We start from the raw sequence: 230686 nt of genomic DNA, 5'->3' as shown, positions 1-230686 counted from the left end.
ACAAGAAGCCCGTCCAACAGATCCCGGTGCCGGAACTGCAGAAGCGGCTGTCCGATGTGGGCATCGCGCTGAAGGCGCCCTTCCGTCCGAAGGTGGATCTGGTCATCAAGACCCAGCCTCCCTACCAGCCCGGCCAGGTGATCGAGTTCGAGGCGAAAGTCGCCCGCTCCCGTGGTGCGGTGAAGGATTTCCAGTGGAACTTCGACGGCAGCGGCGAGGTACAGGGCCGGGAAGCCACGGCGACGTTCCGTTTCCCCGTATCGAAGAAGTATCACCTCACGCTCACCGCCACGGATGCGGATGGACTGAAATCCCTCCCTGTCACCACCGTGATCCAGGTCGGCGAAAACCAGGAGACGGATCCGGAAGTCTATTTCACCGAGGCGAAGGTGATCGGTCGCTGGAACCGCGCCGCGACGGGATTGGTCGGCTACCGCTTCCGCACTCCCTACCATGACATGAATGCGGGCAAGGGGGAGAAATCCGTCGTCTTCGAAACTTCGGTGCCGGAGGATGGCGTGTATCGGGTGGCCATCGCCTATCCGCATGACGCGAACCGCTCGCCGAACGTGCCGGTCACCATCGACTCCGCGGACGGGACGAAGGAGATCATCCTCAACCAGAAGAAAAAGGCATCCGACCTCGCGTTCGCGCCTGTCGGGGAATTCCGGTTCACGAAGGGCAAGCCCGCCCGCGTGACCATCAGCAACAAGGGCACCACCGGTTTTGTCGCCGCGGACGCGGTCCGCTGGGTGCGCGTCGGCCCATAACCCCATCAACAACCCATCATGAAACATTCCATGGATCGAATGAAACGGACGGTGCTGGCTGTCGCCGGCATCGCGGCCGGACTGCTGGCCTCCGCGCGTGCGGACGAGCCGGTCAAAGCGGACGTCGTCGTCTATGCCGGGACACCGGCGGGCATCACCGCCGCCATCGCCGCCGCCCGGGAGGGCCGGACGGTTTCCCTGGTGGAGCTGAACAACCGCGTGGGCGGCATGATCAGCGGCGGCCTCACCAACACCGACATCGGCAAGCGCTGGACCGTCGGCGGCTTGTCGGAGGAGTTCCTCACCCGCGTGGTCGGCTACTACGCGGAGAAATACGGCCCGGATTCCGAGCAATACAAGGCCTGCAAGAACGGTCGGAAATATGAACCCCACGTCGCGGAACTGATCTTCGAGCGGATGCTCGCGGAGCAACCGAAGATCAAGGTCTGGAAAGGGCACCGCTACCACTCGGTGACCCTGGACGGAGCGAGAATCGTTTCCCTGACAGCGGAGGATCCGGTGGCGAAGAAGCAGCTCACCTTCAAGGGGGATGTCTTCATCGACGCGAGCTACACCGGCGATGTGATGGCGGGCGCGCTGGTACCCTACCGTGTCGGCCGCGAGGGCCGCGCGGAGTTCGGTGAGCCGCTTGCCGGTGTGACGAAGGGACCTGAGTCCGTCATCGGCACCGGCGACCACCGCACGCAGGCCTACAACTACCGGGTCTCCATCACCGGCACCACGGCGAACCGTGTCCTGTTCCCGAAGCCGGGCAACTATGACCCGGAGCCATGGCGGGCGAAGTTCCAGGACAAGATCCTCAGCGGTAAGATCACGAAATTCCTCGATCTCTACATCAGCAAGGCGGGTGCGAACGACAAGCGCGACTCCAATTGGAACGACCTCGTCGGTGGCAATGAAGGCTATGCGGAGGGGGATTGGGAAACGCGCGCGAAGATCGAGGCGAAGCACCGGGACTACTACCTGAGCATGCTCTACTACCTCCAGAATGATCCCGCTCTGCCGGAGAGCTTCCGCAAGGACGCGATGAACTGGGGTCTGCCGAAGGATGAGTTCCAGGACACCGGGCATTTCCCGTTCCAGCTCTACATCCGCGAATCACGCCGCATGCTCGGCAAATACATCCTCCGCGAGCAGGACCTCACGGAGAACCGCCAGAAGGCGGATGGCATCTGCGCCGGGAACTACGGCATCGACTGCCACGGGGTGCAGTTCACCATGGTGAATGGAAAGCGCATCATCGAGCGCACTCGGCACCGCTCTGTCGAGCCGTATGACATCCCGTATTCCAGCATCGTCCCCATCGAGCCGGGCAACCTCATCGTTCCGGTGTGCCTTTCCTCGACCCACGTCGCCTACTGCTCGCTGCGGATGGAGCCCGTGTTCATGATGATCGGTCATGCGGCGGGGAAAGTCGCGCACCTTGCGCTTGCTGGCAAAACTTCCGTCCAGGATGTGGATGTCGCGAAGCTCCGTGAGCTGCTTCTGAAGGAAGGCGCCGTGCTCGACGCCGCCGCTCCCGGAAAGTCCGAGGAGATGAAAAAAAAGGCGAAGCCCGGTGACGACGAGGAGTCGGAGGAAACGGAGATGGAAGATGAAGCTCCTGCCAAGACACCGGCCAAACAATCCAAGGAAACGAAGGAGGAAAAGAAGCCTGCCAAGGCGAAGAAGGAAGCCCCGGCCGCGGACACGGTGGTGGAAGATCCGGCTCTGCCGCGTGTGCTCATCATCGGTGACTCCATTTCCATCGGCTACACGCCCGGCGTCCGGGAGTTGCTGAAGGGAAAGGCGAATGTCCTCCGCATCCCCGGCAACGGCAGCTCCACCAGCCATGGCCTGGCGAACCTCGGCAAGTGGCTTGGCGATGCGAAGTGGGATGTCATCCACTTCAACTTCGGTCTGCATGATGCGAAGCTGCCGCCGGAGGGCATCCGCCATTCCGAGCCGGAGCAGTATGAAAAGAACCTCCGCGAACTGGTGAAGCAACTACAGGCGACGGGAGCGAAGCTCATCTTCGCCACCACCACTCCGGTCCCGGATGGCGGGAATCTCGCGCCGGACCGCCGCTTCGCGGAGGTGAAGGCCTACAACGAGGCCGCCTTGCGGGTGATGAAGGAGAACAACGTCACCATCAACGACCTGAACACCGCCATGCAGCCGCACGCTGCGGAGTATCTCAGGCCCAAGGACGTCCACTACACCAAGGAAGGCTCCGCGTTCCTCGCGGATCGTGTGGCCGCCGCCATCGGAGGAAAACTCAAGCAACCCTGACCCGTCCCATGAATCGCATTGTTCTATTGTCACTGGTGGTGTCGCTGCGCTCCCTCGCGGGGGAGAGTGCGGATGTGGTCGTCTATGGAGGCACCCCGGCGGGTATCAGCGCGGCCATCGCCGCGGCGCGGCAGGGCCATGATGTGGCCTTGATCGACATCAACGCCCACGTCGGCGGCATGGTCAGCGGAGGTCTGGTGGACACGGACATCGGTGACCGCGCGACCGTCGGCGGCCTGGCGGATGATTTCCTGAAACGCGTCACGAAGCACTATCTGGACACCTACGGCGCGGACTCGAAGCAGGTGGCAACCTGTCATGACGGGTTGAAGTTCGAGCCGCATATTGCGCAGGCGACCTTTGAGGCGATGCTGAAGGAACAGCCGAAGATCCGCATCTGGAGGCAGCACCGCTACCGGTCGGTCACCCAGGACGGCGGAAAGGTGACCTCCCTGACGGTGGATGACCTGCAGGGAAAGACGACGCGGACCTTCAGCGGGAAGGTCTTCATCGACGCCAGCTATGAGGGCGACCTCATGGCGGGCGCGCTGGTGCCCTACCGGGTGGGGCGGGAAAGCCGCGCTGAGTTCGGTGAGACGCTGGCCGGTATCAACATGGGGCCGGACCAGATCCGCGGTATGGGTGACCACCGCACCCAGGCCTACAACTACCGGGTATCCATCACCCCCAACACGGGGAACCGCGTACTGTTCCCGAAGCCAGAGAACTATGATCCCGCTCCGTGGAGTGAAACATACGGGAAGCGCATCCTTACCCAGGGCATCACCACCTTTGCCGCCCTGTATGTGAATGCGGACCGCAAGGCCGGGCCGAACGAGAAGCTCGACACCAATTGGTGTGACCTCCGCGGAGGTGCGGAGGGCTATGCGGAGGGCGATTGGGAAACGCGCGACAGGATGGCCGCGAAGCACCGCGACTATTTCCTGAGCCTGCTCTACTATCTCCAGAACGATCCGGAACTGCCCGCCGCCTTCCGCGAAGATGCGATGAAGTGGGGCCTGCCGAAGGATGAGTTCGCGGACAACGGACACTTCCCGTTCCAGCTCTACGTCCGGGAGGGCCGCCGGATGGTCTCGAACTACGTGCTGCGCGAGAATGATCTGACCCAGGAACGCTTCAAGGCACGGGGGATCTGCGCCGGCTCCTACGGCATCGACTGCCACATCGTGCAGTTGATCACGCACAAGAAGGTGCCGGTGGTGGAGCGGACACGCCACGTCTCCGTGGACAACTATGACATTCCCTACGACTGCATCACCCCGCCGGATCCGGGCAACCTGCTGGTGCCCGTCTGCATCTCCGCCACCCACGTGGCCTATGCCTCCCTGCGGATGGAGCCGGTCTATATGATGCTGGGCCAGGCGGCGGGAAATGCGGCGCACCTCGCCATCACCGGGAACTCGACCGTGCAGGATGTGGATGTGGAAAAACTCCGCTCCATTCTGACGAAGGAGGGCGCGGTGCTGGACGCCGGTTACATGCCACAGGTGGAGATCGTGGCGACTCCTGCCAAGGTCCGCCCAGGTGACAGCGTCACTTTTTCGATCAAGTCCGGAGATCTGAAGGAACCGATCACCAAGGTATGGTGGGACTTTGAGGGTGACGGAACCGTGGACGCCACCACGGAGAGTGCGAAGCACACGTTCCAGTCGGGGAAGAACCATCTCGTCAGCCTCTTGGTTGAGGACAAGGCGGGCCTCAGACGCCTCGTGACCGTGGAGGTGCCCGTCGGTGCCGCGCAGCACTCCGATGTGATCATTGATGAGTTCGACGCCGAGCTGACCGGGAAATGGAAGGGTGCCTACCCGGAGATCGTTCTCCCGGGAGGAAAACGCACGCCGGATGTCTTTTACGGTCCCGGATCGCAGCAGGATATCTCGTTGCGTGGTGTGAAAGCACCGGTTTCCGGGAAATTCACGGCGACCCTGCCACAGTCCGGCCGCTACCGGGTGTGTGTGGGTTTCCGCCCTTTGAAGACCCAGGCCACCAACACGCCGGTCAAGGTGAGCCATGCGGGGGGAAACTCGGACGTCACCCTGAACCAACGGGAGAAGACGACGCCTTTCCCATGGACCGGTATCGGTGAGTTCGTTTTCAAGGCCGGAGTGCCTGCGGAGGTGGAAATCTCCAACGTAGGAACGGACGGTCTGATCGCCATCGATGGTGTGCGCTGGATCTGGCTGGGCGAGTGAAGGCTGCTGGGGCGCACTTTCGTGTGATGGGAAACCCCTTGTGGGGTGGGGCGGCGTGGGAATAGACATGGGGCTGGAGGTCTTCCGGGATGCCGGAGGACCGCGCCAGAACCCATCCTCACCATGCCGATGCGCCGATTGCTTCCCTTCCTCTGTTGTCTGCCGCTGCTCCATGCGGAGGATGCCCTGCCCGGGCACTCCGATCATGGAGAGGCGTTCAATGAGGGACCACGGCAGGCGGCGGTGCTGCTGGATGGGTGCGGAAAGGTGAACTTCCCGGTGACCACCGGCAACGGGGAGGCGCGGAAGTTTTTCAACCAGGGCGTGGCCCAGTTCCACGGCTTCTGGTTCTACGAGGCGGAGCGTTCGTTCCGGCAGGCGCTGAAGCTGGATCCGGGGATGGCCATGGGCTACTGGGGATGTTCGCTGGCGAACGTGAACAATGAGAAGCGGGCGGCGGAGTTCATCGCGGAGGCGACGAAGCGCAGGGACTCCGCCAGTGCGCGGGAAAAGCTCTGGATCGCCGCGTGGCAGAAATTCTACGGCGACCTGAAGAAGGAAAAGAAGCTGCGCTACATGGACCTCATCAAGGATCTGGAGGGCATCGTCCATGAACATCCGGAGGATGTGGAGGCAAAAGCGCTGCTGGCCTGGACGATCTGGAAGTCGAAGGACGGCGGAGTCGCCATGGTGAGCCGGGAGTCCGTGGACGCGCTGCTGCGGGAGGTTCTGGCGAAGGAGCCGATGCACCCGGCGCACCACTACCGAATCCATCTGTGGGATGAGGGGAAGGCCGCGCGGGGAGTGGACTCGGCGGCGGCCTGTGGTCCATCCGCCCCCACCATCGCCCACATGTGGCACATGCCGGGGCATATCTACGGAAAACTGGGCCGCCATGAAGACGCGGCGTGGCACCAGGAAGCATCGTCACGGGTGGACCATGGTCATATCGCGCGGACAGGGATCCGGCCGGACCAGATCCACAACTACGCGCACAATCAGGAATGGCTGGTGAGGACGTTCAGGGAGCAAGGCAGGGCGGGGGAGGCGATGGCCCTCGCCAGAAACATGGTGGAAGTGCCGCGCCATCCGAAGTCGAACACCCTGGAGAACCCGAAGCATGTGGCATCCCACGGCAGGACGCGGCTGATCGAGACACTGCTCAAATTCGAAAAATGGGATGAGGTGATCTCGCTGGAAGGCTCACGCTGGCTGGACCCGGCGGACATTGATCTGCATGAGATCGTGCGTCTGCGCTCCACGGGCGTGGCAGCGTATTTCCTGGCGGACTGGACCCGGCTGGAGAGCTGCCTGGCGGAGCTGGGAAAGCTGCGGAACAAGATCGGAGACAAGGAACCGGGAGTGGATGAACAGGGGAAGAAATTACCCGACGCCCGGCAACTCGTGAAGCAAGCGAAGGCGGAGCTGGCCGCGCTTGTCGCGATGAACAAGGACGCCGACGGCAAGGAGATCGCGAAACTGCTGGATGAAGCGAAGGACACACCCGCCGAGCGGCTGGTGAGATACCACCTGAAACGCGGGGACAAGGAGAAGGCGGTGGAAGTGGCTGGCAAGCTGCCGCAGGACGCGATGGGACTGGCCGTCCGGGTGGATGTGCTGGCAGCCGCCGGAAAGACGGGCAGCGCGAAAAAGCATTTCGAGACGCTTGGGAAGCGGGGCGCGGCGATGGACCGTGATCTGGCCATATCGGCGAGAATGGATGCACTGGCCGTTGAACTTGGCTTTCCCAAGGAATGGCGGCTTGCCCCCGAGGTCAGGAAGGATGTGGGGAAAAGGCCGGAGATGGCCACGATGGGACCGCTGCTGTGGGAGCCCACGGAGAGCCGGAATTTCCATCTGGCGGATGTGGAGGGAACGATGCACGGATTGTCCGGGCTGCGCGGGAAGCCTGTGGTCGTGGTCTTCTATCTGGGCAGTGATTGCGTTCATTGCATGGAACAGTTGACGGATTTCGCGAAGCGGGCCGAAGAGTTCGCAAAGCGGGGGATCGAGCTGGTGGCCATCGGCAGTGAGGAACCCATGGGCCTGCGGAAGACGGCGGACAAATCGAAAAGCGGCGGCTTGCTGCTCCTCGCCGACCCGGATCTGAAGGTGTTCAAGGATTGGGGATGTTATGATGACTTCGAGGAAAAGCCACTCCACGGCACGTTCCTCATCGATGGATCGGGACGGATGCGTTGGATGGAAATCAGCTACGACCCGTTCCAGGATGCCGGTTTCCTTCTGAATGAAGCGGACCGGCTGTTGAAGTTCTGATGTGGGCGACGGCGTGCGCCCCTCCAATTTTCCATCCGCTTCACACGGGTAGCGGAATTCATATGACTTCCCGCTGCCGGGAGACGAACGGAGCGCGGACTTCAGTCCGCTTGGCTTTGCAGAGAACCGATGCTCCGGGGCGGACTGAAGTCCGCGCTCCATTCACCTTCCTCCACTACCCACCCGGCATCCACCCTGGCAGGTCCGCGATGGATTGGCGGGCCGCTTCACTGGTAGGCACTCCCCATGCCTCGAAGAACGGGCCGAGATTCTTACCCGCTGCCTTTGAAAAGCGGACCATCCACTGGTCGCGCTTCTCATCATCATTCTTCGGACGTTCGTCCTTTGCCAGCGTGCGGTATTCCGCGAAGACCTTCTTGTAGGTATCCCACCCGAATGCCGCGCGGAGCTGGTCATACATGATGAGAGCGAGGAAAGTATCCTTCTTCCAACGGTTGAACTTGTCCGGCTGGGAAAGGTGTTGCCGCAGCTTCGCCGCCACCACCAGCGGTTGCATCTGCTCATGTCCCCGACCCGGGGGATTTCCGCAGAGCGTTTCGATCACATAGAGCGTGTAGAGATTGCACGTCACCTCCACCGTGCCATCGAAGGTCCAGTCCGGTTGCTGGTGGTTGTGGCCCAGTTCATGGAAATGCCCCCAGCTCCCCGTGGACAGCCGCTCCAGGTCCGCCGCCGTCTCCGCACTGCCATCGAGATGCGTCATGATCGGATAGCCGCTGTGCATGTAGCCGCCGGAAATCTGGAGGTCCGAGACGATCCGTTCCGGCCGCCTGCGTTCATGCGGGATGGCGCTCAGGTCAGCCTGCGCATCCAGCACGCGATCCCAGAACTCCAGCAGCGCCTGTGGGTCTCCGACCTTTTCCAGAATGGCTTTCGGCAGGCTCAGCACCACTTTCGTCGTTTCCAGTTCACCCCATGGAGCCTTGAGGTTTTTCATCCTTTCCCAATCCGTGGTACTGGATTTCCCCAGCACGAACCGGGGTGACTCCACCGCTCCGGAGACCGTGACCTCCATCTTCATCTCCGGACCTCCCTGAGGAATCTCGATGTAGATCAGACCGCCGAAGGGACTGGCGATGGCAGTCACCGGTTCCTTCAGGATCCTCCGCATGGAGATCTCCGGAGCACGCTTCCAGACATCGAGATGCCAGATCGTGTCCGTGTGGCAGCCGATGCGGACGGCGAGACCCTTGCCGGCGAATTCGGGCGGGATGGAAATACGGACCACCTCCCCGGCGGGGGCGTAAAGGCCCAGTCCCTGCCACTGGGGGACAGACAGATCGAGTGTGGCGGTGTGGTTCTCGATCCGCGGAGCCTCCGGTGGTGTCACACCGGGGAAGACACGGGAGGCTTCATGCGCCTTGATCTCCTCCGGTTTCGCCCGCCGCGCGGCTTCCAGATCCCGTGCGAGGATCAGCCGCTGGAGGACGGCATCCGAACGAAGAGGGATGAAAGGCCCGGCCTCTCCGGCCAGCGCGTCGAGCCGGGGGCGCAGCAGCGTATTGTCCGGTGGCAACGAACGGATCGCATCGCCCAGCGTCACCCCGCAACGGGTGAGGTGCACCTGGGCGAGGGGGATCCTCCCGCCCGCGTGGTGGAGCAGGGCATCCAGTGCATCCCCTGCATGGATGGCGTGCAGGTCGCTGCCCGTGACATAGCCCTCCGGTGCCGTCCGGCCCGGTGTCGATGAACTGAAGACGATGCCCGCCTTCTTCAGCAGGTGGTTCGCGGCGCAGTCCGTGGCCAGCCTCCCACGGTCGTTCCCGCCACGGATCTGGACCCAGCCCCAGCCGGTCACCCCCGCGACCAGCCCGCCTCCCGCACGCGCCCAGGTTTCGATGGAATCCACCTGTCCTTCCTCCAGTCCGATACCGTTCAGGCAAATCACATCAACCCCGCGGAGATCCAGCGGACCCGGCTGGGCAGGCAGGTTCACCGCCTCCATTCCCGCCGCTTTGAAAAACGCCAGCATGCGCGGCGTGTTGTGGATCGCGAACAGCCCGATCCGCGGCTTCTCCTTGGCTCCCGCCGCCCAGCGGATCGAGTTGACCAGCAACCGACCCGTGTCCTTCTGATCCACCGAGGAAAGGAAGCCATCATGTCCGAACGCGACCACCCGTCCCGCATCCATCCGGGAGGCCGCCACCACCGGCAGCATCCCTTCCTTTCCTTCCTTCCCCGCGACCACGACGAAGGCCTCCGGACCAAACACGCAGAGGCCCCCGGGAACCCCGCCGGTGTTGATCTCCTTCACCTTGTCCAACAGGATGGCACGGTCAGCTTCGTTGGCGGGACAGCTCACCACCGCGAACACGGACATCAGCAAGATACGGAAAGCGGGAGGGAGTTTCATGGGGATGCGGTGAAGCCGGAGCATCACTTCTCCGATCATCCCTCACTTTCAATCAGCCCGCCGCAGGATGACAAACCATTTCCGGCCTGGGCCGGGGGCGATCACAGTCCGAGGATTGCCGCGGCCACGGTGAAGTAGATCAACATCCCGGAGACGTCCACGGTGGACGCCAGCGAGGGGGCGGATACCACCGCCGGGTCCAGCTTGATGGCGCGGGCACAGATGGGTAGCAGCGCCCCCAACACCGTGGCGGACAGCACCTGCACCGTGAGCGCGACGGAGACGGCGGCGGCGAGGTGCGGGAAGTCGAAATCCGCACCCGTCCCGCGCTGGAGATGGGGGAGGATGAAGGTGATGAACGCGGCGATGGCCACCGCGAGCGACAGGCCGAGGAAAAATCCGGTGCGGGTTTCCTTCCACGCCACACGGAGGGCGTTGCCGGTGCTGATCTCTCCCAGCGCCATCGAGCGGATGACCATGGTCGCGGCCTGCCCGCCGGAGTTTCCGCCTGCGGCGACCACCATCGGCAGGAACAGCGACAGCAGCTTTGCCTGGCCGAGGACGTTGTTGAAACGGAACATCACATAGCCGGAAGCGATGGAGACGAACGCCAGTCCGACCAGCCACGCGACGCGGCGCTTGTACTGGGTGGTGACGGTCGTGTTGAGGTAGGAAACCTCAGACTGCTCACCGGAGATACCCGCGATCTTCTCAAGGTCTTCCGTGGACTCTTCCTGGACGATTTCGAGCGCGTCGTCATAGGTGATGACACCCAGCAGGTGGTGGAACTCATCGACCACGGGCAGCACCACGAGGTCGTATTTGGAAAGCATGCGCGCGGCTTCCTCCTGGTCCGCGGTGGCGAGGATATACTCGTCCGCGTCCTGCATGATGTCGTGGATGGGGGTGTCCCACGTGTTGAAGGCCAGATCGCGCAGGCGGATCTTGCCGACCAGGCGGCCCTGGGCGTCCACCACGAAGATGCGGGAAAGTGTCTCCGCGCTCTCGCGGTCGCGCCGCAGCACGGTGATCGCCTGCTTCACCGACATATCCGCGGTGATCCGGCCGCAGTGGGTGGTCATCCGGCCGCCCGCGGTGTCCTCCTCGTATTTCAGGAGGTTCTTCGTCAGTTCCTTGTCCCGGGGGCCCAACAGGCTGAAGAAGCGGACCTGCGCTTCCTCGCTGACCACTTGGAAGACGTCCACCCGGTCGTCGTCGGAGAGGTTTCCGAGCAGCACCCGGAGCTGGGCCGGTTTGAAATGATCGAGCGCTTCCTCGATCAGGGGGTAGGGCAGTTCGGCGACGAGGTCCGTGGCAAGCTCCGGCCCGATGGTCTTCATCAGGAAGTCCCGGTCCTCGTCGTCCAGATCCTCGTAGATCTGGGCAAGGTCGGCGTAGTGGACATCTCCGGCGGCGGCCAGAAGGGCGGAACCATCCCTTGCTTCGATCGCACGGATGATTTCGTCGTTGGGATCCTGATCGTCCTCCTCGGCCACGGGCGAAGCGTGGTGGGATGCCTGCCGCCCGGCAAGGAAAACGAAGTGACGACAGGCAGAAGTTACGGCGGATTCAATTCGGTGACCCGCACCCTGAGGAAACCCGGATCCCCGGTGATGGGGATGGCCGCCTGGCGGTGCTGGAAACCGCTGTCCGCGGAGGTTTCCCGGTCGGTGATGCCCTCCGTACCCCAGTCCCGGAGATTGGTGGATCGCTCCACACCCATCTGGAGCCGTGGCCTGGAGAGATCCCGGCGGTAGCGGAGGATGAAATCGCCACCTTCCTGGATGGGGATGCCGCCGTTGGCGTGGGTGGCCGCATCATGGACCAGCGGATCCGTGCCGCGGGCATATTCCACCAGATTCGGCACTCCATCGCCGTCCGTATCGCCCGCAGGCCCTGCAGGCAGTCCGGCGGCCTTGGCCCACAGGGCGAATGACGGGGCCACCTCCAAGGACAGCCCGGAGGTGGTGGTGTTCCCGCTCGGATCGCTGACCGTCACCAGCAACTCATAGGTTCCCGGCGTGGTGAATGTGGCGGTCGTATGCTTCGCGGCGTTGTTGCCATTGTCTGAGAACGATACCGGCCCAGGTGGAGTGCCGGTGACGCTCCAGGTGTAGGTGAGGTTCGCCTCCCCGCCGTCATCGTCCGCGAGGACGGTGAGCGGTGCCGCGGCGTTGGTCAGGGGGAGTGTCGCGGAAGTGGCGGCGGATTGGGTGATTACCGGAGCCGTGGCGAGATCCAACACCGTGATCGACAGCGCGGGCAGGGTGAGGGAGACCTTGTTCGCCGCGACCGGGCAATCCGCCGCCGCTTCCCATGTGGGCATGTAGTCGCCGGGGTGGGTGCCTTTCATCACGCGCCGCTTCGCGGACACCGGGGCTGCGTAATTTTTCAGATCCAGCACCGCGTCGCGGCTGGCCGTCTGCTTGTTGATGAGAAAGACGGTCATCCGGTTGGTGGCGGGGTTCAGGCTCCCGTGCACCAGCACGTCGGTGGTGTTCGCTGTGCTCAGCACCTTGTCCTGGAGATACTCACCCCAGATCGCCAGCACCCGCGCGCTGGCGAACAGGTCGTTGGTCGAACTGAGGGCCGTCAGAGGGCCGGGGCGCCCCCCGGTAACGAGCTGGAAATCATCCACGCACAGGACGCTGGTTCCGCCGCCCTTGGCAACCCACAGCTCCACCCTGTCATAGTCCGGTCCGCTGCGGAATCGTCGGGTGTATTCCTTGTAGGTGCTGCCGGAGAAGTCCCACTGCAGGTTGCGGATGCGCGTGCCGTTCTTGTAAAAGCTGATGCCGCCGTTGCTCCAGACTTCATCGTTGCTGAGTTTCGCCCATGCGGTGAGGGTGAAGGTGCTGTCAGGCGGCACCAGCGCGGTGATGTCACGCCGCCGCCCGCCGGAGGTGCTGCCAGCCACACGCAGCGCTCCGGTGCCGCTGCGGGCATCTCCCTCCGTGGTGCTGGCGGTGGTGTTCCCCACTGTGGCATCCGCGCTGATGGGCCAGTCATCCAGCCCGTTCTCGAACCCCCCGTTGGTCAGGAGATTGGTCGTTCCCACCGGCAGTTGGTAGACGTCGTTGTCCACCCAGCGGGTGTTCCAATACTGGACGAAGTCCACCTTCGGCATCTTCATGTGCCTGCCGATCTGGTCGAAGAAAACGATGGCATGCCCGATGTCATTGCCGGTGTCCCACGCACCGGTGAAACTGTGCGCCCCCATCTCCGAAACGATGACCTTCAGCCTGTCCCGGTCCGCGACAGGCGCATGGGCGTTGATCGCGGAGACGGCCATGGTCGCGCTGGTCGTGAGGTCCTTGGCGTAGTTGCGGAAGCTGTCGTAACCCAGCCCCCAGTCGCTGCCTGCGTAGTCGTGCACATCCAGGAAATCGATCTTCGCCGCCGCCCGTGACAGCACCGTCTGGAACCACCCGCTGGTCTTGCCCTGTGCGCCGATCTTGATCGTGGGATCCACCGCCTTCATGGCGTTGGAAAAGTCGATCAGGTCCGTGGCATACTGGCTCGCACCGGGGTTCCCGTCGCTATTGTAGTCCGTCTCATTGCCTATCGACCAATACTTCACCCCGTAGCCCTTCGTGATGTTGGAGTAACGCACCCACTCCGCCGCGCTGGTGATGAGCTGCGCACGGGTGGGACGGGTCCCGTTGGTCGTCTGCGCCTTGTACATCGCATCATAGCAGACGACGATGACCGCCTCACCGCCCACGTTGCGGGTCATCGTCATGAACTCATCGAAATCGAGCGGCTCCTTTCCCGGGATCCACGCTCCGTCATTGCTGGCGGTCAGCCCCCGGTCGTTCGCAGGCCACTCGCCGGGTCCGGTCCGCGCCAGCGTCGGCTTCGGTCCGTTCCACGGCGCGACCGACCACAGGTAGGAGTCGGACTTCTCCCCGCCCGGGTAGCGGAGAAAGCGCACGCCCATCTCACGGATGGCGGCCTCCGTGCTGCGAGGCGCGTCCGGACGCCGCCGGTCCGAGTCCATCAGGTAGTCCATGTTGATGCCGATGGGCTTCCGCGATGAGTCCGCAAGCACGTTCGTCGCATTGATGGCGACGTATTCGACTGCAACGGATGGCAATGGAAGGACCAGCGGCAGGAGGGCCGCGAGACTGAGGGCTTTCATGGAAAATGAGAGGTCGCCCCGTGGGTTTCAGGATCAGGGCGGTAATTCTCCATTTCCCGGAACGCCCGGGTGTGACGGGAAAATCAGCCGAGCATGCCTTCCAGATCCGCTTCCGAAATGATGGCCACCCCCAGCTTTTCCGCCTTGTCCCGCTTCGATCCGCCGCCTTCGCCCGCCAGCACGTAGTGGGTCTTCGCGGAGACGGAGCCGGTGACCTTCCCGCCCTTGGACTCGATCAGCGCCTTCATGTCGTCGCGGTCCATGGTGAGCGTCCCGGTGATGACGAACGTCTTTCCGGCCAGCGGGAGGGAGGAAAGATCCGCCGCATCCAGGACAGGGAGGTAGTTGTCGGAAACCGGATCGATCCCCAGATCCTTCAACCGTTCGATGACATGGCGACCCGCCTCCGACTGGAAAAAGGAAATGATCGATGCGGAAACACTCGGCCCCACATCCCCGGTGATGTTGTATTGGGAAAGGAAGGCGTTCTGCTTCTTTGCTGTCGCGCGGGTGTCCTTCAGGAGTTCCGAGAGGATAGGGGACTCCGGGATGGCGCTGAGCCTTTCATGAAGGCGTGCCAACTCCTTCGCGGCGGATTCACCGAGATGGCGGATGCCCATGGCGAACAGCCAGCGGTTGAGCGGCTTGGTGCGCGCTGCTTGGAGGGCTGCCAGCACCTTCGCGGCGTTCTTTTCACCGAATCGTCGGGGCGCTTCCTCCGTTCCCAGGTTGAGGTTGGCCAGCGTTTCTTCCGTCAGGCTGAACAGGTCCAGCGGCGTGCTGGCATGGCCGTGGCGGACCAGCGCCTCCGCAACGATGCCGCCGAGTCCATCGATATCGAGGGCCTTGCGTGAGGCGAAATGGGAGATGCGGTTGACCGCCTGTGCCGGGCACTGGAAGTTGACGCAGCGCCAGGCGACGAAGCCTTCCTCCTGCTCGATGGGACCGCCGCAGGACGGGCATTTCCCGGAAACGGCGGCGAAGAGATTGTAGGGAACGGCATCCGGTTTGTGCGACAGCACACGGACCACCGCCGGGATGATCTCACCGGCTTTCTCGATCAGCACCGTCGCCCCGATTCGGATGTCCTTGCGGTCGATCTCGTCCTGGTTGTGGAGGGTGGCACGGGAAACCGTGGAGCCGGAAATGAGAACCGGCGTGAGATCCGCCACCGGGGTCAGGACGCCGGTGCGCCCCACCTGGATGAGGATGTCGTTGATGTCCGTCTCCTTCTGCTCCGGCAGGAACTTGTAGGCCGCCGCCCAGCGCGGGGCGCGGGAAGTAGTGCCGAGTTTTTCACGCTCGGAGCGGTCCAGCACCTTGATGACCGCGCCATCCGTCCCGTAGTCGAAATCATGGCGCGCCTTCTCGATGGTGGCGACCTGTGTGAGCAACTCTTCGAGATTGTCCGCACGCAGGTGCGGATCGTTGGTCGGCAGGCCGAGCGATCGGAGCAACTCGATGAAGTCATCCTCGCTCGCCAATGCCGGGCCTTCATAGGCACCCAACCCGTGGGCGATGAACCGCAGCGGACGCTTCGCCGCGATCTTCGGGTCCAGTTGCTTCAGCGTGCCTGCGGTGGAGTTGCGCGGGTTCGCAAACACCGGAAGCCCTGCCTCGTCCCGTTCCGCGTTCATCGCGGCGAATGCGGCGTTCGGCATGAAGATCTCACCGCGGACCTCAAATAGAGAAGGGACAACAGGAGCGGGGACGATGGGCGATTGATAGCGAAGAACCTGTAGGTCGATGGGAACCAAGCTGCCGTCCGCGGTTTTGATCAGATTGCCGACATGGGCATCGGCGATTTCCACTTCCCCGGAGTCGTGCAGCCATCGGTTGTGGCCGGTAGGATGATAACCTTTCTCGACGAACCATTGTTCCACGTCTTCCGTCGAAGGCTCACATCCCTCAACGTACGGTTGGGAAATGACAAAGGCGGGTCCTTTCTGGGTTCGGATGATTCCGTGAAACCAGATATCATCACCGAAAAGTTCATTCGAAGCACCGATATTCCTTAGGTAGGCGATGCTACCTTGCGCGCCAAAATATGGCGGCAGAGTGAATTTCACCACGCGGCTCAGCGCCGGTATATGAAAAACAGTGTGCTCGGACTGACCACCTAGTTCCCGCCAGTTTTCGGTGAGTTCAACCAGGTGGTCTGGCGCGAGGAGCCTTCCAGAATCAATTCCCCAGTTAAGAATGGATTCGGCTTCCTGTCGGAGCCGTTGCGGAACATCCGCTCCATCACTTGATCGGAGGTCATCTTCAAGCCGCTTTGCCAAGCCTTCAGCCGAGCTTCGCGCATTTCTTTCCGAGCTTCCGCGTCCATGGCTTGGAAGGTAAGGCAGCAGTTGTTCGAGGTCAAGACCGTGGCTGTAAGGCGTGGTCCGTTGGAAAGAAAGCTGCAGGGGGATGCTGCGGATCGTCCGCACGTTGTGCGTGATGTCATCGCCGGTGGTGCCGTCGCCCCGGGTGGCCGCGTATTTCAGTTTTCCGTTCTCGTAGAGAAGCGAGACCGCAACCCCATCGATCTTCGGCTCCACGGTGACGGAGATGTCCTCCCGCCCGAGGTTTTTGCGCAGCCGGTTGTAAAAGGAAATGAGTTCGGCCTCCGCGATGGTGGTTTCGTCCTCTTTCTTCAGTTCGAAGACGTCATCGATGCTCAGCATCGGCACACGGTGCTGGATCTGGACGAAGCCGGAGATCGGCTCGCCACCGACGCGCTGGGTGGGGGAGTCCGGATTGGCGAATTCCGGGTGCGCCTTCTCCAGATCCTCCAGTTCCCGGAACAGCTTGTCGTATTCCGCATCGGAGATCTCCGGGGCGGCCTGGGTGTAGTAAAGGAGGTTGTGGCGGGTGAGTTCGGCACCCAGCTGCGCCATGCGCTTCTCCGGAGAGAATGGGGAAAAAAGATCGTCCTGATCAGACATGCCGCGAGTCTGAACAACCCGCCCGCAGGTTCAAGAGTAAGGAGGGAGGACAGGAGTGTCCTCCCTCCTTACTCCTTCACCTGGTATTGCTGGATTTCCTCCACAGTCTTTTTGCTGAAGCGAACCACCACGATATATTTTTCGCCCGATTTTGCGGTTCCCAGCATGGCGGTGCCGCCCTTTTCCAGCTTCCAGATGTGGGAGCCGATGACGGAATCCTGTGGAACCTGGCTGCGGCCGGGGAAGTTGGACTTCTGGACGGGGTCTCCGTGCAGGGAGGTGAGCAGCTCGATGAATTCGCTCCAGCAATCCTTCAGTGAATCATCATAGGAGATCGCGGAGAGGGGTTCCGTCTGGAGGTAGATCTCGGTGAGCTTCCCATCGTTCTCGTCCCAAGCGAAGTGGAGCGAGGCATTGAGTTCGCCGATCTTTTCCTTGGTGCGGTATTCCGGACCTGCGGTGGAGATGCCGAAGAAGCTGTTCTTCGCGGTGGTGACGGTGGAAGACTCGACGATCTCGCTTTTCTTGAGCTTCTCCTCCACCTGCTGGAGGGAATCACCGAAGTTCAGATCATCAAAGACGCCGGTCGCTTCCGGTCCGCTCTTCTTCGAGGCGTCAACCGGATGGTAGAGGTTGATCCATTTCTGGTCATCCGCATGGAGCATCGCGATGTTGAACGTGATCTCCTTGCCTCCCACCGCCTGGGCGATGGTGATTGCCGGGCCTTCGCGTTTGACGAATTCGCCGTCGAAGGACTTGGTGCCGTCCAGGCTGCGCCAGGTACGCGGTGCCGCGCTGGCGAAGGTGAGTGTGGCGGCGAATAAGGTGATGAGCCTCGGGACCATGGTTCGGCGTGTTGTAGAGAACGGATGATGCCATGCAAATCTTATAATAAAGATCACATGCTTCCGGGTGCCCCGGAGTCCGTCCGCCGCTCCGCCTTATTTGGCGGTCCCGACGCCCTTTTTGAAGGCCTCCACGGTCCGCGGCCAATCCTTGTCCCGTGAGTGGAGTTCTCCGGGGTAGGCCGCGTCGGAATCCCAGTAGGTGTGGGCGCGGACGCCGTTCTTCTTCAGGAAGGAAACCATGCCTTCCACAAAGGGGGCGGCATCAGGACCCCACACGCCCCATTCGTCGATCTGGAAGGGCTTTCCCTTCGACTTGGCGAAGGCGAGCATGCCGCCGATTCCCCAGCCGTTGTAGCCATTTGTCTCACGCAGCCGCCAGGCTTCCGCCGGATCATTGGTTTCCCAGCCCTCCCCGCCCATGGCCTTCGGCTTCCAATAGACGTCATACCCGACCAGATCCACATACTCGTCACCCGGCCACATCGGGCGGGGATCGCTCGCACCTTCCGATGATGAGAAACTGATGAGAAACCGGTCGCCGCCTTTCACCCCACGGAACACGCCATGGAACCGCCGCCATGACCCGATGAAATCCGGGACGGTCTCCAGCCGTGAACCGCCGACGCACCAGGGGAACCAGTCACCGTTCATCTCATGGCTGGGCCGGATCACGATTTTGTAGGTGCCGGCGTTGTTCGCGATGATGGTTTCCGCCAGACACTTCCAATGGTCGTCATAGGCTCCCGTCTTCGCCTCGGCATAGTTGGCGCCGTTGATGATGATGGGCACGTCATACACAAGCCGCCGGTCACCGCGTTCCCCGTAGACCGTGTTCGTGAGCCAGTCGGAGTAGCGGTAGTTCTCCCATTTCTGGAAATCGACCGTGCAAAGGATAATATCCACCTTCCGGCCCAGCCATTTCTCGAAGGACAGCACCCTCTCCATGGAGTTTCCTCCATAGACGCCCAGCAGGGGCTCTTCGGCGCGGGCGGTGGACATCCACATCACCGCCGCGAGCATCGCGGCGGCGGAGGAGAACCGCCGCATCAGGCGGACGGACAGCGGGCATTTTTCCGGACGGCTCATGGAACACTGCGGCGGGCCATGGTTTCAGGCACCGCAGGGTCAGCGTATGGCCCGGGGAAGGGCGAAGAAAGGGGAAAACTCAACTCCATCACGACCACCTCATTCTGGAACTGTCAGGAAGTTGTCGGCTGGTTTCAGAAGATTGGAACCGCGAATGAACACCAATGGACGCGAATTCACCCATCTTCCATTCGTGTTCATTCGCGGTTGAACTGCCAGAATGAGGGGTGCCCCCTGATTTTCAGTGGCCCTTCGGCTTCTCGCGTGGTTCCCACTCACGGCGGGTGCGGGACCGCACGGAAAGCACCACCGGCACGCCCGGTGCCGGGTGGGAGAGGCGGAACTGGTTGCTGAGGTAAGCCTCATAGCTCTGCGACATCAGGTGCTTGTCATTGACGAACAGCACGATGGTCGGCACCGGGATGACGCTGTATTTCTCGTTCAACGCCGTGGTGGCGTAGTAGAGCTTCATCCGGCGGCGGGACTTGCTGTTGATCGGCGGCGGATTCGTCTCGAACGCGGCCTGCAGGATGCGGTTGAGCTTGCCGGTCGTCGGCACGTTCTGGGCGGCGGCGCGAATTTTGAGGGCTTCCTTCAGCACCTGGTCCACGGCGGTTCCCGTCTTGGCGGAGCAGACGACGAACGGCGCGTAGGAGAGGAAGAACAACTCCCGCTTCACATGCTCGGTCGCTGCCTTCTGCCGGTCGGCCTGCTTTGACTCCGGTTTGAAAAGGTCGAACTTGTTGAGGACGATGAGGCACGGCTTTTTCTCCTCCAGCACCAGTTGGGCGATCTTCCGGTCCTGCGCGGTGATGCCCGCCTCCAGGTCGATCACCAGCACACACAGGTCGGATCGGCGGATGGCCTTCTCCGTCCGCATGGCGGAAAAGACTTCCACGGAGTCCTCGCGCTTTCCGCGGGGACGCAGGCCCGCCGTGTCGATGAGCGTGAACTGCTCCCCGCCGAAGGTGTAGGGGAGATCCACCGCATCCCGCGTGGTCCCGGCGATGTTCGAGACGATGGTGCGGTCATCCTTGAGGATGGCGTTCACCAGTGAGGATTTGCCGGCGTTCGGCTTGCCGACGATGGCCAGCTTGATGCCTTCCTTCTCCGCCTCTTCCGCCACGGCTTCGATCTCGGACACCAGCGGGGCGATCACCTCGTCGATGGCGTCGGTCAGCGCGCCGAAATTCCTGCCGTGTTCGGCGGAGACGAAGACGTGTTTCTTGAAACCCAGCCGCGCGAACTCGTCGTAGGCGGCCTCATGTTTCGGGTCGTCCACCTTGTTGAGGACCAGCAGCACCTGGGGCTTCGCCTTGCGCAGCTTCTGGGCGAGCGACTGGTCGATGGGGGTGAGGCCATCATGGGCGTCCACGATGAAAAGGATGAGATCCGCCGTCTGCATGGCGATGTCCGCCTCGATGGTGACCTGCTCGCCGAAGCCGTCGTCCAGCGTCGCACCGATACCACCGGTGTCGATGAGCGTGCAGGGAACGGCCGTGGCTTTCGAAGGCGCGGAGATCCGGTCGCGGGTGACTCCGGGCTGGTCGTGGACGATGGCGATCTTCCGACCGGCGAGGCGATTGAAGAGCGCGGACTTTCCGACGTTCGGACGTCCTACGATGGCGACAGTTGGCATGGATTCAGATGAGATCAGAGATGGATGCGGACGGGAAGCCCGCGCTCCTTCATGGGGAAAGAAAAACCCCGCCGTTTGACGGGCGGGGTTGATTATCCGAGAGGGAATGGCGGAGCGGACGGGGCTCGAACCCGCGACCTCCAACGTGACAGGCTGGCGCTCTAACCAACTGAGCTACCGCTCCATGTCCCGCTCGGGTGCGCGGAAGCTAAGGAGCCTCCCGGTCGTGTGCAATACCTTTTTTGATACTTTGTGACTTTTTTTCACAGACGACCGGAGAGGTCATATCCTCCAAGGCTTCCAGCGTTTTCAGGAAAGCGTTTCGGTCGCCGCTTCGAGCGATGGAAGGTCTTCCACGGAGTGGACCGTCACGTCCTTGTCGATCTTCGCGACAAGCCCTGCGATGACCTTGCCCGGTCCCAGCTCGATGAAGTTGCGATGGCCCATGCCGATGAGCGTGCGGATGGATTCCGTCCAGCGCACGGAGCCGGTCACCTGCTGCTCCAGGGTCTTCCTGATTTCATCCGCGGTGGGCACGACGCCGGCGGTGAAGTTGGCCACCACCGGGATGGCGGGGGCGTTCACTTGGAGGGATGCGAGTTCCAGCGCCAGCTTGTCTTGCGCGCTCTTCATGAGGCGGGAGTGGTAGGCGCCCGCGACGTTCAGCTTGATGGCGCGGCGGATACCGAAGTCCTTGGCCTTGGCGATGGCGGCGTCGATGCCCTCCAACGTTCCGGAAAGCACGATCTGCCCCGGAGCGTTGAGGTTCGCCACATCCACATCCGCCTCGGCGGCCAGGGCGCGGACCTGTTCCTCCTCACCGCCGATGAGTGCGGCCATGGACCCTTGGGTCGCCAGGCAGGCTTCCTCCATGAAGGCGCCGCGATTTGCCACGATCTTCAGACCGTCCTCGAAGGAGAAGGTGCCCGCCGCGGCATGAGCGGTGAACTCACCCAGGGAGAGACCGGCGGCGGCCACCGGGTTGAGCGCGGGGACGCGCTCCTTGAGCAGCGCGAGAGTGATCAGACCGTGCAGATAGAGCGCGGGCTGGCAGCGTGAGGTCTTGGTCAGTTCCTCGTCCGGGCCATCGAACATGATGTCCGTCAGGGAGTATCCCAGCGCTTCATCCGCCTTCTGGGCGAGCGCCCGTGCGGTGGGGCTGGTTTCAAAGAAATCTTTGGCCATGCCAACTTTTTGGGCTCCTTGGCCGGAGAACAGGATGACGATATCGCTCATGATGGAACTGGTGTGGATACAGGTTGGAAGAAAGGGGAGTTGAAGGTGGATCGGCTGGCCCGGCAAGACGGAATGGCCATCCCGTGATGCCGCCTCACAGCGGCTTGATCTTGATCACCCGGAATGAAACTTCGTCGCTGTGATCCGTGATCATGATGGGACCGGTCACCTTTTCCCCGAAGCCGGCGGCGGCCTTGAACTTGCTCTTGCCGATGGCCTCTTTCAATTCCGGGCTGCCCAGTTCGTAGGACAGCACTTTCCCTCCGTTGAGCCAGTGCTCCACGTGGTTGCCTTTCACGATGATCTTCGACTCGTTCCACTCGCCGGGGGCCTTGAGCACCTTGTTCTCCGCAGGGGGTATGATGTCATAGAGGGACGCCGTCTGGCGCTTCCCGCCCACCTTCGCGTCCGGGTGCCCCTTGTCATCCAGCATCTGGTATTCCGGACCGGGGGCGCCGCCACGCTTTTCATCGATGAGGTACTTCACCCCGTTGTTGCCCTTTTCGGCGATCTTCCACTCCCATACCAGTTCGTAGTCGGTGAAGGATTCCGTGGTGACGATGTTTCCGCCCAGGGCCTTCGCGGCTTTCGTCAGGGTGCCGTCCACCACCTTCCAGCCCGCGCCGGGAGGGTTCTGTTTGCCGAAGGTGCGCCAGCCGGTGAGATCCTTGCCGTTGAAGAGCAGCTTCCAGCCCGCCGCCTTTTCGGCATCAGTCAGTTCCGCATGGAGGGGTGAGAACGCGGCGAGCGCGAGCAGGATGAGGGCGGAGAGTTTCATGGATTTGATGGGGTTGGGTCGAGTTTTTCGGTGTTTGCGGGTTTGTCACGCCTGATTCTTCGGGTGATGATGACGGCGTGGTGATCCTGCGAGTGTTGAAATGGCCATGCTTTCTGGCGTTGTTGGGGCTGTCTTCGTGCAGCACCGTCACCTTCTACCGGCAGGCGATGGGCGGCCAGATCGAGGTCATGCGGAAAAGCCGCCCGAACGGGGTGGTGCTGCAGGACCAGACTTCCCCGGAATCCCTCAAAAAGAAGCTCCGCGAGGTGGAGGAGATCCGCGCCTTCGCGGAGAGCCACCTTTCCCTGCCAGGCAGGGAGTCCTATGGCCGCTACGCGGATCTGGGGCGGGAGCATGTGACCTGGGTGCTGTATGCCGCTCCGGAGTTCTCCCTGAAACCGAAGACCTGGTGGTACCCCACGCTCGGGCGGCTGGACTACCGCGGCTATTTCCGGGAAAGCGATACCGATGAACTGGCGGCGGAACTGCGAGGGCAGGGATATGACGTTTATACCGGCGGCGTGGACGCCTACTCCACCCTTGGCTGGCTGCATGACCCGGTATTGAATACCTTCGTCGATTCCGCGGACGTGGATCTGGCGGAGCTGATCTTCCATGAACTGACCCACCGTAAGTATTTCCGCAACGGGGCGACCGCCTTCAATGAATCCCTCGCGAACATGGTGGCGGAGGAGGGCGTCCAGCGGTGGCTGGCCCATCACCGACGGCACGCGGATCTCAGGAAGTTCCGGGAGCGTCTCGTCCGCCGGGCGCAGTTCTACGACAGGATCGACAGCACCCGATCCTCGCTGGAAAGGCTGTATGCCTCCGACCTTCCCGATCCGGAGAAGCGGGCACGGAAAAAGGCGCTGTTCCGGAGGCTTCAGGACGACTTCCGCGATCTCCGCCGCCGCTGGGGGGGGCGCGGCCTGGAAGGCTGGCTGACAGCGGACATCACCAATGCCCACCTCGTCTCCGTCGCCACCTACCACCAGCACCTGCCCACCTTCAGGAAGTTGCTCAAGGACTGCGACGGGGACCTCGACCTGTTCTTCCAGCGGGCGGAGGATTTCAAATTGGAGGATTGAAACGAAAACGGGGAGAAATGCCAAGTGATCCGTGATCGATGATCAGTGGAAGACCCGCACGATGGATACTACCTCGATGGGTGAAGCCACTTTCTGGTCTGGAGCCTTCGTTTCATCATTCCCGCACTGATCACTGATCACGGATCACTCGGCACTTCTTCTCCGCGGCCTTCGCGTCTCCGCGTTTCGTTTGCCTTCCGGCCGGAATCGGGCTATTCCTTCCGCAGAAATGAGCGCACAAGCACCGAAGATCACCGCCTACCTGAAAACCTATTGTGGCTGGAGCGAGGGCGTCCGGGCCATCATGCGGAAATACGACCTTCCCTACGAGGAGAAGGACATCATCAAGAATCCTGCGTTCCGCTGGGAAATGGAGCAGCGCAGCGGTCAGCAGCTCTCCCCGTGCGTGGAGATCGACGGCCACATGCTGCCGGACATCAGTGGTGAGGAAGTCGAGAAGTGGCTGACGGAGAACGGCTACCTCGAGAAGAGCGACGCTCCGGCCGATGCTCCCATCAACTCCGCTTGCACGGACGAGCAGCACGCCGCCATGGCGGCCGGGACCTTCAAGGTGCCGGGCAAGATCAAGTTCCTGGACTGATCCCACTGCTCCGGACCGGTGGGAAGATTTTACAGACAAATCCCCGCCGGTGGGGCATTTTAGCTTCTGATGACGGGTAGTCCCAGAAGCGTGTGGAAAGAGTGGCTGGCAGCCCACGGGCCGCGGCTGCTGTTGTTCGCGCGCGGCTGGTCGAACTGCCAGCAGGATGCGGAGGATCTGGTGCAGGAAGCGGTGCTCCGTCTCTGGAACCACCAGGCGGATAAGGGTGGCCTTCCGCCGGACCTGCCGTTCGCCTTTTCCACCATCCGCTTCTGCGGCCTGAACCACTACCGGACCGAGTCCCGGCGGCGGAAGAGGGAGGAATCCATCATCTACCTCAACGATTTCGAGGACGTCTGGCTCGACCCGGTCCTGGAGGACGATGAGGACGCGACCGCGCTGCGCGACGCCGTCCAACGCCTCAGCCCGAAGCTCCGCGAGGTGGTGGTCATGAAAAGCTGGGGTGGCCTGACCTTCGCCGAGATTTCCGAAACACTGGCCATCTCGCCGAATACGGCGGCATCCCGCTACCGCTACGCGCTCGAACAACTCGCGCAGGAGCTGCGCCAACTGAAGGAGGCCCGCAGTGAAACAGCCTGAATCCATCGAGGATATGCTTTCACGGTTGATGCCGGTCGCCATCAGCGAGGCGGGTCAGCGTTCGCTCGACGCCATGCTGGATGAACTCGCCGGTGAGGAAGCGGCTCCGGAAGCACCGGCCGCGGCACCAGGAGGCAAGAGCTTTTGGATTTACGCGCTTCCTCCGGTGGGGATCGCGGCTGCGGCGGCTTTGGCGTTTCTCATGCCCTTGGGGTCATCGCCCCGGGAAGCGGTCACCTCCGTGCTGCCGGAAGTTGAGGCTCCTGGCATCTTCCTCCTCGGGGAAACCGACCGGATCGAAACACTGACCGACGAAGGCTGGCTGGCGGATCCGCAAGGCGCCGCCATGCAGGCCGTCCGCGTCCGGGTGGTGGAGGAAAACACCCTCCGCGACGAAAAGACCGGCATCGTCTTCCAGATTTCCGAGCCCCGCGAGGAACTCATTCTGACCCCTGTCACCGCGTTCTGAAATGAAGCTGGGAACCATTTTCATCGCTCTGCTCGCCGGGATTTCCCCGGTCGTCGGCCAGGATGAGGTGCTGGCACCTCTGCCGCCACCGTTGCAGGCTCCAACCGGCCGTCCATGGCTGGGGTTGAAACTCGCCAAGGTGGAGCCATCCATCAGCGCGCAGATCCAGTCCCTCCCGATGGGGGTGGGTTTCATGGTGAAAGTCATCGATCCCAGCGGTCCGGCGGTCGAGGCCGGATTCCAGCCGTTCGATGTGGTCTGGAAGATGGGGGACCAGCTCCTCATCAACGAGGCCCAGCTTGCCACCCTCCTGCGCCTCCAGAAGCCGGGGAATGAGGTATCACTGGCGGTTTTCCGTGGCGGCAAGCCTCTCGATATCAAGATGAAGCTGGGAGACCTGCCCGTCGGGCGGGACGGCTTCAGCTCGGAACTCGCGGACGCCGCAATCCTCCCCGGCGAATCCGGACCGATGCGGGTGGTGAACGTCTCCGACCGCACCGCCACCTACTCCACGGACGAGGGAAAAGTCGTCCTCCGCAAGGATGGGGAGATCTACCGCGTGACGATCAGCAATCCGAAGGAGGAGATCATTTTCCAAGGGGACATTGCCGGTGAGGAAACCGGAGAAGCCATTCCCGAACTCTGGAAACGCAAGGTGTTCGCCCTGAAGCGTGGCCTGGACCATCAGATCCACGGCGTCATGGAACCGGTCCGTGCTCCCCGGCCGCGCGTCGTCCCGGCTGCTCCTCCTGAGCCTTGATTTTCCGGAATGTGGCTGGGCCATCTTGGTCCAAGTCGTTGCCGGAGCGTCAGGTGTGGCGAATCTCGTGAGAGATTCGGTGGAGTGGATGGCATTTTTTCAAGAGAGTCCGCCCGATCCGAATGGCCGATTCGGAAAGAGTTGAAATGAATTTCGGCAATCTGCTTTCGCAAATGGCCTCGCCCCTGACGAAGGATCATGCCCCCCTTGACGACTTTGCTCTGATGGTGGGGAAACATCCATTATGAGCACTCCCAACGAATCTCCCACTCACTTCGACGAAGATCGCGCCGCCAGCTACGACGAGCGTTTCACCAGGATCTCAGCCGTCATGCAGGCGCTGCATCTGCTGGCGAAGCTGTGGTTCACGGGGCTTCCCAAAGATGCCCGGGTGCTGTGCGTGGGCGCGGGCACCGGCGCGGAGCTGTTCCCGCTGGCGGAGGCGTTTCCCGGCTGGTCCTTCACCCTGGTGGATCCCGCTGGACCCATGCTGGCGCAGTGCCGGAGGAAGGCGGAGGCCGCTGGCATCGCGGACCGCTGCACTTTCCATGAGGGCTATCTGGACAGCCTCCCCGGCACCGAACCTTTCGATGCGGCGACCTCCATCCTGGTGTCCCACTTCGTGCTGGAGCGGGAAAAGCGGATCGCGTTCTTCCGTGAAATCTCGGACCGCCTGAAGCCCGGCGCGCCGCTGGTCAGCGCGGACCTCTGCTCGGACATGGAATCACCGGAGTTCGCGACGTTGATCCCCGCATGGATCAACATGCTGAAGTTCTCCGGGCAGGAGGATAAAACCGTGGACAGCTTCGTCGAGGCGCTCCGCGGAGGAGTGGATGTCGTGCCGCCGCAGGAACTGACCTCGCTGATCCGGTCCGGTGGATTCGCGGAATCCACTCTCTTCTACCAGAGCCTGCTGATCCATGGATTCATCTCAAGGCGGGGCTGAGATTGCCGGATCAGATCCCGATCTTGCCCATGCCCTCCATCACCTTCCAGCTCGGTGCATCCTTCTGGAAAGGCGGGGCGTTGTCGCCGGTGGTGACGGCGGGCGGCTGGTGATCGATCCGGAAAACCGGCAGGATCGGTGAGCCGGTGGAGGCTTTCTCATACTTCTCACCGACTTTCTCGATCATCAGCGAGGCGCAGAACAGACCACCGGGGATCTCGCTCAGCAGGATCTCGATGGGGTAGGCGGTCCCGGCCTTCGCCTCGAAGGTGGGGCCGACCGCCAATCCGCCGATCGCACCATTCCAATTGTTGGTGGTGTCATACTTGTAGAACTCGATGGGGAGTTTCATCGGGGAGTCACGCAGCATCCGCTGGCGCTCGCGGTCGTCGTTGTCGCCGGTCAGCACGTCCTTCATCTGTGAGAGGTGGGTGCCGGTGGTGCCGCCGTAGAACCCGTGGTCGAACACATGCTTGTTGTTGAAGCGGACGACCAGCACGTCATCCCCCGCACCGACGAAACGGTAGCGTCCGCTGGTCGGCGGCGTGACCACCCCGCGATAGACAATGATCCAGCGGCTCGGCTGCACGTCCTTCTCACAGTTGAATGCGGCGGGTGCTCCCTCCGCCTGCATGAGGGGGATGTAGATCTTCGTCTGGTAGAGTTTCTGCGGGGCTTGGAAGTAGTCGCGGGAAAGGAAGGACTCCTTCCAGCCACGGTTCACGAACTCGCGGATGACCTCCTGCGTCTGCTCGTTGGAGATGTTGGTGGGCTTTTTCCGGTCCGTCTGTTTCAGGTCGTAGAACGTGCCGATCAGCGCGTTTGGCGTGCTGCTCAGCGCTCCGAACGGATTCAGCTTTCCGGCTGGTCCCATGCCGATGCCATCGCCCATCCCGTCGCCGACGCCGCGGCCGATACCCTCACCACGGCCACCGCCACTGCCGCCACCACCCAGACCGCCGCTTGCCGCGCCCAGGGAGCCGAGCGCGGTCATCGCGGTGCTCGCATCCGGCTCGGGAAGGGCAAAGGAAGATGACGCCCCGATCGCCGCCACCCGCTGCGTGGCATTTTTCATCACCCGGTTCTGGCTTTTATTCGCCTGCATCTTCGGGGAACCACCGCCGCCACCGCCGGAGGGTTTGAAATCGACCGTCTTTTCCTTCTCCGGCGGGATGATCTGGAAGATCCAGAAAACCGCCAGCACCAGCAGCACCGCATGGACAATGATGGAGATGGTCAGTGATCCTCCGCCGAGCCTGCGCCAGAACGAGACCTTGGGCGGCTGCAGGATCGTGGCAACGGGGACAGCGGAACTTTCCATCGGAAGAAATTGGGTTTCAGTGGATTTGGCACAAGCTACCGGAATTTTTTTGGAGGGGAAGCAATGATTCTCCCACCATGGTCATTTGCCCGGCGGAGCGTAGATTTCCGCCGGTTCGAAATCGGAACGCTGCGGGGCGATTTTGGTGACGGCGGCCATTTCTTCCGCGGTGAACTGGTAACGGTCACGCATGGCGGTATCCAGGGCGGCGATTTTGTCCGGTGTGAGCGTCGGGGCAAAGGGGGAGGACCTTTCGTTCGTCCTGATCTGCTGGAGCGTGGCGATGAGATCCGCACGCGGGAGGGTGTCCAGCACGGCATGGCTGCGCGGACTGTCACCGGAGGCGCGGACGACGGACGCGGCGTAGGCGACTTTCTCGGAGCCAGGGAGCTTCGTCGTGAGGGCGGCGGCCCCTTCGGTGGAAAGGGTGCCCAGAGGATCAATGCCGTGGAGGTGGATGGTGCGCTGTCCTTCCGGCAGCTTGGAGAGGCGCTCCATGATGGTCTGGATGCCGGAGATTTCCCCGTCCGTGGCGATGACTCCCAGCAGATAGGCGGTGAACGGGGTGGAGACTTGGAACGCTCCGGTCATGGCGTCGGAGTCGCGCTTGGTGATGGCGGCCCAGGCGGCCTCCGGATCCCGTGAAGCCCAGGCGGAGATGGCGTCGGAGAGATCCGTCTTCTTGGAAAGGGCGGCGTGGAGTTTGGCGAAGTCGAAATCCTCCGGATACCCGGCATTATGGAGCGGGTTCGCGTAGTTGGCTCCCTGGAATTCGCCGAAGATGCGGATCACGTCATCCGCGCTGCGGGCGGCGGAGGCTCTCATGGCGGTGCCGAAGAACCTCGACTCCGTGTCGCCTTTCCCGAATTCCCCTTGGTATTTTTTCATCCACGGAAGGGCGGAGACGGGATCGTCCGCGAGCGCGGCATCCAGCAGTCCCATGGTGATGGTTCCGCGCTGGTCTTTCTCCGGAAGTCCTGCTGCCCATTCCATGGCGGCGGTACCACTGCGCGACCAGAGCTCCGCGAGGGCGGCGTTCAGCAACTCCCGATGGGCGGCGATGTCTCCCTCCTCCTCGGCGGCGAGGGCGGTCTGCTGCTCCAGGATGAGGGACTGGAGCGCGGGGACATCCATGCGGCCCAGTCCATCGTGCAGATCCCCTGCGCGTCCCCCAGCGGCTTGGAAGGAAAGCAGGGCGGCCAAAGTGTGGCGGCTGCCGGACGAATCGGTGATGGGTGCTGACGGGCGCGCCGGATGGCGGGTGGAGCGCGTTTCGGGTTTCCCGGACCTTTCCTCTGTGGAGGTCTTTCCGGTGGCGGACTGAATGGCCCAGCCGCCCCATGCCCCGGCGGCGAGGAGGGTGACGGCGATGATGGCGTGGGGGAACGGCTTCATGGGTCGCCAGTAGGTTTGGTCTTCTCCTTCAGGCGGGCGATGATGGCATCGGTGCGTGCGGCGTCCGCGCCCCATTCGGCGAGCTGCCGGCGGAGGATCTGTGCGGCACCGGCCTGGAGGGGCGTGCGATCCCCCTTGGGTTCCAATGTTTCCAGAGCGCGCAGGCGGGATTCCCCATCCGGAAGGGTGGACAGGGCCTGGAGTCCGCGGTCCACATAGGAATCCAGGCCGATGAAAATGCCCTGTGCGGCGGCGGAGCGCAGGGCGTCCTTCATTTCCGGCTGCTTGGCGGAGTTGATCCAAGCGACAGAGTTCCAGCCGGGCTGGAGAAAGCTCGAGGAGTTCGCCTCGAAGAACGCCGCGCGTTGTCCGGGAGTGAGGGTCTCCAGCTTGCCGACGAGCCACCGCGGATGCTCACCGTTGCCACGGAACTGCGATGGGCCTAGCTTGATGAGCGCGGCAGGGCCGGAATTCCGCAGCACCCAATCAAAGGCACCTTCCCGGTCCTGATTCAGCCATGCCCGGAGGAAGGCACTTTCGATCCTGGGAAGATCCAGAGACTTGAGATCCGATGATCCGAGCAGCGCTGCGAAGTCGAACCCCGCGGGAAAGTCGAACGAGTAGGAACTATAGCGTGGAATCCCGTCTTCCTTCAGCTCGGCCATCCGTGAAATGAGAGCTGCCGGACCATGTTCTGCGGCCTGGGCGAAGGACGCATAGATCAGGTTGACCGGGAGTTTGTTGCCGAACAGATCCGGATTCTTCCTTACGAATGCGATGGCGTCATCCACCCGGTCGGGAGGCCAAGTGGCGATGACCGTTTGGGCAAATCTCCGGCTGAGGATGGGCGGTTGCGCCATGGCCCACGCCAGCGCGCGGTCCGGGTCCCTCCGTGTGTATTCCGCCAGCAGCAGGGAGGCGATTGAGTCATAGCGGCGGAGCGTGTCCGGCATCCGTGCCGCCTCCTCCAGCGCGGTGAGGATTTCTTCGTCCGTCCAGTTGGCGATGTGTACGCTGATGCCGGTGGACGGTGCCTCGCCGAAGGAGCCCTCCCGTGGCCGCGTGGCCTGGAGCAGATCCGCCGTGGCGGGTGCAGGCCCAGAGGTCCGCGGCTCTCTGACAGATGGCCGGGGAGGAGCAGGTGACGGTGCGGACTCCGGTGCGGGACCGGACATCCAGCCGATCAAAAGGCCGACGACGGGATAGACGAGGAATGAGATGGGCTTCTTCAGGAAGGTTCCGGTGGGTTTGAAGCAGATTGATGAAAATGTGCAGTCAGGGGAAGTAATGTTTCGGATCCACCACGGACGCGCGGAAAGCCGATGCAGCCTTTGCAAAAAAAAGAGCCGCTCTCCATGGGAGAGCGGCTGTCGGATCGCAGGTGGATCTTCGGATCAGTAGTTGGTCGTGGTGGTTGTGGTCCGCTTCTGCGTGGCGGTGCCGGTGTAGGGATCCGCGGTGGTGGTCGTGGTGGTTGCCTGGGTGGTCACGGGAGGCGTGGGATCCACATAGGCGGTGCAGGATGGAAGCAGAACAGCGGCGGCAAGGCCGAGGATGGTAGCGGTGGTTTTCATGGTGATGGATGTTGTTGTCCTCCTATCCACTAGCATTTCAGGTGACAGATCATCCGTTTTGATCTTATGAGATTCATTTTGAGATTGTTATGGATGGTAGTCCGTTCTGTCTGTTCCACGGGCCCGTGCAAATCCTACACTCGGGGCTGTTCCAAATTTGCATTTTGCGACGGTTCTGAGCAGGCGGAACCCGGGCGGATTCGTCTTGCGACGGAAATCGCCACAGCCAACCATCCGTGCGTGACTCCCGAGCTTGAAGACCTCTTTTCCTTTCTCCGTTTTCCGAGCGTTTCCACGGACTCCCGGAACGCCGGCGACGTGCGTGACTGCGCTGGCTGGCTGATCGGGAAACTCCAGCGGATGGGGCTGACGGCGGAGCTGCATGAGACGCCAAAGCATCCCGTGGTGATCGCGAAAAACGCACATCGTCCGGACAGGAAGACCGTCCTCATCTACGGCCACTACGACGTGCAACCGGTCGATCCGCTCAACCTGTGGACCACCCCTCCATTCGAGCCGGAGATCCGCCATGGCAGGATCTGGGCGCGCGGAGCCACGGACAACAAGGGGCAGATGCTCGCCCACGTGCTGGGGGTCGAAAAGACGCTCAAGGAGCATGGCGAGCTGCCCGTGAATCTCATCTTCCTCTTCGAGGGGGAGGAAGAAATCGGCAGCCCGAACCTGGCCGCATTCCTCGCGGAGCATAAGGACGATCTGATATGCGATGTCATCGCCATCTCGGACACCGGCATGGTGGCACCGGGCATGGGTACGCTGGGCTACGGCCTGCGGGGCATCGCTTGCTGCGAGGTGAAGCTCACCGGCCCGGAACGTGATCTGCACTCCGGCCTGTTCGGCGGTGCGGTGGCGAATCCCGCGACCGCCGTTGCCCGTTTGGTTGCCAGCCTGCATGATGCCGATGGCCGCGTGCTGGTGGATGGATTCTACGACGATGTGCGCCCACTGGAGGACTGGGAGCGCGAGATGTGGGCGAAGGTCCCCGGCGTTTCCGACGCGGATTTCCTGAAAGTCACCGGCTCGCCCGGCCTCTTCGGCGAGGAAGGCTACACCTCCGCCGAGCGCACCTGGGCACGCCCGACCGCAGAGGTCAACGGCATCGGCGGCGGCTACCAGGGCGAAGGCTCGAAGACGGTCCTCCCTGCGGAGGCCTTCGTGAAGTTTTCCTTCCGTCTGGTGCCTGACCAGGATCCGGCGGACATCCTCGCCAAGGTCGAAAAGCACCTCCGTGCTCACTGCCCGCCCGGTGTGAAGATCGAGGTGGAGATCGGCCACGACGGGAAGCCGTATGTGGTGGACCCGCACTCGAAGTTCGGCCTCGCCGCGCAGTCCGCGTTGAAAATGGCTTTCGGCACCGAGCCGGTGCTCATCCGCGAAGGCGGCAGCATCCCCATCGTGCAGACCTTCCGCGACATCCTCGGCGTGGACACGCTGTTGCTCGGGCTCGCACTGGCGGATGCCCAGATCCACTCGCCGGACGAGAACTTCCCCGTGGAGAACTTCGAGGCCGGCATCCGCCTGAACCAGGCGCTGCTCACGGAGCTGGCCGCGGTTTGAGGCGTGGAATCGGGAATTGCGCCCCTCGTTCCACATCGTATGCTTCTCCCATGACTCTGAAGGCCATCATCCATGAAGCTGAAGAAGGCGGATTTTGGGCGGAAGTTCCTGCCCTGCCCGGATGTTTCACCCAAGGTGAAACCCTGCAGGAGCTGGAAGAGAACATTCAGGAGGCCATAGCTGGATGGCTGATGGCTGCGGAACCTGAAGGCCGACCTGCCGAAGGCCGTATTCTCGAGATTGCCGTATGAAGTCCGTTTCCGGGAAGCACCTGGCGAAGCTGGCCGAAGAACGGGGGTGGAGACTTGCCCGAATCAACGGCAGCCATCACGTGTATGTCATGGATGGCAGGATGGAAAGATTGGTCATTCCCATTCACGGCAATCAGGATCTCAAGATCGGTCTGCTCCGCAGTCTGATGAAACTGGTTTCTCTCACTGAAGAGGAACTCTGAAACAAATATCCAATTTCTCATTTCCCATGTCAGAACCTTCCAAATCCGATTTCATCCGGGACATCATCGCAGATGACCTGGCCACCGGAAAACATTCCACCGTCATCACCCGCTTCCCGCCGGAGCCGAATGGCTACCTGCACATCGGCCACGCGAAGTCCATCTGCCTGAACTTCGGCATCGCGCTGGAGAACGAGGGCGTGAAGGCGCAGTGCAACCTCCGCTTTGACGACACGAACCCGGAGAAGGAGGAGACCGAGTATGTGGAGAGCATCAAGGAGGATGTGAAGTGGCTCGGCTTCGACTGGGGTGAGGGCCTTTATTTCGCCAGCAACTACTTCGGCTTCTTCCATGACTGCGCCGTTCACCTTATCCGGGAGGGCAAGGCGTATGTCGATGACCAGACGGCGGAGGAGATGAAGCACAGCCGTGGCAACGTGAACGTGCCCGGCACGCCTTCGCCATTCCGTGACCGCACGGTGGAGGAAAACCTCGACCTGTTCGCGCGGATGAAGGCGGGAGAGTTCAAGGAAGGGGAAAAAGTCCTGCGCGCGAAGATCGACCTGGCGTCGCCCAACATGAACCTGCGGGATCCGGTGCTTTACCGCATCCTCCATTCCCACCATCACAACACGGGGGACGCCTGGTGCATCTACCCGATGTATGACTTCGCGCATCCGCTGGAGGACGCGCTGGAGCACATCACCCATTCGCTCTGCACCCTGGAATTCGAGAACCACCGCCCGCTCTACGACTGGTTCATCGACAACTGCCCGGTGCCGTCGAAGCCGCGCCAGATCGAGTTCGCGCGCCTCAACCTGACCTACACCGTGATGAGCAAGCGCAAGCTGCTGCAACTGGTGCAGGAGAACCGCGTCTCCGGCTGGGATGATCCGCGCCTGCCCACCATTTCCGGCATCCGCCGCCGCGGCTACCCGCCGGAAGCGGTGCGCCATTTCTGCAAGCGTGTGGGCATCACCAAGTTCAACGGCACCACCGACGTCGCTTTGCTGGAGTTCGACGTGCGGGACCATCTCAACGCCTCCGCGCAACGCCGCATGGCCGTGTTGGATCCGGTGAAGGTCGTGCTGGAGAACTGGTCCGCGGAGCCGCTGGCAATCGTGGAGATCCCGAACCATCCGCAGAACCCGGAACTGGGCGCGCGTGATGTGCCGATTTCCGGCGAGGTGTGGATCGAGCGTGAGGACTTCATGGAGGACCCGCCGAAGAAGTTCTTCCGCCTCGGGCCGGGCCGCCATGTCCGTCTGCGCGGCGGCCACATCATCCGCTGCACTTCCTTTGAAAAGGATGCCGCCGGCAACGTCTCCCTCATCCGTGCGGAGATCCTGCCCGGCACGGTTGGTGCGGACGCGCCGGAAGGCGTGGAATGCCGCGCCGCCATCCATTGGGTGGACGCCGCCACCGGTGCGGATGCGGAAGTGCGCATCTACGACCGCCTCTTCAGTGTGGAGTCCCCGGACGATGCCGACGGTGGTTTCCTCACCGTCATCAACCCGGATTCCCTCAAGACGGTCACCGCGAAGATCGAGCCTTCACTTGCCGAGGCACCCGCCGGTTTCAACTGCCAGTTCGAGCGCGTGGGTTACTTCGTCACGGACCTGAAGGAACACCGTCCGGGCGTAAAAGCGGTCTTCAACCGCACCGTCGCCCTCAAGGACTCCTGGGCGAAGCAGGCGGGGAAGTGATGTTGATTCCACTTTGTGTTAGTAAGTTGACTTGCGTCCCACCAGGGTTTCTTTCCATAAACGCCGGATGAAACGCTGGTGGTGGTTGTTCCCTGTCCTCGCTGTTGCGGGACTGTTCGTAGGTGTGATGGTTGCAAGCGTGGTCACCTACGTGCAGCCGAAGACCTTCGATTCGCAGGCAGTGGTCGAAATCAAACCTCCGGGAATCATCCTGTCGCCATTTGATCCTGGTTCACCATCCCCGGAAAGGGATCCCAAGTTCTTGGAACGCGAGATGGCCCTGATGAAAAGCCAGGGCGTGCTGTTGGCGGCGGTGAAGCAACTGGACCTGGACAAGAGGTGGGCCATGCCTGCGCCGGACGCCGCCGTGATCGTGGAGCGCTCCCTCACGGTGGAGCAACTACGCGGGACGGACCTGGTGTCCATCCGTGCCCGCCACGTCAACCGTGAGGATGCTAGGGACATTGTCGTTGCGGTCATCGACCAGTACCGGAAACAGCGAAGCTCTCGTGACACCGGAAAGTCGGAAAGCGCGTCGAAGGCTCTTTCGGAAGCAGTCCGGGAACAGGAAGGCAAGGTCGAGGAGCGGAGAAAGGCACTGGCAGCGGTCGTGAGGACCAAAACACTGCTTCACCATCACGAAGGCGTGACTCCCAAGCCGCAGGTCGGAGGAGGCGGCGTCGATACCGAGGAATACGTCGCCAGAAAGCGGGAGTTCGAATCAGAGCTGGAGCTGCTGCAATCCCTGAAGTTGAAGTACGTGACCGAAAAGGTTTCCCGTGAGTTGGACGATGACAGCGTGGTAGTCCACGAGGAAGCCCAGTTGGCATTGGCTCCTTCCGGCCCGAACGTAACCGGCAACATGGGAATGGGCATCATGGTCGGCCTGGCGGCGTCGCAGGTGCTGGCGCTGGCGCTTGTCCTGCTCCTGCCGTCGAGGCGTCCCGGGGAAATCCCCCCACCACTGCCCGGCGCGTGATGTAGCGCCTTCTCAGCGGTCCTTCACCCGCTCGACATTCGCTCCCAGCATGAGGAGCTTTTCGTCGATATGCTCGTAGCCACGGTCGATGTGGTAGAGGCGGCTGATTTCCGTGCTGCCCTTCGCCTTCAGGGCGGCGAGGACCAGCGCGGCGGAGGCGCGGAGGTCGGACGCCATGACGGGTGCCGCGGAGAGCTGGGCGACGCCGCGGACGATGGCGGTGCCGCCGTCCACCTTGATGTCCGCTCCCATCCGCTTCAGCTCGGAGCAGTGCATGAAGCGCTGCGGGAAGATGGTGTCCTTGATGACGCTGATGCCGGGGGTGGTGGCCAGCAGCGCGGTCATCTGCGCCTGCATGTCAGTCGGGTAGCCGGGGTAGGGGGCGGTGACGATGTCACAGCCGGTTGTCTCCGGATTCCGGTGGATGACGCATTCGTCCCCGGCCTCGTTGAAGTCGATGCGGTGGCCGGATTTCACGATCGCTTCCGTGATGGCTTTCATGTGCTCCCGGCAGATCCGGCGCAGGCGGACCTCCTCACCGGCCAGCGCGGCGGCGGCCATGAAGGTCCCTGCCTCGATCCGGTCCGGGATGACGGTGTGCTCCACACCTTTCAGCTCCTTCACGCCTTCGATCACGATGCGTCGGGTGCCGGCGCCCTGGATCTTCGCACCCATGGCATTGAGGAAATTCGCAAGGTCCAGCACTTCCGGCTCGGCGGCGGCGGACTCGATGACGGTGATGCCTTCCGCGAGGGTCGCCGCCATCATCACGTTGTCCGTGCCCAGAACGGTCGGACCATGGGTGCCGCGCAGGTCGATCTCCGCGCCGCGCAGGCCGTCCGGTGCGGTGAGGATGATGTTGCCGCCCTCGAACTCGACTTTCGCGCCGAGAGCCTCCAGCCCCCGCAGGTGGAGGTCCACCGGTCGGTCACCGATGACGCAGCCGCCGGGCAGGGAGACCACGGCACGCCGCTTCCGCGCGAGCAGCGGCCCCATCACGCAGATGGATGCGCGCATCCGGCGGACCAGTTCGTAAGGAGCCTCATCGGAAATGTCCGCGCAACTGATGCGGACGGTGCCGGAAGAACGCTCCACGTCGGAACCCAGCGCGCTGAGGATCTGCACCATGTAGTTGGTGTCGGAGACATCCGGCACGCGGCGGATGATGCACTCACCCTCCGTCAGCAGGGTGGCGGCCAGGATCGGCAGGGAAGCATTCTTCGAGCCGGAGATGTTGATGGCGCCGCGGAGCGTGGCACCGCCGTGGACGACGAGTTTATCCATGGGTTGGGTAAAGTGGGAAAGTGGTGGGAAAGGAAATCAGTCCCTCCATGCGAGGGGAAAACGCGGGATACCGGAAAGGTCGCTTTTCACTTCGATGCGGGAGAAGCCGGACTTTTCGAGAAAACCGGCGACCTGTGAAGCCTGATCGTGGCCGATTTCCAAAACCAGCCAGCCACCGGGCTTCAGGCGTCGGTAGGCGTCCGGGATGAAGCGGCGGATCACATCCAGCCCGTCCGGCCCGCCGAAAAGGGCGAGCGCCGGGTCGTGCATCACTTCGGTGGTCAAAGTGGGGCGCTCCGTCTCCGGGACGTAGGGCAGATTGGCCGCGATGCCGCCGAAGGTGCCGGGAATGTTGGAAAAAAGGTCGCTGTGGATGGTGGAGACGTTGGCCAGCTCCAGCGCGGCGGCGTTCTCACGGGTGAGGGAGAGGGCGTCTTCGGAGATGTCCGCCAAGGTGACCTGCCATCCGGGCCGGGCGGCCGCCAGTGACAGTCCCAGAACACCGGAGCCGCAGCCCACGTCCAGGACATCCAGTTTTTCCGGCAGGTCCCAGCGCAGGATCCACTCCACCAGTTCCTCCGTCTCCGGTCGGGGTATGAGGCCGCGGGAGTCGCAGATGAATTCGTTGCGGTGGAAGAACACCTGGCCGAGCAGGTGCTGGAGGGGGATGCCCTCGCCTCGCTTCTTCAGATTCTCGCGCAGTGGGGCCAGATCGCTCTCCATCAGCGGTCGGTCGAACTGGAGGTAGAGGTCCATGCGGGTGCAGCCCAGTTGTCTGGCCACGAGCATCTGCATGTTCCTGCGCGCGTCGTCGATTCCCCGTTTTTCCAGATAGCGGGTGCCGCCATCGATTGTTTCCAGAACCGTGCTCATGAAGGAATCCGCCGCGGGAAGCATCCCGGCTGCCGCCCCGAGTCTGGACGGACCACATTTCCGGGCAAGGTCTTTATGCGTTGGCGGTTGAAAAGCGGTGGCACTCTGCTACTGCGGGCGCATCAACACACGTTTTTCCATCACCGGGCTGGGTGCCCTTTCAGCCTTGGGGGAGGATGTCCCCGCGCTTCATCAGGGGATCCTCGCCCGTCGGAATCCTTTCAGGAGGCTGGGGGAGTTGCTGGGAGAGGATAGTCCGCACGCCGCCCTGCCCGCTGCATGGATCCGCGGAAGGGAGCTGCTCATCCACCGGAAATGGAGCCCCGCCACCATGGCCGCCCTGCACGTGGCCCGTGAGGCCGTGAGGGACGCCGGATGGACTGCGGAGGATCTGCGGGATGCCGCCCTGGTCGTCGGTACCAGCAGGGGAAATGCCGCCGGGTGGCTGGGTCCGTGGCCCGGACGCAGGCCGTTCAAACTGATGGCCGCGAGCAACACCATCCACAGCGAGCCCGCCAGCGCCATCTCCATCGAGCTGGGCATCACCGGGCCGAACCATGTGACCGCCAGCGGCTGTGCCGCCGGGCTGGATGCCGTCGGCGTTGCGATGATGATGTTGAAATGCGGCCTCGCCCGGCGGGCGCTCGCCGTGGCGGTGGATCTGCCCTTGGTGCCGCTGCTGCTGGACAACTATGCCGCGTCCGGCCTTCTCTCATCTGCGTTCCAGCCGGATCCTTATCATCCGGAAAGCCATGGATTCGTTCCCGGTGAGGGTGCCGCTGCCATGGCGTTTGAAGCAGGGTATGACTCCGGACCCTCATTGGTCTATCACGCTTCAAACTCGGATGCTGCCGATCCCGTGGGCATTCCAAAGGACGGAGGTAATACGATCCCGCTGTTGTTGAAGGCGCTGGATGATGTGGGTGGCTGCCATGCCATATCTCCCCATGCCACCGGCACCGCCGTCCAAGGAAGGGCGGATCCGGTGATCCTCAACCGGGTCTTTCCGGAAGGGCGGCGGCCGTCGCTCCATCCGCTGAAGCCCTTCATCGGCCACACCATCGGTGCGAGCGGCTTGCTGGAGAGTGTGATCCTCACCCGCTTCCTGAGGGACGGCCAGTTGCCGCCGAATGCGGACCACCTCACTGTTCCTCCCGGTTTTTCCATGCCGCGCATGCCGGTTGACGCGGGCGGTCCGGTGTTCAAGCTGTCCCACGGCATGGGCGGGCACAACTCCCTGCTGGTAATTTCTCCATGAGCAAATCCATTCATCTAGAGGTCTCGATCGACGGGCAGAAGCTCGATGTATTCGACAAAAGCGGGCTGCTCCGCAGCTTCGCCGTCTCCACGGCGGCAAAGGGTGTCGGCTTCCGGGAGGGCAGCTACCGCACTCCGGTCGGCCGGTTCCGCATTTCCGAGATGATCGGAGGGGACCGGAAGCGCCATACCATCTTCAAACAGAGGGTCCCTGTCGGAATCTGGAAGAAGGGCACCCAAAAGAACGAGGATCTGGTGCTCACACGTATCATCCGCCTGGAAGGCCTGGACCCGGAGAACGCCAACACCATGGAGCGTTTCATCTATATCCATGGGACCAACCATGAGAATCTGATCGGCCGGCCGGCCAGTTGGGGCTGTGTCAGGTTGAGGAACGCGGAGATGGAGGAGTTGTTTGAAATGGTGTCGGTCGGTGACCGGGTTTTCATTCATCCTCCGGAACGGAATGGGCCGAATATCATGTTCTTCGACTGCGATTCCACGCTGTCATCGATCGAAGGCATCGATGAACTGGCGCGCGCCAGAGGGGCGAAAGTGTATGCGCAGGTCGTCGCGCTGACGGATGCCGCGATGAACGGAGCCATCCCGCTGGATGAGGTTTTCCCGCGCCGGATGGAGATCATCCGGCCGGACAGGAAGACCTGCGATGCGGTGGCGGCCCAGTATATCAGCACCATGATGCCGGGAGCGGTGGGTCTCATCAAGTGGTTGAAAAAGAACAACTGGCTGCCTGTCATCGTTTCCGGAGGGTTTGCCCCTCTCATCAAGCCTCTCGCCGACCACCTGGGGATCGAGCATGTCGAGGCGGTTCCCCTCCATCTCGACGGAAAAGGGAAATACGCCGGATATGGAACGGACTACCCCACCACGCGGAATCTCGGGAAGAATGAGATCATCCGCGAGTGGAAAGCCGCTCTGTTGCCCGCGAAAACAGCGATGATGGGAGATGGCATTTCCGATCTGGAGACAAAGCAGGATGTGGATCTGTTCTTCGGATTCGGTGGGGTGGTGGCCCGCCCATTGGTGAAGGCCGGCTCCGAACATTGGATCGAAAAACTATCTGATAGACGGGTCATCCGTCTCCTGGAGGGGGTGGTGTCGCAGCGCAATGGTGAAATAATATCAAAACAAATGTCACAATTTAACTTGCGCGCCCGAAAGTCCAAGTTAGGTTCCGCCCCGATGAGCACATCCACCAAGAAAGCCCCGAAAGGGAAGCGATATACCGACGAGGAGAAGAACGATATCCTCGGCTTCGTCCAAAAGTATAATGACGACAATGGCCGTGGCGGTCAGAGCGCTGCCTCGAAGAAGTATGGCATCTCCCAGCTTACCATCGCCAGTTGGCTGAAATCCGGCGCTTCTTCCGGCGCGAAGCGCGGCCGTAAGGGCGCATCCGTCAAAGGTGGCAAGGGCGGAAGCTTCTCCTCGAAGCTCAACGCGTTGTCCGCTCTCGCCAACCAGATCGACAAGGCTGAGGCTGATCTCGCCAAACTGAAGGCCAAGTTCCAGGCCCTCAAATCCGACCTCTGATTCCTGTTATGATGCCGGGCGATCCACCCGCCATCTGAATCCTAATGCAGCCGCTCCGCAAGGGGCGGCTTTTTTGCTTTCCATATGTGAGGAAAACGACCGGTGTTCATGCGGATTTCGGGATGAGACATACTGTGCAGTAAGAAAATCATGACTTCTGTTTTATTCATCGGATATGAATCGGGAATAGCCGTGATGAGCCAGAAAAAGTGTCCAATGAACAAGAAGGCGTGATGCCACGGAATGCGGGGATGACCCACCGCAGATGAACGGCACTGTCCTCTCGGGGCTGCCTTATCTTCCGGGATCTTCCGGTCGGAAGGCTTCAGAGCTCGCCGATGGAGGCCATGATCCTCTTGGCCAGATCATCATAGCCCTGCTTGCCGGATGCCGCTTTCAGCTCTTCCGGAGTCAGGTGGATCGGTTTGCCGATGGTCACTGTGATCCGGGCGAAGCGGATGCGGCCTGAACCACGCGGCAGGGCCTCACGGGCACCGCTGATCCTGACCGGCTGGATGGGTGCTCCCGACTTCGCGGCAATGAGGCCGATGCCCGGGGCTGCCTCACCGAGGCTTCCGTCCATCGTCCGCGCGCCTTCCGGGAACACCAGCACGCGGTGGCCTTCCTTCAGCTTGCGGATGATGGTCTTCAGACTGGCCATGTCCGGCCGGTCCTGGTCCACGGGAATGGCGTTCCATTGGGGATAGACCCAGGTTGCGGGTCCTTTGAAGAGGGATTTGCGCGCCAGGAAGACCATCTCCGTCTTGTAGAGGTTCCCGATCAACGGCGGATCGAGGAAGCTCTGGTGGTTGGAGGCCACGAGAACCGGACCTTCCGTGATCAGATTTTCCCCGCCGATGACCCTCATCCCGAAGATGGTCCGGAATGCGGCGCCGAACGACATCCAGCCCAGCCAGTAGATCCACCTCATCATGGTCGGGAAAGGGGAAGGCCTTGTTGGCGGAGGATGTCGATGGCGGCGTCCACGCCGCTTTCGATGGTGTGGTCGGACGTGTCCAGGACCGTGGCCCCTTCCGCGATGACGAGAGGGGAGGTGTTGCGCTTGCTGTCCGCGGCGTCCCGGGCGGCGACGGAGTCGATCTCACCCACCTGGCTGCGGCGGGCGGCGCGCACATGCTCAGCCGCGTCCACATAGATCTTGTAGGGCGTGTCCGGGAACACCACGGAGCCGATGTCCCGGCCTTCCATCACGATGCTGTGGCCCTGCAGGTAGTCGCGCTGGAGGTTGACCAGCAGCACGCGCACTTCCGGGATGGCGGAAATGGCGGAGACGTTCGCGTTCACTTCCTCACTCCTGAGCGCGTCGCCGGGGTCCTCACCGTCGATCTCGATGGTGGAAAGGTTCTCCTTCACCCCGGTGGTGATGGTGATCCGGCCGAGCATCTCCACGACGGCGCCGTTGTCCGAGGGGGAGATGTTTTCCTTCAGCGCCTTCCAGGTCACGGCACGGTACATCGCGCCTGAGTTCACCATCACCAGGCCCAGCCTTGCGGCGAGATTCTTGGCAAGGGTGCTTTTGCCGGAGGCGGCGGGGCCGTCCAGTGCGATGGCGAAGTGGGTGTGGGGCGCGCTCACTTGGAAACGGTGGGCAGGTTGAAGTCTTCCGGGGCGGATTTCTCCCGGCGGATGGCGTCAAGGTGGTGGGCGAAGCCCGGGTAGGATGTGTTCACACACTCGACGTTGCGGATGACCGTCTCGCCGGAGGCGAACAGGCCGGCGATGGCGAATGCCATGGCGATCCGGTGGTCGCCGAAGCTGTCGATGGTCGCACCGTGGAGCGGCGCGCCGCCCTCGATCTCCATGCCGTCCTCGAACTCGGTGACATTCGCGCCCATGGCCCGGAGGTTGTCCACCACCGTGGTGATGCGGTCGGTTTCCTTCACGCGGAGTTCCTTCGCGTTGCGGATGATCGTCCGGCCTTCCGCGAGCGCGGCGGCGACGGCGATGACCGGGATCTCGTCGATGAGGTTCGGCACTTCCTCCGGGAAAATGGTCGTGCCATGCAGTTCCGCACCGTGGATCTCGACATTGCCGATGGGTTCGCCGTGGGTCTCATGCAGCACGTCGATCATGTGCGCGCCCATGCGGGAGAGCACCTTGAGGATGGCGGTGCGGGTGGGGTTGAGTCCCACGTTCTTGATGACCAGGCGGGAGCCGGGGATGGCGGCCGCCGCGACGAGCCAGAAGGCGGCGCTGGAAATGTCACCTGGAACGATGAAGTCCGTGGCCTCCGGCACCTGGCCGCCGTAGATGGAGATGGTGTTGCCCTCGTGCTTCGTGCTGACGCGGAAGGAAGTCAGCATGCGCTCCGTGTGGTCCCGCGTTTCCGCAGGCTGGGTGACGGAGGTCGTTCCATCCGCGAACAGACCGGCCAGCAGGACGGCGCTCTTCACCTGGGCGCTGGCCACCGGCATGTCATAGTCGATGGGGGTGAGCTTCGCTCCATGGATCAGCAGAGGGGCGCAGCCGGGCTTTTCACCCTTGGTCTCGATGTTCGCGCCCATCTGGCCGAGAGGCACGGTGATGCGGCCCATCGGGCGGCCGGAAAGGGAGGCATCCCCGAAAAGCTCAGTGGTGAATGGCTGGCCGGCCAGCAGTCCGGCGAGCAGGCGCATGCCGGTGCCGGAATTCCCGCAGTCGATGGGGGCGGCGGGCGCGCTGAGTTTGCCGGACTGGCCGTGGATCACCAGATCCACCGGACCGTAGCCTTCCAGCGCTTCCAGCACCTCGTAGTTGGCGCCCAGCGACTTCATCGCGTTGAGCGTGTTCACGCAGTCCTCACTGGGGAGGAAATTCCGGATCGTGCAGGAGCCGTTGGAAAGCCCGCCGAGGATGGCGGCCCGGTGGGACATGCTCTTGTCGCCGGGCACGCTGAATTCTGCATGGAGGCGGGTGATGGCTTTGACTCGGAATTCCGACGACATGTGGGCGCTGGTCAGGTGATGGGTGATTGGTAGAGATCCCGCCGTTCCTTGGCGGTGGTGAGCCATTGGCGGACGCTTTCTTGTTCGCCGTTTTCGAGGCTGGCAAGGATTTCACGGAGATCCTCGATGGTTTCGCGGAGCGGTGCGGCGATGGCCCTGCGGTTCTCGATGAGAATTTCCGCCCACATGTCCGGATTTCCTCCCGCCACACGCGTGGTGTCGCGCAGCCCGCCACCACCGAAACGTCCCTCCGCAGGATCCTGGAGGGAGATGCGGGCGCCGCTGGCGGAAATGATGTGAGGCAGATGGCTGATCCGGGCGACCAGCGCGTCATGGACCTCCGCGCTCATCCACGCGGTGCGGCAGCCGAGCGACTGCCAGAAGCGGTCCAGCGCCGCGGCTTCCGAGCCTGCGACATGATCGTCATTGGTCAGGATACAGGCGGCGTTCCTGAAAAGATCGGCGTCGGCGGCGGTGATGCCGGTTTTCTCCGATCCGGCCATGGGATGGCTGCCGATGAAATGGACACCCGTCCCGGCCAGCAGAGGGGTGATCGCCTGGTGGGGGAATTGTTTCACGCTGCCCACATCCGTGATGAGGCAGCCCTCCCGGAGGCCGGATTCCACAGCGGCGGATACCAGCCCGGGCATGACACCGACCGGCACGGCCAGGATGATGAGATCCGCCTCCGCCACGGCCTCCGCCAGATCACAGGTCACCTCCGTGATGCCAGCGGCTTCCGCTTCCGCCGCGGTTTCCGCCCGGCGGACCCACAGCTTCACCCGCGGCACGCCGCCGGGTTTGGGAAGAGCAAGGGCGAGGGAGCCGCCGAGCAGCCCTCCGCCTAGGATCGTGACATTCGTGAAATCGTCTCTCATCGGAACGAAAAACCGGGTCCAGTGCCGGACCCGGTTGGCTTTCCTGGAATAGGTTGACCGGGAAAAGACGCGGTTCAGGGAACCCGGAAATGCTTTTTCTCCGAGGCTGGATAGGTCGGGTCGGCGACGAGGGTGCCGCTGGGCATGTCGCGGACGTCGATGACCTTGTTGTTGAACGGGCTGAAGACGAAGCCTTCCTTGCCTGGGACCGGCTGGGCGGTCGGGACATTCGTCGGCTTTCTCTCCGGTGGCTTCGGCGTGGTGCCAGGATCGGTTGGGGTGCCATCGGTCATGGCCTCCCTGTCACGCTCCTGCGCGTCCTTCATGCGGTCGCGCTGGTCTTTGATCTTCTGTTGCTCCGCATCGGTGATGGTGGCATCCCGCTGCGGACGCTGGTGGTGCGGAGGCGGCTCCGGGTAAGGATAGCAGGAGAAAAGGGTGAGGGTGGCGAGCGCCGGCAGAGCGTGGAGAATGCGGGATGTCATGGCGGAGAAGCGGACGGGAGTTCGGGGTGGCCCGTCGGATCGGCAAACGGACTTGGTGCAATCATGGGCTTTGTTTCGCCGTCGTCAAGCAGGCTCATTGGCAAGGAAGCCAGGTGTTTCCCACAAGTTCCCGCGTCCGGTCTTGTCTGACGGTGGCGGATGGAGTGACTATCCCCGGGAACACGCCTGCCATGCCAGATCCGACCATCCACGCCGCCGGTAAAATTTTGAGCCAGCTCAACGAAATCCTCTACCGTGCGGAACTTCCGAATGGGAAAATCATCATGGCCCACCTTTCGAAACCACTCACCGACAGCAAGGCCGTGTTCCAGCCCGGCACCACCGTCCGGTTGGAGCTGACGGCCTTTGATTTCGAGTCCGCCAGGATCCTCGGGGAGATCGGGGATTGATGATCCGGAAGGCTATTTCCCGAGTACCTCGGCCACCCACAGCGGCACCACCTCGCTGGCCGGGCCCATGCGGCGGTCGCGGAACTCTCGGCTGGTTGCCTCCAGATTCAGCTCCAGGGTGCTGGCCTGGTTCCTGGCGGCCATGGCGACGAAGCCCGCGGCGGGATAAACCGAGCCGGAGGTGCCGATGGACACGAAAAGATCCGCCCGCTGGAGCGCGGCGGAGATTTCATCCAGATGGTAGGGCATTTCCCCGAACCAGACGATGTCCGGTCGCAGGGTGCCCGTGGAGTCGCATTCCGGGCAGATGGACCGGGCGGTGAGATCCGTGCGGACTTCCCCGGTATGGGCGCAGACCACGCAGCGGCATTTCAGGAGCTCACCGTGAAGGTGGAGGAGATTTTTCGAACCGGCGCGGTCGTGCAGGTCGTCGATGTTCTGGGTGATGAGCAGGACCTGGCCGGGATATTCACGCTCCAGCCGGGCCAGCGCGAGGTGGGCCGGATTCGGGTGGACGGTGCCGTCCAGCAACCGGGCGCGGCGCTCATTGTAGAACCGCTGGACCAGTTCCGGATTCCGCCCGAAAGCATCCGGGGTGGCCACGTCCTCCACGCGGTGTCCCTCCCACAGCCCGTCCGCTCCGCGGAAGGTCTGCAGTCCTGACTCCGCGGAAACCCCCGCTCCGGTGAGGATGACGATGTTCATTTGCCGATGCAGAAGGTGCTGAAGATCACGCCCAGAAGGTCCTCGGTATCGACCTTGCCGGGGATCTCTCCGAGCGCGTCCAGGGCTTCGCGCAGGTCGATCGCGGCCAATTCGACGTCATTCGAGGTGTCATCCAGCAGGGTGAGGGCGGCTTCCAGCGCGACCCGGGCGGTGTGGAGGCTGGACTGATGACGGGCGTTGATGGCGATGGCGTGGTCCCCCCAGTCCGCGTCGGCGAAGTGGAGGGCGCTGCGGATGGATTCTGAAAGTTCGTCGAAGCCTCCCCCCGTGGAGCAGGAAAGACGGACGGCGGAGGTGCCCTGCCATGAGGGATGCTCTCCGAGATCCGTCTTGTTCAGGATCAGCAGGTGTTTTGCTTCCGTATGCGGGAGGATGCCGCGGCCAGGCTTCGGCTGGCTCCCATCGGCCACTTCCAACAGGAGATCCGCCGCTTCGATCTGGCGGACGGTGCGCTGGATGCCCTCCGCTTCGATCCGGTCGTCGGATTCACGGACCCCCGCCGTGTCGATGAGGCGGATGGGGAGTCCATGGAGGTTGATGGTTTCCTCGATGGTGTCGCGCGTTGTTCCTGCGATGTCGCTGACGATGGCCCGTTCGAAGCCGAGCAGGCGGTTGAGCAGACTGGATTTGCCGACGTTCGGCTCCCCGAAGATCACCGTGCGGACTCCTTCGCGGAGCACGCGTCCCTGGTCCGCGGTGGCCAGCAGGGACCGCACGGTGTCCAGAACGGCGGTGATGCGGTCGCGGAGGACGCGGCCCGTCTGCGGATCGATGTCCTCTTCCGGAAAGTCGATCCATGCCTCGAGGTGGGCCAGCGTCTCCAGCAGGGAGTCACGTGCCTCCGTGGTGCGCCTGCCGAGCGTCCCTTCGAGCTGGCTGCGCGCGGCGCGCAGGGAGAGCCGCGTCTGGGCGGAAATGAGATCCATCACCCCTTCCGCCTGGGTGAGGTCCAGCTTGCCGTTGAGGAACGCCCGCTGGGTGAACTCCCCTGGTCCGGCATGGATCGCCCCGGCATTCAGGAAGCACGCGAGCACCTCGCGGGTGACCAGCATGCCGCCGTGGCCGGTGAACTCCACGCTGTCCTCCCCGGTGAACCCGTGGGAACCGCGGAACACCGTCAGCAGGCCGTCGTCGATGGATTCCTTCCCGTCATACACGCGGCAGTAGCATGCGGTCCGGGGTGTGGCGGTGGATGCCTTTCCCCGGGTGGCGCGGTCCGCCACGGCGATGGCTTCCGGACCGGAAATCCGGATCAGGGAAACAGCGCCGGTACCCGGCGGGGTAGCGATCGCCGCGATGGTGGTGCGGCTGCCGTGGGAAGATGGGGACATGCCTGGGATCAGCGGGGAGCCGCGGCCGTTTCGGTTCCACCGAGGTGGAGGAACTCCCAGCAGATGAAGCGGGTGATCTCCAGTTTCGGTTGGTCCGCGCCGACCCATTTCAGCTCGATGGTGGCGGTGCTGTTGGTGGGGCGGTTTTCTTTGCCGCGCCAGTCGATCTTCGAGAGCGAGCGCCCGATTTCCGAGTCGATGTTGACGTTCACCCGGGCGCTGGTCTCCGGTGAGGAAGGATCCCAGATGCGGTAGGTCTTGATACCCGCCGGCAGGGTGCGTCCAGCCTCCGGGACATCCTCTGAAATGATCACGCGGAAGACGCCTCCCTGGTCGGCTTCAGGAAGCTCGATGAGGTTGGCGAACGTGCGGTACTTCGTCTGGGCGAAGGTTTCCCAGTCCAGCTTGAGTCCGTCAGGGGTCCTCTTGAAAAGGGCGGTCGCCCGCACCGGCTCGGTGGCGAAGTTCTCCACCCGCGCCATGGTCGAAAAAAGCAGGTCAGCTTCATCCATGCCATACTGGATCTCCAGCGTGGCCAGCGGACGGAAGAACTCCTTCATTTCGAACTGCGGCGGCTGCTCGAACTCGAGCATGAAGATGCCGCGCTTCCGGTCTTCCTCGCTCAACTCCCGCACGGAAAAGGCGTCGATCGGTGTGTCCTGATCGTTGATGACACTGCCGCCGTAGAATGCCTCCACCTGGGGGCGCAGTTGCTCGCCGTTGATGATGTGGGGGAGTTTTCCTTCAGCGGTGGTCGCAGCGAGGAATTTTCCCAGAACGGCATAGGCGTCCTTTTTCCATCCCACCCGCAGGTATTGGCTTTCGGAAAGTGAGGTACCCTGGACTTTGGTGGGGGTTGGAGGAGCGACCGGCTTTCCGGTCATCTCATTGAACACAAGGTAGCCCGCGCCGCCAGCGATGGCCAGCAGGAGGCAACCGAGGAAAATGGCGGGAACTGCCGACGACGAGGAACGCTTCGGCTCTTCCTTCGTTTCCTTTTTCCGGGAAGAGGCCGTCCGGGTGGGCAAAGGCGCGGGCGCAGCGGGAGCTTGCTCCGGAGGGGCGGGTGGTGCCGGCTTGGCCGCTTGCGGCTGGGGAGGCTGCGGTGGGGAGACAGGGGGCTGTTCCTGTGGTGGAGGCTGGTAGGCCGGTGCCGCGGGAGGCTGGTACGCCGGTGTAGCAGGAGGTTGATAAACCGGTGCGGAGGGATGGTTCTGGACCGGGGCCGCAGGGGACTGTTGGACAGGTGCGGCCGGGGACGGTTGGGCCTGCGCTGGCAGCGGTGCAACCTCGCGGGCAGCCTGTTGCGGGACGGCTGGATGGCTGACAGGAGCAGGTGGCAGGAAGGTGGCCGGCGCGGTGGCCTCCGGGGCCGGAGAGGTGATGGTTCTCTGGCAGTGCGGACACGGACCCGTGGTGGGCGGCAGGTCCTTGGGGATGCGGATCTTCCCCCTGCAGTGGTAGCAGTGGAATTCTCTGACGTTGGCAGGGAGGGTAGGATCGGTCATGGGGGCGGTTTCCCGAAAAATTACTTAGGGAAAATGAATCAATCTGTCAAACCGCGACGGGGGTGAGGACGGAATCCAGCACCTCCAGGCAGCGGGCGTTCTGTTCCGCCGTGCCGATGGAGATCCGCACCCAGTCCGGCAGCTTGTAGCCGCGCATGGCCCGGACGATGACGCCCTGCTTCAGCATTTCTTTGAAAACACGGTCACCGTCCCCGACATTCACGAGGATGAAGTTCGCCACACTGGGGACAAATTCCAGCCCGCGGGTGCGGAATGCCGCTTCGTAGAAATCCAGCCCCTGCTTGTTCACGGCGCGGGTCTGTTCGACGTGCTCGTCGTCCTTCAGGGCGGCGACGGCTCCCGCCTGGGCGATCGCGTTCACGTTGAAAGGTTGGCGTGCCTTCTGGAGGATGGCGGCCACATCCTTGCCGCAGAGTCCGTAGCCGACGCGCAGCGCGGCGAGGCCGTGGATCTTCGAGCAGGTGCGAAGCACCGCCACATTGCGGTTCTGGCGGACGAACTTGAGGGTGTCGAACGGCTCGTCGAGGAACTCGAAATACGCTTCGTCAAAGCAGACGACCACATGCTCCGGCACGCGCTCCATGAAGCGGTCGATCGCCTCCTGGCCGACGACGGTGCCGGTCGGATTGTTCGGGTTGGCGATGAAAACCAGCCGGGTGTTCGGTGTGATGGCGTCCGCCATGCCTTCCAGGTCGTGGATGAAACCCGGGTCCGGCACCTCGACATACTTCGCGCCGAAGAGGGTCGCCATCAGCTTGTAGACGACGAAGGCGTGCTCCGCGGCGATGAGTTCCGCGTCGCGGTTCAGGAAAGAGTGGCAGAGCAGTTCGATGATCTCGTTGGAGCCGTTGCCGATGACGACATTCTCCAGACCGAGGTCATATTTCTCCGCGATGGCGGTGCGGAGGCGGAAGCCGGCGCCGTCCGGATAGAGGTTCGCTTCCTCCAGTGCCTCACGCATGGCGGCCTTCGCCTTCGGAGAGGGGCCCAGCGGGTTTTCGTTCGAGGCGACCTTGACGATGGAGGCCGGATCAAGCCCCAGCTCGCGGGCGGTTTCGTCGATGGGCTTGCCCGTTTCGTAGGCTACCAGGTCGCAGACGAAGGAATTGGCGTATTGGTTGATCGGCATCTCGGAAGCGACTCTAGGTGGCCGTCCCGGGATGGTCAACGCGGATGCAGAGGGCTTCCATCAGGCCAAGGCGTCCTTCCAGGCCGCCTCGCTGAAGCCATTGAGTGCCACCCCTTCACCGATGAGGAAAGGGCGTTTCACCAGATTCCCGTTCTGGGAAAGGAGATCCAGCGCCTCCTCCTCCGTCATGCCGGGAAGGCGGTCCTTGATGCCCATTTCCCGGTAGTCGCCGCCGGAGGTGTTGAAGAGCTTCCGCAGGTCCCCGCCGTTGGCCTTGAGGGCTGCCTTCAGTTCGGCGACAGATGGCGGGGTCTCGCGGATGGCCTTCGTTTCGTGGGAGATCTGATTTTCCTTCAGCCATTTGCTGGCTTTCCGGCAGGTGTCGCAGTTTTTGTAGGCGTAGAGCGTCGGCATGATCCGATCTTGCGCGCGGACCGCCCAGACGCAAGGCTGTCCGTCCGTTGATGAAGACAGAGATTCTTGGAAAGATCCGTGTGGAGCTTAGGGACAGGCTGGACCGGCTGGCAAAGGCGGCGATGGAGGCTCACGCCGCCGCGACCGACCCAGGCAGCAAGGCGGAGAGCAAGTATGACACGCGGAATCTGGAGGCATCCTACCTCGCGTCCGGCCAGGCGAAGCAAGTGGAGGATCTGGCGGAAGCGGTGCGCATTTTTGACGGCCTTTCCCTCCCTGACTACAGCATGGAGGACAGCATCGACGCCGGGGCGTTGGTGGAGGTGGAGCAGGGGGAGGAAACGCGGTATTTCCTGCTGGCCCCCGTCGCGGGAGGGCTGGAGATCATGCACGAGGGGGCGGAAATCATCCTGCTCACTCCGGAAAGCCCGCTCTACCGGAAACTGGTCGGCCTGCGTGCGGGGGACTCTCTGGATGCTCCGCCGCTGATGGTGCTGGAGGTGTTTTGAGTCCTAAGCCTTCGTCCCCTCATAGACGGACACCACGCCGAACGTCAGCGGCGTCGCGTCCGTGGCGGTGTAGCCGCAGGTTTCCAGCAAGTCCGTCATCGCCTTGCCGGCGGGGAACTGCTCGATGGACCCGCCCAGATACTCGTAGGCGTCCTTTTCCCCGGTCAGGGCACCGGCCAGCTTCGGCAGGATCTTGTGGAGGTAGAAGCGGTAGGGGGCGCGGAGGATACCCTCCGGCAGGGAGAAGTCGAGGATCACCAGCCGTCCGCCCGGCTTCAGCACGCGGTTCATTTCCCGCAGCGCGGCCGGGTAGTCCGCCATGTTGCGCAGGCCGAAAGCGACGGTCACCACGTCAAAAGCACGGTCCGGAAACGGCAGGTTGAGCGCATCCGCGACGACGGTCTTCACCAGCCCGCGGGACTCCGCGTGGGCCAGCATTTCCGCACAGAAGTCGGACGCGGTGACATCGCAATCCGGGCAGGCTTCCTGGATCTCCAGAGCCAGGTCCCCGGTGCCGCTCGCCACGTCCAGCAGGGACTGCGGCTTCCACTTGCGGATGCGTGAGGTGACCACCTTCCTCCACCAGATGTCCATGCCCATGCTGAGCACGTGGTTGGTCAGGACATAGCGGTCCGCGATGCGGGCGAAGGCGTCGCGGACATAGGTGGCGTCAGGCATGCGGCATCCTTGCCCCGGACCCGGCGGGAGGCAAGAGCGGCGTGCGTCAGCGTGGCCCCAATGGCGAATGCGGGAGCTTCCACCGCTCCACCAGATAGGATTCGATCAGGTGGCTGTCCGGGATGTCGCGCAGAGAATGTTCCTTTCCATCCCTGGTGATGATGACCGGGAAGCTGCTGGAAACCCGGCGTCCCCGCAGAGGCTCCTCTCGGACTTCCGTCGCGTCCGCGCGGGAAAGATGGATGGATTTCCACAGCCCTCCGCGCACTTCCAGGTGGGTGGGACTCACAAAGACATGATGGCGTGCGCAGCGGATCATGGAGTGAGCGGAAAGCACCAGCACCACCCCGCAGAGCAGCACGTGCAGCGGATTCCGGAAATTCCGCCCCTTGCTTGACGCAGCGAGGCTCACCAGCGCCGCGACGCTGAGCAACACCGGCCAGACATACGAAACCGCCAGCAGTCGGATCGAAAGATTCTCCCCCTCTTCCACCGAGTAATGCTCCCCGACCGGTCCGGCGGTGAGGTAGGCGATGAGAAAGGCGGCCACCCAGGGAAACGCCCGCCAACCGGACCAGAAACGCAGCCAGTCCATCACCGCGTCCCAAACGCGCTGCCATGACAGGGGATGTTCCCACCATCCTTTGCGCGCGCCGTGCAGCACCCCGTAGGCGATCGCCAGCAGGATGAACGGGCTCTCGTCGTCATCGATCTTTCCTGTTAGCAGTCGGATCCCCGCCAGCAGCGGCACGAGCGTGAAGGCGATGCCGAGCAACGACCATCCCGTGAGCACGCCCCACTTGTCCGGCAGGATCTTCAGCAACCGCAGCGTGCCCCATCCCACGACGGCCCCGGAAACGAGGCCGATCAACGAACCCACGACGATCCCTTCCATATCCTCCAGCAGGTGGCCCAACAGTCCGCCGCCGAGGAGGCCCGCCACAGTGATGGAGATGATCCACCGTTTGCCATCGTGGCGGGACAGGAACCAAGCGGTCGGAAAAGCACAGACCAGCACCGCCGTGGAGGGCAACACGGACACGGCGAGCGAAGTGACGAACGGAGCCACCGCAATGAGGGCGAACAGGAACGCGAACATCCTGCGGCCGGAGTTCCCGGTTTGCATTACTCTTCAGTAAGGAGGGTGGACACTCTTGTCCACCGCGTTGCAACGGCTCAACAGCACAAGGTGTTTTCCATTGAACCATCCATGTCTTCCGGACGATGGTTCATGCCATGGAGGAGGGCGACGACCATCTCTGGCAAGCCGCCACCGCGGAGCGCAACCTGGCACTCACCGCGGCGGAAAAGCTGCGCATCCTGACGGACATGGTGCGGGCGCGGGTGTTCGAGCAGCATGCGATGAAGTATTACAATGCCGGAAAGATGGCAGGCTTCCTCGATCTGATGATCGGCCAGGAGGGTGGGGCGGCGGCGGTGTGCTCGATGCTGCAACCGCAGGATCACACCATCGGCGGCGTGCGGGGGCTTGGCTTCGCCGTGATGCGTGGCCTGACCATGAGGGAGTGCCTCGCGGAACTGATGGGGAAGAAGACCGGCTCCTGCAAGGGGAAGGGCGGCATGTTTTCCTTCTGCTCCCCGACGCATCATCATTGGGGGATCCATGGTGTCGCAGCCGCCCAGACACCGCTCGCTGCCGGTTTCGCGTTCGCCATGAAATACCGGAACCAAGCGGGTGTCGCTGTTTGCTTTATGGGGGACGGCGCGATGAACCAAGGGGTGTTTCATGAGACGCTCAACCTCGCCGCGCTGTTCTCGCTGCCTGTCATCTACGTGGTGGAGAACAATGGATTCTCGATGTTCACCTCCGTGAAGCGTTCCTCCGCCTTCAAGGACTACCTCGGCCGCAGGGCGGAGATGTATGACATGGCGTGGGATCACTGCCATGGGCATGACATCTATGCCGTCCGAGCCTCTCTGGATTCCGCGATGAGGCGGGCTAGGGAACAGCAGCGACCCACCCTTCTGGAAATCTCCACCTATCGTTACTTCGGCTTCACGATCGCGGATGCGATGAGCCACCGCTACCGGACAAAAGAGGAAATCGATTGGCACAAAGAGCACCGGGATCTGGTGAATCTCTGGCTCCGGCGGCTCATCGCTGAGGGCATCGCCACGGAAGCGATGTACGAGGTGATCCGCACTGCGGCGAAGAAAGAGGCGGCGGACGCCGTGAAGTGGGCCGACGCCCAACCTCCGCCGGAGATCTCCGACATCAGCGGGGATGTCTATTGGGAGACGGACCACCGGACACCTGCCTCAGGAATCGGCCGGCACTTCTTTGACGATTGAGGCAACGGTCACCTCACGGACGTCTGCGGTCCGAATGCGTGGGCCTTCCGAAGCCCATGTATTGCTGGATCACTACCCGCCGGTAGCCGCGGTCAAAGAAGTAGCGGTTGGTGGACTCGATCCGTTCCTTCAGGACTTCGTCCGGCCATACCTGCTTGTGGAAACAGACGACCACCAGATTCTTGTGCCGTTGCTGATAGAAGTGAAGGATCAGTTGATCGGGCTGGAAATCCAGACGCCCTCCGTTGTGGTCTGTGATTCCGATGCCGAATCTTCCGTCGGAGGTCATCTCCACGAAGGTATCCGCTTCCTTTTCCAGCCGGAACGCCTTTTCGATTTCGGGATGGAGTTTTCTCTTCGGGCGGCGCGGTGATTCCGACCAGCCGCTCTCGATCACGGCTTGGATGTTGTTGCGCGTGACAAGTTCGTCTTTCTGCGCGGCACAGCCTCCGGACAGCAGGAGAGCGACCAAGGAAAGCGGTGCGCCGAATTTCCACAGGGCATGGAAGGATGGCGGAACGCGTTGGGGGCCAGGCATGGTTCCGACTACTCGGTTATCGACCGGTTGCGAAGCTCTCTATGGGCACGGTTCGAAGAATCTCACGGGTTGGTTTCTTCAGAAAACCCTTTGCATTTCAATCCGTGTAATCCGTTTAATCCTTAAATCTGTGGTTAAAAAATGCCGGACCTTTCCGGTAGGCGGTCCATAATCCTCAAGCGCATTGGGATTCACTCCACTTTCATCGCCTGGTAGCAGGCGAAGACGCTGTTCCGGTGCAGAATGTCCCATGACTGGAAACCACAGCGCTCCACCAATGAAATCTGGTAGGGCAGGGAACGCGGGGAGTCCTCCTTGTCGATGTAGTCGAACACTTTGTCCCGGTAGTCCGCGCCGCCCAGTGCCTCCAGGTATTCGCCATAGCGCCGCCACATTACCTCCTGCACCGCAGCTTCATCAAAGGTGACCAGATCGGAGACATACAGCCTGCCACCGGGCTTCAGCCAACGGTGGATCGCGCGGAAAACGGCCCTCCAGTCCTCATCCTCCCTCAGGTGATGGAGCACCGCCGCAGCGGTGATGCAGTCGAACGCTCCCTCCGGAAAATCGAGATCCCGCAGATCGGAGTGATGGATTTCCACGGAGGTGCAACCGGCGGCGGTCACCCGCTCCCGGGCACGCTCCAGCATCGGCAGGCTGAGGTCGGCCAGGTCGCAGCGGAGCGGCCCCACCTCATGAATGAGCTTCAGCGTCAGGTTACCCGCCCCGCATCCCAGGTCCAGAACCCGGTCCCCGCGCCGCAGGTGGGATTTCGCCACCGCGCCGATGAGGTCCAGCACCAGCGGCGCGTCGATGGTCGCCTGCTGGCCGGTTTCGAGCTGGCTGAACCGTTCGACGTCGTGGTCGAAGCGGTCGCGGATTTCTCCGATGGTGGATTTTTCTGACAGAGGCGTTGGCATGCGTGGGTGGAGTAGGGCTGGATTATCATCCCGGCAGGCCTGAATCCAGATCATGATAGAGGCAGTGGAACGAATTCTTGGTTTCTCCAATCCGAAAAAGAATGGCGCGGATGGTTGTTTGCTCCACGCTGTCAGATAGGAAGCCCATGACGAAACTCCGATTCTATCTCGAAAAGACCCGCTCGAAGCTGTGGGTGCGGCCGGTCATCCTGAGTGCCGCGGCGGTGCTATGGGTCTGCCTGTCGTTCATGGCAGATGCGGCGATTCCGCCGGACATGAGGGTGAAGATCGAAAAGGACACCCTCATCAACCTGTTCTCCATCCTGGCGTCATCCATGCTCACGGTGGCGACTTTCTCGGTATCGGCGGTGGCGACGGCGTTCGGCTCGGTGGCCAGCTCCGCCAGTCCGCGCGCGACCAGCATCGTGATGGGGGACACGGCGGTGCAGTCCACGCTGGCGGCTTTCCTGGCGTCGTTCATCTATGCGGTGGTGTCCATCACCGCCCTCAGCGCGATGAACTTTGGCGTGGGTGGGCGGTTCATGCTTTTCGTCGGATTTGTCCTGTTGGTCAGTTGGGTGCTGGTTTCTTTCCTGCACTGGGTGGACCGTGTTTCGCGGTTGGGGAAACTGGATGACACGCTGGAACGCGTGAAACGGTCTGCGAAGGTGGCGCTCACCAATCCCGACCTGGCGGACCTGTTGGGAGGCGCGGTCCAGACCGGCACGGAACGTCCGGAAGGTGGCCCGGGACGGGACTTCCGCGCGATGGGCTTCGGCTACATCCAGTATGTGGACATGGAGGAGCTTCAGGAACATGCCCGGAAGCTGGATGTGCGCATCTGGCTGGATGTGCGTCCCGGGGCCTATGTTCCGGAGGGGGAGATCATTGGCGTGGTGGATGGTCAGACAGCCATTCCGGAGGAAACGCTGGAGGAGATCGCCCGGTGTCTGAAGATGGATAACGTGCGCTCCACCTCCGCGGATCCGCGTTTTTCCATGTTGCTGCTTTCGGAGGTGGCGGATCGCGCGCTTTCCCCGGCGGTGAATGATCCTGGCACCGCCATCGCCATCCTGGCCATCCAAGTCGAGCTTTTCCACGGCTGGGTGAAGACCCGGAGGAAAGCCAGGGGGATGGAGGTGAAGTACCGCAGCGTCCATGTTCCGGAGATTCAGGCGATGGACTTGGTCTATGACGCGTTCGGCTCCATCGCGCGTGACGGAGCATCCATGGTGGAGGTGGGGGTGCGCTTGCAGAAGACGCTTTCCATGATCCACAGGCTGGGCGACAGGGATCTCCAGCAGGCGGCCGAAGAGATGCGGCGGATCTCGCTGGGATTCTCCGATGCGGCGCTGGTGCTGGAAGAGCAGAAGAGAGTGGTCCGTGGTACTGGGATGGAAAGGCCGGTGGCGGAACGGGCGGGATAGATTTTTGCCCGGGTTGGGGCTTGGAATTTCCGCGGAGGCGGTCTAGACGGAGCGATGGAAGAGCCGACACGGGACCACGGAACCCAACCACTGGACGCGCTGATGGAGCGCTGGAAGATCACCAACCATGAGATGGTGGAGGCCTCTCCGGAGCAACTGAACCACAAGCAGGTCCAGAAGGCGCGCAAGGGACGGCAGCTCACCCTGGCCATGAAGATGAAGGTCGCGCGCTCCCTCAACATCGCCATCTGGACCCGCCTGAAGAAGGACGAGAAAGAGGTCTATTTCGAGTATCTGCACAAGCACCTGTTTAACTACACCAAGGGCTATGATGCGGATTGGGTGGACCCGAACGAAGCGCTGATGCCGAAGTGAGCGGCGGTCCCGTCATCGTCGGACAAGGACTGGCGGGCACCTGCGTGGCCTGGCACCTGTGGTGGCGGGGCGAAGGGTTTTCCCTGATCGACCGGGAGGAAGGTGGGGCGTCACGCGTCGCGGCGGGATTGGTGAATCCGGTGACGGGAAAGAATTTCGAGCCGAGCTGGCGGATCGCGGAATTTCTACCTGACGCGCTGGCATTTTACGCGCGGGTGGAACGGGAGCTGGGCTTCACGCTCTGGCATCCGCTGCCGGTGCTGAGGCTGGCGGCGTCGGAGAAGGAATGGACGAAAATTTCCGCGAAGCTCACGGAGGAAAAAGTCAGACCGTGGGTGGAGGGAGTGGTGGATGCGCCGGACGGCTGGATGGGTGCGGTGGAGGTGACCGGCGGAGGCCGGGTGGACACGCGGCTTTTCACGGAGGCCTCACGGGAGTTTTTCCATCGGCGGGGCATCTACCGGAAGGGGGATGGTTCTGCGGAGGGGACGAAGATTTTCTGTGAAGGCGCGGTCGGGCTGATCTCCGGGAAATACGGCCCCTCCCGTTGTGCGAAAGGGGAGATCCTCACCGTGCGGGCGGCTGGCTGGGATGAGTCCCGCATCCGCGTCGGTGGAGGCGGCTGGCTGGTGCCCATCGGGGACGGGAAGTTTCGGGCCGGTGCAACGTATGAGTGGGATGAGCTGGACGGGCAGCCGACGGAGAAAGGCAGGGAGTTTGTGGAAAAGATCGTCCGCCGCCTGGGCGGGGAGCATTTCGAGGTGGTGGACCACGTGGCGGGTATCCGTCCGATCCTCCGCCGCAGCGAGCCGCTGATCGGACCGCTGGAGGACGGGAACTGGATGTTCAACGGGCTCGGCTCGAAAGGCTCCCTCTACGCCCCAGCCGTGGCGGAACGTCTGGTGGGCTGGATGTTCGACGGGGTGCCGTGTGAAGCGGAGCTGAGCTATCCGGCTTTCAGGACGGTCGGTTGAGGATTTTCAGGGGCGGTTGCGACGCGGTCCTACGGGTGCAGCGGGATTGTGAATATCCTGTGGATAGCTGGTAATAACGCTGCAACATGCGGACCACCAATGGTTATTGTGAGGTATGTGAATAACCTGTGAATAGCCGTGAATAACTTCAGATGGCAGAACGATCTCCCTCACGGATAAAAAAAGAGCATGAGGGCCGGAACGGATTCCGCACCTCATGCTCCTGTCGAAGTCTCTGGAAATCAGCCTTCCAGCTCCGCGCGCAGGACGTCCATCATCCGTTTCATGCGATCGTCTGCCACAGCCTTCGCTTGCAGAGCCTTCGCCTTCGCGGTGGCTTGGTCCTTGGCGATGGCCAGCACGGCGGGGGTGAGGCCCTTTTCGGCCTCATCGTAGTCGTGGTCGAACAGCCATTCGGAGCGGCCGATATCCTTCCACATGAAGCCCTTCGAGGTTTGCTCCTTGTAGCGGCAGACGATGGCCGGAATGCCGTGGCCGATGCACATGATGGGGCTGTGCTGCTCGTTGCCGAAAAGTCCCGCGCTGCGGTTGTACACGCTCTGCGCGAAGTCGGTCAGCCAGTAGTCCTGCCTCCAGACGACCTTCTTCTTCACGCTCTCCGGGAGCTTGTCGTAGATCATCTCCTTGTTGAGCTTCATCTGGCTGGCGTCCTCCGGGCAGAGCAGCATTTTCATGTCCGTCTGCTCCACCACGGCGATGACGGCGTTGCGGAGGGGGGAGATGTCGTGCTCCTTCATCTCCTCGTTGCGGGCGTGTTTCTTTTCGTCGAACTTCGTGCCCTTCTTGATCTCCCAGTAGGGGGTGTTCCGGAGCTTGGGGATGCAGCACATGAACTTGCCTTCCTCCAGGCCCACTTCCTTGAGCCATGCGGATGCGGCCGCGTCATTCACCAGATCACAGGCAAAGGTGGCATCCGGGCCGAACTCCATGATCGGGCAGGTGGCACCCTTGCTCTTCGCCAGGGCGAGGGAAACGGAATCACGGAAGAAGGCGAACTTCGCGCCGTTGATGACCTGCAGGCCTTCCTCGGAATAGCCCCAGGTGACGCCGCCGATGCCGTAGGGCTTTCCGGTCTTTTCCTTCCACTCGATGAGGTGTTTCTGGCCGACGATGCCCGGGCCGGAGCCATGGAGGAGGAAGTCGTGCGTTTTGAATGCCTCTTCCTTTTCCGCCGCGGTCTTTCCCATGATCTTCAGCTTCGGGAAGCGTTTCATGAGCATCTCCGCCACGCCGTTGTCCACGCTGCTGGGCCACAGGGTGACGTCGTACTCCGGAAGGTGTTTCTCCAGCAGGTGGAGCATGCCCGGGGTGTGGGCGATATCGCCGATGTTCACCGTCTGCCATGAGGAACGGAGCAGGATCTTTTTCTTGGGCTTCGCTTCCTGGGCACTGAGGACGGCGGGAAAAGCCGCTGCGGTGGCGAGGGTGGTTTTGAGGAAATGACGGCGTTGCATGAAGGATGGGTTACGTTGGATTTTGTGGGAGTTTTTCCGTTCCTGTGGCTTTTGGAAGGCAAATTTCCAGTAAGGAGGGAGGACACTCCTGTCCTCCGGCGGCATTGGCGCATGAAGGATGAGGTCCTCTTTTCAAGATTCGCCCGTTCCGGAACATTCGCGGTCAGCCTTCTTCGATTTCCCGACAACCAATACCCGATGATTTCTCTACCTTAGTCTGCCAATGCCGCCGGTGGACAGGAATGAGTGCGTAGCGGACATAGCCGCTCTGCCGCAATGTCCACCTCCTCACCCAGGTGCCGCAGCGCGCCTGTGCCCGATCCAGCCGCTGGAAAATGCGGTGGATCATCCCATAAAACATCCTTGGGATCACGCCGCATCCTCATCCGCGTCCGCATCAGCACGGCGCTTGCGGATGAGCGGTGAGCGTTCTCCCATCACCACCGGGCGGTTGATGGTGACGGCCTCGATGTCTCCGCGGGACGGGACGTCGAACATCACATCGAGCATCATTTTCTCGAAAATGGAGCGCAGTGCGCGGGCGCCCGTGCCACGGCGGACGGCTTCCTCCGCGAGGGCACGGAGGGCGTCGCGGGTCACGCGGAGCTTCACGCCGTTCATGGCGAGCTGCTTGGCATACTGCTTCACCAGCGCGTTCTTCGGCTCGGTGAGGATGTTCACCAGCTCGTCCTCCGTCAGCTTGCGCAGCGAGGAAATGACGGGAAGGCGGCCGATGAACTCCGGAATGAGGCCGAAGTGCAGGAGATCCTCCGGTTGGACTTTCTCCAGGATGTTGAGGGCATTGTCGTCCAGATCCGCCTGGGAAAGGTCGGAGTGGAAGCCGAGCGTGTTCTTGCCGAGGCGGCGGCGGACCATGTCCTCCAGGCCGACAAAGGCACCGCCGCAGATGAAGAGGATCTTCTCCGTGTTCACCTGGATGTACTCCTGCTGCGGGTGCTTGCGGCCACCTTGCGGGGGCACGTTGCAGGTCGTTCCTTCGAGGATCTTCAGCAGCGCCTGCTGGACGCCTTCGCCGGAGACGTCCCGGGTGATGGAGACATTTTCGGTCTTGCGGCCGATCTTGTCGATTTCATCGACATAAATGATGCCGCGCTCCGCTCTCGCCACATCGAAATCCGCCGCCTGCAGCAGGCGGAGAATGATGTTCTCTACGTCCTCGCCGACGTAGCCGGCTTCAGTGAGGGTGGTGGCGTCCACAATGCAGAATGGAACGTCCAGCACGCGGGCAAGCGTACGGGCGAGCAGCGTCTTGCCGGAACCCGTCGGGCCAAGGAGCAGGATGTTCGATTTCTCGATTTCCACCCCCTGGAACTCATCGTCGAGCTTCGCCTGGTCCTGGCGGAGGCGCTGGTAGTGGTTATAGACGGCCACCGCGAGGACCTTTTTCGCGCTCTCCTGGCCGATCACGAACTCGTTGAGATGGTCGCGGAGGACGGCGGGAGAGGGGATCTTGAAGCCGGATTTGTCCGCTGGCGCCGTGCCTCCCTTCGGAGTGAGGCCGCCCAGTTCCTTTTCAAGGATGTTTGAGCAGACATCGATGCACTCGTTGCAGATATAAACGCCCGGCCCGGCGATCAGCTTTTTCACCTCTGAGTGGCTCTTTCCGCAGAAAGAACACATCGTGAGATTGGATGCGCGGGCCATATGGGGGAATCTACAGGGATTGTGGGAGAAGGCAAGACAGGGTGCTGAACGGTCCTGCGGATCGAAAAAAGCGGCGGTGACGTGGAGTCACCGCCGCTGTTGGAATTCAACTTTCCTTGGGCGGCTCGGCCAGGGCGGCCACGGCGTCGGGAAGCTGCTTGCGGCTTTCCAGGACCTTGTCCACCAGGCCGTAGGCCACGGATTCCTCGGCGGTCATGTAGTTGTCGCGCTCCGAATCCTTCTTCAACTGCTCCAGCGTCTTGCCGGTATGCTTGGCGAGGATGCCGTGCAGGCGGTTGTTGAGGTTGATCATGAAGCCGAACGTCCGCTCGACGTCGAGGGCGGTGCCCTGGGCGCCACCGGAAACCTGGTGGATCATGACGTGCGAATTCGGCAGGCAGAACCGCTTGCCCTTGGTGCCGGCGGTGAGCAGGACGGAACCCATCGAGGCGGCGATGCCGATGCAATAGGTGTTCACGTCGCAGGTCAGGAACTGCATCGTGTCATACATCGCCAGACCCGCGGTGACGGAGCCACCGGGGGAGTTGATGTAGATGTGGATGTCCTTCTTCGGGTCCTGCATCTGCAGGAAAAGGAGCTGCGCGATCACCGAGTTCGCCACACCATCATCGATCGGCGTGCCGATGAAGATGATGCGGTCCTTGAGCAGGCGGGAGTAGATGTCGAACGAGCGCTCCCCGCGGCCATCGGACTCGATGACGATCGGGACGTAATAGTTGGAGGGAGCGTGACCGGACGACATATCAGGCGATTTGAAATTAGGCATCGAGTTTGGCTTCTGTTGACTCCTCAACGGTGGCGTGCTCGACGAGGAAGTCAATGGCCTTGCCGATGACCATGGAGGAACGGACGTTCGGGATGCGGCCGGAGCGCTGGAGGTCCTTGATGAACTTCTTCGGGGCGACCTTCCGCTGGTTGGCGATGACCACCAGGTGGTTCACCAGCTCCTGGTCGTTGACCTGGATGCCTTCGGCGCGGGCGATTTCCTGGAGGATGAAGTTCGTGCGGAGATTGGAGACGGCCTGGTTGCCGGCGGAGGCGAAGATTTCCTCCTGCTGGGACTGGATCTCCTCCTGGGTCATGCCGGACTGGATGCCCTGGCTGACCATGGCGTTCGCCTGGCTCTGGGTTTCCTGGGCGATGAGTTCGTCCGGGAGCTCGAAGTTCACCTGCTCGTTGAAGTAGGCGACGATCTGGTTGACCTTGAGGTCGCTGATCTTGCGGGCGCGCTCACCTTCCATGTTCTCACGGATGATGCCCTTGATGTCTTCCATCGTCTTGCCGGGGGCCAGCTTGGCGGCCAGCTCGTCGTCCAGCTCCGGGAGGACGGCTTCCTTCAGTTCCTTGACGGTCACCTGGAAGACCAGTTCCTTGTTCTGGACGGCGGCGACGGGGAAATCTTCCGGCAGCGTGACCTTGATCTCCTTGGAGTCGCCGACGTTGAGGCCCACCAGTTGCAGCGGGAAGCCGGGGAGGAACGCCTTTTCGTCCACTTTCACCCAGAAGCCCTCGCGGCCGCTGAGGTAGCCTGCCTGCTTGCCGATGAACTCATCGGTCGGCTGGCCGTCCACGGTGGAGGTGTAGTCGATGACGGCGAAGTCGCCCTCCTGGGTGGCGCGGCCCTCGATGTCCTTGAAATCGGCGAAACGCTCGCGGAGCGCCTGGAGCTGGGTGTCCACCTCCTCGTCCGGCACTGCGGTCGGGGGAACGGTCACCTTGATGCCCTTGTATTCCGGGAGGGTCACATCCGGGGCGAGAGTCAGCTTGGACTCGAAGGAAACGGAACCGTCGGCATTGGTGGTGAGGTTCTCCGGGATGCCGAAGTCGAGCACCTTCAGTTGCTCCTGCTTGAGAGCTTCGTCATACGCTTCGTTGACGAGCGCGCCATTGAGTTCCTCGGTGATTTCACGGGCGAAGCGCTTTTCCACGACGGCGCGCGGGGCTTTGCCGGGGCGGAAGCCGGGAAGGCGGGCCTGGCTGGCATAGCCGCGGACGATCTGTTCGCGTTTGCCGCTGACTTTCTCCGATGGGATTTCGACACGGAGGGTGGCGGTGCACTTGGGCTGCTTCTCGACAACGATGTTCATGGTAAAATGAGCCGGACTTGGGCCGGGACGGGGAAACTAGTGGGGCCGGGGGGGAAATGTCAAACGGGGTGTTTGGCCAGTTTTCGCCCCGGTTCCCGGCCGGAAGGAGTCAGTGGAAATCACGCGGCCGGTCCGTCCGGGCGGTGTCCCGGACAGTATTTCCGGTCAGTTTCAGGATCTCCTCCGCCATATTCCGCCGTGCAGGCAGGTCCAAGGGTTCCGAGAATGCGGGATTCATGAAGAGCCGCGGAAGTTCGAGGAATTTCGACAGAATGGCCGCCCTGCCGGCTGCATAGGCGTCGTCAGGGACGTGATGGTACTCCTGCCGGATGGCGCTGGCATAGCGTCCATAAGTGCCGGTGTCCGACCCGAGGATGGACAGGTCGATGTCCCTGATGAGGGATTCATCCGCCGTGGGGTGGGATGGATCCGGGTGCTGCGTGGCGAGGATCAGCCGCACCACTTCATCCCTGAGTGGGGAACCCCCGAGGAAATCCCGGGCGCACCGGGCGCTGGCCTCCTCATTGTCATTGGCCTGTGGATCGTAGATCAAATCATGGAACCAGAGCGCCATTTCGATGGCATCGGCATCCACTGCGAGTTTCCTGTGTTTGTCCAGAAGCCTCAGGCAGTCCCCGATGTGGGAGAGATTATGATAGGTGCGGACCGGTTCCGAGTAGGCGGCCAGCAGGAAGCTCCAACTCTTGTCCCCGTCCGGGATTCCCACCCGGGAGCAGAGATCCATCCATCTTGCCTGAAGTGTTTCCGGGGTTGTCATGGACTCATGATTGTAAGGCGGTGGGCATTCAATTCCCGGCATATCCCGGGCGCCGGGCAACTTAATGTTGGCATTTTCGGCGAAACTGCGTCACATAAATCCACCCGCCTTCGTAAAGCCCCCTGTTTGGAATGAGATTTTTTACCCTTTTCGCGTCCGTGGCCCTTGCGGCCCCTGCTTCCGCCGCATTGCTCGCCTATGAAGGATTCGGTTCCGGATACAACCTCGGCACGGGTGCGACCACCAGGGATTATCCGACGGATCATCTCTCCGGTCAGGGCAGTGGCACCGGCAGCGGGTTCACCAGCGGCTGGGTGAAGGATCCCACCTACTTCTCTGCCAGCGGCGTTTATTGGGTGGACGACGGTGGCACGGCATCCGCCTCCGGCTATGTCCGGGCGGATGGCGGGCAGGCTTCCTATTCCACCCTGGCCACCACGGCGGGGCAGGCGACCTACCAGACGGATGCGGGCTCGCCCAACCGGCTTTCCTACCAGCGGAACTTCACCACCGGCACGTTTGCGCCCACCAGCGTTTTTGTCAGCACGCTGGTCACCATCGATGGCTCTGGGGGTGTTTCGTTTGGATTCATGACCACCAACGGTTCGGACAACCGTCCGTTCCAATTCGGGATCAACCAATCGGGAAACCTCTTTGCCCGTGGCAATGGCGGTACCAATACGGTGATCGGTTCGACGGTCTACGGGGCGGGGACTTATTTCCTGGTCGCCCAGATCCAGAACGACAGCACCAACAACGATACCATCCGGCTGTGGATCAATCCATCTCTTGATGGGGTGGGCACGGCTGACTTCGTGTTCAATGCTGCCTCTGCGGGGAATGCTCCCAATTTCTATGTCAGTGAGAACAACTCCTACCAAAGCAGGGGACTCGTGCTCGACTTCAACAGCAACGGTCTGGTCGCCGGTTCCACCAGCGTGGATGAGATCCGGATCGGCACCACCCTGCAGGATGTGGGGGTGATTCCTGAACCGTCCGCCGCGCTGCTGCTGCTCGCCGGGGGATGCTTGTCCGGCCTGCGCCGCAGGCGTTGATCCATGGGGTAGCGAATCTCGTGAGGGATTCGGCGGGGCGTTTTTCCCCCGGCAAATCAGCTCCAGTCTTCCAGCGCACTTCCCCCTACGAGGGTCTCTCGACCTTCGTTCCATGCGGGAATACTACTCCCCGGAGATCGGCTTCTTGGCTCCGGTTTCGTCCACACTGACGAAGGTCACATTGGTGGAAAAGATCGGCCCGGCGTCCGATTTCGTGTCACGGACCTCCACGGCGTAGGTCACGCTGGTGGTGCCCTGCCTGAGTCGCCCGCATTTGATGGCGAGGATGGTACCCTGGCGGACGCTGTGGCGGAACTCCACCCGGTCCATGCCCACCGTGACGAACAGGCTGTGCGGGTAGTCCAGGCTGGCGGCGATCCAGGACGCCTCATCCACCCACGCCAGCAGGCTGCCACCGAAAAGGAACCCGTATTGGTTCAGATCCGCAGGCAGTACGAGACGGTGGGTTTCCATGGCGGGGTTCCTTACCAGCGGCGGCGCTTCTCCTTGCAGAGGGAGGCGTCGAGCGAGAGGCTGCCTGCTCCGGTGAGCAGGATAACCACGCCGCAGAGCAGGTACATCAGCGCCAGTTCCTTGATTTTGAAAGGATCGGCGGCATGGACGTCGAATGCGGCGATGACCATGGTGAAGGAAAGGATGAACGCGGCTGGCCGGGTGGCCAGACCCAGGATCAGCAGGCCGGCGGCTCCCACCTCCGCGCCGATGGTCAGGATGAGCGCGATGGGGCCGTTGAGGAATCCGTCGAGGGAGCTCGGGGCCTTGAATTTCGCCCGCAGGGCTTCGTAGTTCTGGAGCTTGGGAATACCGTGGGCCAGCATCATCAACAGGCCGGTGGCCACTCGGAGAACCAGGATGCCGATGGAGGCGGTCAGATCGCGGGTGCCGCAATCAAAGAAGAATTTTTTCATTCAGCGGGAGCAGAGGTTGGTTTCGGAGAGACGGTGATGCGTTTCAGCCGGTCGTCTCCGCCCGGGGAGGATGAGACGACTCCCGGGTCCCCTACGAGAACATTGTGCACCAATCGGCGGTAGTAGGCGTTCAATGGCCTCATCTGGAGGGATTTGCCGGTGCTTTTGACTCGTTCCGCCAGGGAACGGACCTCTTCCTGCAGCCGGTCTTCCTGGATGGAGCGGTAGTGCCCGCAGTCCACCTTGATCCGCTCCGCGTCCGGGATGTGGCGGCGCAGGATGCGGTTCACCAAATACTGGAGGTCGTCCAGGCGGTCGCCATCGTGGCCGATGATGGATTCGCTGTCCCCGGAGTGGATCTGGAGACACGGCCCGTCGTGGGTGTCCTGCACCTCGATGGTCACCGTGAAACCCAGGTGCCCCAGCATCGTGTCCAGGATCCGCGTTGCCGTTTCCACATTGGTCATGCTGCCAATCTATCAGGAACCTTGTCCGGGTCAACCTGCCGGGACCTTTTCCGTTTGAAATTCAGAGTTCGCTGGCGAAGAGGGTGGCAAGCTGCTCCGCATGGATGGCCAGGTGGCGCTTCTCCGTTTCCGTGAAGTCGTGCGGCACGTGCTTGCCGATGCCCAGCGTACCCAGCACCTTGCCGCTGCCATACATCATCACCGGCACCGCCAGGGAACCCGCGACATTGGTCTTGCGCGCATCTTCCTTCGCCACGCCGCCCAGGTCCGCCTGCAGGTTGCACAGCTCCACCGGTTCTTTCCTCTCCGCCGCCACCCCGGCGATGCCTTTGCCGAAGGGGATGCGGGTGATCTTCTCCAGCACGAATTCCGGCACCCCGATCTGGGCTTCCAGTTCCAGCAGTTCCCCGCTGGCGTCCGTCCGGTGGATGGTGCCGGTCTGGCAGTCGAACTCCTGGAGGATGGCGGCGAGCAGGGCTTCGAAATCGTGGGTCGGTTTCATGATCCGTTACCTAGGCTGTATCGGCATTCATTTCAACCAGATCGTGGAGGAGTCCGGGTGCAGCGCCGCCCCTGGATGGTTCCCAAATTGCCGGAGCATACGACGGTGCGCGTGGGGTTGGGCCCGGATGGGATGAACCGCATGTTGCGGATCATTTCGCGCCGATCTGCCCTGATAACATCCGGATGTGGATGCGATCTGGCAGTCACATGCCGGCAAGCATTTCCTGCATCTTCCACTTAACGATATCCCACGTCGCAGTCAATGCGGTGTAGATACCCCAGGCCATCAACGCGAGTCCGATCACCGACATGAGCGCTCCAAAGCCTTTCATGACGAACGCACCTGCGGCGACCGCCGTGAGACCACCGATCATCTTTCCAAAAAGTCCCAATTTTTCCATCTCCGTGATGAATTCATCCATCGCCTTCTTCGAGTTGGAGAGCTTGGACGCAAGCAGCTTTGCGACGGATGAATTTTCCACCGATTTCAGAATGGTTTTCACTGATGCGGTATTCCCGCTCTCAAGCGCGCTGGATGCTTTCATGACCAGCGATTGATGGGTGCGTAGAAAATCGTTGAGTGCGGTCTGGATGTTCATGATACGGGAATTTGGGGGAGAGGGATGAAAAAAGCGGAAGCCGGTGATTTAAACGCTAGGGAAAGCCGCCCGTTGCGTCAATCAATCTGTCGTTGGGCCACGACTGAGCCGTGCAGCAAAGTTGCAGGCGATCTATGCGGCTTTGGTTGAGGAGCCGCTGTTTCGGGCGGCGAAAGGAAATCCCATCATCCTGGTCATCCGGAAAATGCCTCTTGGCGGACCGGTCCGGGTGAAATAGACGGAGGGACGTATGAAAAACCCTTTCAAGTCGGTGGCTGTTTTCCTATCGGTTGCCACGACAGTGGCTGCGGCATCCATCAAGGAAGAGAAGTTCGGGGAAATGCCGGACGGGCGGGAAGTGAAGATCTTCACCCTGGAGAACGGGAAGGGCATGCGGGTGAAGGTCACCGAGTATGGCGCGATCCTGGCATCCGTGGAGGCTCCGGACCGTGACGGGAAATCCGCCGAGCTGACGCACGGCCATGACACGCTGGAGGGCTGGCTGAAGGACACTTCCTACTTTGGCGCGACGGTCGGTCGCTTCGGCAACCGGATCGCGGACGGGAAGTTCACGCTGGATGGAAAGGAATACACGCTGGCGAAGAACAACAACCCCGGCGGCATGCCATGCAGCCTCCATGGCGGGAAGGTCGGCTTCAACAAGGTGCTGTGGAAGGGCACGAAAACCGCTGACGGCGTGGAGTTCACCTACCTGTCGAAGGATGGCGAGGAAGGCTTCCCGGGAAATCTCTCCGTGAAGGTGACCTACACCCTCAACGATGACAACGAGCTGGGCTGGCACGCCACCGCCACCACGGACGCGCCCACGGTGGTGAACCTGGTGCAGCACGCCTACTGGAACATTTCCGGAGATCCCGCCGCCCCCGTCACCGACCAGATGCTGACGCTGGAGGCGGATCACTACCTGCCGACCAACAAGGGTCTCATCCCTACCGGGGAGCGGGCACCGGTGGCGGGCACGCCGATGGATTTCACCAAGCCCACCGAGATCGGGAAAGGCGTCGGTGAGAACTTCCCGGCGCTCAAGCTGGCGGGTGGCTACGACCACGCCTGGGTGCTCCGCCCGGGCGATGGCGTGCGCAAGGCGGCCACCGTGGAGGACTCGAAAAGCGGGCGCATCCTCACTGTTTCCACGGACGCCCCGGCCATCCACTTCTACCTCGGGAACTTCCTCGACGGCGGGGTGAAGGGCAGGGGAGGCGTCGCCTACCACAAGCGCACCGCCCTCTGCCTGGAGACGGAGGCCTTTCCGGACGCGCCGAACCAGCCGTCCTTCCCCACCACCGTGCTCAGGCCGGGGGAGACCTACCAGCACCGCATCATCTTCAAGCTGTCCGCCCGATAAGACCACGCTTGCCATCCCCCCGGTATCCCGGCTGAAACTTTCCCGCAGTCCCCGAATCCCACGCTTCATCCATGTCGTCCGACCTTCTTCCCGCCCTGCTCGCCGCCAGTTCCTCCGTGGACATCGGGGCATCCGGCTTCGCCACCAGCATCAAGCTGAACTTCGTCGATTACTCGATCCTGGCGGCCTACATCCTCACGGTGATGTTCATCGGCTTCGCCCTGAAGCGCTACATGAAGAACTCGGAGGACTTCTTCCTCTCCGGCCGCGCGATCCCCGGGTGGATCACCGGCCTCGCCTTCATCTCGGCGAACCTCGGCGCGCAGGAGATCATCGGTATGGCGGCCTCCGGCGCGGAGTATGGCATCATGACGGCCCACTTCTACTGGGTGGGGGCTATTCCCGCGATGGTGTTCCTCGGCGTGTTCATGATGCCGATGTACTACGGCTCGAAAGCGCGTTCCGTTCCGGAATACCTGAAGATGCGCTACGATGAGAAGACGCGGACCTTCAACTCCGTCTCCTTCGCCGTGCTCACCCTGTTCTCCTCCGGTATCTCCATGCACGCGCTGGCGGAACTTCTCAACCTCCTGCTGGGGTGGAACTACCACGTGTCCCTGCTGGTCATCTCCGTGGTGGTGCTGGCCTACATCCTGAAGGGCGGCCTCAGTTCCGCGATCTACAACGAGGTGCTGCAGTTCTTCATGATCCTGCTGGGCATCGCCCCGCTGGCATGGCTGGGCCTGGAGGCCGTGGGTGGCTGGAACGGGCTGGTGGAGAAGATTTCAACCACCCGCCCGGATGCCATGCACCTGTGGAAGGACACCGCCGGCATCAGCAATCCGCTGGGAGTGCCGTGGTATGGCATCCTCTTCGGTCTCGGTTTCGTCCTTTCGTTCGGCTACTGGTGCACGAACTTCGCGGAGGTCCAGCGCGCGCTGGCGGCCCGGTCCATGGGGGCGGCCCGCCGCACGCCGCTCATCGGCGCGGTGCCGAAGATGCTGTTCCCCGCCGTCGTCATCCTGCCCGGCATCATCGCCTACGCGCTCACCCACATGAGCACCACCAGCGGCTACACCATCCCGATGAAGGACGGTGTCTCCAACTACAACCAGGTGCTGCCGTCGATGATCTTCCACTATTTCCCCAACGGCATGCTCGGACTGGCGCTCACCGCCCTGATGGCTTCCTTCATGTCCGGCATGGCGGCGAACGTGACCGCCTTCAACACCGTCTGGACCTACGATATCTACGAAACCAAGTTCCCGGGGGTGAAGACGGACCGCCAGCTCATGAGGATGGGCCGCTACGCCACCATCTTCGGCGTCCTGCTTTCCATCGGTTGCGCCTACTTCGCCAGCAACTTCAAGAACATCATGTCCCTGCTGCAGATGGTCTTCGGGTTCGTGAACTCGCCCATCTTCGCCACCTTCCTGCTGGGCATGTTCACCGTCCGCTCGAACAGCCGCGGTGCCTTCTGGGGACTGGTGGCGGGCACCACTTCCGCTTTCGCCTTCCACGGGCTGAGCATCGCCACCGGGAATCCCGTCGGCTTCATCAAGGGCGGGTGGATCTCGCCGCTCATCGAGCTGCCGAAGGAAATGTCGCAGAGCTTCTACGTGGCGGGCGTCGCCTTCACCGTCACCTTTGTCACCAATGTCGTGCTCTCCCTCACCCAGGCGCGGGAAAAGACCGACGCCCAGCTTGCCGGTTTGGTCTATTCGCTGACGCCGAAGCACGTTGAGGAGGGCGGCAAATGGTACACCCGCCCCGCCGTCCTCGGTGCCCTCATCATCATCGCGGTCACCGCGCTCAACTTCTACTTCTGGTAACCTCCACATCCATCGTCATGGCTTTCGACCTGCGCCTACCCATTGGCATCCTCTTCACCCTCTTCGGCGTCATCCTCACCGGATACGGCGTGGCCACGCGGGGGAGCGCGATGTATGAGAAATCGCTCGGCAAGAACATCAACCTGGAGTGGGGGATCGTCCTGCTGGTGTTCGGGTTGTTCATGCTCCTGCTCACGAGGCTGGGCAAGAAATCCGGATGAGGTGACCTACGCCTGGTGATGTCGCACGGGTGCACTTCCCGCGATGGCGTCCTACGCCTGCTTTTTCCCAATGAAACTCTCGATTTACACCGGCGGGTTCGTGCAGACGAACGCCTACCTCGTTGAAACCCCGGACGGCAATTTCCTCATCGACGCTCCGGAGGGCGTGACGCGCTGGATCACTTCCAAGGGTGTCCGGGTGGATGACGTGCTGCTCACCCACCAGCACTACGACCACGTCACTGACGCCGCCGCACTGAAAGCCACCGGCGCGCGGCTCCATGCACTGGAGGACTATTCGAAGGATCTCACGCTGGAGTCGGCGGCCCGTGGCTGGGGGCTGCCCATCTCGGTGATCCCGTATGAGGTGGACCGGAAATTCGACATCGGTGAGCCGCTGGTCATCGCCGGGAAAACCATCGTCCTCGCCCACGTGCCGGGGCACTCGACGGACAGTGTGACCTTTTACCTGGCGGACTCGGGTGTGTTGTTTTCCGGAGACACCCTGTTTGCGGAATCCATTGGCCGCACGGACCTGCCGGGAGGCAGCACCCAGCAGCTTCTGGACGGCATTTTGACCAAGTTGCTGACGCTGCCACCGGAGACGAAGGTATTTCCCGGACACGGGCCTGCAACTTCCATCGGTCACGAAACGCAGCAGAATCCCTACCTGTCCTGAAATCTCATTTGGCGGCTGTCGCAGCGCAACAGGGAAGATGACCACTGATTTCACTGATTTACTGATTCAGAACAGGGATATTCTGCCCGGATGCCCGGGATAACGGTCATTTCAGTGCCTCTGAAATCAGTAAATCAGTGAAATCAGTGGTTTCAGAATCTTTCTGAACAAGAGCTTTCTTCCCTACCACATCACTCCCGGAATGGGGTGGTATCGAAAAAGACGGAAATGGGATACCGCATCGCTTCAGATGGTGAGAAAACGGCTGGAAAACCCGCGTTTCCTCTGGGAGACTCCGGGTGTTGGTAGAGTCCCTTCCGTTGCCTGAAATCCGTCATGCCTGATCCTTCCCAATCACCCGATTCCACGGTCGTGATCCCGGAGGGGCTTCGTCGGCAGCTTGATGATTTCCGCCGCCATTTGTGGCGGATCAAGGTGCTGGAGGCGTGCATCGCCGGGGTGGTGGGCTTGGTTTTCTCATTCCTGCTGGTGTATGGACTGGACCGCGTGTGGCAGACGCCGGGGATGGTCCGGCTGGGGATCCTGCTTGGCGGGGTGTCGCTGTTCGTGCTGTTCGCGCCGTATTGGCTGCACCGTTGGGTGTGGCGTCACCGCCGGGAGTCGGAACTGGCGCGCCTGATCGCCCGGCGCTACCCGGGGCTGGGGGACCGGTTGCTCGGCGTCATCGAGCTCCAGAACCAGTCCGGGAACTCGGACACGCTGTCACCGCGCCTGCGGGCGGCTGCGATGGAGGCCGTGGCGGCGGAGACCGGGAAGCGGAAACTGGATGACGCGCTGCCGCCGCCGAAGCACCGCCGCTGGGGCATGGTGGCGCTGCTGCTGCTCGTGGTCGCGGCAGCTTCCTTCACGTTCACTCCGCGAGCGGGGATCAACGCGCTCCAGCGGTGGCTGATACCGCTTTCGGACACGGAGCGATACACCTTCACCTTGCTGGACTCTCCTCCGTCGAAGCTGGCGGTCCCGTTCGGGGAGACGTTCGACATCGTGCTGAAACTGCACAGGAACTCGGAGAGCCGTCCTTCGGATGGCGTGGGCCGCTATGGCCTGCAGCCGGAGATTTCCACGAAACTCACCGGCGGGCATTACCGCTTTTCCTTTCCCGGTCAGCAGGAGAAAGGGATCATCGTTTTCAATGTCGGGGACGCGCGGCACGAGGTGGCGGTGGAGCCGGTGCTGCGGCCCGCCGCGGAGAAGATCTCCGTCCACGTGAAGCCCCCTGCCTATCTCCAGATCCCGGACCGCGTTCTGGAACTGAACGGCGCTTTCTTCAATGCCGTGGAGGGCAGCGAGGTGGTCGTCTCCCTCACCTCCAACCGTCCCCTCGCATCCGCGGAATACGGTCCGACGAAGGAAATCGCGTCCGATCTCCCGCAAGAGGGCGCCTTCACCCCGGTGTCCGGCTTCCTTTCGCTGAAGGGGCCGCTGGCGGTGACTCCACCCATCACGGTGGGATCCCGGCCGTTCGAGATTCCATTCGGCTGGAAGGACAAGCTGGGCCTGGATGGAGGGATGGAGTTCAAGGTGAGGGTGGATGCTTTCAAGGATGCGGCCCCAGGGGCGTATCTCCAGGGGATCGACCGCCAGAAGGTCATGCTGCCGGAAGAAACCGTGGATTTCGAGGCTCTGGCGGAGGATGACTTTGGTGTGAAGGTCAGCGGGATCGAATGGAAGGGGGAATCCACCCGCCCGACCAGTGAGTCTCCCGCAGCCGGTGAGATGAAGCTCGCGGAAGGAAATCCAGAGGACAAGCGCCTCAGCCGGCCGGTGGCTTTTTCTCCGGCGGCGGTGGGCATCTCCCCGCAGAAGGTCGTGCTGCGGGCGTTCGTGGAGGATTATTTCCCAGGCAGGGGCCGGATCTATTCGGAGCCGGTGACGATCTATGTCCTGACCCGGGATGAGCACGCGCAGATGCTGAAAAGCCAGTTCGACCGTGCGATCACCGAGTTGGAGGACGTGGCCCGCCGGGAGCAGAACCAATTGGATGAAAACCAACGGCTGGAAAAGCTGGAAGGTGGGGAACTCCAGTCCGAGGAGAGCCGCAAGCGGCTGGACATGCAGGAGCAGGCGGAGGCGGAGAATCTCAACCGCATGGAGGAACTGACCGAGAGGATGGAGAAGCTCATGCAGGACTCCGCCCGGAACGGGGAGATCGACAAGGAGACGCTGCGCAAGATGGCGGAATCCCTGAAGTCCCTCCAGGAGCTTTCCGGAAAGGACATGCCGAAGGTCCGCAAGAAACTCGGTGATGCCCAGGATCCGTCCAACACGGCGGAAAAAACGGAGAAGGACCTCGCGGAAGCGGTGGAGGAACAGAAGCGGGTGGTGGAGAAGATGCAGGAGGCGGTGGAGAATGCCAACGATGCGAACCGCCGCTTCGAGGCAGGCACCTTCGTGAACCGCCTGAAGAAAGCTTCCTCGGAACTCCACGGGGTGAAAGACACGCTGAGGCAGGCGGCGGAGAGGCTTTTCGGTCTGCGGACGAGCGAACTGGACCCGGCCGACGCGCGGATCCTCACGGAGGTGGGACGCCAGCAGTCGGACACCGGCTCTGACATCCGGTGGATCCAGGAGGACCTCACCCACTACTTCGCCCGGACGAAGCAGGAGATGTTCAACATGATCCTGGTTGAGATGAAGGACTCCCAGATCGATGTCGCCCTGGAGGACATCCGCTCCAGCTTCGGCACGAACCAGTCGTCCATCGGCTCCGACAAGAACGAGGAATGGGCGAAGCGGCTGTCCGACTGGGCGGCGAAGCTGGAGGAGGAGAACAAGAAGAACAACATGGCGGGCGGCGGCGGTGGTGGCGGCGAACGCAGTCCGGAGGACGAGGATTTCGAGTTCATGCTCCGTGTGATGAAGATGATCCAGCAGGAGCAGGACCTGCGTTCCCGGACCCGGGCGCTCGAACAACTCAGAAGATCCGCCGACATCCGGAAGGGGGGCGCCGAACCATGAAGCCACTCCACCACATCATTTGCGCCATCCTCGCCTGCGGGGTTTCCCTTGCCGCCGGACCGGTGGACAAGGAGGCCGTCATGCAGCAGCACCGGGAAGGCTCCGAAAAGGTGGCGGAGGATCAGGACGAGCTATCCGCGGACGTCCAGCAGCTCACCATCGAGGAAACCGTTCCCCAGGTCATCAAACTCCTGGAGGAGGTGGAGGGCATCATGGATGAGGCCACGGACTGGCTCCTGGAGCCGGACACCGGTGGCCGCACCATCGCCGCGCAGACGGAGATCATCGAGAAGATCCACGCCGCCGCGAAAGAGCGCCAGAAGCAGAATGGCAGCGGCCAGGCAGGGGGCGCGATGATGGACATGATGGAGCGCATGATGGGCAAGGAACCCGGACAAGGTGAAGGCCAGCAGCCGGGCCAGCCCGGCGGCGACAAGGGAGGGCCGGGCAACAAGTTCGGGGAATCCGACACGCCGAACGAGAACATCACCGGCGACGCCAATGAGAAATCCATGACGAGGAAAGTCCCCAAGGCGGCGGGCACCGCAGGCAAGGCGCTGCCGGAGGAATTCCGCCGGGCGCTGGACGCCTACAACCGGGGGGCTGAACAGAAGGGGAAATGATCATCCGCCGGTCCATCCTCTGTGCATCGTTCGCCCTTTCCATGGGCGGTCCGTTGTTTTCCCAGGACCTTCCGGGGAGGAAGGAAGACGTCATCCCACAGCAGGTGGAGCTCATCTATGAGCGCGGCCTCCAGTACCTGGCGAAGAGCCAGAACGCGCGCGGGCACTGGGATGATGGCGTCGGTTCGGAACCCGGGGTGGTGGGCCTCTGTGTGGCCGCATTCCTGGCCCATGGGGAGGATCCCAACAACGGCCCCCACGCCGCTGTGATCCGGAAAGCGATTGACTACATCATTTCCGAGCAGAACGACACGAACGGCTACATCGGAAACAACATGTACAGCCACTGCTTCGCCACCAAGGCACTGGCGGAATCGTATGGGGTCATCGACCATCCGGATGTGGCGGGCGCGTTGAAAAAGGCCATCGCCCTGATCCTGTCCGCACAGGAACGGAACAAGTTCAAGGCATGGCGCTACCAGCCTGACAGCAAGGACGCGGACACCACCGTCACCGGCGGCCAGTTGGTGACCCTGTTCGCCGCGCGCAACGCCGGGATGGAGGTTCCGCAGAAGGCCATCAACGACGGACTTGCCTACATCGCCCAGTGCCGCGGCGCGGACGGATCCGTGGGCTACACCTCGCCCAGCGGAGGGAAACCAACGCTCACCGCCATCGGTTCGCTCTGCCTCTCACTGGCGAAGGAAACGGACTCGAAGCCCTACAAGGCCAGCCTGGAGTTCCTGAAAAAGAACCTCGACTACCGGGACCGCTACTATCCGTTCTACTACGAATATTACATGTCCCAGGCCCTCTTCCATGCGGATGAGGACACGTGGCGCGAGTGGAACCAGCGGAACATCCGCTACATGGCGACCCTCCAGGGGAGGGACGGTTCCTTTCCCGGCAACCAGGGTGCCTCCTTCAACACCGCCGGCGCCCTGCTGTCCCTGGCGCTGAACTACCGCTACCTGCCGATCTACGAAAAATGATCCACCACCTTTCCATCGTGCTGGCACTCGGCGTCCTGGCCGCATCCGCGGAAAAGGAGCCGCCGCGGCAGGACCTGCTGCGCTTTTCAAATGGCGACCAGCTCCACGGCAGCTTCGCCGGGATCGGAGCCGGCGCGAAGATCGCATGGAACCGGGACGATGTGACGGGAGCCATCGAGCTTTCCTCCACGGAGATCCGGCAGGTGGTGCTCAACGGCGGAAGACCGCGGAAGGCCCTTGGGTCGCTCTCCTGTGTGACCCTGGTCGATGGAGACAGGATCCCCGGCGTGCTGAAATCCCTGGATGACAAGACCGTCGTGCTGGAGACATCGTTCGCCGGACCCGTCACGCTGCCGCGGGACCGCGTCGCGATGGTCGCACCCAGTCCGCTCGGCGGCAGGCTGATCTACCATGGACCGTATGAGGGGGAGGAATGGAGCGCGGTCAACATGGCCACGCCGGAAGGTGTCCCGGCGGCGCCTGCCGGAAAGGATGCCAAGGATGATCCGACCAAGCCCGGCCATTGGAAATTCTCCGGCTCCGCCTGGTATTGGCAGGGCACCCGCCCCGGCACCGCGCTGGTCCGGAAGGAAGGAATGCCGGACCGCTCCGTCGTGCGCTTCAACCTCGCGTGGAAGAACCGCATGTCGATGGCCTTCGCCTTCCACGCCGACTTCCAGCGGCCGAAGGAGCCGGAGGATGGCGTGGTCGGGAATGCCGCGGCCAACCAGTTCCCGGCGGACGCCTCGGCCTTTCCGAAGCTCTTTGGCAGCAGCTATGTCCTCCAGATGAGCGGCAACAGCGTGCTGCTCTACCGCGCCGGCTTTGATGAAGGTGGCAAGCCATCGATCGAGGCCATCCGTTCGAACAGCTACAGCGCCCGCCTCGGTGAGTCGGACAACGTGACGGTGGAGCTGCGCTGCAACCGGCAGTCCGGGGAAATTTCACTGTTCATCAATGATGAGTTCTTCGGTCAATGGAGTGAAGGGGCCGCCGGGGCGGGAACCACGGCATATGCGGGAAAGGGGACGGGTTTCGGTTTCATGGTCCAGAGCATGAACTCACCGGTCAGGATCTCGGACATCGTGATGGCGGAGTGGAACGGCATGCCGGACTCCGCCCGCAGCCTCCAGGTGGAGGACCAGGACATCGTGCTGCTGGCGAACGGCACGGACCGTTTTTCCGGAAAGGTCACCGGCTTCCAGGACGGCATGGTCCTCCTTGATGGCAGATACGGGGGCTTCCGCTTCCCGCTGGATGACCTTGCGGAAATCCGTTTCGCCCGCGGGAGCCTGGCGAAGCCGCTGGAGTCCACCGTGGGGGAGATGACCATCCACTTGTCCCCGCTGGGCAGGGTGACCGGGAAGCCGGTGGAAGGCACCGCCACCCACGTGCGCCTGCTCACCCCGTCCGCAGGCGAGTGGAATGTTGATCTGGCTCCGGCGACCATCCTTGATTTCAACCCCTCCAACAGCTTTCTCGATGATTGGGATGTCCAGTTCTGAACGTCTGATGGCCATTGCAGCCATGGCGGTGATGACTGCGGGAGGCGTGCTGCGGGCCGACCTCATCACCCTCTCCGGCGAGGGACGTCTGAGCGGCACCGTGCGCTCGATCAACGGCGACGGAGTCGTGGAACTGGAGTCTTCCCTTGCCGATGAACCCATCTTCCTCCGTGCGGAGGCGGTGCGGAAGGTCGCCTTTGGCACCGAAAACGAGAATGAGGATCCGCCCTCCTGCAGGGTGGAACTCAACAACGGCGACATCCTGCCGGTGGAGATCGAGTCGCTTGACGACAGACAACTGGCGGTGATGTCACCCGTGGCGGGCAGGCTGCTCATCCCGCGTTCCTCGCTGAAGTCGCTGATGATGGGCATCCACCCGAACAAGGTGATCTACCCGCGTGGCGGATCTTTCGAAGACATGAAACCGGAAGGCCCCCAGGGGGACAACTGGAGCTTCGATGAAGGGGCATGGAGCGTGCAGGGACAGGGGCGGCTTGTGCGCAAGCTGGAGCCGACAGAGCAGTTTTCGGCAAAGTTCAATTTGTCCTGGAATGGCAATCCTTCCTTCCAGTTCCATTTCGCGGATCCGTTGCTGCCGTCCGCCCAGGTGGCGGACCGCTATCTTTTCCAGTTCGGCAACGGCGGGATCGAGGTGCGGCGGGAATCATCCAAGGGGGGGCGCAGGTCCACCACGCTGCTGTCCCTCAACCGCCGGCCCGACCAATATCCGGACAACCACCTGCGGGTGGAGATCCGTGTCGATCGCAGGAACTCCATGCTCTATCTTTTCCTCAATGATGAACCGGAGGGACGTTTCGGGGATCCGGTGCCGCATCCCCCGGAGGCGGGCGGCATCGCCTTTTCCAGCACCGCGGGAAATGAGACGCACATGACCATCAGCGGGGTGGAGATCGCGGAGTGGGACCACAACGGCGACCGCCACCGGACGGAGGACCGGGGGGATGCGGCCGTGGACTCGCTGATCGAGAGGCGGGGGGATCGCTTCGGCGGCAGTCTCGTATCCATCAAGCCCGCCCCGGAGGGTCCGTTGTTTGTTTTCAAAAGCGACTTCCAGGAAGCGCCCATCGAGCTGCCGGAGTCGGAGATTTCCACGGTGTTTTTCAAGAACTCCGGGGACGACCCCGCGAAGGCGTTCCATCCCTTCGCGCTGCGCCTGCGAGGCCAGGGCATCATACGGGTCGCGTCCTGTTCATTTCCCGGTGACAGGATCGAGGCTACCCATCCCTTGCTCGGTGCGTTGGTTCTGGATCGCCGGGAAGTCACCGCGCTGGAGCGGCTCGAGGAAAAGGAGGGTGAACCATGATGCGTTGCCTGCCGGCTCTGCTCTTCCTCACCGCCGCGGCTCCCGCACAGGAGAAGCATGACGCGGTGATCCGCTTTGCCAATGAGGACCAGTTGCCGGGAACCCTTGAATCCCTGTCCCGGGATACGGTTGTCTGGAACTCGGCGATCCAGACGAAGCCGGCGGCATTCCGGGCGAAGGAAGTGCTGGACGTGGCGCTGGGGGGGCGGATGCCATCCCTGCCGTCCAGCCATGAAGCGACGCTCACCCTGGCGAGGGGGGATACTGTCAAAGGTGAGATCGCCTCGGTCACGGATGACGCCATCGAGCTGGATACCTGGTACGCCGGGCGGTTGAAGTTCCCACGGGTGATGGTGCGCGAGCTGAAGATTTCCGACCGACCGAAGCTGCTTTATGGCGGGCCGACCTCACTCGAAGGCTGGACGCTTTCGACCGAGCCCGCGCCGTGGAAGTACCGCAGCGGGGCATTCATCGCCGCGGAACCCGGAGGCATCGCCCGGGACATGGAACTGCCGGACGGCTTCCGCCTGTCGTTCGACGCCACCTGGCGGAACCAACTCCACCTGACCGTCATCGTCTATTCGGATGACGCTTCCACGGACCAGCCGGAAAACGGCTATGAGTTCAACTTCCGGGGACGGAGCGTCCAGGTGCAGCGGTGCGGTGGAAATCCGAATTTCCTCCAACCACAGGCATCCGTGCAGGAGTTGCTGCAAAGTGAGAAGGCGGAGATCGAGATCCGGGCCAGCTCACGCACCAAGACCCTGGCGCTGTATGTGAACGGGAGGATCATCGAGTCCTGGGTGGACCAGGGGATGAACCCGGAAACATTGGGCAGGACCGTGCATTTCGTCTGCCACGACAACGGACGGCTTAAGGTTTCGGACATGGAGCTTTCGGCTTGGGATGGCGTCCTGGATGAGACACCCCCGCCGGGAAATGGTATGGGCAACCGTCTGCGGAACATCGAGATGTTCGGGGATGAACAGAACGAAGTCCGTCCGGTGAAGGACAAGAGCCTGGAAGGCCGCATGATGCTGAGGAATGGTGACAGCATCGCCGGAGAAGTGCTGTCGATCTCCGAAGGGATGATCACCCTGAAGACCAGCTTCGACGAGATCAAGCTGCCGGTCGCCCGTTTCCGGGACATCGCGCTCAAACCCGCCAGCCTGGAGGAACCGAAGCGGATGATCGGGGATGTCAGGGCCTCATTGGTGGACGGCAGCTCGCTGGTCTTCCGGCTGGAAGCGTTCGAGGGGGACAAGCTGCGCGGCTTCAGCCAGAACTTCGGGACGGCGGACTTCGACCTGAAGGCGTTCAACCGCCTGGAGTTCAATATTTACAACCCGGCTCTGGACGCACTCCGGGGGAAAGAGGAATGGTGAAGCCCGGTGGCTGCCGTAGTCACGCCCGCCTTCTGCGGATGCAGGAAAGTCCGGCTCCGGACAGGACGAGGACGGCTGCGGAAGGTTCCGGGACCTCCGTGACGGACATCGCGTTGAGAATCCAGTTGTTGGCAACCAGGCTCGACATGGAAATCGTGATATCGCCTGCGGTGGGTGTTATGTTGTTGAACGTGGCGACCGCCCCGGAGGTCCCGGCTCCGATGCGGGATGGCTCGACGTCGATGTTCGTCCCGTTGATGGAGAAGCGGGATTGGCGGGAGGTGTCCCGATTGACGTAGGAGAAGAGGGAGATCGTGTAGTTGAGGCTGGAGTTCAGTCCGGAAAGGGTGAGCGTGGTCGTTCCGGTGGAAAACATTCCGTCCGTCGTCACGGTCGCCAGTGTGAATGGAGCCGGCGGGCTGGTTGGCTGGGTCCCTGTGGGTTCATTGAGAGGACTGACCGTGTTGTTGAGCGTGAGCGTGTAGCCGGAGGGAGTGCCGGTGCTCGTGGACAGCGCCATGCTGGATGCCGCCGCCGTGCCGTTGAAATTGTTCCACGTATCAGCAGCCCCGGTGGTGTTTCCGGAAGAAGGTCCGAAATCCACGAGAATGATGGCGGCTTGCACGGGAAGGGAGGCGGCACATGCCAGCAACGTGGCGGCGAGGGTCTTTTTCATAACTGGGGTTTTTTATGAATGATGGATCAATGTTCTATCTGAGGAAAAGCGACGGGGGAAGGAGGAAACAACCGGATTTCACGAGAAAAGCGCGGAGATAGGCTTTCCTCCATCCGTGATCGGGATCGGCCGGCCGGCCTCGTTCAGTTCCTTCGACGGGTCGATGCCCAGCGCGGCGAGGATGGTGGCGTGGTAGTCCGGAATGCTGACCGGGCTTTCCACGATCTTTTTGCTGAGTTCATCCGTCACGCCGTAGGCGCCGCTGTGTTTGAGGCCGCCTCCCGCGAGGACGAGGCTGAAGGCGGTCCCCTGGTGGCCGCGTCCGCCGCCACCATCGAACTCCGGCGGGCGGCCGAACTCGGTGCCCAGTGCGATGAGGGTTTTGTCGAGCAGGCCTTTTTCCTTCAGGTCGATGATGAGGGCGGAGAGCGCCTGGTCGAGGTCCTGGATCAGGACGTGTTGCTTCTCCTGGCCGTCATTGTGGGTGTCCCAGCCAGTGCCGTTCACGAAGTTCAGGTTGTGGGACACCTCGATGAAGCGGACCCCGGCCTGGACCAGGCGGCGGGAAAGAAGGCAGCGCTGGCCGAACTCCGAGCCGTAGGCCTGGCGGAGCGCGGCGGGTTCTTCATCCAGTTTGAAGTTGCGCATGAACCCTGGACCGGCGAGGCGGAGAGCCTCCTCCTGTGCGGTTTCATACTCCGCGATGGTGGATTCACCTGGGATGGCGGAGTTCATTTTCTCGAGGAGCTTCTGGCGGCGGTCCACCCGGGTGGAAACGAGTCCCTCCGGACGGGAGAAACCCGCCGGGCCGCTTTCCGTGTCCGTCAGATAGACAAAGCCCGCCTTCGGTCCCAGGTAACCCGGGCCGCGGCTCACGTTCGGGTAGCCGATGAGCATGTAGGCCGGAACCTTTTCATCCGCCGCGCCGCGCTGGTGGGCGACCAGCGAGCCGATGGACGGGTAGGTGACCGTGCCGCTGATCATGCGGCCGGTGTGGACCATGTTCGTTGCGAAGGCATGTTCATCGACCACGCGGTGGTTGATGGTGCGGACGACGGTCAGATGCTCCGCGAGCTTCGCGGTGCGGGCCAGGTGCTCGGTGAACTGGACCCCGGGGACCGTGGTGTCGATGGAGTTGTAGTCGGATCCGGGCACCTTCGGCGCGGATTTCGGGTTTCCGCGGCGCTTCGGATCGAAGGTGTCGATCTGCGCCATGCCACCGCCGAGCCAGATGAAGATGCAGTGCTCCGCCTTGCCCTTCGGCATGTGGGCGATGGAGGAGTTCGCCAGAGCCGGGGTGGCGAGGGAGGCGAGGGCGGAGGTGCGGAGGAATTGTCGGCGGTTCATGACGGGTCGGATGAATTTGAAGTTCGGAAACTGGGTGTGGAAAGGAGGATCACGGGACGAAGAGCCATTCCGGCGTGTTGAGCAGCGTCCACGTCAGGTCTTCCAGGCGTTCGCGCCAGTCCTGCTGGAGGCGGTCGGTGACGGGCTTGCCGCGCCGGACTTTCTCCTCCTCGATGACGGCCAGTTCGTTCGCCTTGCCGTCGAGGTGGTTGGACCAGGTGAAGTAATACGGACGGTGGCGCTCGCCGCCGGTTGCCTTCGGTTTCGCGGCAAGGATCCGCTTGCCATATCCCGGGGAAAGGAGGTCCACGGTGGTCTTTTTCTCCTCTGCCGTCGGCTTGCGGGTGAGCAGCCGGAGATAGATGCGGTCCACCAGTTGGTCGAGCGGTTGGTCCTCCAGCGCGAGCGCAGTCAGGCCGTGGTCATCGCTGAGGGTGGTGAGCCAGTGGCCCATCGTGCCGTTGGAGATGATGGCGGGCTGGAGCGTGTTCGGCGCGTTGTCCCGGATGCTGACCGGATCCTGGCGGGCGCCGCGCCAGCCGAAGGCCTCCAGCACGGTGGACACGGCCTGGATCTTCGGCAGGGAGAGGCTGGGGCGGTCACGCTCGTTGGAGGTGGACGCCAGCATCCATGAGCGGGTCGGCACACCCATCGTGATGGAGTTCGTCACGCTGCGGTTGCTGTCCAGGTCGAGGCTCACTTCCTCCAGGTCGAACGGCTTGCCGGTGGCGGCGAAGAGGGAGTCTACGATCTGCTCCGCCGTCATCCGGCGGGGCGCCGGGGCGACATAGAGCGGGCCGGGTGCGGTGAGCGTGGGATCCGTCGCACGCTGGTAGGCCTGGGAGTTGAGGATCAGGCGGGCGACCGCCTTGAAGTCATAGTTGGAACGGACGAACTCCCTGCCCATCCAGTCAAGCAGCTCCGGGTGGGTGGGGCCGCCTTTCTCCCAGTCCGCGACGGACTCGATGATGCCGCGGCCCATCAGACGCTGCCACAACCGGTTGACGATGACTTTCGCGAAGCGCTCGTTCTGGGGCGCGGTGATGAGCGCGGCGAAACGGTCGCGGGTGTTCGCCGGGTCCGCGGCGAGGGTGTCCGCCAGCGCCGGATCGACGAAGTTCTTGAACGGCCATTCCGGCTGCACTTCCGTGCCGGGCTTGAGCGTCACCTTGATGAGGGGCTTGCGGCCGCCTTCGTGCAGCTTGTCCATCGGCACGCTGGAGGTGACGGGGACCTTCACCGGCTCCTGGTTGAGCAGCGCGGCGAGGTTGAAGAGATCTTTCTGCAGCCATTCGTGCGCGGGGGCGTCGTGGCAGCGGGCGCATTTCATCTCCACGCCCAGGAAGGCGGCGGCGACCACCGCACCCTTCTCCGCCATCGGGGAGTCGTTCTGGGTCGCGGTTCCGAAACCACGGGGGCCACCGTAACGGTCGGAGCCTTCCAGCCGGACCAGCTCGGTGACGAACAGGTCCATCGGCTTGTTGTCCGTGAGCGACTCATGGATCCACCAGCGGAACGGACCGGTGTTGTTGAGGGTGGGGTTGATGATGTTCGGGTTCTCCGCCAGCACATCCTGCCAGTAGCTGGTCCAGTGGTCCGCCCAGCGGGGGTCGGCGAGCAGCTTGTCGATGACCTTGGCGCGCTTGTCCGGAGCCTTGTCGCCGACAAATGATTCGATCTCGCTTTCGGTCGGCACGACACCGGTCGTGTCCAGCGTCACCCGGCGGAGGAAATCCAGATCATCGGTGAGAGGAGTGGGTTCGAAGGACTTCACCTGGAACTCCGGCCAGTTGGCTCCCTGGGCGATCCATTTTTCGATGAGGGCGATCTCCTCTTTCGTGAGCGGGTCGCCCTTCGGTGGCATGATGAGGTCCTCGTCATCCGTGATGATGCGGTGGTAAATCGAGCTTTCCTTGGGCTTGCCCGGAGTGATGCCGGCACCGTCGTCGGAGCCACCCGTGAGCGTGTCCGCCAGGTTGTCGAGGCGGAGGTCGCCCTTCACCTTGCTGCCGCGGTGGCAGTCATAGCACTTCGTTTCCAGGATCGGGCGGATGTCGCGGAAGTAATCGACCCCTCCCTCCGGGACCGGCTTGGTCCCGGCGGCCACTTCGCTGATCCGGGCGGCGACAAAGTTGTCGATGGGGTTGTTGGCGGCGTGCCCGGCGGGCAGTTCCGGCACGGTCACCTCCTTGGTGGACGCCAGCCAGTCGGTGGCGGCCTTCCTGCGCCGCTCCCAGTAGTCCTTCTGGGTGGCGCGTTGTTTCGCCCGTTCCTTCGTGTTCATTTCCGCGATGCGGGGGCGGCGCTCCGCTTCATATCCGGCCCAGCCCGCGTCGGTGTAGGGAAAGACGGTGGAGCCGGGGCTGACGAGCTGCCAGTGCTCGCTGCCCTGTGGGGAGATGGCGACCACCGTCTCGCCCAGTTCCGGACGTTGTGATCCCACGCCGATGATGGTTTCCAGGAGGATGAGCTGCTTGCCGCCCTTCGAGTCGAACTCGGTCCAGTTCTCACGGTTGCCGGGAGGCGCGAAGCGGAAGTCAGGGCCGAGGTTGAGGTATTTGTCCTGGTCGGACGTCTTGCCGTGGCCGCCGGTGTCACCCCGTGGGAAGGAGGTGGTGAGGATCTGCCGGCCCTCGATGAACAGGCGGGAACCACCGCGGGAGCGGAGCAGCAGGCGGTGTTTCCCCGCCGGGATGTCCACGATGGCGGCGGCCCGGACCAGCGCGGGATAGCGGTCCGCACGGACTCCGGAGGCGATGTATTTCTGTGGGATCTCGAAAAGCCCGAACGCGTCCTCCGTGTAGGTCAGTTCCGGGATCGGCGTGGACTCCGGCCAGGAACGGTCGTTCGGCACTCCTTTTTCGCAGACCTGGATGAGGACCTTTCCTGCGGGCACCTCCTCACGGGTGACGGCCGGTGGTGGCGGGGTGAAGGCGTAGCGCTTGCGGATGATCTCCGAGGAAAGGGCTGTGCGGTGGATGGCCACGTTGTCGAGCGCGCCGTTGAGCGTCTGGCCGGGGCCGCGGGTCATGCCGCTGCCGATGACCAGGTCATCCGCATCTGTGACCGGCGCGCGGTCGGTCACGCCGGCGAATGTCCAGACGCCCTCGACGGGACGGCCATCGATGTAGCCTTTCAGGCTGTCGCCCTGTCCGAAAGTGTAGGTGACCGCCACGTGATGCCAGGCGGACGTCTGCTGCTGCTCCTGGCTGTCATCGCTCCACCAGACGTGGAACTTGCGGTCGCCGCCGGTGCCGTCATGGCTGGAGAAAATGAAGCCGACCTGGAGGCCGTTCGCGCCGCGTTTCACCCGCAGTGCGTAGTTCTGGTTGGTGGTGCCGAAGGCGGGTTTGTGGGAACGTCCCTTGCCGATGAGGTAGGTTTCCTGGCCGGCGGCGTTGCCCGGCTTCACCCATGCTTCGAGGGTCAGGGACTCGCCTTGGTGGATGCGCAGGCTGTTCTGGCCGTCCGGTCCGTTGTCCTTCACCACCAGGGCGGTTTCCATGCCCTTGCCACTGAACTGCATCGCCTTGTTGGCGACGGAGAAATGAGGATAGACCGGGTTGGTCGGGCCGGGGACGGACACACCGGGCTTTTTCTCCCATTCCCCCTTGATGTCCTTCGGGTCCTCGAAGGTCCAGGACGCGATCGCGGTGGTAGGGTCGATGTGCTCGGCACGGGCGACGGACGGCGCGAGCAGACCGGCGGCAAGGAACAGGTGGAAAGGGAGTGACATCAGGAACAGGATAAGCGGTCGCGGCGGAAAATGTTACTTCCGTGGTATCTCACTTTCGTGGGGATGGTGGGTGCCACGGACGGGGGCACGGTCACTTCGGAAGCAGGAGCTGGGTCGTCTTCAGGACCGGTGAAGAGATGCGGATTTCGCCGATCTCTCCGATGAAACGGGACGTTGGATTTCCTGTTGAGCCGACGCTCAGCGGTGCGCTGGAGGTGCTGAGGGTCTGGAATTCCACCGCGGCCTTCACCCGTACAGGACGGGTGCGGGCGGTGAGATCCTTCACGTAGAAGGTGATGCGGTCCTCCGGGTTTTTCTCCGAGAGGTCGAAGGATACCCCCAGGTAATATTCATGATCCAGCAGCAGGCCCGGAACATCCGCGGGAATCTCGGTGGTTTTTCCATCCGCACTCTGGAGGATCAGCGTCGGGATGGTATTTTTCAGGACGAAAATCCACTGGCGGGATGGATCGCCGATGTCTCCTTTGAAATGTCCGGTGATGCAGGCGAAGCCATCGTCGTTCCCTTTTTTGACGAACGCTTCCACGGTCATCGAAGTCTTGTTCCAGTCCGCATGGTCCGCCGCGGAAAGCAGACCGTCCTTGTCACTCCCGTTGAAAACATAGGCGGTGGGAGTGGCGGCCGGACCCTCCTCCGAGGTTGCGGTGAGAGGATGGTTCCGGGTTTCGTCGTCGAGCTTTTTTCCCGCCCGGCCATCGAATTTCCAATGGGCGATGGTGTCGGCGGCAAGGAATCCCGGCGTGAACAGGGTGAGCAGAAGCAATGCTTTCATGAGTCGGAATACTGGAATCCGGATGCCTCAACGGCGGCGGCGGAGCAGGGGGATGAGGCCCAGTGCGGAAAGGACGGCGGTGGCTGGTTCAGGCACGGCGTAGGTGATCTCCATGCCGCTGAGGATCCAACTGCCGTTCAGGTTGGTGACGGTGATCGGAATGGTTCCGCCGACTCCCGGCACGATGGGTTGGGTGGTGGCGATATCTCCGCCGGAAGAAAAGGCAGCCGTCGGGTCCCCGGAGGCGCGGAGGGTCATGGACGTCTGGCCGGGAATGCTGACAACGGTATCCCGGGGCGAATCACGGCTCACATAGGAGAAGAAAGTGATCGTGTAGGCGACGTTGGGAAGGAGCCCGGAGAGGGTGAACGTCCGCGGTGCGGTCTGGTACACCGCGTCCGACAGGACGGTGGTGGGGGTGAACGGATTGTAGGTGGTGGCGACCGTCGTCGGATTGTCGGGCACGTTGAGGATCGCTCCACCGGAAAGGCTGAGGAAGTAGGTGGTGTTTCCCGGTCCTGGGCCGGAGGTGTCGAAAAGGGGGAAACTGGCTTCGTCGGTCAGAATGTTGAAATTGTTCCAGTAAGAAGGCGTGCCTGTGGTGTTGGTGGTGCCGAAGTCGATGAGGATGGTCGAGGCTCCGGCATTGGCCACGGCGGCGAGCAACAGGATGAGGGCTTTTTTCATACAGCCTTGCAGTCAAAATGAATGTCGCCATCCCGCGCAAGTGGGGGGAGGACCCACTTTCGGGGGATGGCTGGGGATCAGCGGAATGCGCCGGGAAATCAACAGTGCCGGCGGCGGCAGGATGGGAGGCCGACTGGCGACGGCAGGGCGGCCGATGGCCGGGAACGACCTCAAAGCCGGATGATGCCGCGGCGGATGGCCTCCGTGGCGGCCTGAGCCCGGTCCTTCACGCCGAGCTTCTGGAGGATGCGCGAAACATGCTGCTTCACGGTGTCCTCCGCGATGCCGAGCTGGGAACCGATCTCTTTGTTGGCGGATCCGGCGGCGATGAGGGAGATGATCTCCCGTTCCCGCGGGGTGATGGACGGGCCGAGCCGGAGTTCGGTCAGCTCCGCGGCGATCTCCGGCGGCAGGTAGTGCTCATCCGCGGCGGTGAGCCGCACCGCATGGATGAGTTCCTCCCTGGACGCTGACTTCTGCAGGTAGCCGGTGGCCCCGGCCTGCAGGGCGCTCTGGATCTCGTCCATGCGGGCGAAGGTGGAGAAGACAAGGATCCTCGCCGCGGGATCTACCAGACGGATTGCGGTGGTCGCTTCCACTCCATTGATGCCAGGGAGCTGCAGATCCATCAGCACCACGGTGGGTCGGTGGATGGCATAGGTGGCAGCGGCATCCTCGCCACGCTCCACCGTCGCCGTCACCCGGATGTCCGGCTCGATCTCGAGCGAGGTGGCGAGGCCGTTGCGGACCACGAAGTGGTCGTCAACGATGAGGATCGTAATGGGGTTGCTTTCGCTCATGGGACGTTGAAAGGGTGAGGCGGACGGTGGTGCCGTGGCCGGGCTGGCTCCGCCAGATGACATCCGCGCCGAGTTTCCTGGCGCGTTCGCGGATACCCATACAGCCGAAGTGGCCGGGTTTTTCACGTGTTTCCACTTCCGCTTCAAATCCCCTGCCATTGTCCGTGATCGCGAGGATGAGGTTTCCGGCGGTATGGCGGAGATCGATGGTGATGAGGGTGGCCTGCGCGTGCTTGATTGCGTTGGTGACGGACTCCGCAGCGATCATCCGCAGGTGGTGGAGGGTGCGCGGCGGGAGGGACGGGATGTCATTGGTGGAGTGCAACTCCACCCGGGGGCCGGTGGAGCCATCATGACGGGCGGCCAGTTGGGCGAGCGCGGTGGGCAGGTCCGGGATCTGCTCGGACGGTGTGCGCAGGTCGTGCAGGAGATTGCGGGTTTCCGTCTGGATGCGGGACACCATGTGGCATGCGGTCGACAGGGGGGCTGCCGAGGAGGTTGCGGAGGCGGCGCCGAGCTGGAGGGAGAGACCGGTAAGCTCCTGCTCCAGCGTGTCATGGAACTCCCGGGCGATGCGTTGCCGCTCGAGCATCATCGCTTCCGTTTCGATGCGCTCGCGCAGGGCGGCGGTCTGCTTGTCCACCTGGCGGCGGAGCAGGAAGATCCATAGCGTTGCGATGGCGACGACGGCGGCGAGGAGGCAGAGGGCGATGGTCAGCCGGGTGGTCGTCCACCAGGAGGGACTTCCTGTCACGATGATGTCCGCCGGTGTGCGCGCGTGGATGGCGATGGAGTCCGGACGGATGTTGTAGGCGGCCGCGCGGCTCGTCTCCACCTGGCAGATGCCGGTGATGGTCAGTTGCGTGCCGGGTGCGGGGATATCGGCGGTTGCGGGAAGGATCAACCGGACCGCCATATCCGGATTCTGGAGCTGGACGGATGCGCCGGTCTGGGTGCGGAAGCTGTCCGCGACCGTTGCCTGGAAGGTCACCAGTTCATGGTTCAAACTGCCGTCATCCATGGATGAAAGGGAGGTGGGAACCGGCAGCGGGGCGGGACCCGGCTCATGGTTGATGATCTCCGCGTCACCTAGGGTGGCGCTGAAGACCTCCATCTCGGGAAATCCCAGGACGGTGATGGTGTCACCCGGCTCCAGGATGCCCCGGGTGCTCGGTTTGACGGCCAGCGCGTGCTTGCCATCCCGGATGAAAATCCGCCCGTCCGGAAAGGCGGCGAGGGTCGTCCCGCTGACCTTCAGCCGGTGGCCGGTGCGCGCCGTGGGGCGGAAGGTGAGGAGCGTGCTTGCCGGGACCGTCTCCAGGTCGGCGGCGGGCGTCGGCTTGTCCAAGATCCGGATGCCGAAGGCGTTGCGCGGCCAGATGTAGGGTTGGTTGAGCTGGTGGCGGTCGTTGATGCCGCCGGCAGCGAGGCCAGTCACACGGATGCGGTGGTCGATGAGGCTGTGGGCTTCCGGGTAATCTGACAACTGGATCTCCACGATGCGGGCTCCCATCGCCAGACGGATGTGGGTGCGGCCGGTGTTGCTGGTGGAGGTGGAGCGGACGATGCCCTCTCCGGTGACCCACTGATAGTGGAAGCGTCCGGAAATCAGGTCGTCATAGGTGACCTCGATCGGTTCCGGCAGTGGTCCGTGGCCGGTCACGCGGAAGGTGACCTCATCCAGTCCCGGGACGTAGAGACCTGTCTTCGTAACACCGCTGACCTCCACGATGTCTCCCGGTATCAGCGGGGGATCCGGGGTATCCTTGTACCAGAAAAGTGCTCCGGCGGTTTCATCCTGGAGGAAGACCGCATTCATGTCGTCCTGGTAGATGAAGGTGCCCCGCAGGCGATAGGGCCGGGCTTCATCCGCTTCCTCGGGGGTCAGGGAGCGGAGGTCGATGGCATTGATCCACGGCGCATCCACAGCCTGGCAGATCCCCGGAAGGAAAAGCCATGTGAGAAGCCAGCGGGCGGCGGTCGTCATCGGAAAGTCGGATACCTACAGCCGCAGGTGACATGATGCCATGCCAAACCGCAATCCGGATGATGGCCCACTTTGGTGTGAGGCGCAGGTATCAGGCCCGGCGGCGGCGCAGCCCCAGCGATGCCAGACCGATGGCGGACAATGCGGCCAGCGAAGGCTCGGGAACGGCGACGAGCAGTTCATTCAGCGCGAGGTTCGTGTCCGAAAAGCGGATCTCATCAATGGAACCGTTGAGCCGTGATGACGAGTGGCCGGTGGAGCCGATGGCCAGCACCGCGGAGGAGGCGGCGAATCCGGTGAAGTTGGTGGATCCAGGGGATATCTGGAACGGGGAGTCGGGCACGGAAAGGTCCCGCAGATAGAAGGTGACGCGGTCGGCGGCGGAAGCCGCGCCGAGGTTGAGTGAGAGGCCCAGATAGTAGTTCGTTCCCGCCGTGAGCCCGGTGAAAGTGGAAGTGATGCGTGCTTCCGTTCCGGAGGAAGGGTTGATGATGACGATGGGGACGCCGGTTTCACTGGTGCCGAAGAACCACTGCCGTCCGTCCGTGCCGTTCGTCATGTGGGTGACGATGCTGGTGAGGCTGGTGGTGGAGGATACGCTCACGATCGCCTCCAGTGTGAAGGACGTGTCATCCCACGCGGCGCTGTCCGGCGTGCTGACCAGACCGGTGGCGGTGGTGCTGCTGAAATTCAGCCTGCCTCCTCCGAGTGATGCGACCGTGTTGTTGTTGGTGAGATGGTGGCCGTTCCCGCTGGAATCATTCAGGTCATTGAACTGCCAATGGGCGACTGTTCCCGCGTGGGAGAGTGCTGCCAGTGCAATTGCGGGGATGATTGAAAACAGGGGGCTTTTCATGGAAAACAGGAAGTAACCTTGATGAAGGGGAGCCCTTCTTCCATCAAGAGCGCCGCCACCCCACTTTAGTGGGGGGTTATGCCCCGGGCAGGCTCTTCCTCAGCACGGCGATGGTTTTCTTCTGTTTGCCCTCGACGTAGGCGCGGGCCTTGGCCGCCTTCGCTTTCGCTGCGACGGGATCTTTCGCCATGGCCAGCACGGCGGGGGCAAGGCGTGGAAGGTCCGCCTCGTCGTCGAAGTCGAAGAACCATTCGGACAGGCCGATGTCCTTCCACATGATGCCCTTGGTCGTCTTCTCCAGCAGGCGGCAGTAGATGGCGGGGACGCCGTTGCCGATGCACATGATGGGGCTGTGCATGTCGTTTCCAAAGAGGCCGGCGGATCGCACATACGTGCTCACGGCTTCGTCGGTCAGCCAGAAATCCTTCCGCCACACCACCTTCGCCTTCACGTCGTCCGGGAGTGGATCGACGAGCATTTCCTTGCCCACCTCCATGTGGGTGGAGTCCTCCGGGCAGACCAGAACCTTCATGTCCGTCTCCCGCACCACGGAGATGATGGCGTCGCGCAGCGGGGCGTGGTCGTGTTCCTTCATCTCCTCGTTGCGCTTGTGCTTCGCCGGGTCGAACGCGCGGCCCTTCTTCACCTTCCAGTAGGGCGCGCTGCGGAGGTTGGGGATGCAGCAGAGGAACTTACCCTCTTCCAGCCCGTTGGCGGTGAGGAAGGCGGTTGCGGCCTCGTCATTACGGAGGTCCACGGCGAAGGCTCCATCCGGTCCGAACTCCAGGACGGGCGACTTCACTCCCGCGTCCCTGGCCACCTTGAGCGAGGCGGAGTCACGGGCGAAGACGAAGGCGGCGGTGTCCAGCAGTTCCTTCAGCTCGGCGGTCAGGCCCTTGTGGCTCATCAGACCCATGGCGTAGTCGCCCTCCGCGGCGATGGAGACGCCGTAGTAGCCGTAGGGCTTGCCCGTTTTCTTCCAGACGGTGACGTCGCCCTGCGCGCCTGGAAAGGCGGCGGAGCCATGGAGGAAGAAGTCGCAGGTGGAGGTGATCTTCCGGCGCTCCTCCGGATTCGGCGGCAGGATGTTGAGCTTCGGGAACCGCTTGAGGATCATCTCCCGCACGCCGCCGGAGATGTCACCGGGCCACAGGAACACCTCCGCCTCCGGCAGGTGTTTTTCAAGGATGGCGAGGATGCCCGGCGTGTGGCCGATGTCGCCGATGTTCACGATCTGCCATGAGTTCCGCAGGATGATGCGCGGCGCGCGCTTTCCCTGCTGCGCGGCGGCGGGGAGTGAGGAAAGGATGAGGGTGGCGAGGAAATGGCGGCGTTGCATGGCGGCTGATTATTGCGGGGTGAAGCGGATGGTGAGCCGGGCGGACGGCGCGGCGGGGAGGTGGACGGAAAGCTTGTGGAGGTCTTTGTCCGGGCGCTGCGGAGCAGGGATCTCCACCGGCGTGAGGGTGAAGGACGCGCCGGATGGGGAAAGGATCTCCGCCTTCAGCGTGGCCTTTCCCCGGGTGAGGGTGGCGGTGTTGCCGGAGACAGTGCCCTTGGCCCTGGTATGCATGGACCAGACGATGGTCTCCGGGGTCTTGAGGAGGATGTTGTCATCGATGGTTGCGGTGCCGTCCGGTGCCACCGTGGCGGTGCGGTGGATCTTTTTCGCTGCGGGATAGCCCGGGGTGAGGTCCATGGTGACGGACGCGTCCTTTGTGGAGATGACCTCCGCCGCCGCCTTCCGGTCCTGGTTCGTCCCTCCGATGACAAGGGTGTTCTGCCCTTCCGTACGGGTCCGGTAGTAGTCCCAGCGCTGCGCGGCGAAGTAGCCCGGCAGCGTGTAGAGATCCGCGCCCAGTTCCTCCGCGAACCTCTCGCCGCCCGCATCCAGGACGAAGGTGCCGAGGTCGAGGTTGGAGTGGTTCGCCTTGTTGTCGCCGGCCTTGATCCCCAGCCAGGTGGCGGATTTCCCCCCGCCGGACCGCAGGATGACCACGCCGGTGCCGGTGAAGTGCCGCAGTGACGGAGGCTCCGGCGGTGGGGCGGGGGTGCTGAATCTTCCGTTGAAGAAGACCAGGTGGAAGATGGAGGGCTTTTCCGCCGCGATGATCCGTTCACTGGCATCGTAGTCGGGCCGGTTGAAGCGTTTGGCCAGCCACAGCATGCAGGACTCCGCACCGGGACGGATGCCGCCGTCCGCGAAGTTGAAATACATGCCGCTGGGTCCGATGAGGTCGATGCGGAAGTCCCCGGTGACGGAGAAGCCGGGGCTGGCGGGCAGGTTCCAGTCCGTTCCCAGCGCGGACTCCAGGCTGGCCAGGCCATAGACCGCATACTGCGTCCCGTATCCCCAGTAGCCGGGACCCTCCGGCCAGCCGCCATCCGGCGCGTAGTCTTCGTAGCCCTTCGGCAGGGAGGCTTTCGCGGCGGTGAGGATGGCATTGGCAATCTCCGGGTCCGTGTCCGCGATGGCCAGCGCCCCGGCGATGAGGCCGTTGTTGCAGACGGAGTTCCAGTTGTGGCTGACGTAGGGCCAGCTCCGCTTCCCCTTGTAGATCTCCAGTCCGGGTTTCAGCCCTTTCTCAATGATGGCGGCGCGGATCGTCTCCTTTTCCTCCGGGGAGAGGGAATCGTGGAGCCAGTCATAGCCGATGGCGAACGCCAGCGACATCTCCGCGGTGGAGAGGAAACTGGCCGGGTTCCAGTCGGGAAAGGCGGCGGCGTTGAGGAGTTCCTTCTTCGCCCGCTCCGCCATGCGTGGATCCGGCTTGATGACGTGCAGCCCGGCGAGGGTGGATACCCGCTTCAGGACGGCCCGGCTTTCGTTCAGCAGCTTCTTGTTCTCCAGCGTGTAGGTCACCGGTTTGGAGGAAACCATGCCCTTGGCGCTGGCGGAAAGCAGCCCGTGCCAGCGCTTCGCCTGCGGGTCCGTGGTGACCAGGTTCTTGATCTCACCGACGCGCTCCGGGGTGAGCATGATCCGCGGATGCCCCTTCCGTAGCGAGGAAAGGTGGTTCTCCGCCGCATGGAGCGGCAGGATCAGGAACAGGCAGAGAAAGAGGCAGAACATGGGACGGATTGACTATTGGAAAGAAATGGGAGCGGGGTAGGGCAAGAATCCTTTCCGGGGGCATCCGGACATCGGTGGGGCCGGATGATTCGTGGTTCTCCTCCTATGTCTTCATCCGCGTTCATCTTACGGGGAATTTTGAAAAATTGATGCTGGTCCGGATGCCGGCGGCCCCGGGATTCCGGCATTGCGGGGAAGGGTTGGCTGGGGCATGCTCGGGCCGCGGGGGCAAGCCCGTGCCTTTCACCGATGTTTTCCGAAGACGAGATCCGCCACCATTTCCCCATCCTGGACCGCAAGATCAACGGGCAGCCGCTGGTCTATCTCGACAACGCGGCCACGACCCAGAAGCCGATGGAGGTCCTGTTCGCCTCGAAGCACTACTACGAGGCGATGAACTCGAACATCCACCGGGGTACCCACTATCTGGCCCGGCTGGCGACGGAGGGATTCGAGAAAGCCCGGAAAACCGTGGCCGACCACCTGAACGCCGCTTCCACGGACGAGATCATCTTCACCTCCGGCACCACGGACGGCATCAACCTGGTGGCGGACGTGCTCGCGCTTTCCGGAACCATCGGCGCGGGGGATGAGATCCTCATTTCCACGCTGGAGCACCACTCGAACATCGTGCCATGGCAGATGCTCTGCCAGCGGACGGGTGCGGAGCTGAAGGTCATCCCCTGCGATGACGATGGGGTGCTGGACCAGGAAGGGTTCCGCGCGCTGCTGAACGGCAGGACGAAGGTGCTGGCTATCGGCTGGATCTCGAACGCCTTCGGTACCGTGCACCCGGTGGCGGAAATGACGGCGGCCGCGAAGGCGGCGGGCGTGCCGTATGTCCTGCTGGATGCCGCGCAGGCCACACCTCATGTGAAAATGGATGTGCAGGCCGTGGGCGCGGATTTCGTCGCCCTGTCCGGACACAAGGTTTATGCGAACACCGGAATCGGCGTCCTGTGGGGCCGGGCTGACGTGTTGAATGCCCTGCCGCCATGGCGCGGGGGCGGTGAGATGATCAAGGAGGTCACCTTCGCCGGCACCACCTACAACGACCTTCCCTTCAAATACGAAGCCGGCACTCCGAACATCGAGGGTGCCATCGCCCTTGAAGCCGCACTGGATTTCGTGAACCAGATCGGCGTCGGGGAGATCGCGGCTCACGAGCACGATCTGATCCAGGCGGCGGCGGCCGGACTTGCGGAGATTCCGGACGTCCGTCTCTACGGTCCTGCCGACAGAGCGGGCGCGCTGTCCTTCAACATCGCGGGCATCCACCACTATGACCTCGGGACGCTGCTCGACCAGATGGGCGTGGCGGTGAGGACCGGCCACCATTGCTGCCAGCCGCTGATGGCCAGATTCGGCATCTCCGGCACCACCCGGGCGTCCTTCGCGGTCTACAACACCCTGGCGGACGTCGAAATTTTCGTCGCATCGGTCCGGAAGGCCGTCGGCATGCTCCGCTGAAAGCCCCAAGCCCCATGAAAGTCGTCCTCGGCATCACAGGTTCCATCGCGGCCTACAAGGCGGCGGATCTCGCCTCGCAACTGGTGAAGGCGGGGCATCAGGTCGATGTGGTCATGACCCGAGCGGCCACGGAGTTCATCACCCCGCTGACACTGGAGGTGCTCACGCGCAGGCCGGTGCTGGTGTCGCTGGAGGATGAGAAACAATCCTGGAAGCCGGGCCATATCGAACTGGCGGATGGCGCGGACCTCCTGGTCATCGCCCCTGCCAGCGCGGACGTGATCGGGAACTTCGCCAACGGCCTGGCCCCGGACCCGCTTTCCGCCATCTATCTTGCCCTGCCGAGAACGACCCCCGTGCTCATCGCACCCGCCATGAACGGAAAGATGTGGCTGCACCCCGCCACCGCGCGGAACGTGGCGCAACTCAGGGAGGACGGCTGCCATTTCGTCGATCCAGCGGAAGGTTTGCTCGCCTGCGGCTATGAAGGTGTGGGCCGTCTCGCTCCGGTGGAGCAGATCCTGGAAGAGATCGCACGGTTCGTTCCCGGCGGCCAGTGATTGGCCTCACCCTGAGATCACCCGGCTCATCACCACGTCGTGCGCCTCGCCGAAGGTGTGTGGGACGAGCTGCTCCTTGTGACAGACACCGACCTTGAGCGCATCCCCGCGGGCATGCTCCAGCAGCCGGTCATAGAAGCCGCGGCCACGGCCCAGGCGGCCGCCGTATTCATCGAAGGCGAGACCCGGGCAAAGGAAAGCATCGACATGGAAAAGATCCACGACGGGCAGGCCGGTCTTCGGCTCTCGGATATCGAAAGCTCCGGGTTCCAGGTCGATGGCGGGCTCGCTCACTTCATGGAGGACCAATTCGCCGCCCTCCACGCGGGGGAAGACCCAGCGGAGATGGGGGAACTCCGTGACCAGTGGCATGATGTCCACCTCACCTGGTAGAGGTGAGTAGGTGGAAATGACCTTCACCTGCGGCTGTCCGGCCAGCCAGTCGCGCAGCAGTTGCAGGACCATGGGGTTTTCCTGCGGGAGCGTTTTCACCAGACGGCGCATTTCGCGGCGGAGTTCCTTTTTCGGCGGATTGGTGTCTTGGGGAATTGCCACTTGCGCGTTTCGGGGTGCTTCCGCATCCTTATCCGCGATGATGCGGCTTTGGCAAGTGGCGGTGGCATTTCCGGCGATCTCGCTGGTGGTGGCGCATGCCCAGCCGGAGCAGACGGTGAAATTCACCTGGCAGGCCATTCGCGTGGACGGACGTTCGTTTTCCCCGGAGCTGGCGATGATGAACGCGGAGCGGGATGAATATGCGACGAGCCTGGCCAACCTCGCCGTGAACCGGGTGGTGGAGGCGGAGGCGTCCCCGGCATCCCTGGAGCAGGCGCGGAAATTCCTCGCGCTGGCCCTGCATCTCTCCCCGCGGAACAAGCGGGCGGTGGTGGTGAATTTCCAACTTTCCCAAGGGACGCTGCCCGAAAGGGTGAGGCTGGATTTCGGCCCGGAGGCGATGGCGAAGCTGATTTATGCCCGCGCGGGCCTTTTACTGAATCAGGAAGGGGAGGAGAATGAACTGGCGGCCCGCCTGTTCACGGCGCTCGCAGCCCAGCTCGATCCGAGGAACGAGGACGCGGTCTATGCCAGCGAGGTGCAGCGGCTGGACCATGGGGAACTGGACTGGTCCATCCTCACCCGGCCGCAGGTGGCCGGCGGGAAAGCACCGTGACATCGAATGGGAGGAATCATGGCGGTCGAGATCGAGCGGAAATATCTGGTGGCGGATGATGGGTGGCGTGCGGGGAGTCCGCAGGGCACGCGCATGGCGCAGGGCTATCTTTCACGTGAGACGGGGCGCACCGTCCGGGTGCGGGTGGCCGGGGACGAGGCATGGCTCACCATCAAGGGAGCGGCTGAGGGTATCTCCCGCGCCGAATTCGAGTATCAGATCCCAGCGGAGGAGGGTAGCCAGTTGCTGGCCCTTTGCGAGCCGTCGGTCATCGACAAGACACGCTTTCTGGTGCCCCACGGCTCCCATGTGTGGGAGGTGGATGTTTTCCATGGCGAGAACGAGGGCCTGGTCGTCGCGGAGGTGGAACTAACCGATGAGTCGGAGCAACCGGAGATGCCGCCATGGGTCGGCGCGGAGGTCTCCGACGACCGGCGGTATGCGAACTCCTCGCTCTCGCGCGTGCCCTTCTGCCGGTGGTGAAATGCCGGGTCATGTGAAAAAGGTGCAAGCTTGCCCTTGGCTCCCGCGTCTTTTCCGGATCATCCTCACCACCGCATGACCCACCTGATGCCCGCAGGACTTCGCCGCACCTCCCTCCATGCCCGGATCCTTTCGGGAGTTCTCCTCTCCTCCATCCTGCCTGCCGCCGCGGAGCCGGATTCGGACTGGCCGGTCTATCTGGGGGGGAAGGAAAGGAACCTCTATTCCGGGCTGAAGCAGATCAACAAAGGGAACGTGAAGGAGCTGAAGGTCGCCTGGACCTATGAAACCGGCGACAAGGGCGAATATCAGGCGAATAACCTCATCGTGGGTGGGGTGCTCTACACGCCGACTCCGACGCGGAAGGTGGTCGCGCTGGATGCCGCCACCGGCAAGGAGCGCTGGACCTGGGATCCCGCCACCAGCGTCGCCGGAGCGGGCAAGGGCCGCCAGCGGGGGCTGGTTTATTGGGCGGCTGCGGATGGCAGCGAGGCGCGGTTGTTCACCGCCGTGGGCAACCATCTGCTCGCCCTGGACCCCGCGACGGGAAAGGTCGTCGAATCGTTCGGTGAAAAGGGGGCGATCCACCTCGGGAAGGGGCTGGACCGCGAAGGCACGCCGAACGTGGGTCTCAATACCCCGGGTGTGATCTACAAGGATCTGCTGATCATCGGCGGCTTCGGCGGACCGGGCGCGGTGCGCGCGCTGGACGTCCGCACCGGTGAGCGGAAGTGGATTTTCCACCTCATCCCGCGTCCGGGTGAAGTCGGCCACGACACCTGGCCGCCGGAGGCTTACAGGACCGCCACGGGCGTCATGCCGTGGCCGGGACAGGCGCTCGATGAGAAGCGCGGGATCGTCTATGTGGCGACGAAGACGGCGGAGCCGGACTTCTACGGCGGCACCCGCCACGGGATGAACCTTTTCGCCAACTGCATCGTCGCACTGGACGCCACCACCGGCAAGCGGCTGTGGCACTTCCAGACCGTCCACCACGACCTGCTGGACAAGGACCTGCCCTGCCCACCGGTGCTGCTGACGGTCACGCACAAGGGGAAAAAGATCGACGCCGTGGCGCAGGGGACGAAGCACGGCATCCTGTTCGTCTTCGACCGCGTGACGGGTGAGCCGCTGTGGCCCATCGAGGAACGCCCGGTGCCAGCCTCCACCCTGCGCGGTGAGCAGGCATGGCCCACCCAGCCGTTTCCGGCGAAGCCTGCCCCGCTGATGCGCCAGGGCTACACGGAGGACGACATTTCCATCACCTCTCCGGAAGCGAAGGCGGCCACCCTCGACCGCATCCGTGTTTCGCCGAACTTCGGACCGTTCCCGGCCCCCAGCCTCCAGGAAACCATCATGTTTCCGGGCTTCGACGGTGGCATGGAATGGGGCGGTGGAGCCGCCGACCCGGAGGGCATCTACTACGTCAACGTGAACGAGATGCCGTGGATCGTCCAGATGGTGGAGACCCGACGGGCCGACGGCACGGCGCTGCCACGCGGTGAAAAGGAATACATGACCTACTGCGCGGCATGCCACGGACTCGACCGCAAGGGGAATCCGGCAGGAGGCTTTCCTTCGCTGATCGATGTGCAGAAGCGCAAGACCCGCATCGAGATCGAAACCCTCACCCAGAAGGGCGCGGGGCGCATGCCCCCGTTCGACCAGATCCCCTCCGCGCAGCGGGACGCCATCCACGACTACATCATGTCCGTCCCCACGCCTGCGGGTGGTGGTGGCCGCCCGGATGAGCAGGGGGCCGCCGCGCCGGCCGCCCCGGACAAGACGCCGCCCTATGCCTTCGCCGGGTTCAAGCGTTACCTCGACAAGGAGGGCTATCCGGCGATCAAGCCGCCGTGGGGCACCCTCAACGCGGTGGACCTCAACACAGGCGAGATCAAATGGAAGGTCCCCCTGGGCGAATACAAGGCGTTGACGGCGCGGGGTATGGCCCCGACAGGCACCGAAAACTACGGCGGACCGGTGGTCACAGCCGGAGGGGTGATCTTCATTGCCGCCACCGCGGACGAAATGATCCGCGCCTTTGACAAGGACACCGGCGAGGTGCTTTGGCAGGCCCCGCTACCGTTCGGCGGCAACGCCACGCCCAGCACCTACACGGTGGGCGGCCGCCAGTTCGTGGTCATTTCCGCCGGAGGCGGGAAGTCCGGACGTCCTGCGGGTGGCAGTCTCGTCGCCTTCGCGCTGCCGGAGAAGTGAGTTCCGGGAACCCGGCGCCCGGACCTTTTTTCCTTACCGCTTGCCAGCGGCGGGCATCCACCTACCTTTCCGCGAACTGCACATGAAAATCTGGCTCGATGGCAAATTGGTGGATGAATCGGAAGCGAAGATCTCGGTCTTCGATCACGGCCTGCTTTATGGCGACGGCGTCTTCGAGGGGCTGCGCTTCTACAACGGCCGTGTCTTCCGTCTGGAGGAGCACATCCGCCGCCTGTTCGACTCCGCCCACGCCATCTGCCTGGAGCTGCCATGGACGCAGGAAGAGGTGATCAAGTTCACCTGTGAGACCGTCGCCGCCAACGGCCTGACCGACGGCTACATCCGTCTGGTGGTTACCCGTGGCGCAGGTGAGCTGGGGCTGAATCCCTATCTCTGCAAGACGCCGTCGATGTTCATCATCGCCTCCACCATCAAGCTCTACCCGGAGGAATACTATCAGAACGGTCTGGCCATCATCACGTGCGCCACCCGTCGTCCGGCACCCGCCGCCCTCATGCCACAGGTGAAGTCTCTGAACTACCTGAACAATATCATGGCGAAAGTGGAGGCCATCCAGTCCAACGCGCTGGAAGCCGTCATGCTCAACGAGCAGGGCTACGTGGCCGAGTGCACCGGCGACAACCTTTTCCTCATCAAGAACGGCGTGCTGCTCACCCCGCTCATCAGTGACGGGGCGCTGGACGGCATCACCCGTGCCGTCATCCTGGAACTGGCGGACCAACTGGGCGTTCCGTTCAAGGAAAAATCCCTCACCCGCTATGACATCTACACCGCGGATGAGTGCTTCCTGACCGGCACCGCGGCGGAGGTCATCCCCGTGGTTTCGCTGGACCGCCGCAAGATCGGCGACGGCAAGCCGGGTGAGTTCACGAAACGCTTCCTGAAGGCGTTCCACGAACTGGCTGGCTCGACTGGCACTCCGGTTGCTTGAGTAGATCCGGATTCTTCCTCCCCGGAGAATTTTTGTCGCACCCCGCGGGATGCGGCTCTAGCTTCGTATGGCCATGAAATGTGATTTCTGTGATAAAAAGGCGACCGTGTTCCTGACTCAACTCGTTGAAGGTCAGATGAAGAAGGTCTGCCTGTGCGATGCATGCGCCAATGAGCGGGGGGTGACTGATCCCACCGGCTTCTCGTTGGCGGACATGCTGCTCGGCGGAGTGCCGGGCGGTCCTGGCACGGCTCCGGTGGGACAACATTACACGGCGGTCACCGGTGGAAAACAGTGCCCTGTCTGCAGTTTCACCCTGGATGACCTGCGCCGGGTGCGTCGTTTTGGCTGTGCTGAGTGCTATAATGTCTTCCGCGACGAGTTGAACCCGATGCTGCGTGGCATGCACAAGGGCGTTTCCCACGTCGGAAAGGTTCCGGAAGGGCTCATGGCAGTGCAGTACCGGACCCAACGGCTGGAAGAGCTCCGTTCGAAGCTGGACCAGGCCATTTCCTCCGAAAGCTATGAGGAAGCCGCAGGCATCCGCGACGAGATCCGCAACCTGGAGGTCGTGCAGGGATAAACTCAAAACATCAAACCGCGAATGAACACCAATGGACACGAATGGGAAATGGAGGAGGTCTTTGGAAACCTCATCTTCATTCGCGTGGATTCGCGTCCATTCGCGGTTCAAACCATTCTGAAGCCATGATGCGATTTTCCACACTCATCAAACACCCCGCAGACTGGATGACCGGCGGGGCGGGGGATCATTGCGCGGTGCTGACCTCGCGCATCCGCCTCGCGAGGAATCTCCGCAACCAGCCTTTCCCGGGTTGGGCGAAGCGCGACCAGCGTGCCGCCGCCCTGGACATCCTGCGCCCGGCGGTGGAAGCGCTGCCGGCGATGAAGGATGCGTTTTCCCAGGAACTGGGTGACCTTACCTCCGTCCAGAAGCAGGTGCTGGTGGAACGCCACCTCATTTCCCGCGAGCACGCCGCACGCGGGAATGGATCCGGTGCGGTCATCGAACGCCGCCAGACCTTTTCCCTCATGCTGAATGAGGAGGACCACCTGCGCATGCAGGCGATCCGCCCCGGCCTGCAGCTCAGCGCCGCGTTCGAGGGACTGTCCGCGCTGGACACCGAACTGGAGAGCTCCCTGGAGTTCGCGTTCGACCCGAGCCTCGGCTACCTCACCACCTGCCCGACGAACCTGGGCACCGGCCTGCGCGCCTCCGCCATGCTCCATCTGCCGGGGCTGGTGTTGAGCGACCAGATCGGCCAGGTGCTCCAGGCGGTGAACAAGATCGGCCTGGCGGTGCGCGGTCTCTATGGCGAGGGAACAGAGTCCCTCGGTAACCTCTATCAGATCTCCAACCAGTCCACTCTCGGCGAGAGCGAGGAAACGATCATCCGCAGGCTGGAGCGCGTCATTTCACAGGTGGCGCAGCACGAGCAGAACGCCCGTGAGAAGCTGCTGGAAGATGATCCGGAAATGGTCGCTGACAAGATCGGACGGGCATACGGCGTGCTGAGGCATGCCTATATCATCGACTCGAAGGAAGCGCTCAACCATCTCTCGCTGCTCCGCCTCGGCGGAAATCTCGGATTTTTCCCCGCGGAGACGGGGCTGCTCTGTGACGCCCTGCTGATGGACATCCAGCCGGCCCACCTGCAGCTCCACACCGGGCGGAAACTCTCTCCCGAAGAACGTGATTCGATTCGTGCACAAATCGTCCGCTCCCGGTTGCAATCTCTAGATTCCCCTGATAATCGTATTCTATCAAAGGAAGGGGAAAAACCTTCCGAACCTCCCACACCTGAATCGTATGAATAACTTCACTCCACGTGCCCAACAGGTTCTCGCCCTGGCCCGCAAGGAAGCGGATCGTTTCAACCATTCCTACGTCGGGACGGAGCACCTCCTCCTGGGACTCATCAAGCTTGGCCAGGGCGTGGCCGTCAACGTGCTGGAGCGCATGGGCCTCGAGTTGGAAGCCGTGCGCATGGAGGTGGAGAAGGAAGTCGGTTCCGGGCCGCCGCAGAAGGCGACCGGCAACATCCCCTACACCCCCCGCGTGAAGAAAGTCCTCGCCCTTGCGAACAAGGAAGCGAAGGCCCTCAACCATTCCTACGTCGGCACGGAGCACCTCCTGCTCGGCCTGCTCCGCGAAGGTGAAGGCGTCGCCGCCCGCGTGCTGAAGCGCCTGGATGTCGACATCCAGCGCACCCGCAACGAGATCCTCGCGGAGATCGACCCCAACTTCTCACCGGAAGACCACGACGACGATGAGGATGACGAGGAGGACGATGCCGACGGCACCTTCGAGGACGAAAGCTCCTCCGCGCCGGAATCCGGCCCGGGCGAGGGTGAAGGCAAGACCAAGACCCCCGCGCTGAAGGCATTCGGCCGCGACCTCACCAAGATCGCCCGCGAGAGCGGACTGGATCCGGTGATCGGCCGGGAGGCGGAGATCGAGCGTGTGATCCAGATCCTGTGCCGCCGCACGAAGAACAACCCGGTCCTCATCGGTGAAGCCGGTGTCGGCAAGACGGCGATCGTAGAGGGCCTCGCCCAGGAGATCGCTTCCGGCAACGTGCCTGAGATCCTCCGCGACAAGCGCGTGGTGACGCTCGACCTCGCCCTCATGGTGGCGGGGACGAAGTACCGCGGCCAGTTTGAGGAGCGCATCAAGGCCGTCATGGATGAGATCCGCAAGGTGAAGAACGTCATCCTTTTCATCGACGAGCTGCACACCATCGTGGGTGCCGGTTCCGCCGAAGGCGCGATGGATGCCTCCAACATCATCAAGCCCGCCCTCAGCCGTTCCGAGCTGCAGTGCGTGGGTGCGACGACCCTCAATGAGTACCGCAAGTACATCGAGAAGGACGCCGCGCTCGAGCGCCGCTTCCAGCAGGTGAAGGTGGACGAGCCGTCCGTGGACGACGCCATCAAGATCCTCGAAGGGCTGCAGGAGAAATACGAAAGCCACCACAAGGCGAAGTTCACTCCGGAAGCCATCGAAGCGTCCGTGAAGCTCACCTCCCGCTACCTGACCGGCCGCTACCTGCCGGACAAAGCCATCGACGTCCTCGACGAGGCCGGCGCACGCGCCCGCATCGGCACCATGACCCGCCCGCCGTCCATCAAGGAACTGGAAGGAAAGATCGACCAGATCAACCGGGACAAGGTGGCCGCCATCGCCGAGCAGGATTTCGAGAAAGCCGCCGCGCTGCGTGACGACGAGAAGAACGCGAAGAAGGAACTGGAGGAAACCCTCCGGAACTGGCGCGCCTCCTCGGAGGAAACCATCGTCACCGTGACGGACGACGACATCATGGCGGTGGTCTCGAAGTGGACCGGTGTCCCGCTGCGCCGCATGGAGCAGAAGGAAACCGAGAAGCTCCTCAAGATGGAGGACGAGCTGAAGGGCCGCGTGATCGGCCAGGACGAAGCCGTTGTCGCCATCTCCAAGGCGCTGCGCCGCTCCCGTGCCGACCTCAAGGATCCGCGCCGCCCGATCGGTTCGTTCCTCTTCCTCGGACCGACCGGTGTCGGCAAGACCTACCTCGCCCGCAACCTCGCCGAGTTCATGTTCGGTGACGCGGAGGCGCTCATCCAGATCGACATGTCGGAGTACATGGAGAAGTTCACCGCCAGCCGTCTGATCGGTTCGCCTCCGGGCTACGTCGGGTATGAGGAAGGCGGCCAGCTTTCCGAGGCGGTGCGCCGCCGTCCGTATTCGGTCGTCCTCTTCGACGAGGTCGAGAAAGCCCACCCGGACGTGATGAACCTGCTGCTCCAGATCCTGGAGGAAGGCACCGTCACGGATTCGCTGGGCCGCAAGATCGACTTCCGCAACACGATCATCATCCTGACCTCCAACGTCGGAGCCTCCACCATCAAGCGCCAGACCTCCCTCGGTTTCGGTGCGATGAACGAGGACAACGCCGACTTCGAAGGCATGAAGGAGAAGATCCTGGAAGAGTCCAAGCGGTACTTCAAACCGGAGTTCCTCAACCGTCTGGATGACCTGGTGGTCTTCCACATGCTGGAGAAGAAGGATCTCAACCAGATCGTGGACCTGGAGGTTTCCAAGCTCACCAAGCGCCTGCGCGAGAAGAACATCTCGCTCACTCTGGCCCAGGAAGCCCGCGACCTGCTGGCGGAGAAGGGCTTCGACCCTGCCTACGGCGCGCGCCCGATGCGCCGCGCGGTCGAGCGCTATCTCGAGGATCCGCTCGCGGAATCCCTGCTGCGCGGAGACGTGAAGCCCGGCGATATGGTCAACGTCATCCGCAAGGAAGGCAGCGAGGAACTCGTGTTCCAATCGAGCCGCCCGGAGGAACCGGAGATCGAGCCGGACAGCGCGGGCGTCTGATCCGCTGAAACATCAACGGCCGGCGCGGGAAACCGCGCCGGCTTTTTTCGTGGATGGGACTGGCGGGGATACCCCGGCGTTCAGGCGAAGGCCGAACGCAGGTTCCGGATGCTCTCCCCGGCGAGAAGGTCCGGCTCCACCGTGGTGTCGAACACTTCGACGGACACCCAGCCGCCGTAGTTCTCTTCCTTGAGCACGGCCGCGATGGCGTTGAAATCCACCTCTCCCATGCCCGGGCCGCGAAGGTTGGGGTCGTTCGCGTGGAAGTGGGCGGTCCATGGCAGGGATGCCCTGACGATTTCCGGGATGGCACGGGTGTCGGAGGACATGGCCTTCACGTCCAGGTGGAGGCGCACATTCGGCGAATTGATCTTCTCCAACAGCGAGATGGTCTCCGCGGCGGTGTTGATGAAGTTCGTCTCGGCAGGTCCCAGGAACTCGAAGGCGATGGTGACCCCCGCCGCGGCCAGATGGGGGGAGAGACGCTGGAAGAAACCGACGAACCGCTCTTCCGCCTCGCCGCGGTCCCATGATGGATCCAGCGACCGCTGGAGCGGGCTGCCCCAGACCATGATGTTGCCGCCCATGCCCTGGCAGATATCCGTGAGGTGGCGGGCGTAGTCGAACGTGCGGCGGTGGATCTCCGCAGATGGGTCCGTCAGGTGGTAGCCCTCCGTCTTGGCCAGCAGCCAGTGCAGCCCCACCATCTCCAGGTCATGGTCACGGACGATCTTTCCCAGTGCCGCTGCTTTCTCCGGGGTGATGGCGGAGACGTCACCCAAGGTGAATGGAGCTACCTCCAGACCCGTATATCCATGGCGGCGCGCTTCCGCGCAGGTGCCTTCGAAATCATGATGGCGGAAAGTCTCGTTGCAGATGGCGAACTTCATGTTGGAGACACTGGATGGCCGATGCTTTCCTGCCAAGAAGGGGATGCGTGTAATTTTTTGTTAGGAGAGCGCACGCAACGCCGCCAATTATGAAGATTTCATGAAAAAGAGGATTTCTTATAAGAATGAGTTCCCTGATTGCGTCTAAATAAAGTACACTCCCGCCGTTCACCAAATCATCATGGTCAAAGTCTTAGCATACCTTTCTTTGGGTGCCCTGGTGGTGGGGGCATTCTATTATTTCGACCGGGACATGCCCTCGGACGAAGCGTGGATCGACAACGAGCGGCACCGGATGGACCTCCAGAACCAGATCGAGGTTGCTGGTATGAGATTGGAGCGCCGGGAGCGGGAAGGTACGAACGGAAAGTTCGGGGAGGCCACCGCGAACCTGGAGGCATTGACCGCCCATTTCGACAAGCGGATGGCCGATTTCGAAGCTCTGTCCGGACAGGTGGCGGAAATGGAGGAGAAGTTCATCGCTTTCCGCGAGAAGCAGTTGGGTGAACTCCGTTCGCGGGCGGTGGGCCGGGAGTGGCCGGAGTTTGTTTCCGCCGCCGGCAGGGTGCTGAAAGATGCCACCGTCATCACTGTGGATGACACAGGCGTGATGATGCGCCACCGGGATGGCTCCGCCCGCATGCGGTATGAGGATTTGACCGAGGAACAACGCTGCTTCTTCGGACTGGAGGAGGAATCCGCCATCTCCGCCCTGAAAGAGGAACACCAGCGGGCCCACGACTACGAGCAATGGGTCCGGAACGCGGAAGAGGATGCGAAGATCAGGGAGATCGTTGCCCGGGAGGAAGCGGCGATGTCGAAGTATTCCTCAGGTCTGAGGAAGCCTCTTCCACGCGCCAAGCGCTTCAGGGCTGTGCTGCCTCCCCCTGTGGTGACTTCCAATGATTCCCCGCTGAGGATCAAATCCCTTTCCGATCCGCCCCAGAAGGTGAACCAGAACCCACGGTTCCGGGTGCGCGGCACCCCCCGCTACACCTACTACTACAACTCCACGCCTGCCAGCTACGGTGCTGGTAGCTATGGGGTGGCGCGCGGGGATGCTCCTCCTCCCATCAAACCCTGACTCCGGCAGTTCATCCCAGATTTTCCATCCAACATCATGAAATCCACCACACTTTATGCCGCCGTGGCCGCCTCCGCCGCCCTGCTCTGTTCCTGTGATTCTCCGGAGATGGTCCGGAAGCGGGATCAACAAGCCTTGGAGATCACCAAGCTGAGAGGGGAACTGGCCGTTCTCGAGGAGCGCCTCAAGGACCTCCCTCCTGACCGGGCGGCTGACCTCGCCACCATCGAAGAGGAGACCAAGAAGCAGCAGGCGGAAATCATCAAGCTGGAGAGCGAGATCAAGGATCTCGAAGCGAAAAAGGAGTCCGTGCAGAAAGATTTCGAGGAGTACAAACGCAAGTATGTGATCCGGTGATCGCCTTTGTTCCAACTTTCAACCAAAGATTCACATGTCATTCGGAGATTTGATGTCGAGCGGCCGCGGGCCGGGTGTGGTGGGATTGCTGATGGCGTTGCTCGTCATCGGTGGATTCGGTGGGATCTATGTCTTCGTCTTTGACAAGGAAATGCAGGGAGGAGGGAGTTCGATCGAGTATGTGGTCCGCGAGCAAGCGGACGAAATCGAGTCGCTGCAGGTGCAGATCGCCCACGACAACACGACGCTGGAGAACTCGAAGAAGGGCGCTCAAGCAGGAAAGAAAGCGGACGTCCTGAGCGCGGAAGCCGCCGCCACCAAGGAGAAGATCGGCGTTTTGGAGGCGCAGATGTCAAAGATCATCGCCGACACCGTGACTCTGGAAAAGGAGTTCCTGGACTACCGCACCGGCTTCCGCACGCAGGTGCGCGAGGATGCGGTGGGCGAGAAGTTCCCCACACTGAAGACGGTTTCCGGCTCCGAGTATGTGGATGTGGAGATCCGCGAGGTCACCGAGGTGGGGATCAGCATCCGCCACAGGGATGGCAGCAAGCGCATCACCTATGAAGAGCTGACCGAAGAATGGCAGCAACGTTTCCAGTTCGACCCGAAGGAAAAGGCGGAAGCCCTGGCCCGGGAGCAGGCGGAGCGCGAGATGTATGAAAGGTCTTTGGCCGGAAACACCGGTGCGGATGCCGTGGCGGCGGATGAGCCGGAGGCTCCTGCGGAAGTCCTGAAGGATCCCGCGACCGCGGAAGGGAGTGAGCAGATCCGCCGTCTCGTCACCGCCAAGGAAATCCAGCTTGCAAGGCTGAAGACCCAGTGGGGTCAGTTGCAGGCCGCTGCGGTCAAGGTCCAGGAGCAGGAGAGCGCGGAACGCGCCCGGGGAGTCAACGGCATGGCCAAGGTGAAGGAGATGCGCATGCGCATCTCCACCAAGGAGCGGGAGATCGCCAAGGCCACCATGGAACTTCACCAACTCAAGAGGCAACAACGCTGACCCACCAATATTATGTTCGAAGACCGTGGAGGAATCCTCACTTTCGTAGGCGGTTTGGTGGCCCTCACCGTGGTGGCCACCGGATTGGCGCTGGTCATGGAAAAGCGCTCGGAAGCATCCAACCGCAAGACGGATGCCGAGAAGACGTTTGCGGATGACAGCCAGATCATCGAAGTCCTGAGGGACGAACTGGACCGGACCAACGAAAAATGGAGGGAAAACTCCGGCCGCACCGCTACCGACGAAAAATACAAGGCCGCCAAAGCGGGGGGGGATGAACTGGCGGCCAAGCTGGCCGGCCTGCGCGACCAGCACGGAGCCCTGAAAGCCTCCGTGGAGGAGCAGGAACGTGCGTTCTCCGGTTACCGGGAGCAGTACGTGGGTTCCGTGCGTGGTGCGGCGGAGGATGAGAAAATCGATGTGCTTCGCCTGAAAAGCGGCAGGGAGTATTCACAGGTGGTCATCAAGAAGGTGACTTCGGAAGGCCTTGAAATCCGTCACGAATTCGGTTCCGCACGTGTGTTGGCGGAGGATCTTGATGAGAAGTGGAACGAACGGTTCCTCTGGCACTGAAGCAGGAAGCCGGTGAGGTCCGTCCGTTTCGGACCCACCGGTTTTGTTTGTTGCGGACGGAGGAAGGTCCATCCGATGATCCGCTTGTGAGAGTGGAACCCATCGATCCGGAGTTGTTCGTCGCCAACCGCAACCGTCTGCGCGGACTGCTGAAGCCTGGCAGCATCGTCATCATCCATTCGAACGACATCTATCCCACGAACGCGGATGGGACGATGGCGTTCCGCCAGCAGAACGACCTTTTCCATCTCACCGGCCTGGACCAGGAGGAAACCATCCTGATCCTGATGCCGGACGCCCAGGAGAGCCGGGACCGGGAGATCCTTTTCGTCAGGGAAACCAGCGAGGAAATCGCCATTTGGGAAGGGGAGAAGCTCACCAAGGAGGAGGCTGCGAAGCGGACGGGAATCTCCCGCATCGAGTGGACGGGAAATTTCCAGGGAATACTCCACCGCCTGGTGCCGCAGGCGGACCACATCTATCTGGCGACCAACGAGCATCTGCGCGCGGTGGTGGAGGTGGAGACGCGGAATGCCCGCTTCATCAAGGAATGCCAGCTCCGTTACCCGCTGCACCGCTATGAGCGGCTGGCACCCCTGATGCACCGCGTGCGGATGGTGAAGCAGCCGCAGGAAATTTCCATCATTTCAAAGGCGTGCGCCATCACGGAGGCGGGATTCCGCCGCTCGCTGGACTTCATCCGTCCGGGAGTGGGCGAATGGGAGATCGAGGCCGAATTCATGCACGAATTCCTCCGCCGGGGTTCGAAAGGATTCGCCTACACCCCTATCATCGCTTCGGGGAAAAGCGCATGTGTCCTCCACTACATCAAGAATGACCGGATCTGCCGGGAGGGGGACCTCATCCTGATGGATGTGGCCGCGGAATACGCGGGTTGGAACTCCGACATGACGCGCACCGTGCCTGTCAACGGACGCTTCGCTCCGCGGCAGCGCGCCGTCTATGACGCCGTCCTCCGCGTCCTGCGCGCTGCCAACCAACTGTTGCGTCCCGGAGTGCATCCGGCGGACTATCAGAAGCAGATCCTGTCCATCATGGAGGCGGAGCTCATCCACCTGGGCCTCATCGATGTGGCGGAGGCCAAGGAACAGGGACCGGACAAGCCATTGGTGAAACGCTACTTCATGCACGGCACCTCCCACCACCTGGGGCTGGACGTTCATGACGTGGCCCCTCCGGGTGAGGCTGTCGCGGAAGGAATGGTCTTCACCATCGAGCCGGGCATCTATATCCGCGAAGAAGGACTGGGCGTGAGATTGGAGAACAACGTCCTCATTGGAAAGCACTCCAACATCGATCTGATGGCCTCGATCCCCATCGAAGCGGATGAGATCGAGGAACTGATGGCGCGCGGGGCCTGACGGAAAAGTCCCCCGGCCGCATCGCGGCTCGGAGGACTTCGGTGGAATCCTGATCGCGGGAAAATCCCGCAAGTCATCACGGGGCTGAGAATTCCGCCCGCAGGAATGCCTTTCCGGCTCCAACCGGGATGGAGGCCCTGAACTGAGATGCGGAATCTTCCAGGACGGTCACTCCGGTGCTCGTCCAGGTGGAGGAACCCAGTGTGGTCGAAGTGGTGCCTGTGATCGTCACTCCGGTGACGGTGGGGTCACGTGGGATGGTGAGGATCATCGTGGCTCCCTGTTTGACGGCGGTGATGTTTGCCCGGCTGGTGGCGTCCTTGGGGAGGGTGCCCATGGCGTATTCCGCCAGGTTCTTCACTCCGTCACCATCGAAGTCGTCGTTTGGTCCGGACAGCGGAGGAGCGTCGGGGAAGTGGGTCTGTGTCCATGCCGCGAAGCCGGTGAGGGCGGGGGCGACGATGCCGGACTGGCGGATAGTGCCGCCATTGCCCACGGTGATGAACGTGTTGTTGAAGAAGATGAGGTCATTCCGATCGTTCTGTGCCTCCGTGCTGAGTGATATCCAGCTCTCCCCATCGGCCGACACCATGTTCACATCAGGCCTAACAACACCCTCTCCCGGATCAAGATCCACTTCCAGATCAATACCCACGGCCAGATAGGTTCCGTTACCATGGGCGAGGCCCGCGATATCCTTGAGACTGCCTTCCACGGCGGAGAAAGTCACCCCGAGGTCGGTTGATTTGCGGATGCCCACATTCCATCCACCGGCGATGAAGCGGCCGTTGATGTACTCAACTTCAGTTATCTCCGTGAGGTAGGGGAGACCGGCGGTATCATTGTTAACCCAGGTCTGGCCATTGGTGGAGGAGAGCACCGCACGCACGTAAGGACCGGGGTAGTAGATGTTGCCGGCTCCGGCGACAAAGCGGCCACCGCCCCAGGCGACGTCCTTGAAGTTCATGGTCGTTCCACTGGTCACCGGAGTCCAGGTGACGGAATCCGCCGAGTACAATGCCGTGCCGTTGTTCCCGACCGCCACGTAGGCACCGCCACCTGCTGCGACCGCCGTAAGTTCAGGCCCGCCGAAGTGACGGCGGGTCCAACTGGTGCCGTCGGTAGAGGTGAAGATCGCTCCGCGCCATACCTGAGCTGGGGGATCCCACTCCTCGGCAGCCACGATGAATCGGGTGCCATCGTGGATGATCGCCACAGGGTTGGTGTTGTATTTGATCTCGCCACGGGTCCATGTGACCCCATCGTTGGATTTGGAGTAAACCCCCTTGTAGATTGGCGCACCCTCATAGCCGATGGTGATCACGGAGCCTCCGCCTGCGGCGACGTCCCGGAGATTTGCCGTAGTGCCGGAAGTACGCGTCGTCCACGTATCCAGCGGGTCGGTTACGGTCACGGACTGGGTTCGGGTGACGGTGCCACCTTTCATGTCAGAGACGGTGACGGTCACGTTGTAGGTGCCGCTCGTGATCCATTGGTGAGTGACCGATGGGGAATTCTGGCTGACGGCGCCGTCACCGAAGTCCCAGGAATAGGCCAGGGTGTCCAAATTCGCATCCAGAGCGGCGACCGAGAAGCTGCTGGAAACCCGGGTCACCGCAGTGGGGGGGGCCGTGAGGGTTGCGGTAGGGGCCGTGTTTGTCGGGAACGGACCGATCTGCACGTTCACGTCCATCCACTGGTCCGCACCAGAGCCTCCCTTGGCGGTGGGGGTGATGTGGACGTTTGCGGTGGTGTCGGAGTAGGTCCGGCCGATCGCCACCGCGGAGTCGTTCTTGCCCGCAGCCGAGTTCGGGGTGGTGTCGATGAGCCAGGAACGGGTTTCGGCAGGCTTTTGCCAGATGACATAGGCCCCGTTCTGGAAAGCCGGAAGTGTCGGGATACCCGGACGGTAGCCGACCCAGTAGTATTCCGCGGAAGGGCTGGTTCCTTTCGTCACACGGACACCACGGAGCGCACCGGTGGTGCTGGCGGAGTCGAAACGGTAGATTCGGCGGGTGCCTGAACCGGTGGCGGTTGCGTCCAGCCAGTTGTCATTGGTGGTGGGGAACCAGTTCAGGAATTGTTTGGCCTGCATGTGGAAATGGCCTTCCGGAACCGGACCTTCGCCCATGATGTCGGTGTGGTCACCGTATTCCACGGAGGTGCCGGTGCCGGTCACGCTGCCATTGCTGGTCTGCCAGAAGCTGGCATGGCCGATGCCATAGTTGTGGCCGAACTCGTGGATGGCCACGCTGGAATGGAGCGTGCCCTGGAGCCACTGCCTGCTGGCATTGATATCAGCCAGACCACCATAGGTGATGCCTCCGCCCTGCATGCCGATGGAGGCGAAGTGGACGACCACAATGTCATAGCCGTCCAGGGAGGTGGCGCCGTTGGCTGCCTTGTAGGCGGTCAATGCATCCGCATGCAGTTCGTTGTTTTTTCCAGGCAGGTAGAAAGTGGTTGGTTGGGGCAGGCGGATCGTCGCGGAACTGACGGTGGCGTTGATGGTGGTTTTGCCGTAGGACATCTCCAGGATGCTGCTTGCCACGGAGCCGTTCATCAGGTTCGCCAGCTCCGACTGGGAGGAAGGCGCGCCAACCAGATTCGGGAAGTCCACGCGGATGCAGAAAACGTCCTTGGCGGTTTCCGTCCAGGTGCTCGCCTGGATCCTGACCTCCTCCTTGGCGGCCGCCCAGTCGATGCCGCCACCAGCCGCAGGGGCCGGTGCGGCGAACACCACACTTGCGCCCGCCTTGGGAGCCGGGAGCATTTCGAGGGCGATGAGCTGCCGGTTGGTCTCTTCCAGGGAGGCGGCGTTGGAGAAGCGGTACTGTTTCCCGTCCATGACGGTCAGGATTGGGTTTCCTCCGAGTGCTTCACCGGTGGAGAAATCCCGGTCGGGATGGAAATTCCCCATTGGCAGGGCGGAAGCAAATGCCTCTTCATCCCGTGGGACGATCTGAAAGAACCCATCCGAGATCGCGGCCAGACCATCCAGGGTGATGCCTGCCAGCGGGGAACCCTGCTTGGACATTTGGCCCTTCCTCCACCCATACACGGAGGCGTTCCATGTCCGCCCGTCCATCTCCAGCGTCCTCTCCGGCTCCATGTTCACTCCCGGAGCGCAGACGGGCAGCACCCGCAGGGTGGCGGTCTGCGAGAACGGGCGCTCGTAGAACGGTTTCAGTTCCTCAGGCAGTGCGGCATGGGCAGCCGGTGTGATGGCTGCCTCCAGAGCCTGCCGGGGCTCGGCGGAGATCAGCCGTTTCATCGTGGCGGAACGCTCCTTGGCGAGCTCCAGCAAGCGTGGAAGCTCAGCTGCGGAAGGGGACTTCTTCGCCCGCTGTGGATTGGTCCATTCCGCGAGCTCCTTATTGGAGAGGATCTCCGTGGAGATCACTTCCCGTGGTGCCGGGCGTGCCGGTGTATTGGTGGAGGGGTGTTCCCGGTCGGGAATGAGGATGACGACCAGTGCGACAACGAACAGCAGCAATATGGGCAGGAGGAAGGCGCGGAACCTTTGCATGCAGGCAACTCTATGCCGGTAATACCGTGTTTGTCGAAATCAGAATCCGGTATTCTTTCCGACTTATCTCCGTCCACATGGATGGGCGCGACAGTGCCTGATCCCGCAGACATCTCCGGGTTCTGTTAGATTATCAGATCCCATCTTTGCCTCGACTCCGTCACATGTCCGGGGATAACTGGACGGCGTCGCGGGAGGCATCCGGGGTGGAGTGCGCTCCGCTGCCTTCCTCCGGGAGGTATGGCAACCTGCCGCAAACTCATACGTAAAAGCCCAGTTCATGCGATATCTTTTTCTCCTCATCTCTGTTTTTTACACCATGTTGTCATGCCATGCCCAGGATGAGGCGCGGAAGGCGCTGGATGAGGCGAGGGAGTTCACCCGCGAAGGTAAATACAAGGAGGCACTGGAGCGGCATATTTGGTTCCATAACCATGCATTGGAGAAGGAACCGTCCTATTACGGGGTGAGGCTTTCCTTCGCCCTCTCCGATTGGGTTGCCCTCGGCCGCAAGTATCCCGAGGCCCTCGATGCGCTGAAAAAGATCCGTGATGAGAAGACGGCGCGCCTGGTCGCCGGGGAGGACAACCGCCCGCTGTTCCATGATGTTGAATCGATCAACAGCACCCTGGGCGACTGGGAAGCCACCGTGGAGCTGTTCAGGAAACTGGACGCTGCCAGGCCTGCCTTCGCCGCGTCCGTGGTTGAGATGGCCGGGGAGACGTTGGTGGAGGCGGGGGAGTTCGGGTTGGTGAAAAAGCACATGGGGGATCCGGACCAGCGTTTCGACGAAGCGAAATCGGGCTATGAACGCGGGTTGGAGCATGCGAAGACCAGCACGGTGCCGGATGCGGCACGCGGCGCACACGAACGCATCTTCAGCGGAGAGGTTGTCCGCATCATCACCGTGCTGGATAAGACCGGCGACAAGGGGAAGGCCGCGGAGATCCAGAAAAAGGCGCTCGCCGTGCTGGATTCTCCCGCCATCCGGGACGCGCTCAACCCATGATCGGGGCGGCCGCCCACGGCCACAGGGTCACAGAGCGAAATTCGGACACTGGCCCAGGAACTCCTTGGGGTTCCCGTAGAGGATCTTTTCGATCTGCTCCGCGCTGTGTTTCCGCCGCTTCATCTCCAGCGCGCATTTCGGCACGGAAAGGGGGTCGGAATGGCCCCAGTCACAGGCGGAGTTCAGCCACAGGCGCTCGTCGCCGTAGATTTCCAGCATGTCGATCGCGCGGTTCGGGCTGCATTTGCTCTCCGGGTAAAGGGTCATCCCGGCCCAGTAGCCCTCGTCAAGCACATGGGAAATGGTGTGTTCCTCCACATGGTCGATGATGACCTTCGAGCGGTCGATCTTCGTGAAGTTCGCCAGCGAGTCGAGGATCAGCTTCGTGCCCTTCAGCTTGTCCTCCAGGTGCGGCGTGTGGATCAGGACCGGCAGGTCGTGGTCCAGCGCGATCTGGACGTGCTCCTCGAAGATGGTCAGCTCACTGCGGGTGTTCTTGTTCAGGCCGATCTCGCCGATGCCGAGCACGTTCGGCTTGTCGATGAACTGCGGGATGAGGGACATCACCTCCCGGGCGAACACCGGATCGTCCGCTTCCTTCGGGTTGATGCACAGCCAGCAGAAATGCTTGATGCCATACTTGGCCGCGCGCTTCGGTTCATACTCGGTGAGCTGGCGGAAATAGTCGTGGAAACCGTCCGCGGAGGAACGGTCGAAGCCGGCCCAGAATGCGGGTTCGCAGAGCGCCTCACATCCGGAGAGCGCGAGTTTCTCGTAGTCATCCGTCGTCCGGCTGACCATGTGGCCGTGGGGCTCGATGTATTTCATCGGAAAATGGGTGGGGTCTCAGGGAAGGGGGGCGCCGAAGGCTCCCTGGAACAGGGCGGTATGGGAAAGTTCCGTGCTGTGGTCGGACAGGGCCTCCAGTACGCCGCGGGCGCGGTCCGGGCGATCCTCCAGCAGGATGGGCAGGGTTTTTTTCAGAGCGGCGATGCGGTAGTCGTCCTCCCCGGTGTGGCGGTCGATGCGGTCCAGAAATGCGGCCACCTCGATGAGCTTGTGTCGCGCATCGATGAACTGGAGATCCAGCAGGTCCTTTTTGCTCGTCGGCATGGGGGAAACGTCCGTTGGGAAGCCCGGCAGGTCAATCGGGAAGGTGGCCGGAGTTCCGCTTGCGGACGGGCGGGGGATGGTGTGAGGTGCGGGCGTGTCAGGTGTTTATGTGCATGATCTGGACCCGGTGGCGTTGCCGCTCTTCGGGAATCTGGCCCTCCGCTGGTATGGGTTGGCGTATTTGATGGGGTTTGTGATGGGGTTCCTGTTGCTGCGCCATCTGGCGCGCAAGGGGCTGTGGGTGTTGAAACCGGAAAAAACGGGCGACTTCATCGCCGCCGCGGCACTTTTCGGTGTCTTTCTCGGCGGCAGGTTGGGCTACATCCTGTTCTACCACATCCCCAAGCTGGGCTGGGGGAGCCTGGCGGCGGATCCTCTGCTGGTTTTCAAGGTCTGGGAAGGCGGGATGGCCAGCCATGGCGGCATCCTCGGACTGGTGATTTTCACGTGGTTCTATGCCCGGAAGCACAAGGTTTCCTGGACGGGACTGGGCGACGGCCTGTGCGTGGTGGCCCCGCTCGGGCTGTTTTTCGGGCGGGCCGCGAATTTCATCAATGGAGAGCTGTATGGCCGGATCTCCTCCGGGCTTTCCTGGGCGGTGAAATTCCCCACTGCGTTGATGGATGCAAAGGCTCCGGAGTCCGGCAGTTTTGAAGTGGCGGCTGCAGCGGCCGTGAATGCGGATCCAGCCCTTGCCCCCGCCTACCATGCAATGAACGAATCGGCGTCCGGAGCTGCCCAGCATGCGTTTTTCGAGCAACTGCTGGCGGCGACCCGCAAGTCGGACCAGGTCAAGGAAGCGATCGCCTCCTATCTGGAGCCGCGTCATCCGTCGCAGGTTTATGAGGGTGCTCTGGAAGGCCTGTTGCTGTTCGCCATCCTGTGGATCGTTCGTGTGCGTTTCCCGAAGGCCCCGCACGGCCTGTTGACCGGGCTTTTCTTCGGCCTCTACGCCATTTTCCGGATCTTTGCGGAGCGGTTCCGTGAACCGGATGCGGCCTGGGTCATCGAAGGCGTGCTGACGCAGGGTCAATTCCTGTCCCTGTTCATGTTCGCATTTTCCGCGGCTTTCCTGATTCTGGCTTGGAAGAGACGGTCGGTGGCAGCGGAGTAAATGCGCGGATTGGGGCCTTGTTGTACCAAACGGTTCATGTAGGTTCGCCAACGGTGCCGAAGCCACTCCGGAATGCCCCAGAGAGCGCGTAAAGTCAGGACGAGATACCTTGCTTCCGCCTTGGTGGTGCTGGTGATGATCGGGTGCGGGGTGATCACCTCCGCGCTCAACACCCGGCGCAACCTGGAGGACGCCCGCCGCGTCTCCCATAGCCGGAGCGTTCTCACCGCGCTGCAATCGTCCCTCTCCGCCATGCAGGACCTGGAACTGGGCCAGCGGGGATACATCATCGTGGGGGAGGAACAGTATTTGGAGCCCTACCACCACTCGCTGGGGGTTCTCGACAGCCTGCTGGCCGAGGTGGAGGATCTTTCCCGCGGCAACCCGGAGCAACTTGAAAGGAGCCGGCAGCTCCGGTTGGCGGCGGACCGCAAGAAGGCGTATCTGGCCCGGACCATCGAGATCCGAAGGACACAGGGAGAAGCGGAGGTCAGCCGCATTTCCGCCACCGGAGAAGGCAAACTGCTGATGGACTCATTCCGCCAGCGGATCTCGGAAATGGAAAGGGTCGAGGAACAGCTCCTGATCGGCCTGCAACGCAGCCAGGTGCACAACCTCACGAGGACCAACCTGATTGTGGCGGTCACCGGCGGGGCTGCGGTTCTTTCCACCGCCATCGGCGTGTTGATCCTGTTCTTCTATCTCCGGAACCAGGAACGGATCGTGGCGGTGACCCAGGACAAGGACCGCGCGGTCCAGTCGGACAAGGCCAAGAGCGAGTTTCTAGCGATGATGAGCCATGAGATCCGGACGCCGATGAATGCCATCCTCGGCTTCGGTGAGCTGCTGGAGGACTCCCTCCCGGCCGGCCAGCAGAAGCAGCATGCGCAAGCCATCCTTTCCAGCGGGAACGCGCTTCTGGAGCTGATCAACGACATCCTCGATCTGTCGAAGATCGAGGCCTCCAAGCTGGATATCCGGCCGGTGCCTGCGGATGTCCGCCGTTTCATCGGAAACCTCGGCACGTTGTTTTCCTACCGGGCCTCCGAAAAGGGGATTGATTACCGGGTCACCGTGCAGCCGGAGATTCCCTCCGTCCTCGTTTTCGATGCGCTGCGGCTCCGGCAGATCATGGTGAACCTGATCGGCAACGCGCTCAAGTTCACCCGCGAAGGCCATGTCCACGTCGGGGCGGTCCTCCGGAAACGGGGGGACGATCCCCGGGACTGGCTTGTTCTCACCGTCAGTGACACGGGTATCGGCATAGCGGAGGACCAACTGGAGGTGATCTTCGAGCCGTTCTATCAAGTGGACTCCAGGAACTCCCGTGACTTCCAGGGGACGGGTTTGGGGCTGAACATCAGCGAGCGGCTGGCGGAGGCACTGGGAGGGGACGTCACGGTGGAGAGCGTTCTGGGGCATGGCTCCACCTTCACACTGTCGATTCCGGTCACTCTGTCGGACTCGGCTCCTGAGACTGTCGGAAATGAGGAGGGAGAGACGGATTCCAGCCGGTTGGCCCCGGGAAAGATCCTCATCGCGGATGATGTTCCACTGAAGGGGGAATCGATCCGGAGTCACCCTGCGGCCGGGCATCAGCCGCCATTTGGGACGGAAGTCAGCCTTCAGGATCCCGCCGGATTGGCTGGGGCATTGGCCGCGCTGCTGGCATCCCCCTGGCCGGAACTGGTGAAGCTGGTCCCGGCTCAGGCTACCATTTCCTTCGCGGACAGGATTTCAGTCCTTGCATCCCGCCATGGATCGGTATCGTTGCGTGACTATGCGGTCCGCCTGAGGGAGGCCGCCACGACCTTTGATCTGGAGACGGCGGGCAGGCACCTGGACGAGTTCCCGGAGATTGTGAAATCCCATTTGGCCAACGATGCTTGATCCACTGCCGAGACCGAATCCCGCCGCCCTGGTCCTCGTCGTTGATGATGAGGTGAAGAACATCCAGGTCGTCGGTTCGCTGCTTCTCCGTCATGGCCATGAGGTCATCGCCGCCGGGAGCGGGCGTGAGGCTCTGGCGAAACTGGAGAGCGTGCATCCGGATCTCATCCTGCTGGACGTGATGATGCCCGGCATGACGGGTTTCGAGTTCTGCCTGAAGCTCCGTGAGAATCCGGAACTGCGGGACGTCCCCGTCATTTTCCTTTCCGCCGCCGCGGACAAGAACTTCGTCGTGGATGCCCTGGAGGCGGGGGCCGTGGACTATGTCACGAAGCCCTTCCATGGTCCGGAACTGATCTCCCGGGTGGAACTCCACGCCAGCAGGCGCAAGACGCACAACCAACTGTCGAAGGTCATCCGGGAAAAGAACCGGCTGCTGGAAGTCGTCGCCCATGACCTGAAGAACCCCCTGAGCGGCATCCAGTTCGCCGCCACCATGCTCGCGGAAAACCCGGCCCTGCCGGAGGACGCACGCTCACAGCTCGTCTCGAGCATCGGGGAATCCGCCCTGCGGGCATTCGAAATCGTTTCCGGGCTGCTGGAGACGAAGTCGATCGAGGAGGCGAAGTCGGCGGTGATCCGGAAGCCCCTTTCCCTGGAGGCCCATGCCGAGCGGGCGATCGCGAATTTCGAGCAGCACTGCCGCCGGAAAAACATCCGCATCGATGTTCTCCGCAGTGGGGATGATCTTTCCGTTTTCGGCGACAGCCGCCTGCTGATGTGCTGTATCGAGAACCTCCTCTCCAACGCCATCAAGTTCTCCCCGTCCGGGTCCACGGTGACCATCCATCTCCAGCGGAACGGGGAGGGCGGCATCTTCCGGATCGAGGACGAGGGGCCGGGCATCCTGGAGGAGGAGGTTCCGCTGTTGTTCGGGAAGTTCACCCGGCTGAGCGCCCGCCCCACGAATGGCGAGGCTTCGACCGGGCTGGGCCTCCACATCGTGCATGAGCTGGTCACCGCGATGGAGGGCCGCGTTTCCTACCAGCCCCGCGACGGGAAAGGTTCCGTTTTCCGCATCGCCCTGCCGCTGGTGGGGGAGTCAGCGTGAGCCCCGGTTCGCCCGGCGGTATTCGGTGGGGGATTCCCCCATGTGCTTGCGGAACTGGCGGGAGAAGTCGCTGTGGTCGTAAAAGCCCACTTCGAGGGCGATCTCGGTGAGGGAAAGCCGCGGGTCCGGCAGCAGGCGGCATGCGTTGACCACCCGCATCTTCACCAGGAAGTTCCGTGGCGTGGTCTGGAAGGTGGCATGGAATTTCCGCTCGAGCTGGCGCTCGGAAAGGCCGGCCATGCGGGCCAGCGCGGGCAGGTCCAGCGGCTCACGGTGGTGTTTTTTCAGGTGTTCCGCGACGGGGGCCAGCTCCAGGTAGGGCTGGATGGCCACCCGCTGCTCCTCATAGCTGCGGACCGTGCCGCAGAGACCGAACACCTTTCCCTGCCGGTCGAACAGCGGCAGCTTGTCCGTGATGAACCACTCCGGCTGTCCGTCCGGACCGGGGAACAGCTCGATGAGTCCCAGCATGGGCCTGCCGCTGGAAATGACGGCCATGTCGTCCCGGTGATATTTCTCCGCCAGCCGTGGAGGGAAGATGTCCCGGTCCGCGATGCCGATGATCTCCGCCTCGGAGCGGAAGCCGCAGCGGCGGACGAATGCCGGGTTTCCGCCCATCAGGCGTGCCTCCCGGTCCTTGGCGAAGAACAGGGTTCCCGGCAGGTGGTCGAAGAGGTGGCGGAACTGCCCGGCGGGCAGTTCCTCCATCCATCCACGCTGGAGATTGGTGGTGGTCATGTCGGAATCATACAAGGATTTCCCGGAATCTTACAAGCGTATGGAGAGGCGTTATGGTGACATGCTGCCCAGCACCCCATGAGCGAACGCAAGATCAACATCGCCGTCGTCGGCCTCGGATTCGGAGCGGAATTCATCCCCATCTGGCAGAAACATCCCCACACCACCTGCGCCGCCATCTGCCAGCGGAACGAGGAAAACCTCAACAAGGTGGGCGACGAATGGGGAGTGGCGAAACGCTACACCCGCTATGAGGAACTGCTGGCGGACCCGGAGATCGACGCGGTGCACATCAACTCGCCGATCCCCAACCACGGGCAGCAGTCCATCGCCGCGCTGAAGGCGGGCAAGCATGTGGCCTGCACCGTGCCGATGGCCACCACCGTGGAGGAGTGCCTGGAGATCATCCGCCTGACGGAGGAAACGGGCCTGACTTACATGATGATGGAGACGGTGGTCTATGCGCGGGAGTACCTTTACATGAAGCACCTCCGTGATGCCGGGGAACTGGGGAAGATCCAGTACATCCAGGCCAGCCACCAGCAGGACATGGACGGCTGGCCGGACTACTGGCCCGGCCTCCCGCCCATGCACTACGCCACCCACTGCGTGGGACCGGTGCTGGGGCTGGCGGGCGGGGATGCGGAGTATGTCAGTTGCTTCGGCTCCGGCACCATCCGGGAGGAACTCATCGGCCACTACGGTTCACCTTTCGCGGTGGAGACCGCGCACGTGAAGGTGAAGGACAGCGACCTCAGCGTGCGGGTCATCCGCAGCCTGTTCGACACCGCCCGGCAGTACCGGGAGAGCATCGACGTCTATGGCTCCGCCAAGTCGGTGGAGTGGCCGCTGGTGGAGCACCAGCCGCTCATCCTCCATACCGCGAAGAAGCCCGAGCCGGAGATCCCATCGGAAGTCACCGCGCCGGACTTCGCGGAGCGCCTGCCGGAAAGCATCCGCCGCTACACGACGAAGGGTATCTATGACTCCGATGACAACCAGCACCTGAGCTTCACTCAGGGCGCGGGCCATGGCGGCAGCCACCCGCACCTTGCCCATGAGTTCGCCATGGCGGTGGTGGAAAAACGACAGCCGTTCCCGAACGCACGCCAGTCCGCGAACTGGACCTGCACCGGCATCCTCGCCCATGAAAGCGCGATGGAGGGCGGCGTGATCAAGCACCTGCCCCAGGAAACCCTCGGCTGAAACATCCATCACGGAACCCAAGATGAAACTCCAGGCATTCCTTTTCGCGGTGGCAGCTTCCGCATCCGCCCAGAACCTCAAACCTCCCGTCATCGGTGAGCAGGTCAGCGGCCTGCCGCCGAAGAAGGCGCTGGAGGCCTTCCGCGCGTATGAAGGCTTCAAGGTCGTCCAATCCGCCGCCGAGCCGGACGTCCGGCAGCCCGTCGCCATGACCATCGACGAACGGGGTCGCGTGTGGATCGCGGAGGCATACGAGTATCCCATCCGTGCGAAGGGGGATGCCGGCAAAGACCGCATCCTCATTTTCGAGGACAAGGATGGGGACGGAGTTTTCGATGAACGCAAGGTTTTCACCGAGGGGCTCAATCTCGTCTCCGGCCTGGAGGTCGGCTTCGGCGGGGTGTGGGTGGGTGCCGCCCCCTACCTGATGTTCATCCCGGATGCGGATGGCGACGACAAGCCGGACGGAAAGCCGGAGATCCTGCTGGACGGCTTCGGCTGGCATGACACGCACGAGACGCTCAATGCCTTCAACTGGGGTCCGGATGGCTGGCTCTATGGCTGCCATGGTGTTTTCACCCACTCGAAGGTCGGAAAGCCGGGCGCCGCCGAGGACCAGCGTGTCCCCATGAATGCGGCTGTATGGCGGTTCCATCCACAGCGTCGGCAGTTCGAGGTATTCGCCCACGGCAGTTCGAATCCGTGGGGGGTGGACTTCAACGACCACGGCCAGGCTTTCATCACCGCCTGTGTCATACCGCACCTCTACCATGTCATCCAGGGCGCCCGCTACCAGCGCCAGGCGGGCCAGCATTTCGACCCGCACACGTACGATGACATCAAGACTTGTGCGGACCATCTCCACTACAAGGGGGATCAATGGCAGGGATCGCGCGATGGTTCGTCGTCGGACTTCGGCGGTGGCCATGCCCACTGCGGCCTTTCCATCTATCTCGGGGATAATTTCCCCGACCAGTTCCGCGGCAAACTGCTTTTCAACAATCTCCACGGCCACCGTGTGAACCAGGAGCGGGTTGAGCGCAGGGGTTCCGGCTACGTGGGGAAACATGAGCCGGATTTCCTGTTCTCCAACGACAAGCAGCACATGGGGGTCTCCCTCCGTTATGGTCCGGATGGGGGCATGTACCTCACGGATTGGTATGACGAGCAGACCTGCCACAACGTGAATGGCGAGAAATGGGACCGCAGCAACGGACGCATCTACAAGATCACCTACGGCACACCGGAGGTGAAATCCGTGGACCTGAAACAGTCCACGGATGCGGAGCTGGTGGCATTCCAGATGCACAAGAACGATTGGTTCGTCCGCACGGCGCGGCGGATCCTCCAGCAGCGTGCAGCGGAAGGGACGCTGGCCCGGGATGCGACGGTCACGGAACTGCGGAAGATGCTTTCCCATCCGGATGAAACCCGCAGCCTCCGCGCGCTGTGGGCGCTCCATGTCATCAACGGGCTGGATGAGGCTGCCCTGCTGGAACTCACCTCCCATAAAGGTGAATACGTCCGCGCATGGGCCATCCAGTTGCTGTCGGAGAAGAAGGACGCCGGTCCGCTGGCGTTGAAGCGCTTCGCGGAGATGGCCGCAACCGATACCTCCGCGCTTGTGCGCCTCTACCTGGCAGCCGCGCTGCAGAGGATGGAGCCGGCGAAGCGCGGGGACATCGCCATGGCGCTGCTGGCGCACGATGGGGATGCGGAGGATCACAACCTGCCGCTGATGGTCTGGTATGGAGTGAGCGACATCATTCCCCAGGACGGAAAGCTCGCGGTCGCCATGATCCTCAACTCGCGGATCCCGAAGGTCACCCGCTTCATCGTCCGCCGGATGGCGGAAACCCCTGAGGGCAGGGATGCCGTGATCGGGCTGGTCGCGGTGAACGCGGACAAGGAGGGGCTGGTGACGGATGTGCTTTCCGGTCTTGCGATGGCCCTTTCAAAATCAGGCGCGCTGCCAGCCGCGAAGGGATGGGCGGAATCATCGGAGGCATTCATCGCCCTCAGGTCGTCGGAGGCCCGCCGTGATTTCGAACTGGTCGCCACCGTCTTCGGTGACAAACGGATGGCGGATCGTTTCCTCAAGGTCATCGTGGATGTTTCCGCAAAGAAAGAGGACCGCAGCGCGGCACTGGAAAACCTGATGCGCATGGCGCACCCGGGCATGGCGGACTTGCTGCTGAAGCTGGCTGCCAATGAGGCCGACCCGCAGCGGGTGGAGTGGATACGGGCGCTGGGCCGCGTTCCGGACGAACGGATACCAGCCTTCCTGATGGGAGCATTTCCGGAACTCGACTCCGTCGGCAAGGAGGCCGCGGTGCAGTCGCTCGGCGCATCCGAGGGTGGAGCGCGGGAGCTCGCCGGGGCACTGGCCTCCGGGAAAGTCACCCGCAGCCAGATCAGCGCGTTCGTGGCCCGCCAGATGCGCGGCTATGACAAGGCGGACATCACCTCCGCGGTGGAGAAACACTGGGGCACCATTTCCGCCGGACAGGCGGCGGACAAGCTGAAGGAGATCGAACGGCTGGCGAAGGCCCTCAACCCGAAAGTGCTGGCCAAGGCGGATCTCCGCAACGGGCGGAAAATCTACCAGTCATCCTGCTTCGCCTGCCACCAGTTGTTCGGGGAGGGTATGAAACTCGGCCCGGACCTGACCGGCTCCAACCGCGCGGACACGAAGTATCTGCTGGAGAACATCATCGACCCGGGATCCCTCGTAGGACTGGACTACCAGCTCCATACCATCGTGAAGAATGACGGTCAGGTGGTGGCCGGATTGTTGAAAGATAAAGCCGCGGACACGCTGGGCATCGCCATCATCGGCGGCGGTCAGGTGACCGTGCCGGTTTCCGAGATCAAGGATCACAAGGTTTCCACGACCTCCATGATGCCGGAGGGCCTGATCGCGAACCTGACGGCGGACGAGACGCGCGACCTCATCGGCTACCTCCAGAGCCCCCGGCAGGTGCCTCTGCCGGTGGAAGGGGAGATCATCATCGGTGATGACCTGCTGAAGGTCGCGGAGGTGAACCGCGGCACGGTCCAGAAGCAGAACATGGATGGCTTCAAGTCAGCCTCATGGAGCGGCGACAGCCATCTCTGGTGGACCCAGGGGGAGACCGGCGACCGCATCGTGATCCAGTTCGAGAGTGCGGTGGAGGGGACCTATACGGTTTCCGCCGTGTTCACGAAGGCCCATGACTACGGCATCTTCCGCGTGAAGCTGAATGGCGCGACCGTGGTGGAGAGCATCGATCTCTATAACAAGGGAACGGTCATCAACACCGGGGAGGTGGACCTCGGCAAGCAGCCGGTGAAAAAGGGCCTCAACCAACTGGTGGTGGAGCTGCTGGGCGCGAACCCGGCCGCATCGCAGGGTAAGATGTTCGGCATCGACCACCTCCACCTGGTGCCGGAGTAGGTGGGGCGGTCCCGCTCAGATCATCGTGTGCGCCCAGAAGACCACCGAGTCATCCACGTTCGCAATGAGCCTGACCTGGCTGTCCTGGGAAATGACGAAGCCGATGACCTTCGGCTCCACCGAGCACAGGCGATAGACGGAGCGGTGGCGGGTGCCGTCGCCCTGCACGTTCCACTGCGCCAGATTGCTGCCTTCCAGGTCCAGTGCTTGATGGACCTGGAGGACGTTGCGGTCCACCCGGATCTCGCCGCCGAAGCCGAGGATGCACATCCGCTGGTCCACCACCAGTGCGCCGTCCACCTGCATGAGGTCGGAGAACAGGCGGGCCAACTCGAAGAACGCTTCCTCCAGATGGTCCAGTTCCTCGTCATGGCTGTTGCGGAAAATGTCCCACGCATCTTCCAAGGTGGAGTCCACGGGACTGAGATGACCCACACGGCGGATAATGGACTGGAGGAGATGGCGGAACCTCAGGCCCGCCTCGTCCGGCTCGGATGAATACTTGCAGTCGATCCAACTGGCGGCCAGCTCCGCGTCCTTGTCGCCGAAGGGGAGCATGACCATGCTGCCGCCATGCCCGCTGGTGCGGACCAGGTTGATCACCCGCTTCACGAACTGGAGGGAAATCAGGTGGCTCAGTTCCGCGTAGGTCTCCAGGCAGAGGTTGCAGGGCAGGCAGTCGTCGGCCAGTTCCTCCACCATCTTCAGCCGGAAGCGGGCGAAACGGTCGTTCAGCAGGCGGATCTGGAACACGTCGATGCGCGGGCCGTGGAACTCCGTGCCGCGCCACTCCGCGATCAGGTTGTAGCCTTGGTAAAACAGCAGCCAGCCGGGATCCCGCACGTGGACGACCGGTTGCGTGATCTCCTTGCCGGAGGACTTCCGGCCACCCGCGACCTGGTTCATCCAGCGCGGCCCGGTGTTGAGGATGCCCCAGATGCGGAATCCCCGGTCCCGGTCCGGCCAGATGGCCACCACGGAGTGGAAGAAGCTGGCGGCAGGGCTCAGCCGCTTGATTTCGTTCGCCGTCAGCGGATGGGGGGCGGTGAAGCGGATGGCATGGATGCCGTCCGGTGGACCGTCCGCATCCTTGAAATCGTCCGGCGGAGCGATGATCACGCGCGCCCGCACGGAGCGGCCTTCCTCCTTCAGCAGGCTGGCGGCATAGAGGGTCTCCATCACCTCGCGGAGCTGCTGCGGGGTTGGTCCGCCGGGCTTGAGGTAGGTCAGTGCATGGAGGTGGTTGACTAGGCCGTCCACGGTCAGATCGGGCAGGGAAGCGGAGGCTTGATGCGACATCGCCCTATTCTTGGAGCCGGAAGCGCAGGTTGGAAACGAGGAATTTTCCGGATCACGGCTTGAGCCGGATCCGTGAGTTGAGGGTGAGGGATTTCACCGGTTTTTCCGACCGGAGGACCACACACGCGTGCTCCACGGATTTCTTCAACCGGGCGTCGAAGCCGGGCATCGGCTCCACGGTGGCGGTGACGGGTGAGTCACCATCGTAGTCGACCTCGATGCCGTTGATGATGAGGCTGCCGTCATTCACGATGACTGCCGCATCCGCGGCGGCGGCCAGATGCCAGCGGAACGTCACGTGGTCCGGTTCCTTGAGAACGACCTCATCTTTCACGGATACGCCTTTCTTGTCCCAGGTGACATGGCGCACCCATTTCTCCGTGGAGTCATAGCAGCGGGACATATCCACGGAGGCGGCACCGCCGGAGGCATCCATCCGCTCCACGGTGATGGGGGCGGAGCGGTGGGCGGAGTCCAGGATCTGTCCGGACGCCTTCATCACGGGGCCTTTCAGATCGTCCGGAGCGGCATTCCCCACCTGCAGCACGTTGTGGGCCGCCACGCTGCGGTAGTGGGTGGGATGTTCCGGGATGCCATAGGACGCCAGCCCCGCCTCGATGAGGATCTCCCGCTCGCCGATGGAAAAGCTGACATGGCCCCTGTCCTGGTGGTCGTGGGAGTCCGACGCATGCCCGCCCCGCATCCAGAAGCCGGCGGCGGTCGCATCGTCCCAACTGCTCCGCCAGTTGATGCGTGCGGCGATGTCATAGGCGGCGAAGAGGGGAGGTTCCTGTGGGGAAAGCCCCGTCACGGCCCTTGCGGAGAGCCCGCCCAGTTTGGTGCCGTATCCCAGCCTCTTGTCCCTGCGGATCATCCACAACGCTTCCGGGCTGCGGACGGCGGAGACGAAGCGGGAGAGCAGGTTCGGGTCGAGGTTGTCCACCTTGGAGTCGAATGCATTGATGATCCGTCCGCCCGGCTGGACGTGATGGACGTACCAGATGGGGAATCTCTTCAGGTAAGGATGATCGATCAGGCGGCGGTCCCCCTGCGCGGCGGCGGCTTCCGCTGCGGAGAGGAAGCTGTTCATCGTCAGGGCTGCATAGGAACCGCCTTCGGTGAACTCGCCTTTCTCTCCCTGCGCGTTCAGGGATTTGAGCAGGTTTTTCACCCCCGCCTCATAGTCGTCCCGGTGCTTTCCCAAGCCGTTGAAGATGGAGGCGAGGACCAGCGCCTCGTTCGGTACCACCCATTGGTTGCTGTAGCGGGATTCTTCGCGGGTGTACCAGAGTTTCTGTTCCTTCCACGCATTCCGGATGCCGCGGATCTCTTCCTCCAGGTTCGCCACCAGAGTCTCCCTCAACCCGGCGGGAAGTGCTTCCGGGGGGAGGATGTCCAGCGTGCCCGTGATGCCACGGACCGCCCATCCGGTGCCCAGCCATGGGGCATACTTGAGGTTCTGTCGGGCGGAATTCGTACCGGGACGCTCCAGCGGCTTCCATGCCGCCATCTCCGTGAGCTGCTCCACGATATGTTTCAGGATCCGTTCATCCTTGCTGAAGACATGGGCGGCTGCCATCCGGGGGAGCCGCTCGGCGAGAATGCCGTTCAGGTTCGCATCGCTCAGCGAAAGGGCGAAACGTTCCCATTCCTCATCCGTCAGCCTCGCCTGGTGGGCGGGCTTCGTCTGGTATTTCATCGACTCCGGATACCGCTCCAGAAGGACCGCCAGTGTCGGCGGACGGACGATGATGGGCCTGGCGGCTTCCTTGGCCGAGATGGCCACCAGTGTGTCCCGTTCCTTTGCAAGCTCCGGTTGCTTGCCCAGGGATCGGATCTCCTTTTCCAATCCGAGGGAATCCGCGGAGGCCGGGTGAAATGCAATCAGGACGGTGAGGAGCAGAAGCGGGCAGCGCATGGGTTCAATGAGATTTCAGGATACCGGCGGGCACCGGATGCCATTTCATAAATGGCTGAATTTGAGTTTGCAGTCTTTCCTTCACTTTTGCTTAAAGTGCCTCCCATGAAATTATCCTCCGCGGGCCGCAGATATATCTCCGTCCTTTTCGCGCTGGTGGCATCCATCACGTCCGCCGTCGCCGCACCCTACCCACCGGAGGGTTTGTCCACGAAGTGGACCCAGCCGGATGGGACCGTTCTCTCCCTGCGTGTCCATGGGGATGAACTCTACGGCCGCACCACGACGGAGGACGGATACACCGTCATTTTCAACGAAGCGGACCAGACCTACTACTACGCCGAAGTGGCTGCAGCGGCGGGGAAGGAACTTGTGAAATCCACGATCCCTGCTGGAAAGCAACCACCCGCCGGAGTGCCGAAGCAGCTCCGCGAGCCGAAGGAAACGGCCGCGGCCGTGCGGCAGGCGAACATCCGGAAATACATCCCCGACCTGGAGCAACGCTGGAGGGCGAGGGCTGCCAACCCGGCCGCCGCGCCGGTGGAAGGGGACAAAGTCGGCCTGACCATCCTTGTCCAGTTCTCCGACGTTTCCTTTCCCGTCACCCGGAACAAGATCGAGAGGCTTTGCAACGAGGTGGGATACACTGACAATGGCAACACAGGATCCATCCGAGACTATTTCAGTGACCAGTCGACGGGCCTCCTGAATCATACCCAGTCCGTCACCCAGGTGGTGACCCTGCCGAACCCCAGGAACTATTATAATTACTCGAACTACCCGGCCAACACCAGCCTCCGGGATGCGGGTGCCGCAGGGCGCATGCTGGTGCAGGATGCGATCACCGCATTGAACTCGGCCGGCTTCGACTCAACCTCCCTGACGGTCAACGGAAACAACCAGGTGGTGGCGACGAGCCTGCTTTTCGCGGGAAGTGACTCCGGTGTTTGGGCAAAGGGCCTTTGGCCCCATGCGTGGAGCCTCTCCGGTTCCGGCATGTCACTGGGAGGAAAGACCGTCTTCAGGTACCAGTGCACGAACGTGGAGAATTCCGCGCCGGTGATCGGCACCATCGCCCACGAGCTCGGCCACCTTCTGCTGGACTATCCGGACCTCTACGACACTGATGGCGGGTCCGAGGGCGTCGGTGAGCATTGCCTCATGGGCTCCGCCAACCACCTCAATGGCGGACGGACCCCGGGGCCGATCAACCTCTACCTGAAAGAGGCATCCGGATGGGCGACGATCACGGATTTCACCGATTCACAGACGCTTTCGGTAAGTCTGCCATCCACCGGCAACATCGGCTACCGCCTCCGCAAGCCGGGCTCCACCACCGAGTATTTCCTGATCGAGAACCGGGGGGCGGGGGACAAATGGGCGGCAGCCTGCAAGGACAAGGGTATCGCCATCTGGCATATCGATGAAGCCGTCAACAGCGACAACCAGCGGGAGGAAATGACCGCAAATTCCCACTATCTGGTCTCCATCCAGCAGGCGGACGGACGATTTGATCTGGAGCGGGGGATGAACCGCGGGGATGCGGGCGACCTCTATGACAGCAACACCGGGGAGTTCGACGACTACAACAACCCGAACGCGAACTGGTGGAATGGCCAGGAGTCAGGCCTCTACCTGAGAGTGCTCAGCGTTCCGGGGGCATCCATGGACGTACAGCTCGGTTCACCTCCCGGAGTGACCCTGCTCGGGTTGAATCCTGGAAACGTCGTCATCCCTTCGGGAGCCTCATCCCAGACGTTTTTCGTCAATTCGAACTCCGCCTGGAGTTGGACCGGGAAGCCCGCGTGGATCACCACCACGGAGGCGGTGAACCAGCAGGGAAGGCAGATCTTCGAATACACCGTCGCCAACAACGGAGCGATATCCCCCCGCACGGCGACCCTCGTTTTCACGGCGGGGGAAGTCACCAGGACCTACACCGTCACGCAGCAGGGCAGAACGGTGGATGACCACAGCAACCAACGGACGCTGGCCACCCTTGTGAAGCTCAACTCCACCAATGCCGGCAATATCGAGACCGAGGGCGACTCGGACTATTTCCGGGTTGAAGTCAACGGACCGGGGACCTTGGTGCTGAACACGACGGGGAGCACGGACACCGTGGGCACCCTTTATTCCGCCAATGGCACCGTGCTGGACTATTCCGATGACTATGGTGACACCAACTTCCGCATCGAAAGGGTCCTTGTGGCGCCGACGGATTTGTACATCAAGGTGAACCACTATTATGCCACCCAGACCGGGCAGTATGACCTGGTCTGCAGCTTCATTCCCTCTCCGGAGTTTTCGGTCGCCGCGGAATCTCAGGAGGTGCCCCGGGAGGGCGGTGTCTATTCATTCACCGTCACAATGCCCGGCGGTGAGTGGAGGGCGGTGACTGAACCGTTGGTCACCGGAGCGGATGCGTCATGGGTGACCCTGAATTTCGACGGACCGCAGTTCAATTCAAAGACCGTCACATATACGGTGCCCCAGAACAACGGAAGCGCCCGGACATTGAGGATCCGGGCTGGAACTCTGGATTATTCCGCGAGTCATATCGTCCGGCAGGCGGGGGTGCCCAGACCGGATCTGGTGGACTCCGGTGATAGCATCACAGTGTTGCCGGCTGCGGTGATCGCCTCCGGGAAAACCCGCATCCAGATGAGCGTGAAGAATGCCGGGACGGTCGATTCCGCTGCGTTCACCATCCGTTTCCTGGCCTCATCCAGCCCGACCATCAACCGCTTCTCACATGAGCTGGCAACCCTGCGGGTCGCGGGATTGGAGGCGGGGGGCACGCTGCCCGTCGATGTGATTGGTACGATGCCGACCTCCATCTCATCGTTTGATCCCGACTGGTATGTGGGCTGGGAGATTGATTCCGGCAAGGAGGTGACCGAGGAGAACGAAACCAACAACCTCATCGTCATGCCGGATGCATTCCACCTCGCGGTTGCGGAGCTGGCGGTCACACCAGCCACCCGTTCCGTCGAAGGGCACCTGGTGGAGGACACGGTGTCCGTCACGAACAATGCGGCATGGACCTGGTCCAGCAACGTGCCATGGATCTCCAGCCTGAACAGCACCTACCAGGTGGGGGCCCAGTCGCTCAACTACCAGGTGGAGGCGAATCCGGGCGCCACCCAGCGGACCGGCATCATCACCATCACCTCTGGCACGGTGAGCCGCACCCACACCATCACCCAGGGGGCGAAGCCGATCCCACTGGAGATGACTTCCTACCAGCGCACCGGGGACAACATCGGGGTGACCTTCCGTTCGGAGATCGGGAAGACCTACCGTGTCGCCAGCAGCACCACGCTCCTTCCAGGGTCCTGGGTGCCCGTGCCCGGTCACACCGGCATCGCCGGGACCGGGGCACCCATCTCCCGCAACCTCCTCAACATGGGGATCGCGCCCACGGGAGGGAAGATGTTTTTCCGCATTGAGCGGGAATGATCGGGGTATTGGTCAATTCCGGGCTTTCCCAAGCCCGGATGCGGGCTATTACATTCTGCCGTCACGATGTCCGATTTCACGCAGCACTCCCCGTATGAAGCCCCGCAGTCCTCACCGCTCCTGGACCTCATCCAACGGATGCGGGCGGAGATCAGGAAAGTCATCATCGGCCAGGACACGGTGATCGACCAGGTCCTGGCAGCCCTGCTGGCAGGCGGTCATATCCTGCTGGAAGGGAAGCCGGGTCTGGGGAAAACCCACCTGGTCAACACACTGGCGAAAACCTTCGGCGGTCATTCCGGGCGGATCCAGTTCACACCGGACCTGATGCCGTCTGACGTCACCGGTTTCCGCATGTTCGACATGCGCAGCCAGACGTTCCAGCTCCGCCGTGGTCCGGTTTTCACGAACCTGCTGCTGGCGGATGAGATCAACCGCGCCCCGGCGAAGACGCAGGCGGCGTTGCTCGAGGTGATGCAGGAAGTCCAGGTCACCATTGACGGGGAGACCCTCCGTCTTGATCCGCCGTTCATGACGCTGGCCACCCAGAACCCGGTGGAGCATGAGGGGACCTATCCGCTGCCGGAGGCGCAGTTGGACCGCTTCATCATGAAGATCCTCATCGACTACCCGGGGCGGGACGCGGAGTGCGAGATCGTCAGCCGCGCGGCCTCGGAGGCCGGGCGTGCCGCCGACCGCAGCGTGGTCCCCGTTTGCAGCCCTGCGGAGATCATCGCCGCGCAATCCGCGACCTCCGCCATCCAGGTGATGCCGGAAGTGGTGGGATACGCGGTTGCCATCGCCCAGGCGACCCGTGATGCACGGGCCATCGGCCTGGGGACGGGAACCCGCGGAGCCATCAGCCTGGTGAAGATCGGGAAAGCTTTCGCCGTATTGAACGGCCGGGGATATGTGATTCCGGACGACATCAAGAGCGCCGCGCTGCCCGTTCTCCGCCACCGGGTCCAGCTCACCCCGGAGGTCGCCATCAGCGGCCAGAATGTGGATGAAGTGCTGCGCGGCATCGTGGACAGCGTGCCCGCACCCCGGCAGTAAGGTGAAGTGATGAGCCCGACGTTCCGGTTCATTCTCCTGACGCTTGCCTGGACGGTGGCCGGGGGAGTCGTGTCCGCGTTTCCGGACTGGATCTGGATCTGGGGGGCGCTGGGGGGGATCGCGGCGCTGGTGCTGCTGGTGGATGCCGTGGCGTTGCTCCTTTTCCGGCGGCTGGAGGTGGTGCGCCGTCTGCCGAAGAGGTTCGCCCAAGGTGAACCTGCGGAAGTCAGGCTGTCCGTGGGCAATGCGGGTGGCATCCCGGCGAAGGTGGAGATTTTCGATGGCATCCCGGCTGGATCGGACGCTCCTGCCATGCCCTGGCAGGGAACGGTGCCGGCCAGGCGGGAGATCAAGGTGTTCCATCCGGTCAGCATCATGGAGCGCGGGGAGATCGTTTTCAGCAGGGTCCGCATCCGCAGGACATCTCCGGCGGGCTTCTGGCAGAGAAAGACGTTCCACGGCAGTGAGGAAAGCGTGAAGGTCTATCCGAACTATGAGCCGGTGATCCGTTTCGCGCTCCTGGGCATGCAGCACCGGGACAGCCCCATGGGCATCGTCCGCAGGCCCCGCCCGGGAACCAGCCGCGACTTCCACCAGTTGCGTGACTATCGCGACGGGGACCCGTATTCCCAGATCGACTGGAAGGCATCCTCACGCAGGCAGATGCTCATCAGCCGGGACTACCAGGAGCAAAGGGACCAGACCATCATCTTCCTGCTGGACACCGGCAGGCGGATGCGCGCGATGGATGGCGCGCTCCCGCAGTTCGACCATGCGCTCAACGCCATCCTGCTGGTCTCCCACATCGCACTCCGGCAGGGGGATAAGGTGGGGGTGAAATCCTTCGGCGGCACGGACCGGTGGTTGCCGCCCATCAAGGGGGCTCACGCCATGCCGGTGCTGCTCAACCACCTTTACGACTACCAGACCACCTCCGCCCCCAGCGACTTCGCCGGCGCGGTGGAGCAGCTCATGGCGCGGCAGAGACGTCGGGCGCTGGTCATCGTGATGACCAACCTCCGCGGTGAGGACGGGAAGGAACTCGGTGGTGCGCTGCAGGTGCTGCGCTCGAAGCACCTCGTCCTGCTGGCCAGCCTGAAGGAAAAGACGGTGGAAGATGCGGCATCCACCCCGGTCGTGCATTTCAATGACGCGCTGAAATTCCTCGCCGCCGACCACTACCAGCGGGAGCGTAGGGAGATCCTCACCACCTTGGGCATGCACGGTATCCTCACCATGGACACCACCGCGCAGGAACTGGCGACCGGGCTGGCGAACCGTTACCTCGACATCAAGGCGGCGGGTCGGATCTAAACGGTGGCTTTCGGCCGGATGGCCAGCACCAGACCCACCGAGATGGCGCACAGGGCGGCGAAGGCGGTGAAGATGAGGTTGAGGGGGATGCCCTGGTCCCGCATGATGCCGAAGCCCCAGTCTGCGAAACCTCCACAACTGATGCTGACGAAATTCATCAGGCCGTAGCCGGTGGCGCGCAGCTCCGGCCGGACGATCTGGCACAGGATGGGCATGTTGTTGCAGTCGAAGAAGCCCCAGCCGAGGCCGTAGACGATGAGGAAGGCGATGGCGGTGCCGAGCGTGGCCGCATTCCCCACCCCGAACAGGGCGGGGATGATGAGCCCCACGCCGATGGCGGAAATGTAGATACGCCCCCGGATGGTGCGCTTCATCCACCGGTCGGCCAGCACGCCTCCCAGTACCACCGCGATGAGTGCGGTGAGATTCACATAGAGCGTTGCGGAGACGCCTGCATGTCCCTGGCCGATGCCGAACTGGTCCTTCAGGATGGCGGGCATCCAGTCACGGACCACCCATCCGGCGAGGGCGGGCAGGGTGAAGTAGAGGACCAGCAGGATGAAGAACCGGTTCCCCAGCAACTCCCCGAGGCTCCGTCCGGGAGATGGCCGGACCATGGCCTCCCCGGTGGCGGGAGGATTTCTCAGCAGGAAGAAAAGGGGTAGGGCATACAACACACCGGCGATGCCCGCGGCATCGAACGCCCAGCGCCATCCGAGGGACGGGCTGTCCGCGGCATAGCCGCTGAAGCCGCCGATCATCACGCCCGCATAGATGGCCATCTGGTGGGTGCCGATGGCGCGGGAGCGGGTGGGGCCGTTGTGATAGTCGGTGATGAGGGCGAGCGCGGCGGGGATGTAGCAGGCCTCGCTGATGCCCATGAGCGCCCGGCTCCAGACGAGTTGTTCGAAGGTCTGAGCATGTCCGGTGGCCCACGTGACGGCGGACCAGACAAAGAGGCTGGTGACGATGACGTGGCGCTTGCTGAAACGGTCCGCCAGATAGCCTCCGAAGGGACTGACGAATGCGTACACCCACTTGAAAACGGCGGGCAGCAGACCCCAGTTCGCCTCACTGCCGATGGACGGGAGGTCATCCATGATGGAGAACTTCATGGCCGCCATCATCTGGCGGTCCATGTAGTTCAGCAGGGCGACGGGCCACAGCAGCATGACGACCAGCCATGCGTACCGGCCCAGCGAGGGAGCGGAGGTCATCGGCTCGTTTCCGGAGATCAGTTGGCCTTGGCTGGCTCAGGAAGGCGGGCCGACTGCCACGCGTGGAAGCGCCACGCGCTGTTCTCCTGCTTCCAGACCCCCAGGAAGCTGAGGGTGAATTCATTGGTGCCTTTCTCCGCGGACTGGGTCTTGATGCGGACTTGGCCGGTCATCAGCGCGACGGACGGTGCGGGGAAGGAGAACTCCCGCTTGATGTAGTCCATTTTGAGATACTTGTTCCGGCCGGAAACGAGGGTGTCGATGAAGGACGCCTTGGTGTCCACGACGCCGGAGGAATGGGCGTAGTGGAGCCCGTCCGAGAATGCCTTCTCCAGACCGGCCTTGTCGGCGGCCATGGTGGCGGCGACGCGGGCGTCATCCGCGGCGGTGATTTCCTTGGTGTCAGGCTGTGCGGTGGCGAACGAAAAGGAGGCCACCAGGGCGGCGATGAACGGAATGACGATGGATTTCATGGATGGATCAGGGATTTCATGCGGATGAAAGGGTTGGGCGCCCATCCGCAGACCTTGTTTGACCCGGACCTGCCGGAGATGGGAGGAAATTCCATCCTCACCGCCTCACTTCGTGCGGGGATTCCGCAGGTAGTAGAAGCGCCCGTCCTCCGCCCCTCCCAGAAAGTCCGGGATGCCATCGCCGTTGAAATCCACCGTGGTGGGACTGACGTCGTGGCCCTCGATGTTGGTGGGTGAAATGAGGCCCATGTCCTTGAAGAACCACCTGCCGTCCTCCGCGCGCGTCTGTCGGACGAAGGCTGCGTTGGCACCGTTGAGCAGGATATCCATCTTTCCATCCCCATCCCAGTCCGTGACCGACAGCTTGCGGCGGCCGGATCCCCCCGCGGACTGCCGGCCCTTGTAGCGCAGCAGCATCGTTTCCCCCGGCACCGCGAAGAAATGGGCGCCTTTCCTTTCCTCCGGAGTCATCCCGTCACAAATGAAGGCACGGCGCGGAGGCAGCAGGATGCGGCGGCCGTCCCTTTCCTTCCGTTCGAAAAACGCCAGGTGGCCTTCATGGTCCATCATCACCAGGTCCGGCAGTCCGTCCTCGTTCCAGTCCACGGCGACGGGGGTGGTGCGCCACTGGGTCAGCAGGCCTTTGCCCTCCGGACGGAGCCAGCCGTAGGCCAGGTGCGGCTGCGGGCCGTCCCACTCGACCTCCAGGGGTTGCGCGGCTGCCAGCTCCGCTGCCTTGCGGGTGCCGGTGTTGCGGTACCAGACGACTTTCCCCCAGATGGAGTTCACCAGCAGGTCCGGGCGGCCGTCCCCGTCCCAGTCATTGATGGAAAGGGTGGTGTATCCCCACTTCGCTTCACACGGGCCCTGGATCGATCCGTTGGGACCAGCGACGATGCGGAGGGTCTCCCCACCGGCCTCCAGCAGCACGGGGGCGGCCCATTTCGGGTGTTCCACCTTCGGACCACTGAGATTCTCGAAGAAGGCGATGTTGCCTGCGGTGTTGCCGGAGATGATGTCGGTGTCGCCGTCCCCGTCCCAGTCGAAGCCGACGGGAGTGGCAAGAGCGCCGAATTTCAGATCCTCCGCTTCCTGTTGGAAGTAGCGCGGCTCTTCGAAGACCGGGGCGTTCTTGTCATGGCCGCCGGTGTTGCGGATGAAGGCGACGCGCCCGTCCTCATCCCCGCAGATGATGTCCGGGTGGCCGTCCTTGTCCCAGTCGATCACCACCGGGGTGATCATCTCCACGTGCATGGTGACGTAGCCGCCCTTGTCCGTGCGCAGCCGGCGTCCCGCTTCATAGCGGGGCTGCGTGCGGGTGCCCGCGTTGCGGAAATAGGTGAAGCCATCCAGGAACTCACCGCAGATCAGGTCGAGATCTCCGTCCCCATCCATGTCCTCGAAGCTGGGCGACGGCCATCCGTAGGTTTCCAGCGGACTGCCGTTGATGAGGATCTTTTCCGCTTTCGCGTAAGCGGGGGCGTCATTCGTCCCGGTGTTGCGCGCGAGGTAGACGTAGCCGCGCAGCAGTCCGTTCTTCCAGATGCCGTTCCGGTCGTAGGCATCATCCCAGCCATACTCGGTCCAGTCCCCGACACCGATGAGGATGTCATCATTTCCGTCCCCGTCGAAGTCCACCATCCGCCAGTGGTTGGCCCGGACCTTGTTGGGATGGACGTTGCCGGGAATGTCGATCTTCACGGGTGCGTCGAGACCGGACTTGATGAAGTCCGGGTAGCGCATGGCGGGAGACAGCACGGTGGGTTGCCCGCCCGGGTAGCTGACCTGCACGTTGGCCATGCCCTTGCTGATGCGGCGGCCCGGCTTGAAAACGGGCATCGGGTTCTTTGCGGTGTCCCCGGTCGTGTTTTCAAACACATAGACTCCGTTGTAGGGTTTGTCCGAGCAGTTGACGACGAGATCGAGATCGCCGTCACCGTCGAAGTCCATCGGCAGCGGCCAGGCCCAGAGCCCCACACCGAGATCCACGGCCAGGCCCGGGTGGTTGTACTTCAGTCGTTCGAGCGCCTGCTCCGCATGGAGGAGTGGCGACAAGAGGAGAAGGGGAAGGAGACGTTTCATGGGTTTGGAAAAATGGACTGCAGGATGGACGTTGCGGCGCGTCAGGAGAGCCAGGTGCTGGTGCGGGCCTTGCGGTCCGCGCTGAGGGTCGCCTCCAGGCTGCGGCGGATGTGGGCGGTCATCGCCGCACGTGCCGCTTCCGGATCGCGGTTCCGGATCGCCTGGTGGATCGCGCTGTGGGCGGACCACGCGTCCTCGATCACCGCAAGGTCATGGGCGATGCGGTGGGGGCGGAAGACCCGCTCCAGAATCTGCGTCTCCGACAGGAGCTTGGTGAGCCGGCGGTTTCCCGTTGCGTCGATGATGTGGAGGTGGAATGCCCGGTCGAGATCGAGGAACTTCTTTTCCCCGGCCTCGGAAAGCTGGCGGGCCTTGCCGGATTTGAAGGTTTCAATGAGGCGCTTCATCGCGGCGAGGATATCCCCCAGCTCAACGACCTGTTCACCGCTCATGAGCATGGCCGCCCGCTCCGCGGCGTAGCCCTCCACGGCCTCCCGCACGCCGAACAGCTCCACCGCTTCCTGCGGCTCCATCCGCTTCACCACCGCACCCAGCCGGGGATGCAGTTCCACCAGACCCTCCATGGCCAGCTTGTTCATCGCCTCCCGCAGCGGCGTGGTGCTCACACCCAGCTCCGCGCTCATCTTCTTGAACTCCAGCCGTTCTCCCGGCTGGAGATCCCCGCTGGCGATGCGGTCGCGGATGGCGTGATAAACTTTTTCCGGGAGCGGTTCAGACATGGATGGCGGGTGGGATCGTTTCGGAAATATCCGAATATATTTGGCTGTGCAACGGGAAAGTTCCATGGTTGAACGGAGTGCATGACTGCGCCAGCCGATGTGATGGGGGAGCCGCTGCACGGCATCATACCACCACTGGTCACCCCGCTGTCCGGACACGACGAGCTGGACGCGGAGGGGCTTGACCGATTGGTGGAGCACGTGATCCGGGGGGACGTCAGCACACTGTTCGTCCTGGGGACAACGGGGGAAGGGCCGGGCCTGAGCCACCGGCTGCGGAAAGAGATGGTGTCGGAAACCTGCCGGGCGGTGGCTGGACGTCTGCCGGTCCTGGTGTGCATCTCCGACACCGTATTCGAGGAAAGCGTGGAACTGGCGGAACATGCCGCGGCCTGCGGGGCGGACGCGGTGGTGGCCTCCACTCCATACTATTTCCGCGCTGGGCAGCCCGAGCTGGTGGACTACTTCACCTTGCTCTCGCAGGAAGCGCCGCTTCCCCTGTATCTCTACAACATGCCGGCGATGACGAAGCTGGTCATCCAGCCGGAAACCGTGGCGCGGCTGATGGAGATCCCGTCCATCGTGGGAATCAAGGATAGCTCGGGGGAACTGGATTATTTCGCATGTTTGATCGAGCTGGGACGGAGCCGCCGCGACTGGAGCGTGGTGATGGGGCCGGAGGAGCTGACTTCGCAGGCGGTCAGGATGGGTGCCCACGGCGGAGTGAACGGAGGCGCGAATCTCTTCCCCGCGCTCCATGTGGCGAACCATCGGGCCGCCGCGGCGGGTGATGTGGTGGAAGCGGAACGGCTGGACCGCGTGGTGAAGGAGGTGGCGGCCGCACTCTACACGGTGGGCAGCCATCCCAGCTCGATGTTGAAAGGTCTGAAATGCGCGCTGAGCCTGCGGGGCATCTGCGGCGACATGATGGCCCATCCTTTCGAAAGCTTCCACGCACGGGAACGGGCGCTGCTCGGGGAACGCCTGGAGGCGCTCATCGAGGAACACCAACTGTCATGAGCACTCAGGCTCCGCGATTCATTTGTGAGCTGCGCGCCTCGTTGTCGTAGTGCTTCTTCACGCCCAGGTTCCAGGAAGGCGGATCGCTGGCGGGAAAGGACTCTTTCATCGCTTCATCGATCCTCGCTTCATCGCTGAGCGTCGCATGCTCATCGTCGTTGTTCTCCTGATTGAGCTTTTCACCGAGGAAAACCTGCGGTGGTGGGGTGTGGCCGGTGAGGTCCGGAATCAGGTAGGCGGAGGCCGCGACCGCGCCCCACCATAGGATGGGCACCACCACGACCGAAAGGCCGAGCGTGGCAAGGGCGAGCCATGCGGCGATGAACGCCATGAGGATGTTGCCGATCAGGAGGGTGACCCCGAGTGATTTGTGCCCCTTGAGGATATGTCCGGCCCCGGGCAGGACGCTGGCAAGCAGGGCGAGCTTGTTCCGGTCCGCTTTCCGCAGGGCATCGAGCGTTTCACTGTGCATGGTTCGCGACGGGTTGTGGCCTGAGGTGCGTTCCGCATGCCGTGTGCCAACTTTGGTGGGTTGCAAGTCGTTCGGTATCATGATCCGGGATCAAGGCCGGGAACTTTTCCCAGCGCAAAATGCAGACATTGCGGTGCGGAAGATGCCTTGATCCGCTTCCTGTGCTTGCTCCTGCGCCCGTCCTCCCGTTGGCTGGGTCCATGAGTGAGACGAGCTGCCCGTTGTGCGGGATGGAGGATTTGATCGGGGATGCGGGAAAGCGCGAGTGTCTCACCTGCGGTCATGAATGGCAGGCGGAGGTCGCGGAGGAAGCGGTGGTGGACCGGGTGGTTAAGGACGCCTTCGGCAACGTGCTGGCGGACGGCGACGTGGTGGCGATGATCAAGGACCTCAAGCTGAAAGGCAGCACCGTGACCCTCAAGGTGGGCATGAAATCAAAGCCGATCCGTCTGGTGGAGGGAGATCATGAGATCTCCTGCAAGATGGAAGGGCTGTCCATCGGGCTGAAAGCGTGCTTCGTGAAGAAGGTGCAGGCCTGAGGCATGGAGCGCGGACTTCAGTCCGCCCCGGAGAATCCAGCGAGCGAAGCCAAGCGGACTGAAGTCCGCGCTCCGTTCGTCCATCCTGCATCACTCCCTGCCCAGCGCCTGAAGATCCCGCCACACCTGTTGGGTGAGTTCATCCTGGCCGGAAAGATCCGCCGGAGTGTCCGGGTGCTGCTTCGTCCAGGCGTCGAACGCACGGACCAACGATGAGCGGTAGGCTGCTGGTTCCTGGGTCCGTAGCAGGGCGAGCGCGCGGGGCAGATCCTTCGGCGCGATGACACCGGAGACGGCACCCGCCCATTGCTTTGCTTCGGATCTAGGAAGGGATTCCAGCCAGGAAGCAGTCCCTGCGGGATCGACTTCCGCCCATTGTGAGGCGATCTGGTAGATGCCCGCCGCCCGCCCGTCTCCGTCCTTACCGGAGATGATGGCGTTGGCGTGGTTCGCGCGCTTCTCTGCTGACAGCGTGCGCCATGCGTTTTTCCTCAGATAGTCCCCTCCATGGACGGAAACAGGCATGACATGGCCGTAGGGTGAACGGGCGAAGTCCTCCGGATCCAGCTCCTGCCAGCGACGGAGAAGCTGCATGGGGATCATCTGATGCCCGGATATTTTCGTGGAACTCAGTTGGTCCAGATCATCATAGGCGCGCAATGCCTGCCGGACTTTCTCGACGGTGGGGATCGCTTGGGCCAGTGCGACATCCTGGGAGGAAAAGGAGCCACCCGCTTTTTTCCGGAGCGTGCAGGCCAGATAGGGATCATGGGGAACGAGCCACAGACAAATCTGGCTGAGCTGGCTGCTATCGATCTTCGGTGAGCTGTCGTTCGGTGGCTTTTCGTCCGGGGTCGTGCGTTGGAGGTGGTCTTCCGCCCACCGCGCCAGTCCCTCCGGATCATGCCATGCCCAGCTCGCGCGGATGTCGCGGGAGGCGCTGGGGAAGTAGCTCCGGTCGGGGAGAGTTTTCCACAGCCATTCCATCGCCGCCGCTCCGTCCTTGGATGCCCAGCGGATCAACAGCGCCTGCGTTGCGAAAGCCGGCCACTTGTTCTCCATGACGGGAAAGCTCTCCAACAACTCCGGAATCCGTTCCACCGGGATGAGGTGAAGACGTGCGGCTGCGGCGAGTTTTTCCTCCGGTGTTTTCGCCTCGCGGAGAGCGGTGATGGTCGAGGTGGGATCGATCCGGGGAGGAGTTGGATGAGTTTCCTTTTCCGGAACGGACGACGGATTCCGGGAAGCAGATCCACGCGGCCACGCGATGGCCCACGCGGCGATGGTCACCGCTGCGGAGAGGACGCCTGTGATGAGGGCGCGGTTGGTCATGGTGTGGTTGGCATCATGGGGTTGAGGTCCGCTGAAAGCTCCTCCGGCAACAATGCCAGGTTCTTCGATGCCAGTTCCGGCTTCACCGCCAGGAGCCTGATGAATGCCGCGCGGGCCGTGCTCAGGCGGAGCTCCGGATCCCGGATCATGGCGGCCCAGCGGAGGCTGATCGCTTCCTTCGGATCGTCGATGCGTCCTCCGTTCGCAGCGAGCTCGGAGCGGATGCGCCGCAAGATGGAGTCATCCAGGTCCAGTTCCGGGTGTTTCGAGATCCAATTTCCAAATTCCGTGTCATTGAGGACACGGCTGAGTGCGTCTCCGGCCAGCGGGAGCGTTTGTTGGTGGGTGTATCCCGCCGCCGCGCCCGCCTCAATGGCAGCGACCTCCCGTTGTTCACGGTCAATGACTTTCTTGAAGGATCGATCCTTCAGGTTTCCTGATTCATCATAGGTGTTTTTCGGATACGCAACCGAGGAAAGCACACCGAGCGAAGCCTGGAATCTCTCTCTGGGGTTCATGTCTTTCATCGCCTCCTGCAGGTCGGGAAATTCCATGCTGGCGAGATTCTGCCAGAAGCGGATTGAGAACTCTTCTTTCAACGCGGGATCGCCGTAGTGTTCGAGCGCCCGGTGGAACTTCATCCACCGTTCCGCTTTCCCTTTGCCGTTCATCACCCACATCGAACCCTCTCCGGCAATGCTCTGGAAGGCGTTCATCTTCGCTTCGCGGAAATGCAGCGCATCGATGAGGTGGAAAACGGCGGCGTGGTTCCCGTGCAGGTAATAGCCCTTCGAGATGTCGCCCACGAGCTTCTCTCCTTCTCCTCCCGGCCTCAGGAACGGATGATCCTGGTTGGCGATGAGCCATGCGGCTGGCGCGTCCCTGCTGCGTTCCAGCCAGGAGGTGAGCAAGTTGCCCAGCAGGGTGTTTCCCCAGATCGCTCCGTCCCTTCGTGCCGCGATGCCGGACTGGAGCACATGGGTGAGGGCGGCATTGGGATCTTTCGCGGCCCACCGCTTCAGCAGCGGTTCATAGGCGGCCGCCTGTTCGGATGGGTTGAGGCGTTCCTCCGCGAGAGCCATGAAATCCGGGATCTGTTCGATGCTGATCCTCTCCAGCAGTGTATCCAGTTGAAGGCGTGTCAGCGTGTGGGCGGGACCGGATTTCAGGCGCTTGATCTCGCTGATGATGGCCTCCAGCGGAGAGCCTGCGGGCAGGGTGGTGTAAGTATCCGTCCTTTCCCGGCGTTCGCGGGCCGTGGTGGGGGATGCGGCAGGCGTTTTCTCCGGCTCCTGCCGCAGCAGTTGCATCGACAAGGTGCCGCCGGCGGCCAGGGAGGCCAGCAGGGATCCGGTGAGAACGGGCTTGAGGAAAGCAACGGCGGTGGAGCTTCCCGTCCCGGTCTTCGCCGCATTCGCGGAGAGGCTCCTGACAAGAGCTTCCGGAATCGGCGGGGACTCCATCCCGAGCAGCTTCACCTCCAGCGCCCCTCCGGTGAGGGCCTGTCCGCGTTTCCCCAAAATGCCACCCAGCCGATCGAGCGAACGCTTCACCCGCTTGCGGGCGGCTTCCTCGGTGATGCCCAGCCGCAGCCCCAGTTGGCGGTAGTCCTTTCCTTCGAAGAACCGCAGGATGACCGCGTCGTGCTCCGGGGCGGGTAGTTTCAGCAGCGCCTCATCCAGTTCCCGGAAAAGGAAAGGGGAGTCGCCTGTGCCGGTGGTGGTGTCCATGGCCTCCCCCGCGATCTTCTCCCGCTGCCTCCTGCGTTGTTCCGTGCGCACGTGGTTGGCGGCGCGGCGGCATGCCTGCCGGTGGAGCCAGCCTGAGACAAACACGCCCTGCAGCGTGGCTGCCTTCCGCGCCAGCAGGGTGAAAACCTCCTGGGTGACATCCTGAGCCGCGCTGTGGTCTCCGTTCAGACGCCGGAGCGCCGTGGCGAAGACCAGCGGCGAGTGGCGCTGGACCAGCGTTCGGATCGCCTCGTCGGAGCGGTGGCGGGAGAAACGGAGCAACAGGTTGTGGGAATCATCCGCCATCATATCCAGAAGACACCGCCAGGCCGGAAAAGCGGACAAAAAAATTTCCCGTCCTCCGGGGCTTGAGTTGGTCGCCTGGGTCTGCTTTCCCTGCCGCCAGCGATGTCGGCTGAAATGGAAGAATGGCGGAAGGAACGGCTCCTGTTGGAAGGGGAGTTCGGGGAGCGGATCACGCTCGACGCGCTGACCGGGCCGGTGGGTGCGGATGGCGACGTGCTCGCGGATGACTCCGGGGCGGAGGCGGGTTGGCTCATCGCGCAACGGCTGAAGGGGCACCGTCACTCCGCGGATGACGTGCTGACGGCGTGGTATGCGCTCCAGTCATCGCCAAAGGTGGACCGCCACCTCGACCTCGGCACCGGCATCGGCACGGTGGGCCTGCTGACCCTGTGGGGGATGGGCAAAGACGCGTGCCTGACCTGCGTGGAGGCCCAGGAGATCAGCTACCGGCTTCTCCAATCGAACCTCCGCTGCAATGGCCTGCTCGGTCGTGTGGATCACTCGCTGGGCGACCTGCGCGACCTCTCCCTTACGGAAAAGTTTCCGCTCATCACCGGCAGTCCTCCGTACTTTCCGGAAGGGACCGGCGTGGTGCCGCAGGACTCGCAGAAAGCGCACGCGCGATTCGAGCTGCGCGGCGACATTTCCGACTACGCGAAGGCAGCGGTGAAGCACCTGGCACCGGGCGGATGGTTCGTCGTCTGTTTCCCCACCCGCCAGCGGCAACGCGGGATCGACGGCATCCTTTCTTCCGGGCTGAAGATCGTGAGGATGCGAGATGTGGTGCCGCGCGAGACGTTGGAGCCGCTGTTCACGCTTTTCGCCTGCCGGTTGCCGGAGGATTTCAATGGTGAAACCACGGAGGAGGCCCCGTTCATCGTGCGCGGGCAGAACGGACGCCTGACCGCGGAAATGGCGGCCGTGCGCCGTGGATTCGGCTTCCGCGATGGCGAGGCGCACGGCGGTCACTCCGCCGGCGCGACCACCGGCTGATCCGTCGGAAATGCCAGCGTCGCCCGGACCGGATAGTGATCCGACGGATAGACGCCGTTGATGTTCGTCCTCAGCACCTCCGAATCGACCGGCGTGAATGCCTTCGAGGCATAGATGTAGTCGATGCGTGATCCATCCGGTTTTCCGATGAAGGAGTGTGCGGTCACGGATTCCTCCGGTGTCGCGCCCGGGTGCAGCGCGGCCCACACATCCACCAGGCCACAAGGGCCGGTGGTGAGGAGTCCGTGCAGGGGATCTTCCGGACGGGCGTTGAGATCCCCGGTCAGGATGAACGGGCCGTCCGCCCCGCACGCTGCCATGCGGGAGACGATCAGCTCCGTGCCCTTCTGCCGGGCGAGGGGAGTCTGGTGGTCCAGGTGCGTGTTGAAGAAATGGAACGCCCGCTTGGTGGTGCGGTCATAGAGCTTCGCCCATGTGCAGATCCGCACCACCTGGTTCCCCCAGGTGGTGGAGGCGATGGCTTCCGGTGTGTCCGACAGCCAGAAGGTCCCGGACTGCTGGATGGTGAAACGGTCCGCCCTCACCAGCAGCGCGGTGTATTCCCCCTTCGCCAGTCCATCCTCACGCCCGCCGCCGATCTCGACGTAGCCGGGCACCCTTTCCGCGATGTCATCCAGCATGGGCCGCAGTCCTTCCTGGATGCCGATGAGATCGGGCTTGTCCTTCAGGATCACTTCCGCCGCCTGGTCCCTGCGTGCGGTCCAGGTGCGGTCGCCGGTATCGCCTTTATTGATGTAGCGGAGGTTGAAGCACAGCACCCGCAGCGGTTCGGATGCGTGGGCGATGGCTGAAAGCAGGAGCAGGACGGTGAGGATGGGTTTGACCGGCATCCGTAGAGCGAATCCTTCCCCGGCATCTCCGTCAACGCGGCATTGTCTCACGGTTTCGTGACGATCACCCGGTAGAAGCGGCTGGCACCGGCCGCGTCCGTGTCGGTGATGACCCTGTGGCTTCCGGTATCGACCGGTGTTGCGGCCACCGGTTTCCATGAGGCCGGGGTGAGATCGGGGCTGTGCTGCAGTTGGTAGGCACGGTCGGCGAGGATCGGATGGATTTCGATCTTCCGATGGGTTGGCTGCGACGGAGCGCGCAGCACGGCGAAGACGAGCTTTGAGTATCGGTCCCTTGGTGAAGTTCCCGCGGTGTATTCGAAAAGATTGTTCTGTTCGTCCCCATCCGGATCGGAAAGCGGGGAGGCCTGCGGATGATCCAGCCCGAAATGCTCCACCTGCCAGCCATCCTCAAGGCCGTCGCCCGCGTAGCTTCCGTAGTTGTCGGGCTGGGTGTTCCGGATGAACGCCGGGATGAAACCTTGGTAACCCGCATAGACCGCGTGGATGGTGATCTGGGTGTCCTTGTGGACGGCGGATGCGATCAACATGCCGGTGCTGCTGATGTAGGCCGGATCGACCGAGTTGACGCGCCATTGGACCCGTGAAGGCTCGATGGGCGCGGAACCTCCATTGTTATAAACAAGCCGGGCCGTCATCTGGAGACTGCCTCCTTCGGGAATGGCGGCGGCATAGGGTACAACGGTGACCGCGACGGGATAGAGCTGCGCCTGACTCGGAAGGCAGCTCAGGACGAGCAATAACAGGATGGGGAAAGGGAAGGGCACGGGCTGGGATTTGGTGGTTAAGGATATACAATGGAAATACAAAGAATATTCAATGAAAATGGTAAATCTCCGTCAATCCAGGCAGTCCTTTTCACGGAATCTTCACCGACCTCGCATCAAGCCTCCGCATTCCTAACAGACCTTTGACCCGTAACCCCGCAACGACATGAACTATCAGAAATGGGTCAGGCATTTTGAAAACAACGGAAGACACCGGCCGGAGCCGGACTGGCAGGCACCACTTGAGGTCACCGGTGGCACCTTGGAAAAACTCACGCGTTCCATCCAGCAGTTCCAACTGGGGGATGGTGGCGGACCCGCCTACCTCATCGCCTGGAACCGTGAGCGCTACCTTTCGGACCCGGCGATAAAGCGGGTGGTCGATCTCTGGTTCAAGGAGGAGAGGGAGCACTCGCGGCTGCTGGGTGACATGCTGAAGCGCCTGGGTGGTGAGGAGATCCAGGAACACTGGAGTTTTTCGCTGTTCTGTGCGGTGAGGAAATTCCTCGGTGTTCGCTTCGAACTACAGGCGCTGCTCGGCACGGAAATCGTCAGCAACGTATATTACAAGATGCTCCGCAAACACGGGGAGGACGCTGCCTTGCGCGGCATGTGCGATCTCATCATCCGGGATGAAACCGGCCACATCGCCTTCCACCGGGCACGTCTGGCGGCTGAGGCTGCGGGAGCGCGGCCATATGGCCTGTTGTGGGCGGGGATGTTCCGGCTGCGCGCGCTGGTGGCCGGGACCGTGCTGTGGGTGAATCACCGCGGCGCGGTGGTCGGGCTGGGCGGGACGGATGCGGAGTTCTACCGGACCATCTGGCGGGATGCGGGAACCTTCATCAGGCAGGTGAGGAAAGAAACCGCCTGGTCACGGAACATCCGGCGCATGAGGCGGAGGATCTCTGCGAGGATCGGCGGACTCTGCGGCTGAAGAAGGCGATCAACGCTTCAGCTTCCAGCCCGCCCGGAACGCGTGCAACCCGCCGAAGAACAGGGTGAGTGGCATCACCGCCCAAGCCAGGGACCATGACAGGCCTTTGTCGAGAGTGCCAATCCAAGGACGCTGCGGATGGACCCACGCGGTGACCTCCTTCCCGCGTGGATATTGGGAAAGCGTTTCCTTCGCATCCTCCTTGCTGCCGCCGATCCTGTGGACCTCATGGTGATGCCAGCGGTCGGCATGCCACGTCCTGCCGCCATGCTCGTAGGAATACACCACGCTCATCATGTTGTAGGTGATGTTCCGGTTCTTTCCCGTGCCGCGTGCTTCGGAGAGACCGGTGGCTTCGATCTTCGCAGGGATCGGAACCAACTTCGACCTCATCAACTGGCCTTCGACCGCTGCCCATAGGTCCTGTTTCCCGGCGACGATGATGGCGGCCGTCATGAGTCCGAGACCGATCAAACACAGCGCCCGGCGGCGTATCCGCAGGTCGGCAACTTCCGGTGGCAACGGCCGTCGCGGGATGAAGGTGAGGATGAAAAAGATGAAACCAGCGGCACAGAGGAGCAAGCCGCCGCCCGCGAGTGACCATGGAAACCACATCCGTGGTCCCCGGAAGCTGGCTTCGGTGGGTCTTTCCGGATCCACGTAGCAGAATGCCGGACCCTGGCGGGCGGCGGCTCCCTCTTTCTCGAAATCCCGCAGGTCCACCGGCCAGTCGGTGGCTTCGTCATAGTTGTGCCCGGTGTAGGTCTTTCCTCTGTATTCGTAGCGGTACTGGCAGTAGCGGACCGGGTTCGGTCCCCACACGGTTTCGCTGACTTCCATGTCCCAGCGGAGGATGGTGCAGGGGACCTTCGTCCACGCCGCGATCTTCCGGTGGTCCTCCATCTGGTGGAACCAGCCCGCCCATGCCAGCAGCCCGCCGACTCCCATGGCCAGCACGGAGATGATGCAGCGGACCATCTTGATCCTCCATGGTGCCAGTTGGGCCATGGCAGGAATGGATACCATGGAAGGTCATGGGAAATCAATCCTCCAAGCGTGGCCTCTTGGCGTAGTGAACCTCGTGAGAGGTTCGCCTGGGTGGACGTCCTCTTTCAATACGGCTCCAGTCCCGCCATGGACTTCCCCCCAGCCGAAGGTCTCACGACCTTCTCTCCTCCATGACCTCCTTCAGACGGAATCTGATGTCATCCACCAGCTCTCTCAAGCGCTCCTCCGGAGAGGAACCGGGCGGCTCCGGATCATAACGCAGACGCTGGTGGAGCAGGATGGCTTCATCCAGTTGGTCCGCATCCCGAAGTTTGTCGCGCAGACCTGCCAGCCATTGGGAAAATGGGAGGCCCTGCGGGCGGGGGCCGAGAATCCTCCGGGCCAGCGGTTCCAAATCGTGCAACGGAGTGCGGGTGATGGTGAACAAGGGACGTCCGGCAACGGTGGTGCCCACCATGTGCTTCGATCTCCACAATCTCCTGCCGACGAAGATGAGGACCACGACGCCGAAGACCATCATACCGATGGCGAGACCGGTCCGGTTCTCCGCATCCGTCCGCCACAGTGCGAAGTCCTCCCGCATGCGCAGCAGCCAGTCCTTGAACGGCTGTTTCCAGTCCGGGCGGATACCCTCCATGGCCAGCCAGTTGCCGGGAGTGGGGTCGAAGTCGATCCACTGTAACTGCTCCTCATCCCACACCCGGCACCAGGCATGGGCGTGGGTGCCGCGGATGATGAATTCACCCCGCCGGGGATCCACCTCCCTCACCGAGAAGCCGACGGCATAGCGGGTGGGTGTTTCGGCCGCGCGCAGGAGCATGGAGGCGGCGGTGGCGAAGTATTCGCAATGACCCTCGCGGTGGGTGGTGAGGAAGAACGCGATCGCGTTGCTCCGGCTCATGTTGTCCGTTTTCTTCCTGCGGAATGAGAATTCACCCGGCACCGGAGTCGTCAAGTAGCGCGTGTATTTGAACTCCCGCGCGAACCAGCCGGAGATCAGGTCGAGTTTGCCTTTCAGCGTGGGTTCACCAAGCAGGCCGATCTCCGCCGCGATCCGGAGGATCGTGCTTTCCTCAAGCTTTGGCAGGACCAGGTCCTGCCTCTCCGGAGGAACCTCGATGGTGGAGCGGTGTTTCCAGAAGACGGTGCCGTCGATGATGGCGTTCGACGGGTTGATGCGGACCGTCCCCATCGAATTGTGGTCGATGGTCTCCAGCTTGAAGTCGTGGATGATGGCGGCGGTCCCCGGCAGGGGGAGCTGGCTTTCCTCCTCCACGCGGCCGCGGAGGCGGAAGGAGGGAAGCTTCTCCGCCACCGGCGGGTCCGTCTCACTGGGGGAGATGATGAACTGGTTTGAGCCTTCGGTGACTTCGTCGATGGCCAGCCAGTCGAAATCCTTGTCGCGGCCCTCCGCCCGTTGGTTGATCCACTCCGCGTTGCGGTACTTGTTGAAGACGATGGTCTTCAGGTGGGTGGGAGGCGCTCCCTTGCCATTCACCCGCAGCCGCCATTGGATGTCCCGGCTTTGCTTGATCTCCCCCAGCGAGCCGATGGCGGTGTCCGTCACGTTCGGGTTGCGCGGACCGTCATGGCCACCCCGGTAGTAGCGGAGGAGCTTGTCATTGGCGATCTTCAGTGAGGTCTGTCCGACGACGGCGAAGCCTCCGGCGAATGCCAGAGCCAGCACCAGGGGCGCCCATCTGGTCCTCAGGACGGCGAGGATGGCCCAGCCGACGAGAAACAGCAGCCCGGGAAGGAACCAGACGCTTTCAGCGAAGGTGCCGAGCGTGGAGGCCACCAGGCAGGACACGAAGAACACATTGCCGAAATTGAGGCGTGTCGAGGTGTCCCGCAGTCCCAGCCGCTGGTTCCTCAACTGCCGCTGGCGGGCGAAGAAGGAAAAGGTGCTGAGCGGCATGGAGTCCTTCAGGCCGTAGATCTGGGCGAGCTGCACCGGCAGGAATAGCGCGGGCAGCCAGGACATCAGACGTTGCAGGGCGCTGAGGCGGTCGCCTTCCAGCCACACATACAAGGCCAGGCAGGCGGCGGAAATCTGGGTGAGTTGCCAGGCGCGGATGTACGCCGTGTCATCGAAGTTCCACCGCAGACGCAGCCAGTGGGCTGCCTCCACAACCACGGCCATCACCGCCGCGATGACGATGTGCTCCGTCATCAGCCCCCAGAAAATGAGGGCCGCTCCGAGCAGGAAACGGGCAGGTGGATGGATCTTGTTGATGGCGGTGAGTGATGGGTGGACCGGGGATCAGTGGTAGGCGTCGAGTTTCCGCGGCAGCTTCAGCAGGTCCGGGCCGATGAAGCCGCTGCGCAACCAGTAGCCGGGCGTGCCGGGTGGTTTCACACCATCACCGATGATGATCGGCACGCAAGCCATGCCGCCGCGGGCCAGGGAGGTGAGGAAGGCGGCGCGTTCCTCGTCCCAGCCCGCCAGTACCACGACGCATGAGGTGAGATCCTCACGGTGGCGGAGGATCAGGCGGCTCAGTTGGCTGAACTGGGTGTCATGTTCACCCTCAACTCCGGCCAGGACTTCCAGCAGCTTTTCCATGCGGGCCAGCCCCCTGCCGGCGGTGACGACGTGTGCCTGGTCCTTGATGAACATCAGATCCAGCAGGGAATCCCCACGGTCGATCAGGGCGACGAAGGACGCGGCCACGGACACCGCATCCTCAAAGAACTCCTCGTTGGCTCCGGTGAGGAAGGTGTCCAGCACCAGCCCGTAGCGCGGGTAGAACGTGTCCTCCAGTTCCTTGACGATCGGGCGGCCGGTGCGTGCCCAGCTTTTCCAGTGGATCTGCCGAAGGGGATCACCCGGGCGGTAGTCGCGCAGACCGACGAACTCACCGGTGTTGCCGATGGCGTTGGTGGCGTTCTCATCCCCGGCCTGGAATCGGGACCCACCGGGCATCTCGAAGGTCGGCAACGGATGCCGCTTCGGAAGCACCGTCAGGGTGCTGGGCGGCGTCGCCACCTTCCTGCAGTTCTGGACCAGGCCGAAGGGGTCCGGCAGCAGGATGCGCAGGTCGTTCAGCCGGATCACGCCGCGCCGGACCGGGGTGATGGAGGCCTCCACCCGGGTCGTCTTGCCGGGCTCGAGATCCAGCATTTCCGTGGAGTCCCCTCCGTCAAAGGCCCTGCGGCCATCGATCAGCCAGCGCCAGCGGTAGAAGGCGAACTTCCGGTCGAACGCGTTCCGGTCCTCTTCCCCCGGCTCGCGGCGGAGGGAGAACTCCATCAATCCGGGCCGGGGATCCGGAGGGGTTTCCGTCAACCAGGCACGCCGCAGGTGCCATGAACCGGTGTTCGTCACCCGCACGGTGTAGCGGATGGTTTCACCGGCGGTGGCGTAGAGCGGCAGCTCCCGCTTTGCCTGGATCCTCGCCCGGCGGATGAACGCCCATGGCAGCGCGATGACGCCCATGCCCACCGCCAGCGAGAAGATCTGATAGACGGGATCCTTCCGGTGGCCGAAACCCAGCCCGGCCGTCAGAACCACCACGATGACGAGTCCCGCACCGGCCGGCCGGAACCGGCGGGAAAAGAAATACCCGATGGCCGCGCCCTGCGAATACCACGCGTGGGTGAAGCGCGTGAACAACCCGGGCCGGGAGGCGGTGGTGGTGGCCGGCGGATTCATGGCGGTCGCGGGAAAGATTGGCCCCCCTCAGACGGGGACGGGGGTTTCCTCGATGATGTCCGCCACGATCCGCCGTGCGGTGATGCCGGAGTAGCGTGCCTCCGGAGACAGGACCAGCCGGTGGGCGATGACATCCGCCGCCACGGCCTGGATGATCTCCGGGGAGACGAAGTCATGTCCTTCGAACAAGGCGAGCGCCTGGGAAATTTTCATGAGCGCCAGCGAGGCGCGCGGGCTGGCGGCGAGCTGCACGTCCGTCCTGCCGCGCGTGGCCGCCACCAGGGACACCACGTAGTGGCGCAGCTCCGCGCTGAAGCGGACATGCTTGGATGCCTCCATCAGCTCCAGCACCTCCTCCCGGTTGGCCACGGACTCCAGCACCTCCACGGGATGCACCTCCATCTGGTCCGCCAGGATCTGCGCCTCCTCCTCCTCGGACACGTAGCCCAGCGCGCACTGCATGGCGAAGCGGTCCATCTGCGCCTCCGGCAGCGGATAGGTGCCGCGGAACTCCACCGGGTTCTGCGTGGCGATGACGAAGAACACCCCATCCAGCAGATGGCGCTCACCCTCGATGGTTGCCTGCCTTTCGCCCATCGCCTCCAGCAGCGCGCTCTGCGTGCGCGGGGACGCCCGGTTGATCTCGTCCGCCAGCAGGATGTCCGTGAAGATGGGGCCGGGGTGGAAGCGGAACTCCTGGCTCCGCGGGTCCAGCACGGAGATCCCCAGAATGTCCGATGGCAGCAGGTCCGGCGTGAACTGCACCCGCTTGAAAGTCGTGCCACCGATGGCTTTCGCAATGGCCTTCGCCAGCGTGGTCTTTCCTGTGCCTGGATAGTCCTCCAGCAACACATGGCCGCCGGAGACCATGCACGCCAGCACCCGGCGGATCACATTCTGCTGGCCCTTGATGATGGAGCAAACGGCGGCTTCGAGACGTTGGGCGGTGGCCTGGGCGGACATGGATGGGGTTTTTGTGGGCGACACGCTCCGATGGAACCCCTGTTAGAGGCGGATGGAGCTTGTCCCATCAAGAAACAACGGCTCGCGGCACGGCGCAACAGATTCCCTGCACGGGGTCTGTGAAAAAGGCGTGAATGGGAGTAAGGGAGGACATTGCGGCAGAGCCGCCATGTCCGCTTCGCTCCCATTTCTGTCCTCCGGCTGCGATGGGAATCCAGAGCAAAGAGATCTTTGGGACAGGTTCGTCCCTCATTTCATCCGCCAATGCCGTCGGTGGACAAGAGTGTCCACCCTCCTTACCGGGTTGTAACAGGAACCCAGAGCAAAGGCTGCCCGATCACACGGATGCATCGGCCTCCAGGTGCTCCCTGTCAGATGGCATCCGTCGCCCGGCGGATGTCATCGGAGACCTCCGCGGCGTATTCCTCCAGCAACTTCCGCTCCCGTTGGGTGAAATCCCGCGGGTGGGTGTCGATGAGGCAGAGCGAGCCGATGGCATGTCCATCCGGTGAGTGGACCGGCGCGCCGGCGTAGAAGCGGAATCCGTTTTTCTTCACGAAGGTGTTTCCGGCGAAGCGGCGGTCACGGGCGAGATCCTCGATGACGACAAACTCATCCGCCGCCACCACATGGCCACAGACGGAGGTTTCCCGCGGGCTGCCTCCTTCCGCACCAAGCTCGTCCGGGAGGCCGGACTGGGCCTTGAAGTGCTGTGTGTCCTTGTCGATCAGGCTGAGGATGGCGATGGGGGCTTCGAAGATCCGGGTGAGCTTGTCCGTCACCACGGTGAAGTCGTCCTGGGTCTTCATGGCGCCGCTCAGTTCCAGCGCCTGCACCCGCTTCTCGTCATCGGGTGGGATGGGGGCAGGCTGCATCTCACGGGAAATCGCGCTGGACAGCCGCATGACCGCGATTTGGGTGTCGGCCACGCCTTTCATGATCAGGTCGGCCCCCGCTTCACGCAGTGCCTTTTCCGTTTCAGCGGGAACGCTCGCCATGTCCCACAAGCCGATGGCGATCTTGCGTTTGGGGAACGCGGCGCGGAATTTCATGCAGAGGTAGCGGGCCTGGGAAGGGGAGGTCGGCTCGGTCACTGAGATGCATATCACATCCGGATCCTCCTGCCGGATACGCTCCAGTTTTTCGGATGCGGTGAGCTGCGGAGGGGAGACCGTGACCTCGAACTTCTGGACGCGCAGCAACTGGGCCAGCATCTCAGCGGAAAGCCTGTCCCGCTCCGCCTTCGCGGGCACACAATGGATCCGGCAGGGGCCAACCAACGAACTCACATGGTCCGGCAATGACTCGGGTATCTTTGCAATGCCGGGCAGGCGGTCATCCAGTTCTTCCAGCAACTCGCCGATGGCGTGCTCCACCTGGCTGATCTGGTCCCGGTCCAGCACTCCCCGGTTCTGATCCTTTCCGGCGGCGACGAGCGCGGGGATCAACATGCTGTCGTAGAAATCCGTGAGTGTATGGGTTTTCAGGTAGGACTCGGCCAGTTCCAGTTCGTCGTCCCCACCGGCGCGCAAGAGGCGGTGGTAACAGTCCTCCGCGGGCGTGAGGGCGTCCTCGTCACTGAGGATGACGTTCAGGAAGGCGAGCTGGGGGATGTGCCTCCCCATGACGGCGATGCAGACGGTGATCGGCGTGGCCATCACCAGCCCCACAGGCCCCCACAGATAGGTCCAGAAAACCGCAGCGACGATGAGTGCGATGGAGGAAACCCCCGTGCTGGAGCCGTAGAGCCAAGGTTCCATCACATTGTTGCTGACCAGTTCCAGCACGACGAACAGGCCGATGGCCTTCACCGGCATCCACCAGTCCGGGGACACCGCGATGGAGAGGATGATGGGGAATGCGGCGGCGATCCACGGTCCGACGTAGGGGACGAAGCGCAGCACCGTGGCAAAAGTCCCCCAGAGGATGGCGTTCGGAACGCCGATGATCCACAGACCCAGCGCCACTCCCATGCCGTAGGTCACATTCACGACCAACTGCATGAACAGATACCGGGAAACGCGGGCGGCCGCATCGTCCATCGCGCTGGTCGTCGCACTGATCCTTCCCTGGCCGATGAGCCGGATGATCCGGTTGCGCAGATCGTCCCGCTGCAACAGCATGAACACCATCAGCAGCAGTACCAGCGCGGCGGTTCCCAACGGTCCCACCACGGGCGCGACGATCAGCTTGAAAAGCTCCAGCGGGGATGCGTCCGGCGTGGAAACCACTTCCACCGGGATGGCCTCGCCGCTTTCCTGGGATTCCAGCTTCCGGATGCCCTCGTCCGTTTTGTCACCGATCTCCCCGTTCCCGATGGGGAGGTCCTTCTTGAGGTCGTCGAAGGTTTCGGAAAGTTTGGAAAACGCGCCGCCGGAGGGAAGCTGGAAAGCTTTGATCTTCATCCGGATGTTCTCCTTGTAGTCCGGCAGCTTCGTCCCCAGATCCACGATCTGGCGGGTGAGCACCCAGCCGGAACCAATGGTGAGGCCGAGCATCATGAACACCACCAGCAGCACCGCACAGATGCGGCCCACATACCGTTGGAGGCGTGTCACCAGCGGGGAAAGCAGGAACGTGAGCAGCGCGGCGAGGGCGATGGGCGTCAGGATATCCCGCCCGAAGTAGAGTGCGGCGATGACGAACGAGCACAGACCGATGGTCCATAGACCGTTGATGGCATCCTGCGAGGATGACTTCGGTCGGGGTGTTTCCATATAGCCTAATCCTTTCGATGGTGCGGCGCAGGAATGCAACGGCATAATCCTCCCTAGGGGAAGAAAGGGCGAGGGGAGTTTCATGAATCCATGCCTTCATCAGGTCTTTGCCGCTTGTGGAATCCGTCTTTGCGGCGGATTGTAACCCTGATGCTTGAAGATGATTTCACCTACGTCCTGAGAAAGGCGCTGCGGGGGAAGGGGCTTCCTCCGGAAATGGTGGCTGAACGGGCCGGGCTGTCCGCGCAGAAGGTGATGTCGTTTTCCCGCGGACATTTCGATCCCCGTACTGCCGCCCTGCTGGCAGAGGCGCTCGGCCTTTCGGCGGAGGCCTACGCAACCCACCTGGACTATCATCCGGAACCCATGGAACTGCCGGACGTAAGGCGGCTGATCCTGCCTTTCAACGGCGACCATGTGAACGCCTGGCTGGTTTCCAAGGGTGGCCGGGATCTCCTTTTCGACACGGGGAATGATCCCACTTCGGCCGCCGCGGAACTGGCGAAAATGAAGGTGGTACCGTCCGCCGTTTTCATCACCCACGGGCATCCGGACCATGTGTCCGGGATGAATGCTTTTCCCGTGCAGAAATACGGACCGCTCATCGACGGTGCCACGCATCTCGACCCCGGTGCCCTGCTCGCGATGGATGGGGTCACGCTGCGCGCGGTGGATCTTTCGGGACATTTCAATCCTTCAGTCGGCTACCTGATCGAGGGGCTCGCCCAGCCGGTCTTGGTCGCGGGCGATGCCATCTTCGCGGGTTCCATCGGCGGATGTGACCCGGAGCATTACGATGACGCCATCCTTCGGATCAAGGCGGCGCTCGCTTCACTGGATGACCATACGGTGATTCTGCCCGGGCATGGCCCTCCCACGACCGTCGGCGAGGAGAAGCGGAGAAATCCGTTCCTGGCGTGAACGGAGTGGTTCAGACCTTCAGTCCTTCCAGAAACGCTCCGTCATTCCACCCGGACGAACGGCCGAGACGGGCGATGACGATGTCCTTTTCCGGCAGCACGTAGACCCGCTTTCCGCCGGAGCCGACGGCGGCCAGCCAGTCCGGGCCCACCCGTGGGGAGAGGCAGGCCCGGCTCCAGAAGCCCGGGTCATGCACGCCGTCGAGCACGCGCTCCGGTTCGATGGCGGTGGCAGCCGCCCTGGCGGCATTGCGGTTCCACCAGATGCCCGCACCGAACATCGGGTTCGCTCCACGTGGTGATGCGAGGTCGCGGAAAATCCCGGCGTCCAGCCCGGCGTCATTCTCACCCCGGGCGAGACGGCCGAGCGTGCGTCCCAGCTTGCCGAGTTCCCGCACGCTGTATTCCGCGCCGGTGGACAGGTAGTAGCGGTCCTTCCCATCCCTCCGCCAGTCGCGGCTGCGCAGGCCGATGCGACCGGTCACCCGGTCGATGAACTTTTCCAGTGTGCTGCCGTTCGCGGAGAGTTTGCGGTGCAGCACCTCCGCCAGAATCTCCCAGCAGGCGGGACCGTAGCGGAAGCGGGTGCCGGGAGCATCCACCAGCGGCAGGGAAACGGCAACACGCCCCTTGTCCCGGATCGTCCCCCGGTAGAGGGGCCCTACGGACGGGGCGAAGCCCGCGCTCTGGTTCACCAGCATGCGGACGGTCACACGGGACTTCGCCGCATCCTGCCGCCACTCCGGAATCACGTCCGTGAGCGGCGCATCCAGCGACAGCCAGCCCTCCGCCACGGCGCGGATCACGGCCATCGCGGCGATGGATTTCGTGAGGCTGAGCGAGCCGAGTTCCGCACCCGGATTCCAGGTTTCGACCGATCCTCCACGTTGCCACACGCCGTAGCCAACCGCCCCGGAGGAGGACAGCCGACGTTTTGCCGCTGGGGAAATCTGGAGCGTCCCGCCGCCGCCGCCCGCTCCGCCTCCCATGGAAGCACAGCCGCCCAAGCCGGAGAGAGTGCCGGTGACGGTGAGACGAAGCCAATCACGCCGGTTCATTCCAGGGAATCTACCCGAATCATTCCGGATGGCGAGAACTTGGCGCGAAATCGTTTGTGGCAATTCCAGCGGTGTGGCGGAGGATGAATGGATCCCCCGAAGCCAAATCTGTCCATGAACCGCTATCCTTTCATTCTCATCTGCATCGCATTCGTCATCGCCGGGGTCATGATCTCCGCACGGATGAAGGAGGCCTCCGGCGAGGGTGCCGTCGCATTCACCAACGTCCGCCTCATCGACGGCACCGGCAAGCCGCCGGTGGACGGTGGGGTGCTGGTGTTCCGGGATGGAAAGATCATCGCCGCAGGGGCGGGAGTGGACATTCCCCGGAAGGCGAGGGTGATCGATGCGAAGGGGAGGGTGATCATGCCCGCGCTCATCGCCGCGCATTCCCACCTCGGGGTGCTGAAGGGGCCGAAGCCGGACAGCGCGAACGTCACGGAAGAGAACGTGCTGCGGCAACTGGCACTCTATGGGAAGTACGGGGTCGGCACCGTGGTCTCCCTCGGCGCGGACGGGGATTTCATTTACAAGCTGCGGGATGCCCGCCGGGATAAGCCATCGGATGGTCCGGCCGTGCTCACCGCCGGTCTGGGTTTCGGGGCGACTGGCGGGGTGCCGCCCATGGGATCCGGCCTGGAGCGCGCGCACCGTCCTGCCACGGCGGAGGAGGCACGGCAACAGGTGGCCGCGCTGGCGGAGCACAAGCCGGACTTCGTGAAGATATGGATCGACGATGCGGGCGGAAATCTCCCGGTCCGCATGACGCGGGAGGTGCGCCGCGCCATCATCGACGAAGCCCACCGTCACGGCATCAAGGTGGCGGCCCACGTCTATTATCTGTCGGACGCGAAGGAACTGGTGGCGGAAGGGGTGGACATTCTCGCCCACAGCATCCGCGACAAGGTCGTGGATGAGGAGATCATCATGGCGATGAAACAGCGCGGCACCACCTACATTCCCACCCTGTTCCTGGACGAGGCGTTCTTCATCTATGCGGACAAGCCGCAGTGGATGGGGAATGACTTTTTCCGCAACGCGCTGGAGCCGGGAGTGGAGGAAAATCTTGCCTCCTTCAAGGAGAGGCCGGGTGCGAGGGAGACCCTCGGGCGTGCGATGGAGAACGTGAAGCGGCTGCATGAAGCGGGCATCACCGTGGGGCTGGGGACCGATTCCGGCGCACAGCCCCTGCGAGTCCAGGGCTTCGGCGAACACCGTGAGCTCCTGCTCCTTGTCCAAGCCGGGCTCACTCCTACTGAGGTCATCCGGATCGCCACTGGCAACAGCGCGCGGATCATCGGCCATGAGACCCGCACCGGGACGCTGGAGGTGGGCAAGCAGGCAGACTTCCTGATTCTCGACGGTGACCCGACCGTGGACATCCGGAACACGGAGAAGATCAGGGAAGTGTGGATCGGTGGAAAGAAGCAGTAGGTTTGGTTGCAGGAAAGCCGGTTGTTACTTCCGGTTGCAAGTCAGCCTTCCGGAATGAACGATGAGCCGGTGATGTCCCATCTGCCTCCACGTCCCACCGATCTCGCACAGCAGTTCATCGGCGGAATCCTTTCCGCAGGAGATATCGCCATCGATGCGACGGCGGGGAATGGCCATGACACGCTGTTCCTTGCAGAAGCGGTGGGGGCGGAGGGACGCGTGCTCGCGTTCGACGTGCAGGAGGCTGCAATCGTTTCCTCAAGGGCGAGGATCGTGGAAGGGGGCTTCGCGGATCGGGTGGAATTTTTCCACCAGTCCCACTCCGCGATGGCGGAGCATGCGGTGGCCGGAACCGTGGCGGCGGTCATGTTCAACCTCGGCTACCTCCCTGGAGCTGACCACTCCGTGGCAACCGGCGGGGATACGATCGCAGCGCTGGAGGCTGCGACCGACCTGATCCGCGGCGGTGGAGTGTTGTCCGTGGTGTGCTATCCCGGCCACGATGGCGGCGGGGAGGAAGCCCGGCAGGTGGAAACATGGATGGCCACACTGCCGGCACGGGGCTGGCGGGTGGCCAAGTATGGCGCGCTGGGCACGCTGAAGCCAGCTCCCTACCTTCTCCTCGCCGTGCTGCGCGCGGCGGGTGCTTCGTGATCGGGAAAGGACTTCGTTTCATCGCCGGGGATCCTTGGATCCTGCGGCAGGTTGAAATGCCACGCACAGCAGGTGGGTGTGGCCAGAAATGGAACGGCAATCATGTCAGTGAATGGCCTCCTGGTTGACACCGCGGCTGAAGAGCCCCCCGGTGGCGATTCTTGTCAGCACCTTGTCCGCGTCGCCTTCCTCCTGGAGTGTGTCGCCAAGGAGCCGGAAGGCTTCATCGTATCCGAGCGCATCGGCGAACGCTTTCGCCACCCCGTAGGCGGCGATTTCGTAGTGCTCCACCCGGTTGGCACAGGCGATGAGCGCGGCGTCCCGCACATCGCCCGGCGAGGTGGCCCCGGCGTGTTTTCTGGCCTCCCTGATGAGGCCCCGCATCGCGTCGCAATCCTCGCCCTCCGGATCGATGCCGAGGTCGGCGCAGATGGTTTCAAGTCGGAGCTTGTGTTCGTGGGTTTCCTCGAGGTGCTTGGTGAAAGCTTCGCGGAGATCCGGATCGCTCGCATTTGAGATCATCTCCGGCAGGGCGGAAATGAGCTGGGTCTCCGCACTGTGGAGGTCGCGGAGTTGATCATGGTAGAGTTGCTGCAGGTTGGTGATCATGTCTTTTGGCGGGGTTCGGTTTCCACGTTTCCCCAGCGCAGGAATCATGCCGCTGTCCCATGACATTGGCTGTCAGCATGAAGCGCGGATCACGGGGGGCGAAAAAATCCCTCTCTGGAATGCGGGATGCCCAATCAGATTGCGGTCTGAAATTTGGCGGGATCCGCCGATCAACGGGTTTTGGAAAGCAGCCACTCCAGTGCCTGTGGCAGATCATCCTTCCAGCAGCGGGTGTTGTGGCCGCCGTCGAAGACGTGGTGCCGCACCGTGTGCCCGTAGGATTTCAAGCCGGTGGCCATGTTGGCGACGGCCACGTCCTGATCGGTGTTCTGGCAGAGTTCTGTCGGAGGATGGACCATTCCCGCCCCCTTTTCGTCTGACCCCACGCTGAGCCAGAATTTTCCTTCTGACGGGATGAATTCGCGGAGATGCTTCGCCAGCCATTCATCCTCCCACCAGAAGGAACCGGACTGGCTGAGCGCATGGGAAAAGGTGCCGGGGTAGCCCAGCGTCATGTAGGCGGCCTGGAGCCCGCTGAGGCTCAGACCCGCGATGAGGTGGCCGGAGCGGGTGTGGAGCCCGGCTTTTCTCACCGCCCACGGCAGCGCGTCGTTGGCGATGTAGTCGGAGAACGGATCGCTGCAGGTGAAATCATGGTGACGGGCCTCCGCGTCGCCGCTGGAGATGAAGAGGCAGGCCAAGGGAGGGATGGCACCGCGCTCCGTCAGTCCGGCGATCACGGCCGGAGTGTCCATGTGATCCAGGTAATACTCCGCGTCCAGAAAGACGGCGATCTTCGCCGGGATACCTTCGGCAGGAATGAACCATGCCTTGCGGGTGTATTTTCCGTTGGTGCTCGGCAGGGAGACGGTGTTCATGCGGCGGCGGTGTGCCATGGCGTGGCCCGGTTTTTCAATACTTCATTACCCGGGAAAGGAAACGCTCGCCTTCCGGCGAGGACGGAGCGCCGAAGAATGCGGCGGGTTCGGACGTCTCGACGATCCTGCCCTCTGCCAGGAACGCGATGCTGTCTGCCACTGCGTTTGCGAAGCCCATCTCATGGGTGCTGAGGATGATGTGCTGGCCCTCCTCAGCCAGTTCACGGATGAGATCGAGCACCTCCCCGGTCATCTCCGGATCGAGCGCGGACGTCGGTTCATCCAGGAAGAGGATGCGCGGCTGGTGGGCGACCGCGCGGGCCATTGCCACCCGCTGCTGCTGGCCGCCGGAGAGCTGGGCGGGGAGCTTGTGCGAATGAGCGGCGAGTCCGAACCTCGCGAGCGAAGCCTCCGCGATGGCGCGTGCGTCCGCCGGGGTCCGGCCATGGGCTTTCTCCAGAGGCAGCGTGAGATTCTCCAGTGCGGTGAGGTGGGGGAAGAGATTGAACTGCTGGAACAGGAAGCCGTTTTTCCGGCGGTAGGAAAGCAGGCCGCGCTCCGTGGCGGGGAGTGGTTCGCCATCGATGATCACCTTGCCTGAGTCCGGCGTCTCCAGTCCGCCGAGGATGCGCAGCAGGGTGCTCTTTCCTCCGCCGGAGGGACCGATGAGGCACAGCACCTTCGCCTCGGACGCGAGGTGGAGGTCCGCCAGTGCTGTCTGGCCGCCGAAGCGTTTCGTCAATGACGTGATCTCAAGTTTCATCCCGGTAGCGGCGTTCGAGGCGGTGGGAAAGGAAGGCGACGGGGGCGGTCAGGAGCAGGTAGCCGACGGCCAGCGGCACATAGGCCTCCAGCCCGCCGTAGGTCTGCGAGGTGTAGACCCGTGCCTGGTAGGCGAACTCCTGAACGCCAATGACGGAAAGGAGGGAGGAGTCCTTGATGAGGGAGACGGCCTGCCCCGCGACGGCGGGCAGCACTCGCCGCAGGGCCTGGGGAAAGATGACATGGCGGTAGATCTGCCCGCGGTCCAGTCCGGCGGCGCGTGCGGATTCCCACTGGGCCTTCGGGATGCTGTCCACCCCGCCACGGAAAATTTCTCCGAGATATGCGCCCTCGAACAGGGAGAGCAGGATCATCCCGATGATGATCTTGTCGTCCCAGCCGATGTCGTTGAGCGGACGCGCCATCAGCGGGGCGAAGATGACGAAGTAGCCGATGAGGAGCTGAACCAGCAACGGGGTGTCCCGGACGAACTCCAGGAACAGCCGGCAGGTCCATTTCACCGCAGGCAGGGGGCTGCGCTGGCCCATCATCAGCAGCAGGCCCACCAGCACGCTGCCGACCATCGCCCCGCAGGAAAGCAGTACGGTGGTGCCCCAGCCGCGCAGCAGCGCCTCGCGGTATTGCCAGGGCTTCGACCAGTCCCAGTCTCCCGCCAGGCTTTGGAGCAGGAGCGTGCCCAGCAGGGAAAACGCGCCGATGATCGCGATGAAGGCGATGATGTTCCAGCGGCGCATGTCCGACCTTGTTTCGATCCGCATGCCTTGTCAAAGGGGATGCGGGAGGGGGGGCGGCTCACTTCAGGGAGAACTTCGCCACTCCGGTGTTGTCGGCGGGCTTCACGTCGGCCCCGTTCACACCAGTATCCACCGTGGTCGTCACCTGGAACGGCGATTGTCTGCCCGGTGCGATGGCCAGGCTGAACGTCCTGACCTCGTTCGGTGCCAGAGAGTCGATGTTCATCCGGTTGCTGCCACCGGCGGAGACGGTTTCGAGCAACAGGTTGACGAGCGGCTTCGTCCCGCGGTTCTGCAAGGTGACGCCGAGTTTCGATGAGTCCGCGGAGAATGACTGGTGGGTGACCGCCACATCGGTGATGCCGGGTTGGTTCCGGTTCATGATCCGGCGGAGGTTGAGGATGCCGGAGCCGTATTGGGAATCCGGGCCGGGAATGCCCGCTTCATCAGCGTGGTCCATGACGATCTCCGCGGCCTGTCGTGGGGGGAGAACCATGGGGGAGGTGCTCATGGTCGCCGCGATGGCTCCGGTGACAAAGGGGGCGCTGGCGGAGGTCCCGCTCATCCGTACGTAGTTCCCGCCCGGGGCGGCGGCATTCACCGCGTAGCCCGGCGCGGTGATGGAGAGCATGTCCGCGTAGTTGGAGAACTCCACCTGCGTGCCGCGCGCATCCACAGCACCGACGCTGATGACCCCGGGATAGGCGGCTGGGTAGGCTGCCTGCTCCAGGCCGGAATTTCCCGCCGCGGCGATGATGACGGCCCCGCTCCGCTGGACGATCTCCACCGCCTCCCGGATCATCGGATTATCCTCACTGGTGCCCATCGACACGTTCACCAGCTGGGCCCGGTGGTCCGCCGCCGCCAGCAGACCGGAGGCGAACGAAAGGGAGTCAGAGCGCAGCGAGCCATCGACCACCCGGATGGAAATAAGGGTGGCGGCGGGAGCGACGCCGGGGCCGCGGGGATTCGTCCCGGAAATGATGGAAGCCACCGCGGTCCCGTGGTCCACCGGTTCGCTTGGATTCCCGGACTCCGGGGTGACATCCACGAACTCCGCGATCCGAGGCAGGCCGGGGTGTTCCACCACCCCTCCATCGATGATTGCGATGCGTACGCCGGATCCCCAGCGGGAGTTGTCACCGGTCACCCCCAGCCAGGCCGGAGCCTGGTCGCCGAAGCCCAGCAAACCACGCTGCACCGGGTTATGGGCGGGCGGGGAGGGGAAATCCGGCAGGGAGGTGTAGTGCGTCACATTCTCGTCATCCAGCAGGGCATCCAGATCCGCGAAGTTGTCGAACGCCACGCGCAGCGCCCTCAGGCGGTCCTCCTTTCCCGCCAGCCGCACCTTGCTGGAGGCCAGGGCACCTAGGAACGAGCCGTAGGTTTCGTCCGACGGGAAACGCAGGATGATCTGGTCCGGATGGCTGCTGGCGAAAATTTCGATGGTGGTGCCGTCGGGGAACTGGTCCGCGGAAGGGGACTCCTCGCCCAGCGGCATGACAGGCTTCTTCGGGACCAGAGGGCGGTAGCGGGGAGAGTGCGCGGGAGCTTCCACGGTTCCGGCGGTCCTCTCCGGGGCGTCCGGGCGCATGCCGCGTCCCAACCACCACCCGAGCAGGGCGCAGAGGAGCACCAGCAGGGCGAGGTGGCGGACTTTGGGGCTCATGGGGGCGTGGGTTGGCGGAACAGCGTCGCCGGGATAAAACCACAATGTCGCCGGATTGTTGCCAAATATCGGTGAGGATGTGGGTTTCGGCGCTTGCCGGGAAAGGGACAGGGGAGTAAATCCGCCCCGTTATGGCCAAGAAACCGGTGGTGTTGATTATTCGTGACGGCTGGGGTGTGAATCCCGGGGGGAAAGAAACGGCGATCCAGGATGGAAACGCCACGCTCCTGGCGAAGACCCCCTTCCATGACGAACTTTTCGAGAAATACCCGAAAGGCCTGGTCAGTGCCTCAGGTCTGGACGTGGGGCTGCCGGAAGGCCAGATGGGTAACTCCGAGGTCGGCCACCTGAATCTGGGCGCGGGCCGCATCGTCTATCAGGATCTGACCCGCATCAACAAGGCCATTGCCGAGGGCACCCTCGCCGCGAATCCGGTGCTGGTGGACGCCTTCGACAAGGCGAGATCCAGCCGCCTCCATTTCATCGGCCTCGTTTCCGACGGTGGCGTGCACAGCCATCAGGACCAGCTCAACGCCATGGTCAAAATGGCGGGCGACGCCGGAGTGAAGGACATCATGATCCACGCCATCACCGACGGCCGTGACACCTCGCCGACCGGCGGGGCGGCCTACATTGCCAAAGTCGAGGATGAGGCCGCGAAATCCGGTGCCCGGATCGCCACGGTGGTCGGTCGTTATTTCGCCATGGACCGCGACAAGCGCTGGGACCGCGTGAAGCTCGCGTGGGACGCCATCGTCCGCGGCCAAGGGGAAACCCGCGAGGTGCTGGCCAGCGAAGCCGTGGCCGACTACTACCGCGACGACAAGACGGACGAGTTCATGCCGCCGATGATCTTCACGGAGGCCGACACCCAGCGCGTGCGCGACGGAGATGTGATCCTGTTCTTCAACTTCCGCGCCGACCGCGCGCGCGAGCTTTCCGAGGCGTTCGTGTTCCCTGACTTCGCGGGCTTCGACCGCGGCGTCACCCCGAAGGTCCATTACGTGACCCTTACCGAGTATGACGCGAAGTATGGCTGCCCGATCGTCTTCGGTTCCCAGACGCTGGAAATGGGTCTGGGCGAGACCGTCGCAGCCGCTGGCCTCAGCCAGATGCGCATCGCGGAGACGGAGAAATACCCGCACGTGACGTACTTCTTCAACGGCGGTGTGGAACTGCCCTACGCCGGTGAGGACCGTTTTATCATCCCTTCCCCGAAGGATGTGCCGACCTATGATTTCAAGCCGGAGATGAGCGCGCCGCAGGTGACCGCCACCGTGGTGGAGAAGCTGAAGGAATACGATCTCGTGATCCTCAACTTCGCCAACCCGGACATGGTGGGCCACACCGGTGTGGTGGAAGCGGCGATCAAGGCCGTGCAGACCATCGACGATGACTGCCGCCAGATTGTGGAGGAAACGCTGCGCCTCGGTGGCAAGCTCATCCTTACCGCGGACCACGGCAACTGCGAATACATGCGCAATCCGGACGGCTCCCCGAACACCGCCCACACCACCAACCTTGTCCACGCGATCTATGTCGCTGAGGACGCGGACCAGTTCACCGTGCGCGACGGCATCCTCGCCGACTTCGCCCCCACGCTGCTCCAGATGCTCGGCCTCAAGCAACCGGCTGAAATGACCGGCACCAGCTTGTTGGTGAAGAAGTGAGGTGGCTGTAAAGTGGCTGCGGCAGAGGAGCCGCAGCCGGAGGGGCCACTACCGGGGCATTGGAGCGCGGACTTCAGTCCGCCCCGGAGAATCCGTCCATGCGAAGCCAAGCGGACTGAAGTCCGCGCTCCGTCCGCGGCTGGACAGCGTTGCTGCTGCCTGCCGTCACCTCACGCTCCCTTGGCCGCTTTTTTCGCGGTGGTCTTCTTTGCTGCGGCTTTCTTGGCCGGGCGAGGCGGGAAGTCGAAGCCGATCTTGCCGTCGTTCACATCGAAGGTGAGATGAGCGTCAAAGGCGCGCTTCGTCCGGTTGGAGATGAAGCCTTTCAGCAGATCCGTCTTGCCGGTTGAGATGAGTTTCAGCGCCTGGTCCTCCGGGATCTCGCGCTGGAGGATCGACTTGCCGATGCGGATGCCGTTGGGGTCCTTCTTCGTGACGATCTCCGGGATGTGGTAGGCTTTCTCCGAGCCATAGACCTTCACCGTCTTGCCGTCCGGAGTGGTGGCTTCACCGATGAGTTGCTCCTCCGTCAGCTCGACGGCGGCTTCCTTGTCCTCGTTCTCGAAGGCGAAGTTGACCTTGAATTTCTCATCCAGCGCCAGGGCGGCTTCGAAGGGCTTGTTGAACTTTGACTTGAAGCCGCTCAACACCTGGGTCTTGCCCTTTGCGAACAGCTCGCGGAGCTCGTCCTCCGTGATGCTGCGTCCGGCGATGTGCTTCTTGATCTTGAAAGGGGTGCCGGGCTCGCGGGACTCGTAGGTGGCGTCCGTTTGCTTCAGCGAGAAGTCACCGTGGACCGGGTGGTGGACCTCCACGTCCGGGAAGGCCTGGTTCTTCGCCTCCTCCGCGCGCTGGTGGGCCTTGTCCACGATGTCCTTCGTGTAGGCGATGATCTCCTTCATGAAGACCGGGCGTTGCAGGAGGCCCTGCTCCATCTGGCGCAGCTTGTATTCCCAGTCTCCCGTCATTTTCGGCGAGTAGAGGCCTTCGATCTCCATGTCATGCACCAGGTCGATGAGGCGCATGCCGGAGCCGGTGACGTGCAGGTCGCGGCCGTCGCGGGCGAGATATTTCTGGGCGATGAGGCCCTCGATGGTGGCCGCCCGGGTGGCCGGGGTGCCCAGTCCGCGCTCGGCCATCGCCTCGCGCAGCGCCTCGTCATCCACCAGCTTGCCCGCGCCTTCCATGGCGGAGAGGAGGGTGGACTCGGTGAAACGGGCCGGTGGCTTGGTCATCTCATGGATCACTTCGATGCCATCGACCTTCGCTTTCTCTCCGGCATCCACCGGGATCAGCTCATCCTTGCCGGAGGCCACGCCAGGCATGCGGCCATAGACCTCCAGCCAGCCGGGCTTCACCAGGATGCGGCCGTCGGTCCTGAAGGTGTCCTTCACGCTGCCATGGTCGATGCGTGTCAGGCGGGTGGTCTGCTCGAACTCCGCGACCGGATAGAAGACGGCGATGAACCGCTTCACGATCATGTCATAGACCTTCGCCTCGGTGTCGCTGAGCTTGGCGATCTTGCCGGTGGGGATGATGGCGAAGTGGTCCGAGACCTTCTTGCTGTCGAAGACGCGCTTCGACTGGTGGAGACGCGGGCCGCCGTCGGTGCCGCCCTTGAGGACGGCCTCGGCATAGCGGGCCACGTCGAGGTCGCTGTTGCCGATGTCCTGGAGCGTCTCGCGGACGTTCTGGAAATAGTCCTCCGGAAGGTAGCGGGAATCCGTCCGGGGATAGGTGATCATCTTGTGCTTCTCGTACAGCGCCTGGGCGATCTGGAGGGTGCCCTTCGCGGAGAACGGGGCCTCGCGCTGGAGCGTGGTCAGGTCATAGAGCTGCGGCGAGATCTGGGTCTGTGCCTTCTTTTCCTCCGTCACCACGCCGGTCTTGCCGTCGCAGCGTTCCTTGATGGTGTCCGCCAGCTTCTGGTCCCAGATCCGTTCGGTACGGCCATGGGGATTCGACTCGTCCTTCTTCCAGGATTCGTCGATCCATTTGCCCAGATAGTTGCCCGCCTTTGCGGCGAAATCCGCGTGGACTTCGAAATAGGCGGTGGGCTGGAACGCGCGGATCTCCGCCTCCCGCTGCGCCAGGATGGCAAGGGTGGGGGTCTGCACCCGTCCGGCGGCCGTGATGTTGAATCCGCCGTGGCGGGAGTTGAAGCAGGTCAGGGCGCGGGTGGCGTTCAGGCCCACCAGCCAGTCGGACTCGGAGCGGCACTTCGCGGCGTCGCGCAGCGGGCGCATCTGCTCGCCGGAGCGGAGATTGTCCCACGCCTCCAGGATGGAGTTGTTGGTCATGGACTGCATCCACAGCCGCTTCACCGGCTTCTGGACGCCACCGATCTCCATGATGTACTGGAAAATGAGCTCACCTTCGCGGCCGGCGTCGCAGGCGTTCACGATCAGGTCGATGTCCTTGCGCTTCGCCAGCTTCAGGACCTGCTTCAGACGCGCCTCGGAATCCGCGATGGGATCCAGTTCGAACCGCTCCGGGATGGCGGGCAGCACATCGAATTTCCACGGGAGTTTCTTCCCGTTCGGACCCATCGGCATCCGCAACTCCACGAGGTGACCGACGGCAGAGGTGATGACGGCCTGGTCGCTCTCAAAGTAGTTGTCACGTCCCGACCCATGTTTCTCGAACTTTCCGAGTGGCTTCGCCAGCACCCGGGCAAGGTCGGTCATGACACTGGGTTTTTCGGCGATGATGAGTGTTTTTCCCATGGTGGATCGAAAGGCTGGCTCGGCGGTTCGCCGGAGGGACTAGGCTTGGAAAACGCGGGTTGGCAAGCGGATAAGCTCCCCGCCCTGTCACCGGAAGACGCATTTCCGCCACCGGCTTTATCTCCCATGAACAAGGATCAGGTATTTGGAAAGGTTGAAGATCAAGAAATACTGAATTTCCGCCCGGTCGGGGCGGCTGGTCATGGGGCGGGCTGCGTCCAGTCGATCTCCGTTCTGCAATTTTCTGATGAAACCTAAGAATCCGCCACCTGCGGCGTTGATGTGGTGAAGTGGAGATTACCATTGAACTCCAGGGGCAAAACCTTCAGTTAGATAGTCATCAATTTGTTTGAAACCCACGGGTTTCAAGCGTGATCCCCGGCATACTTGCGATCAAAATGGAACCGAAATCAGCGATGCCTGTGAAGGGCGGGGGCGGAGCGCCCGCCATCGCCACAGCAGCTCCCGCCGGGATGGGACCCGGGGGGGCGGGCGCTGGTGATCAACCGGTCAGTCCGTTCCGCTTTTCCGTGTTATGGAAATTCGGCGGGAAATATCTCGGCTGCCACATGGGGATGGTGTCCCTTTACATCGTGGGGCATCTGCTGATCCAGACGATCCTGCCGCAGCAGGTGGCGGTCTATCTGGGGAAACTGACGAACCATTTCTCCCAAGGGGGGGCGAAAGGAGCCGCTCCGGCCCCGTTCGATGATGGGCTGCTTGCGACCTACTGGTACTGGATCGGTTTTACGGTGGTATTGCTCGCCGGTGGTTTCGGCTTCCAGTGGTTGGTGGCACGGCTGGACGGAAAGATCTCCAACGCGGTGAAGGCGGATCTCTTTTCCGCGCTCCTGCGGCAGCCGCCGAAATTCTTCCACCAGAATGATTCGGACCGGTTGACGATGATCGTGAACCAATACTCGAACCAGATTTCCGGCAGCATCCGGCGGTTGCTGGTGGAGCCGGTCTTGCAGGTGGTGGCCATCGGCGTCATCGGCTTCACGATCTACCAGTCGCTGATGGGCCTGGCCAGCGGGCCGGCGGTGTGGACTCTTTTCGGGGTGAATGGGGTGTGGGTCATGTTCGGCGCCATCCTTCTGTTCGCGCTCAGTTCGCCGTGGATCGTCAACCGAATGGGGGAGTTCCTCCAACGGGATGCCGCTGCGGTGCAGAACCAAAGCCTGGGGCTTGCCACGCTCATCGGCGGCGCGCTGAAGGCCCCGGAGGAGATTCAAGCGATGCGGGCGGAGCCGGTCTTTGAAAGGAAACTCTCCGCTCTGCTGGACCGCTCGCTTTCCCTGATGATGTCGCAGACGGTCACCATGGAGAAGGTGAACACTTTCGGCCGTCTGCCCGGCACGGTGGTGCTGGCGGGTTTCCTCGGTCTGGCGATCTTTCTGGAAATGCGCGGCGTGGGAGGGCAGCCGGGCACCATTGTTCAGGTGGCGATGCTCACTCCGTTGCTGATGGCGGCGGTGCAGCAGCTCTCCGGATTCGGCATCACGCTCCGCATGAGCTGGCCGCCGATGGAGATGATCGACGATATCCTGTCGTCCGCCCCGGCTGAGGAAGTGCCGGTGCAGCAGCCGGAGGGCTCATCCATTGAGCCATCTCTGGAGGCGCGGGATCTCGTTTTCAGCTACGCTCCCGGGGAGCGACCGAATGTGCTGGAGGGAGCTTCTTTCCTGATTCCTCCCGGAAAGGTGACCGGATTCGTCGCCCGGCCGGGGCAGGGGAAGACCACCTTTTTCCGGCTCGCACTGAGGTTTTACGACTGGCAGTCCGGTGAGGTGCTGCTCGGAGGGAAGCCCATCCGCGAACTGCCTCTGTCCGAGGTCCGCCGCCATCTGGTGCTGATGTCCCAGTTCCCGGCCTTTTTCTATGATACGGTAAGGGAGAACATGCGCGTGGCCGTGCCGGATGCGGACGATGCGGAGATCACCGCAACCATGCGGCTGACCGGGCTGGATGCCGTGCTGGAGAAGTCCATGGGACCCGACGCGCTGGATCGTCCTTTCGCGGCGGGGAGCGGGCTTTCCGGCGGCCAGAAGAAACTCTTCGCGCTGACCCGCTGCCTGCTGCGGAAGCCGTCCGTGTTGTTCCTGGACGAGCCGACCACGGGAATGGGGCCGATGGAGAAATTCCCCCTCATCGGGACCATGCGCCGCTCACTGGAAGGCAGGACGGTGGTGGTGGTGGACCACGACATCGTCTGGCAGTCCCGCTTCTGCGACTATTTCCACGTCCTCAACGAAGGCCGCATCATCCAGTCCGGCACTGCTGAGGAGCTGCTGGCCCAACCGGGATTGTTCCGCCAGCTCTACGAGGAGGCCTCTGGCGCGGCGGCACAGCCAGGTCCGTCTGAACCCCACGGGCCGCACGGTGAACCTCCCCCGGAAGGAGGCAGGGCCGCGGTGGCCATGCCCCTCTGAATCCTGAAACTCTCAGCCCGCACACCCGAAAGGGAACGGGCACCAACCAGACAACCAAAACACCAACGAACCATGTCAGACGAACGGAAAAAAGAAGAGATCGGCGTCGGCGTTGCCGGCGAAGCTCCCGGCGATGCGGAGATCATCGACCTCGTGAAACCGGGTGAAGATGAAGTGGGCGGCCGCTACCGGCGCTGGACCCGCGTGTCCTGCCCGTATTGCTACGCTCTCAACGACATCGTCGAGGAGACGAACTACCGCCAGTGGTTCCGCTGCTGGAACTGCCGTGGAACCTTCCAATACTGAAGCCCTCACCCGGCAAGCGGCGGGTCTCCGGACCCGCCGTAAGGAGGGTGGACGCTCCTGTCCACCGGCTGCAACAGGAACCCGGAGCAAAGGCGATTCACGGAAGATCGACCTTTCTCACATCGCCAATGCCCCCGGGGGACAGGAATGGGAGCGCAGCGGACATAGCGGCCCTGCCGCAATGTCCCCCCTCCTTACTCGTCTGCTCCGGGCATTTGTATATTTTGTGACCTTGCCTGTTTGTTTTCGTTGCTCCTGTCTCACATCGACGATGAAATATGAGGTATAGTTTATTCCTATGTCTTGTTGATCGGATATAGGGGAAAATTTCAAGTCGTTGAGCGGGTTTGCCCCGATCCGGCTGACTTCGCCGTCCGTGCCGGAAGTGCTTCCCATCGCCGTATCTGGCCTCTTGCGGAGCAGCGGTGGATGGACTCCGGAGCAATTCCGTGTATGTATCCGCCATCTCCGTGCGGGACATTCCGCGCGGAGCGATCCCACCCGCTTTGCAACCCATAAGCACCAAAGAGATCCCATGTCAGAAGAAGCCTCACGCTGCCCCGTTGACCATTCCGCCGCCTCCGCCCCGAAGAGCAAATGCCCCTTCAGCCATTCTCCCTCCAAGGGTACCACCAACCGCGACTGGTGGCCGAATTCGCTCCGCCTCGATCTCCTCAACCAGCACTCGGCGAAGTCCGATCCCATGGGCGGCGACTTCGACTACGCGGAGGAGTTCAAGAAGCTGGACTATGCCGCGCTGAAGGCGGATCTCGCGGCGCTGATGACGGATTCCCAGGATTGGTGGCCGGCGGACTTCGGCCACTACGGCGGCCTTTTCATCCGCATGGCATGGCACAGCGCGGGCACCTACCGCACCGGTGACGGCCGCGGCGGTGGTGGCCGGGGGCAGCAACGCTTCGCCCCGCTCAACAGTTGGCCGGACAACGTTAGTCTGGACAAGGCCCGCCGCCTTCTTTGGCCGATCAAACAGAAGTATGGCCGTAGGATTTCCTGGGCGGACCTCTACATCCTCACCGGCAACGTCGCGCTGGAGACCATGGGCTTCAAGACCTTCGGCTTCGCCGGGGGCCGGGTCGATACCTGGGAGCCGGATCAGGACGTTTATTGGGGGCGCGAAACGACCTGGCTGGGTGGTGACAAGCGATACGCCCACGGCTCTGAAGGTGTGGAAAAGGAGGGCGGCGTGCTCGTCTCCGATGACGATGCGGATGGTGACATCCATTCCCGAAAGCTGGAGAACCCGCTGGCCGCGGTGCAGATGGGCCTCATCTATGTGAACCCGGAAGGTCCGGACGGCAACCCGGACCCGGTCAAGGCGGCCTACGACATCCGCGATACTTTCGGCCGCATGGCCATGAATGACGAGGAAACCGTCGCCCTCATCGCCGGTGGCCATACCTTCGGCAAGACCCACGGTGCCGGCCCGGCGGACAACGTCGGCGCGGAACCGGAGGCCGCCGGTCTGGCCGATCAGGGCTTCGGCTGGAAGAACAGCTTCGGCACGGGCAAGGGTGGGGACACCATCACCTCCGGCCTGGAGGTCACCTGGACCAGCACCCCGACGAAGTGGAGCAACAACTTTTTCTGGAATCTCTTCGGCTACGAATGGGAGCTGACGAAGAGTCCTGCGGGCGCCCAGCAATGGGTGGCCAAGGGCGCGGGTGCCACCATACCGCACGCACATGATCCCACCAAGAAACTGGTGCCGATGATGCTCACCACGGACCTCGCCCTGCGCTTCGATCCGGAATACGAAAAGATCTCCCGCCGCTTCCTTGAGAATCCGGACCAGTTCGCGGACGCCTTCGCCCGCGCTTGGTTCAAGCTCACCCACCGGGACATGGGGCCGCGTTCCCGCTACCTCGGTCCGGAAGTTCCTGCGGAGGAACTGATCTGGCAGGATCCCATCCCGGCTGCGGAGTCTGCCATCGGCGACAAGGACATCGCCGCTTTGAAAGGGAAGATCGCGGAATCCGGTCTCAGCGTTTCCGAGCTGGTCTCCACCGCCTGGGCATCTGCCTCCACCTTCCGGGGATCCGACAAACGCGGTGGTGCCAACGGCGCCCGCATCCGTCTGGCCCCGCAGAAGGACTGGGCGGTCAACCAGCCGGAGCAGCTTGCGAAGGTGCTCGGCGTGCTGGAGGGGATACGGAGCGACTTCGGCGCCGGTGGAAAGTCAGTTTCGCTCGCCGATCTCATCGTGCTGGCCGGCAATGTCGGCGTGGAGAAAGCGGCGCAGGCCGCAGGACATGACGTTTCCGTGCCTTTCACTCCCGGCCGTGGCGATGCGACGCAGGAGCAGACCGATGTGGAGTCATTCGACGTTCTGGAGCCGTATGCCGACGGCTTCCGCAACTACCAGAAGCAGAGATACGCCGTCTCCGCCGAGGAACTGCTGATCGACCGGGCGCAACTTCTGACCCTCACCGCACCGGAACTGACCGTCCTCATCGGTGGTCTGCGTGTCCTCGGTGCCAATGCTCCGGGAGATGCCAACGGCGTCTTCACCGACAGGCCGGGTGCCCTCACCAACGACTTCTTCGTCAACCTGCTCGACATGGCGACCGCTTGGAGTCCGACCAGCCCTGACGAAGATACCTTCCATGGCCGCGACCGGAAAACCGGCGCACCGAAGTGGACCGGCACCCGTGTGGATCTGGTCTTCGGTTCCCACGCCGTGCTGCGCGCGCTGGCGGAGGTCTATGCCACCGCAGATTCCCAGGAGAAGTTCGTCAAAGACTTCGTCGCCGCCTGGGCAAAGGTGACGGAGCTGGATCGCTTCGATCTGGCGTGATCTGACATCCGAATTCCACGCCCCGGGCTTGTCCAAGGTCCGGGGCGTTTTCCGTTCATGGCGGAGATGTCAGCGCTGGACGACCCTGAAGAACTTCGCGGGTAAGGAAACCGCCTGGGACCAGGAAAGGACTGCTCCGGTTCCATCAACCGGCTGGCCGACCTCCTCCCATAAGGAGAGGTTGGTCGACTGTTGGATCTGATAGCGCACACCCACGGCACTCTGCCAGCGGAGTACCAGATTTTTGTTCTCAACTCCTGATTCATTGGGAATCACGATCTCGGGCTGGTTGCTGAGGGTCAGGGCGTATTTCTTCAGCGCGATGAAATCGCCGCCTATCGGGCCTGCATCCGGATCTTTCACCAGTGAATAGAGGGTGGAACCATTGAATCCCGCGGTTTGGAAAGCGCGGGAAGGATCGTCATTCATTGTGGAACTCCCTTTGGAGAAACTCTCACCTGAAAGAGTGAGCACATTCATCTGTGGGTTCGCATGCTTGTTATAGATGACGAGATTGCCGGAACCGAAATCGCTGGATTCGGACACGGATGCGACCGCCGCATCCGGACCGGCGTGGATGAGGCGGATGCTGATGCCGACGGGGCCGGAAAACATGGCACCGAGATCGGCACTCATCCAGACCTCATTGCCCTGTGGGTCCAGCAGGATCAGTTTCTCGGTTTCCTCCATCACGGACTTCCAACGACCCTCGACGGAGAGGAGCGTGTAGCCGGAGGGGGAGGTGAGATAGCGGCTGATGAAGATTTCGCTGCCGGAGGTGAGGGGATCGCCGTTGGGTTGCGGATTGGGACCCAGAAAGGTTTCTGCAACGGGGCGGTATTCCCATTTCAGTTCAACTTGGGCGTTGGAGACAAGCGTCAGGGAGATGAGTAACAATAGAGCGGATTTCATAAAAGGAGGGGGGTGGGGTAATATTCGTTTGTGGATTGAACCTTATGTTTGAAGCGACTGTCAAGGGGGCGTCCGACGGGCGGAATCCGGTTCGATCCGCCATCGGTAGCCGGCTGGGCCGGGTGGAGGCGAACTCGGAAAGGAACAAGCTTGCCGCTTGCCCCCGGAGCCGTCATGGGCACACTCGGAGCAGTGAATTCGGCACCCCTTGGCATTTTCGATTCCGGCGTCGGCGGATTGACGGTCGTGCGGGCCGTCCAGGAGCTTCTTCCTTCGGAAGATATTCTCTATCTGGGGGATACGGCACGCCTTCCCTACGGATCGAAGAGCCCGGAAACCATCCGCCAGTTCGCGGATGAGGATGTCCGCTTCCTGATCAGCAAAGGGGTGAAGGCGGTCGTGGTGGCCTGCAACACGGCGACGGCCCACGCGCTGCCGCAACTGCACCAGCAATACCGCGTGCCGATCATCGGGGTGATCCAGCCGGGGGTGGAAGCCGTGCTGGAGGACGCTGGGGCGGCCCGGATCGGGATCATCGCCACCCGTGGCACCATCCGTTCCCACGCCTACCAGCATGCGCTGGCGCAAAAGCGCACCGGCCTGCTGATCCACGGGCAGGCGGCGCCGCTGCTGGTGCCGCTGGTGGAGGAGAACTGGATCGGGCATCCGGCGACGCGGGAGGTGCTGAAAACCTACCTCAATCCGCTGATCGACCGTGGCATCGACACGCTCATGCTGGCGTGCACGCACTATCCGCTGTTGATACCCGTGTTGAAGGACCTCCTCCCCGGAGATGTGAGGCTGGTCGATTCCGCCACCACCTGTGCGGAGCATCTGAAACGCGAGCTGACGCGGCTGGAACTGCTGGCCTCCCGTGAGCGTGAGGGAACCCTCGAACTCCATCTGACGGACCTTTCCGAACAATTCGAGGATCTGGCCCGTCAATTCCTGAAGAAATCCCCAGGCCGGATCCACCGGGCCGTACTGGGGCCGTAATCGATTCGCTCTTGTTTAAAGCCTCGGAATCTGAGCTACTCCGCCCCCCGACCCCTTATATGAAACTTTTTGGAACCGATGGCATCCGTGGCAGGGCGAATGAATTCCCGATCACGGCGGAAGTGGCCCTGCGTGTGGGCAAGGCCGTGGCGCGGGTGATGCGGACGTCCGGGACGAACCGCAACCGGGTGCTGGTGGGCAAGGACACACGGATCTCCGGCTACATGCTGGAAACCGCCCTCACCAGCGGGTTGGTGTCGATGGGCATGGACGTGCTGCTCGTCGGCCCGCTGCCGACCCCGGCGGTGGCCCACCTGATCAAGTCGATGGGGGCCACGGCGGGCATCATGCTCACGGCATCCCACAATCCCTACGAGGACAACGGGCTGAAAATTTTCGGGCCGGACGGCTACAAGCTTTCCGACGAGCTGGAGGCGATCATCGAGCGCCACATCCTGGGTGACGAGCCGGAGGCGACCCCGCTGCCTGCCGCCCAGATCGGCAAGGCAAAGCGTATCGACGACGCCCGCGGCCGCTACATCGAGTTCGCCAAGCACACGGCGGACAACATCTCGCTGCACGGCATGAAGATCGTGCTCGATTGCGGGAACGGTGCGGCCTACTCCATCGCGCCGCTGATTTTCCGGGAACTCGGCGCGGAGGTCATCACCACCGGCATCGATCCGGACGGCCTCAACATCAACGACGGCTGCGGTGCCCTCTATCCTGAAACCGCCGGCGACCTCGTGCGGCTGCACAACGCCGACCTGGGCGTTTCCTTCGACGGGGACGCGGACCGTGTCATTTTCACGGACGCGAACGGCCAGGTGGTGACCGGCGACCGGGTGCTGGCACTGTGCGCGATCGGCCTCAAGGAACAGGGCCGCCTGAAGAAAGACACGCTGGTAGCGACCGTCATGAGCAACCTCGGGATGATCGAGGCGATGAAGAAGCAGGGGATCAAGGTGGAGACGACCGCCGTCGGCGACCGCAACGTCATCGAGTGCATCCGGAAGAACGGCTATTCGTTCGGCGGTGAAAACTCGGGACACCTGATTTTCGCGGACCATTCGACGACCGGTGACGGCATCATGAGTGCGCTGCAGATCATCCGCCTGATGAAAGAGCGGAACGCGACCATGGCCCAGCTTTCCTCGGTGATGACCGAGTATCCGACCCAACTGGTGAACCTGCCGACCAAGGCGAAGCCCGCCATTGGTTCGCTCAAGAAACTGAACGCGCTGATGGACGAGGCCACCGGAGACTTCGGTGACCAAGGACGCCACCTCATCCGCTACTCCGGCACGGAGAACAAGATCCGCGTGCTGGTGGAGCACCGCGATGCGGAGCAGGTGGAACGCTGGGTTTCCAGGTTCACGGACGCCATCAAGGAGGAGATCGGATGAGCGGCGGAACGTGTGCACCACTTTCGCTGACGAGGGAGATCGAGGACTATCCCATCGGCAATATCCCGTTGAAACAGCACCAGGCGGACGCCCTGGTTGCAGCCGGGCTGGATGGAAAACTCACGATACATCCGCACGCCTGGCTTTCCGCTGCGGATCTCACGCAGCTTGCCGATTCCCACCGCACCACCTTGTGCGATGAGGCCGGCGAAGCGCTGGCATGGATCGGCAGTGAGGCTGACATGCACTCCGCCCTGCAAGGTGCGGCATCTTTCCTGATCCGCTATCCGTGGGACCTTCTGCGCGCGAACGAGCAATTCGTCGGCGCGCTTTGCGAAGACCGCATTGAAGGCGAGGTCCACCCGCTCGCGGTCATCGAAGGGCGGATCCGACTTGGCAAGGGCAGCCGGATCCTGCCGGGAGTCTTCATTGAGGGCAATGTGGTCATCGGTGAGAACTGCAAGGTCGGCCCGAACTGCTACCTGCGCGGCAACACCTCCGTCGGTGACAAATGCCACATCGGCCAGTCCGTGGAGATCAAGAACTGCCTGATCCTTTCAAAGACGAATGTCGGGCACCTTTCCTATGTCGGTGATTCCGTGCTGGGTGAAGGAGTCAACTTCGGCGCCGGCACCACGACTTCCAATCTCCGCCATGACGGTGGCAACCATACCTCCCGCGTGGAAGGCAAGCTGGTGGACACCGGCCGCCGGAAGTTCGGCACCATCGTGGGGGACGGTGTGCACACCGGCATCAACACCTCCATCTATCCAGGCCGGAAACTTTGGCCGAAAACCAGCACCTTGCCGGGCGAAATCGTCCGCAAGGATGTGCTGAAATCCCTATTCTGAACCATCTCTCATCATGTGTGGCATTGTCGGATACATCGGAAAGGCGGACGCCGCCTCCGTCCTCATCAACGGCCTGCGCCGTCTGGAATACCGTGGCTATGACTCCGCCGGTCTGGCGATCCTGGACGACGACCGGGTGATGGTCACCAAGGCCCCGGGCAAGGTCGCCGTCCTCAAGGACAAGACCCGTTCCTCCTGGGCACCGGAGCTGATGCAGCGCGCGAGCATCGGCATCGCCCACACCCGCTGGGCGACCCACGGCCCGCCCACCGAGGCCAACGCCCACCCGCACCTCGACCAGTCGGAAGAGATCGCTCTGGTCCACAACGGCATCATCGAGAACTACCGCGCGCTGCGTGCCCGCCTGGAGGGGAAGGGACACCATTTCTATTCGGAAACGGACACGGAGGTGCTGGCCCACCTTATCGGCGACTGTGACAAGGGTGACCTGTTCCAGGCTGTGACGGACGCGCTCCACCAGGTGGAGGGGACCTTTGGCATCGCCGTGTTGTCGGCGCGTGAGCCGGATCGCATCATCACCGCCCGCCGTGGCAGCCCGATCGTGATCGGCGTGGGTGACGGGGAGACGATCATCGCTTCGGACGCCTCCGCCATCGTCGCGCACACCAAGCGGGTGATCTATCTGGATGACAATGACATCGCCATTGTCACCGGGGACTCCGTGGAGATCCGTGACCTCAACAACGTGCCGGTTACCCGTGAGATCGCGGAACTGGGCATTGATGCCGCTGCGGCGGAGAAGGGTGGCTTCGAACATTTCATGCTCAAGGAAATCCATGAGCAACCGGACGCGCTTTCCAATACCATCCGCGGACGTCTGGACCTGGATCTGGGTTCGGCGGTGCTTTCCGGCATGGCCACCTCCCCACGCGAGCTGGCTGAGCTGAGCCGTGTGGTTCTCGTCGGTTGCGGCACTTCCCTGCACGCCGGTCTGGTGGGTGAATACGCCTTCGAGGACATGGCGGACGTCCATGCCGAGGTGGAGCAGGCCGCGGAGTTCCGCTACCGGAATCCGTTGCTGGGCAGCCGCGACTTCGTGGTGGCCATCTCCCAGTCCGGGGAAACCGCGGACACGCTGGCGGCGGTGCGCGAGGCACGCCAGAAAGGCGCGTTCGTGATGAGCCTCTGCAACGTGGTGGGTTCCACCATCGCCCGGGAAACCGGACGCGGGGTGTATCTCCACGCCGGTCCGGAAATCTCCGTGGCATCCACCAAGGCGTTCACCTCCCAGGTGGCGGTGCTGCTGATGATGGCGCTCAAGCTCGGCCGTGGCCGTCGCGTTTCCCGTGACGAAGGCATCCGCTTCGCCCGCGAGATCGAATCGATCCCGTCGCTCGTCAGCAAGGTGATCGCGCAGAGTGACCGCATCGAGGCGATCGCCAAGGAATACAGCGCGAACGAGCACGCATTCTTCATCGGTCGTGGCCCGATGTATCCGGTGGCGCTGGAAGGCGCTCTGAAACTCAAGGAAATCTCCTACATCCACGCGGAGGGATACCACGCGGCGGAGCTCAAGCACGGTCCCATCGCCCTTCTTCAGGAAGGTACGCCGGTGATCGCGCTGGCGGTGGATATCCCCGGCAAGGACAAGACCCTCGGCAACGTCGAGGAATGCCGCGCGCGCGGTGCGAGGATCCTCGGCATCATCAGCGAAGGCGACCACGAAACCGCAGAGGCGATGGACGACTACATTGCCATCCCGCGCACCGATCCTCTGGTCTCCACGGTTCCCGCCGTGGTGGCGCTGCAGTTGTTCTCCTACTTCGTCGCGAAGCACCGCGGCTGTGAGATCGATCAACCGCGGAACCTCGCGAAGAGCGTGACGGTGGAGTGATCTTCCTGAGAAATGATCGGCCGGATCATCAAACGATTGAAATTGGGTCGCCTCAGGAGGTGTTACCGGGCCGGTGCCGAGTTATCGAGGTTCATTGCAAAAGATATCAAGCGGGACATCCATGTGATCGACTCTTCCGAGTTGGAACATGGTTATGTAACCGCCCGGGTCCGTACGAACAATGTGCTTTGGATATCAAGGGGTATCGAGCCAGAGCCTTTCGGGAGTCCGGAGATTGTGAATATCGACAAGGCTTGGTCGTGGGATGGGGAGGCGTGGGGTGGCAAAGTGTACGAGAGACCACGCATCCCTCTTCTGTCAGCAGGGCAGCTTATGGATATTCTTTTGCCGGTTTTTACAGAAGCGACTTTCAAGGGCGAGATCATCAACGCAGAGCACAACTCATGGAGAATTGAGGTATCAAATCCTCCGAAGTTGGTTGAATTCGTTTGGGGGCCTCTCTCGGGTTTTGGAGGGATGCGATCACAGTAGGGCGGATGACGACATCTTTGCCTATTGTGACGAGTATTTCTACGGAGCGGACTCAGCGATTGCTTTTGCGTTGAAGCACCTGTCTCGAGAATAGCCAGCGCGGTGTGCCTGCACTTTCAGAGGTCCCCCAGCATCCCCTTCAGGTTCCCGAAGAAGTTGTCCAGTTCCTCGGTGCTGGCTTCGGCGCCGAGGATGTCGTCGTAGCTGGTGTGGTCGAGGAAGTCATCGTCCAGTTCCGGGATGAAGGAACTGACCTGGCAGTGGGTCTCCTGGCCATACTTCATCCGCTTGGAGCAGTAGGTCATGGTGAGGTTGTCCTGGGCGCGGGTGATGCCCACGTAGAGCAGGCGGCGCTCCTCGTCCTTCGTGCCTTCCACGATGCTCCGGGAGTGGGGGAGGAAGCCCTCCTCCAAGCCGACGAGGAACACGATGGGGAACTCCAGCCCCTTCGAGGCGTGCATGGTGATGAGGGTCGCCCCCTGCTTCTTCTCCAGATCATCGTCCTCACGCTCGGAGGCGAGGGCGGATTCATCGAGGAAAGCCTGCAGCTTCTTGCCCTTTTCGGTGTGCTTGCGGAGGCTGTCGATGACGTTGAAAATGCCTTCGCCACGCTGCTGGCGCTCGCTCTCCGTCTTGCAGCTCCGCTCGATCCACTGGAGATACTCCATCTCCTTGAGCATTGCCTCCAGCACCACGGAGGGCGGTTCCTTGGCGATCTCGATCCTGTTCTTCGCCCCGGCAATGAGGGCGACGAATTCCTGGATGGCGGTGCGTGCCTTTGGGCCGAGGGTATCGAGGAAATACGGATCGCACAGCGCCTGCCAGACGGACTGGTTGTTCTCGCGGCTCCAGTCCGTGGCGAGCACGGCGGTGGTCTGGCCGATACCACGGTTCGGGGAATTGATCACGCGCAGCAGCGGCACATCCGCATCCGGCGAGGCCAGGAGCTGCACGTAGGCGAGCACGTCGCGGACTTCCTTGCGGTCGTAGAAGCTTTGGGCCCCGACCATGCGGTAGGGGATCTTCCGCTCACGCATCGCCAGTTCCAGTTTCCGGCTCTGGCTGTTGGTGCGGAAGAGGACGGCGAAGTCCTCCCAGTTCCGGCCTACGGCACCCTTTCCAGCGAGGATCTCCTCGGCGATGAACTCCGCCTCCTCCTCGTCACCGGGCATGGCGACGATGCGCACGTTGTCCCCGCCCATGCGGGTGGAGCGAAGGATCTTCTCCCGCCGCCCTCTGTTGTGGCGGATCAGGCTGTTCGCGGTGTGGAGGATGGCGTGGCTGGAGCGGTAGTTCTCCTCAAGGCGGATGATCTTGGGATCCGGGAAGAACCGCTCGAACTGGAGGATGTTCGCGGACTCCGCCCCCCTGAAGCCGTAGATGGACTGGTCGTCATCACCCACCACGCAGACGTGGTAGGGATCCCCGACGAGCTGCTGGAGGAGCTGCATCTGGAGGGCGTTGGTGTCCTGGAACTCATCGACCGTGACGCGGGTATAGGTCCGGCGGAAATGATCCCGGACATCGGTGTGCTCGCGCAGGATCTGCTCGGCCAGCAGCAGGAGATCGTCGAAATCGACGGCGTTCTGGGCGCGCAGCTCGTTGTTGTACGCGACGGCCAAGCTGGCGAAGAAATCATCCTGCAGTTCGGATGGGTCGAGGCCCTTGTTCTTCGCGTTGGAGATGGCGGAGAGCACCGCGTCCGGCTTCACCTTTTCATCGGTGCCGCCCATGCGGACGAGCAACTGCTTCATGATGCCGACTTGGTCCGAGTGGGAGCAGATGGAGAAGTTCTTCTTGTAGCCCAGCTTTTCGATGCCGCCGCGGAGGATGCGGACGCAGAGGGAGTGGAAGGTGCAGACGGTCATCGCGTTCGCCGCCTTCTTCGATACCATGCCGCCGATCCGCTCGCGCATTTCGCTGGCGGCCTTGTTGGTGAAGGTCACCGCGAGGATCTGTTCCGCAGGGATCTTCCGCTCCAGCATGTGGGCGATGCGGCAGGTCACGGTACGGGTTTTTCCCGTGCCTGCGCCGGCTAGGATGAGGACGGGACCATCGAGCGCACCTACGGCCTGGCGCTGGGCGGGATTGAGGGAATCAAAGGAGAAAGCGGAAGCCATCGGCGGTGCGGAATGGAAGCGGGGAAGGGGGGCGTTGGCAATAGCGGGGTGGTTGCGTGGAGTGACCGGGTGCATTTTAGCGGCTGCTGCTTCGTTAAATGAATTTTCTTGAGTTCCCTTTCCGGATTTGGGAGAGATCGTCGCCGGGTAGCGACCGTGCGAAAAGCCCAAGTTCCACGCTGATGAAAAACCTCCCCCTTCTGGCGGCGCCGCTGGCGTTGGCTTTCCTGGCCTGCGCTACAGCGCGGGCCGCCACTGTCACCTACCAGTTCACCGGGCACAGCCTGGCACCCGCATTGTCCGGCGTCCCTGCGGGAGTGACGGTCAGTGACTTCATCATCGGCAGCGGATTCACGCTCACTGACAACGGAGCGGGTCCTGATTCGATCCGTTTTCATGCGTCGGACGTGGGGGGCTCCAGCAGTCCGGCCCTGACCACACTCAACCAGTATGTGTCATTCAGTGTGACCATTGCGGCCGGGACGGTGGTGAATTTCACCTCGTTGTCCCTCATTTACAATTCGACCATTCCGACCGCTGAAATCTCAAATTCCCGGGTCTTCAGCAGCATCGACAATTTCGACAACATCGCGAATGACACGATCGGGGTGCTGGGCAAGGCCTCCGGCACCGCCACGGGCGGTCCATTCACCAGCAGCATCAGCCTTTCATCTCCGGAGGGGAACAGCCAGCGTGGGACGAACGTGACGAACGGAGAGTTCAACAACCTGACGAACCGCACCGTCACCTTTTACCTGCCCTGGATCGACAACGACACCGGGACGAACTACACGGATGTGGACGACGTCACACTGACGTTCGACATCGTCCCGGAGCCGACTGCGGCGGCGCTTGGTGCGGTCGGGCTGATTCTGCTGTTGCGTGTCCGCAGGGCTTGATAGTTCCGGAGCGTGATGAAAAAGGATATGCCGGGAATCATCCTCCGCTGGGTGGCCCTTTTCGCGGCGCTGTGTTCCGGCACTGCCAGCGCTGGTCACGTCCGCTTCGGGTTCACCGGCGGTTCACTTGCTCCGACATTGGTGGATGTGCCCGCCGGAGTGACGGTGGAGCTGTTGGTGCTGGGGGCGAAGTTCAGTTCCCCGGCCGGTACCGCCGGGAATGTCTTCGATGAAGGAGCGGACCCGGATGGCATCCGCATCACGGCGGCGGATGGTACGGGAGCCGCAACGGGAACTTCCATCACGGCGGGGACCACCTTGTCCTTCACCGTGCACATCCCTGCCGGCGTTACCGTCGGTTTCCAGTCTCTCACCCTGCGCTACAAGGGCACCAACGTGACGGGACGCTCAAATGCCCGGGTGTTCAGCAGCATACGGGGATCGGCAAGCGCTTCCGCGGATACGGTGGGTATTCTCGGGCGGGATGGCGAGGGGACGGACTCCACGTTTGTTCAGGACACCGTGAACCTGGCTGTGATCGATGCGGAAGCGGGCACCAACATCCAAGCCGGGGATTTCACGAATCTGAGCAACCGCTCGGTGACCTTTCTTCTGCCATGGATGGACGGAAACGATGCGGCCACCAGTTACATTGACCTGGATGACCTGACGTTGAACTTCCTTGCGCCGTCCAACCTGAAGGTGACGGATTTCCGGATTGCCGGGGGGGAGATGTCGATCTCATTCGATACGGATGTTGGCAGGGATTATGCGGTCTTGTGGGCGACGGACCTTCTGGGGCCGGCCTACCGGAAGCGCTGGAATCTCCAGGTATCGGTCGTCCATTCGGTTGGCGGGGTGAGGACTTATAATCTGGGTGCTCCCCACGGACCGCGTATTTTCTATGTGGTGTCGGAAGGGGAAGGGGCCAGCCATCCGGTGGCGAGGATACTGCCCATCGGTGATTCCATCACGGAAGGCGGGATCGGCACGGTGTATCGGGCCGGGTTGGCGGCGAGCTTGACCTCGGCCGGTTACCTCTACCGCTATGTGGGATCCAAACCGGCGGATACCTCCGATCCGCTGCGGCATGAGGGATACAGCGGAAAAAACGCGAAGGAGATCGCGGAAGAGTTGGTGAAAACAGCTCCATCCCACCCGGCGGACATCGCTCTGATCCATGCGGGTCACAATTTCAACAAAGGGGAGCTCGTGCTCACCCCGACCCAGGAAGCGGACATCCTCAACGAAGGGGAGGCGGCCATCCGAAAGATGGTGGATGTCCTCAGGGCGGCGAACCCGCGGGTGATCGTCCTGCTCGCCAAGGTGATCCCCGCCGGGAAACTGCCGAAGTATTCCTACATCCCGGCGCTCAATGGACGTTACGTCCAGGTGGCGGCAGCCTTGGACACGGTTGCCTCTCCTGTCAAAATTGTGGATCAAAACACGGGATTCGACCCGGAAACGGACACCGTGACCGACAAGGTGCATCCGAATGCGGACGGTGCGGCGAAGATGGCGGACCGGTGGTTCGGGGCACTCGCGCCGCTTCTGGAGTGAAATTTCAGGAAATCGAACCACTTTTGGCTTGTCACGGGCCGGTGGTCCCATAGGTTGCCCGCCCCATGCCAAGAGTCGGAGGAAAAGCAAAGACACGGAAGGCCGTTGCCAAGCGTTTCAAAGTGACTGGTACCGGGAAGATCATGCGTCGCAAGCAAGGTGCCCGCCACCTTCTGCAATGCAAGAACAGCAAGCGTAAGCGCCGCCTTGGCCAAGCCACCGAGCTTGCCGCTGCGGATTACCGCAACGTTCGCGAGAATCTTCCCTTCAGCCACTGAAGATACGAAGCAACGAAACTACGCCCCCGTCCGCGTTTCGGACGGCCTTCACGCAGCCTGATCCCGCGAGGGATACGAGAACAGTCGAGACTGCGGAAGGAAGAATAACAACGGTCTGTTCAAACTGAAAAAAAGAAATGCCACGTGCCACCAACTCACCGGCCAGCCGCGCCCGCCGCAAGCGGACGCTGCTCCGTGCCAAGGGCTTCCGCGGATTCCGCTCGAAGCTCTTCCGTTACGCCAAGGACGCCGTCCGCAAGGCGATGACCTATGAGTATCGCGACCGCAAGCGCCGCAAAGGCCAGTTCCGCCGTCTCTGGACCCAGCGGATCAACGCCGCTGTCCGCGCTGAAGGTCTGACCTACTCGCGCTTCATCGAAGGCCTGAAGGCCGCCGGTATCGAAGCCGACCGCAAGATCCTTTCGGACCTCGCGATCGCTGATGCCGCCGCTTTCTCCGCCGTCGTCGCGCAAGTGAAGAAGGCCCTGGAGGACAAAGCGTCCGCCGCCAAGGGAGCCTGATACTCCTGAGTGAAACCTCAACACCGCCGTCCGGTCCGTCCGGACGGCGGTTTTTTCTTTGGTGGCATTCATCCTCAGTTACCCTCCTGACATCCGCATTGACGGAACGGGGGGAATGCTCCAACGAAATGGAGTGCCTTCCGAGGGCAGCCCACGAGAATCATGGCAGCTACGACTGGACCAGCCTCCATCGACGATGACGTCGATTTCAAATACTGGGCGTTCATCAGTTACAGCCATCAGGACGAGGCGTGGGCGACGTGGATCCACCGCTCGCTGGAGGGTTACCGGCTGCCTCGCGGGGTGGCTGGATCGGATTTCAGAGGAGAGAAGGTGCCGAAGCATCTGCGGCCTGTATTCCGGGACCGGGATGAACTTGCGGGCGGGGCGGATCTCGGTGGAAAGCTCCGGAGATCCCTGCGGGATTCCCGCACGCTGATCGTCATCTGCTCCGAGAAATCGGCCGGGAGCAAATGGGTGAATGAGGAGGTGAGATACTTCAAATCCCTCGGCCGGGAGGATCGCGTGCTGTGTCTCATCGTTTCCGGGGAACCGTATGCCTGCGGAACGCCGGGTGCGGAGCATAAGGAATGCTTCCCGAAGTCGATCCGCTTCCAACTCGATGGGGAGGGAGAGATTTCCAGTGAACCGGCGGAGCCGCTTGCTGCGGATGTGAGACCCGGGAAGGACGGAAAACCGGATGCGCTCTTGAAGTTGGTGGCGGGGGTTCTGGACATCGGTTTCGACCGGCTGAAGCAGCGCGATGCCCGCCGGCGGAAGATGCGCCGCATCCAGTGGTATGCGGGAAGTGCCTGTGGGTTGATCTTCGGTGCTGCGGGTTACCTGCTGCTGGCGGACCAGGGCGTGGGCCTGCCGGGGAAGGAAACGATCCAGCTTGAACTGGACAGGCGGGAACTTTCCGTGATGCGGGCGGTTGCATCCGATGAGGAGATTTTCTCGACTGCCAAACGGCTCCGGCTGGATCTTTCGAACGCCATCCACCGGGCGAAGGAGGATAGCGGTTGGATCAGCCAGACACTGAGGGATGGTGAGGATGATGATCTGCCCGATGATCCGTTCAGCCACTCCCAGGCGATGGCCGCATTGTGCGTGGCGCCGGAAAGAGGCCCTTGGAGCGATGATCTCCTGCTGAAGTGCGCACGGATGACCTTTGTGCCGGAACCGGGCAAGTCCATCTCGGGTTTCCAGGAGCTCTATGCGCCGCCGGAACCATCATTGAAACCGTTCGACAGTTGCGGAGCGTTCTGGTTCGTGAACCTGTTGGCCGCGTCCACCCGGAAGGAAGGATTGGTGCCGGGCAGCATGAGGCCTGCGCTGGCGGAGGATCTGCTGGAGGTCCAGCAGGCGCTCGAACCCTACCGGGCCGGCACAGGCGGGTGGTGGATGTTCCCCGGAGCGGATCAGACGGCGCCGCCCAATGCTTATTCCGCATCGCTGGCGTTGCTCGCCCTGCTGGAGTGCCGGAAGGCTGGCCTGCCATGGATGGGCAGTGTGGAACGTAGGGACGAACTTCTGGAGGCGACGGCGTTGTGGCTGCGGGAGAACTTCCATCAGGACGGCAAGGCAGCGGGTTGGCGGGGCACCGGCGAGAACCGGTATGAGATTTTTGACGGACTGACGCTCCAGATCCATGCCACATTGTTGCGGGCGAAGAATGAGGCGGGAATCGGGATCCCCGATCATATCCTGCAGGCGATGGAACGGCAGTTGATCGACTGCGCTTCCCGGACGGCGGCATTTCCCGTGGCGAGTGGTGAGTTCGAGAGTGATATCAAAGTTCAGGGCCGCGCGATCCAACGGAAGGAGGCCTACCGCTTCCTGTGGTATCCATGGGCGCTGGTGGCGATGGATGGATGGCTGAAAATGGAGAAAGCGGAACCACGGCCGAAGGAGCAGGTCGTCCGCATCCGCCGGGCACGGGCGCATTTGGTCATGGATATTGGCCCCGTATTGGTGGATTCGCTCGAGAACAACTGGCTGTTCATGGCGGCGGAGACACTCTACGGCCTTTCCTCGGTGCGGGAGGATTGAACGCGGATCAGGGCTTGCGGGGATCCGTCCCATATTCGCCCTGCTCCTCCACTGACGGAAGGTTCGGGCGTGATCTGTCCGGGGCATCTTCCGCGAACCAACGGTTGCGGGAAAAGCTGAAGCTCTCCGCCCCGGTGTCCGGGCCGATGTTGATCTCCGTTTTCACCCCGGACCTCCGGAAGACGATGCGGTTGCCGGAGATGGTGACATTCCGGCAGGGTGCGAAGCCATCCGCCTTTGTCTCCTGGAGGATGCGGAAGATCCACTTCTCCGGAAAGAGGATCGTGTTCCCCGTGAATGTCGCGCCATCCACCCCGACGAATGACGCCGCACAGCTTCCTCCCTCGATGACACAGTCGCGGACGGTGATGTCCTTTGCCTCATACTTCGCTCCGGGAGGACGGAAGTAGGCCATCCCGGTTGAGCCGCCGATGTTCAGTGGACGTGGACCGGCGTGGATGAACCGGCATTTTTCGATGGTGATCCCGGAACTTCCACCCTTCGTCTGGATCCCGGTGGCCTGGGACCAACCTTCTTTACCGATGATGCGGCAATCCATGATCAGGGAGGAATGGCATCCCACCATGTCGATCGCCTGACCGGCCCATCCCTCGATATGGCAGTCCCTGATGGTGAAGCCATGGAGTCCGGAGAGCTTGATGGCATCGTGGTTCCCTGTCGGACCGATGTTGGAGATCCGGAGACCCTGCAGTGTGATGCCAGCCACGGGGCTGTCCAACCGGCCACCGTCGTCGATGTTGATGCCGTTCGATGATTGGCCGGTGATTGCGAGATTTCTCAAAGTCAGACCATCACACCGGGTGAAATGCCAAGCTTCTTTTCCCCCTTTGAACACCGGCGGAGAGGCCGGATCAAGCGCCTCGATGGTCAGGTTGGAGACATTCCGGACGTAGTTACCCGGACCGTATTCGCCGGGGGCAATCCGGATCACCGTGCCGGGCGCAAGGGCGGAAAGCGCCGCTTTCAGCCCGGCGGTGGTGGTCACTGTCCTGGGTTCCAGATCAGCGGCGGAACAGACGGCCGCCATGCAGAAAGCAATAGCCGTCGCGGAGTGGATTCTCATGGGTTTCCGACTGATACGGAAGGGTTCGGGGAGATATTGCGGGTGATGGAGAGCTGCGTTGCTCCGGCGGGTGAATTGGGTGCTGTATATACAAAATATATGACTTTGTGGAATGATTAAGAAAGCTTATCTAACACGGGAATACATGGCTTGAACCCAATCCATTGACATTGCGTGAACCACTTGGCCGGGCCTCATAAGAGCTTGGTCATTCCAGATGAACTCCGCATCAAGATGGGGTATGAAACGCTCCCTTGCGCCTCTGGTGCTCGCGCTCGTCCCTATTCTGTCATCGATCACACGGGCGGCCAGTCCGGCCGCCAGTCCTGCGGTTTGGTTGAGAGGGGATACGGGTGTGATAACGGACGGTTCAGGGAACGTGCAGGAATGGCAGGACCAATCCGGTAACAACCATCATTTCACCCAAACTGACGCCGCCCGCAGGCCTCTGCCGCTGGCGGATGCTTTCATCATGGGGGAAGGCCGGCTTCATCGGCTGCCGGATAACCAAGGGGGCAATGCCACGCACAACGGGACTTTGGCGATGGATTTCATCGTCGATGAACCGATCACCATCACCCATGTGGCGGCGTTCGATCACAACCGTGATGGCTACATCAATACGGTCACTGTGAGGATATGGGAGAGGAACGACGGCGGGACACCCGCGACATCAGGGGATGACACCGAAGGTACCATCCGTGATCAGGTGACGTTCACGGCAGCGGAGCCCGGTGTGCTTGAAGGGTGCTTCCGCTGGAAGGCGCTTGGAGTTCCACTGGTGCTTGCACCCGGGGCTTACACCATCGGCGGATCGGGCTACACGGGATCGGACTATTATTATTCCTCCGGTACTATCGCGGGCAAGCCCGTCGCGGGGGGGCTGCGATGGGCGGGAACCGGACGGTATTCGAACGGAACCGCGTGGCCCAACATCACCAGCAGCTATCCGGACAGTTATGCGGGGGCGGCGAATTTCCGCTACCAGCGCAGCACGGTGCCAAAGGTCACCCGGGCCGGACTCAAGTTTGACGGCACGAACGACGGTCTCTCCGGACCGGCGGGACTGAACATCGGCAGACCGCATGCGGTGTTCGTGGTGTATGAGCGCGACGACAGGAATGGTGGTTACGTGATGCAGAATACATCCGGAAGCCATTGGTATATCAATACATCGGGCTATTGGGCGGGCAACAACTGGGTGCGCAACATCGACCTCCCATGGTGGAAGCCCCAAGTGGCGGCGATGACCGGGAACTCCGCCGGGTCCCGTGCATTCAGTGGATACGGGGACATCACGGAGAACTTCAGCCAGACGGCGTCGAATCCCGGGCGCCTGACGCTCGGTGGAGGAGCCGGGCTCGGTGGAGACCCTCTGGCCATGAGGATCTCCGAGGTACTGGTGTATGACCGGGAACTCACCGCAGGTGAGGTCAGGGAAACGCAGACCTACCTTGGCGGGAAGTATGGGATCTTCGAGGAAACCGCCGCCACTCCGGAGATATCACCGCTGGGTTCAACCGGAACCGGCCCGGTTTCCGTCACGCTCAGCACTTCCACCGTCGGAGGACAGATACGCTACACGACCGACGGCAGTGATCCGGTGGCCGGATCCACTCCTTATTCCTCGTCCTTCCAAGTACCACGGGGGACCCAGGTGAGGGCGAGGACGTTCCTTGAAGGCATCCCCGCCAGCGGGGTTTCCGCCCAGTTCTATGCGGATGCAGCGGCGCCTGACATCCCCGTGGCGGGGGCGAAGATGTGGTTGAGGGGGGACCGGGGTGTTGAGAAGGACCCCCGTGGGATGGTGCGCCGCTGGCGGGATCTCACCGGCAACGGAAACGACATGGTGCAGGAGATCGAGGACAAGAGGCCTGCCGCCGTCCAGTCATTCGAACAGGGCGGGGGGACCGCCATCCGTTCCATGAATCCCCTGGGTTCCGCCGGGCATGTCCATTCCGGCACGCTTGGGATGGATTTCGTGGCAACGGAGGAGATCCGGATCACCGACCTTTCCGCTTACGATGCGAATGGAGATGGATTCACCAATGAAATCCGGGTCCAGGTCTGGAGTCGTGATGACAAGGGGACCCCTACCTTTCCGTCTGATGACGAGCGGGGCAGCCTCATCACCGAGGCGAGTTTCACGCCGGGGGATCCTGGCACCCTGGGGAAGGGATACGCCCGCACGAAGCCAGTGACACCGGTCACACTGGCCCCGGGTTCCTACTCCATCGTGGTGTGGGGCTACACCGGTTCCAATAGCTATCAGAACAGCAGTGATGGTTACTGGCTGGAGGATGGCATCCGCTTCGTCAACCAGTCCAGGTACATCGGGTCGAATGGGGCCTGGCCGACCTCGCTCGACTCCCATCCGGTGAAATACAACACCGCCGCGAATTTCCGGTTCACGAAGACGGCAGCCCCTGCGACCACGCGGGGAGCAATCGAGTTCGACGGCGACGACGACGGGCTGCTGGCCGCCCATCCTTCATTCATTCCGCGGGCCGTGGCGGGTGATGAGTCGACTGTCTATGTGGTGTTCGATCGTCGCGGCCCCGGTCCCATCGTCCAGAGTTCCGGCGGCCCATGGTGGATGATCCGTGATGACGGGGGATATTCGACGAACTGGGTCCGCTACCGTTCGGTTCCGGCGGGCCAACCGGTTGTGGCCGCGATGTCGAACGGTCTGGTGAACACCCGGTTTTTCGTGAATGGGGAGGACTGGACCGTCAACTCCTCTCCGGGGGTGGGTGTACCGGGCCGTCTGGCCCTTGGGGGCGGGGAAGGACAGCAGTATGCCCCGTCGCGGAATACGATCTCCGAGGTCATCGTGTTCGATCATGAACTGAGCGAGGCCGAACGGTGGCGTGTGGAGGACTATCTGGCTGCCCGCTACCAGTGGACACGGAAGGTATTGCCGGCGGTGGCTATCAGTCCCGTCGGAAACTTCGGCACCGGCGCGGTCAGCGTGACCTTGGCCCTTGATGTCCCCGGGGCAGTGATCCGCTATACCACCAACGGCACTGATCCGACGGCGGCCTCGACGGCCTATAGTGGTGCATTTTCAGTGCCCCGCGGCACGGAGGTCCGGGCCCGGGCCTTTGCACCTGGAGCCACCGCCGGTTTGGTGACCAAGGCATTCTATGGGGAGTCTGGAGGGGCGGATGATCTGCCGCTGGCGGGGGCCAGCCTGTGGCTGCGTTCGGATGCCGGGGTGGAATTGGATGAAGCCGGAGGAGTGCGGAGGTGGCGGGATCTCAGTGGAAACGGCAATGACATGCTGCAAGGTCTCCAGGTTTCCCGCCCGATGCTGAGCACCTCCGGTGTGGCAAACAGATCCCTCAACGCGATCGTAGTGGGGGAGGGCGATGGTGGCACCACCTACGCAGGCACCTTGGGTGAGGATTTTACGGTAACCGAGGCGGTGGAGGTTACCCATCTTGGTGCCTATGACCATCAGAAGGACGGCTTCGCGGGGGATGTCCGCGTCCAGCTCTGGACACGGAATGACGCCGGCACGCCGATGATCCCCGGAGATGACACCGCGGGCACGATGGTGGCTGAAGCCACCTTCACCACGGCCCAGCCGGGTGAACTGGATGGCGTCTCCCGCTTCAAACCGCTGGCGTCGTCCGTCACCCTGCAACCGGGAAACTACACGGTTTACGCGTGGGGGTATAACGGAGGAAACCGTTACTATGAAGGGGACCGCAGCAGCGGATCATCCGACGGACGTTTCCGTTTCACCGCAACCCGCTACCACAGCACTCCAGGTGCGTGGCCGGGTACCATCGACGGCCAAGGTCCGCTGGACTACAATGGTGCTGCCAACTTCAGGGTTGCTCCGGCCGCAGGTGCGGCTCCCATCATGCCATCGCTCGTCTTCGACGGCTACGATGACGGGCTGTGGGGAAGGGAAGGGATGAACCTTGGCCGTCCATCCACCGTGCTGGTTGTCTTCCAGTTGGAGCGTCCGGAATATGGATACCTCCTCAACAACGGCAACAACCAGTGGACGATCCAACGGGATGGTTATTACTCGAATGGATGGGTCAGGAACGAAATTTTCGATACCCGCCGGGGCTATGTGGCGACCCTTTCGAGTTCGGCAAGCGGCACGCGCTCCTACCGCAACGGGGATGATGTGACGGTGAATGGAGCGCTCACCAGCGGAACACCGGGCCGTCTGGCCATTGGTGGAGGCGCGGGTCCGTCGGTCGACGCGCTTCCTGCGAGGGTTGCCGAAGTGATCGCCTTCGACCGGGTTCTGACGGACGCGGAACGCTTCACGCTGGAGAGCCATCTGGCGGAAAGGCACCAACTTTATCAACCTGAGGCAGCCCCTCCGGTGATATCGCCGGTGCCGGGTTACGGTTCCGGGGATGTGACGGTGACGCTGGCCACCACGACTCCCGGTGCGCAGATCCGCTATACGGTGGACGGGTCGGAGCCGACGGAGTCTTCCCCGGCCTACTCGGTGCCATTCAACGTGGCGCGCGGAGTGACGGTGAAAGCGGCCTCCTTTTTGAGCGGGGCGGTGCGCAGTGGGGTGGCTGAGTCGTTCTACGGAGATGCGGCGTCCCATCCTTTGCCTGTGACGGATGCGGCATTGTGGCTCCGTTCCGACATGGGAGTGGTGAAGGATACGCAAGGTGGGGTGATGCGCTGGAAGGATCTTTCGGGCAACGGGCGCGATATGGTCCAGATCGCGGGGGAGAAGCGGCCGAAGACGGTCGAGGCGGCGTTCGGCGGCGCGGTGAAGCGCGTGGTTTCGGTTCCTTACGGAGCCACCGGCGGGACGAACTACAGCGGTTGGATCGGGACGGACTTCATGGTGGATACCCCCGTGGAGCTCACCCATCTCGGGGTGTTCGATCATCAGTCGGACGGGTTGGCCGGAAACATTACGGTGCGGGTGCATCGCGTCGACGACAAGGGGACCCCTGCTCCGGCGGATGACACGAGCACGGAGGTGCTCCTCACGCAGGTGTTCACACCGGCGGTATCCGGTGAGCTTGACGGAGGAGTCCGCTATCTCCCGCTGGGAACGCCTCTGGCGCTCGCTCCGGGGCGCTATTTCATCGAGTCCTCCGGTTGGACCGGCGGCAACAACTACTACGGCGCCGACATTTGGGAGGAATCCACGGGAGAAGGGATCTCCTACCCGAGCGTCGGTCGCTTCGGCACGTCAACCAGTGCCTTCGGCGGAAGCCTGGGTGCGGACAACCGGTATCTGGCCGCGAATGGATTCAAATTCCGCAGGCAGGGTGCCGTGAATCCTTCTTACAGGGCGGTGCGCTTTGACGGCTTGAACGACGGCATGTTGGCGCCGGAGGACTTTTCGGCAACCCGTCCGTCCACCGTATTCATGGTCTATAACCAGCTCAGCACGACGCAGGGCAGGCTGCTGCAGAGCACCACGTCGAACTGGTTGCTCGGGCCGCACAGTGGCACCCAGGGCTGGTATGCCGACGGCTGGATTTCACAGGCACCGGTGAAAGTCGGCACACGCTCCATCTCCGTCGCCGTGCAGGACGTCGGGGACTCCCGCTATCTCTACAACGGTGTGGACGTCACCCAGAACGCGAACTATATGGGCCAGCTCGCCCGGCCGGCGATCGGTGGGGGGGAAGGCGCCAACAACCAGCCGACGAACGCGGACCTGGTGGAGTTGATCATCTACAACCGTACCCTCACCCCGTCGGAGCGACAACAGGTGGGGAATGCGCTGGCGGCCCGCTATGAGGTGGGAGAGGAGCCGTTGGTGGCGCCCGTGGTCTCTCCGGATGGCGGCTATTTCGCGAACGCGCAGTTGGTGACATTGAGTCATCCGGTGTCCGGCGTCGAGATCCGCTACACCACGGACGGGGCGGAGCCTACCACGGAGTCCAGTCTCTATGGGGCGCCATTCCAGATTTCCTCGAATACGACCGTCAAGGCACGTGCATACCGTCCGGGGAACAGCGCGAGTGCGGTGGAGGAAAGCAATTTCATCATCGAAGCGGGGGCTCCGGCTGTCCCCCAACGGCAGGCGATGCTGCTGTGGCTGCGCGCGGGGGTGGGTGTGGTTTCCGATACGGATGGAGTCTCCGTCTGGCGGGACCTGTCCGGAAAGGGAAGTGACGCCCGACAGGATACGGTGGCATCGAGGCCGGTTCTGGATCCCACGGTGATCGGTGGGGCGCCGGGCGTGGTGTTCGACGGCAGCAACGACCATCTGCGGCTCCCCGCGGGTTTCCGCAATCTTTCGCAGGGACTGACCGCGACCTTTGTGTTCCGCGCGGGGACCGCGGCCAACTGGCAGCGGTTGATGGAACTGGGAAGGGGTGAAAACTCACACAATGTCTTCTTCGGCAGGTACCAGAATTCCACGTCGTTTTCCTACGACGTCCGGGGAGCGACGCAGAGGAACCTGGGGGTTCCGAACGGGATGCTTCCATCCACCAATACGGTCATCACCGTGAGCCAGCTTCCATCGGGCGCGGTGAAGGTCTTCGTGAACGGCTCCTTGATTTCCGAGGATCCGGCGTTCCCTCTGCCCTTCGATGTGCTGCGGACCAGCAACTTCATCGGCCGCAGCAACTGGGCCGTGGACGCCTATTATTCCGGAGCCATCTCCGAGGTCATCCTCTATGGAGCCGCTCTCAGTGATCTGGAGCGCGAGACCCTGGAGACGACGGTGAGGGCGCGCTACGGCATCGCCACTTCCGCGACCGGCATCGTCACCTTCTCTCCATCCCCCTCGTTGCTTTATCCAAGCGGGGTGGATGTGGTGCTGTCCTCGCTCACGCCGGAGGCACGCATCCGCTACACGCTGGATGGCTCCGAGCCGACGGAAAGCTCCGCGCTTTATTCCGCGCCGGTCAATCTCTCCCAATCCAGGCGGGTGCGCGCCCGCGCCTTCGCGGACGGCCTGAATGCCAGCCCGTTCAGTGAGGCGACCTACCTGGTGGGCCAGCCACCTTCCAGCGGGGACGGTCTCACCGGAACGTACTATGACAATGGGGACTTCACCGGGGCATCGCTTGTCCGGGTGGATCCCACCATTGATTTCAACTGGAATGGTGCCGCTCCGGACCCGGGCATCGCCGGCGATTCATTTTCCGTGCGGTGGACCGGCAAGGTGTTGCCCCGGTTCTCGGAAGACTATGTCTTCCACGTCGCTTCCGACGACGGCCAGCGGATGTGGGTGGACCTCGATCGGAGTGGAACCTTCGAGCCTGCCGAACTCCTGATCAATGATTGGACCGCACACGGTGAAACCGAGCGTTCGTCCACGCCGGTGCCGCTGCAGGCCGGGGTGCTGTATGACATCCGGGTGGAATACTTCCAGTCCACGGGCCCGTCGTCCGCGAAGATGCGCTGGAGTTCCTTCAGCGAACCGAAAGCGATCATTCCGCAGACACAACTTTTCTCGGATGCGGAGTTCGCACAGACGGTCACCACACCGGTGATCTCTCCGGGAAGTGGTGTTCATACCGCTGCGGTGGAGGTGACGGTCACCTGCGCCACTCCGGGTGTGACCATCTACTACACCACGGACGGGAGCGTGCCGACCACCAACTCCCAGGTCTATGGGGGCAGCTTCTTGGTCGGCGTGACCGGCCAGGTGAGGGCGAAGGCCTACAAGACGGGTTTCAACCCCAGCGGCGTGGCGACGGTCAACTACCAGATCGACGCCCAGCCTCCTCAGATCGGATCTTTGGCCTGGAATGGCACCGCGGTCGTCAATGGTGAAACTTTTGTCCGCAAGGGTGAGTTGTCCACCGTTGCGACGGATAACGACGGGCTCAATCGTGGCGAGTTCTTCTACCGTCCTGAATCCTCGGCCAACCGTGTCCTGATCGGCTCGGACACATTCCCGGCGAATGGACTTACGGTTCCATGGAACATCGCAACCATCACGGACGGAACCTACGAAATCATTGTCCGGGTCTATGACAATTCGGGTACCTGGTCCGAGTTCTCCCGCACGATCAATGTCGCCCTGGCACCGCTGGCAGCTCCTGTGATCACCGCGCCCGCGAGCGGCGTCACCGTGCAGGAGTCCGTCGTGGCCCTTCAGATCCAGGCGGAACCGGAGTCGAACGTGAGGATCTTCCGGGACAATGCGTTCATTTTCTCCGGTTATGCATCTTCCTCCGGCTTGTTGAACTATGCGGCATCCCTGTCGACGGGTACCAGCAGCTTCAAGGCGGTGGCCCGCAACAGGGCGGGGGACAGCGCGGACTCGAATTCCGTGACGGTCACCCGGGTGCGGGAGTTCCCGCAGCTTGCGCTCAGCTTCCCGGGGGAGACGGTGATGGAGAACGCCCAGCTCACCGGAACGGTGAGCATCCCGGCATCCGTTGCTGCGAATGTGACCGTCCAGGTCAGCGTGAGCAAGCCGGGGCGTTTCGAGTCGATGCTCCCGGTGGTGATCCCGGCAGGCAGCACCTCGGCGACCTTCCAGCTCTCTCCCCGGCAGAACACGGTCATCGAGCTGCCGGCACCGGTCCTCGTAACGGTTTCCGCAACGGAGCATCGCAGCGCTTCGGTTGAGCTGACCTTGGGGGATGACGACTATCCCGATATCACGCTGTCGCTTTCCGAGTCCTCTGTGGCGGAGTCCTTCGGTACCGTCATCGGGACGGCCACCCGTGCACAGGCTACCGACCGGTCACTCCGGATCGATCTCACGAATTCACTCCCGTCCCGTGTCACGGTGCCGGCGCATGTCGATATACCGGCAGGAGCGACGAAAGTTTCTTTTTCTGTCAGCGTGTTGGATGACGCACTCGACAACGGCAATGGAACGGCGGCGATCGGCGGCAGGGTTCTGGTGGGTGTCACTCCGGTGGCGGTCGCTCCGGTGGTGAATCTGGAAGTGAGGGATGATGAAGGTCCCGTGCTCCTCCTGACGATGAGCCGCCCTCTCATCCAGGAAGGCGGGCAGGTGTCCGCAACGGTCAGGCGGTCCGGAGGTGATTCCTCCCCGGCCCTCACGGTGGCCCTCTCCGGTACTCCCGCAGGAAAGGTTGGCATGCCTTCCACCGTGATCATTCCAGCGAACCAGAACAGCGTGACGTTCACCATCAACGCCCCGGTGGATCCGGCGGAGAGCGGAACCCGCCCGATCTCCGTCCGCGCCTCCGCAGCGGACTATACGGACGCGATCACCTCGCTTTCCCTCACCGATACCCAGCTCCCGGACCTGGCCGCCGGTGATGTCACCGCGCCGGCCACCACCCCCACGGAGCAATACATGGCCGTGACCTACCGGGTGAACAACCAGGGTTTTGCGCCGACGAACCTCCCATTCATCGAGCGGGTCTATCTTTCCCGCGATCTGTCGTTCAGCAATGATGACGCGTTGGTCCGCCAGGTGGACCAGACCGGTGAGGTGGCGGCCGGCGGTGGATATTCCCGCAGCATCACCGTGCTCACCCCGCGGGATACGGGCATCTACTATCTCATCGTGGTGGTGGATCCTCCCAACGACCTACCGGAGATCGACGATACCAACAACACCGCCGTACTCGTACAGCCGATCCAGGTCCGCCCAGCCTATGAAGTGACGGTGCAGACCGCTCCGGAAGTCGTCGCGGCGAACACCCCGCTGATCTTCACCGGAACGGCTTCGAAGGAAGGCGGCGCTCCGGCACAGTTCTCGATGGTCAACATCCACATCCGTGTGAACAACACCAACCGGATCATCTCCGCGGTGACGAATTCACTGGGTCAGTTCAACGTGACCTGGACCCCGCTGCGGAATGAAGGCGGGCTTTACACCATCGGCGCGGCGCATCCGGGAAGTCCCACCGCTCCGGTGCAGGACACATTCGAGATCCTCACCATGGGGGTGGATTCCCCTCCGGGCGTGGCGATCTACGAGGCGAACACCGCGACGGTGAACGCCATCCTGCGGAACCCGAACAGCCGTCCACTGACGGGGATCACCTTCACCATTCCGGTGTCTCCTCCTGCCGGACTGACCATCACTCCGGCCTTGTCCGCGACCACGTTGGCGGCGGGGGAATCCCTTGTCGTGCCGATTACCGTCACCGCCGCCGCCGGGTTCTCCGGCAACGGCAACTTCCCACTGGTGGTCCAGACTTCAGAGGGGGTGACGATGGATGGAAGCATCAGTGTGTGGGTGGAGCTTCAGAAACCGGTGTTGGCCCTGGATCCGCAGAGCCTCGCCTTCTCAGTGCTGCGGGGTGGCTCGAAGTCCGCCAGCTTCACCATCACGAACACCGGTGGTCTGGCCACCGGGGCCATCCAGGTGCTGTTGCCGGATCTGCCCTGGCTTTCCGTCGCTTCGGAGAATCCGGTTCCGTCCATCCCTCCGGGTGGCAGCGCCTCGGTCTCGCTGGTGCTGACACCTGGTGCGACGGTCCCGCTCACCCAGTATACCGGCAGCCTCGCGCTCAATCCCGCGAACGGCGGCGGCCGGAACTTCCCCTATCAGTTCCGTGTGGTGTCCGACTTGAGGGGAGACATGGGTATCACGGTGGTGGATGAACTGACGTTCTTCACCGCTGAAGCTCCGAAGCTCCAGGGAGCCCAGGTCACCGTCCGTGACGCCGTGACGGCGGAGCAGGTGGCCGTGCTGGAGACTGGTGCGGATGGTCTTGCGAATTTCACCAACCTTCCCGAAGGGTGGTACCGGGTGGATGTGACGGCATTCGAACACGAATCGTTCTCCGGCAACTACTACGTCACCGCCGGGCAGCCGAACGCCCAGGAGATCTTCATCTCGAAACAGCTCGTGAAATACAGTTGGAAGGTCGAGGAGGTGGACATCCAGGACGTGTATGAGGTGAAGATCGAAACCACCTTTGAGACGAATGTCCCGGCCCCGGTGGTCACGGTCTCACCGAGCGACTTCGACGTCGGGGACCTGACGATGCTCGGCCAGTCGAAGACGATCAACATGACCATCGAGAACCATGGCTTCATCTCCGCACAGCATGGTGAGATCAACTTCTCAACGCATCCGTTCTATGAGTTCAAGCCCTTGGTGACAAACATCGGAACCATTCCCGCGAAGAGTTCGATGGTGGTCCCGGTGGTGATCACCCGTGTGGGTGAGTTCGATGGGGAGGGTGGTGTCATCACTCTGGCCAACCGGGGCGGTCGGGTCGCCAAATCGGGCGCGAACGTGCCGTGTGGTGCCTCCGGTTCGGTGAAGTATGATTTCCCCTGCGGACAGCACCTGGTCGAGAAGGTGGCGGTGTTCGTCGTCAGCCGTGTCTCCGGAAGCTGCACGGGCAATGGTGGCCCGGGTGGTGGCGGCGGCTACATCGGGTGGCTGGGTGGATACTATTGGGGTGGAGGCGGTCCCGGAGGCGGAGGCCCAGGAGGCCCCTCCGGAACATCCCTTTCGTTCGCCTCGCCTGATCCGTGTCTTGATGACTGCATCCTCAAGGCCACGCTCGACTGCCTCATCGGCTACACTCCATTGGGCTGCGCCTATGCCCTCGTTGGTTGTGGATCCAGTCTGTATGACGACATCGGCGGGCCGGAAGGGGTGGCCAGTGGCGATACGACCGCAGGGTGCATCCTTGCGATCCAGGGCTGCATGGCTGACGCGTTGGGGCCTGTCATCGGTGGCATCAACAACACGCTCCAGTGCGGCCTCGCCTATGCGGTTTGCTACAAAAAATTCGGTGGTGCCGGAGGAGGTGCTGGAGGTGGCGGCGGTCCGGGTGGAGGGCCGATCCTGAACTCCGCCAACCGTGCGAAGAACACGGAGGATGGCTACTTCATGACCCCGGAAATGCGACAGCTTTCCCCTGAGATGGCAGTGGCCTGGGACCGCGCGGAGAAGTTCCTCAAGTGGGTGGAGTTCCTGATGGGTGGGAGGGAAATCGTGTTGGCCATGCGTCTTCCTGGCGGACAGGAATTCTTCAGCCAGTTCAGCCAGTTCCTCAACGGGGACAGTGATGGCGGGAGCGTGATCAATGAGTCGGAAGCAGCGGTTCTGCTCGCGCTGGCAGATTCTCGGGACATCGATATCCCGGCGGTGGAGAAGGCCATCGCCCGCTGGAACCGGACGATCGACTATAACGCCCGGGGCATCCTGCGGATTGCCGATGTTCCTGCAGGTGACAGCACGGATTTCCTGGATGCGATGGAGTTCGACAACGTCAGCACCGCTGTCTCCGCAGCCGTGGCGGCCAGCCGTGCGGATGGCTTCCTGGATCCTGCCGATGAGCTGCTCCGTCGATATGCAGTCCTGCGTGAAACGCTGGCCGCCGGTTCCGGTGGCACCTGCGCGAAGGTGAAGATCGCCGTTTCGCAGGATGTGATGATGACCCGGACGGCTTTCCGCGCAACGCTCGAACTGCAGAACGAACGTGAGGACGAACTGACTGAAGTCGGGTTCAGCCTCCGCGTTCTGGACGGAGCCGGACTGCCCGCGGATGATCTGTTCAACATCCAGGTGACCCGCCTGACCGGACTCGCCGCCATCGATGGCACCGGCGAGATGCCGGGCAACGGCCTGGGCACGGTGCAATGGACGCTCATCCCGCGGGATACCGCCGCCCAGGAGGCGGACATGCGCTACACGGTGGGCGGTGTGATCCACTACGTGCAGAACGGCGTGGAGTTCAACATCCCGGTGCAGAACGTGCCGATCACGGTCAAGCCGGACGCGGCCCTGACGCTCAAATATTTCCATCAGCGGGATGTTTTCAGCGATGACCCGCACACGGACAAGATCGAGCCCGCCATCCCATACAAGCTTGCGGTCATGGTGGAGAACAGCGGCTACGGTGAGGCGCGGAATCTGAAGATCATCTCCGGCCAACCCCAGATCGTGGAGAACGAAAAGGGCCTGTTCATCGACTTCAAGATCATCGGCACGGAGGTGGACGGGCAGCCGCTGAGTCCGTCGCTGACGGCGGACTTCGGCAACGTGGCTCCAGGACAGCGGAAGATCGCCACGTGGCTGATGACCAGCACCCTCCAGGGGCTCTTCACCGACTACAGCGCGACATTCCAGCACACCAGCGGGCTGGGGGATCCGCGCCTGTCCCTGATGAAGAACGTGGAGATCCACGAGATGATCCGCATGGTCCGCGCCCAGGGTGCGGGGCAGGACTCCGCGCCGGACTTCCTGGTGAACGACGTGCTGGATGCGAACGACTATCCGGACACCATCCACTACAGCAATGGAGGGACGGATCTGGTCACCCTGCGCCAGACTGGTACTTTCACCGGCTCCCTCGCGCCGTCCAACCTGACCATCAACCTCAACGTCGGGTCGTTCAACGGATGGTCCTACATCCGCCTGCCGGATCCGGCGAACGGTGCCTACCGCCTCGTATCCGCGACGCGCTCTGACGGCCGGGTCCTGCCGCTGGACCAGAACGTCTGGCAGACGGACCGCACCTTCATCGGGAATGGCCGCAGGCCCACGTATGAACACATCCTCCACATGGCGGATGACAACAGCACCGGGTCCTACACTCTGGTGTATGAGCAGGCCGCCGCTGCGGACGGCGTGCCGCCCACCAGTGTGGTCGCCGCGCTCCCTGCGGACAGCTATGAGGACATCGCCGTGACATGGAGCGGGACGGACAATGAAGGTGTCGCCTTCTACGACGTCTACGTTTCCATCAACGGCGGAGCCTGGACTCCTTGGCGCACGCACACCTACGCCACCGGTGGGGTTTACAGCGGCACCGCCGGGAATACCTATGCCTTCTACTCCATCGCGACGGACTTCTCCGGAAATCCGGAGGTCAAGACCCCCGGCGCGGAGGCGACGACGACCGTCTCCCGGAACAACCTGCCACCCGTCCTGGAGACCATACCCAACCAGACGGTCAATGAAGGCGGGGTCTTCACCTTGCGCGCCAGCGCGACTGATCCGGACGGAAACAACGGAGAAATCCGCTACTCTGTCGGTGCGAACAAGCCGGGCTTCACCATCGATCCCGTGTCCGGGGTGATCCAGTGGACCACCAGCGAGCAGGACGGCGGCATCACGGCGACCGTGACGGTGGTGGCCAGGGACGGTGGTGTTCCGGCGGCCGTGGCGAACAGGACCTTCACCGTGACCGTGGTGGACGTGAATGATCCACCGGTCATCAGCAGCGTCGCGCCACAATCGCTGGAAGTGGGTGGGGTTCTTCTGGTGGATGTGGATGCGACGGATCCTGACTTCCCCGTGCAGAACATCTCCTTCGCTCTGACGGCGGCTCCTGTGGGAGCCTCCATCAATCCGCAGACAGGGGTGGTGACCTGGTCACCGGTGGCTGGACAGGGGGGCAGGAGCCATCTGTTCACCGTGGTCGCGGCGGATAATGGAACCCCATCCCGCTCCGCGGAAACGAACTTCGCGGTGACGGTCACCGAGGAATCCGACAAACCTCCGATCTTCACCGCAGTGCCGGTGGTCCTGTGGACGAAGGGTCAGACCTACTCGCTGATGGTGGCGGCCACGGATCCCGACGGGGATGCGGTCACCCTCAGTGCGAACCTGGTTGCCGCAGCGGGATCCACCTTCGCGGATCTCGGCGCGGGCAGCGGCAGGCTGGACTGGAATCTGGGGACGGTGAACTCCGGTGTCTATGAAGTGCCCATCACCGCCAGTTCCAACGGTCTGGCCGTGAATGCGATGGTCCGCATCAAGGTGGTGGATGACAACCTTTACTGGAATTGGATCAAGGATGCCTTTGGCGACCTCGGAGATAGCTTTGACCTTTCCCTGCTGGAGATGGACGCCGATCCCGACGGAGACGGCATCGGCAACGTCCATGAAATGGCGTTCCTCACCAACCCGCAGGTGCCCGACCAGCCGAAAGTGGATGTCTCTCTGCAGATCGATGATCCGTTCTCGATCGTCCGCTTGGTGACGAAGCGCCGTGTGGGATCGCAGGCATTCGTGGATCTTGCTCCGGAATTCAGCGCGGATCTCCTCAGTGCCTGGCAACCCGCCCCCCCCGCGGACTGGACGTCTGACATCAATCCCCGTGGCGACGACGACGGACGCCCGGAGACGGAAACCGTGGAGTTCCTCCTCTACGGCTATCATCCGGAAGGTCTGCCGGACAAAGCCTTCTACCGCATCCAGTCGAAGAAGCGGCCGGGTCACTGAGGCCGCGAAAGAGATCTCCCCCCAACATCCCCCCATGAATGCACACTGCGAATCGCCGCGGTATGGCAAGGTGTTTGCCATACCCGCCGCCCTTGGTCTGACCTGTCTCATCTCCGCCGGTGCGGAGCGGGTGGACTGGCTGGAGTTTTCCCCGGTTGGCAACGCCTCCGGCTTTTTCCTGCGGGATGATTCAGGCACGTCACTGGTGGAGGGATCTCTCGCCACCCAGAGGGGGACCGTGTTTTCCGGGTTCCCGTCCGCACGGACCTTCTCGGGAGAGTACTGGCAGGGAAGCACGGGATTCACCGATAGCCTCAGCGGGAACGCGTTGGTGCACGCGACCGCTTTCCGGGTGGCCGCACCATCCGGCGGGCCGGCCAGCTACACCATCGAGCTCGATATTCCGGAGAACCGTGAGATCCTGCTGATGGTGGGGGATCTCTACCACGGCAGCGACATATCCCGCACCGCAGGGGTGAACATCTCCGCGCGATCCGACTCCTCCGTGGCGGGGATTTCGCTGGAGGGAATCTGGGGCTGGGACAACGGGATCTCCCGGATGTCGGATGATCTCGCCTGGATGGCGGGTGTCGGCACGCTGTCCACGGTCACGGGTGCCACCGGTGAATCAAAGGCCGCGTTCTTCCGCATCGACCCTGTCTCCGGAACGAATGCCCGGCTGGTGCTAGGTGTCCCGGATGGCCTTGCGGGCACCGGTGACACGATCATGGTGGCGCTCGGCGTGGTCGTTCCGGAACCCTCCGCCACCTTGCTCGGGCTGTCGGGAGGAGCGGCATTGCTGTTGGGGAGACGGCGCGTTACGGGCACCGGATCCTGAAAACCAAATCGGCAGATGACGCCGTGGGGGGAATCACCTGCCGATCTCTTTTTGGGGGGAATTTTGTCACCGTTCCGGTCGGGGGGAGTCCGTCGCGCTGACGAAAGAACCATGTCACGAAACCGGTCATCCGGATATCACGCGATCACGTGGAGGATCCGGCTTGATGCCTGATGGACTCTGTTAGAGGCCACCGGTCCTGCGATCATTGGCGGGCGCGCTCGATGTATTTCTGCACCTCCACCGGGATGTCCGTGCAGATGGCATCCACCCCCAGCCCCAGGCCCAGGAAGTAATCCTCCATCGTGCGTCCGGGCCAACCGGTGACGATGAAGCCCTGTTTCTGGGCATCCTTCACGGCCAGCCTTGTTGTTCCCTCCATTTTGCAGGCCACCCGCTTCGCGCCGATGTCCTTGGCCGCCTGCAGGATCTCCGGAGTGAGGGGTCCTCCCTTGATGAACATGATCTCAGCGTCCGGATCGAGCGCCTTCACCGCCTTCAACGGGCGGGGATCGAAAGAGGTGAAAACGTAGGTGCTTCCTTCCGGGATCTTGGCGGTGACGGCGGCATGGATCTTTCTCGCATAGGCTTCGATCCTTTCGTCGGGATAGAGATCCTTGTTGCTGGTTTTCATCTCGAACTCGATGTACATGCCGGGTTTGTCGGCGAAGTATTTGAGGAAATCCGCGAGAAGCGGCAGCGGCTCGCCGCCTTTCTTGCTGAGGACTTTCCGGGCCTCCTCCGCCTGCAGATTTTCAACCGGTCCCTCACCCTGGTGGGTGCGCTGGAGGGAGTCGTCATGAAGGATGACCAGCTCGCCGTCCTTGGTCATGCGGATGTCCAGCTCGCAGCCGCGGATGCCAGCCTCGTAGCTGCTGCGGAAGGCGGTGAGGGTATTTTCCTCAAACTCGTAGGCTCCGCCGCGATGGGCGAAGTGGAATGGCTTTCCGCGCTCGGCGGCCATGGCATGCTGTGTGAAAGAAGTGGTGAAGATGCCGGAAAGCAGGAAGGAGAGAAAGACGAAGGGTTTCATGAGGTAGGTGAGCAGCGCCGTAGGGAGGCGCGTCCATACCTTTCTACGGGAAGGGCCGGCCCATCTGTCAACAAGGCATGCGTGACCGAATCGCTCCCTTTAGACTGAGAATGGCCATCCGGAGAGAACCGGACGGCCATTCCCACACACGGAGGTCCGTGCCCCGGCTCAGAACTTCCAGCGATAGCCGGCTTCCGCAGCCCACGTGTTGTCCAGATCGTAGTTGTCCGCATCGTCGAAGCGGATGTAGCGGGCTCCGGTGTAGATCTCGGAGTTCTGTCCGACCTGGAAGTTCACCCCGGCGAACGCCTGTGTGGTGAAGACCGTGTCGTGATCATGGCCCGCGCCAGCCACCTTGAGGTCTGTGAAGGAAGCACCCGCTCCGACACCGAAATACACGCCGATCCAGTCGTTGAGGGCTTTCTCGAACTGAACGTTGAGTGTCACCGGGATGATCTCCAGATCGGAGTCAATACCCCCGACGCCGAGAGGAATGTGGGATTCGTTGTCGTCTTCCACGAAGCCGCCTTCGAGGAAGAAACTGGTGCGGAATCCCAGTGGACTCCACGGGGATTTCACTCCGGCATTGAGGGCATACATCGGCTCCTCATACTCGAAGAGATAGCTCACGGAACCACCCGCGAACCACTGCCACATCGGGGACTCCTCGACGGGCGCTGGTTGGTAAGGTTGGCTCGGCTCACCGGCGAAGGCCGGAACTGCGAGGGCGATGGCGGATACAGTAATGGGTACGATCAGCTTGTTCATGGTAAGGGACCTGATCGCACGGGAATGGTGGCCGTCTAATGCGAATATTCGCTATAAATGGCTCAATGAAGGTGAATTATGAGACAATGCGCATAATTTTGGTGGATAAGAATGCAGTTTTGTGTAGTCGTCGCAATATAAGACAGTTAGGAGATTAGAGCATTTTAAATAAATCCGTAGCCGCAGTGGGCGAACCAATGGGCGGCGTCCTTTTGGGTGACGCGGGACAACGCGTCGCCGATTGCCAGGAGAAGCGCTTCATTGGTGCGCGCTTCGGCTTTGCGGAGGAGTGCTTTGACTTTGCTCCACATCAGTTCGATCGGATTGAGATCCGGAGAATAAGCCGGAAGGAATCTCACCTTCACGCCTGCTTCCTCCAGCAGGTTGAGGGCCTCACGATCCTTATGGGCGCTGAGATTGTCCATTACGAGGATATCCCCCGGTGCGAGCGTGGGCAGCAGGATCTCGCGGACGTAAGTCCGGAACACCTCCGCGTTGAGGGCTCCTTCAACCGTCATACAGGCGGTGCTGCCGTCCTGCCGGATCGAACCGATCATCGTCGTGGTCCTCCAACGGCCGCACGGGGCGCTGGCATGAAGGCGTTTTCCGCGCGGAGAGCGGCCGCGCAAACGGGTCATATTCGTTTTCGCCGCCGATTCGTCGAGGAAGACGAGGCGGGAAGGTTCAAATCCTCCTTGGATTTTGCGCCAGATCCGGCGGCTGCGGGCGACGTCCGGCCGGGATTGCTCGGCGGCGCGGAGCGTCTTTTTTTATATGTCAGCCCCATGTCAGCCAGCACGTAATGGATGGCCTGGATGGTGCATTCCAGACCGAGGCGGGCGCGGATCTCCTCAAGGGTGAGATCGGGTTGATCAGCCAGGAGGAGGCGCATCTCACGGCGGTGGGAATCGAGGATGATGGGTTTGCGGCCGCTGCGGTGATGGAGCGGGGAGATGTCGCCGAGACGGCTCCGCTGCTGGAGCAGCTTTTTGACCATGCCCAGTGACACTTCAAAGCGGCTGGCCACCTGTCCGCGGCTGACATCGCCACGATCATAAGCCTTGAGGATGCGCTGCCGGAGATCGACCGAGATCGTTGCCATAAGGCAAGGATAGCAACAAATCCTGAAACGGCTACAATATTATTTAAAATGCTCTAGTGGGCGTTTACTGTAACGAAAAAAGCGGACCCTCTGAGAAGGTCCGCCTTTGGGTAAAGATGGGGGCAATGGTGCTGTGGTATCAGGCTCTCCGCTTGCCAGCGATTGCGGAGGAGAACATGCGGCGCTCCATTACGGCCTCATCGTTTACGGGTATCAGGTGGAAGATATTGTGGTCTTTCATCATGTTCTCGATCCGAACCATCTCCATGGGAAGCTTGCGCTCCCCATCCCGGCAGTTGGCGGCGGCCGTGCGGAGGATGTGTCCTTTCAGCGCACGGGACTTTTCCTCGGAAGTTAGTTCGAGATCGGTGAGAAAGTGGATGTGGTTCATAATGGATCGGTGTTATCGTTCAAAATCCGGCTTGGGCGCGTTGCAGCCACGCGATGGCGGCAACGATGGCGATCGCCGCCATCCAGCCCAGGATCTCCATGGTTTGATTGCGAATCATTGGTGCTTTCCCATTCGCAGGGCCCACGCCAGCGATTATGGGATTTTTAAATCACTGGTATTCAATGTTTAATGTGAAAAACGGAAGCCCCCTTGTGGAAGCTTCCGCTGCAAGTTGTAGGCGCTCATTGCAGAACGCAAGGCGTCGGCGTTGCGCCGTTAATGTGTTGGCATGGGTCCGGCATCCGCCAGCTCGTCGCGGGAGAACTCGCGGCGGATACGTTCGCGTTCCCGGTCGATCTGCTCTGGTGTTGCGCCGAAACTCTCGAGAATGTTCTCGGTCATGGAAAGGGCGACCTCCCCTTCGCCAGTGAAGACGCTGTCCGCACCAACTGCGGCCAGGGTCTCCGCTTCACGTAGGTAGGAGGTGCGGGCGATCACGCGGACGTTGGGATTGAGGCGACGTGCCTCCCGGATCAGCTCTTTGGCAGCCTGCACGCTGGAGGCGCTCAGGATCAGGATCTGTGCTTCGTCCGCACCTGCGGTCTTGAGCGTTTCGGCATGGCCGGCATCTCCGTAGACCGCGGCGATGCCCTCCGCCCTGAGGCGTTGCACCGTGTCCACATTCATTTCCACCACGACCGGGGAGAAGCCGTTGTCGGTCAGCAGGCGCACCACGGTCTGGCCGACCGGGCCGTATCCGACGACGATCGCCTTGCGGAGGGAATCATGCTGGGGATCGAACTTCGGTTTCTTGCCCACCGCAGGGTTCCGGTTCAACATGGCCCAGAGTCTCGGACGCTTTGCCAGCGCGGCCTCGATGGGATCCACCGCACGGTAGAGGAGGGGGGCCAGTGTGATGGAGATGATGGCGGTGGCGACCAGCACGTTGAACGCGCGGCCATCGATCAGCTCATACTGCATGGCCATGGTGCCGACGATGAACGAGAACTCGCCGATCTGGGAGAGCACGGCACCCACGGCCAGCGCAGTGCGGGAGGGATAGCGCAACACCACGGTGATGATGATGGCGGCCAGCGGCTTGCCAACCATGACGATGGCCACGGTGGCCAGCACCATCCACGGGCTCTGGACGAGGATATGATAGTCGAACAGCATGCCGACGGAAACGAAGAACAGGACCGCGAAGGCATCCTTCATCGGCAGCGCGTCGGTGGCGGCCCGGTTGCTGAAATCGGAGCGTCCCACCACCATCCCGGCGAGGAAGGCGCCCAGCTCCATCGAGACACCGAACAGCTTCGCGGAACCCACGGCGATGCCCAGCGCCAGCACCAGCACACCCAGGGTGAAAAGCTCCCGGGAGCGCGTGCGGGCGATGAGTGTGAGGATCCTGGGAACCGCCCAGCCACCGACGAAGAACACGACGGCGACCAATGCGACGATCTTCACCGTCGTCCAGAGCAGCGCCACGGCCACGGCGCCGCCGTTCAGCTCCGCATCCGCCCCGCCGCCGAAGATGGCGGGGATGAGCACCAGTACGAAGACCGTGAAAATGTCCTCCACCACCAGCCAGCCGATCGCCACGTGGCCGATGGGGGTGTGCAGGTGGTTGTTGTCCACCAGGATGCGGGTGAGGACCACGGTACTGGCCACCGCGATGGCCATACCGAACACCGCGCCCTGCGTCCAGGTCATGCCCCACGCGTGCATGATGAACATGCTCAGGAGGGTCGCCGCAGCGCTCTGCACGACAGCCCCGGGGATGGCGATCCGCTTTACCGCCAGCAGCTCCTTGAAATGGAAGTGCAGGCCCACGCCGAACATCAGCAGGATCACCCCGATCTCGGCCAACTGCTTCGCCATCCCTTCGTTCGCGACGAAGCCAGGTGTGTGCGGACTCACAACGATGCCCGCCAACAGATAGCCCACGATGGGGGAAAGTCCGATGCGGTGGGAAAGATAGCCCAGAAGCAGCGCGGCACCCAGACCTCCCGTGATCGTCAGGATCAGGTCGATGTTGTGGATCGCCGCACCTAGAAAGCCGGAGGAGGAGATGAAGTTTGAAATGAGGGCGACATCGTGCATCTCCGCTCCCGGTAAATCAATTTTCCAGGATTTTCCAATATTTTCCGACGACTTCCATCTAACTGTTAGATTGGAGGATGCTTGATGGGGCTGGGTTGCAGCGTGGGCATTGATCCGGAGATCCACGGCTGCACGGGATTGTCGCCGCTGATTTTCCGGGGTCTGACAGAGTTTGCATCTGCATCCGGATTTCGGACGAAACGACTGTTTGGGCGGATCCCGGGATCATCCGCAGGATGATGGTGGATCACGGGAGCCACTCCCGTGGATCCAGTCCGTAGTAGCCTACCAGCTCCTCATAGAGTTCGGGCTGTTTCCCGGAGAGCTGCCGCGGTTTCTCGAAGAATGTCTCCGTGGCCACGGCGAAGAATTCCGCGGGGCTGGTGGCTCCGTAGGCATCCATCACGGTTTTCCGCCCACGTTCGGTGAGTTCCTGGAAATCAGCGTAGCTTTCGGAGAAAACACGGGCCCATGAACGGTAGGCCGCACGGCTGGCAAGTCCGGGGGCACCGTCGGTCGGTCCGTCTTCATGGTCCAGTTGATGGGCGAACTCATGGAACGTGACGTTGCTCCCATCACGGATGTCCCGCGCGCCCTGTTCGACCGAATCCCATGACAGGATGATGGTTCCGGTTTCCCAGGATTCGCCCAACCGGTGGACCCGGCCCTCCGTGACCACCCCCATGGCGTCCACGCTCTTGTGGATGGAACTGAAGGTGCTGGGATAGAGATAGACCGTCCGCAGTCCGGGATATGGGACGCCGTCGCGGTGGATGACCAGCAGGCAGGCCTGGGCCGCCACGGTCAGGATCATATCATCCGTGACATCCAGGCCGTTGCAGCCCTCGAAGCGCACGGACTCCACAAAGCGGGCGATGCGTTCGTGCAGGTGCTGTCTCATCTCATCCGGCAGCCGCTTGTAGAGGGGGAGGTTCTTTTCCAGCAGAGTGATCCATTCCGGCTGAAATTCACCATTTCCGTCTTCGCCTCCCCCCATCCATTCCTTGAGCTTTTCCCAGATCATCCGGGAAAGACCCTAGGCAGCCGCCGGACATTCATCAAGCGGCTGGATCGGAACATGCCGGTCCCGGCAGCAGGGGATCACTCCTGCTTTTTCTCCGGCTCGATGAGAGTGATGGGAATGCGTGCGAGGACGATGTTGCCGTCCTCGTTCATGTAGCGGATCTCGGCTGGGCCTGCGGTTTCAGTGGCGGTGACGCTGGAGGGGCTGCTCTTGCTGGTGTAGATATAATCCTCATATCCGCCATCCTCGGTTGCTTTGGGGACGATGGTGATGAAGTCGCCCTTGTTGTTGGGACCGGTCCATTCGATGGCGACGGCTTGTCCAGCGACGGCTTGAGGGGACGCTTTGAGGCTGATGACCGCGGCGTTGATCATGATGGGGGAGCGGAAGAGGACTTTGTTGCCATCCTCGTTCATGTAGCGGATTTCGGCGGGGCCAGGGGTGTGGGTGGCGGCGATGGTGGTGGGGGATCCGTCGCTGGTGTATGACCATTTCTGGTAATGACCGTCTTTGACCGAGGTTGGGACGATGGTGATGAAGTCGCCTTTGTTGTTGGGGCCGGTCCATTCGATGCTAACGGGGGAACCTGCAACCGCTTCGGCGGGGGCTTTGAGGGTGACTGCACCTTTGACGATCTGGATGGGATGGCGCGCAAGGACGATATTCCCTTGCTCGTTCATGTAACGGATCTCCGAGTCACCCGGGGTGCTGGTTGCGATGACATTGAGGGGGGAGTTGCCGCGGGTGTAGGTCCATTTCTCGTATTCGCCATCCTTGGTTGCCTTGGGGACGATGGTGATGAAGTCGCCTTTGTGGTTGGGACCGGTCCATTCAATGGAAACGGCGGAGCCTGCGACGGCTTCGGCGGCAGCCTTCAGGGTGATCTCGAACTTAGTGAGTTCCACGGGCTTGCGGGCGAGGATTTTGCCTGTGATGCCTGAAATATAGCGGATCTCCGCCTTCCCAGCCTGCATGAGCGAGGTGAGTGTGGAGCTTTCCTTGTCGTGGGTGTAGGCGAAGCCCTGGTTGACATTGTCCGGGGCCTTATCCTTTGCGATGGTGACGTAGTCGCCTTTGGCGGTTTCCGCCTCCCAGGTGATTTTGATCTCGGAACCGGCGACGACCGTGTCCGGGGCAGTGAGGGAAATTTTTCGTGTATCCTCCGGGGCGGCCTCGGGCTTCATGGGGGTGGTGGCGGCACCGACGGCCAGGTCGAGGGCGTCCTTGAGGGACGCGGCGTCGGAGGCGGGGAAAAATCTGCCGCCTGTGGAGTCCGAAATGCAGCGGAGTTTCTCGGTTTCCTCCGGTTTGAGATCGAATGCGATCACGTGGGCGGTGAAATCCACTCCGAGCTGTTCGAGTTTCTTCGCGGCGGCACACGGGTCGGCGTCGCAGGTTTCCAGTCCATCGGAGACGAGGATGACGGTGGCTTTGTTCTCCTTGTAGCCAAGGCCCTCCGCGGCGAGTTCGAGGGATGCGGTGATCGGAGTCATGCCTTTGGGCACGATCCCATCGACTGTCTTGATGAAGGTGGACTTGTCGATCTGCCCGACGGGGATGAGGAGTTCGATGTCAGCGCAGTCACCCTTGCGGCGGTGACCGTAGGCCATGAGGCCCAGTTCGGTGGTTGAGGGCAGATCGGTGACGAGATTGCGCACAACCTCACGTGCGATCTCGATCTTGGGCTTGCCGTTGATCTGTCCCCACATGCTGCCGGAGGCGTCGAAGACGATGAGGGCGGAAGCGGACGGAGTGGATTGCTTTTCCTGACATATGGCGGTGGAGAAGCTGGCGGCAAGGGTGAGGAAAGCTGTGGTGACGTATCTCATGGGGTCCGGATGCTCGTTGACGTTAGATTTGCTATCAGCCGATGTTGTATGGCGCAATGCCAATGGGCTGATGTTTCGTTCCGACGCATCCTGGCCGGAGATATTCAATCGATTGTGAGATATTTCGGATCAGAAGATGACCTGGAACGGCAATTGTGATCATGCGGAATTTTTTTGAGGACGGCTGTCCATTTTCGCGGATGCCGTCCGTCATATTTGTGGAAACCATCCCCAATCATCATGAACAAACCGAATACCGTCATCCTTCATCGGGTTCTCCGTGCCACGCCGGACCGCATTTTCCGCGCCTTCACCGATCCGGACGCGAAAGCGAAGTGGCTGCCTCCACATGGATTTGTCGGAAAAGTCCATCACCTCGACCTGAAGGTGGGCGGTAACTACCGCATGTCATTCCGCAACTTCAGCACCGGCAGCGAGCACCACTTCGGCGGCACCTACCTGGAGATCATCCCCGGGGAGAAGCTGGTGTATTCCGACCGCTTCGAGGATGAGAACCTGCCGGGCGAGATGAAGAACACCATCCTCATCAAGCCGGTCTCCTGCGGCACGGAGATCCATATCACCCAGGAGGGCATCCCGGAGATGATCCCGGTGGATGGTTGCTACCTCGGCTGGCAGGAATCACTGGCTCTGCTGGCGCAACTGGTGGAAGCGGAGATCCCGGACCAAGGCTGAGCCGCGTTTGCTTCACCGGATCGTCACCGACGTTCCTTTTCCGACGAGGGTGTGGAACATCGCCGCGTCCCAGTTGGAAAGGCGGATGCAGCCATGGCTGCCCGCCCGCCCGATGGTGTCCGGCACGGGCGTGCCATGGATGCCGATTCCCGGGAGGTTCAGTCCTGCCCACAGGATGCCGACCGGATTGTTCGGGCCGGGAGGCAGGTTGAAGAAATTCTCCGTGCGCTCGCCGCGCTTCAGCACGCCCAGATCATACCGATACCATGGCCACGGCACGGAGCCGACAATCCGCCATTCGCCCGCAGGAGCGGGATGTTCCATCGAGCCGGGAGTGATGGGGAAGGCGGCGATCAGGCGGCCGCCCTCCCGCACTTCCAGCATCTTTTCCCGCAAGTCCACCAGCACGCGGCGGGAGGACGCGGTGCCGGATGAAGGAGCGGGGTAGGTCGAGGGAAAGGCGTCGAAGCGGAATGGCCGGGCGACGGCAGGCACCGTGACGGTGGTGCCTGGCTGGACGCTGTTGATATCCATACCCGGGTTCAGCGTTCGGAGGAACTTCTGTGTGGTGTGGAAGCGCTCCGACAACAACTCGATGAGCGTGGTGTAGGGCATTTTCTGTTGTTTCGCCTGTGCCTCCGGTTCGTTTGCCATGGTACCCAGCGCGGAGAGATCCTTCGCCGTGATGGTGTAACTGGACAGGGTGGAGATGGCGGAGATGTCCGGCCGCCAGTCCGGGGATAGCCCGTTCGCCTGCTGGTAGCGGGCCAGCGCCTTGCCCGTGAACTCCCCGGACCGTCCGTCAACGACGCCGGGGCCGAAGCCCTTGGAATCGAGGAAGATCTGCACTTGCAGCGTGTCTTCCCTGGCGATGGAACCCGGAGATGGATGAGCGCCTTGGCGGCCGCTTCCGGGCACCAAGGAACAACCGGCAAGGAACACCGGTAATGCGGTGCAAAGAAGGACGGCGGTGTGGCGGGGAAGGCGCTGCATGTCCGCAATTTGGCGAGCGAACCGCCGTCCGCCACCAGTTTGTGCGGGCGGAGTGGACTACTCCTTGAAGTCGGTGTCCGCCTTCGCCAGATCCAGCTCCTTGATCCAGGTGTTGCGGTAGCGGACGTCGTGGCCCTCGCACTGGAGCTTGAGGCCGCCGGGGGTGTCGGTGATGCCCCTGCCGCCGTCGTTTCCTCCGTCGATGCCGGAGCGGGGGCCGCCCCAAACCTGGTTGATGGTCTGGTTCGAGTGGACCTTCTTGCCGTTGAAATACATGGTCACCATCGCTGGTTCCACGCGCTTTCCGTCCTGGAAACGGGCGGCTCGGAAGACGATGTCATAGCTGTTCCATTTCCCGAGGCCGAGGTAGGTGTCGTAAGGGGATTCCGTCTCGTTGATGACCGCGCCCAGTCCGTGTTTGGTCTTGTCGCCGTCCTTGATTTGGATCTCGTAGCGGTTCTGGAGATAGACGCCGCTGTTGCCACCGGGCTTCATGACGCAGAACTCGATGTGAAGGCGGAAATCCCGGTATTCCTTTTTCGTCACGATGTCCGCCGCACCATACTTGCCGCCCGCCGCGGCGGGATCATCCGTCTGGAGCGCGTGTTTCCCGGCATCGACCGGATCCTCGACGATCTTCCATTTGATGGGCATGGAGGACTTGAAGCCCGGCCCCTCCCAGTAGATCCACTTTTCCTCGAGGGTCTTCTGAGTGCCGTCGATGATGACCTCCGCGCCTTCGGCGGGCTTTGCTCCAACGCCGATTTCCGCGTGGAGGGTGGGGGCGAATAACAGGGAAAGGAGAAGGGCTTTTTTCATGATGCACCCATTACGGACCGAACCCCCGGGTTCCATCAAGACATTCCGCAGGTTGCTTCCCGGGGCCGGGAAAGATGGAAGAAATCGAACCGCAGATGAACACAGACTGAAGTATCCCGCCCCAATCCTCTTCTTATCTGCGCCAATCCGCGTTCATCCGCGGTTGAAAAAACCGCCGTCAGGGGAGGTGCCTCCACTCTCCGCGTCACCTCACTTCCTGAAATACCTCACGACCGCAGCCACAAGGCCTGGAATGTCGTGCGGAGTGGCTTCGAAGGCGGGCTTCATGTCCTTTTTCCGCAGCGTGTCGCTGGTGACGGGGCCGATGCTCCCGGCAACGCAGTCTTCCGGCCAGGCGATGCCCATGTCGAAGAAATGATCCACCGTGGAGCTGGAGGTGAAGGTGATGAGGTCCGCGCCTTCTTCCTCGATGCGCGCGCGGGCACCGGTGGGATCCTCGGTTTCCGGCACCGTCTTGTAGGCGATGCATTCATCGACGATCGCACCGAGCTCCTCCAGGCCCTTGCCGACGACGTCGCGGGTCTCCGCGGCTTTCACCCACAGCATGGTGAGGTTTTCGACAGACTCCTTTTTGAAGGCCTCGATGAGGCCCTCTGCGACGAAACGCTCCGGGATGAGATCGACGGCGAAGCGGTATTCGCGGATCTTCGCGGCAGTGCCGGCGCCAATGGCTGCGATGCGCGGGTTGCCCAGGCTGCGGGCGTCCTCGAAGGTGGCGAAGAAGGCGTCGAAGAACCGCTCCACGCCATTCGGGCTGGTGAAGACGAGCCAGTCGTATTCGTGGGCGTGGGTGACCATTTCCGCGAAACCGAGGCGGTCGTCCGGATGCTCGATGCGGATGGTGGGGAGCTCGATGACATCCGCTCCCAGGTCCGCCAGTGACTTGCTCAGTTCACCGGCCTGCTCGCGGGTGCGGGTGACGACGATCTTTTTTCCGAAAAGGGGACGCTTCTCAAACCAGTTGATCTTCGCGCGCTCCTTCACCACGTCTCCGATCACGGCGACGGCGGGGGAGGAAAAGTTCGCTGCCTCCGCAATGTCGGCGATATCCGCGAGCGTGCCCTCGATCGTGGACTGCGAGCCGGTGGTGGCCCAGCGGGTGAGGGCGATGGGCGTTTCCGGAGCCGCCCCCTCCGCGATGAAGGAGGAGGTGATCTCCCGCAGGCGGGCGACGCCCATCAGGAACACCTTCGTTCCCGGTGCCTTGGCGAGCTGCGCGTAGTCCACGGAGGTGAAGCCCTTCGTCGGGTCCTCATGACCCGTGAAGATGGTGAGCTGCGTGTTGTGGTCGCGGTGGGTGACGGGGATGCCCGCGTAGGCCGGACCGGCGATGGAGGAACTGATGCCGGGGACGATCTCGAAGGCGACACCGGCGGCGGCCAGCTCGGCGGCTTCCTCGCCGCCACGACCGAAGATCATCGGGTCGCCGCCCTTCAGGCGGACGACATTTTTGCCCTCCTTCGTCTTCTCGACGATGATGCCGTTGATCTGGTCCTGCGGCACGGCATGGTCCTTCGCGCGCTTGCCGACGTAGATCTTCTCGCATCCGGCCTTCGTCCAGCGGAGGAGCTGGGGGCTGCTCAGCGCGTCATAGACCAGCACATCCGCGGACTCGATGAGTTCCTTCGCGCGGAGGGTGACGAGGCCGAGGTCGCCGGGGCCGGCGCCTACGAGGTAACAGGTTCCGGATTTGCTCATGAGAGGGAGTTGAAAAGTTGGGCCGCGAGGGCGATGGGGTTGTCCGCCGGGCCGGTGAGGCCGCCGGTTTTCGGCTCGCCGCCCGCGTCCGGAAAGACGCGCGCCTTGAGTGTGAGCTGGCCGTTCTCCAGCTTGGAAAAGACACCGACAGGGGTGTGGCAGCCGCCGTCCAGCAGGCGCAGGAATTCCCTCTCCGCGGAGATGCGGATCATCGTTTCCTGGTGGTTGATGCCTTCGCAGAAAATGCGGCTGGGGGCGTCCGTGGCGCGGATCTCCAGGGCGATGGCACCCTGGCCCGCAGCGGGGTAGAACTCCTCTTCCGGGAGGCGGACGGCATGCAGCCCGGGGATGCCGACGATCGTCTCGCTGTTAGGCAGAAGAGGTTCCTGCTGGAGATAGCCCAGCCGCAGCAGTCCGGCTTCCGCGAGCAGGATGGCGTCATAGAGACGCTCGGTGGCGGCCTTCTTCAGGCGGGTGGGGACATTTCCACGGAGATCGACGACTTCCAGGTCCGGGCGCAGCCATTGGATCTGTTTGGCACGGCGCACGCTGCTGGTGCCCACGCGCCCGTTCTGTGGAATGGCATCCAGCCCACCCGGTTTCCTGCTCACCAGCACGTCCCGGATGGGTGCCCGCTCCAGAACGGCGGCGACGGCGAACCGGTCCTCCAGCACGGTGGGCATGTCCTTCAGACTGTGGACGGCCACGTCGATGTCGCCGCGGTCCAGGGCCTCTTCCAGTTCCTTGATGAAGACTCCTTTGTCAAAAGTACCCTCCGCCTTCGCCACCTCGCTGAGGGAAAGGTCGGTGCGGCGGTCGCCGGTGGTGCGGATCACTTCGCGGCGCAGGGACAGGCCGTGGAAGGCCTCTGCCAGCAGTTGCTCGGTGGTCGTTGCCTGGACCAGCGCCAGCTCGCTGCCGCGGGTGCCGATGATGAGGGGATGGACAGGGGTGGGATCACTCATTTTCAGGTGCCTGGGAGATTGAGTTTGGTGAGTTCCGCTTCGATGATGCGTTCGCATTCCTCGATCTGGCGGCGGCGGCGCACACGCGCTTCTTCCGCCAGTTGCTCCAGCGTGTCGATGTCGTAAAGGTAGACTTCCTCGATTTCGCCCACGGAGGGTTCGATGTCCCGCGGCACGGCGATGTCGATGAAGAAGAGCGGACGGAACTTCCGCGCGCGGCGGATCTTCTCCACGTCCGCCCGGTGGATGATGGCATGGGGCGCACCCGTGGAGGAAATGACGACGTCCACATCCGCCAGCACCCGGTGCCAGTCATCAAAGCGGACCGCCCTGCCTCCCATTTCGTGGGCCAGTTCTTCGGCCCGCTCGTAGGAACGGTTCGTCACGAAGATGGAGCGCGCGCCGCGGGAAACGAGCGCTTGTGCGGTGAGGCGGCTCATTTCCCCTGCACCCAGGATCATGACCTGGCTGTCCTGCAGGTGGCCGAAGATTTTCTCCGCCAGATCCACCGCCACATTACCGATGGACGTCGAACCTTCCTGGATGGAGGTCTGGGTGCGGACTTTCTTGCCGATGCCGAAAGCGCGCTGGAAGACGCGGTTGAGGATGCCGCCGGTGGTGCCCGCCTTCAGCGCGGCATCATAGGACTGCTTCACCTGGCCGAAGATCTCCGTCTCTCCGAGAACCATGGAGTCCAGTCCGCTGACGACCTGGCAGAGGTGCTTCGCCGCGTCGTGTTTCTCAAGCCGGTAGAAATGGGTCAGGTCGTCCGGGGCGAGGTTCTGGCGGGTGGCCAGTCCGGCTTCCAGCCGCTGGAGGGCGGTCCGTCCGCTGTCCGCGGCGACGTAGAACTCCGTGCGGTTGCAGGTGGAGATGACCACGCCCTCCGCCACCTGTGCGATCCGGGTCAGTTCGTCGGCTGCCTCACCCAGCTTGGTCGTGCCCACGGCGAAGCGCTCACGCACCTCAACGGGGGCGGTCCGGTGATTCAGTCCCAGGCAGGCGAGTTCCATCAGACGAATGCGAAAACCAGCAGTGACATGACGAACAATACCACTGACGCGGAGGAAATCCTTCGCCCGGTCAATCCGCGAACCCTTTTCATTACCAACAGGATCGCGTACCCCGCCCAGACCGCGAGCGCCGCGATGAAGTGGCCGTTCAGCCCATCGTGCGGCATGAGCAGCCCTGCGATGATCCCGGCGGTCAGCAGCCCGAGCCCGAGCCACAGCAGCCGCTCCACGGATACCAGCAACTCCCTGACGGGAGGCAGGTTCTTGAACAAACCGCCCTTCAGGTGGTGCTCCTTCAACTGCCGGTCCAGCACCAGGAACATGATCCCCGCCACGGCGGCCAGTGCGAACGCCCCGTAGCTGAGAACGGAAGTGGCGGAGTGGGTTTCCCCCCAGGCCGTGGTGTTCAGCACACGGGCGGGGGAAGGATGGAGCATGCCGGGAATCAGGGCGATGCTCTGGAAAATGACCACCACCGGGGCGGTGAAGACCCCCAGCAGGGAGATCCGGTAGGCCGGGCCCACCAGGATGTAGAAAAGGGTCAGGGACCAGGAGAGGTAGGCCAGGCGCTCGCCCCAGTCACCCAGCGGGCAGGCGCCGCGCATCTGCCCGCGCAGGGAAAGGAATCCCAGTTGGAAGAGAAAGGCCCCGATCATCCACAACACCGTCCACCGGTTCCGGTCGCCATGGCGGACGGACACAACACCCCAGACCCCACCCGCCAGTGCGAGAAGGGTGGCGGCCAGCAGCATCCAACGCTCCATGCCCCTTCCATGGCTCCCGCCCCCCGCTTGTGCAAGTCCGAAGGTTCCGGGGAGAAAGTTGTGCAACTTTCTTTGACGGACTCCGTATAGAGGCCTACGTTGGTGATGGTCCCCGGATCTCCGGGCCTCCCAACCAACAAAACATAAATAATACCATGAAACTGAAACTCTGGATTCCAGCCTTGGCGCTGCCGCTCCTTTTCGCCTCCTGTGAGAAAAAAGCCGAACTGAGCGAAGAAGCGAAGGCTGCGGTTGAAGAAACCAAGGAAGCCGCCGACAAGGCCGTGGACGCAGCGAAGGACACCGCCGAAAAGGCCGCCGAAGCGACCAAGGAAGCCGGCAGCGATGCGGCGGATGCCGCCAAGGAAGCCGCCGACAAGGCCGTCGACGCCACCAAGGAAGCCGCTGACAAGGCTGTCGAGGCGACCAAGGAAGCCGCCGCAAAGGTGGAGGAAGCTGTCAGCCCGCCACCCGCGCCACCAGCACCCGCTCCTGAGCCAGCCCCGGCGCCGGCTCCTGAACCGACCCCGGTTCCGGCACCTGCTCCACAATAGTAGCACCCCGGGTCCATTGGCTCTGCCGCCGTCCCTTCCCGGGACGGCGGTTTTTTTGTACGGTGGTGGCCATGGTGATGGGGGCAGGCTTGCCACCGGCAAGGAAAAGCCCGGAAGGAACGATCCCGCCGGGCTTTTCGGAAAAGGCTGAAGGGAAATCTTACTTCGCCTTGTCGAGGATGGAGTTCCAGTGTTCCAGGTTGTCCTTCTGGGACTCGAAGAGGGAGGTGGTGTCGTCGTGGATGGTGATGCCGGTGATCTTGTCGCCCACGCCGTTGAACTTGCAGCCGCGCTCGCCGGTGTTGTTCTTGCCGGTGATCTTGCCGACGACGTCCATGCCGTTGGTCACCTGGCCGAAGACGGAGTGGCGGTTGTCCAGGAATGGGGTGGGGGTGGTGGTGATGAAGAACTGGGAGCCGTTGGTGCCCGGTCCGGCGTTCGCCATGGAGAACACGCCCGGCGCGCGGTGGCGCAGCTCAGGGTGGAACTCATCGCCGAACTTGTAGCCCGGACCACCACGGCCGCTTTCGGTCGGGTCGCCACCCTGGAGCATGAAGCCCTCGATCACGCGGTGGAAGGCCACGTTGTTGTAGTAGCCCCGCTTGCCGAGGTTCAGGAAATTGGAAACCGTCATCGGTGCCTTCGAGCCGTAGAGGGTGGCGTCGATGTCACCGGCGGTCGTGTGGAGCGTGATTTTGATGTCAGACATGCCCGCAAGCTGAACGCCGGATGGCGGTGGATCAACCTGATTTAAAGCGGGTGGCGGACGTCGATCCGGTGGGCTGTTAGAGACGGGCAACCGCCGTACGGAAGAAATCTGAAATTCTTTTCATTTTCCGGTTGTCAAAACCGTGGGGTGCCTCTTAGTTTCGCGGCCCGCCCGCGAGGGCAGGAAAGGTAAGGCCCAATAGCTCAGTTGGTAGAGCAGTAGATTGAAAATTTACGTGTCCTTGGTTCGAATCCGAGTTGGGCCACCACCTTGACCTCCAGCAAGTTGCCGGAGACCGCGCTGCGAAAGAAAAGCCGCGCTGGAGATTGGCCGGATGGCCTGCTTTCTCCCTGATTCACCGCATTCCGCAGACGGATGGTTTTTTCCATTTCCGGGCCGGGTGATGGTGTTCATACTCTGCCCCCGGAACGTGGCGCAGATCCCCAACGAGACGATTCAGAAGGTGCTGGATTCGACGGACATCGTCGATCTGATCAATTCCTATATCCCGCTGAAGCGGATGGGTTCGGCGTTCAAGGCGAACTGCCCGTTCCACCATGAGAAGACGCCGTCGTTCACGGTCAGCCCCACGCGGCAGAGCTTCCATTGCTTCGGCTGCGGCAAGCACGGTAGTGCCATCGGCTTCGTGATGGAGTATGAGAACCTGCCCTTCGTGGAGGCCATCAGGAAGCTGGCGGCGAAGGCGAACGTGCCCATCGTGGAGACGTTCGATCCCCAGGCGGATGCGGACCGGCGGTCGAAGGGACGGCTGATGGACCTGCACCGGGAGGCGGCGGCGTTCATGCACGAACGTCTGCTGACGGACCCGGAGGCACGGCACGCCCGCGCCTACATGAAGTCCCGCGGCTTCGGGAAGGAGATGGCAGTGCGCTGGCAGGTGGGTTGGATGCCCCGCGATTCACGGGTTTTCAAGGAATGGGTGAAGGCGAAGAAATTCACCGGCCGGGAGCTGGAGGCGGCGGGTCTCGCCGGACTGAAGGAGGAAGGGAACCCGCGCGCGGGACTCTACATCCGTTTCACGGACCGGCTGATGTTCCCGATCTGCAACGAGATCGGCGACGTGATCGGCTTCAGCGGGCGGAAGCTGCGCGAGGACCAGCAGGGCGGGAAGTACCAGAACTCACCGGAGACGGCCATTTTCAAGAAATCCAGCGTCCTGTTCGCACTGGACCGTGCGAAGAAGTCCATCTTGAAGGAGAAGTTCGCGCTGCTCTGCGAAGGCCAGCTTGACACGATCTGCTGCCATGAGGCGGGGATCGACAACGCCATCGCCACGCAGGGCACCGCCCTCACCACGCAACACGCGCGGATCCTGAAACGCTACATCAGCAACGTGGTCCTCTGCTATGACGCGGACGGTGCGGGCATCGAGGCGTCGGAGAAAGCGTTCAAGGAACTGGTGGCCGCCGGCATGAGCGCGAAGGTGGTGGAGATGCCGCCGGGGGATGATCCTGACTCCTACATCAAGGCCCACGGCGCGGAGGCGTTCCGGAAGCTGATCACGGAGGCGAAGGACTTTTTCGATTCCAAGTTGGGCCGCGCGAAGTCGCTGGGGACGCTGGACACGGCGGCGCAGAGGACGGCGGTGACGAACCAGAGTGTGGAGGCACTGGCGGCCATGAGCGACCATGCGGCGCGGGACCACCAGATCAACGTGGTGGCCACCCACCTGGGCATCTCCGCCGCCGCGCTGCGGGAGTCCATCGCCAAAGTGAAGAAGTTCCCGAAACGGGAAGGCTTCCAGAAGGAGACGGACCGGCCCGTGGCGGAACCGACGCCGCTCCACAGCATCGTCAGCGCGCTCTGCCACCTCGCCCTGTCCTCCGGGATGGCGCAGCATTTCCTGGCGGAGCAGTTCGAGACCCTGCATGAGGCGGACCGCTGGGTGGAGGGCATCCCACTGCTGGAGCGCATCCTGGCATCCGCACCGGATCCCGCATCACCCTCCGCACTGAACACCTTCATGCTGGGCTTGCCGGAGTCCGACAGGCTGGCTTTGTCGAAGGAGGCAAGCCGCTGGGAGGCAGGGGATGAGAACGGCATCCAGAGCGCGGAGCACGCGCTGACCGCACTTTCCTCCGTGGTGATCCAGAAGCGCGATGCCGCGGTGAAGGCGGCGATGCGCGAGCCGGGCCTGTCCCCGGAACGGCTGAAGCTGCTCCTGGAAGAAGCGAAGGAGATCAGCGCCCTGATGAAGGGCATCCAGCGCTTCGAATTCGACGACCAGCTCGCCGCCTCCACCTATAAGCCGAAGGAAGCGGCCTGGAAGAAGAAGTGGGAGAAGAAAGAGGGGTAGGGGTGGTAGCGAATCTCGTGAGAGATTCGGCGGGGTGGACGGCAACTGACGGAGAAGCATTGGTTGGACTTGTTGGAGCGCGGACTTCAGTCCGCCCCATAGAATCCGCCCATGCGAAACCAAGCGGACTGAAGTCCGCGCTCCGTAGAGTCTCGCAGCCGGACGTCTCACGACTTCGGCCACCCCTCCCATCACTTCTTCTTCGCCTGATTCAGCGCCTGGGAGAACCAGTCGTTGCCCGGAGCGCTGTTGGGGCGGAAGTTTCCATTGCCACCGCCGCCACCCTGATGGCGCGGACGGTTGCCGCCGGGGCGTGAATCCCGGTCACCACCGTCCGAGCGGCGGCCACCTTCCAGGTCCGGCTTGGACTTCATGGAAAGGGCGATGCGGTTGCGCTTCAGGTCCACCTCCATGACGGTGATCTGCACCTTCTGGCCGACCTTCACGACTTCCGACGCATCGCGCACGAAGTGGTCCGCGAGCTGGGAAACGTGGACGAGTCCGTCCTGGTGGACGCCCACATCCACAAATGCGCCGAAGGCGGTCACGTTGGTGACGATGCCGGGGAGCTTCATGCCCACCTGGAGGTCGGACGGTTTCTCCACGCCATCGGTGAAGGAGAACAGCTCGAACTGCTTCCGCGGGTCGCGGCCGGGCTTGGCAAGCTCGTTGAGGATGTCCTGGAGCGTCGGCAGGCCGACTTCCTCGCTGACGTATTTCTTGAGGTCGATCTTCTCGCGGGCGGCCTCGTTGGTCAGCAGCTCGACGACTTCGCATCCGGCGTCTGCCGCCATGCGCTCCACCAGCGGGTAGCGTTCCGGGTGGACGGCGGAGGAGTCGAGCGGGTGCTGGCCACCGCGCACGCGGAGGAATCCGGCGGCCTGCTCGAAGGCCTTGTCACCGAGGCGCGGCACCTTCTTCAGTTGCTCGCGGGAGGTGAAGGCACCGTTCTCATTCCGGAAGGCGACGATGTTTTCCGCCAGGGAGGCATTGAGGCCGGAGACATAGGAAAGGAGCTTCTTCGATGCGGTGTTGATCTCCACGCCCACGGCGTTCACGCAGGAAATGACGGTGTCATCCAGTGAGGCATTGAGCTGGCGCTGGTCCACGTCGTGCTGGTACTGGCCGACGCCGATGGACTTCGGGTCGATCTTCACCAGCTCCGCCAGCGGGTCCATCAGGCGGCGGCCGATGGAGACGGCACCACGGACGGTGACGTCCTCGTTCGGGAACTCCTCACGGGCCACGTCGGAGGCGGAGTAGATGGAGGCACCACTTTCATTCACGATGATGATCGGCTGGGTGACCTTCAGCTTCTTCACGAAGGCCTCCGCCTCGCGGCTGGCGGTGCCGTTGCCGATGGCGATGGCCTCGACATCGTATTTCTTCAGCAGCGTGACCAGCTCGTTGGCGGCCTCGTAGAGCTGGTGGTTGGAGCCTGCGGTGCAGTGGAGTACGGTGTGGTGCAGGAGCTTTCCGGAGCGATCCAGGACGACGGTCTTGCAGCCGGTGCGGAAGCCGGGGTCGATGGCGAGCAGGCGCTTCTCACCGAGGGCGGAGGCCAGCAGCAGCTCGCGCAGGTTTTCGGCGAAGACGGCGATGGCGGTTTCATCCGCGCGCTTTTTCGCCAGCAAGCGGGCCTCCGTCTCCATGGATGGCATTAGGAGGCGCTTGCAGCCGTCCTCGACGGCTTGGGCGACGTTCTTCGCACCTTCGCCGGAGCCATTCACCCAGTCCGGGAGGGCCTGTGAGGAAACGCGGTCCAGCGGGACCTCCACGCGCATGAGGAGGAAGCCCTCCTTCTCGCCGCGGCGGATGGCCAGCATGCGGTGGGAAGGGATGGCCTTGAACGGCTCCGACCACTCGAAGTAGTCGCGGAACTTCTGGGCGTCCGCCTCCTCTTCCTTTCCATACATGATCTTGGAGGAAACGGTGGCTTCCTCCTCGTAGATCTTGCGCACGCGGCCACGGAGTGCGGCGTCGTCAGCCACGCGTTCCGCGATGATGTCGCGTGCACCGGCCAGCGCGTCGGCGGCGGTGGGGACTTCCTTCTCCGCATCGACGAACTTGGCGGCCTCCTCGGCGGGGTCGGCGGATTGGTTCTCCATCAGCCAGTCGGCCAGCGGGGTCAGGCCGCGCTCGATGGCCTTGGTGGCGCGGGTCTGGCGCTTCGGGCGGAAGGGGGTGAAGATGTCCTCCACGCTGGTGAGGGTGGTGGCGGCGTTGAGCTTCTTTTTCAGCTCGTCGGTCAGCAGGTTGCGCTCCTCCAGAGACTTCAGGACGGCGGTGCGGCGGCTGTCCAGCTCCGCCAGTTGCAGCATGCGGTCGCGGATGGTGGTGATCTGGACCTCGTCCAGGGAGCCGGTTTGCTCCTTCCGGTAGCGGGAGATGAAAGGGACGGTGCCGCCTTCGGCGATGAGCTTCGAGGTGGCGGTGACGGAGGAAAGTGAGATGCCCGTTTCGCGGGCGATGGTTTCGAGGTGGGTCATGGGACGGAGGGGAAAATGAGGCCTCCCGCCGGGGCGGGGCAAGCGAAAGGCGGTGTGCGGAAAATTCAGGTGCCGCAGGGGATTTCCGGCTTGCCAAAGGGGGGGAGACGGAGAGCGGGCCGAATCGCTGTTGGTCAGGACCTGGAGTTCTGGTGAAAGGGGGGCATGAACAAGCGGGGATGTGATGTGATGCTGCGGCTCTCGAATCTGGGAACGGGCATCATCTTCGCCAACAACGCCAGCTACAGCCAGACGGCGGAGGCCGTTAATGCTCCCTCCGGATTGGGCACGGCGACGATTTCGGGAAATGTCACCTTTGGCTCCGTTCCGGCCGGGATGCCCACGATTGCCGGAACGGGCCTGGGGGACTTTGTGAACGTGACATGGGACGGCCTGAACCGGAATGCGGCTCCCGCCACTTCATCTCCGCTGAGAGGGGCGGGTGCCACGATCCAGGCGACGGAATGGGATCTGGAGTTCCGGTTGCGGAGCGCTCCCCATACAGCAGGTGCCTACCGTTGAGGGGGAGGACCCGGCCGGTCAGCGGCGGCGGCGCAGGACGGTCGTGCCGAGGCTGAGGGCAAGGGCGAGCGCGGAGGCAGGCTCCGGAACCGCCGCGCCGTTGAGACGCAGGTTGTCCAGACGGAGGATCTGAAGCGACTCGGCATTGCTTGATGCATACATATAGAGACGGAAGGTTACCGGTGCAGTGACATTGGCGAACGCGGGATCCGTGAAGGTGAAGGTTTCCTGCGCGAGATTATAGACATCTCCGGCACCCGGGCCTGGAACATCGCGGGAGATGGTGGAGCCGATGTTGGTGGAGTAGGGGGTGTCTCCCAGACTGCTGCGGAGGAAGGCGTAGGACGTATAACCGGGCGCGGATCCACCGGCATTCGAGCCTCCGAAATCGAGGGTGATGGTCTGGAGGTTGTAGGAAGTCCCGGCAGTGGGGGTGAAGGTGAAAGAGATGTAGTCGGGCGCGGTGACCGCATCGCCCTCATTTGTTTTCAGACCGCTGGTCCGGAAATAAAACATATGCGAGGACGAGGAAATACCGGCGCCAGTGACGCCCCCTGTTCCGGTGGTGGTGCCGGTGTTGTCCCCATTCGTAAGACTGATGTTCGATGCCGTGCTGGTGATGTCAGTATCGGTGGAAGTGGCGGATCCACTGGCAAAAGCGTAGTTGGCGAGAACCGCGCCTGAGGCGGTTCCTGACACGCTGATGCACGCCGCACAGATCGGGAGGACGAAAGGAATGGGGAAGGGTTTTCCGTTCATACGAAGGACCTGATACCGCCCTGGAAAGAGTCGGGCAATTCCTAATTCGTTTCCGGGTATCCGTAGACATCATTCATGTTCAGTTATTTTCAGAAGGTTGTTGAAAATTACGGGGAGTGCAAAGCCCCCAACTAGGTTGGGAATCGGCGGGCGACGAGCTATGGGAAGGGTCATCCCTCTCTGTCTGCGGCACGGATTTCATTGCCAGTCATAGGCTTTCCGGATAGGGGACAGGGCTGTGGAGAAACCGACGGGCGCGAGGAAGATCATGTGGGCGGGGAGCCATCTGCTGGCGGTTCTCGCCGGGTGGGGGCTGTGGACGGTGGCGGGGGACCGTGTGTTATCCGCAGCAACGGAAAGCAGGGAGTTCTTGAAGTTCCGCAGCCATGAACGTGTCGCCCGCATGCCGGGTGAGCGGGCGGAGGAGATCCTGGACCGCATTTCCGCCAGCGGCAAAAACCAGCTCCCCGCGAAAATGAAGCGGGTGGACGCTTACAAGCTCCGCCTGCTGGCGGCGGAGGAACTGAAAAAACGCGCCGCCGGGATGGAAGTGGCGGGAGATCCAGCAGCGGCGGCGAAGGAGAAGCTGGAAACCTTCCATGCACGGCTGAAAAACGGCGGGCCGGAGGATCTGGATGAACTTGCGGAAATGGAGGTGCGCCTGCTGCACTGGATGGACGCGGACCCGCAGGCGGCGCTCGCCTGGTTCGGGGCGAAATCGCGGGAGGATCTGGCCGAAGTGGTGCCCTACCTGAGGAACTCGCTGGATGTGATGATCCCCGGAGTTGGCGTGGAGGAGGCGGGGAAATGGATCGGCGTGAATTCACGGCTGGATGCGGAGCTGACTCGCAGCATCGCGGACCATGCCGGTGCGGCGGCGGATCT

Annotated in this window: 184 protein-coding genes and 2 tRNA genes (2 of these 186 running past the window's edge); 87 read left to right on the top strand and 99 right to left on the bottom strand. The window is 62.6% G+C overall.

The genetic code is table 11. The features are described from left to right. The 4 genes from OVA24_RS15075 to OVA24_RS15060 form a co-directional block, all read left to right on the top strand. Window positions 1-770: the end of an FAD-dependent oxidoreductase gene (locus OVA24_RS15075; protein ID WP_267670745.1), read on the top strand. The gene continues 1351 nt to the left of window position 1, outside the view; the window shows 770 of its 2121 coding nt (coding positions 1352-2121); the start codon falls outside the window, past its left edge; the stop codon is at window positions 768-770. Window positions 771-788: 18 nt separating this feature from the next. After that, complete coding sequence (locus OVA24_RS15070; RefSeq protein WP_267670744.1) at window positions 789-3062, top strand: FAD-dependent oxidoreductase; 2274 nt, start codon at window positions 789-791, stop codon at window positions 3060-3062. Between the two features lie 8 nt (window positions 3063-3070). Further along, window positions 3071-5275 carry an FAD-dependent oxidoreductase gene (locus OVA24_RS15065; RefSeq protein WP_267670741.1) on the top strand — a complete coding sequence of 735 codons (2205 nt, stop codon included), beginning with the start codon at window positions 3071-3073 and terminating at the stop codon, window positions 5273-5275. Window positions 5276-5404: 129 nt separating this feature from the next. Next, on the top strand, window positions 5405-7552 hold the full coding sequence (locus OVA24_RS15060) for a peroxiredoxin family protein (RefSeq protein ID WP_267670740.1): 2148 nt from the start codon (window positions 5405-5407) through the stop codon (window positions 7550-7552). 175 nt (window positions 7553-7727) lie between these two features. Here OVA24_RS15060 and OVA24_RS15055 read toward each other — a convergent pair whose 3' ends face one another. From OVA24_RS15055 to OVA24_RS15010, 10 genes are all read right to left on the bottom strand, one after another. After that, window positions 7728-9926, bottom strand: a complete 2199-nt coding sequence (locus OVA24_RS15055) for a M60 family metallopeptidase (RefSeq protein ID WP_267670739.1) — start codon at window positions 9924-9926, stop codon at window positions 7728-7730. A gap of 101 nt (window positions 9927-10027) precedes the next feature. Further along, entirely contained in the window at window positions 10028-11422 is a 1395-nt protein-coding gene (gene mgtE / locus OVA24_RS15050) for a magnesium transporter (RefSeq protein ID WP_267670738.1), read from the bottom strand. A gap of 62 nt (window positions 11423-11484) precedes the next feature. Beyond that, window positions 11485-14067: an alpha-L-arabinofuranosidase family protein gene (locus OVA24_RS15045; protein ID WP_267670737.1), complete on the bottom strand. Its 2583-nt coding sequence runs from the start codon at window positions 14065-14067 to the stop codon at window positions 11485-11487. Window positions 14068-14150: 83 nt separating this feature from the next. After that, window positions 14151-16997: an NAD-dependent DNA ligase LigA gene (ligA, locus tag OVA24_RS15040; protein WP_267670736.1), complete on the bottom strand. Its 2847-nt coding sequence runs from the start codon at window positions 16995-16997 to the stop codon at window positions 14151-14153. A 68-nt stretch (window positions 16998-17065) separates the two neighbouring features. Continuing rightward, window positions 17066-17842, bottom strand: coding sequence for a hypothetical protein (locus OVA24_RS15035; RefSeq protein WP_267670735.1), 777 nt, complete (start codon window positions 17840-17842; stop codon window positions 17066-17068). A gap of 96 nt (window positions 17843-17938) precedes the next feature. Further along, window positions 17939-18931, bottom strand: a complete 993-nt coding sequence (locus OVA24_RS15030; protein WP_267670733.1) for a glycosyl hydrolase — start codon at window positions 18929-18931, stop codon at window positions 17939-17941. 241 nt (window positions 18932-19172) lie between these two features. After that, window positions 19173-20570, bottom strand: coding sequence for a ribosome biogenesis GTPase Der (der, locus tag OVA24_RS15025; RefSeq protein ID WP_267670732.1), 1398 nt, complete (start codon window positions 20568-20570; stop codon window positions 19173-19175). Window positions 20571-20677: 107 nt separating this feature from the next. Next, window positions 20678-20754 (bottom strand) — tRNA-Asp (locus OVA24_RS15020). A 125-nt stretch (window positions 20755-20879) separates the two neighbouring features. Further along, window positions 20880-21806: an ACP S-malonyltransferase gene (gene fabD, locus OVA24_RS15015; RefSeq protein ID WP_267670731.1), complete on the bottom strand. Its 927-nt coding sequence runs from the start codon at window positions 21804-21806 to the stop codon at window positions 20880-20882. A gap of 94 nt (window positions 21807-21900) precedes the next feature. Beyond that, window positions 21901-22584, bottom strand: a complete 684-nt coding sequence (locus tag OVA24_RS15010; protein ID WP_267670729.1) for a 3-keto-disaccharide hydrolase — start codon at window positions 22582-22584, stop codon at window positions 21901-21903. A gap of 92 nt (window positions 22585-22676) precedes the next feature. On the opposite strand from OVA24_RS15010, the gene OVA24_RS15005 reads away from it, so the two are divergent. The 6 genes from OVA24_RS15005 (at window position 22677) to OVA24_RS14980 (ending at window position 27048) form a co-directional block, all read left to right on the top strand. After that, window positions 22677-23672, top strand: a complete 996-nt coding sequence (locus OVA24_RS15005) for an aminopeptidase (RefSeq protein WP_267670728.1) — start codon at window positions 22677-22679, stop codon at window positions 23670-23672. A gap of 229 nt (window positions 23673-23901) precedes the next feature. Further along, window positions 23902-24273: a glutaredoxin family protein gene (locus OVA24_RS15000; RefSeq protein WP_267670727.1), complete on the top strand. Its 372-nt coding sequence runs from the start codon at window positions 23902-23904 to the stop codon at window positions 24271-24273. Window positions 24274-24363: 90 nt separating this feature from the next. Then, window positions 24364-24873 carry an RNA polymerase sigma factor gene (locus OVA24_RS14995; protein ID WP_267670726.1) on the top strand — a complete coding sequence of 170 codons (510 nt, stop codon included), beginning with the start codon at window positions 24364-24366 and terminating at the stop codon, window positions 24871-24873. Continuing rightward, a complete protein-coding gene (locus tag OVA24_RS14990) occupies window positions 24860-25342 on the top strand; it encodes a hypothetical protein (protein WP_267670725.1) in 483 nt (160 codons plus the stop codon). Before OVA24_RS14995 ends, OVA24_RS14990 begins: the two co-directional genes overlap by 14 nt. A 1-nt stretch (window position 25343) precedes the next feature. Beyond that, a complete protein-coding gene (locus OVA24_RS14985) occupies window positions 25344-26102 on the top strand; it encodes a PDZ domain-containing protein (protein ID WP_267670722.1) in 759 nt (252 codons plus the stop codon). A gap of 244 nt (window positions 26103-26346) precedes the next feature. Continuing rightward, window positions 26347-27048, top strand: a complete 702-nt coding sequence (locus OVA24_RS14980) for a class I SAM-dependent methyltransferase (RefSeq protein ID WP_267670721.1) — start codon at window positions 26347-26349, stop codon at window positions 27046-27048. A 10-nt stretch (window positions 27049-27058) separates the two neighbouring features. Here the strand turns inward: OVA24_RS14980 and OVA24_RS14975 are convergent, their stop codons facing one another. The 4 genes from OVA24_RS14975 to OVA24_RS14960 all read right to left on the bottom strand — a co-directional run bounded on the left by OVA24_RS14975 (window position 27059) and on the right by OVA24_RS14960 (window position 31338). Beyond that, a complete protein-coding gene (locus OVA24_RS14975) occupies window positions 27059-28369 on the bottom strand; it encodes a hypothetical protein (RefSeq protein WP_267670720.1) in 1311 nt (436 codons plus the stop codon). A gap of 81 nt (window positions 28370-28450) precedes the next feature. Further along, window positions 28451-29764 carry a hypothetical protein gene (locus OVA24_RS14970; protein ID WP_267670719.1) on the bottom strand — a complete coding sequence of 438 codons (1314 nt, stop codon included), beginning with the start codon at window positions 29762-29764 and terminating at the stop codon, window positions 28451-28453. Beyond that, the gene (locus OVA24_RS14965; RefSeq protein ID WP_267670718.1) at window positions 29761-30939 is read right to left on the bottom strand and encodes a hypothetical protein; all 1179 of its coding nucleotides are present in this window, start codon (window positions 30937-30939) and stop codon (window positions 29761-29763) included. The genes OVA24_RS14970 and OVA24_RS14965 overlap by 4 nt, the downstream gene beginning before the upstream one ends. Window positions 30940-31158: 219 nt before the next feature. Further along, window positions 31159-31338 carry a hypothetical protein gene (locus tag OVA24_RS14960; RefSeq protein WP_267670717.1) on the bottom strand — a complete coding sequence of 60 codons (180 nt, stop codon included), beginning with the start codon at window positions 31336-31338 and terminating at the stop codon, window positions 31159-31161. Between the two features lie 240 nt (window positions 31339-31578). Between OVA24_RS14960 and OVA24_RS14955 the strand changes: the two genes are divergently transcribed. The 5 genes from OVA24_RS14955 to OVA24_RS14935 all read left to right on the top strand — a co-directional run bounded on the left by OVA24_RS14955 (window position 31579) and on the right by OVA24_RS14935 (window position 36052). Then, window positions 31579-32913: a dipeptidase gene (locus OVA24_RS14955; protein WP_267670716.1), complete on the top strand. Its 1335-nt coding sequence runs from the start codon at window positions 31579-31581 to the stop codon at window positions 32911-32913. A gap of 50 nt (window positions 32914-32963) precedes the next feature. After that, complete coding sequence (locus OVA24_RS14950; RefSeq protein WP_267670714.1) at window positions 32964-33164, top strand: type II toxin-antitoxin system HicB family antitoxin; 201 nt, start codon at window positions 32964-32966, stop codon at window positions 33162-33164. Continuing rightward, window positions 33161-33367: a type II toxin-antitoxin system HicA family toxin gene (locus OVA24_RS14945; protein WP_267670713.1), complete on the top strand. Its 207-nt coding sequence runs from the start codon at window positions 33161-33163 to the stop codon at window positions 33365-33367. Before OVA24_RS14950 ends, OVA24_RS14945 begins: the two co-directional genes overlap by 4 nt. Window positions 33368-33393: 26 nt before the next feature. Continuing rightward, the gene (locus OVA24_RS14940) at window positions 33394-35073 is read left to right on the top strand and encodes a glutamine--tRNA ligase/YqeY domain fusion protein (protein WP_267670712.1); all 1680 of its coding nucleotides are present in this window, start codon (window positions 33394-33396) and stop codon (window positions 35071-35073) included. Between the two features lie 67 nt (window positions 35074-35140). Further along, window positions 35141-36052 carry a GumC domain-containing protein gene (locus OVA24_RS14935; protein ID WP_267670711.1) on the top strand — a complete coding sequence of 304 codons (912 nt, stop codon included), beginning with the start codon at window positions 35141-35143 and terminating at the stop codon, window positions 36050-36052. A 12-nt stretch (window positions 36053-36064) separates the two neighbouring features. Here OVA24_RS14935 and murA read toward each other — a convergent pair whose 3' ends face one another. Together murA and prmC are read right to left on the bottom strand one after the other, a co-directional pair. Continuing rightward, window positions 36065-37336 carry a UDP-N-acetylglucosamine 1-carboxyvinyltransferase gene (gene murA / locus OVA24_RS14930; protein ID WP_267670709.1) on the bottom strand — a complete coding sequence of 424 codons (1272 nt, stop codon included), beginning with the start codon at window positions 37334-37336 and terminating at the stop codon, window positions 36065-36067. 36 nt (window positions 37337-37372) lie between these two features. Further along, entirely contained in the window at window positions 37373-38209 is an 837-nt protein-coding gene (gene prmC, locus OVA24_RS14925) for a peptide chain release factor N(5)-glutamine methyltransferase (protein WP_267670708.1), read from the bottom strand. Between the two features lie 97 nt (window positions 38210-38306). On the opposite strand from prmC, the gene OVA24_RS14920 reads away from it, so the two are divergent. Together OVA24_RS14920 and OVA24_RS14915 are read left to right on the top strand one after the other, a co-directional pair. Continuing rightward, a complete protein-coding gene (locus tag OVA24_RS14920; RefSeq protein ID WP_267670707.1) occupies window positions 38307-39467 on the top strand; it encodes a beta-ketoacyl synthase N-terminal-like domain-containing protein in 1161 nt (386 codons plus the stop codon). Beyond that, window positions 39464-41020, top strand: coding sequence for an HAD-IB family phosphatase (locus tag OVA24_RS14915; RefSeq protein WP_267670706.1), 1557 nt, complete (start codon window positions 39464-39466; stop codon window positions 41018-41020). The genes OVA24_RS14920 and OVA24_RS14915 overlap by 4 nt, the downstream gene beginning before the upstream one ends. A gap of 325 nt (window positions 41021-41345) precedes the next feature. Here the strand turns inward: OVA24_RS14915 and OVA24_RS14910 are convergent, their stop codons facing one another. The 5 genes from OVA24_RS14910 to OVA24_RS14890 all read right to left on the bottom strand — a co-directional run bounded on the left by OVA24_RS14910 (window position 41346) and on the right by OVA24_RS14890 (window position 45328). After that, window positions 41346-41954, bottom strand: coding sequence for a lysophospholipid acyltransferase family protein (locus OVA24_RS14910; RefSeq protein WP_267670705.1), 609 nt, complete (start codon window positions 41952-41954; stop codon window positions 41346-41348). After that, window positions 41951-42616, bottom strand: coding sequence for a (d)CMP kinase (gene cmk, locus OVA24_RS14905; protein WP_267670704.1), 666 nt, complete (start codon window positions 42614-42616; stop codon window positions 41951-41953). The genes OVA24_RS14910 and cmk overlap by 4 nt, the downstream gene beginning before the upstream one ends. Further along, the gene (gene aroA, locus OVA24_RS14900; protein WP_267670703.1) at window positions 42613-43965 is read right to left on the bottom strand and encodes a 3-phosphoshikimate 1-carboxyvinyltransferase; all 1353 of its coding nucleotides are present in this window, start codon (window positions 43963-43965) and stop codon (window positions 42613-42615) included. The genes cmk and aroA overlap by 4 nt, the downstream gene beginning before the upstream one ends. An 11-nt stretch (window positions 43966-43976) precedes the next feature. After that, the gene (locus tag OVA24_RS14895; protein WP_267670702.1) at window positions 43977-44843 is read right to left on the bottom strand and encodes a prephenate dehydrogenase; all 867 of its coding nucleotides are present in this window, start codon (window positions 44841-44843) and stop codon (window positions 43977-43979) included. Between the two features lie 74 nt (window positions 44844-44917). After that, window positions 44918-45328, bottom strand: a complete 411-nt coding sequence (locus OVA24_RS14890; RefSeq protein WP_267670701.1) for a hypothetical protein — start codon at window positions 45326-45328, stop codon at window positions 44918-44920. A gap of 191 nt (window positions 45329-45519) precedes the next feature. Between OVA24_RS14890 and OVA24_RS14885 the strand changes: the two genes are divergently transcribed. Beyond that, on the top strand, window positions 45520-45738 hold the full coding sequence (locus OVA24_RS14885) for a S1 domain-containing protein (protein ID WP_267670700.1): 219 nt from the start codon (window positions 45520-45522) through the stop codon (window positions 45736-45738). A 12-nt stretch (window positions 45739-45750) separates the two neighbouring features. On the opposite strand, the gene OVA24_RS14880 is transcribed toward OVA24_RS14885, so the two are convergent. Genes OVA24_RS14880 through OVA24_RS14860 form a run of 5 tightly spaced genes read right to left on the bottom strand, consistent with a single transcriptional unit; the run spans window position 45751 to window position 50867 of the window. Continuing rightward, window positions 45751-46443: an NAD-dependent deacylase gene (locus OVA24_RS14880; RefSeq protein WP_267670699.1), complete on the bottom strand. Its 693-nt coding sequence runs from the start codon at window positions 46441-46443 to the stop codon at window positions 45751-45753. Then, a complete protein-coding gene (gene mnmE / locus OVA24_RS14875; protein WP_267670698.1) occupies window positions 46440-47795 on the bottom strand; it encodes a tRNA uridine-5-carboxymethylaminomethyl(34) synthesis GTPase MnmE in 1356 nt (451 codons plus the stop codon). The genes OVA24_RS14880 and mnmE overlap by 4 nt, the downstream gene beginning before the upstream one ends. Window positions 47796-47803: 8 nt before the next feature. Further along, on the bottom strand, window positions 47804-49303 hold the full coding sequence (locus OVA24_RS14870) for a hypothetical protein (protein ID WP_267670697.1): 1500 nt from the start codon (window positions 49301-49303) through the stop codon (window positions 47804-47806). Between the two features lie 46 nt (window positions 49304-49349). After that, a complete protein-coding gene (hisC, locus tag OVA24_RS14865; RefSeq protein WP_267670696.1) occupies window positions 49350-50453 on the bottom strand; it encodes a histidinol-phosphate transaminase in 1104 nt (367 codons plus the stop codon). Between the two features lie 60 nt (window positions 50454-50513). After that, window positions 50514-50867: an arsenate reductase family protein gene (locus OVA24_RS14860; RefSeq protein ID WP_267670695.1), complete on the bottom strand. Its 354-nt coding sequence runs from the start codon at window positions 50865-50867 to the stop codon at window positions 50514-50516. Window positions 50868-50917: 50 nt separating this feature from the next. On the opposite strand from OVA24_RS14860, the gene OVA24_RS14855 reads away from it, so the two are divergent. Continuing rightward, entirely contained in the window at window positions 50918-51376 is a 459-nt protein-coding gene (locus OVA24_RS14855) for a hypothetical protein (RefSeq protein ID WP_267670694.1), read from the top strand. 3 nt (window positions 51377-51379) lie between these two features. On the opposite strand, the gene OVA24_RS14850 is transcribed toward OVA24_RS14855, so the two are convergent. Together OVA24_RS14850 and OVA24_RS14845 are read right to left on the bottom strand one after the other, a co-directional pair. Then, window positions 51380-52054, bottom strand: coding sequence for a ubiquinone/menaquinone biosynthesis methyltransferase (locus OVA24_RS14850; protein ID WP_267670693.1), 675 nt, complete (start codon window positions 52052-52054; stop codon window positions 51380-51382). Window positions 52055-52100: 46 nt separating this feature from the next. Further along, complete coding sequence (locus OVA24_RS14845; RefSeq protein WP_267670692.1) at window positions 52101-53180, bottom strand: hypothetical protein; 1080 nt, start codon at window positions 53178-53180, stop codon at window positions 52101-52103. Window positions 53181-53278: 98 nt separating this feature from the next. Between OVA24_RS14845 and OVA24_RS14840 the strand changes: the two genes are divergently transcribed. Continuing rightward, window positions 53279-54367 (top strand): thiamine pyrophosphate-dependent dehydrogenase E1 component subunit alpha, encoded by a 1089-nt coding sequence (locus OVA24_RS14840; protein ID WP_267670690.1) that lies wholly within the window; start codon window positions 53279-53281, stop codon window positions 54365-54367. 13 nt (window positions 54368-54380) lie between these two features. Here the strand turns inward: OVA24_RS14840 and OVA24_RS14835 are convergent, their stop codons facing one another. Together OVA24_RS14835 and OVA24_RS14830 are read right to left on the bottom strand one after the other, a co-directional pair. After that, the gene (locus tag OVA24_RS14835) at window positions 54381-54905 is read right to left on the bottom strand and encodes a hypothetical protein (protein ID WP_267670689.1); all 525 of its coding nucleotides are present in this window, start codon (window positions 54903-54905) and stop codon (window positions 54381-54383) included. 191 nt (window positions 54906-55096) lie between these two features. Further along, window positions 55097-55825, bottom strand: a complete 729-nt coding sequence (locus OVA24_RS14830; RefSeq protein WP_267670688.1) for a class I SAM-dependent methyltransferase — start codon at window positions 55823-55825, stop codon at window positions 55097-55099. Window positions 55826-55971: 146 nt separating this feature from the next. Here OVA24_RS14830 and OVA24_RS14825 point away from each other — a divergent pair, with 146 nt between their 5' ends. From OVA24_RS14825 to OVA24_RS14815, 3 genes are read left to right on the top strand one after another with little or no spacing between them, the layout of a single operon-like run. After that, the gene (locus OVA24_RS14825) at window positions 55972-57252 is read left to right on the top strand and encodes a DUF2254 domain-containing protein (protein WP_267670687.1); all 1281 of its coding nucleotides are present in this window, start codon (window positions 55972-55974) and stop codon (window positions 57250-57252) included. Between the two features lie 54 nt (window positions 57253-57306). Further along, window positions 57307-57627, top strand: a complete 321-nt coding sequence (locus tag OVA24_RS14820) for a hypothetical protein (RefSeq protein ID WP_267670686.1) — start codon at window positions 57307-57309, stop codon at window positions 57625-57627. Then, window positions 57624-58601, top strand: coding sequence for an NAD(P)/FAD-dependent oxidoreductase (locus OVA24_RS14815; protein ID WP_267670685.1), 978 nt, complete (start codon window positions 57624-57626; stop codon window positions 58599-58601). Before OVA24_RS14820 ends, OVA24_RS14815 begins: the two co-directional genes overlap by 4 nt. 242 nt (window positions 58602-58843) lie before the next feature. Here the strand turns inward: OVA24_RS14815 and OVA24_RS14810 are convergent, their stop codons facing one another. The 5 genes from OVA24_RS14810 to OVA24_RS14790 all read right to left on the bottom strand — a co-directional run bounded on the left by OVA24_RS14810 (window position 58844) and on the right by OVA24_RS14790 (window position 64594). Beyond that, a complete protein-coding gene (locus OVA24_RS14810) occupies window positions 58844-60076 on the bottom strand; it encodes a polysaccharide pyruvyl transferase family protein (RefSeq protein ID WP_267670684.1) in 1233 nt (410 codons plus the stop codon). A 369-nt stretch (window positions 60077-60445) separates the two neighbouring features. After that, window positions 60446-61741 (bottom strand): ATP-dependent Clp protease ATP-binding subunit ClpX, encoded by a 1296-nt coding sequence (gene clpX / locus OVA24_RS14805; RefSeq protein WP_267670683.1) that lies wholly within the window; start codon window positions 61739-61741, stop codon window positions 60446-60448. Window positions 61742-61847: 106 nt separating this feature from the next. Next, complete coding sequence (locus OVA24_RS14800) at window positions 61848-62528, bottom strand: ATP-dependent Clp protease proteolytic subunit (protein WP_324287861.1); 681 nt, start codon at window positions 62526-62528, stop codon at window positions 61848-61850. Continuing rightward, window positions 62521-63849, bottom strand: a complete 1329-nt coding sequence (gene tig / locus OVA24_RS14795) for a trigger factor (RefSeq protein WP_267670682.1) — start codon at window positions 63847-63849, stop codon at window positions 62521-62523. The genes OVA24_RS14800 and tig overlap by 8 nt, the downstream gene beginning before the upstream one ends. A 109-nt stretch (window positions 63850-63958) precedes the next feature. After that, window positions 63959-64594 (bottom strand): HD domain-containing protein, encoded by a 636-nt coding sequence (locus OVA24_RS14790; protein ID WP_267670681.1) that lies wholly within the window; start codon window positions 64592-64594, stop codon window positions 63959-63961. A 164-nt stretch (window positions 64595-64758) separates the two neighbouring features. On the opposite strand from OVA24_RS14790, the gene OVA24_RS14785 reads away from it, so the two are divergent. Further along, window positions 64759-65682 (top strand): PEP-CTERM sorting domain-containing protein, encoded by a 924-nt coding sequence (locus OVA24_RS14785; RefSeq protein WP_267670679.1) that lies wholly within the window; start codon window positions 64759-64761, stop codon window positions 65680-65682. Window positions 65683-65805: 123 nt separating this feature from the next. On the opposite strand, the gene OVA24_RS14780 is transcribed toward OVA24_RS14785, so the two are convergent. From OVA24_RS14780 to OVA24_RS14760, 5 genes are all read right to left on the bottom strand, one after another. Further along, complete coding sequence (locus OVA24_RS14780; protein WP_267670678.1) at window positions 65806-66156, bottom strand: acyl-CoA thioesterase; 351 nt, start codon at window positions 66154-66156, stop codon at window positions 65806-65808. Between the two features lie 11 nt (window positions 66157-66167). Continuing rightward, window positions 66168-66611 carry a DoxX family protein gene (locus OVA24_RS14775; RefSeq protein WP_267670676.1) on the bottom strand — a complete coding sequence of 148 codons (444 nt, stop codon included), beginning with the start codon at window positions 66609-66611 and terminating at the stop codon, window positions 66168-66170. Further along, window positions 66608-67078, bottom strand: coding sequence for a Jag family protein (locus OVA24_RS14770; RefSeq protein ID WP_267670674.1), 471 nt, complete (start codon window positions 67076-67078; stop codon window positions 66608-66610). The genes OVA24_RS14775 and OVA24_RS14770 overlap by 4 nt, the downstream gene beginning before the upstream one ends. Window positions 67079-67139: 61 nt before the next feature. Then, entirely contained in the window at window positions 67140-67580 is a 441-nt protein-coding gene (locus OVA24_RS14765) for a GAF domain-containing protein (RefSeq protein ID WP_267670673.1), read from the bottom strand. A gap of 205 nt (window positions 67581-67785) precedes the next feature. Next, a complete protein-coding gene (locus OVA24_RS14760; RefSeq protein WP_267670672.1) occupies window positions 67786-68181 on the bottom strand; it encodes a hypothetical protein in 396 nt (131 codons plus the stop codon). Between the two features lie 250 nt (window positions 68182-68431). Here OVA24_RS14760 and OVA24_RS14755 point away from each other — a divergent pair, with 250 nt between their 5' ends. The 10 genes from OVA24_RS14755 to OVA24_RS14710 all read left to right on the top strand — a co-directional run bounded on the left by OVA24_RS14755 (window position 68432) and on the right by OVA24_RS14710 (window position 81087). Next, window positions 68432-69547, top strand: coding sequence for an aldose epimerase family protein (locus OVA24_RS14755; protein WP_267670670.1), 1116 nt, complete (start codon window positions 68432-68434; stop codon window positions 69545-69547). A 71-nt stretch (window positions 69548-69618) separates the two neighbouring features. Further along, window positions 69619-71379: a sodium:solute symporter family protein gene (locus OVA24_RS14750; protein ID WP_267670669.1), complete on the top strand. Its 1761-nt coding sequence runs from the start codon at window positions 69619-69621 to the stop codon at window positions 71377-71379. 17 nt (window positions 71380-71396) lie between these two features. Next, window positions 71397-71600: a hypothetical protein gene (locus OVA24_RS14745; RefSeq protein ID WP_267670668.1), complete on the top strand. Its 204-nt coding sequence runs from the start codon at window positions 71397-71399 to the stop codon at window positions 71598-71600. A gap of 70 nt (window positions 71601-71670) precedes the next feature. Beyond that, on the top strand, window positions 71671-72279 hold the full coding sequence (locus OVA24_RS14740) for an MBL fold metallo-hydrolase (protein ID WP_267670666.1): 609 nt from the start codon (window positions 71671-71673) through the stop codon (window positions 72277-72279). Between the two features lie 336 nt (window positions 72280-72615). After that, window positions 72616-75258, top strand: a complete 2643-nt coding sequence (locus OVA24_RS14735) for a hypothetical protein (protein WP_267670665.1) — start codon at window positions 72616-72618, stop codon at window positions 75256-75258. Continuing rightward, window positions 75255-75881, top strand: a complete 627-nt coding sequence (locus OVA24_RS14730; RefSeq protein ID WP_267670664.1) for a hypothetical protein — start codon at window positions 75255-75257, stop codon at window positions 75879-75881. The genes OVA24_RS14735 and OVA24_RS14730 overlap by 4 nt, the downstream gene beginning before the upstream one ends. Then, the gene (locus tag OVA24_RS14725; protein WP_267670663.1) at window positions 75878-76873 is read left to right on the top strand and encodes a prenyltransferase/squalene oxidase repeat-containing protein; all 996 of its coding nucleotides are present in this window, start codon (window positions 75878-75880) and stop codon (window positions 76871-76873) included. Before OVA24_RS14730 ends, OVA24_RS14725 begins: the two co-directional genes overlap by 4 nt. Beyond that, window positions 76870-78378: a hypothetical protein gene (locus OVA24_RS14720; protein WP_267670662.1), complete on the top strand. Its 1509-nt coding sequence runs from the start codon at window positions 76870-76872 to the stop codon at window positions 78376-78378. Before OVA24_RS14725 ends, OVA24_RS14720 begins: the two co-directional genes overlap by 4 nt. Window positions 78379-78385: 7 nt before the next feature. Beyond that, window positions 78386-79702, top strand: a complete 1317-nt coding sequence (locus OVA24_RS14715; RefSeq protein WP_267670661.1) for a hypothetical protein — start codon at window positions 78386-78388, stop codon at window positions 79700-79702. Beyond that, on the top strand, window positions 79699-81087 hold the full coding sequence (locus OVA24_RS14710) for a hypothetical protein (protein ID WP_267670660.1): 1389 nt from the start codon (window positions 79699-79701) through the stop codon (window positions 81085-81087). Before OVA24_RS14715 ends, OVA24_RS14710 begins: the two co-directional genes overlap by 4 nt. A gap of 19 nt (window positions 81088-81106) precedes the next feature. Here the strand turns inward: OVA24_RS14710 and OVA24_RS14705 are convergent, their stop codons facing one another. From OVA24_RS14705 to OVA24_RS14660, 10 genes are all read right to left on the bottom strand, one after another. Then, window positions 81107-81763 carry a PEP-CTERM sorting domain-containing protein gene (locus OVA24_RS14705; protein ID WP_267670659.1) on the bottom strand — a complete coding sequence of 219 codons (657 nt, stop codon included), beginning with the start codon at window positions 81761-81763 and terminating at the stop codon, window positions 81107-81109. 78 nt (window positions 81764-81841) lie between these two features. After that, complete coding sequence (locus tag OVA24_RS14700; RefSeq protein ID WP_267670658.1) at window positions 81842-83110, bottom strand: DUF1501 domain-containing protein; 1269 nt, start codon at window positions 83108-83110, stop codon at window positions 81842-81844. Between the two features lie 49 nt (window positions 83111-83159). Then, window positions 83160-86846 (bottom strand): DUF1553 domain-containing protein, encoded by a 3687-nt coding sequence (locus OVA24_RS14695; RefSeq protein WP_267670657.1) that lies wholly within the window; start codon window positions 86844-86846, stop codon window positions 83160-83162. A gap of 91 nt (window positions 86847-86937) precedes the next feature. Further along, a complete protein-coding gene (locus OVA24_RS14690; protein ID WP_267670655.1) occupies window positions 86938-87639 on the bottom strand; it encodes a hypothetical protein in 702 nt (233 codons plus the stop codon). A 27-nt stretch (window positions 87640-87666) separates the two neighbouring features. Then, window positions 87667-88326: a PEP-CTERM sorting domain-containing protein gene (locus OVA24_RS14685; RefSeq protein WP_267670653.1), complete on the bottom strand. Its 660-nt coding sequence runs from the start codon at window positions 88324-88326 to the stop codon at window positions 87667-87669. Window positions 88327-88496: 170 nt separating this feature from the next. Further along, complete coding sequence (locus OVA24_RS14680; RefSeq protein ID WP_267670652.1) at window positions 88497-89126, bottom strand: response regulator; 630 nt, start codon at window positions 89124-89126, stop codon at window positions 88497-88499. Further along, complete coding sequence (locus OVA24_RS14675; RefSeq protein WP_267670651.1) at window positions 89089-91113, bottom strand: sensor histidine kinase; 2025 nt, start codon at window positions 91111-91113, stop codon at window positions 89089-89091. The genes OVA24_RS14680 and OVA24_RS14675 overlap by 38 nt, the downstream gene beginning before the upstream one ends. 91 nt (window positions 91114-91204) lie before the next feature. Beyond that, complete coding sequence (locus OVA24_RS14670; protein WP_267670650.1) at window positions 91205-91969, bottom strand: PEP-CTERM sorting domain-containing protein; 765 nt, start codon at window positions 91967-91969, stop codon at window positions 91205-91207. A 76-nt stretch (window positions 91970-92045) separates the two neighbouring features. Further along, window positions 92046-93308 carry a polysaccharide pyruvyl transferase family protein gene (locus OVA24_RS14665; RefSeq protein WP_267670649.1) on the bottom strand — a complete coding sequence of 421 codons (1263 nt, stop codon included), beginning with the start codon at window positions 93306-93308 and terminating at the stop codon, window positions 92046-92048. Between the two features lie 9 nt (window positions 93309-93317). Then, window positions 93318-95042 carry a heparinase II/III domain-containing protein gene (locus OVA24_RS14660; RefSeq protein ID WP_267670648.1) on the bottom strand — a complete coding sequence of 575 codons (1725 nt, stop codon included), beginning with the start codon at window positions 95040-95042 and terminating at the stop codon, window positions 93318-93320. Window positions 95043-95291: 249 nt separating this feature from the next. Here OVA24_RS14660 and OVA24_RS14655 point away from each other — a divergent pair, with 249 nt between their 5' ends. Then, the gene (locus tag OVA24_RS14655) at window positions 95292-96512 is read left to right on the top strand and encodes an aminotransferase class V-fold PLP-dependent enzyme (protein ID WP_267670647.1); all 1221 of its coding nucleotides are present in this window, start codon (window positions 95292-95294) and stop codon (window positions 96510-96512) included. 14 nt (window positions 96513-96526) lie between these two features. Continuing rightward, a complete protein-coding gene (locus OVA24_RS14650; protein ID WP_267670646.1) occupies window positions 96527-97072 on the top strand; it encodes a flavoprotein in 546 nt (181 codons plus the stop codon). A 6-nt stretch (window positions 97073-97078) separates the two neighbouring features. Here OVA24_RS14650 and OVA24_RS14645 read toward each other — a convergent pair whose 3' ends face one another. Beyond that, entirely contained in the window at window positions 97079-97627 is a 549-nt protein-coding gene (locus OVA24_RS14645; protein ID WP_267670645.1) for a 5-formyltetrahydrofolate cyclo-ligase, read from the bottom strand. Between the two features lie 37 nt (window positions 97628-97664). On the opposite strand from OVA24_RS14645, the gene OVA24_RS14640 reads away from it, so the two are divergent. From OVA24_RS14640 to OVA24_RS14610, 7 genes are all read left to right on the top strand, one after another. After that, a complete protein-coding gene (locus tag OVA24_RS14640; protein ID WP_267670643.1) occupies window positions 97665-98243 on the top strand; it encodes a hypothetical protein in 579 nt (192 codons plus the stop codon). Between the two features lie 18 nt (window positions 98244-98261). Next, window positions 98262-98726, top strand: coding sequence for a CYTH domain-containing protein (locus OVA24_RS14635; protein WP_267670642.1), 465 nt, complete (start codon window positions 98262-98264; stop codon window positions 98724-98726). Window positions 98727-98813: 87 nt separating this feature from the next. Then, the gene (locus OVA24_RS14630; RefSeq protein ID WP_267670641.1) at window positions 98814-100946 is read left to right on the top strand and encodes a BamB-related PQQ repeat family beta-propellar protein; all 2133 of its coding nucleotides are present in this window, start codon (window positions 98814-98816) and stop codon (window positions 100944-100946) included. An 82-nt stretch (window positions 100947-101028) separates the two neighbouring features. Beyond that, window positions 101029-101898 carry a branched-chain-amino-acid transaminase gene (ilvE, locus tag OVA24_RS14625; protein WP_267670640.1) on the top strand — a complete coding sequence of 290 codons (870 nt, stop codon included), beginning with the start codon at window positions 101029-101031 and terminating at the stop codon, window positions 101896-101898. Between the two features lie 73 nt (window positions 101899-101971). After that, window positions 101972-102481 (top strand): UvrB/UvrC motif-containing protein, encoded by a 510-nt coding sequence (locus tag OVA24_RS14620; RefSeq protein WP_267670638.1) that lies wholly within the window; start codon window positions 101972-101974, stop codon window positions 102479-102481. Between the two features lie 125 nt (window positions 102482-102606). Further along, the gene (locus tag OVA24_RS14615) at window positions 102607-103737 is read left to right on the top strand and encodes a protein arginine kinase (RefSeq protein ID WP_267670637.1); all 1131 of its coding nucleotides are present in this window, start codon (window positions 102607-102609) and stop codon (window positions 103735-103737) included. After that, window positions 103730-106282, top strand: coding sequence for an ATP-dependent Clp protease ATP-binding subunit (locus tag OVA24_RS14610; RefSeq protein WP_267670636.1), 2553 nt, complete (start codon window positions 103730-103732; stop codon window positions 106280-106282). The genes OVA24_RS14615 and OVA24_RS14610 overlap by 8 nt, the downstream gene beginning before the upstream one ends. A gap of 80 nt (window positions 106283-106362) precedes the next feature. Here the strand turns inward: OVA24_RS14610 and OVA24_RS14605 are convergent, their stop codons facing one another. Then, on the bottom strand, window positions 106363-107172 hold the full coding sequence (locus OVA24_RS14605) for a sugar phosphate isomerase/epimerase family protein (RefSeq protein ID WP_267670635.1): 810 nt from the start codon (window positions 107170-107172) through the stop codon (window positions 106363-106365). Window positions 107173-107353: 181 nt separating this feature from the next. On the opposite strand from OVA24_RS14605, the gene OVA24_RS14600 reads away from it, so the two are divergent. From OVA24_RS14600 to OVA24_RS14580, 5 genes are all read left to right on the top strand, one after another. Further along, entirely contained in the window at window positions 107354-108256 is a 903-nt protein-coding gene (locus OVA24_RS14600; protein WP_267670633.1) for a hypothetical protein, read from the top strand. Window positions 108257-108292: 36 nt separating this feature from the next. Beyond that, the gene (locus OVA24_RS14595) at window positions 108293-108613 is read left to right on the top strand and encodes a hypothetical protein (RefSeq protein WP_267670632.1); all 321 of its coding nucleotides are present in this window, start codon (window positions 108293-108295) and stop codon (window positions 108611-108613) included. A gap of 34 nt (window positions 108614-108647) precedes the next feature. Further along, the gene (locus OVA24_RS14590) at window positions 108648-109613 is read left to right on the top strand and encodes a hypothetical protein (RefSeq protein WP_267670631.1); all 966 of its coding nucleotides are present in this window, start codon (window positions 108648-108650) and stop codon (window positions 109611-109613) included. 12 nt (window positions 109614-109625) lie between these two features. Next, on the top strand, window positions 109626-110186 hold the full coding sequence (locus OVA24_RS14585; RefSeq protein WP_267670629.1) for a hypothetical protein: 561 nt from the start codon (window positions 109626-109628) through the stop codon (window positions 110184-110186). Between the two features lie 86 nt (window positions 110187-110272). Next, window positions 110273-111568, top strand: coding sequence for an aminopeptidase P N-terminal domain-containing protein (locus tag OVA24_RS14580; RefSeq protein WP_267670628.1), 1296 nt, complete (start codon window positions 110273-110275; stop codon window positions 111566-111568). Between the two features lie 76 nt (window positions 111569-111644). Here OVA24_RS14580 and OVA24_RS14575 read toward each other — a convergent pair whose 3' ends face one another. Continuing rightward, the gene (locus OVA24_RS14575) at window positions 111645-115097 is read right to left on the bottom strand and encodes a PKD domain-containing protein (RefSeq protein ID WP_267670627.1); all 3453 of its coding nucleotides are present in this window, start codon (window positions 115095-115097) and stop codon (window positions 111645-111647) included. A gap of 280 nt (window positions 115098-115377) precedes the next feature. Here OVA24_RS14575 and OVA24_RS14570 point away from each other — a divergent pair, with 280 nt between their 5' ends. Continuing rightward, window positions 115378-116106, top strand: coding sequence for a tetratricopeptide repeat protein (locus OVA24_RS14570; RefSeq protein WP_267670626.1), 729 nt, complete (start codon window positions 115378-115380; stop codon window positions 116104-116106). Between the two features lie 27 nt (window positions 116107-116133). On the opposite strand, the gene OVA24_RS14565 is transcribed toward OVA24_RS14570, so the two are convergent. Both OVA24_RS14565 and OVA24_RS14560 read right to left on the bottom strand, forming a co-directional pair. Beyond that, the gene (locus OVA24_RS14565; RefSeq protein WP_267670625.1) at window positions 116134-116934 is read right to left on the bottom strand and encodes a TatD family hydrolase; all 801 of its coding nucleotides are present in this window, start codon (window positions 116932-116934) and stop codon (window positions 116134-116136) included. Between the two features lie 18 nt (window positions 116935-116952). Beyond that, window positions 116953-117219 carry a hypothetical protein gene (locus tag OVA24_RS14560; RefSeq protein ID WP_267670624.1) on the bottom strand — a complete coding sequence of 89 codons (267 nt, stop codon included), beginning with the start codon at window positions 117217-117219 and terminating at the stop codon, window positions 116953-116955. A gap of 94 nt (window positions 117220-117313) precedes the next feature. On the opposite strand from OVA24_RS14560, the gene lgt reads away from it, so the two are divergent. The 3 genes from lgt to OVA24_RS14545 all read left to right on the top strand — a co-directional run bounded on the left by lgt (window position 117314) and on the right by OVA24_RS14545 (window position 121334). Then, complete coding sequence (gene lgt / locus OVA24_RS14555; RefSeq protein WP_267670623.1) at window positions 117314-118333, top strand: prolipoprotein diacylglyceryl transferase; 1020 nt, start codon at window positions 117314-117316, stop codon at window positions 118331-118333. Between the two features lie 72 nt (window positions 118334-118405). After that, entirely contained in the window at window positions 118406-120223 is a 1818-nt protein-coding gene (locus tag OVA24_RS14550) for a sensor histidine kinase (protein ID WP_267670622.1), read from the top strand. Further along, complete coding sequence (locus OVA24_RS14545) at window positions 120216-121334, top strand: hybrid sensor histidine kinase/response regulator (RefSeq protein ID WP_267670620.1); 1119 nt, start codon at window positions 120216-120218, stop codon at window positions 121332-121334. Before OVA24_RS14550 ends, OVA24_RS14545 begins: the two co-directional genes overlap by 8 nt. On the opposite strand, the gene OVA24_RS14540 is transcribed toward OVA24_RS14545, so the two are convergent. Beyond that, window positions 121326-122072 (bottom strand): AraC family transcriptional regulator, encoded by a 747-nt coding sequence (locus OVA24_RS14540; RefSeq protein WP_267670619.1) that lies wholly within the window; start codon window positions 122070-122072, stop codon window positions 121326-121328. The two genes, OVA24_RS14545 and OVA24_RS14540, sit on opposite strands and share 9 nt — an antisense overlap. Before the next feature lie 78 nt (window positions 122073-122150). Between OVA24_RS14540 and OVA24_RS14535 the strand changes: the two genes are divergently transcribed. Together OVA24_RS14535 and OVA24_RS14530 are read left to right on the top strand one after the other, a co-directional pair. After that, window positions 122151-123278: a Gfo/Idh/MocA family protein gene (locus OVA24_RS14535; protein ID WP_267670618.1), complete on the top strand. Its 1128-nt coding sequence runs from the start codon at window positions 122151-122153 to the stop codon at window positions 123276-123278. Between the two features lie 22 nt (window positions 123279-123300). Next, complete coding sequence (locus OVA24_RS14530; RefSeq protein ID WP_267670617.1) at window positions 123301-126714, top strand: PVC-type heme-binding CxxCH protein; 3414 nt, start codon at window positions 123301-123303, stop codon at window positions 126712-126714. Window positions 126715-126729: 15 nt separating this feature from the next. On the opposite strand, the gene OVA24_RS14525 is transcribed toward OVA24_RS14530, so the two are convergent. Both OVA24_RS14525 and OVA24_RS14520 read right to left on the bottom strand, forming a co-directional pair. Beyond that, the gene (locus tag OVA24_RS14525) at window positions 126730-128013 is read right to left on the bottom strand and encodes a putative sensor domain DACNV-containing protein (protein ID WP_267670616.1); all 1284 of its coding nucleotides are present in this window, start codon (window positions 128011-128013) and stop codon (window positions 126730-126732) included. Between the two features lie 52 nt (window positions 128014-128065). Continuing rightward, window positions 128066-129931 carry a heparinase II/III domain-containing protein gene (locus tag OVA24_RS14520; RefSeq protein WP_267670614.1) on the bottom strand — a complete coding sequence of 622 codons (1866 nt, stop codon included), beginning with the start codon at window positions 129929-129931 and terminating at the stop codon, window positions 128066-128068. 105 nt (window positions 129932-130036) lie between these two features. On the opposite strand from OVA24_RS14520, the gene OVA24_RS14515 reads away from it, so the two are divergent. The 3 genes from OVA24_RS14515 to OVA24_RS14505 all read left to right on the top strand — a co-directional run bounded on the left by OVA24_RS14515 (window position 130037) and on the right by OVA24_RS14505 (window position 135763). Beyond that, entirely contained in the window at window positions 130037-133393 is a 3357-nt protein-coding gene (locus OVA24_RS14515; protein WP_267670613.1) for a M6 family metalloprotease domain-containing protein, read from the top strand. A gap of 66 nt (window positions 133394-133459) precedes the next feature. Then, window positions 133460-134449 (top strand): AAA family ATPase, encoded by a 990-nt coding sequence (locus tag OVA24_RS14510; protein ID WP_267670612.1) that lies wholly within the window; start codon window positions 133460-133462, stop codon window positions 134447-134449. Window positions 134450-134458: 9 nt separating this feature from the next. Beyond that, window positions 134459-135763 carry a DUF58 domain-containing protein gene (locus OVA24_RS14505; protein ID WP_267670611.1) on the top strand — a complete coding sequence of 435 codons (1305 nt, stop codon included), beginning with the start codon at window positions 134459-134461 and terminating at the stop codon, window positions 135761-135763. Here OVA24_RS14505 and OVA24_RS14500 read toward each other — a convergent pair. The 4 genes from OVA24_RS14500 to OVA24_RS14485 all read right to left on the bottom strand — a co-directional run bounded on the left by OVA24_RS14500 (window position 135760) and on the right by OVA24_RS14485 (window position 140275). After that, the gene (locus OVA24_RS14500; RefSeq protein ID WP_267670610.1) at window positions 135760-136980 is read right to left on the bottom strand and encodes an MFS transporter; all 1221 of its coding nucleotides are present in this window, start codon (window positions 136978-136980) and stop codon (window positions 135760-135762) included. The genes OVA24_RS14505 and OVA24_RS14500 overlap by 4 nt on opposite strands. A 17-nt stretch (window positions 136981-136997) precedes the next feature. Beyond that, the gene (locus OVA24_RS14495) at window positions 136998-137453 is read right to left on the bottom strand and encodes a nuclear transport factor 2 family protein (protein ID WP_267670609.1); all 456 of its coding nucleotides are present in this window, start codon (window positions 137451-137453) and stop codon (window positions 136998-137000) included. A 105-nt stretch (window positions 137454-137558) separates the two neighbouring features. Continuing rightward, a complete protein-coding gene (locus tag OVA24_RS14490; RefSeq protein WP_267670606.1) occupies window positions 137559-139535 on the bottom strand; it encodes an FG-GAP repeat domain-containing protein in 1977 nt (658 codons plus the stop codon). A 41-nt stretch (window positions 139536-139576) separates the two neighbouring features. After that, window positions 139577-140275: a GntR family transcriptional regulator gene (locus tag OVA24_RS14485; protein ID WP_267670605.1), complete on the bottom strand. Its 699-nt coding sequence runs from the start codon at window positions 140273-140275 to the stop codon at window positions 139577-139579. Window positions 140276-140356: 81 nt separating this feature from the next. Here OVA24_RS14485 and OVA24_RS14480 point away from each other — a divergent pair, with 81 nt between their 5' ends. Beyond that, window positions 140357-141295, top strand: coding sequence for a dihydrodipicolinate synthase family protein (locus tag OVA24_RS14480; protein ID WP_267670603.1), 939 nt, complete (start codon window positions 140357-140359; stop codon window positions 141293-141295). Between the two features lie 4 nt (window positions 141296-141299). On the opposite strand, the gene OVA24_RS14475 is transcribed toward OVA24_RS14480, so the two are convergent. Next, window positions 141300-141767: a hypothetical protein gene (locus tag OVA24_RS14475; RefSeq protein ID WP_267670601.1), complete on the bottom strand. Its 468-nt coding sequence runs from the start codon at window positions 141765-141767 to the stop codon at window positions 141300-141302. 200 nt (window positions 141768-141967) lie between these two features. On the opposite strand from OVA24_RS14475, the gene OVA24_RS14470 reads away from it, so the two are divergent. Further along, the gene (locus OVA24_RS14470; RefSeq protein WP_267670599.1) at window positions 141968-142306 is read left to right on the top strand and encodes a zinc ribbon domain-containing protein YjdM; all 339 of its coding nucleotides are present in this window, start codon (window positions 141968-141970) and stop codon (window positions 142304-142306) included. A 90-nt stretch (window positions 142307-142396) separates the two neighbouring features. Here OVA24_RS14470 and OVA24_RS14465 read toward each other — a convergent pair whose 3' ends face one another. Both OVA24_RS14465 and OVA24_RS14460 read right to left on the bottom strand, forming a co-directional pair. Next, a complete protein-coding gene (locus OVA24_RS14465) occupies window positions 142397-143638 on the bottom strand; it encodes a hypothetical protein (protein WP_267670597.1) in 1242 nt (413 codons plus the stop codon). Then, entirely contained in the window at window positions 143635-145677 is a 2043-nt protein-coding gene (locus tag OVA24_RS14460; RefSeq protein WP_267670596.1) for an RNA polymerase sigma factor, read from the bottom strand. The genes OVA24_RS14465 and OVA24_RS14460 overlap by 4 nt, the downstream gene beginning before the upstream one ends. A gap of 99 nt (window positions 145678-145776) precedes the next feature. Between OVA24_RS14460 and OVA24_RS14455 the strand changes: the two genes are divergently transcribed. Further along, entirely contained in the window at window positions 145777-146667 is an 891-nt protein-coding gene (locus tag OVA24_RS14455; RefSeq protein ID WP_267670595.1) for a tRNA1(Val) (adenine(37)-N6)-methyltransferase, read from the top strand. Here OVA24_RS14455 and OVA24_RS14450 read toward each other — a convergent pair. Then, window positions 146640-147518 (bottom strand): endonuclease/exonuclease/phosphatase family protein, encoded by an 879-nt coding sequence (locus OVA24_RS14450; RefSeq protein WP_267670594.1) that lies wholly within the window; start codon window positions 147516-147518, stop codon window positions 146640-146642. The genes OVA24_RS14455 and OVA24_RS14450 overlap by 28 nt on opposite strands. Before the next feature lie 47 nt (window positions 147519-147565). After that, window positions 147566-148306 carry a hypothetical protein gene (locus OVA24_RS14445; protein WP_267670592.1) on the bottom strand — a complete coding sequence of 247 codons (741 nt, stop codon included), beginning with the start codon at window positions 148304-148306 and terminating at the stop codon, window positions 147566-147568. Window positions 148307-148472: 166 nt separating this feature from the next. On the opposite strand from OVA24_RS14445, the gene OVA24_RS14440 reads away from it, so the two are divergent. Further along, complete coding sequence (locus OVA24_RS14440) at window positions 148473-149243, top strand: ferritin-like domain-containing protein (protein WP_267670590.1); 771 nt, start codon at window positions 148473-148475, stop codon at window positions 149241-149243. 9 nt (window positions 149244-149252) lie between these two features. On the opposite strand, the gene OVA24_RS14435 is transcribed toward OVA24_RS14440, so the two are convergent. From OVA24_RS14435 to OVA24_RS14415, 5 genes are all read right to left on the bottom strand, one after another. Further along, the gene (locus OVA24_RS14435; RefSeq protein ID WP_267670589.1) at window positions 149253-150251 is read right to left on the bottom strand and encodes a DUF3592 domain-containing protein; all 999 of its coding nucleotides are present in this window, start codon (window positions 150249-150251) and stop codon (window positions 149253-149255) included. A 151-nt stretch (window positions 150252-150402) separates the two neighbouring features. Then, window positions 150403-152424, bottom strand: a complete 2022-nt coding sequence (locus OVA24_RS14430; RefSeq protein ID WP_267670588.1) for a transglutaminase-like domain-containing protein — start codon at window positions 152422-152424, stop codon at window positions 150403-150405. Between the two features lie 90 nt (window positions 152425-152514). Continuing rightward, the gene (locus OVA24_RS14425) at window positions 152515-153906 is read right to left on the bottom strand and encodes a DUF58 domain-containing protein (RefSeq protein WP_267670587.1); all 1392 of its coding nucleotides are present in this window, start codon (window positions 153904-153906) and stop codon (window positions 152515-152517) included. A 27-nt stretch (window positions 153907-153933) separates the two neighbouring features. Continuing rightward, window positions 153934-154869: an AAA family ATPase gene (locus OVA24_RS14420; RefSeq protein ID WP_267670586.1), complete on the bottom strand. Its 936-nt coding sequence runs from the start codon at window positions 154867-154869 to the stop codon at window positions 153934-153936. A 371-nt stretch (window positions 154870-155240) separates the two neighbouring features. Next, the gene (locus tag OVA24_RS14415; RefSeq protein ID WP_267670585.1) at window positions 155241-157586 is read right to left on the bottom strand and encodes an AI-2E family transporter; all 2346 of its coding nucleotides are present in this window, start codon (window positions 157584-157586) and stop codon (window positions 155241-155243) included. A 150-nt stretch (window positions 157587-157736) separates the two neighbouring features. On the opposite strand from OVA24_RS14415, the gene OVA24_RS14410 reads away from it, so the two are divergent. Then, window positions 157737-158507 (top strand): MBL fold metallo-hydrolase, encoded by a 771-nt coding sequence (locus OVA24_RS14410; protein WP_267670584.1) that lies wholly within the window; start codon window positions 157737-157739, stop codon window positions 158505-158507. Between the two features lie 10 nt (window positions 158508-158517). On the opposite strand, the gene OVA24_RS14405 is transcribed toward OVA24_RS14410, so the two are convergent. Then, window positions 158518-159564, bottom strand: coding sequence for a serine hydrolase domain-containing protein (locus tag OVA24_RS14405; protein ID WP_267670582.1), 1047 nt, complete (start codon window positions 159562-159564; stop codon window positions 158518-158520). Window positions 159565-159678: 114 nt separating this feature from the next. Here OVA24_RS14405 and OVA24_RS14400 point away from each other — a divergent pair, with 114 nt between their 5' ends. Continuing rightward, window positions 159679-160998 (top strand): amidohydrolase family protein, encoded by a 1320-nt coding sequence (locus tag OVA24_RS14400; RefSeq protein ID WP_267670581.1) that lies wholly within the window; start codon window positions 159679-159681, stop codon window positions 160996-160998. A 54-nt stretch (window positions 160999-161052) separates the two neighbouring features. Then, on the top strand, window positions 161053-161652 hold the full coding sequence (locus OVA24_RS14395; RefSeq protein ID WP_267670580.1) for a tRNA 5-(aminomethyl)-2-thiouridylate-methyltransferase MnmM: 600 nt from the start codon (window positions 161053-161055) through the stop codon (window positions 161650-161652). Between the two features lie 105 nt (window positions 161653-161757). On the opposite strand, the gene OVA24_RS14390 is transcribed toward OVA24_RS14395, so the two are convergent. The 5 genes from OVA24_RS14390 to OVA24_RS14370 all read right to left on the bottom strand — a co-directional run bounded on the left by OVA24_RS14390 (window position 161758) and on the right by OVA24_RS14370 (window position 166325). Further along, window positions 161758-162261, bottom strand: a complete 504-nt coding sequence (locus tag OVA24_RS14390) for a YciE/YciF ferroxidase family protein (protein ID WP_267670578.1) — start codon at window positions 162259-162261, stop codon at window positions 161758-161760. 170 nt (window positions 162262-162431) lie between these two features. Continuing rightward, window positions 162432-163157 carry an alpha/beta hydrolase gene (locus OVA24_RS14385; RefSeq protein WP_267670577.1) on the bottom strand — a complete coding sequence of 242 codons (726 nt, stop codon included), beginning with the start codon at window positions 163155-163157 and terminating at the stop codon, window positions 162432-162434. Window positions 163158-163173: 16 nt separating this feature from the next. Beyond that, on the bottom strand, window positions 163174-163902 hold the full coding sequence (locus tag OVA24_RS14380) for an amino acid ABC transporter ATP-binding protein (RefSeq protein WP_267670576.1): 729 nt from the start codon (window positions 163900-163902) through the stop codon (window positions 163174-163176). Beyond that, on the bottom strand, window positions 163892-164680 hold the full coding sequence (locus tag OVA24_RS14375; protein ID WP_267670575.1) for an amino acid ABC transporter permease: 789 nt from the start codon (window positions 164678-164680) through the stop codon (window positions 163892-163894). The genes OVA24_RS14380 and OVA24_RS14375 overlap by 11 nt, the downstream gene beginning before the upstream one ends. Before the next feature lie 34 nt (window positions 164681-164714). After that, entirely contained in the window at window positions 164715-166325 is a 1611-nt protein-coding gene (locus OVA24_RS14370) for a S8 family peptidase (RefSeq protein ID WP_267670574.1), read from the bottom strand. A gap of 131 nt (window positions 166326-166456) precedes the next feature. Between OVA24_RS14370 and gpmI the strand changes: the two genes are divergently transcribed. Continuing rightward, window positions 166457-167995: a 2,3-bisphosphoglycerate-independent phosphoglycerate mutase gene (gene gpmI / locus OVA24_RS14365; protein WP_267670573.1), complete on the top strand. Its 1539-nt coding sequence runs from the start codon at window positions 166457-166459 to the stop codon at window positions 167993-167995. A 170-nt stretch (window positions 167996-168165) separates the two neighbouring features. Here gpmI and OVA24_RS14360 read toward each other — a convergent pair whose 3' ends face one another. Next, window positions 168166-170682 (bottom strand): DNA topoisomerase, encoded by a 2517-nt coding sequence (locus OVA24_RS14360; protein ID WP_267670572.1) that lies wholly within the window; start codon window positions 170680-170682, stop codon window positions 168166-168168. Here OVA24_RS14360 and OVA24_RS14355 point away from each other — a divergent pair. The 4 genes from OVA24_RS14355 to katG all read left to right on the top strand — a co-directional run bounded on the left by OVA24_RS14355 (window position 170629) and on the right by katG (window position 176274). After that, the gene (locus tag OVA24_RS14355) at window positions 170629-170979 is read left to right on the top strand and encodes a hypothetical protein (RefSeq protein WP_267670571.1); all 351 of its coding nucleotides are present in this window, start codon (window positions 170629-170631) and stop codon (window positions 170977-170979) included. The genes OVA24_RS14360 and OVA24_RS14355 overlap by 54 nt on opposite strands. 140 nt (window positions 170980-171119) lie before the next feature. After that, a complete protein-coding gene (locus tag OVA24_RS14350; protein WP_267670570.1) occupies window positions 171120-173153 on the top strand; it encodes an ATP-binding cassette domain-containing protein in 2034 nt (677 codons plus the stop codon). A gap of 72 nt (window positions 173154-173225) precedes the next feature. Further along, the gene (locus OVA24_RS14345; protein ID WP_267670569.1) at window positions 173226-173459 is read left to right on the top strand and encodes a hypothetical protein; all 234 of its coding nucleotides are present in this window, start codon (window positions 173226-173228) and stop codon (window positions 173457-173459) included. A gap of 535 nt (window positions 173460-173994) precedes the next feature. Then, entirely contained in the window at window positions 173995-176274 is a 2280-nt protein-coding gene (gene katG / locus OVA24_RS14340) for a catalase/peroxidase HPI (RefSeq protein ID WP_267670568.1), read from the top strand. Window positions 176275-176343: 69 nt separating this feature from the next. Here the strand turns inward: katG and OVA24_RS14335 are convergent, their stop codons facing one another. After that, window positions 176344-177186 carry a hypothetical protein gene (locus OVA24_RS14335; protein WP_267670567.1) on the bottom strand — a complete coding sequence of 281 codons (843 nt, stop codon included), beginning with the start codon at window positions 177184-177186 and terminating at the stop codon, window positions 176344-176346. A gap of 192 nt (window positions 177187-177378) precedes the next feature. On the opposite strand from OVA24_RS14335, the gene murI reads away from it, so the two are divergent. Genes murI through OVA24_RS14310 form a run of 5 tightly spaced genes read left to right on the top strand, consistent with a single transcriptional unit; the run spans window position 177379 to window position 182786 of the window. Beyond that, window positions 177379-178182 (top strand): glutamate racemase, encoded by an 804-nt coding sequence (murI, locus tag OVA24_RS14330; RefSeq protein WP_267670566.1) that lies wholly within the window; start codon window positions 177379-177381, stop codon window positions 178180-178182. A gap of 59 nt (window positions 178183-178241) precedes the next feature. After that, window positions 178242-179588 carry a phosphoglucosamine mutase gene (glmM, locus tag OVA24_RS14325; RefSeq protein WP_267670565.1) on the top strand — a complete coding sequence of 449 codons (1347 nt, stop codon included), beginning with the start codon at window positions 178242-178244 and terminating at the stop codon, window positions 179586-179588. Continuing rightward, window positions 179585-180439, top strand: coding sequence for a hypothetical protein (locus OVA24_RS14320; RefSeq protein WP_267670564.1), 855 nt, complete (start codon window positions 179585-179587; stop codon window positions 180437-180439). Before glmM ends, OVA24_RS14320 begins: the two co-directional genes overlap by 4 nt. Before the next feature lie 13 nt (window positions 180440-180452). Further along, complete coding sequence (gene glmS, locus OVA24_RS14315) at window positions 180453-182294, top strand: glutamine--fructose-6-phosphate transaminase (isomerizing) (protein ID WP_267670563.1); 1842 nt, start codon at window positions 180453-180455, stop codon at window positions 182292-182294. A 12-nt stretch (window positions 182295-182306) separates the two neighbouring features. After that, a complete protein-coding gene (locus OVA24_RS14310; RefSeq protein ID WP_267670562.1) occupies window positions 182307-182786 on the top strand; it encodes a hypothetical protein in 480 nt (159 codons plus the stop codon). Window positions 182787-182902: 116 nt separating this feature from the next. Here OVA24_RS14310 and OVA24_RS14305 read toward each other — a convergent pair whose 3' ends face one another. Next, on the bottom strand, window positions 182903-184906 hold the full coding sequence (locus OVA24_RS14305) for an ATP-dependent helicase (protein ID WP_267670561.1): 2004 nt from the start codon (window positions 184904-184906) through the stop codon (window positions 182903-182905). 182 nt (window positions 184907-185088) lie between these two features. Here OVA24_RS14305 and OVA24_RS14300 point away from each other — a divergent pair, with 182 nt between their 5' ends. The 5 genes from OVA24_RS14300 (at window position 185089) to OVA24_RS14280 (ending at window position 190216) form a co-directional block, all read left to right on the top strand. Continuing rightward, on the top strand, window positions 185089-185805 hold the full coding sequence (locus OVA24_RS14300; RefSeq protein WP_267670560.1) for a hypothetical protein: 717 nt from the start codon (window positions 185089-185091) through the stop codon (window positions 185803-185805). A gap of 15 nt (window positions 185806-185820) precedes the next feature. Then, complete coding sequence (locus OVA24_RS14295) at window positions 185821-187365, top strand: GDSL-type esterase/lipase family protein (RefSeq protein WP_267675287.1); 1545 nt, start codon at window positions 185821-185823, stop codon at window positions 187363-187365. Window positions 187366-187430: 65 nt separating this feature from the next. Beyond that, complete coding sequence (rpmI, locus tag OVA24_RS14290; RefSeq protein WP_267670559.1) at window positions 187431-187643, top strand: 50S ribosomal protein L35; 213 nt, start codon at window positions 187431-187433, stop codon at window positions 187641-187643. A gap of 137 nt (window positions 187644-187780) precedes the next feature. Continuing rightward, window positions 187781-188164 (top strand): 50S ribosomal protein L20, encoded by a 384-nt coding sequence (gene rplT, locus OVA24_RS14285; protein ID WP_267670558.1) that lies wholly within the window; start codon window positions 187781-187783, stop codon window positions 188162-188164. Between the two features lie 162 nt (window positions 188165-188326). Beyond that, a complete protein-coding gene (locus OVA24_RS14280; protein WP_267670556.1) occupies window positions 188327-190216 on the top strand; it encodes a toll/interleukin-1 receptor domain-containing protein in 1890 nt (629 codons plus the stop codon). Window positions 190217-190223: 7 nt separating this feature from the next. Here OVA24_RS14280 and OVA24_RS14275 read toward each other — a convergent pair whose 3' ends face one another. After that, on the bottom strand, window positions 190224-191300 hold the full coding sequence (locus OVA24_RS14275) for a right-handed parallel beta-helix repeat-containing protein (protein WP_267670554.1): 1077 nt from the start codon (window positions 191298-191300) through the stop codon (window positions 190224-190226). A 241-nt stretch (window positions 191301-191541) separates the two neighbouring features. Between OVA24_RS14275 and OVA24_RS14270 the strand changes: the two genes are divergently transcribed. Together OVA24_RS14270 and OVA24_RS14265 are read left to right on the top strand one after the other, a co-directional pair. Beyond that, window positions 191542-206394 (top strand): chitobiase/beta-hexosaminidase C-terminal domain-containing protein, encoded by a 14853-nt coding sequence (locus tag OVA24_RS14270; RefSeq protein ID WP_267670553.1) that lies wholly within the window; start codon window positions 191542-191544, stop codon window positions 206392-206394. Window positions 206395-206428: 34 nt separating this feature from the next. After that, on the top strand, window positions 206429-207232 hold the full coding sequence (locus OVA24_RS14265) for a hypothetical protein (protein ID WP_267670552.1): 804 nt from the start codon (window positions 206429-206431) through the stop codon (window positions 207230-207232). 205 nt (window positions 207233-207437) lie between these two features. Here the strand turns inward: OVA24_RS14265 and OVA24_RS14260 are convergent, their stop codons facing one another. The 8 genes from OVA24_RS14260 to OVA24_RS14225 form a co-directional block, all read right to left on the bottom strand. After that, window positions 207438-208265 (bottom strand): glycerophosphodiester phosphodiesterase, encoded by an 828-nt coding sequence (locus tag OVA24_RS14260; protein WP_267670550.1) that lies wholly within the window; start codon window positions 208263-208265, stop codon window positions 207438-207440. A 168-nt stretch (window positions 208266-208433) separates the two neighbouring features. Continuing rightward, complete coding sequence (locus OVA24_RS14255) at window positions 208434-209033, bottom strand: outer membrane protein (RefSeq protein ID WP_267670549.1); 600 nt, start codon at window positions 209031-209033, stop codon at window positions 208434-208436. Window positions 209034-209197: 164 nt separating this feature from the next. Beyond that, complete coding sequence (locus OVA24_RS14250; protein ID WP_267675274.1) at window positions 209198-209734, bottom strand: IS630 family transposase; 537 nt, start codon at window positions 209732-209734, stop codon at window positions 209198-209200. Beyond that, window positions 209668-210135, bottom strand: a complete 468-nt coding sequence (locus OVA24_RS14245; protein ID WP_267670548.1) for a hypothetical protein — start codon at window positions 210133-210135, stop codon at window positions 209668-209670. Before OVA24_RS14245 ends, OVA24_RS14250 begins: the two co-directional genes overlap by 67 nt. A gap of 139 nt (window positions 210136-210274) precedes the next feature. Then, window positions 210275-210526 carry a hypothetical protein gene (locus tag OVA24_RS14240; protein WP_267670546.1) on the bottom strand — a complete coding sequence of 84 codons (252 nt, stop codon included), beginning with the start codon at window positions 210524-210526 and terminating at the stop codon, window positions 210275-210277. 276 nt (window positions 210527-210802) lie between these two features. After that, window positions 210803-212629 carry a cation:proton antiporter gene (locus tag OVA24_RS14235; protein WP_267670545.1) on the bottom strand — a complete coding sequence of 609 codons (1827 nt, stop codon included), beginning with the start codon at window positions 212627-212629 and terminating at the stop codon, window positions 210803-210805. 247 nt (window positions 212630-212876) lie between these two features. Continuing rightward, complete coding sequence (locus OVA24_RS14230; RefSeq protein WP_267670544.1) at window positions 212877-213653, bottom strand: M90 family metallopeptidase; 777 nt, start codon at window positions 213651-213653, stop codon at window positions 212877-212879. A gap of 77 nt (window positions 213654-213730) precedes the next feature. After that, the gene (locus OVA24_RS14225) at window positions 213731-215482 is read right to left on the bottom strand and encodes a vWA domain-containing protein (RefSeq protein ID WP_267670543.1); all 1752 of its coding nucleotides are present in this window, start codon (window positions 215480-215482) and stop codon (window positions 213731-213733) included. A 240-nt stretch (window positions 215483-215722) separates the two neighbouring features. Here OVA24_RS14225 and OVA24_RS14220 point away from each other — a divergent pair, with 240 nt between their 5' ends. Further along, window positions 215723-216178 (top strand): SRPBCC family protein, encoded by a 456-nt coding sequence (locus OVA24_RS14220; RefSeq protein ID WP_267670542.1) that lies wholly within the window; start codon window positions 215723-215725, stop codon window positions 216176-216178. Between the two features lie 12 nt (window positions 216179-216190). Here OVA24_RS14220 and OVA24_RS14215 read toward each other — a convergent pair whose 3' ends face one another. The 6 genes from OVA24_RS14215 to ccsA all read right to left on the bottom strand — a co-directional run bounded on the left by OVA24_RS14215 (window position 216191) and on the right by ccsA (window position 222451). Beyond that, the gene (locus OVA24_RS14215; RefSeq protein WP_267670541.1) at window positions 216191-217171 is read right to left on the bottom strand and encodes a L,D-transpeptidase family protein; all 981 of its coding nucleotides are present in this window, start codon (window positions 217169-217171) and stop codon (window positions 216191-216193) included. A 57-nt stretch (window positions 217172-217228) separates the two neighbouring features. After that, complete coding sequence (locus OVA24_RS14210; RefSeq protein ID WP_267670540.1) at window positions 217229-217990, bottom strand: 3-keto-disaccharide hydrolase; 762 nt, start codon at window positions 217988-217990, stop codon at window positions 217229-217231. A gap of 210 nt (window positions 217991-218200) precedes the next feature. Further along, on the bottom strand, window positions 218201-219709 hold the full coding sequence (gene cobA / locus OVA24_RS14205) for a uroporphyrinogen-III C-methyltransferase (protein WP_267670539.1): 1509 nt from the start codon (window positions 219707-219709) through the stop codon (window positions 218201-218203). Beyond that, on the bottom strand, window positions 219706-220674 hold the full coding sequence (gene hemC / locus OVA24_RS14200) for a hydroxymethylbilane synthase (protein ID WP_267670538.1): 969 nt from the start codon (window positions 220672-220674) through the stop codon (window positions 219706-219708). The genes cobA and hemC overlap by 4 nt, the downstream gene beginning before the upstream one ends. Window positions 220675-220676: 2 nt before the next feature. After that, a complete protein-coding gene (gene hemA, locus OVA24_RS14195) occupies window positions 220677-221687 on the bottom strand; it encodes a glutamyl-tRNA reductase (protein WP_267670537.1) in 1011 nt (336 codons plus the stop codon). Further along, window positions 221687-222451: a cytochrome c biogenesis protein CcsA gene (ccsA, locus tag OVA24_RS14190; RefSeq protein ID WP_267670536.1), complete on the bottom strand. Its 765-nt coding sequence runs from the start codon at window positions 222449-222451 to the stop codon at window positions 221687-221689. Before ccsA ends, hemA begins: the two co-directional genes overlap by 1 nt. A gap of 155 nt (window positions 222452-222606) precedes the next feature. Between ccsA and OVA24_RS14185 the strand changes: the two genes are divergently transcribed. Continuing rightward, window positions 222607-223005, top strand: coding sequence for a hypothetical protein (locus tag OVA24_RS14185; RefSeq protein ID WP_267670535.1), 399 nt, complete (start codon window positions 222607-222609; stop codon window positions 223003-223005). A gap of 160 nt (window positions 223006-223165) precedes the next feature. Here OVA24_RS14185 and OVA24_RS14180 read toward each other — a convergent pair whose 3' ends face one another. Beyond that, complete coding sequence (locus OVA24_RS14180; RefSeq protein ID WP_267670534.1) at window positions 223166-223714, bottom strand: peptidylprolyl isomerase; 549 nt, start codon at window positions 223712-223714, stop codon at window positions 223166-223168. 192 nt (window positions 223715-223906) lie between these two features. Between OVA24_RS14180 and OVA24_RS14175 the strand changes: the two genes are divergently transcribed. Then, window positions 223907-223982, top strand: a tRNA-Phe gene (locus tag OVA24_RS14175). 135 nt (window positions 223983-224117) lie between these two features. Continuing rightward, window positions 224118-226031 carry a DNA primase gene (gene dnaG, locus OVA24_RS14170; protein ID WP_267675286.1) on the top strand — a complete coding sequence of 638 codons (1914 nt, stop codon included), beginning with the start codon at window positions 224118-224120 and terminating at the stop codon, window positions 226029-226031. Window positions 226032-226222: 191 nt separating this feature from the next. On the opposite strand, the gene OVA24_RS14165 is transcribed toward dnaG, so the two are convergent. Then, a complete protein-coding gene (locus OVA24_RS14165) occupies window positions 226223-228520 on the bottom strand; it encodes a Tex family protein (RefSeq protein WP_267670533.1) in 2298 nt (765 codons plus the stop codon). A 165-nt stretch (window positions 228521-228685) separates the two neighbouring features. Between OVA24_RS14165 and OVA24_RS14160 the strand changes: the two genes are divergently transcribed. After that, a complete protein-coding gene (locus tag OVA24_RS14160) occupies window positions 228686-229042 on the top strand; it encodes a hypothetical protein (protein ID WP_267670532.1) in 357 nt (118 codons plus the stop codon). 18 nt (window positions 229043-229060) lie between these two features. Here the strand turns inward: OVA24_RS14160 and OVA24_RS14155 are convergent, their stop codons facing one another. Then, complete coding sequence (locus OVA24_RS14155) at window positions 229061-229801, bottom strand: PEP-CTERM sorting domain-containing protein (RefSeq protein WP_267670531.1); 741 nt, start codon at window positions 229799-229801, stop codon at window positions 229061-229063. Window positions 229802-230039: 238 nt separating this feature from the next. Between OVA24_RS14155 and OVA24_RS14150 the strand changes: the two genes are divergently transcribed. Next, a protein-coding gene (locus tag OVA24_RS14150) for a hypothetical protein (RefSeq protein WP_267670530.1) crosses the window boundary here: on the top strand, window positions 230040-230686 show its 5' end (the start). Its footprint extends 928 nt past the window's final position; only the first 647 of its 1575 coding nucleotides appear in the window; its start codon is at window positions 230040-230042; its stop codon lies beyond the right edge, outside the window.

It is taken from the genome of Luteolibacter sp. SL250 (genome assembly GCF_026625605.1).
Classification (GTDB): Bacteria; Verrucomicrobiota; Verrucomicrobiia; order Verrucomicrobiales; family Akkermansiaceae; genus Luteolibacter.
This window is presented reverse-complemented; position numbering and strand designations above follow the sequence as displayed.

What these genes read in the sequence shown, in the direction of transcription:
- OVA24_RS15070 (WP_267670744.1), top strand. Translation starts at nt 789, where the DNA reads ATGAAACATTCCATGGATCGAATGAAACGGACGGTGCTGGCTGTCGCC.
- OVA24_RS15065 (WP_267670741.1), top strand. Translation starts at nt 3,071, where the DNA reads ATGAATCGCATTGTTCTATTGTCACTGGTGGTGTCGCTGCGCTCCCTC.
- OVA24_RS15060 (WP_267670740.1), top strand. Translation starts at nt 5,405, where the DNA reads ATGCGCCGATTGCTTCCCTTCCTCTGTTGTCTGCCGCTGCTCCATGCG.
- OVA24_RS15055 (WP_267670739.1), bottom strand. Translation starts at nt 9,926, where the DNA reads ATGAAACTCCCTCCCGCTTTCCGTATCTTGCTGATGTCCGTGTTCGCG.
- OVA24_RS15045 (WP_267670737.1), bottom strand. Translation starts at nt 14,067, where the DNA reads ATGAAAGCCCTCAGTCTCGCGGCCCTCCTGCCGCTGGTCCTTCCATTG.
- ligA (WP_267670736.1), bottom strand. Translation starts at nt 16,997, where the DNA reads ATGTCTGATCAGGACGATCTTTTTTCCCCATTCTCTCCGGAGAAGCGC.
- OVA24_RS15035 (WP_267670735.1), bottom strand. Translation starts at nt 17,842, where the DNA reads ATGGTCCCGAGGCTCATCACCTTATTCGCCGCCACACTCACCTTCGCC.
- OVA24_RS15030 (WP_267670733.1), bottom strand. Translation starts at nt 18,931, where the DNA reads ATGAGCCGTCCGGAAAAATGCCCGCTGTCCGTCCGCCTGATGCGGCGG.
- der (WP_267670732.1), bottom strand. Translation starts at nt 20,570, where the DNA reads ATGCCAACTGTCGCCATCGTAGGACGTCCGAACGTCGGAAAGTCCGCG.
- fabD (WP_267670731.1), bottom strand. Translation starts at nt 21,806, where the DNA reads ATGAGCGATATCGTCATCCTGTTCTCCGGCCAAGGAGCCCAAAAAGTT.
- OVA24_RS15010 (WP_267670729.1), bottom strand. Translation starts at nt 22,584, where the DNA reads ATGAAACTCTCCGCCCTCATCCTGCTCGCGCTCGCCGCGTTCTCACCC.
- OVA24_RS15000 (WP_267670727.1), top strand. Translation starts at nt 23,902, where the DNA reads ATGAGCGCACAAGCACCGAAGATCACCGCCTACCTGAAAACCTATTGT.
- OVA24_RS14985 (WP_267670722.1), top strand. Translation starts at nt 25,344, where the DNA reads ATGAAGCTGGGAACCATTTTCATCGCTCTGCTCGCCGGGATTTCCCCG.
- OVA24_RS14980 (WP_267670721.1), top strand. Translation starts at nt 26,347, where the DNA reads ATGAGCACTCCCAACGAATCTCCCACTCACTTCGACGAAGATCGCGCC.
- OVA24_RS14975 (WP_267670720.1), bottom strand. Translation starts at nt 28,369, where the DNA reads ATGGAAAGTTCCGCTGTCCCCGTTGCCACGATCCTGCAGCCGCCCAAG.
- OVA24_RS14970 (WP_267670719.1), bottom strand. Translation starts at nt 29,764, where the DNA reads ATGAAGCCGTTCCCCCACGCCATCATCGCCGTCACCCTCCTCGCCGCC.
- OVA24_RS14965 (WP_267670718.1), bottom strand. Translation starts at nt 30,939, where the DNA reads ATGTCCGGTCCCGCACCGGAGTCCGCACCGTCACCTGCTCCTCCCCGG.
- OVA24_RS14960 (WP_267670717.1), bottom strand. Translation starts at nt 31,338, where the DNA reads ATGAAAACCACCGCTACCATCCTCGGCCTTGCCGCCGCTGTTCTGCTT.
- OVA24_RS14950 (WP_267670714.1), top strand. Translation starts at nt 32,964, where the DNA reads ATGACTCTGAAGGCCATCATCCATGAAGCTGAAGAAGGCGGATTTTGG.
- OVA24_RS14945 (WP_267670713.1), top strand. Translation starts at nt 33,161, where the DNA reads ATGAAGTCCGTTTCCGGGAAGCACCTGGCGAAGCTGGCCGAAGAACGG.
- OVA24_RS14940 (WP_267670712.1), top strand. Translation starts at nt 33,394, where the DNA reads ATGTCAGAACCTTCCAAATCCGATTTCATCCGGGACATCATCGCAGAT.
- OVA24_RS14935 (WP_267670711.1), top strand. Translation starts at nt 35,141, where the DNA reads ATGAAACGCTGGTGGTGGTTGTTCCCTGTCCTCGCTGTTGCGGGACTG.
- murA (WP_267670709.1), bottom strand. Translation starts at nt 37,336, where the DNA reads ATGGATAAACTCGTCGTCCACGGCGGTGCCACGCTCCGCGGCGCCATC.
- prmC (WP_267670708.1), bottom strand. Translation starts at nt 38,209, where the DNA reads ATGAGCACGGTTCTGGAAACAATCGATGGCGGCACCCGCTATCTGGAA.
- OVA24_RS14915 (WP_267670706.1), top strand. Translation starts at nt 39,464, where the DNA reads ATGAGCAAATCCATTCATCTAGAGGTCTCGATCGACGGGCAGAAGCTC.
- OVA24_RS14910 (WP_267670705.1), bottom strand. Translation starts at nt 41,954, where the DNA reads ATGATGAGGTGGATCTACTGGCTGGGCTGGATGTCGTTCGGCGCCGCA.
- aroA (WP_267670703.1), bottom strand. Translation starts at nt 43,965, where the DNA reads ATGTCGTCGGAATTCCGAGTCAAAGCCATCACCCGCCTCCATGCAGAA.
- OVA24_RS14895 (WP_267670702.1), bottom strand. Translation starts at nt 44,843, where the DNA reads ATGAGAGACGATTTCACGAATGTCACGATCCTAGGCGGAGGGCTGCTC.
- OVA24_RS14890 (WP_267670701.1), bottom strand. Translation starts at nt 45,328, where the DNA reads ATGACATCCCGCATTCTCCACGCTCTGCCGGCGCTCGCCACCCTCACC.
- OVA24_RS14885 (WP_267670700.1), top strand. Translation starts at nt 45,520, where the DNA reads ATGCCAGATCCGACCATCCACGCCGCCGGTAAAATTTTGAGCCAGCTC.
- OVA24_RS14880 (WP_267670699.1), bottom strand. Translation starts at nt 46,443, where the DNA reads ATGAACATCGTCATCCTCACCGGAGCGGGGGTTTCCGCGGAGTCAGGA.
- mnmE (WP_267670698.1), bottom strand. Translation starts at nt 47,795, where the DNA reads ATGTCCCCATCTTCCCACGGCAGCCGCACCACCATCGCGGCGATCGCT.
- OVA24_RS14870 (WP_267670697.1), bottom strand. Translation starts at nt 49,303, where the DNA reads ATGACCGATCCTACCCTCCCTGCCAACGTCAGAGAATTCCACTGCTAC.
- hisC (WP_267670696.1), bottom strand. Translation starts at nt 50,453, where the DNA reads ATGCCGATCAACCAATACGCCAATTCCTTCGTCTGCGACCTGGTAGCC.
- OVA24_RS14860 (WP_267670695.1), bottom strand. Translation starts at nt 50,867, where the DNA reads ATGCCGACGCTCTACGCCTACAAAAACTGCGACACCTGCCGGAAAGCC.
- OVA24_RS14855 (WP_267670694.1), top strand. Translation starts at nt 50,918, where the DNA reads ATGAAGACAGAGATTCTTGGAAAGATCCGTGTGGAGCTTAGGGACAGG.
- OVA24_RS14850 (WP_267670693.1), bottom strand. Translation starts at nt 52,054, where the DNA reads ATGCCTGACGCCACCTATGTCCGCGACGCCTTCGCCCGCATCGCGGAC.
- OVA24_RS14845 (WP_267670692.1), bottom strand. Translation starts at nt 53,180, where the DNA reads ATGCAAACCGGGAACTCCGGCCGCAGGATGTTCGCGTTCCTGTTCGCC.
- OVA24_RS14840 (WP_267670690.1), top strand. Translation starts at nt 53,279, where the DNA reads ATGGTTCATGCCATGGAGGAGGGCGACGACCATCTCTGGCAAGCCGCC.
- OVA24_RS14835 (WP_267670689.1), bottom strand. Translation starts at nt 54,905, where the DNA reads ATGCCTGGCCCCCAACGCGTTCCGCCATCCTTCCATGCCCTGTGGAAA.
- OVA24_RS14830 (WP_267670688.1), bottom strand. Translation starts at nt 55,825, where the DNA reads ATGCCAACGCCTCTGTCAGAAAAATCCACCATCGGAGAAATCCGCGAC.
- OVA24_RS14825 (WP_267670687.1), top strand. Translation starts at nt 55,972, where the DNA reads ATGACGAAACTCCGATTCTATCTCGAAAAGACCCGCTCGAAGCTGTGG.
- OVA24_RS14820 (WP_267670686.1), top strand. Translation starts at nt 57,307, where the DNA reads ATGGAAGAGCCGACACGGGACCACGGAACCCAACCACTGGACGCGCTG.
- OVA24_RS14810 (WP_267670684.1), bottom strand. Translation starts at nt 60,076, where the DNA reads ATGCAACGCCGTCATTTCCTCAAAACCACCCTCGCCACCGCAGCGGCT.
- clpX (WP_267670683.1), bottom strand. Translation starts at nt 61,741, where the DNA reads ATGGCCCGCGCATCCAATCTCACGATGTGTTCTTTCTGCGGAAAGAGC.
- OVA24_RS14800 (WP_324287861.1), bottom strand. Translation starts at nt 62,528, where the DNA reads ATGCCTAATTTCAAATCGCCTGATATGTCGTCCGGTCACGCTCCCTCC.
- tig (WP_267670682.1), bottom strand. Translation starts at nt 63,849, where the DNA reads ATGAACATCGTTGTCGAGAAGCAGCCCAAGTGCACCGCCACCCTCCGT.
- OVA24_RS14790 (WP_267670681.1), bottom strand. Translation starts at nt 64,594, where the DNA reads ATGGATCTCTGCTCCCGGGTGGGAATCCCGGACGGGGACAAGAGTTGG.
- OVA24_RS14785 (WP_267670679.1), top strand. Translation starts at nt 64,759, where the DNA reads ATGAGATTTTTTACCCTTTTCGCGTCCGTGGCCCTTGCGGCCCCTGCT.
- OVA24_RS14780 (WP_267670678.1), bottom strand. Translation starts at nt 66,156, where the DNA reads ATGGAAACCCACCGTCTCGTACTGCCTGCGGATCTGAACCAATACGGG.
- OVA24_RS14775 (WP_267670676.1), bottom strand. Translation starts at nt 66,611, where the DNA reads ATGAAAAAATTCTTCTTTGATTGCGGCACCCGCGATCTGACCGCCTCC.
- OVA24_RS14770 (WP_267670674.1), bottom strand. Translation starts at nt 67,078, where the DNA reads ATGACCAATGTGGAAACGGCAACGCGGATCCTGGACACGATGCTGGGG.
- OVA24_RS14765 (WP_267670673.1), bottom strand. Translation starts at nt 67,580, where the DNA reads ATGAAACCGACCCACGATTTCGAAGCCCTGCTCGCCGCCATCCTCCAG.
- OVA24_RS14760 (WP_267670672.1), bottom strand. Translation starts at nt 68,181, where the DNA reads ATGAACATCCAGACCGCACTCAACGATTTTCTACGCACCCATCAATCG.
- OVA24_RS14755 (WP_267670670.1), top strand. Translation starts at nt 68,432, where the DNA reads ATGAAAAACCCTTTCAAGTCGGTGGCTGTTTTCCTATCGGTTGCCACG.
- OVA24_RS14750 (WP_267670669.1), top strand. Translation starts at nt 69,619, where the DNA reads ATGTCGTCCGACCTTCTTCCCGCCCTGCTCGCCGCCAGTTCCTCCGTG.
- OVA24_RS14745 (WP_267670668.1), top strand. Translation starts at nt 71,397, where the DNA reads ATGGCTTTCGACCTGCGCCTACCCATTGGCATCCTCTTCACCCTCTTC.
- OVA24_RS14740 (WP_267670666.1), top strand. Translation starts at nt 71,671, where the DNA reads ATGAAACTCTCGATTTACACCGGCGGGTTCGTGCAGACGAACGCCTAC.
- OVA24_RS14735 (WP_267670665.1), top strand. Translation starts at nt 72,616, where the DNA reads ATGCCTGATCCTTCCCAATCACCCGATTCCACGGTCGTGATCCCGGAG.
- OVA24_RS14730 (WP_267670664.1), top strand. Translation starts at nt 75,255, where the DNA reads ATGAAGCCACTCCACCACATCATTTGCGCCATCCTCGCCTGCGGGGTT.
- OVA24_RS14725 (WP_267670663.1), top strand. Translation starts at nt 75,878, where the DNA reads ATGATCATCCGCCGGTCCATCCTCTGTGCATCGTTCGCCCTTTCCATG.
- OVA24_RS14720 (WP_267670662.1), top strand. Translation starts at nt 76,870, where the DNA reads ATGATCCACCACCTTTCCATCGTGCTGGCACTCGGCGTCCTGGCCGCA.
- OVA24_RS14715 (WP_267670661.1), top strand. Translation starts at nt 78,386, where the DNA reads ATGGCCATTGCAGCCATGGCGGTGATGACTGCGGGAGGCGTGCTGCGG.
- OVA24_RS14710 (WP_267670660.1), top strand. Translation starts at nt 79,699, where the DNA reads ATGATGCGTTGCCTGCCGGCTCTGCTCTTCCTCACCGCCGCGGCTCCC.
- OVA24_RS14705 (WP_267670659.1), bottom strand. Translation starts at nt 81,763, where the DNA reads ATGAAAAAGACCCTCGCCGCCACGTTGCTGGCATGTGCCGCCTCCCTT.
- OVA24_RS14700 (WP_267670658.1), bottom strand. Translation starts at nt 83,110, where the DNA reads ATGAACCGCCGACAATTCCTCCGCACCTCCGCCCTCGCCTCCCTCGCC.
- OVA24_RS14695 (WP_267670657.1), bottom strand. Translation starts at nt 86,846, where the DNA reads ATGTCACTCCCTTTCCACCTGTTCCTTGCCGCCGGTCTGCTCGCGCCG.
- OVA24_RS14690 (WP_267670655.1), bottom strand. Translation starts at nt 87,639, where the DNA reads ATGAAAGCATTGCTTCTGCTCACCCTGTTCACGCCGGGATTCCTTGCC.
- OVA24_RS14685 (WP_267670653.1), bottom strand. Translation starts at nt 88,326, where the DNA reads ATGAAAAAAGCCCTCATCCTGTTGCTCGCCGCCGTGGCCAATGCCGGA.
- OVA24_RS14680 (WP_267670652.1), bottom strand. Translation starts at nt 89,126, where the DNA reads ATGAGCGAAAGCAACCCCATTACGATCCTCATCGTTGACGACCACTTC.
- OVA24_RS14675 (WP_267670651.1), bottom strand. Translation starts at nt 91,113, where the DNA reads ATGACGACCGCCGCCCGCTGGCTTCTCACATGGCTTTTCCTTCCGGGG.
- OVA24_RS14670 (WP_267670650.1), bottom strand. Translation starts at nt 91,969, where the DNA reads ATGAAAAGCCCCCTGTTTTCAATCATCCCCGCAATTGCACTGGCAGCA.
- OVA24_RS14665 (WP_267670649.1), bottom strand. Translation starts at nt 93,308, where the DNA reads ATGCAACGCCGCCATTTCCTCGCCACCCTCATCCTTTCCTCACTCCCC.
- OVA24_RS14660 (WP_267670648.1), bottom strand. Translation starts at nt 95,042, where the DNA reads ATGTTCTGCCTCTTTCTCTGCCTGTTCCTGATCCTGCCGCTCCATGCG.
- OVA24_RS14655 (WP_267670647.1), top strand. Translation starts at nt 95,292, where the DNA reads ATGTTTTCCGAAGACGAGATCCGCCACCATTTCCCCATCCTGGACCGC.
- OVA24_RS14650 (WP_267670646.1), top strand. Translation starts at nt 96,527, where the DNA reads ATGAAAGTCGTCCTCGGCATCACAGGTTCCATCGCGGCCTACAAGGCG.
- OVA24_RS14640 (WP_267670643.1), top strand. Translation starts at nt 97,665, where the DNA reads ATGATGCGGCTTTGGCAAGTGGCGGTGGCATTTCCGGCGATCTCGCTG.
- OVA24_RS14635 (WP_267670642.1), top strand. Translation starts at nt 98,262, where the DNA reads ATGGCGGTCGAGATCGAGCGGAAATATCTGGTGGCGGATGATGGGTGG.
- OVA24_RS14630 (WP_267670641.1), top strand. Translation starts at nt 98,814, where the DNA reads ATGCCCGCAGGACTTCGCCGCACCTCCCTCCATGCCCGGATCCTTTCG.
- ilvE (WP_267670640.1), top strand. Translation starts at nt 101,029, where the DNA reads ATGAAAATCTGGCTCGATGGCAAATTGGTGGATGAATCGGAAGCGAAG.
- OVA24_RS14620 (WP_267670638.1), top strand. Translation starts at nt 101,972, where the DNA reads ATGAAATGTGATTTCTGTGATAAAAAGGCGACCGTGTTCCTGACTCAA.
- OVA24_RS14615 (WP_267670637.1), top strand. Translation starts at nt 102,607, where the DNA reads ATGATGCGATTTTCCACACTCATCAAACACCCCGCAGACTGGATGACC.
- OVA24_RS14610 (WP_267670636.1), top strand. Translation starts at nt 103,730, where the DNA reads ATGAATAACTTCACTCCACGTGCCCAACAGGTTCTCGCCCTGGCCCGC.
- OVA24_RS14605 (WP_267670635.1), bottom strand. Translation starts at nt 107,172, where the DNA reads ATGAAGTTCGCCATCTGCAACGAGACTTTCCGCCATCATGATTTCGAA.
- OVA24_RS14600 (WP_267670633.1), top strand. Translation starts at nt 107,354, where the DNA reads ATGGTCAAAGTCTTAGCATACCTTTCTTTGGGTGCCCTGGTGGTGGGG.
- OVA24_RS14595 (WP_267670632.1), top strand. Translation starts at nt 108,293, where the DNA reads ATGAAATCCACCACACTTTATGCCGCCGTGGCCGCCTCCGCCGCCCTG.
- OVA24_RS14590 (WP_267670631.1), top strand. Translation starts at nt 108,648, where the DNA reads ATGTCATTCGGAGATTTGATGTCGAGCGGCCGCGGGCCGGGTGTGGTG.
- OVA24_RS14585 (WP_267670629.1), top strand. Translation starts at nt 109,626, where the DNA reads ATGTTCGAAGACCGTGGAGGAATCCTCACTTTCGTAGGCGGTTTGGTG.
- OVA24_RS14575 (WP_267670627.1), bottom strand. Translation starts at nt 115,097, where the DNA reads ATGCAAAGGTTCCGCGCCTTCCTCCTGCCCATATTGCTGCTGTTCGTT.
- OVA24_RS14570 (WP_267670626.1), top strand. Translation starts at nt 115,378, where the DNA reads ATGCGATATCTTTTTCTCCTCATCTCTGTTTTTTACACCATGTTGTCA.
- OVA24_RS14565 (WP_267670625.1), bottom strand. Translation starts at nt 116,934, where the DNA reads ATGAAATACATCGAGCCCCACGGCCACATGGTCAGCCGGACGACGGAT.
- OVA24_RS14560 (WP_267670624.1), bottom strand. Translation starts at nt 117,219, where the DNA reads ATGCCGACGAGCAAAAAGGACCTGCTGGATCTCCAGTTCATCGATGCG.
- OVA24_RS14550 (WP_267670622.1), top strand. Translation starts at nt 118,406, where the DNA reads ATGCCCCAGAGAGCGCGTAAAGTCAGGACGAGATACCTTGCTTCCGCC.
- OVA24_RS14545 (WP_267670620.1), top strand. Translation starts at nt 120,216, where the DNA reads ATGCTTGATCCACTGCCGAGACCGAATCCCGCCGCCCTGGTCCTCGTC.
- OVA24_RS14540 (WP_267670619.1), bottom strand. Translation starts at nt 122,072, where the DNA reads ATGACCACCACCAATCTCCAGCGTGGATGGATGGAGGAACTGCCCGCC.
- OVA24_RS14535 (WP_267670618.1), top strand. Translation starts at nt 122,151, where the DNA reads ATGAGCGAACGCAAGATCAACATCGCCGTCGTCGGCCTCGGATTCGGA.
- OVA24_RS14530 (WP_267670617.1), top strand. Translation starts at nt 123,301, where the DNA reads ATGAAACTCCAGGCATTCCTTTTCGCGGTGGCAGCTTCCGCATCCGCC.
- OVA24_RS14525 (WP_267670616.1), bottom strand. Translation starts at nt 128,013, where the DNA reads ATGTCGCATCAAGCCTCCGCTTCCCTGCCCGATCTGACCGTGGACGGC.
- OVA24_RS14520 (WP_267670614.1), bottom strand. Translation starts at nt 129,931, where the DNA reads ATGCGCTGCCCGCTTCTGCTCCTCACCGTCCTGATTGCATTTCACCCG.
- OVA24_RS14515 (WP_267670613.1), top strand. Translation starts at nt 130,037, where the DNA reads ATGAAATTATCCTCCGCGGGCCGCAGATATATCTCCGTCCTTTTCGCG.
- OVA24_RS14510 (WP_267670612.1), top strand. Translation starts at nt 133,460, where the DNA reads ATGTCCGATTTCACGCAGCACTCCCCGTATGAAGCCCCGCAGTCCTCA.
- OVA24_RS14505 (WP_267670611.1), top strand. Translation starts at nt 134,459, where the DNA reads ATGAGCCCGACGTTCCGGTTCATTCTCCTGACGCTTGCCTGGACGGTG.
- OVA24_RS14500 (WP_267670610.1), bottom strand. Translation starts at nt 136,980, where the DNA reads ATGACCTCCGCTCCCTCGCTGGGCCGGTACGCATGGCTGGTCGTCATG.
- OVA24_RS14495 (WP_267670609.1), bottom strand. Translation starts at nt 137,453, where the DNA reads ATGAAATCCATCGTCATTCCGTTCATCGCCGCCCTGGTGGCCTCCTTT.
- OVA24_RS14490 (WP_267670606.1), bottom strand. Translation starts at nt 139,535, where the DNA reads ATGAAACGTCTCCTTCCCCTTCTCCTCTTGTCGCCACTCCTCCATGCG.
- OVA24_RS14485 (WP_267670605.1), bottom strand. Translation starts at nt 140,275, where the DNA reads ATGTCTGAACCGCTCCCGGAAAAAGTTTATCACGCCATCCGCGACCGC.
- OVA24_RS14480 (WP_267670603.1), top strand. Translation starts at nt 140,357, where the DNA reads ATGACTGCGCCAGCCGATGTGATGGGGGAGCCGCTGCACGGCATCATA.
- OVA24_RS14475 (WP_267670601.1), bottom strand. Translation starts at nt 141,767, where the DNA reads ATGCACAGTGAAACGCTCGATGCCCTGCGGAAAGCGGACCGGAACAAG.
- OVA24_RS14470 (WP_267670599.1), top strand. Translation starts at nt 141,968, where the DNA reads ATGAGTGAGACGAGCTGCCCGTTGTGCGGGATGGAGGATTTGATCGGG.
- OVA24_RS14465 (WP_267670597.1), bottom strand. Translation starts at nt 143,638, where the DNA reads ATGACCAACCGCGCCCTCATCACAGGCGTCCTCTCCGCAGCGGTGACC.
- OVA24_RS14460 (WP_267670596.1), bottom strand. Translation starts at nt 145,677, where the DNA reads ATGATGGCGGATGATTCCCACAACCTGTTGCTCCGTTTCTCCCGCCAC.
- OVA24_RS14455 (WP_267670595.1), top strand. Translation starts at nt 145,777, where the DNA reads ATGTCGGCTGAAATGGAAGAATGGCGGAAGGAACGGCTCCTGTTGGAA.
- OVA24_RS14450 (WP_267670594.1), bottom strand. Translation starts at nt 147,518, where the DNA reads ATGCCGGTCAAACCCATCCTCACCGTCCTGCTCCTGCTTTCAGCCATC.
- OVA24_RS14440 (WP_267670590.1), top strand. Translation starts at nt 148,473, where the DNA reads ATGAACTATCAGAAATGGGTCAGGCATTTTGAAAACAACGGAAGACAC.
- OVA24_RS14435 (WP_267670589.1), bottom strand. Translation starts at nt 150,251, where the DNA reads ATGGCCCAACTGGCACCATGGAGGATCAAGATGGTCCGCTGCATCATC.
- OVA24_RS14430 (WP_267670588.1), bottom strand. Translation starts at nt 152,424, where the DNA reads ATGACGGAGCACATCGTCATCGCGGCGGTGATGGCCGTGGTTGTGGAG.
- OVA24_RS14425 (WP_267670587.1), bottom strand. Translation starts at nt 153,906, where the DNA reads ATGAATCCGCCGGCCACCACCACCGCCTCCCGGCCCGGGTTGTTCACG.
- OVA24_RS14420 (WP_267670586.1), bottom strand. Translation starts at nt 154,869, where the DNA reads ATGTCCGCCCAGGCCACCGCCCAACGTCTCGAAGCCGCCGTTTGCTCC.
- OVA24_RS14415 (WP_267670585.1), bottom strand. Translation starts at nt 157,586, where the DNA reads ATGGAAACACCCCGACCGAAGTCATCCTCGCAGGATGCCATCAACGGT.
- OVA24_RS14410 (WP_267670584.1), top strand. Translation starts at nt 157,737, where the DNA reads ATGCTTGAAGATGATTTCACCTACGTCCTGAGAAAGGCGCTGCGGGGG.
- OVA24_RS14405 (WP_267670582.1), bottom strand. Translation starts at nt 159,564, where the DNA reads ATGAACCGGCGTGATTGGCTTCGTCTCACCGTCACCGGCACTCTCTCC.
- OVA24_RS14400 (WP_267670581.1), top strand. Translation starts at nt 159,679, where the DNA reads ATGAACCGCTATCCTTTCATTCTCATCTGCATCGCATTCGTCATCGCC.
- OVA24_RS14395 (WP_267670580.1), top strand. Translation starts at nt 161,053, where the DNA reads ATGAACGATGAGCCGGTGATGTCCCATCTGCCTCCACGTCCCACCGAT.
- OVA24_RS14390 (WP_267670578.1), bottom strand. Translation starts at nt 162,261, where the DNA reads ATGATCACCAACCTGCAGCAACTCTACCATGATCAACTCCGCGACCTC.
- OVA24_RS14385 (WP_267670577.1), bottom strand. Translation starts at nt 163,157, where the DNA reads ATGGCACACCGCCGCCGCATGAACACCGTCTCCCTGCCGAGCACCAAC.
- OVA24_RS14380 (WP_267670576.1), bottom strand. Translation starts at nt 163,902, where the DNA reads ATGAAACTTGAGATCACGTCATTGACGAAACGCTTCGGCGGCCAGACA.
- OVA24_RS14375 (WP_267670575.1), bottom strand. Translation starts at nt 164,680, where the DNA reads ATGCGGATCGAAACAAGGTCGGACATGCGCCGCTGGAACATCATCGCC.
- OVA24_RS14370 (WP_267670574.1), bottom strand. Translation starts at nt 166,325, where the DNA reads ATGAGCCCCAAAGTCCGCCACCTCGCCCTGCTGGTGCTCCTCTGCGCC.
- gpmI (WP_267670573.1), top strand. Translation starts at nt 166,457, where the DNA reads ATGGCCAAGAAACCGGTGGTGTTGATTATTCGTGACGGCTGGGGTGTG.
- OVA24_RS14355 (WP_267670571.1), top strand. Translation starts at nt 170,629, where the DNA reads ATGTTTCTCGAACTTTCCGAGTGGCTTCGCCAGCACCCGGGCAAGGTC.
- OVA24_RS14360 (WP_267670572.1), bottom strand. Translation starts at nt 170,682, where the DNA reads ATGACCGACCTTGCCCGGGTGCTGGCGAAGCCACTCGGAAAGTTCGAG.
- OVA24_RS14350 (WP_267670570.1), top strand. Translation starts at nt 171,120, where the DNA reads ATGGAACCGAAATCAGCGATGCCTGTGAAGGGCGGGGGCGGAGCGCCC.
- OVA24_RS14345 (WP_267670569.1), top strand. Translation starts at nt 173,226, where the DNA reads ATGTCAGACGAACGGAAAAAAGAAGAGATCGGCGTCGGCGTTGCCGGC.
- katG (WP_267670568.1), top strand. Translation starts at nt 173,995, where the DNA reads ATGTCAGAAGAAGCCTCACGCTGCCCCGTTGACCATTCCGCCGCCTCC.
- OVA24_RS14335 (WP_267670567.1), bottom strand. Translation starts at nt 177,186, where the DNA reads ATGAAATCCGCTCTATTGTTACTCATCTCCCTGACGCTTGTCTCCAAC.
- glmM (WP_267670565.1), top strand. Translation starts at nt 178,242, where the DNA reads ATGAAACTTTTTGGAACCGATGGCATCCGTGGCAGGGCGAATGAATTC.
- OVA24_RS14320 (WP_267670564.1), top strand. Translation starts at nt 179,585, where the DNA reads ATGAGCGGCGGAACGTGTGCACCACTTTCGCTGACGAGGGAGATCGAG.
- glmS (WP_267670563.1), top strand. Translation starts at nt 180,453, where the DNA reads ATGTGTGGCATTGTCGGATACATCGGAAAGGCGGACGCCGCCTCCGTC.
- OVA24_RS14310 (WP_267670562.1), top strand. Translation starts at nt 182,307, where the DNA reads ATGATCGGCCGGATCATCAAACGATTGAAATTGGGTCGCCTCAGGAGG.
- OVA24_RS14305 (WP_267670561.1), bottom strand. Translation starts at nt 184,906, where the DNA reads ATGGCTTCCGCTTTCTCCTTTGATTCCCTCAATCCCGCCCAGCGCCAG.
- OVA24_RS14300 (WP_267670560.1), top strand. Translation starts at nt 185,089, where the DNA reads ATGAAAAACCTCCCCCTTCTGGCGGCGCCGCTGGCGTTGGCTTTCCTG.
- OVA24_RS14295 (WP_267675287.1), top strand. Translation starts at nt 185,821, where the DNA reads ATGAAAAAGGATATGCCGGGAATCATCCTCCGCTGGGTGGCCCTTTTC.
- rpmI (WP_267670559.1), top strand. Translation starts at nt 187,431, where the DNA reads ATGCCAAGAGTCGGAGGAAAAGCAAAGACACGGAAGGCCGTTGCCAAG.
- rplT (WP_267670558.1), top strand. Translation starts at nt 187,781, where the DNA reads ATGCCACGTGCCACCAACTCACCGGCCAGCCGCGCCCGCCGCAAGCGG.
- OVA24_RS14280 (WP_267670556.1), top strand. Translation starts at nt 188,327, where the DNA reads ATGGCAGCTACGACTGGACCAGCCTCCATCGACGATGACGTCGATTTC.
- OVA24_RS14275 (WP_267670554.1), bottom strand. Translation starts at nt 191,300, where the DNA reads ATGAGAATCCACTCCGCGACGGCTATTGCTTTCTGCATGGCGGCCGTC.
- OVA24_RS14270 (WP_267670553.1), top strand. Translation starts at nt 191,542, where the DNA reads ATGAAACGCTCCCTTGCGCCTCTGGTGCTCGCGCTCGTCCCTATTCTG.
- OVA24_RS14265 (WP_267670552.1), top strand. Translation starts at nt 206,429, where the DNA reads ATGAATGCACACTGCGAATCGCCGCGGTATGGCAAGGTGTTTGCCATA.
- OVA24_RS14260 (WP_267670550.1), bottom strand. Translation starts at nt 208,265, where the DNA reads ATGAAACCCTTCGTCTTTCTCTCCTTCCTGCTTTCCGGCATCTTCACC.
- OVA24_RS14255 (WP_267670549.1), bottom strand. Translation starts at nt 209,033, where the DNA reads ATGAACAAGCTGATCGTACCCATTACTGTATCCGCCATCGCCCTCGCA.
- OVA24_RS14245 (WP_267670548.1), bottom strand. Translation starts at nt 210,135, where the DNA reads ATGGCAACGATCTCGGTCGATCTCCGGCAGCGCATCCTCAAGGCTTAT.
- OVA24_RS14240 (WP_267670546.1), bottom strand. Translation starts at nt 210,526, where the DNA reads ATGAACCACATCCACTTTCTCACCGATCTCGAACTAACTTCCGAGGAA.
- OVA24_RS14235 (WP_267670545.1), bottom strand. Translation starts at nt 212,629, where the DNA reads ATGCACGATGTCGCCCTCATTTCAAACTTCATCTCCTCCTCCGGCTTT.
- OVA24_RS14230 (WP_267670544.1), bottom strand. Translation starts at nt 213,653, where the DNA reads ATGATCTGGGAAAAGCTCAAGGAATGGATGGGGGGAGGCGAAGACGGA.
- OVA24_RS14225 (WP_267670543.1), bottom strand. Translation starts at nt 215,482, where the DNA reads ATGAGATACGTCACCACAGCTTTCCTCACCCTTGCCGCCAGCTTCTCC.
- OVA24_RS14220 (WP_267670542.1), top strand. Translation starts at nt 215,723, where the DNA reads ATGAACAAACCGAATACCGTCATCCTTCATCGGGTTCTCCGTGCCACG.
- OVA24_RS14215 (WP_267670541.1), bottom strand. Translation starts at nt 217,171, where the DNA reads ATGCAGCGCCTTCCCCGCCACACCGCCGTCCTTCTTTGCACCGCATTA.
- OVA24_RS14210 (WP_267670540.1), bottom strand. Translation starts at nt 217,990, where the DNA reads ATGAAAAAAGCCCTTCTCCTTTCCCTGTTATTCGCCCCCACCCTCCAC.
- cobA (WP_267670539.1), bottom strand. Translation starts at nt 219,709, where the DNA reads ATGAGCAAATCCGGAACCTGTTACCTCGTAGGCGCCGGCCCCGGCGAC.
- hemC (WP_267670538.1), bottom strand. Translation starts at nt 220,674, where the DNA reads ATGAGTGATCCCACCCCTGTCCATCCCCTCATCATCGGCACCCGCGGC.
- hemA (WP_267670537.1), bottom strand. Translation starts at nt 221,687, where the DNA reads ATGGAACTCGCCTGCCTGGGACTGAATCACCGGACCGCCCCCGTTGAG.
- ccsA (WP_267670536.1), bottom strand. Translation starts at nt 222,451, where the DNA reads ATGGAGCGTTGGATGCTGCTGGCCGCCACCCTTCTCGCACTGGCGGGT.
- OVA24_RS14185 (WP_267670535.1), top strand. Translation starts at nt 222,607, where the DNA reads ATGAAACTGAAACTCTGGATTCCAGCCTTGGCGCTGCCGCTCCTTTTC.
- OVA24_RS14180 (WP_267670534.1), bottom strand. Translation starts at nt 223,714, where the DNA reads ATGTCTGACATCAAAATCACGCTCCACACGACCGCCGGTGACATCGAC.
- dnaG (WP_267675286.1), top strand. Translation starts at nt 224,118, where the DNA reads ATGGTGTTCATACTCTGCCCCCGGAACGTGGCGCAGATCCCCAACGAG.
- OVA24_RS14165 (WP_267670533.1), bottom strand. Translation starts at nt 228,520, where the DNA reads ATGACCCACCTCGAAACCATCGCCCGCGAAACGGGCATCTCACTTTCC.
- OVA24_RS14160 (WP_267670532.1), top strand. Translation starts at nt 228,686, where the DNA reads ATGAACAAGCGGGGATGTGATGTGATGCTGCGGCTCTCGAATCTGGGA.
- OVA24_RS14155 (WP_267670531.1), bottom strand. Translation starts at nt 229,801, where the DNA reads ATGAACGGAAAACCCTTCCCCATTCCTTTCGTCCTCCCGATCTGTGCG.